Here is a 195364-nt window from a genome sequence, read left to right as displayed (position 1 = left end):
CCATTTATTGATTGGAGCGCCAGACGGCGACTCCAGCGGGATGAGTGAGACAGATAAGACATCACAACCACGCGCGATAGCGATGGGTGATGGCTTATCGCTCACCCCGCGGAAAGCGTCCGGCTGGAGCGGAAATCAATTTCAAGGATTTCTTTGTATCATAAATCAACCCTAACCTTTAACATAGACAAATGAAAAAAACTTGAAATCGAGTTTCCGTTTCATATCTACTTCATAGCCGCAGTTTATCCGCTACGTCTGACACTTTCCTGGGGCACGTGGCCTGAGCCAGTAGTCTCTCCCACACGCCAGTATGCTAAAAGTCGCCGCCTTGGCTGCGAACCAATAGTGTTTCCCTCTATATAAAGAAAATCTCTGTACTATTTCAAGTGCCTGAAACTAGGTTGATTATGTATCCGCCTCATGTTTTCTTCTTATAGTAATGCCCAAATTCATTAAATTGAAAATTCGAGAAATTTAAACTTTTAATTTCCCTAAATTACCTATTGTATAATTATACATAAAGGCATATATTATATAAATATTAGAAAAATCCATTAGCTAGAAATAAAACAGATTACTAAATTAATAGCTATCTGATAGTGGATGAAAAGTAAGGGTGAATAAGATGGATAACTGGCTAAATTTATATAATAATATGGGAGATTTTTTAGCACCGAGTATGGCAAAGGATCATCCTAATATTCCAATAGTTAAAGAGGAAGGCTGCTACTATTTTGGAGCGGATGGAAAGAAATATTTAGACTTTACATCAGGTATTGCCGTTACAAATACCGGACACCGTCATCCGAAAGTAGTTCAAAGTATTAAAGATGCTGCGGATCAATTAGTTCATGGGCCTTCAGGAGTTATTATGTACGAATCGATTCTACAGCTTTCCAAAAATCTTGGAGAAGTGTTACCAGGAGATTTAGACTGTTTCTTTTTCGCTAATAGTGGGACAGAGGCTATCGAGGGAGCATTAAAGCTAGCGAAATTTGTAACAGAGAGACCGTATGTTGTTTCATTTACGGGCTGCTTCCACGGTCGCTCACTTGGTGCACTAAGTGTCACAACGTCTAAAAGTAAGTATCGAAAGTTTTTGCAGCCATCTCACTTATCCTACCAGATTCCTTATGCAGACGCGAAGAGCTGTCCAGAGGGAATGGATCCAGAAGTATATTGTGTAGAGCAGCTAGATAAAGACTTTAAAAGACTCTTTAAGCACCAGGTAACTCCAGAAGAGGTAGCCTGCGTTATTTTAGAGCCAGTACTAGGTGAGGGTGGCTACATTATCCCTCCTAAATCATGGGTGAAGCGAATTAGAGAAATTTGCGATGAGCATGGAATCTTATTAATATTTGATGAGGTTCAAACTGGTTTCGGACGAACAGGCGAATGGTTTGCTGCACAATATTTCGAAGTTACTCCCGATATTATGGCCATTGCAAAGGGAATTGCGTCTGGTTTACCTTTAAGTGCAACCGTTGCTTCTAAGGAATTAATGAAGAAGTGGCCATTAGGAATGCATGGGACAACCTTCGGTGGAAATCCCATTGCTTGTTCAGTTGCCTTAACGACACTAGAAATTCTCCATGAGGAGAACCTAGTAGAAAACTCTAAAGTTGTAGGAGCATATGCAACTGAAAAGCTAAACGTACTAAGAGAAAAATATCCAATCATTAGCGATGTCCGTTCTGTCGGTTTAATGATTGGTATCGAAATCTCTAATATAGAAACGGGAGAGCCAGATGGACAAGCTGTTATGAAAATTCTGGACTATGCACTAGAGGAAGGCGTGCTCTTCTATCTTTGTGGAAACGTCGGTGAGGTAATCCGTATGATACCTCCATTAACGGTAACGAAGGAACAAATTGATGATGGCTTAACAATGCTTGAAAAAGCAATTATTCGATATACAAATGAAATAAAAATAAATGAGATAAAGGGGTAAAACATTATGAAAAACAAGTTATTTCTAATCATGCTAACAATGATTATTGCTTTACTAGCTGCTTGTGGAACTAAAGACGATGCGAAAGAGGATGCTGGATCGGGTTCTACACCTTCTGAGGAATTACCAGTATTAAAAATGGGGACTTCAGCTGACTATCCACCATTTGAATTTATCGATCCAACAAAGAGCGAAGAGATTATTGGTTTTGATATTGACCTATCCAATTTAATCGCTGAAAAGCTAGGATATAAGATTGAAGTAGAAAACATTGATTTCAACGGATTAATCCCAGCGATACAAGCAGGTAAATTAGACTTCGTATTAGCAGGAATGTCACCAACAGAAGAACGCGATGAAGTTGTAGATTTTTCTATCCCTTACAACGAAACAGTACAAATGGTAGTGACTAAAAAAGACAGTGGTATTAAAACAGTGGAAGACTTAGCTGGTAAAACAGTTGGGGTTCAAATCTCATCTGTTCAAGAAGAGCTAGCAAATGAATTAGCAGAAACAGTAGACATGAAAGTGGAGAGCCGTAACTTAATCCCAGAGGTTATTCAAGAGCTAATGACTAAGCGTTTTGATGCAGCAGTTATAGAGGATGTAGTAGCTGAAAATTATACACAGCGTAACAAAGATTTAACTTACTTCCCAATAGTAGTAGAGGAAATAGATACTAAAGCAGCAGTTTTCCCAGAAGGCAGTGAGCTGAAAGAGAAGTTTGATAAAGCGATTAATGAGTTAATTGAAGAAGGAAAAATTGACGAGCTTAGAGAAAAATGGTTTGTAGTAGAAGCAGAATAATATAGATAAAAAATATAATAGTTTGAATAGAAAGGAGGGTAACGATATGTTAGATTTTTCTGCAGTCGTTCCCTCTATTCCTTATATTGCAAAAGGAATAGGTGTTACACTTCAAATAGTTGTGGGAGCCACAATTTTAGGTTTAATTTTAGGGATTTTGTTAGCTCTATGTAAAATAGGGAAAATAACTGTATTACGTCTATTAGCAGATTTTTATACATCTATTTTCAGAGGAACTCCCCTTGTATTACAATTAATGATTATTTACTATGCGATTCCTCAGCTTTTTGATATTACGGTAGATCCGATGCCAGCAGCAATTATAGCATTTGGATTAAATTCAGGTGCCTATATCTCTGAAATTATTCGTGGTGGGATTAATGCTGTTGATAAGGGGCAGTTAGAGGCTTCTTTAGCTTTGGGTATACCTTATTCGAAGATGATGAAGGATATTATTCTTCCTCAAGCGATGAAAAATATCATGCCTTCCCTTATGAATGAATTTATCACATTAACGAAGGAATCAGCGATTGTAACAGTAATTGGTGCACTAGACATTATGCGCCGTGCATACGTCGTGGGCGGATCTTCTTATCGTTACTTAGAGGCATTAATGATTGCTGGAGTGATGTACTATATCCTTACACTTATTTTATCATTCCTTGGCAAAAAGCTAGAAAAGAGGATGAGTAGAAGTGATTAAAGTAGAAAAATTATATAAATCATTTGGAAAAAATGAAGTCTTAAAAAACATATCCACTGAAATTAAGGAACAGGAAGTAATTGCAATCATAGGGCCCTCTGGTTCTGGTAAGTCTACTTTTTTACGTTGCTTGAATTTACTGGAGGAGCCTACTAGTGGTGTGATTAGTATAGGCAATGATGTTGTAACAGATAAAAAAACTAATATTATGAAGGTACGTGAAAATGTAGGAATGGTATTTCAACATTTTTATTTATTTCCTCACAAAACTGTACTAGAAAACTTAACGTATGCACCAATGAATGTTCAAGGAAAATCAAAGGAAGAGGCAATAGCTGTTGCAGATGACCTCTTACATAAAGTAGGACTCTTTGAGAAACGCTCGGAATATCCAAATCGTTTATCAGGCGGTCAAAAGCAGCGTGTAGCAATTGCGCGTGCGTTAGCAATGAACCCTTCTGTTATGTTGTTCGATGAGCCAACTTCTGCCTTAGACCCAGAGATGGTAAAAGAGGTTTTAGCTGTTATGAAGGACTTAGCAGAATCAGGTATGACAATGGTCATCGTGACACATGAGATGAACTTTGCTAAAGAAGTAGCAGACCGTATTTTATTTTTGGATGGTGGAGTTTTAGTTGAAGACACCCCTCCTGTCGAATTCTTTAGCTCTCCAAAGTCAGAGCGTGCAAAAGAGTTTTTAGAAAAGGTTTTATAAGGATTTAAGAAATAATAAAAGCAAAGCAGACTACAGCAAGCTCAAAACATTGGGCTTGCTTTTTTGTTGTTAATTGTAAGGGTATGAAGGGAAGGACTATTTCAGTATTCATTTTTAAATAACCTCTAAAAACCATAAAAGCCGGCAGTCCCCAAATAATTATAATTTGAATAAGTGAATCAGTATCTATATTAATGATTCATCCATCCCATCTACTACTGAGCAATTTATTCACAAACTGAACTATTAGTTTAAGTGTAACACTTCAAATACATTGGAACCTTACAAAAATTTACAAAACCTATAGTTTGGATAAAGCAAATTAGATTAAATAAGGATAGCTATAAAGAAAGGGATTTTACTAGCTTTGTAGAATTATAGAGGGTGATGAAATAATGAAAGTAAACAATCCTCAATTTGTAAAGGGGTGTAAATATGAACAGTGGATTGAATTTTGATGGGCTGGTCTATGACAAGGAGAGAGGAAACTATCATGGAAAAGTGGAAATAGCGACTGATTATTTTATAGATGTAACTATTTCTCCTGAGTCCTATGATAAAAAACTGGTATTTAAATTAGCCGAAAATACCTTTAGGAAAACAAGAGTAATGAATGAATCATATAAAGAAAAAATAGCAGGGGATTTATTAAAACTACATAATGAAGTATGGAATGAAGGCAAAATAATCAGTAAGAATGAATTTAAAAAACGAATTAATATACAAGGGATTTTAATTTTTTGTGAGGGAAATGCCGAATTGTACTATGACGACGGGGACTTATTCTGGGGTCACACGATAGTAGTAGATGTTGATGAAAACGGTTTGTATCAAGAAGCTCAAATATACGGATGAACGAAATAATATTATGATCAGGAGGAACATATGACATTTTCCAACACTATTAGTTTAGAAAAGTCACCTAGTAATATAAAAATCAGTGTCTTAGAAAAGGAAATAAACTTACCAGACGAAATTAAGTCAAAAGTAAATCAATACTGGGAAACGATCAACAGACAAAATACTTTTAGCAGAGGGGAGGTCTTTACTGTTCATCAAATTCAAGAAGATGAAAATGATTTATTCATTTCCCTTATCCACACTGACTATGCTCATTTTCTTTATAGTAGGAAAATGGAGTTATCAGCGGAGTACGACTGCACCGTTGTCTATCCTGCTACACTTGTCCTTACTTCGGACCAACATCTAGTTTATGGTCATATGAATGAAGGCACAGCCAATCCGGATCGAATTCAATTAGTTGCTGGTGGCTTAGACAAAAATGATATAGAAGAAGGGCATATTAATATACACAAAAATATAATAAGAGAGATACAAGAAGAGCTAGGTATTAACCTTACTAAAATAATGTGTTTGTCACCTTTGAGTCCATGGCTAATAAAACGTGGAGGCCAATCATTAGTTTTAATAAATCGAGTAACCATTGATTTAACTTCTCAAGAAGTAAAAGAAATACATAAACATTATAAAAATGAATTATATAGTAAAGGAGAACTTCCAGAATTCAAAAGAGTAGAAACAATTCCATTTAACAGTAGAGGGCTTAATAGATTGTTATTAAGTGATTATTGTAAGGCTGACTATATAAATCCGCTATGTATTTATTTACTAAAGCAACTAAAAGAAAATAAAACGTGACTCTAAACGTACTCATTGCCTATCAGGTTTATAAATAAAAAGCTAATTTATTATTAGACTTATTTTTACATAGTATAGAGAGTTATTGAATTATTTTGAGAGGAGGAAAGTATGAAACGGTATAGCTTATTGTTCTTAGTTTTCTTGCTTCTATTACTAACTACTGCTTGTAATAATGAACCACGAGTAAAGGTGGAAACGATAATTTCCCCTATTAGTGATGAGGGATATGGTAGGGTTGGTGGCACTAAGGATTTAAATGATCCAAAGCAAGAAGACTTTAAAGTATTAAAATTTAAATTTTTTATGGAAAATACGAACGCTGTTAAAGATCGTCAAATGGAAATTGATGTAGACTGGAGAAATACGTTGAATAGTATAGATGGAGTGAATCGATATTGGCATGGAAGTGGGGGTGAACAAGATAATCCAAGTGAAAATTTTGCAGAATATCAGCAAGAAGTTGTTTTTTATGCAAAAGGATTATCGGAAGAGGACATTAAAAAAGCGTTCGAGGATTCAAAAGTTACAGTTTCATGGACTGACAATAAAGAGCTTGTAGAAAAACAGTATATAATTGCAGATTTAATAGAGTTTAAGGAGTAAGAAGCACTTTTACTGGCTTAGCTAAACATTCGTTAAATTTAAGCCCTATAAAAAATAGCCCCTTTTTGACATTTATATATGCAAAAGATGGGCTATTTTTTATATAAGAATATCTCCTGAAAGCAGTAAGTGCTTTTCCCTGCTTACTTATCTACATCTACTTCAACCTGCATCTGACGTTTCTTAGTGAACAGCATCCCAAAAAGGAACGTCATAAAGATAATTCCCATTACAGTAATGATGATGCATCGAACAATGTAATCGGAATCCATCGCAAAAATCACGTCTTTACGGAACCAGTTTTGGAATGGTAGACCAAAACCTAAGAGAACGGCAAAAAAGAGAAGTTTCGTCCAGATGCTTTTTCCCTTCATTTTTTTGATAGCTCCATTTACTACTAAACGAAGTAAAGCAAGACCTAAACCTACGCAAAAGAATATCATGAGATAAGTAACTATATCGTCTCCGGTAACTAACGCTGCAATCACCAATCCTAAAGCTATAATCAATGAACCAAACATAAATATATATTTTTTATTCACTTAACATTCTCCTTTATAATAAAGTACTGAACAACGTGTTGATTGTTTGCTTTATTATCATATGAAATTAGAGAGTAGAAAGCAATCGACAGATTTTTAGAAACTGTTTAGTGATTACTTATTAAGTATTAACAAAAAAAAGAGAGTTATGACAATGTCATGACTCTCTTTTAAATCTATTTAGTATAATCCACAACGATGTAAGGTTGTAATTGGAATGGTTTCGGTGCAATGTTACGATCGTTCCACATTCCGAACCATCTTTCTAACGGATAGAAGTAATATCCGTCCTGCCAATGGTCAGATGTATCATACGGGTCTGCAAAGATAAGCATATCATCACCAATACCTGGTGTGCCATTATTATCATATCCAATGATGGCTTGCCAATGTCCATCCCAATCCGCCCACTCAACCATAATTGGTCGGTCATTAGAAAGATGGCCAGTTAACCATTTAACAAAGTAGCTATCCTTAGCATCTGTTACCCATGCTTCAGTCGTTTCACTATTTTCAGAAGCATATAAGCTGTTCCATGTGAAAGTAGCAGGAAGGTTTCCTACATTATTTCCGGTTGCACCATCTGCTTCTTGAATTAGATCGTCTGCTGCATAATTCACTTTATAGCTTGTCTCTACCACTTTAAAGCCCTCTAGACTAGTAAAGAAATTATGGAGCTGGCTAACGTCTGTCCCGTATTCTGGGAAGTTGTTTGCAGAACCAGGCTTTGCTCCTGGAGTGTCTAAGTCGGTCATTGCTTTCATTTGCTCAGCAATATCCATTTCTGTCATGTCTGTGAAGCCAAAATGGTTAGCAACCATTAATGCGGTAGCAGGTCCACAAGACCATTCCGTTGTTTGCTGCATCGTTTGGAAATTTTCGATTAGTAGTAATTGATCATCTGATTTCATGTTGTAAAAATCAGGGGCTTTAAAATAACGAGACTCTTTGTTATCGCCAGCTTCTGCATAGGCATCAGCACCGCCGTTTTCATCATAGTCTTCGCCTTTAATCATAGTTGGTTTAACTGCCACAGTAGTTTCGGCTGACGCTTTTGTGTCTACTTCCTTGTTAACCTCCGCTTGTGAATCTGTGTTCTCTGAGCACGCAGATAATAATAGCATTGCGGATGCTAAAACTGCTGTAAGGGTTCTTTTCATTTATCCCCATCCTTTTCTTCTTTTTTTGAAACACAAGAATTTATTATATAGAAAGTAGGGAACAAATCAATAGATCGATTTATATTATTTTTTTACTTTATTTTGAAATTAGCTTAAGTCAAATACGAACAATGAAAAAAGAATAATGAAATTTATATGCTTTTTAATAATAGTTTAAATTACATCTAGCTGGACACCCTACGCCGGGTGAGCGATTAGCATTCACCTGTCACTCAAATCAATAAATAGTTAATGTTCGTGTTTAATCTGTAAAATGCTTTTAAGGAAATTTGCTCAGCTTATTAACATAAAGCTATGTTAAAGGTAAAGGTTGATTTTAAATAACATAAAAAATGAGCTAGGATATTTCCTCCCAGCTCATCTTGCTTTGATATTGATTTTTTACTAAAGCACCCGTTAGCTTAAGTATAAAAATTTACAAAACAAGCAAATATCCTTCAAATTATTCCTCATCCGTCTCATCAACAGAATGGACATTCAAAGTCTCTCTTGCTTGTGTTGCAAAATCGCTTCCCAAAGCCTGAACAGTAATATGGTCGTGGAATATCCTATCACCAAATTCCCATTCTATGGACCATCCATCATTTCCATCTATGTCGTAACCAATAAGCGTTCTTTCCCCCCAAGTCCCTGTTCCTGTCGGGGTTATCCATAATAGTATTGTTTCAACATTTTCTACTTCCATGGAGATAGTCATTGTATTAACACCTTCTGGTACAATGTGCCAGCCATCTTTCACTTCTAAATCTGTATCAACCTTTAGAATTTGAGCTTGATCTTCTCTTCCGTCAGATTGATCAGTTGATACATCTAAACTTTCTACTGGTTGATTTTCGTTTACATTATTACATGCAGATAGAATTAGTATAATCAATAAAAAAAACACAACCATAGCATTCTTTCTCATATATACCCCTCCGTTATTTCTATCTAAGTTATATATCCTTCTTCCACTAAACTGCACTCTTTAGTTCAATAAGAAAAAAGTACTTTACCCCTTCTTGAAGTAAAGCACCCGTTAGTGAAAAACGTTTTAACATTCCTTTTATCCCATTAGACTCAAAAATCCAATTGTTAAAATCATTGACCCAATAGAAATTAGGCACACTATTACAAATTGATTAAAAGTAATCTTTTTTAATTTACCTTTTCTTTTCTGACTATATAAAGACATAATAAATACAATAATCCACGTTACCATTAAAATATAAAAAGAAACTAATATTTGATTTCACCACTAACCTATTAATTTTCCCTGAATCTTTAGTTCTAAGAAAAAGCTACCCTTACCGGCAGCCATTCGTTTAACTAAAGCACACCGTTAGTTGAATAGAAAAAGGGGCTCTATCTGTTTAAAAGCACTTTTACAATACTCTATTATTAGAGACAAATTATTAACTTAAAAGTAATTCAAAAAAGAATATTCCGAAAGAAAAACCTAATAGTAATATAAAAGCATATAACAACTTCATTTTCATTGTTTGGTCATCGAAAACCATTCCTGAATAACGATACATCCAATAAATTATTGGTAAAACTACTACAATACAAAAAATACTTTCAAAGGAAAAACTGAGATTAACGGTAGTGCTAATCTTTGACAGAAGAGATGTTAAGCATCCTACCACAAAACCAATTGTATACCCACCTAGTAAAAAGTGTTTTAATTCAACTTTTCTTTCCAAGACCTTTCACCTTCTTAAAACTGTTTTTTTAAACAAAAGATTTTCTTACAAGTTAAACAACATTCTTCAACTAACCTGCTTACGTTAGTTTAAGTGTAACATTTCACAAACTAAATCGCTTTATGAAAAAAACAACCCTAGCCTTTAACAGAGCCTAAAATAAACATTAAGAAAAATTAGTTTTATATATATTTACTTCCATAAATTAGCTATGATTAAAAGAAAATGGACTAAATGAGGTGGAACAAATGTCTAAACGAATTTTATTGGTCGAGGATGATGAATCCATTAGTGAAATTGTTGAGAAATATTTAAGAAGTGAGGGTTTTATGATTACGACTGTGAACAATGGAGAAGCAGCGGTTAAGCAAAATCAATCCTCTGCCTCTGTCTTTGACTTAATCATTTTAGATATTATGATGCCAAAGCTAGATGGCTTAGAAGTATTGAGGATCATTCGAGAAACTAGTGCTGTGCCTATATTAATTATGTCGGCAAAGGATAGCGATGTGGATAAGGCGTTAGGACTGGGTTTAGGGGCTGATGATTATCTAGCCAAGCCTTTTTCATTGCTCGAGCTATCCGCAAGAGTAAAGGCTGCGATACGAAGAGCAACACAATATTCACGGGAGCAGCAACTAAACGAGGATGTAATTGAAATAGGAGATTTGAAGGTAGATGTTACTAACTTTATGGTTATGAAGGGAAAGGAACATATAAAGCTTACTGCGAAAGAGTTTGCTATTTTAAAACTGATTGCTTCCAATCAAAACCGAGTATTTACTAAACAGCAGATTTATCAGTTGGTTTGGGAGGATGAATACTACGGGGATGAGAATATCATTAATGTGCATATGAGAAGGCTTAGAGAGAAGATAGAAGAAGAGCCATCAAACCCGAGGTATATAAAAACCTTGTGGGGAATTGGCTATAAGCTGGAAGGTTTTTAATATGGTACTCCTTTTATGTTTCACTATTATTTTATTGTTGGCCTTCATTGGTTTCCAGTACAAAGAAAAAAGAAATCTCACCTCTAGCATTGCCTATATGCACCAAAAGCTTCATAGCATCATCCAGGAGAATTCAGGAGAAAAAGTTTTAGCACATACCGAGCATGATGAGCTCCGGCAACTATTGAATACAATTAATGAGTTATTAGATGAAAAACAAAAAATACTTGCTACTCATACAAGGCTAGAAGAGTCTATGCGAAAAATGCTTTCTAATGTTTCACACGATTTGAAAACGCCATTAACTGTCATTTTAGGCTATATTGAAATGCTAGAAATTGCGCCTTCCCTACAGGAGGAAGAACGGCAACAGCTCGTTGTTAAACTACATACTAAAACAAATGAAGTACTTAAAATTATCCATACCTTTTTTGACTTGGCGAAAATAGAAGCAGGGGACCAACAATACCCATTGTCAAAGGTAAACATAAATGAAATATGTCGTAAGAACATTTTATCCTTCTATGATCTGATAACAGCAAAGAACATGCATGTTGAAATTGAGATACCAGAAAACAATTTATATGCATTTGGTAATGAGGAGGCAATAGATAGGGTTCTAAACAATCTATTATCCAATGCATTGACCTATGGCGCAGACGGTAAAAACATCGGGTTAGCGTTGAGATACGATGAGTCCTATATTTATATGGATATTTGGGATAAGGGAAAAGGAATCGAAGAGTATCATATCGATCGGGTTTTTGAAAGAACATATACGATGGACGATTCTAGGAATAAACATTTCCAAGGCAGTGGATTAGGCTTAACAATTACCAAGCGGCTTCTTGAAATAATGGGAGGCTCTATTCATCTATCAAGCATCCCTCATGAAAAGACGATTTTTACTGCAACCTTGAAGCGAATTACTTTTTAATGTTAAAGCATAACTTAAGAAATTCGTAAGATGGAAGTAATAAAAAAGAGAGGTTCGTTTTCTATACTAAGAATAGAACGAAGAGGGAGAGGATTCAATGTCATATATATTGAAAACAAATCATCTGACAAAAGTATTCGAAGGTAAGGAAGTCGTTTCTTCTGTTAATATGAATGTTCAAAAGGGAGAAATTTACGGGTTTTTAGGTCCTAATGGAGCAGGTAAAACAACGGTCATGAAAATGATAACCAATCTTATAAAACCGACAAATGGTGAAATAGAAATATTTGGCGAAAGGCTAACCGATCAATCATTCGAGGTCTTAAAAAGAATTGGATCAATAATTGAATATCCAATTTTTTATGATAAGCTGACTGCACGCGAAACACTTCAGCTTCATTGCGATTACATGGGTTATTATAACCAAAAAGAAATAGAGCAAGTATTAGATATGGTTAGTCTAGTGAACACAGGAGACAAGCGAGTAAAAGAATTTTCTCTGGGGATGAAGCAAAGGCTTGGTATTGCACGTGCAATTATCACAAAGCCGGAATTGCTTATTCTAGATGAACCAATAAACGGGCTAGACCCTCAAGGTATAAAGGAAATGAGAGATTTATTTCGAATGCTTTCTAAGGAATATGGCATTACCATTATTGTTTCAAGCCATATTTTAGGAGAGATAGAGCAATTAGCGGATACAATTGGAGTCATCAACAACGGGAAACTCATTCAAGAAATTTCACTTGCACAATTAACTCGTAGTCAAACCGACTACATCGAGCTGGTTGTTCAAGACATACAGAAAACTTCCTTCCTGCTAAGTGAGAAGTTACTTTTAGTTAACTTTAAATTAGTAGACGATCATTGTATTCGTATATACGATTCAACGCTCACACCACAAATGATTTCCAAGGTTTTGTATGAACACGATATTGAAATAGAGGCCATTAGTAAAAAGACAAGTACATTAGAGGAATACTTCTTAAAGCTAGTCAATGGGGGTGTAGTAAATGTTTAAGCTAATGAAGCTAGAGATGAAAAAGTTTAAACTGGGCTCCTATTCGGTTAACGCTGTAATTGCTAATTTTGTTATTCTCGGGTTTATATTTCTAATAGCGTATATATCTAAAGTAGAAGGTGACCAGGACTTTGTAAATTACCAGGAGGTCTTAACGGTTATTGATTCATTTGTGAGGGGAACCTTTATCATCTTTGCTGCCACATTAATAGCGAAGTTAATCATAGGAGAATTCAAAAATAAAACAATTACAACGTTATTTATGTATCCAATTAGTAGGAAAAAAATAATTACGGCAAAGCTTGCTATTGTATTTATATTTACTTTTACATGGATCATTATTTCGAATCTATTTATTACGTCAGTCTATTGCCTCGTTAGTGTAAACTATCAGCTAATTCCTGATACGCTAACGGCTTCGCTTCTTCAAGAACATGGTGTTAGTGTATTGATGTATGCAGTTGCAGCTTCTGGTATGTCGCTAATTCCTCTTTACTTTGGTATGAAGAAATATTCCATACCTACTACAATTATTACATCTATTCTAATTGTAGTGCTAGTTACCAGTAATAATGGTGGATTTTCATTGAATGATATATTTGTTATACCTTTGTCATTGGCATTAATCGGTTTAGTTATTGCATATCTTGCTATTCGAAATATAGATAAAATCGATATAAAAGTATAGGTTAGCTAGAACTGCAGTCAGGGGATTGAGAAATGAAAGTAAATCGAAGTGAGTTACAAACGAATGATGATATTTGGAATGCTGTTTTATCTGCTGCTTATGGAAACTATGCTTTTCCGACCGAAAATGAAAAAAAGGATGACATATTTATTTTATTTAGTTACTTTTGTGAAATGGAAAGTGGAGGCCATGAAGCCTTGCTCAATTGGTTATCAGAAACAATGCAAGGATTGGGTATCCAAAAATACGTAAGTCGACTGACTAAAATGCTGGAGCTGATTGGTGCGGGGGATTATGCAAAAATCGAAAAGGTCTATTTAGAAGAAATGTTGAAGAGATACTTAACCATAGAAAATAGTGGATTTGAGGATCCAAATTTTGAAAAACTAGAAGCAGAGTACCTATTTGTAATTGAGAGAGCCGATGTGGAATATAGAAATTTAGACGAACAGATCAATGAGCGTATATACAACTATGCAGTGATTATACATGAAGAAGTACTTGAGATAGTTAATTATTAAGCAATATAAAAAAGATGGAGTGATAATTTCACTGCCGTCTTTTTTATTATGGGGATGTAAAACCTAAAATTTACATAACTGCGGTACACTGAGTAACTATTATTACAGAGCCAAGAAATAAAAAGAACCTAGTATACAAACCAAAGTTACGATCCATAAAGTTAAATATGTGGGTTTCTTTAGTTCTCTGTCTAGTAAAGATATAGATTGAATACCTGTAATAAATACTGCGACAAAGAGGGCTCCGCATAAGGCTCCTATTAATGTAGGAAAGTCGTATATATATTTATCGATAAATAAAAATAGAATAATAGAAAACGGTACTGAAACGCTAGAAAGAAAATGCTTTAAATTCATTTTAACCACCTTTGCCTTTATACGGCTTGTATATGAAGTGACTATTTCTCTAATGGATAAATTAAATGATTTTCAACAAATATCCTGCAGTTAATTTTAAAAGTACCACCGAGAGTCACTTTAATATTTTCACTATGTTCAAGACTTTTTAGCCGACCATTTAATGTAGCTCTTAATCCAAGACCAAGATTTTCATCCTGTAATTGTCCATCTACATATAGTTTTTCTCCTGTAAACCAGCTATTCTCTACACGAATATGGTGATTATTATGCATAACTTCAAACGTTTTTTTCATTTTAATCTTAACCTCCTTAATGATTGCCCATCTCGTGTAATTAGATATTCTGTGTTACCTTTAATTTCCTCACTAAGAAAAAGGTAAGAGTAAGAATCACACCAGTAATCATTCCGACGATGCTTAAATTGATACCTGCTCCGGACGTAATACCATCGGCACGAATAATAGCATTAGCATAGATGGAAACTCCGACAATAATAAATCCAATCCATTCAAATATTTTGGTTATCAAATTTAAAACCTCCATTTGTATTTAAATTATAACATTTTATTTGAATTTTTAAAAAAAATTCTTTATCCACCTATTACAAGTTCATTTTCTTTCAAAATATCAAAGTTTAACTTTCTTAGTAAAAGGCAAACCTTTATATAATGTACAACCACGACAGCAAATCATTAAAGGATAGTAAAATTCTGTGGTATGATATGTGTTGATTTTGCTAGGAGGTATTTTTTATGGATTTGTCTATCTTTATGTCGTATGTCTTTTGGAAGAACCTTGGTATTTCCATTGCCATACTGTTAGTTTTCCTTATTTTGAGAAAAATTTTCTCAAAATATGTATTTAACCTATTGATCAAGCTAAGTGATAAAACACCGACTGATGCATTGACGCACCTTTTTCGGTCCTTCGAAAAGCCTATTCAATGGATGTTTATCATAGTCGGAATTTATGTGGCGGCTAGCTTCTTTCCACATTTTGATGAAACAAATAAACTATTTCTGGTGCTTATAAGAGTCTCCTATATTATTCTGATCAGCTGGGGATTATACAATATGTCCTCTGATTCCTCTACTTTCTTCACTAAAATGAGAAACAGATATAATTTGGATATTGATGATATACTCATTCCCTTTCTTTCAAAGGCGCTACGAGTTGTAATTGTTGTCATAAGTATTAGCGTAGTTGCTGAGGAATTTGGTTATAACGTGAGTGGATTTGTTGCGGGACTAGGCTTAGGTGGAGTAGCAATCGCCTTTGCTGCAAAGGATGCGCTTTCTCATTTATTGGGTGGCTTTGTTATTATTACAGAAAAGCCTTTTAGAATTGGTGACTGGATATTGACTCCTGATGTGGAGGGGACGATTGAAGAAATTACTTTTCGTAGTACAAAAATCCGTACCTTTTCACAAGCTATTGTTACTGTTCCGAATGCCATGATTGCCAATGGACCAATTACCAACTGGAGTAAAATGGGGAAAAGGCAAATTAACTTTAATCTAAGGGTATCTCAAGAGACGCCGAAGGAAAAATTAGAGCTTGTAGTAAAAGAAATTGAACAGCTAGTGAGCAAGCATTCAGGTGTCCATCCTGAAACAATTTTTGTGAAATTTGATGCATTTAAAGAAAATGGCTATGACATTTTCTTATATTTCTTTACGAACACAACGGTTTGGGCAGAGTTTTTAAAAGTGAAAGAGGATATTAACTTTGGTATTATGGAAATTTTAGAACGAGAAGGAGTTTCTATAGCCCTTCAAAGTAGAAAAGTTTATGTGGATAATGAATTAATTCAGAATGAACCAAAGAGCATAGAGGAATAATAAGTACCGCTGGGATTAAATTCTCAGCGGTATTTATATGGGATTAAGTTTTTTTGAAAAAATTACTGTGGCTTGTGTCGGGATAGACGTGTCTATTACAGCAATTTCTTTAATATATCCCTTTATGTTCTGAGCTTGAGTAGTGCAATAGAGGAAAGCCTCTATTAATTTTTCGTTGGATAAACGATTTGCTATAGTACAGTGTGGAATCCATTGTCCAGGATTATACAAGGGTTGTGCGTCATTAAAGTCCTTAAAAAAAGTATGAAAGTCGTTGTGGAAATGAAAAAGATCCTCTGTAATAACAGGTGTATAAAAAAGTGTACCAGATCCTGTAAACGATCCAATAGAAGGAAACGTGATTTCAATACTTTTTTTATCTGCTAAATAGCTATCTAAGCGATCTACAAAAAATTTAATATCTAATTTGCTGTAACTTGCAATAGTAATATGTGGCTTCCGATCACTTACCTCAAATGCATAGGAAGAAATAGATTCATCCTTTAACTCCTGCCAAAGCTTCGAAATCCGCTTATTTAACTGATCATCAAATAACGCAATTATTCCATACATATTATTCGCCTTCTTTTTTTTAGTAAAATTTTTTTAATATCCAACGATTTATATATTTGATAAAAGATTGGAAAGTATGCCACTGAAGATAAGAATCAATCAGTTAATACTAATTTTGAGTAGAATAAAAAATATTTCGCTTGATTATAACACATAAATATTTCATTAATTGATAAATGTTGTTAAAAGAAAGGATATTTTCATGCTCTTGTACTATTTGCTGAGCAGTATAAACAGATGGATATTGCAAAAGATATGAAGGAATCACAGCAATTAATGAGAGGAGTGTTTTTAATGGAGAGTATTCGCGAAGGGTTAATACCAACAGTTTTAGGGACAGCCGTAACTACAACTGGAGTAGCGCTTAGGAACAATAGAAGCATTTCACCATTAATCACGAGTTCGATTATCGGGTTTGGCTTAGCGCATATAGTGTTGGGGGCAATCGATTTAGTCGAACATCGCCGCTAAAGATTCAGGGTGGAAGGAACTATTCCTTCCATTCTTACTACCTAGCTCCACCTATACAAATTGAAGGAGGTGTTGGTCCGTGTCAGTACTATCTCGGATTGCTTTAGCATTAGTTATCATTGGTGCATTAAACTGGGGTTTAATCGGATTTTTTGAATTTGACTTAGTTGCATCTATTTTTGGTGGACAAACTTCTGCCTTTGCTCGTGTTGTGTATGCACTTGTTGGTTTAAGCGGAATTGCTTGTATACCACTACTGTTTGCTCAAGAAGACGAAGAAAGCAGTACTTCTACCAGCGATGGGAAAAGTCAAAACTACAGAAATCTAAGCTACGAAACAGAGTTTGCAGAAGAAGAGGAAATTATTGTGGCAGATCCACAAACTAATGCTTCATCTGATAATTCTACAACAAACTCGCCTACAAATTATTACAAAAAAACTTCTAAGAAAAAGAAGCGATGATTTTGTACGGCATCAAAAAATCTGACGCAACGTTAAAACGTGCGTCAGGTTTTTTGTTTTATAAAGGAGTTTAAGAATAAATAATCGAATATAAATATTAACCACGGAAAGCGGTGGAACGAGTAAATTATTGGAGGAACAAGATGAATACCAAGACATTAGAAATAAACAAAACAAGCTGGGAAAAGTCTGCAAATCGTTTTTATGGTAGAAATCCTCTTCCCGAGTATGGACCAATGGCTCCGCGTGAAGAACATTTAAATCTATTAGGAGAAGTAAAGGATTTGAAGGTTTTAGATATCGGCTGTGGCAGTGGTCACTCCCTACAATATATGGGTAAAAGAGGAGCAGAAGAGCTTTGGGGAATTGATTTATCAGACAATCAGCTATCTGCTGCAAAAGAATTATTGAAGGATTATGGATCTTCCGTAAAACTATTTCAATCTCCTATGGAAACTAATCCTGGATTGCCATCAAACTATTTTGAAATCGTTTATTCGATTTTTGCACTAGGATGGACTACTGATTTAGACAAAACATTAGCCAATATCTATTCTTACTTAAAAGCAGGAGGCATTTTTGTATTCAGCTGGGAGCATCCCCTACATAGCCGAGTGAAGCATGAGGATGGGAAGTATCTCTTCAACAAATCCTATCAAGAGGAAGGGCCGTACGACCATGATTTTTGGGATACCCAAGCAATCATGCAACAATTTAAAGTGAGTACTTATATTAATAGACTTGTGAAGGCAGGCTTTAAAATCGAGGAAGTCATTGAAGAGGTTTACTTAGAGGAGGAAGATGTACAGCGCCATGTGAATAGGTGGTACTCCTTTGAAAAAGCACAGCTTATACCGACAACATTAATTATTAAGTGTAGTAAATAGTTAAAGGGGGAAAGCAAAATTGAAGATTATAGATACAGTGCCTTTCTTTTTAAACAATTACATCCCATCCATTAGCTTTTTACGAAGCTATTATGAAAAATACCCAGAAATTTTTACAGAATATTTTCCTCGTCATTGCAAAGACACCGTGGAACGACATAACCAGTCAATGGAGAAATACCCTGGCAGCTTCCGTGAAATCCAACAAGTGCATGAAAATATAACACCTATTATTGAAGAAGTAGTGCGCGAATATGAACGATTATACGATGTTACTTTTCCAATACAGGTCAATTTGATCGTTGGAGGATATGGATCAAATGCATATACGTACCAGCAAATAATTCCTAATATCACCTTTGCGTTAGAGAAGCTTTCGCCTGATCCAAATCATTTGAGGGTAATCGTTGCTCATGAGTTTGGTCATGCAGCACAAAATATTTTAACAGACAGGGCCGGAATGGATTGGACTACTGCTCAATGGACTCATCCATTCAACTGGTTATATAGGGAAGGAATTGCGACGTGCCTATCTGAAAGAATTATTCCTCATTTAAAGAAATCCGTTTATTTTACTTACGATGATGAAGGAGCAGAATGGCTTAATTTTGCTCAACAGAATGTTAAAGAAATAAAAAAGGCATTTATAGAGGACTATCGAAAAATGACTGGAATTGAATTATCTCGTAATTGGTTTTCTATTAATGGAGTAAATACCTTTGGGTACAGTAGATTTGGCTATTTCCTTGGAGAACTATTTGTGCAAGAGGAAATGGAAAAGCATGGGGAACTTGAGACAATCATCGCATGGGAAAATCCTCACTACCTAGAGAGGGTAGAGAATTGGTTACTTCAAGTTGAAGGAGAACTGGTATGACGAATCGCATTCAACTAGATAATTTAGAGGAATATAATGATCCATCAGCCTATGACCAGGAAAATAATCATTACGTAGGGGAACTTCCATTATTACTAGAATGGGCAGGGAAAGTAAATGGTCCAATTATAGACTTAGCCTGTGGAACTGGGAGGCTGACCTTGCCATTAGCCAAAGAGGGCTACCAATTGATTGGTATTGATGTTCATAAAGGAATGTTGGAGCAGGCAGCTAAAAAAGCCGGAAAGCTTAACTTGGATATACAGTGGCTGCAGCAGGATTGTACAAATTTCCAAGCAGGCATTAGAAGTCCGTTTATTTATATGGTGGGTAATTCCATACAGCATTTCCATACAAATGAGGCACAGGATCAACTTTTATCCTCTATAAAACAACATCTTCAGGAAGATGGTATTTTTATATTTGATACAAGATTTCCCTCTGCTAATGAGCTGCTTCAACCTGCTACAGAGGAATATTGGAAAACTTATATGGATGGAGAAAACGAGATAGATGTATACACGATCAGCAGTTATGATGCATTAAAACAAATTCAGCATTACACAACCATTCGAAAATATAAAGATCATAGTGCAAAAATAATTGATGAAAAGATAACTAATATCAGCTTACGATATACCTATCCCTTAGAGATGGAGAGGTTATTAAAAGAACATACCCTGGAAATTGTAAATGTCTATAAAGATTGGAAGGGCACTTCTATCGATTCCGACAGTGATTATATGGTGTATATATGTAGAAAACTTCCTCCTAGATAAACTAAGTCATTGGGAATAACTAGTCAAAAAATATAAAAACGTGAAATCGGCAATCTGATTTCACATTTTTATATTATAGCTATGTTTAAGCTAAGTTGATTTAAATACATATAACAAATGAGTTGGGTACTTTCTCCAAGCTCTTTTTAATTTGTTTTCCTATTTTACTAAAACATCCGACTAGTAACCATTGTATAATAACTACTACCAGGGGGCTAGTTCATAGAAAGTACGGGCTTGAAATTCAAAAGTGTAACATTCCACAATGCATATCCGAAATCAACTTAATGTTTTGGACATAAAAATAGACCATAAATGATGGACTATTTTGCTAATGCACGCGTTAGTTTAATTACAATACTTCACAATCTTTTCTATTACTTTATGAACTTAATTCCTTAAATGCGTTATCAATGCAAAAATTATGCCGCCTTTTTGGGTTCTCGCCAGATTTTTGTGGATTTACAACGATCAGTAATATGCAGAGTCTTATGCAATAACTGAGATTGTACAGCATTGTTGAATAAACGGGAATAGTGTTACAATATATCAATTTCAAATTTATCCCTTGAACCTCAAGTTACTTGAGGTTTTATAATGAACTTATACTTTTGTTGGGAGGAATTTTGATGAATAACAATAACAGGTTTTCCGTTGGGGAGTTTTCAGAAAAAACAGGAATACCTATTCCTACTTTACATTACTATGATGAAATTGGTTTATTACGACCAGAAAAGAATCCTTCTTCAGGGCATCGCATTTACAATTATCAAGATATTATAATATTGCAAAAAATTATAAGTTTAAAATTCCTAGGATATAGTCTGGATGAAATAAAAAATTTATTAAATAAAACAAGCTTTACCGTTGATTTAAACGAAAGCTTGTCTCTTCATTTTCAAGCTCTAGAAAAAGAAAAAAAACAAATCGAACAGTCAATGAAATCTATTAATAGAGTAATTAGGTTAATGGAGGAAGAGGGAACAGTGGATAGTAACTTATTATTTACCCTTCTTCACGGTATGCGTACTGACCATATACAAGAAGAATGGATCAATCGTCATATGTTAACGGATATCATGGAAGAGTTAGAAAAGAAATCGGAAGAAGAAAAAATCTCTTTAGATAAAACGTTTACTCAATTGTCTAAAGAAGTGAAACAATTATATGGTAAACCCGTAGAGGACCTGAAAGTACAGCGAATGATTAAGAACTATATAGAAGGAGTTTTTTCATTTTTTGATGAGGATTTGATGCAAAAACTCGCTGATACGAATATAGAAGGAGAACCTGATTTTCAAGAATTTGATAATATGACACCATCTCCTTTTACAGAAGATGAACAAAAATGGTTTGAACAAGCGATAGAATATTATATTCAGCAAGATGAAATGGAATAGATATTAATGAGCTATACTCTTAAATTATAGTTGGTCTATCTTATTTAAAACAACACACTTGATTTTCCATTATAGGGCGATTTAATGAAGTAACTAAAGTCTAATTTCTCACTTATAAACCGAGAAATTAGGTTTTTTTATGTTTAGATTTTCTTATAGCAGTAAATCTTCAAAATTCTTACGCCCCCCTAAAATGCTACCAAAGCTGGTTTGGGGGCATTTAGTGAATAAACAGCTAAAAACAAATCCCCCATTCAAATGATGAAGGGGATAGCTGGGAAATGTATCTCCATGCTTATTTATTTTGATGTCCGATTTTTTACTAAAGCACCCGTTTGTTGAATAAGAAAGGGTTAGGTATCCCACTTAAACCGAATAAGTTCCTCCTGGTAAAGTAAATAAATAAAACCCGTTCTCCCCGCTTAACTGCCATCCCTCAAAGTAACTACTATCGTGAAACAGTTCAAGATAAATACTTCCTTCAAACTCTACAACTAAATCAGATATTCCTTCAAAATGTAGGATATTCATTATTCTCTTTCCTAATAGAATATTTTCAACACTTTTATGTGAATATCTGTCGGATGCTTGGATACAGTCTGAATAGCCAATTACAACTTCATTAGAAACTTGTAACCTCCAAGGGCATTCAATAATTAAACCAGCCGTATCAAAAGTCATCCCTAAAGGTAAGTTCTTTTCTGTGTTGACCTCAGTAACCTTCTGACCAATAAAATATTTAAAATCTACATTACTTAGTTTTTTATACATGTTACATTCCTACCTTTATCGAAATTCACCTATTTATAGTATAATGCAACCCACGTTGATTAAATACTTTCTTATTCAACTAACCTGCTTTTTACTTTAAGTGTAAAAAAGTAAAAAGCTATTGAAGTCTTTACACAGTTTCGTAAGAATTCTAGAATGCGTATCTTTATATTCCTTTATTTTCAGGTTTCCAAATCTTCCTTTAAAAAAATCCGATAATTAATCGTCAAAAATGGAATACAGAAAATACGCATCTCATGTTTGGCAGTTAGAATTTCATTTTTCTCCTCTAAAAGAAATTGCTCCTCCAAAGGAAGCTTAACGTTGGTTCCTCTAAAGGCCAAGTAAATCCCAGCATCAGACGCTAAGGAACTTTTGCTAGTTAAGAGCAGCTTTCCATCTTGCTCTTGTAATGCTAATATGCCAACCATTGACGACCATGGTAAAGGGAGGGAGATATTCATAAAGGTTTTCTCGTCTCGAGTATGTATGGAATATAGTGCAATAAAGATGGTGCTTGTTTCAATTTTTCGTATCCAAGCTCTTGTATTGGTACGTCCATCCTCGATAGCTATTATATCTCCGGTCATTTCCATCTCCCTAGAGCTAAATGGTAGATTCAGCTGCTGCACCCTGGAACTAAACAATCTATATAAAGCGGCAAAAGGCTTGAACCAAGCATGCCAATGAACAATGGAAAATAGTCGGTAATGCATTGTTTGCTCATAAAAATTACTGATCATAGGAGGAAGTGCCTCTTTATCTACAAAAATGCTCATATCATCGACTAAGCCCATATAGGTTTTATTTATGTGATAGTCATCTAAAATTTTCTCACCAACAGTTCCTTTACCTGTGATCTTGCTAATAGGAAACTGCAACTTTTTATAACGTGCCGGTGGTGTCCAAATGGACCAGCCGACAATACCGACGAACGCAAATATTAGGCAATTAAAGAATCCATGAAACTTAAGCATGAAATCTATCGTTACGCCAAAAATACCAAACGCATTCCCTGTTGCATACAAAAGGGAGAACAGGATTGTTACACCTAGAGCTCCAAAGGAAGTAACAATCAGGCTTTTCTGATAGCCGTTTTTATATGTTGCCTTAATAGCTAGAACGATGAAGCCGTATATGCCAATCATATATAAAAGAACTGATATAAACTCTAAAAGTGTAGAAAAAGTGATTCCTATTGCAACGACTAAAGGAGATATTAAAATGATAGCTGTAAGCCAAGGGTAGCTGGCAGGTTTATAAACTCTCCCTAAAAAACCTATAAAAACAGGCAATAAAAAGGAAGAATAATGAAAGTGGATGCCAGTGAGCCACGTTAAAATAGGAGTAAACCCTGTATTTATTTCAAGAACAGATGCAACAAACCAAAGTCCTCCGATGAATAAATACATCATCCCCATATCAATCGCAAACTCTTCTATATTGGTGAAGCCTCTGTTAATAAAACGTTTAAATCCAACCATGGCAACGATAAAAGTAAAAAGTAGATAGATAAGTGCGAGCAAGGAATCAATCCTTGAATCTTCGGTAATCTGTAAAATAGAAACAGCTATCACAGCTGGAATGACAAAGTAATAAATCAGATGATCATCTTTCAAAACTAATTTTAAGACGAGTGGAACAAATAATATCTGAGCTACGGATAGCATAAGAAAATACCAGGGCTCTACGCTAAAAGCAGCAACTATGAGAAATAAAATAGTGTGGGAGATTGCAATTCCTTTATAGGTCATCTGTTTGAAACACCCCTTTATACTCGAATAATGTACCAAGTAAAGGATTAGTAATTAACACATGAATAGAAAATACGTCTTTCTTTTCTACATAACACTCTTTAACAAGAACATTTCCTTTTAACAGCCTTGGTAAGGGGATTTCCAGCTTGCCTAAAACAAGACGCTGTTTACTAGATTCAATTTGAAGATGCCCTTCCTCTGTGACGATGAATACGAGCTCAGAATAGAACAAGCTCGGCTCCCCAAGATAGTCCCTTACTACACGCTTACTCTTCTCTAAGCTCATCAGCGCATTGAAATGCCTTGTTTGGTTTGGGAAGAAGAACGTTCTCTCCCAGTGGACCTGTTGCTCTCCATTTGGACCAAGCTTCCCTTTGTTTACGATTTGAAATGGTACATTCTCTCCTTGCTCAGGAAATAAAAACTTCCAACGAGTGGCTATACGAAAGAAAGGTGACAACCATTTCGGACCGCTAGATATTTTTGTCATGACTCCTGTTGCCTGGAAGGCCGTTTCAGAAGAAATAGTATACCGCCGCTTGAGCATTGGCTGCAGTCGCTCGAATTGTTCTCCAAGCATTTCTTTATAAATAGACATATGAAAAACTCCTTATCTTGAACGCTTACAGCTTTTGGCAGTTGGAATGTCTTTACTAACCAGCAATCCGATAACGGATAGAACAAACAGCGTTAAGTTAAATGTAAGGGGGTTAAATGGATCACCAAATACGGTGGCATCTCCTATTAAAGTGGAGAGTGTAAGTAATGGAAAAACAACGACTTGGATTTTCAGTAATCTTCGCTTATTGCTATATAGTAGCCATAGGAGACCGAATATTATTTCGATAGCACCTGCTGTTGAAACGATATTTTGAGCTTCGTTCACCGTTAAGGGGAGCATGCCTTGGGTCATTGATACTTCCTCGGGATGCATCAATAGTAATTTTGGAACGAGGCCGTGATACACCCAAACAAAAAAGAACAGAATGGTAATAAGCCAGTGACTGAAGAATCGTACATACTGACTAGAGGGAGTATCTCCCTTTTCAAGCCACCTCTTAAATACATCAAAGCTAAGAGCAGTGGCCCATCCCATTATCGGGCGAAATAGGACGCGATCTATCATTTTTCCAAGTGTTCCAAAACGAACATCGTAATCATACTGCGTAAAAAATTTAACGCCATCTTGCTCAGGCTCATACTTCCAATATCCCTTGCCTTCTTTTATAGGAGAAATCTTTTGGGCAGTACCGAAATGCAGTGAGGATGTTCTAGAGTTGTCCTTCGCATGAAAGGTACCGACACTTTTCCCCCAACCTGCAATACTAAATCCAAATCCTATATTCGTTTTATATTTAAATAGCTGTGGTTCATCTTCTTTTTTGGGTAAATAGGTGATAGAAGAAAAACGTAAATCCCATTGTTCATGTAGCTGAGGATTTTGAGAAGCCTCCCATACTTTTTCCATATCACTAGAAATACTAGTCTCTACATAAATTGGTTTATTTTTCATAAACTCACCTCCTTATTAGATTACCATAAAGGACTTTATGTAAGTGACAAAGAATAAATTAGAGAGAAGAAAAAATAGGCGCAAGAAATGAGGGTGAAAAAATGCAACTGAATAAAAATATACAGGCTAGATTTAATCCAGTAATTGATCATGTAAAAAATACATATAACTCTGTCTATGCAACTGGAGCGGCAGTTATAGTCATTCATAAAGATGAGATTGTGGCAGAAAGATATTGGGGCACTCAATCTAGCAGACCAGAAGCTAGGGAAGTACAGGAGGATACCCAGTTTCATGTGGCATCTGTTCGCAAAAGCTATATAGGATTTGCAGTCGCATATGCGGTGCATCATGGTTATATCGATTCGATAGATGATGAAGTGACAAAATATATTGCGGATTTGGAGGAAGAAGTTTTTCGTGGAACTACAATTAGACATTTATTGACACATACGCATGGGTTAACGGAGCTAGAAGGTAAAGTTATTCGAGAGTTTTTACCAGGGGAGAGCTGGGCCTATAGACAAGTTAATATAAACCTGCTTACTCAAATAGTAAAGGTTACAACAGGCCAAACAGTAGCAGATTTACTAAAAGAAAAGGTATTTCTTCCGCTCGGCTTAAAGGAGAGTAACTGGTATACAGAAATTCATCCTAATCTTGCAGATGTTATTGACCCGTCAGGACAACCGAAGGAAATTCCAACTAGCAGCGCTGAGGGTGATCAAACGAATATGTTCACGTCTACAAGAGATCTTGCCTATTGGGGCTATCTTCACCTGAAACAAGGATATATAGATAACGAGCAGATAATTCCTCAAGAAATTATCCAACTATCCACCTCTCTTATCAGCCCAAATACAATTGATAAGGATTTGCCTCAGCATGGTTTCCTTTGGTTTGTAAAGGATTTACCGGCAAGTAAAACGGAGCTTGGAGAATTAGTTCCGCGTGGCTCGTATCAAATTTTAGGATTCACAGGTGTTGCAGTGCTAGTCGTACCTGAACACGAAATCGTGGCAGTTCGGATGGTCAATAGCTATGGGTCACCAGAGAACCATGATTTTCTTGCGGACATAAGGACCTTTGGAGATAGTGTAATGAAAAGTTTACAGGAGGGGTAAAGGAATGATTATTATTAAGCAATTTGATCATAGCGTCCATGTAGCAGAAGAAATGGCTATGCTTTATCAAGCAGTATGGCAAAAAGAAGAGGATGACTTCTTCGAAAGAATACAAAAGCATGCCAATTATGATGGTTTTCTTGGAATTGTAGCATATTCCGATACCAACGAATGCATTGGATTTGCCTATGGTTATAAATCAGAGGATGGACAGTATTACCGAGGACTTCTGGAGCAGGAACTAACCGTGGAAGAAGCAAACGAATGGTTAACAGATTGCTTTGAATTTGTAGAGCTATTAGTTCACCCCTCTTATCGTGGGAATGGATTAGGTAAAAGATTATTAGAAAAATTAGTGAACAATTGCTCGATGAAGACGTCTGTATTAACAACCAAGGCTAGTAATTTAGCAGCTCAAGCTTTATATGTAAAATCAGGATGGGTAGTGGTAAAAGAAAATTTCTTTCCTTCTGCAAATGATGGACCATATGTCATTATGGGAAAGGACTTGAGAAGGGAAGAGCTTGTAAGTAAGTTAATACAAGAGGGGAAAGAAAAATGATATGGCTTTTAATCATTCCCACACTTGGAGTGCTGTTATTTTTAAATATAATTACGCTGCTCCAAAAATTAAAAGATGGTAAAAATTATCACAATCAAAAAGTACTGGGTGCAGTAATTCTATTCATTCTATTATTTTTCCTTACTTTTTTTCTATTGGAGGGATCAAATGTACAGTATTGAAGCTTTTAGTACGTTCACATTAATGAGACCAGTCTTTATAACGTTTCTAGTTTTAGCTGTAATTTTACTTATAGCGGTAGTGCTCTTTAAAATTCCAAAATGGATAACAGCCTTCACCATTTCTATTGTCTCTATTATTTCTATTGTAGTTTGTGCTCAACTTTTATTTTTGGAAGGAATTATTGTAGATGAGCTTAATTTATCAGGCGACCCAGCTTCTTTGTATATGTTTTTTGCTATTACCCTGTTGAGTATATTAAATCTTCTTATTTACTCTTTTAGACTGGAGAAAAGGAGAGGAAGCGCTTGAGCTATATACTTCAACCGATGACTCAGGAGCAGGCCGAGGACATAGCTTATAACTGGCACTACGAGGAGCCGTATTCCTTTTATAATATGGAAGCAGACGAGGAGGACCTGGAGGAATTTCTAGACCCGGTAAGTCGTAAGGACGAATACTACGTCGTTATGGAGAAGGAGAAGCTGATAGGCTTCTTTAGTTTTACTTTCGTAGCCCCTCAAGTAATGGATATTGGACTGGGAATGCATCCAAATTTAACGGGTAAGGGTAAAGGAATCGATTTCTTGAAGGCAGGCTTACAGTTTGCTCAAAGTAGGTTCAAACCGGCAGCCATTACTTTATCCGTAGCTACCTTTAACAAACGAGCTATAGCGTTGTATAAACAGATAGGCTTTAAAGAGCTTGAGACTTTTAATCAGACTACTAATGGTGGGAGCTATGAGTTTGTTAAAATGCTTTATGAAACAGCCAAGGAATGAGTTTCCTTGGTTGTTTTTATTATTGCTAATTAAGTGAGGTATTAAAAGTTAAGGTAGCGTTAAGGGAACTTTTATAAAAGATTTCTAAACTAGGGTTTGGTGACATTGCTTACTCATTCATTAAGATTTCAGAAAAACCTTTAAACCTTCGGAAAAAGCAGCTGAATGGTAAAACCACGTTTGTGTTCTGACTTAACCTCAATTTCAACTTGCAAATCGTCACATAATTTTTTCACTAAAAACAATCCCAACCCTGTAGACCGCTTTTGATTACTAGCATCTCCTGTAAATCCTTTATCAAATATAAATGGTAAATCTGATTGTAAGACGCCTAGTCCATTGTCAGCTACTTTAACATAATAGCTGTCTTTTGCATGATCAAAACCTGTTTCTATCCAAATGAAACTTTCACTATCTACGTTTCGATATTTAATTGCATTTACAAGTAATTGGATTAAAATAAAATGAAGTACTCTTTCATCAGATGCAACGTTTATCTCCTTTATCTCCGTATGAACGTTTACATGCTGCTCTTCCAATAACGATTGTAGCTCTAGTAATACATCTTCAAAGCATTCCACAATAGAGACCTTTTTCAAGCTATAGTCAACATGCACAGCTTGTAGCTTTGCATAAAATAATATGCGTTCTACGTAATCGTGAATAGTTATATTTGCATGATTTAGCCGTTGATAAACCAACGGGGACATTTCATCTTGACGATTTTGTAAGACAAAATGAAGTAACGATAGTGGTGTTTTAATTTCATGCACCCAGCTTTCGATAAAGGTTTCATATTCTTTTGACTGGTACTTTGCACCTTGTAATTCATCAGATAGATGACGTAATTGATTAGCCAAATCATGCAGTGGTTCCTTATGTGTGTCACCTAAAACTTGTAGCAACTTAGCCTCATGCTCAGCGGAAGGCTCTCTTAAAAATTTATAGAATGTGTTTCTTTGCTTTCGTTGTTTTTTCCATGTAAAAAGCACACCAATCAAAATGGTTACAAAAGTAAAAATGAGCATCGTCAATATTAATAATTTAAATGACTCTGGATATGCAACCCATGCTAAAAAAATAAAAAAACCGCTATTTACACATAGAAGCAAAATCCATTGCCGCGATTGATGTAAACTAGGGAGCCAATTTAGTTGCCTCATGGGGACTCACCCTCTATCAATTGATAGCCAACGCCTCTGACCGTTTTAATCTGAGATGATACGCCTACTTTATCTAATGTTTTACGAAGTCTGGTCATGTTTACTTGTAGTATATTTTCGTCCACAAATTCACTACTTCCCCACAATTCATGGAAAAGTTGCTCCTTTTCCACAACAGCCGGTGCATATTGTATTAAAAGCTTCATAATGGTACTTTCATTTTCAGATAATGAAAGTGAATTGTGACCAATATATAATTCATTCGTTTTCACATCTAATTGGAATTTTCCCCAATTTAAAAGCATCGGCATTTTAGCATATAGTTGTTGTAGCTTTTGTACTCTTGCAATGAGACGTTTCGGATGACATGGCTTTGTTAAAAAGTCATCGGCTCCTAACTCTAATGCATGCAACTCATCTCGTATCTGGTTGCGAGCAGTTAAAATTAGAATCGGACCAATTCCTTTCATTTTCAAAGTACGACAAATTTGAAAACCTGATAAGTTAGGTAAATTTAAATCTAACAATACTAACCCCGGTTTGGCAGCGATGATATCTTCAACAGGTGTATTAAAAGAAGAGATACTTACTACAAAGTACCCCTCCTTTTGTAAAATATTTTGTAATTCTTCGCGGAGGAAAATGTCATCCTCTACAATGACAATATTCGCCATACCATCACCTCTACTCAATTTCTTTTAACTTCCTGATTTCCTCATCACTTTTTCGTTGAATCATTCGAATATAGCCAACTTCAATTACAATAAATAATAGCACTACTAAACCAATAATAATTCCATTTTGAAGACTGAAAATAGTAGCCGGCATTGCTTTTAATAAAGACCAAATGCCAAAAATTCCACTAACCAACGCGACCGAAATAGCTAAGATGAAGTATAACCAAATTTGCTTGCGAGCAGATTTACAAATTGATTCCACATCTGCACCGAGCATTGCTAATGTTTGATAGCGACTACGCGTGCTTATTTGCTGCATTAAAAAGTTTAGACCTAGTACAGTATTAGCAATAATTAAAAACATCACGCCTAAATAAAACGTTGTATAACTGCTTGCTACCGTATAAAATAACTGTCTACCCATGCTCGCAAGATAGCTCTCATATTGCAAGCCTGTCGAATTAAGTACTTGATCGACTTCAAGCATCGCCTGCATAAGCCCTTTTTCTTCAATGAACTCGTCTTTTAACGTCATATTCCAAAGCCAAGTTTCCTCAGCGTCAAAATATTGCTCATATAATGCATCAGGTACAATCAACGAATACATTAACGTAATAGCTCGATCTGCCACAATTTGATCCGAATATAACGTCGGCAATAATGTGTATTCATTTTCCGCAATTTCGACTGTTGGATTTTTTTTCAATGTGTCTTTTAATATATCATATGGCGCTCCTGTATCGTCACTTGTATACATGGCCACTTCATTATCAGCTAACTGAATTGGATTCTTTCCAGCTGTCTCAAGCATCGTGTTATAGCTCGATAATGAAATAAAATACGGCGTGTGCTGCATCGATAAGTTGTTTAATAAAATCTCTTTTGGCTCTGAATCAGCTTGACTCGATACTGTTTCTATTAAGCCCGTCCATGCAAAATAATAATTTAATACTGATTCATCTGCAGGTGTGTAGAAATTATGTAACTCCATCCCATAATAACTATCAACATAAGGTACTAGCTCATCGGATTTAATCAAAGGGTTAATTTCATCTTCATTACCATTAAACGTATAATCAACAGTTCGATTAGCTACAGCGCTATTCATTAACGCTGTCGATGTACCAAAAGCGAAGCAGACCATCGCCATTAGAATCAGTAAGGATGATATAGCGAGTGAACTCCATTGATGCAATACATTTTCTTGTAGCTGTCTCGCCGAAAATATCGATAAACCTGTCGAAGAACTTCCTTTTTGCTTCACATAAACACCAATCATACTTCCTAAGCCACGGAATAAAATAAATGTCCCACACACACCAACAAACAAAATCAACGCAAATACGCGGTAATCAAAATTTCGTAAATATAAAATCGCCATACCATAAGCGATGCTTAAAAAAATCGTCCCGAATAATAAAGCCGCTCCAGATAGTAAGCTCACGGCTCCCCATTTAGGCGTCATTGTAGTTTGTGACTTTTCCTTATCCTCATGAAGTAATTCAATCGGCTCTTTTCGACTCATTGTAAAGCTTAAAATAAGCATCGCTAGCAGTTGCACAAGGAAGAAACCACAGATCGTCAAGCCAATACCTGTCCATGAAATACGGAACGCATGACCTATAATCCCCATGCCAACTAACCGTGATGTCGCTAAATTGATCAGCTCTGTTAAAAACAATGAAATCGGCAAACCAATACTCAGGGCCACAATCCCGTTCCAAATCGTTTCGCCCGTAATCATGAGAAACAGCTTACTTTGCTTCATCCCCATCATTAAATACAAACCGAACTCATGACTGCGACGCTGAAGCTGGTAGCGATTTGCAAAATACACGAGGAAGAATACGAACAATAATGAAACTGCATAAAGCACTGGAATTAATAACAACAATCGCTCGACTGCATCGCTTTCAATCGTCTTCAAATATAACATGACATCTTGCTCACCTAGTGACAAAATCACATAAAACGCCACAATTGACACGACAAGCGATGCAAAATACACACCGTTTTCCTTCCGGATTTTGCGGCTATTACGCTTCACAAATTCAAAGAACATTACTACTACCTCCAGCAAGTTGCGCCATCACCATAACGATTCGCTCATAAAATGTCTCCTGAGATTCTCCCGGTACATTTCTACGTAGTTCATGGAAAATGACACCGTCTTGGATAAACAAAATTCTTGAGCAGTAGCTAGCCGCATTCGCATCATGCGTCACCATTAAAATAGTAGATGCCTGTTTTTGATTATGATCAGACAGCTTCTTCATTAAAATCTTGGCGTTTTTAGTATCTAACGCACCAGTCGGCTCATCCGCTAACACAATGCTAGGATTTGAAATTAGCGCTCTCGCTGCTGCAATCCGTTGCTTTTGCCCTCCAGATAATTGTGACGGAAATTTATTTAGCAGTTCTTCTATATCGAATATTTTTGCTAATTGCAGCAACTCTTGTTCTTGTGCCTTTATATTAATTCCATGAATTGCTAACGGCAACATGATATTTTCTTTCGCCGTTAAATTATCAATCAGTTCAAATTGCTGAAATAAATATCCGATTTGATTGCCTCTATATGCTGCGAGTTGTGATCCTTTGAACGACGAAATATTTTGCCCGTCTAGCAATATTTGCCCTGATGTTGGCTTTTGCATTGTGGCGATTACATTTAGTAGCGTCGTCTTGCCTGAACCGCTCGCACCCATAATGCCAAGAAATTCCCCTGGTAAAACATCAAAAGTTACGCCTTTTAATGCCATTGTTTCATTTTGCCCCTCACCAAAAACTTTTCGTACTGCTTTCACTTCAAGTAATTTATTCGAAGCATTCATCTGTATAGCCTCCCATTTTCATTCCTAGCAATACCTTACTACAAAAAAACTGCAAATTACTCTTACAGTTGTTGTAAGATTGAGAGAACTTTATGTCTGTTTAAATCAAGTTGCTAGTAGTAATCGGTAAAACGAGGGGGGACGCAAACAAAAAAATGAAAAATGGTGCTGATTTTGTTACAAATAAATTCGTTGAAGATCGTATTGGTTATGCAATAGAATGGTTTGAGACAATTTAAAAGTAATAGGTACCCTTTTTTCTTATTGAACTAACGGTTTAGTTTAGTTGAATAAGAAAATTTGTTAAAAGTACTATATTTTTATATGAGAATGTTATAAGAAAGGGATTTAAAGTGGCTATTTATTTCAATAAATAATTACGGAAAATTAAAAGACACTCACTTACACGATTCTGAATTTCAAAATATATTGGTTAATTACAGTAAAAATGAAATAGAAATAAGTCTAAGAACAGCGACGAATCAAGACACAGGTTCAAAGGAAATTAAGTTGTTTTTTAATAAGAAGATATGGTCGTTTAAATAAGAGTTTTGGAGAAATGTATTTCAAAAATGTTATTTCATTAATTGGGAGGTAAGATTAGATGAGTATAAAATTTGACCAAAACAACGTCGTTATTAAACTCTGTATGAATGGAATGAACATGGAAGATGGCGGAAATGTTGAAGGTGCAACCACCATGTTTCATCAAGCATGGCACGAAGCAAAAGACGACTATGAAAGGTTTATTGCAGCATATCATTTGGCTCGTAAACAAAAGAGTATTACAGGGAAATTGAAATGGATGGAAACCTCTTTACAGTGTGCACTAAATATAAATGATGATAATGTTAAGAGTGCATACTCAACGTTATATTTAAACATTGCCAAATGCTATGAGGAGTTGTGTGATTTTGATAATGCAAAAAGAAATTATGAATTATCAAACTCATATAACGATACACCTTCTGATGAAGGACCATTTTATCATGGGACAAAGGCAGATTTACAGGTTGGTGATTTGCTGACAGCGGGTGGAAATTCAAATTACAAACCTGGGCTTAAAATGAACCACATTTATTTCACTGCTAATGCCAATGGTGCAGGACTTGCAGCAGCATTAGCAAAAGGAGAAGGAAGAGAAAGGGTTTATAAAATAGAACCAACAGGTAAATTTGAAAACGACCCAAATGTTACTGACAAAAAGTTCCCGGGTAACTTAACACGATCTTATCGTTCTCAAGAACCTTTAAGAATTATTGGCGAAGAAACTGAGTGGGCGAAACTGACAACAACGGAGCGAAGTGAATGGCGCAAAAATTTAGCCAACAACAAGGGTGAAATTATTAACTGAACATATTTTAAATGGAGTAAAATTGTTTAAAATTACCTATATTCTGTAATGTGGGCTTTAGTAAAATAAAAGAACCAAATAAAAATGAACTTGGAAAATATCCAGCTCATTTTATATGTATTTTAAGTCCACCTTTAGCATTAACATAGCCGAAAGGTTTGAAGGAAAAAGTATACAACAAAGAGAAATACTTAAATAACAAACTGAGTGGGGAGATAACATTACTTTGAACATTTTAACTCTGATTTTAAGTTATTTAATCGGTTCCATTTCATTTGCTTTAATCGTCGGTAAAATATTATATAAGAAAGATATTCGTGATTATGGTAGTGGTAATCTTGGTGCAACTAATGCTTACAGAGTTTTAGGCATTAAAGCAGGAGTAATTGTTGCAATTGCTGATATATTAAAAGGCACACTTGCTTGTTTTCTTCCCCTAATACTAAGTTCTACTATTAATCCAATTGTATGTGGCTTATTAGCTATATTAGGTCACGTATTTTCTGTGTTTGCTAGTTTTAAAGGTGGAAAAGCTGTTGCGACAGCAACTGGAGTTTTTTTATTTTTAACCCCTTTAGGTGTTTTTGTTGGTTTTCTTGTGTTTGTGCTAACTTTGGTATTAACAAAGTATGTATCACTAAGTTCAATGTTAGCTTGTATAGCTTTATTTGTTTACAGTCTAATATTTGAAGATAAAGTTATCATAGGACTTTCTCTATTAATAAGCGTATCGATCATCATTCTTCATCGACAAAATATAAAAAGAATTCTAGATGGATCAGAAAACAGGATAGTAGCGCCACAGGATAGTTGAAGAAAGATGTTTTACTTATGTAGACATTAGTAAATGGGGTGGGATTGGATGAAGAATAATTTATTTATCAACATTAATTTAACAGAAAGTAATGTTGATTTCCAAAGTTATAATTACTGGTTTTCTTTAATTGATTATTTCATAACATCTGCAAATTTTATAGAATTCCATGTGTGGAATGAAGAAGTTGAAACAATTGAAGAATTAAGTTTGAAAACTAATCTTGAAAAAATTGATTTGCACCCTATGAAAATGGTCTGTTTTCAAGGGGATATAAACAAAAAAATAATTAATTTCATTTTACAAGAGAGTTTAAGTCAGAATGGAGAAATAAAATGGTTTTCACTTTTTTTGAAATATAATGGTAATTGTTTCTTTGAATCATCACATTGGGGCTCTGAAATTAATATAGAAAATCCTTCTGAAAAAGAAATTATAATGTTTAAAAAATTTATGCCAAAGAATGCAATCTTTCATCATTTCAAGTAAAACTATTTAATGAGCGTTCGGTAATAGCGCTCGATTGCGGAATGAGTACACGAACGAGGTACGTAAGCCAAAAATAATATCAAAGTAAAATGAGCGAGGAGAAAATATCCTAGCTCATGTTTATGTGTATTATAAGTCACCTTTAGCATTAACATAGCTAAGGTTAAAAAGGAGGATGGTCGTGAACTATTCACAACATCCTCCTTTTGAAATTATTTCCCTTTAAATACAGGTTTTCTTTTTTCACTAAATGCATTCAATGCCTCTACTCGATCCTCTGTCGGAATCGTAATTTCATACGCCTTACGTTCAATTTGTAAACCAGTTTGCAAGTCCACATTCATCCCTTGTTTGACAGCAAACTTGGCTTGTTGAAGTGCAATTGGTCCGTTTGCTAACATAAGTGCTGCGAAGCTTTCCGTTTCTTGCTTTAATGTTTCTCGACTCGCAATTTTAGTTAAAAGTCCATACGTAAAGGCTTCATGAGCCGTCAATCGTTTAGCAGTTAAGATTAACTCTAAAGCTTTGGATTCCCCAATGAGGCGAGGTAAACGTTGTGTACCTCCTGCGCCCGGGATAATTGCGAGGCTTGTTTCAGTTAGTCCCAATTGTATATCGTCTGCTGCAATACGGAAATCACATGCAAGCGCTAGCTCTGTCCCTCCACCAAACGCATAACCATTTAACATGGCAATCGTTGGCTGAGGTAAGCTTTCGACTAAAGAGAATACTTCACCTATTTTATATATATTACGTTTGACTCTTTGTTCAGTTAACGTTCGGCGTTCTTTCAAATCTGCTCCAACACTAAACGATTTTTCACCAGATCCAGTAAAGATTACTACTCTAATGTCCGGATTGATACGGATCGATTCTGCAATTTCTCCTAATTCACATAACATTTCATAGTTGAAAGCGTTCAAAGCTGTAGGTCGGTTTAATGTGACAATTCCAATATTCCCCTGTTGTTCATAAGTAATAGTTTCCATTATATCTCCCCCTAATACGCTAAAATTCTTCACTATTAAACATATCATTTTATGATAATCCTGTCATCAAAGGAAAAAATAGGTCGTTTTTCATCCTTATCTTTGATACAATAGTATCAATTACATTTCTTAAGAACATGAGGAAATTAAATGGAGATTTTTATTGCAAGGCAGCCAATTTTTAATATGAACGAGTCATTATATGGATATGAATTGCTTTATAGGAATAATGAAGACAATTCTTTCCCTGACGTGGATGCTGATATGGCAACGATTGATGTGCTGACACATTCATTTCTGACCATAGGAATAAATGAAATTGCAGGCGATAAGCTATGCTTTATTAATTTCACTGAAAACCTTCTGGATAAGGCGGTACTAAGAAAGTTCCCATCTAACAGGATAGTAGTAGAGATACTAGAAAATATTACGATAACTCCCCGTCTTATTAAACAAATTAGACAAATAAAAGCAATGGGCTTTCTTCTTGCACTGGATGATTTTGTTTTAAAACAAAATGTTGACTATTATGATGAACTGTTTAGCTTAGTTAGCTTTATTAAGATAGATTTTCTTGCCACTACAGTGGAAGAGAGAAAATCGGTCGAGAAAATTGTCCAAACCAACTATCCCAACATTGTACTGCTAGCTGAAAAGGTTGAAACACGAGAAGATTTTTACGAAGCTAAATCTGCTGGCTATAAATTGTTCCAAGGCTACTTCTTTGCTAAGCCTGAAATTATTAAGGCCACTGATATACCTGCTAACGTAGTGCAATATATTAGACTGATCAATCTTTTACGCAAGGAAGAAGCTTCTATGGATGAAATTGCGTTAGAAATAGAGAGAGACGTTTCCTTGACCTTTAAAGTGTTAAAAATGGTCAATTCTCCAGTTGCTCGACCACGTTCCAAGGTTCGCTCGATTAAACAGGGTGTTTTAATGTTAGGGCTGGAGGAGATTAATTATTGGCTTCATGTCTTGTTACTGCGAGAGGTACATCAAAACTACAAAGGGGATGGACTAGCTATTGTAGAAGCATCCTTATTTAGAGCGAAATTTTGTGAGCTACTTGCTAAACAGAAAAACCTGACAAATTCCTCTGAATATTTATTAGTAGGCATGTTCTCTCTAATGGACACCATCTTACATAAGAAGATGGATCAGCTAGTTAAAGAGTTACCTCTTTCTGATGATGTAGCGGCTACTTTGGTTGGGTCCAGCACAGAGATGACGCCTTTCTTAGATTTAACCATTGCCTATGATGAAGTTCGTTGGAACGATATGCTCGAAGGAGCTAATAATCTAGAAATCGATTTTCCAAGTCTTAATAATTTTTATAAGGAAGCTCGTAAGTGGGCAACTGACATAGTAACACAGTAATTAAACTGCCATTCTTAGGATTGGCAGTTTTTTGATTGAAGTTCTTTTCTTTCCATTGCATTTTCTTTTAAAAGTTGTAAAATATAAGAACAAATGTTCTTTTAAAAGAAAGGTGAATGAAGATGCCCTTAATACCAGAAGAGGCAATTCCATATTTCGAAAAAATGATTTATCTTCCCATGGTATTTACCATCTTGGAAAAGGATCGAACCATTATTGAAAAAGCCCCATTCAAATTAAACAGACCTTATTTGACTCTCGTAGAAGGAGCAGCAAAGCAAGTTCAAAAAGAGCTAAAAGACACACATGTCTACATGAGAAGGCATAGTATGAAAGTGATTAGAGGAGAAGGAGATGATATGTTCACAGAGTACGTGTTTTTTCATGGAGGATACGAGGAGCACCGTCGTTATCTGAACGTCCGTCTTCGTAACCGCGTAGAAGAACTGCTTTCTATGTACTTAACCATTACCTAATCAGTTGCGAATGTTTTTACGCATAGATGCTTGTCTAGAGGTGGCATATCCGTTGTTTAAAAGATGGCTCATTCGTTTTAGGAATTGGGTGCTTAATATGTTGGCATACGCCACTTGACGATTCATAGTGTTAGGCGAAACAGGAACATCAATGGTATCCCCATTAGAAAGAACAACGGTAGATCCCTTTTTATTTGGGTAAAAAGTTTCGATGGCCTGATAGGAAAACCATATATTTAAATCTGATTTTGGAGAAAGAACCGGAATCCATATACAAGGTGATCCAAAGTCATGAGCTAGTATGATTGGTAGCTTAAAATAGTTGCCAATCGTTTCTCGGGAAAGGTTTACTGCGTGTTGAAAGGAAGAACCGTAGAAGGAGCAGGAATAACGAACGATTTCGTATGGCTTTTTACTTACCATGGAGGTTTCACCAGAAAAATTAGTAACTTTCGTGTAAACTTTGTTATTTACTACAGAAGGTTGAAGTAACGCGGTTTCGAAGGAGATAAGATGGGATTTATTTTCAATTTTATTAGTCAGAAAATTTCACTCCTTAGTATATTATAATTTAAATTATAGTTAATTTTGGAAATAAATCAAGCTAATGTATCTAAAAATTAAAAAATACTTCTATTTACTGTATAATCTAAATTTTCTCAAAATGATTGCAACTAGCCTTAAGCTTTTATATAATATAAAAAAGGCATCGGGGTGATTGAAATGGACAAACAATATTCATATACAGATTTTATGAAAGCAATGGGACAAACAGGGAAAGAAAGCTCTGCAGAAAAGTTGTTAAACGAGATTTATCTTGATATGTTTTTAAATGTTGTCCACCGGGAGCAGAGAAGTTTTCGGCTAATGGGTTTAATTGACGAGGCATTGGATCGCAAGGATAAAGAAGCATTTAACGAGTACACGAACGTGTTACTTCATCTGAAAAATTAAGTTGCTAATGGGCCGGGAATTCGTGAGGAATTAATAGTTAATATATGTTGAGGATGGGGCTGAGATAATCTAATCATGCCCCCAAAAAGTGAGATTGCGATATGCAATCTCACTTTTTGCATTTAATTTGGGTAAATGTCTTTCAAAAAAGTAGTTCGGAGATAAGGCGGCGAACTTAATAAAAACAACGGCTATGAAGAAAATATAAAAATAAAGCAGTTCAAATTTTACAATGAGTGAAATTTGAACTGCTTTTAGTTTTGATAAAAAGTCTATTCTTTTGATGTTAAAAAACTAACATTCTTATATTTTTGCAAGATAAAATGTAGCTTTTTCTGTAAAAGAGGGTAGTAATAGATAGGAAGAGATTTTTACCACTAAATCGTTGATACGACAAAGGTTGAACCTACTCTGAAAATTTATTTTAAAAACGTATGTTCGTTTTAATAGTGTTAGAAAAATGATTATGTTAAACTAAATTTAATAAGAATACGGGAGGCATACATATGGAACAAATTTTTGATTTACAATCTCCGTATGAGCCAGCAGGGGATCAAATAGAAGCAATAAAAGAGCTAGTAAAAGGAGTAAATGAGGGCAAAAAGCATCAAACATTACTAGGGGCCACAGGTACTGGTAAAACCTTTACTATTTCAAACGTAATCCAACAAATTAATAAACCAACCCTTGTCATGGCCCATAACAAGACACTTGCAGGGCAGCTATATAGTGAGTTCAAGGAATTCTTTCCTAACAATGCAGTAGAATACTTTGTCAGCTATTATGACTACTTTCAACCAGAGGCATATGTGCCACAAACGGATACGTATATAGAAAAAGATTCTAGCATTAATGAAGAAATTGATAAATTGCGACATTCAGCCACTTCTTCATTATTCGAACGTAAGGATGTCATTATTATCGCTTCTGTTTCCTGTATTTATGGACTCGGAAATCCAGAGGAATATAAAGAAATGGTTGTGTCACTAAGAGTTGGCATGGAAATTGATCGAAACCAGCTATTAAGAAAGCTAGTGGATGTGCAATATGAACGAAACGATATTAATTTTACTCGTGGAACATTTCGAGTTCGTGGAGATGTAGTGGAAATTTTCCCTGCCTCTCGTGATGAGAGATGTCTAAGGGTAGAATTTTTTGGTGATGAAATAGATCGGATTCGAGAAGTGGATGCGTTAACAGGAGAAATATTGGGTGAACGGGATCATGTAGCTATTTTCCCAGCATCCCACTTCGTAACACGAGAAGAAAAGATGAAAATAGCCATAAATAATATTCGTCAGGAATTAGAGGAGCAGCTTACTATTCTTCGAAGTGAGGATAAATTGTTAGAAGCTCAAAGACTCGAGCAGCGAACGAATTATGATTTAGAAATGATGGAGGAAATGGGCTTCTGTTCAGGGATCGAAAATTACTCGCGCCACTTGACGTTAAGACAAGCGGGAGCAACCCCTTATACATTATTAGATTATTTTCCGAAGGATTTCTTACTGGTAGTAGATGAAAGCCACGTTTCATTACCACAGGTTAGAGGAATGTTTAATGGAGACCAGGCGCGGAAATCTGTGCTAGTAAATCATGGTTTCCGGTTACCTTCTGCATTAGATAACCGTCCGCTCACTTTCCAGGAATTTGAGGGGCATGTGAACCAGGCTATTTATGTATCCGCAACTCCGGGACCATACGAATTAGAGCATACACCAGAAATGGTCGAGCAGATTATCCGACCTACGGGATTATTAGATCCTATTATTACAGTGAAGCCGATTGAAGGACAAATAGATGATTTAATTAATGAAATATATGAACGATCTGCTAAGAATGAACGAGTCTTAATAACAACTTTAACAAAGAAAATGTCCGAGGATTTAACGGATTACTTAAAGGAAATTGGTATAAAAGTACAATATCTGCACTCAGAGATAAAAACATTAGAGCGAATTGAGATTATTCGAGAGCTTCGTTTAGGAACGTATGATGTCCTGATAGGAATTAACCTATTGCGAGAAGGATTAGACTTACCTGAGGTTTCACTGGTCGCTATTTTGGATGCGGATAAAGAAGGCTTCCTACGTTCAGAGCGTTCATTAATACAAACTATTGGGCGAGCTGCCCGAAACTCTAACGGTGAAGTTATTATGTATGCCGATAAAATGACAGATTCTATGACAAAGGCCATTAGTGAAACGAAGCGTCGTCGTACCATTCAAATGGAATATAACGAAAAGCATGGCATCACACCTAAAACGATTGAGAAGAAAATTAGAGAAGTAATACGAGCCTCTCAAGTGGCGGAAGACGAAGAAAGCTATGTACAGCAATTAACTAGCGGAAAAGTCTTAACGAAGGAAGAAAAGGGTAAACTATTAGACAAACTCGAAAAAGAGATGAAAGATGCTGCAAAAGCGCTTAACTTTGAACGAGCTGCTGAATTACGTGACGCAATTCTAGAGCTCAAGCTGGAAGGATGATGATTGGTGAAAAACCAAGAAATTAATATTCAAGGTGCTCGAACAAATAATTTAAAAGATATAAGTATTAAAATACCAAGAGATAAGCTTGTCGTCATGACAGGTTTATCTGGTTCTGGTAAGTCATCATTAGCTTTTGATACGATCTATGCGGAAGGGCAAAGACGTTATGTCGAATCCTTGTCAGCCTATGCAAGACAATTTCTTGGCCAAATGGATAAGCCAGATGTGGATTCTATAGAGGGTCTGTCTCCTGCTATTTCAATCGATCAAAAAACAACAAGTAAGAATCCAAGATCTACTGTCGCAACAGTTACGGAAATTTATGATTATATGCGATTATTATATGCTCGCGTAGGGAAACCGATTTGTCCAAAACATGGGATAGAGATTTCCTCCCAAACAATCGAGCAAATGGTTGATAGACTCATTGAATATCCGGAAAGAACAAAAATGCAAATTCTTGCCCCGATTGTTTCTGGACGCAAAGGGACACATGTGAAATTGCTTGAGGACATGAAAAAGCAAGGATACGTACGTGTTCGCATTAATGGAGATTTAATAGACTTAGATGACGATATAACTTTAGACAAAAATAAGAAGCATAATATTGAAGTAGTCATCGACCGAATTGTTATAAAAGAAGGGATTGCTGCACGAATAAGCGATTCCTTAGAATCCGCATTGAGACTTGGAGATGGACGAGTTTTAATAGATGTAATGGAGCAAGAGGAGCTGCTATTTAGTGAGCATCATGCATGTCCAATTTGTGGTTTTTCGATTGGAGAGCTAGAGCCTAGAATGTTTTCATTTAACAGTCCATTTGGTGCATGTAACGATTGTGATGGATTAGGTGTCAAATTAGAGGTTGACCCGGATATAGTCGTTCCAGATAAAAGCTTAACTTTAGAAGAAGGCGCCATTGTCGCATGGCAGCCAACTAGCTCTCAATATTATCCGAAGCTACTAGAGGCAGTGTGCAAGCATTACAAAATAAAAATGAATGTACCAGTCGAAAAGTTACCAATTGATCAATGGAACAAAATTATGTACGGTTCGGGTAAGGACAAAATTCGTTTCCGTTACCAAAACGAATACGGCCAAATGAGAGATAATCTAATTCAATTTGAAGGCGTGCTTGCAAATATAGAAAGACGTTATAGAGATACATCTTCCAACTACACACGTGAACAAATGGAAAAGTATATGGCAGAGCATGACTGTCCTACTTGTAAGGGATATCGTTTAAAAGAAGAAACAATGGCCGTAAAAGTGGATTCTATGCATATCGGGCAAGTATCTGAGTTTTCCATCGAAGAAGCATATAAGTTCTTTAAGGAATTAAAGCTATCAGAGAAGGATATGCAAATAGCTCGACTAGTTTTAAGAGAAATTGATGAACGTCTGAGCTTCCTTGATAATGTAGGGTTAAATTACCTGACGCTTAATCGCGCATCTGGAACATTATCTGGGGGTGAGGCTCAACGCATTCGATTAGCAACTCAAATAGGCTCAAGGCTTACGGGTGTACTTTATATTCTGGATGAGCCTTCTATTGGTCTCCACCAAAGGGACAATGATCGCTTAGTTGCAACACTCAAGGATATGAGAGATATAGGAAATACGTTAATCGTAGTTGAGCACGATGAGGACACGATGATGGCAGCAGACTATTTAATCGATGTGGGACCAGGTGCTGGTGTCCACGGTGGGGAAATTGTTGCAGCTGGAACACCAGAGGAAGTAATGAAAGATAGTAATTCACTAACTGGACAATACTTAAGTGGTAAAAAGTATATTCCGCTACCTATTGAACGAAGAAAGCCAGATGGTCGTTATATCAAGATTAAAGGTGCTACTGAAAATAACCTGAAGAATGTGAGTGTCGATATCCCGTTAGGAGTATTTACAGCAGTCACAGGGGTATCCGGATCAGGAAAAAGTACATTGGTGAATGAGATTCTTTATAAATCATTGGCACATCAAATTAATCGAGCTAGAACGAAGCCAGGTGCACATAAAACAATAGAAGGAATTGAAATGCTTGATAAGGTAATTGAAATCGATCAGTCTCCTATTGGGCGCACTCCTCGTTCGAATCCTGCAACTTATACAGGGGTATTTGACGATATAAGAGATCTCTTTGCCTCAACAAACGAGGCGAAAATTCGAGGATATAAAAAGGGGCGCTTTAGCTTCAATATAAAAGGTGGACGTTGTGAAGCCTGTCGCGGAGACGGTATTATCAAAATAGAGATGCACTTTTTACCAGATGTCTATGTACCTTGTGAGGTTTGTCATGGAAAACGATACAACCGGGAAACACTTGAAGTATTGTATAAAGGAAAAAGTATTGCAGACATTTTGAAGATGACGGTTGAGGATGCTTTAGCATTCTTTGAAAATCATCCAAAAATAAGTCGCAAGATCCAAACAATCTTTGATGTAGGTTTGGGATACATGGAGCTGGGACAACCAGCTACTACTCTTTCAGGTGGAGAAGCACAACGAGTGAAGCTAGCATCGGAGCTGCATAAGCGTTCTAATGGTAAGTCATTTTATATTCTAGACGAACCAACTACTGGATTACATGTAGATGATATAGCGAGACTGCTTGGCGTGTTACAACGCTTAGTTGAAAATGGAGACACAGTTTTAGTGATTGAGCATAACCTAGATGTGATTAAGACGGCAGATCACTTAATCGATTTGGGGCCTGAGGGTGGAGACAAGGGCGGAACCATTTTAGCAACAGGGACACCCGAGAAAATTGCAGAAGCAAAAGGCTCTTATACTGGAAACTATTTAAAGCCTATTTTAGAGCGAGATCGTAAAAGAATGGAAGAAGGCATTAATAAAGCAACAACAAAAAGTTAAAGCCTAAAAAAACGTAAGTGAAACCTTTTGGCTCACAGAACGTATAACTAGTAGGAAGATATTTGTAATATACTTTTAAATTTATGAGGAGGCCTTTAACTATGCAAGAAGAGCGTAAACGTATTTTGGATATGGTTGAAAACGGCACGATTACTGCACAGGAAGCACTGGCACTTTTAGAAGAGCTAGGTAAGCAAGCAACAATTGTAACTCCCCAAGTAAATACTCAAAAGTTTGAAGAAGAGAAAAAAACAGAGCAAGTCAAACAAGGTAGCGCAGATTTTATCGAGGACTTAAAACGTGATTTTACAATGGTAGGAGATCGTTTTATGCAGTTCATGCAAGGGACTGTAGATAAAATGAAGGATTTCGAGTTTGAAATGAAATTCAATGATCCTGTTACTTTTGAAGAGAAGTTTGTAAAACAAGATGTGCAATTTGACGATATCTCGATTAACCTTACAAATGGTAAAGTGAACATCTTTCCATCGGAGGAGCCATTTGCTCATGCTACGGTGAAAGTCAAATCCTTTAAGAACTCTACAGAGGAAGAGGCAAGAAAGAGATTCCAAGAAGAGTTTATATTTACTACTGAAGGAAACAAGCTACGCGTTTATAGCGATATGAAAACTATTTCCGTACAAGTAGCTTTGTTTGTTCCAGAAAAAGAGTATAACCATATTTCTGCTCGTTTGTTTAACGGTGATTTTGTAGCACAAAATCTAGAGGCTAATACATTCAAGATTAAAACAACAAATGGTAAGGTTGAATTAGAAAACAGTAAGTTCCATCGTGCAGATATAGAAACAGTAAATGGCTCTGTTCAGCTTCAACATGTCGAAGGTGATACTGTAGAAGTAGAAACAATGAATGGCCGCATTTATGTAGATGGTAAACTGAAGGAAATTGAAGGTTCATCCGTTAGTGGACATGTTATTTTAACAACGAAAGACAAAGAGGCTCGTAAAATTGAAGGGACAGCTGTAGCTGGCACGGTAGAAATCTATGTGCCTAAAGATATTTCCTTAAAAGGTGAGACTACTACTCAGCTAGGTCGTATCGATGTACAGCTTACAGATGTAACTCAAATAAACCAGTCAGAGCAAGTGCTCAATAAACGTGTTGCTTTCACAAAGGTTGTTGACTCTGAAAAAGAGCCGTTAAGAATATATGGAGACGCTAAAACAGGATCCGTAGTAGTAAGATATACAACAGAAGCATAAAAAAGAAAGACCAAATCGATTAGGATTTGGTCTTTAGACTGTAGATAAACGCCATGAATTTGGTGCTTGCCTACAGTTTTTTTCTTTTAAATTGAGATAAAGATAGAAATGTTGATTTTCGTTGTGAGCGGACGCTTTCCGCGAGCACGGCTTAGGCCAACAGGATGTTGGTCAGGAAAACGTTGTCACACGATGTGACGACCTTAGTTTTCCCTCCTTGAAACTCCCTCGCTGCGCTCAGTCCAGGGTCTTCAGCTCGCGCTATTCCCGCTGGAGTCGCCGCTCTCCACTCCAATCGACAGTGCTTACTAATTAAAAAATGACTCTCTTTACCAAGGAAGCTAGTCCAATAATAACTTGAAGAATTCTAATATTATTTAGAGCTTCTTATAACTTTAAAAGATAAACTCGATAAAATAAACGACACAGCTATAAGCCCTGGGGTTACAACAAAAATGGTTAATAGGTCAGTTTGGACATTCCAAGGCACAAAAGCATTCCAAAATAAGCCCATAAGTCTCCAAAGTATGGTGAAAATAAATATGGTAAATACAAAATAGATAATCTTTGCTACTACTTGATTCAACTTATCTAACCCCCCTTTGTTAAGAATGAATACTATAATAGGAATTCAAAATACAGGGATTAATAGCTGAATACCCTAAATGGCATGGAAAAATTAAAATAAATATTCGATTTAGTCAATTGTAGCATTATCAAAAGGTATTGATTCACCATTCACTGTTACATCTAATACATCATGCTTCGGGTCTGATGTAAAATAATAGGTATGCTGCTTAACAACATCATCCAGATTAGTTACATTGAACTGTATAGTGACTATATCTCCTTGAATATCTAAATCTGACTCAACATTTCCGCTTGAATGAAAAACAATATATTTACCCTCTGCATCATTGGTGATGGATTGAAGGGTTAAGCTGGAGTCCACTTTGTCTTGCACATGATCCGGAACACTTTCAATTTCACTAAAGCTCAATGTGGATGAACTACAAGCAGTTAAAATCAAACTGACTAAAAATCCTAATACTAATAGTTTCTTCAAACCATTCACTCCCTCAGTCTTTTAATTATATACGACCTTAAGTAAATATAAGTTCCATGTATAGATAAATTTTCCATATGCTCAATCGCTAATCTCTATTGTTAGAAACCAACTAATAATAAGTGGAAATTTTAAAAAAGCATTGCTGAGCGGCACATAGGCTGAACAAAGAAGAGGTATAGGGAGCACCCCTATACCTCTTCTAATTGAAACTTTTTAACCCAAAGTTTTATGCCTGTTGCAATTCCAGTAGCACATTTTAAACGGTAATCATCCGTTTGTAGTAGTCTTGCTTCCTCTTGGTTAGTCATGAATCCGCATTCCACTAGAACAGCTGGCATGTTCGTATCTCGTAAAACAGCTAGATCCTTCTTTTTAACCCCTCGATCTTTCCTTTCCACAGCGGTGCAGAGAGATTCCTGAATATGCTTGGCAAGTATGACAGAATCGGCAGAAGGCTTTGTGTAAGTGAAGGTTTCTATACCATTAACATCGTTCCAGTTTGAACCATAAGCATTAGCATGGACGGAGATAAAGGCTTGCACTTTTAATTTGTTGGCAAGGGAGGTTCGTTCTCGTAAAGGCACGTCTTTCTCGTCAGAATGACTAAAAATTACTATTATTCCGAAGCGATCTAGCTCCTTCTTTATTAATCTCGTGACTGTGCTGTTAAACTCATATTCCTTCATCTTTCCATCTGGCGTTCTTTTTCCTGCGGTGTTAGGGCCATGACCTGCATCTAAAATAATCTTCATTAAACTTCCTCCTTTTAATTAATAAATAGGTAGAGAAAAGATAAATGGATACTAATTAAATGTTTATTCATGCTAAAATAAGAACTAAGTTTATCAGAGGTTAAAGGAGTGGGAAATGTGTCTCATGTGACGAGTAAAGATATACAAGAGAAATTTAATTTGTCCTTAGTTAGCGGACAAGAGGGTATTGGACGACACATTTCTATCAGTGATATTTCAAGACCTGGTATAGAAATGGCTGGTTACTTTATGCACTATCCTTCCGATCGAATTCAGCTATTGGGGAAAACAGAGGTTTCTTTTTTTGAATTACTAAAGCCGAAAGAGAGAACAGATCGGATGACGAAGCTTTGTGCACAGGATACACCAGTTATTATTGTTGCCCATGGCATGGAAGTTCCTAATGAGCTAATTATAGCATCTAACGAGAAATCAGTCCCTGTTCTTACTACTAGTATGCCGACCACTAGATTCTCAAGCTTGCTGACAAATTATTTGGAGAGTATGCTAGCTCCGACTACTGCCGTTCATGGAGTATTGGTTGATATTTACGGAGTAGGTGTATTGATCACAGGAAAAAGTGGTGTAGGTAAGAGCGAAACGGCACTTGAATTAGTGAAGAGGGGCCACCGATTAGTAGCCGATGATTGCGTGGAAATTAGGCAGGAGGGCGAGGACACTTTAGTAGGAAGTGCTCCAAAGTTAATAGAGCATCTTTTGGAAATTCGTGGATTAGGTATAATAGATATTATGACGTTGTTTGGCGCTAGTGCCATTCGCAGCTATAAGCGAATTACGCTTGTGATTGAGCTAGAAATCTGGGATGAAAAGAAAAGCTATGACAGACTAGGTCTCGAGGAAGAGAAGATGGAGATTATCAACACCGCAGTGACTAAACTCACAGTGCCAGTCCGTCCTGGGCGAAACTTAGCAGTTATCATCGAGGTTGCAGCTATGAATCACCGATTGAAAAGAATGGGTGTAAATGCAGCGGAGGATTTTGCAAAGCGGCTAGATGATGTAATAAGCCAAAATGGAGAATTTTAAATGATGTACATAGTGGAAAGGAGTTTTTATGAATATTCTACAAGCAATTGACCCGGTCGCTTTTTCCTTAGGGCCGCTAGAAGTAAGATGGTACGGAATAATTATTGCGTTTGGAATTGTGCTTGCTTTTATAGTCGGGCAGCGTGAAATGGTGAAAAGAGGGTTTCACCCTGATTATTTAACTGATTTACTAATTTGGGCCGTTCCAATCGCTATTATTAGTGCACGTATTTACTATGTAATTTTTAAATGGGATATCTATAGTCAGCACCCGGAGAATATTATAAAAATATGGGAGGGTGGAATAGCGATTCATGGTGCCTTAATTGGATCGTTTTTAACCGCTTACTTCTTTACGAAAAAAAGAAAGAGCTCATTTTGGAAGGTTACGGACATATTAGCTCCAAGTATTCTAATCGGTCAGCTAGTCGGTCGTTGGGGTAACTTTATGAACCAGGAGGCACATGGAGGAGAGGTAACAAGAACCTTCTTAGAAAATCTATTCCTTCCTAATTGGATCATAGAGCAAATGTATATCGACGGAAAGTATTATCACCCAACGTTCCTTTATGAGTCTGTTTGGAACCTGATTGGTGTCATTATTCTATTGCTGCTTCGTAAGGTAAACCTTCGCCGTGGAGAGATGTTCCTCTTCTATTTAACGTGGTATTCGGTGGGACGTTTCTTTATTGAGGGAATGCGTACGGATAGTCTTTATTTAATAGGAGATTTGCGTACTGCACAAGTAGTATCACTAGTGACGATTGCAGTCGCGGTTATTATATTTATTTATAGAAGAAAAATGGTTAAGCCAGTGGTGCGTTATCAAGATAAGTAAGAAAGATGGGATCGAGTATGGAAATGGGAACTCTTAAAAGGGGATTGTCCGCTGGTCTAAAGACAACATGGACATTAAGCAAGGTTATCTTTCCAATTACATTAATCGTAGTTATTTTGCAATATACGCCTGTTTTGCCGTGGATTATACAATTTATAGAACCATTTATGGGTTTGATTGGCTTGCGAGGGGAAGCGGCTATTCCTCTTGTTTTAGGTAATGCCTTAAATCTGTATGCAGGTATAGCAGGAATTTTGTCATTAGAGTTAACTGTAAAAGAAGTATTTATATTAGCAACCATGTTATCGTTCTCCCACAATATTTTCATTGAAACAGGAGTGGCACTAAAGGTTGGAGTGAAGCTGTGGGTCGTATTACTCGTCCGTTTTGGGCTTGCAATAGTTTCGGCAGTTATTATTAACCTAGTGTGGCAGGGCGGAGGCGAAGTGGCTAAGTATGGAGTAGTTACAGCTACGCAAAGTGTACCAGATGGCTGGCTTGAGATCATATTACTTGGTCTTCAAAAGGCTACCTTTGGTGTGTTGCAGCTTGCGCTAATCGTCATCCCACTAATGGTGATTATTCAATTCTTAAAAGATCGAAACTATTTACAAAAGTTTTCAGAGAAGCTTGCACCATTCACAAAAGTAATTGGGGTGCAGCCAAATGCATCTATGACTCTAGTGGCTGGTCTAGTTATTGGTCTGGCTTATGGTGCCGGAGTAATGATTCAGGCAGTTCAGGAGGACGGTGTTAGTAAGAAGGATGCGACATTAGCCTTTATCTTCCTAGTAGCCTGTCATGCCGTAGTAGAGGATACGTTAATCTTTGTTCCATTAGGTATTCCAATTTTACCGCTCTTGCTCATTCGACTAATCACGGCTTTTGTCTTGACGATTATTGTCGCTTATATTTGGCGTAAATCAGAACAGAAAAAAACCAAGGAAGTGCTTACGACATGAACGAAGTAACATACAAGGCTTTGCTTTTTGATTTTGATGGCACGTTATTAGATACCAATGAGCTCATTATTGAAAGTTATTTACATATTTTAGGAGATAAATTTCCTGGGAAATATGATCGAGACTCAGTCATTCCTTTCTTAGGACCGTCCCTTCAGGAAACCTGTGAAGCGATTGATCCTACGCAAACTGATTCGCTCATTTTGTCATACAGAGAATGGAACTTGGAGCATCATGACCAAATGGTTGCACCATTCGATGGAGTTGTCGAAACGCTTCATAAATTAAAGAATGACGGCTATAAGCTAGCAATCGTTTCGACTAAAAGAAGAGAAATGATTGATAGAGGACTTCAGCTGATGGGGTGTCAGTCATTATTTGACACGATTGTTGGATTGGAAGATGTTTCTCGTACAAAGCCAGATCCAGAACCAATATTACTTGCTTTAGAGCATTTGAATGTCTCAAAAGAGGATGCCCTTATGATAGGAGATAATTTTCATGATATAGTGGGCGGACAAAATGCTGGAGTTGATACAGCTGGGGTCGCTTGGTCTATAAAAGGCGAGGATTTCTTGTCCACATACAATCCAACGTACATGCTCCATCATATAAATGACTTACTTTCTATTAAAAAAGGACAGCTGCTATGAGGAAAACCGAGAGATTTCCTGTAAAAGGTGCGAATTCACTTTGGCATGTATACGATACCGTGCCGTTTTGGAAGGTCATTAAAAACTTTATTTTTATTCAAGCTGCGAGATATTCTCCTTTCTTAAGCTGGAAAAACTTTTTTTACCGTACCTTTCTTCGTATGGAGGTCGGCAAAGAAACCTCCTTTGCTTTAATGGTCATGGTCGATGTGATGTTCCCTGAAAGGATTAAAGTGGGGAACAATACGATTATCGGCTATAACACAACGATTTTAGCACATGAATATTTAATCAATGAATACCGAATAGGTGATGTTATTATCGGAGATCGTGTTTTAATAGGTGCGAATTCTACGATTTTGCCTGGAGTAACAATCGGTAACGATGCCATTATTTCTGCGGCAACATTAGTAAATGCGGACGTACCAGAGGGCTGCTTTGTTGGAGGCAATCCGATGCGCATTATCTATACAAAGGAAGAAATGCTAGAGCGCAATGCAAAATAAGTATGAACTAAAACTGTACGACTATTTGTTAGCTACTAACTAACATGGTCGTCAGTTTTTTTGTGCGAATCAAAATACTTGATTAATTATTTTAATAAATTATAATTGACGAATCAACAGTTGACTGGTCAAGAGTTCAGTCTGTTAGGAGTGGAAAGATGGCTAAGTCCTTTAAAGAAATAAAACAAACATTACTTATGCTTAAAAGTTTGGATAGGCGCATAGCTCAAAACTTTGAAAAGAAGACAGGTATTAGCCTAACTAGATATGAAATGCTGAACACCATATTTGAACGCGCACAGCTTTCCCAAATAGAGCTACAGCAAACGTTGAAAATAGATCAAGGGGCAATCACAAGACATTTAAAAATACTTGAAGAGAAAAACTTTGTCGTTCGCAATCGTAATAAGCAAAATAATAGAGAAGTCATTGTCCAAATCACGGAAACTGGTATCGCTACTTTGGAAGACTGTGATTTAGGTAAAAATGAATTCATAGACGAATTATTTAATGGATTTACCGATCAAGAGATTCAACAGCTTCAAACACTAGTCAAGAAATTGATTGATAACACGAACTAAAAAAATCATTAAAATTTGAAAAGGGGTTTTTTATATGCAAAAAACACATACAACAATCGACCAATTGATTCATGAAAGAAAATCAGTTCGTAAATATAAAGAAAATGTCATTATTCCACATGAGGATCTACAAACTTTGTTACAAAAAGCAATTACTGCACCTTCCTCAAGTAATATGCAGCCATGGCGCTTTATCGTTATTGAGGACCAGCAGGTTAAAAAGGAATTGCGCCCAATCGCTAATAATCAAGAACAAGTAGAGACATCATCGGCTATTATCGCTGTACTCGGTGACCTAGAAATGTACAAGAATACAGAAAAAATTTATAATACAAATTTTGAAAAGGGCTATATGAGTAGAGAAATAGCTAATTTCATGATAGAAAGCTCACTTTCTTTATACGGTAATCTTCCTGAAGAAGTCATGAAAAATATTGTTCACTTTGATGCGGGACTTATATCCATGCAAATCATGCTATTAGCGAAGGACATGGGCTATGACACAGTTCCAATGGGCGGATTTGACAAAGTGAAATTTGCGGAGAAATTTAATTTACCTCAAAATGAAATCCCTATTTTACTTATTGCAATTGGTGAAGCAGCAGCTCCTGCTTATGGATCTTCACGTCTTCCTGTTGAACAAATAGTAAGATATATTTAAACAAAAAGAGGGCAGCGCAAAGCCGGCCGCATAAGAAAAAACAGTTTCAATTTTACTTATTGTAAGATTGGAACTGTTTTTTTTGTAGTTTTAAGCTAATCTCTTGTAAAAATTATGATTGCACCAGCTAAAAAAACACCTATTAAAATTATTAGTAAAAGACTAAAAACTGAGTGATTTGAAAAATACCTAATAAAAACAATAGGTGTGCCAATCATAGCCAAAATGGAAACAAACTTCATATAGCGGACAACTTTTGGGGAAACCTCAGGTTCTTCTTCGTATATCCAGCGTTTTCCCCATAAAAAGCTTTCTTTAGGGTAGTTATATGTCCAAATGAAGAAGGCATAAAGCGGTATCATAAAGACTATTAAGATGAAGATTTCGCCTATCATTTTGTTTTCCCCCCGGACAATAAAAGAATATAGTTCACCCAAACTAAACTTTGGTTTTACTTTAATACGGTTGAGAATAGTTCAGGTTCCAAATTTAGATGAATTTTACATAAAATGAATGAAACCCTGGGGATAAGTAAAAGTATTTGGAGGAATGCGGTGAAAATGTCCGGGACGAGGAAAAGTGTTGCGTCAAAATAGAAAGTGTTGCGCCAAATTCAAAAGTATTGCGGAAAACGGGTTAAGTGTTGCGCGAAATTCAAAAGTGTTGCGCGAAATTCAAAAGTATTGCAGATCACCCGCTAACTGTGCTCCAAGCGCTGAACCTGCTGGGGAGTGGTTGAGTGAATTAAAAGAGCTCTGAAATCTATAAGCTTATGAAGTTGACGAATAGTCTGAAATAGTATAAAATTTATTTAATTTATTATATTAGCACTCTACTACAGTGAAGTGAATTAGGGGTGGGACAATGAGTAAAATTCAAATGTTTGAGAAGCCGCTTGGTATGCGAGATTCGTTCCCAGAGGTTAATGAGCAAAAAGAGTACATAAGATCCGTCGCGAGAGAGTTTATTCGCACCAAAGGATATGATTTTATAAAAACACCATCGGTCGAGTATTTTGAGACGATTGGAAAGGCGTCGGCAATTGATGAGTCCTCATTATTTAAATTGGTGGATAACCAAGGAGAGATGCTCGTTTTACGACCTGATATGACGACTCCTATTGCTAGAATAGCAGCGTCCAAGCTATTAAAAGAAAAGAATCCGCTTCGTCTTGCGTATTATGCAAATGTCTTTCGTGCGCAACAACGGGAGGGTGGAAGGCCAGCGGAATTTGAGCAGCTGGGCTTAGAGCTGATTGGTGATTTTAGTCCTTACGGAGACAGCGAGATTATTTATACGGCTGTAGAGCTCATTAAAGCGTTAGGCGTGGAACATTTTCAAATTACGATTGGTCACGCTGGGCTTTTGACAGCTATTCTTTCCAATAATACAAACAAGTCGAAGCAGGTAGAAACGCTAAGAATGCTCCTAGTCGAAAAGAATTTTGTAGGATTTATGAAAATGCTGGATGACTTAGAGCTATCCGCTATTCAACAAGAGAATTTGACTATGCTGGTGGATCATACGATGGCAGCGAAATCCGTGGAAGATTTTAGACAGCTTTTGACAAACGAGCAGCAATATCTAGTGGATCAGATTATACAGCTCCAGCAGCTATTAGAGCTTCAGCTGAGTGATCCCTCTATTTATTCCTTCGACTTTTCATTAGCAAGCCATATGAGCTATTACACAGGTATGCTGTTTGAGATTCATGCTGCCGGCAGTGGCTTTCCTCTTGGAAATGGTGGAAGGTATGACGAGCTATTTAAGGAATTTGAACAAAATGTAGGGGCAACCGGCTTTGGATTAAGAGTAGATCGGCTGCTAGAGGTTCTCCCTAAAAAAGAGAAAAATGAAAAACATACACTTATTTTATTTGATAAAGGCTCCTTCCTAAAAGCTAATGTTCTAGCAGAGGCAAGACGTAGTATTGGGGAGCGCGTAACGCTTCAATATGAGGGCAGTGTCCATGATTTAGAGGCCTACCAATATAGCTTTCAGGAAATAATTAAGGTAGTAGAAGGTGGTTTTGCAGGTGAATGAATTAACGATTGCGATGCCGAAAGGGCGCATTTTCGAGGAAGCCTATCAACTATTTGTCGAAGCAGGGTTTAATTTACCAGCTGAAATTAGCGATTCTCGCAAGCTGATCGTAGAAGCGCCGGATGAGCGTATCCAGTTCATCCTAGCGAAGCCAATGGATGTCCCGGTTTACGTGGAGCACGGGGTTGCTGATATTGGAATAGCTGGCAAGGACGTTTTACTGGAGCAGCATCGAGATGTGCATGAATTATTAGATTTACATATTAGTAATTGCTATATTGCAACAGCAGGGCTGCCGAATACGGTGATGAATGAGATCGCCCCTCGTGTTGCAACTAAATATCCAACAATAGCTACTAATTTCTATAAGGAAAAAGGGGAGCAGGTGGAAATCATTGAGCTGAACGGTTCGATAGAGCTGGCTCCAATGATTGGCCTAGCCGACCGGATCGTGGATATCGTGTCGACAGGACAAACGCTAAAAGAAAACGGCTTAGTGGAATATGAAAGGATTGTGGATATATCCTCTCGACTAATCGTGAATCCTGTAAGCTATCGTGTAAAAAGTGAGCGGATTCGAGAGTTCGTTGCCAAGCTAAATAAAGAACTTCAAAAAAGGTAGGTAATACCATGATGAAAATAGAGAAGCTTACAGAAAGCATCACATTACAGCGCTCTGTGGAGCAGGCTAATATGACTCACTTCACAACCGTTCGAGAGGTTATTTCAGAGGTACAAGCAAATGGAGACCAAGCGTTACTCGCCTATACAGAAAAGTGGGATGGAGTTACGCTTTCCAGTCTGAGGGTGTCAGAGGAAGAGATGGAGGACGCGTTCATCGGCTTTGATCCTCAGCTGATAGAGGATTTGAAGGAAGCAGCGAATAATATTCGTACATTTCATGAGAAGCAGGCGAGACAAAATATTGAATTGGCTCTAGAGAAAAACTCGTTTATTCAATATAGAATCTCACCATTAGATGCAGTCGGCTTATATGTGCCAGGTGGGACAGCGGCATATCCATCGTCCGTACTCATGAATGCGATTCCAGCCATTGTCGCAGGTGTAACTCGAGTAGTTATCGTATCGCCACCTTCTAAGGATGGCAGGCTTCCTGCTTCGGTTCTAGTCGCAGCAAAAATAGCTGGAATAACAGAAATCTATAAGGTAGGAGGCGCTCAAGCGATTGCGGCGCTGGCTTACGGAACAGAATCCATTCAACCTGTGGATAAAATAACTGGACCAGGTAACAGTTATGTGGCACTTGCGAAACGAGAAGTGTTTGGCAAGGTGGCAATCGATATGATTGCTGGGCCAAGTGAAATAGCGATTATTGCCGATGATACTGCCTATGCAGATGAGGTAGCAGCCGATTTATTGGCACAGGCGGAGCATGATGCCTTTGCGAGTTCGGTTTTAATTACCACTAGTGAGCGTTTAGCCAAGCAGGTCTCCATAGAAGTAGAGAGACAGCTACAGCAGCTTCCTCGTGAAGAAATTGCACGGGCCTCTATAGAAAACTACGGTCGTATCTATTTGGCACAATCACTTCAAGAGGCAGTCAAGGCAACAAATGAGCTGGCCCCTGAGCATTTAGAAATTATTACGGAAAATGCAAAAGAGCTGAGTGAGCAGATCAAGCACGCTGGAGCTATATTCATCGGTCGATATAGCAGTGAGCCAGTTGGCGACTATTTTGCCGGTACGAACCATGTGCTTCCAACGAACAGTACGGCTCGTTTTTCAAGTGGCTTAAATGTAGACGATTTTGTAAAGAAAACGAGTGTCGTGTATTATTCGGAGGAAATGTGGCAGGAGCAATATCCTAAAATCGCTCGTTTGGCTAGACTCGAGCAATTAGAGGGACACGCTCGATCTGTCGAATCAAGAAGCTGGGAGAAGGGGAATGCAAAATGAAACCAAATCGAATTGCTAAAATAGATAGAATGACCAACGAAACAAAGGTTTATGTAGATATTAATCTGGATGGAGAGGGCAAGGCGGATATTGAGACTGGCGTTCCTTTTATGGATCATATGCTGGACCTGTTTACGAAGCATGGCCTGTTCGATGCCACGATTAAAGCAAATGGCGATACACATATAGACGACCACCACACAACGGAAGATATCGGTATTGTATTAGGGCAAGCAGTAAAAGAGGCACTAGGAGACAAAAAGAGTATCAAACGCTATGGAAATGCGTTTGTTCCAATGGATGATGCATTAGCCCAGGTTGTAATTGACATTTCAAACAGACCTCATTTAGAGTTCAGGGCACAGTTTCCGACACAAAAGGTAGGGAACTTTGATACAGAGCTGGTTCACGAATTTCTTTGGAAATTTGCATTAGAGGCTCGTATGAACGTCCATGTCATCGTACATTACGGAGCAAATACCCACCATATGATCGAAGCGATTTTCAAGGCACTAGCTCGAGCGATCGACGATGCCATTACAATAGATGATCGAGTGAAGGGTGTTCCTTCTACAAAGGGTCTACTTACATAAGGAGGAATTTCATGAGCTCAATACAAGTATATCCCGCAATCGATATGAAGGGCGGTAAATGTGTACGCCTGTATCAAGGGGATTATGAACAAGAAACTATATATGGAGACTCTCCATTTGATATGGCAAAAAAGTTTGTCGATGAAGGGGCAGCCTGGATTCATTTGGTTGATCTAGACGGGGCAAAGGATGGCGAAAAGATTCATGCCAAGGAGGTCATCCGTATTGCGAAAGAGCTACCGGTTAACGTTCAAATAGGCGGAGGAATACGATCTAGCGAGGATGTGAGCTACTATCTTGATCACGGGGTCAATCGTGTCATTATAGGTAGTCTTGCCATTTCACAGCCAGAGCTTGTTGCCGATCTGATTCAAGAGTATGGCGGTGATCGAATCGTCATTGGGTTAGATGCGAAGGACGGCATGGTAGCAACACATGGCTGGTTAGAAACGTCTAGCCAGTCAGCCATTGAAGTAGGGCAATACTTTGCCTCAAAAGGTGCGAAACACGTTATTTTTACAGACATTGCGACGGATGGAACATTGCAAGGTCCCAACTTAAAGGCGAACAAAGAGCTAGCAGAAGCAACCGGACTGTCGATTATTGTCTCGGGAGGAATCAGCTCCTTAGAAGACATCGAGGCAGTAGCGGAACTCTCTAAAATTTCTAGCGTTAGCGGAGTAATCACAGGAAAAGCGTTATACAACAATCGTTTTACATTAAAAGAGGCGCTACAAACAATAAGTAATTGAGCAAGCCTTGAAGGGGAGTAAGAATATGGCTACATTAACATTTGACGATAAAGGACTAATCCCAGTAATTGTACAGCATGCCGTTACAAGAGAGGTTTTAACGCTTGCATATATGAATGAAGAGGCATATGAAAAAACAGTGGAGACGAGAGAGGCATGGTTCTTTAGCCGAAGCAGACAAGAGCTTTGGCACAAAGGTGAAACGTCTGGAAATACTCAGCGTGTTGTATCGATTCAAACGGACTGTGACTCCGATGCACTCGTACTAGAAGTGCTGCCTAGTGGACCTGCTTGTCACACGGGAGAAGAGACATGCTTTCATAAGAGCTTAGAAAAATTTGAAGAGGCATCTGGCTATAATGTCCTTACTAATTTGATAAAAACGATTGAAGAACGTCAGCAAACGATGCCAGAAGGTGCCTATACTACTTACTTGTTTGAAAAAGGTGTAGACAAAATTTGCAAGAAGGTCGGAGAGGAAGCATCAGAGGTGATCATTGCCTCCAAAAATAATGATGCAGAGGAACTGAAATGGGAAGCGGCAGATCTCATTTATCACTTGCTTGTTTTATTGCAAAACCAAAAAGTCAGCTACTATGATTTATTACAGGTGTTACAAAAAAGACATGAAGCGAAAGCAGATAAAAAATAATACTTTATGATATACTGAAAATATACTAATAAGGAGCGTTTCCGTAACGTTCCTTATTATTTTTCGGAGGAGTATCTTGAATAAAAAAAAACGTAAGAAACTAGACAAAGAAAATATAATTTCATTTTTGCCGACTGGCGAATATTACTATAAAAAAGCATTAGATGAGCTTCAAAAAGATGAGTTACAAAAAGCACAAAAATATTTAAAGCGAGCAACTGATTTAAGTCCAGACGAACCAATGATCTTACTGCAATATGGGATCCTCCAAATGGAGTTCGATAACTATGATTACGCTCATGAGCTATTGAGAAGCGCGTATTCACTAGATCCGAACGAAGGAGATATCATTTTCTTTTTAGCTGAGGTAAACGCTCATTTGGGAAACTTTATAGAGGCAAATCGCTTTGCCAAAATCTATTTAGAAAAGGAAGTTAACGGAGAATATATGGAGGAAGCAATGGAAATCATTGATTTCACCGAGCAGGAGGATATCGTAAACCTTCAGCTGGATACCCCCTCTAGTGAGGCGCTTTTCCTTCAAGAAAAAGCCCGACGCTTTATGGAGCAGGGTAAATTTGTAGAAGCAGTTGAGCTGCTGGAATCGATCATTGCAGACCATCCTGATTTTTGGGCAGCGTTCAATAACCTAGCGCTTGCTTATTTTTATTTAGGAGAGGAAGAACAGGCTAAAGCATTACTGCATCAGGTATTACGAGAGAACCAAGGGAATATCCATGCATTATGTAACTTGGCTGTTATTCACTACTATGAAAAAAATAACGAGGAGCTTGAGGAAATCACAGCTCTTTTATCTAAAATAAATCCTTATTTTATCGAGCATCGCTATAAGCTAGGTGCGACTTTTGCGTTGATAGGGAAATATGAACAAGCCTTCAAATGGTTGAGAAGCATTCAACGAAAAGGATTTGAAGCAGATCCAGGCTTCTATTTTTGGCTTTCGCATTCTGCTTATTTTGCAGGGCATGAGGAAGTGGCTCGTAATGCGTGGAAAGCGCTTTTAAAGCTGGATCCAGAAAAAGCAGGCTTCGAGCCGTGGCTCCCACAAATGAAGGAGCTAGTAGAGCCAAATAACGAGGAACAAAAGAATTTAATCTTAGAAAAGCTAGAAAACAAAAATATTAGTGAACGTATTTTTGGCTTCTATCTGTTAGGGAAGTCTCGTCATCGCCAGGAAATTATCGCACACCCTAAGTGGATTGTAGTGGAGGAACTGACTACAATGGAGAAATTGTTTTTAGCTAATTCTCTTGGGCATAAATTCGATGAGAAATCTCCGGCAGAAAAAGCATTTTTGAGAGCCATTGCAGCTACGGATTTACTTTATGACAACAACAAGTCACTGGAGCAGTCAGAGACACTGTTATTACAAATGTGGTTTGTGCTAGTAGAGCGTGCGCTAGAAAAAGGGTATGGCTTTAAAAATCCGCGTGCTTTGGCAGCAGCGACTGAGTATATGTTCGTATCCTCACGAATGAAAAACGTGACGAAAAAACAATATGCGGAGCAATACGGAATCACTACAGCAACGCTCACGAAATATGTCAACGAGCTAATCCAATTCTTACCTTTTTCTGACTCCTAAGCATATTAGTTGATGAAGGGTACAAAATTAGTTAGATTGTTGGTATGTAGTACGTAGGAGGAATTATCGATGACAACTGAAAATATATATGACGTGATTATTATAGGAGCGGGCCCAGCAGGTATGACAGCAGCTGTATATACTTCCCGTGCAAACCTTTCCACTCTAATGATTGAACGTGGAATTCCAGGCGGCCAAATGGCTAATACAGAAGAGGTAGAAAACTACCCAGGATTTGAAACAATCTTAGGACCTGAGCTTTCTACTAAAATGTTCGATCATGCGAAAAAATTTGGTGCAGAATATGCATATGGTGACGTTTCCGAAGTAGTCGATAACGGAGACTATAAAACCGTAAAAGTAAGCGGTAAAGAATATAAAGCGTTAGCTGTTATCATCTCTTCAGGAGCTGAGTACAAAAAAATGGGTATTCCCGGCGAAACAGAGCTTGGTGGACGTGGCGTAAGCTATTGTGCAGTTTGTGATGGTGCTTTCTTTAAAGGGAAAGACCTAGTAGTTGTAGGAGGCGGGGACTCTGCAGTTGAAGAGGGTGCGTTCTTAACTAAGTTTGCGAACAAGGTAACAATCGTACATCGTAGAGATAAGCTTCGCGCTCAAAAAATTCTACAAGACCGAGCTTTTGCTAACGAAAAAATAGACTTCATTTGGAATACAACATTAAAAGAAATACACGGAACAGACGGTAAGGTTTCTAGCGTTACTTTAGTATCCACAGTGGATGGTTCCGAAAAAGAATTTTCAACAGACGGTGTATTCGTATATGTTGGAATGCTACCACTTACAAAACCATTTCATAGCCTTGGCATCTTAAATGAAAATGGTTATATCGTTACAAACGAGAAAATGGAAACAGCAGTACCTGGTATCTTTGGGGCAGGGGACGTTCGTGATAAAATGCTTCGTCAAATTGTCACAGCAACAGGTGATGGTAGTGTAGCAGCTTTATCAGCTCAGCATTATATTGAGCATTTAAAAGATAAAAACACATCAAATATTTAATTTAATTTTATCTTAATTTAACTGTAACTGTTCTGAAACATATTAAGTGTATAGTAAAGTATATAAATTGACCCCCTTTTTATATATGCAAGATTTGAACAGGCTGTTTTGCGATTTAAATCGTGAAGCAGCCTCTTTTTGTGCAAATTCATGTATAATATAAGGTAACTACAGACAGATGGAGTGACCATACGTGCAAAGAATCGCTAATTTACTTATTTGTAAAGACGACAAAGTTTTGTTATTAAAGAAACCACGTAGAAACTGGTATGTTGCACCAGGCGGAAAAATGGAAGAAGGAGAATCTATTCTTATTTCTGCTGTTCGTGAGTTTACGGAAGAGACAAACACTGTACCGATCAATCCACATTTAAAGGGAATCTATACAATGCTCATTGAAGAGGATGGGAAACGTCTAGATGAATGGATGTTATTTACCTTTATCGGAACAGATATAGAAGGAACTCCATATAAAGAAACTAAAGAAGGTGTGCTCGAATGGCACCCGGTTGAAGATTTAGCACATCTACCGATGGCAGAGGGAGATCGAACAAATCTATTGTTTGCTGTAAAGGAAAAGGGTATGCAATACGGTACTTTTGTATATACTCCAGATTTCGCATTAATCAGTGAAACTATTCAACATTCATGGGAGGATAAATAGATAGTGGAAACTCAGCAGAAGCCAGAAACAGAAGTAGTCATCATTACTGGAATGTCAGGAGCAGGAAAAACAGTAGCTATCCAAAGCTTTGAAGACCTAGGCTATTATTGCATAGACAATCTTCCTCCTGAGCTCCTAAGCACTTTTATCAAGCTAATGATTGAGTCAAATCAGCAACCGCGAAATATAGCAGCGGTAATGGATTTGCGTGGAGGGAAAATGTTTCATTCACTCGTTGACTCCGTTAACCAGCTTCAAGAAGCAACCTCTGTAACTCCAAAGGTGTTGTTTTTGGATGCACAGGATGAGGTTCTTGTCCGAAGATATAAGGAAACAAGACGCTCCCATCCGTTAGCAAATGCAGGATTGCCATTAGAAGGTATAAAAAAGGAAAGAGAGCTTCTTTCTGACTTAAAAGGCAGAGCACAATTTATTTATAATACATCCAAGATGAAGCCACGCGAGCTTCGAGAAAAAATTCAAGAGGAATTTTCGACAAATGGAAGCCAGGTCTTTACGGTGAACGTTATGTCCTTCGGATTTAAGCACGGAATTCCTATTGATGCAGATTTGGTTTTTGACGTTCGTTTTCTTCCAAATCCGTATTATATCGAGGAGCTCCGCTTAAAATCAGGACTAAATGAAGAGGTTTCTAGCTACGTTTTAAAATGGGCAGATACGAAGACGCTTATCGAAAAACTAAAAGACTTGTTTGCCTTCATGATTCCGCAATACAAGCGAGAAGGCAAGACGCAGCTTGTTATTGCCTTTGGCTGTACGGGCGGTCAGCACCGTTCTGTAACACTAGCAGAATATTTCGGTAAGGTTTTTAAGGAAGACGATGAAACAGTAATAACTCATAGAGATGTTACTATCAGGAAGGAATGACTTAATGGGTCGTACAAAACACCGTAAAAAAATAGTCATCATTGGTGGTGGTACTGGCTTATCTACCTTGCTTCGAGGACTTAAAAAACTTCCGTTAGATATTACTGCCATTGTTACAGTCGCAGATGACGGAGGGAGCTCCGGTAGATTAAGAGATGATTATGATATTCCGCCACCTGGTGATATCCGTAACGTCTTAGCAGCCTTATCAGAGGTAGAGCCGCTCGTAGAAGAAATGTTTCAGTTTCGCTTCACTAATTCCAGCGAACTCGAGGGACATTCCTTAGGCAATCTAATGATTACTGCTTTAACCTCGATTACAGGAGATTTCGCACATGCAATCACGGAAATGAGCCGTGTTTTAAATATTCATGGAAAAGTGCTTCCTGCTGCCAATCAGCTAGTCACACTCCATGCACAATTTGAGGATAAAACTATTGTTACAGGGGAATCTAAAATACCGGACTATGGGAAAAAGATAGAAAAGGTATTTATTACTCCTGACGATGTAAAGCCACTGCCAGAGGCAATTAACCTAATCCGCCAAGCGGATATTATAGCAATTGGACCAGGTAGCCTTTATACTAGTATTTTGCCTAATCTCTTAGTCGAAGATATTCGTAAGGCAGTCATCCGTTCGAAGGCTAAAAAAGTGTACATTTGCAATCTGATGACACAAGCTGGAGAAACGAATAACTATACTGCGTATGATCATGTAGAAGCATTGATCGACCATGTAGGCGAAAACTTTATAGATTCTTTGTTGATAAGTAATGAGGAAATTCCTGAAAATGTTCAGTATTTATATAAGCAGGAGAAGGCTTCTCCCGTTAAAATTGATATAGAGAAATTAGAAACACTAGACATAGAAATCGTTAAGAAGGACATTTCCATCGTATATAATGGCGCTGTCCGTCATGATGCGATAAAAGTAGCGGAATGGCTTTACGAATATGCAGGCCAAAAAGGATTCAAACAATAGAGAGGCTCTGCAAGAAAGGGGGAAACGTTATATGTCGTTTGCTTCTGAAACAAAAAAAGAGATGACACAGGAGGAGGCTGAGCCTTGCTGTTCGAAGGCAGAGCTTTCAGCGCTCATCCGTATGAATGGTTCTCTTTCTTTTAGCAACAAAATGCTTAGCTTGGATGTCCAAACCGAAAATGCGGCGATTGCCCGAAGGCTGTATACGTTGATCAAATCGTTGTATCAGCTGAATGTGGAAGTACTTGTTCGTAAAAAGATGCGTCTTAAAAAGAATAATGTCTATATTTGCCGAGTAAGAGAAGGCTCCAAGAGGCTATTAGAGGATTTAATGATTTTGAAGGAAGGCTTTGAATTTGAGTATTCGATTTCACAGGAGCTTGTCAAAAAGAACTGCTGTAAAAGAGCTTACCTACGTGGAGCTTTCTTAGCAGGAGGCTCTGTCAATAATCCAGAAACTTCCTCTTATCACTTAGAAATTTACTCCTTATATAAAACACATAGCGACGCATTAGTCGATTTAATGAACTTTTATGAATTAAATGCAAAAACCATTGAACGTAAAAAAGGTTTTGTGGCATATTTAAAGGAAGCAGAAAAAATTTCTGACTTTTTAAGCATCGCTGGAGCACATCGTGCCCTCTTAAAATTTGAGGATGTGCGAATCATCCGAGACATGCGGAACAGTGTTAATCGCTTGGTCAACTGTGAAACGGCCAATTTGAACAAAACCATCAGTGCAGCTATCCGACAAGTGGATAACATCCGTTTTATCGATAATGCAATCGGGCTGGATCAATTGCCTGAGAAGCTTCGAGAAATTGCCCGTCTTCGTGTCGAGTATCAGGATGTAACCCTAAAGGAGCTAGGCGACATGGTATCCACTGGAACTGTAAGTAAATCAGGTGTTAACCATCGCTTGCGTAAGCTGGATGAAATAGCAGATGCTTTAAGAAGAGGCGAATCAATTTAAAGAAATGGGGCTAAGGATTATGGCGGAACAACAGGTCGAAGTAAAATTACAATCAGGACTACAAGCGAGACAAGCAGCTTTATTTGTACAAGCAGCGAATCGTTTTATAGCAGATGTGTTTCTTGAAAAAGATGACAAAAAGGTAAACGCTAAAAGTATCATGGGAATCATGAGCCTTGCGATTAGCAAGGGCGCTACTGTTACTTTGAGTGCTGAAGGCTCTGATGAAGAGGAAGCTGTGGAATCATTAGTTAAGTTCATTTCTAATGCTGAATAAATAAAGAGAGCTGTTATCTAGTCCGCTTGGATTAGATAACAGCTTTTTTTTCGTAGAAGTGACATTAAATATGGTTAAGCACTTTATCTACATATTTCTTTGCTGGTACTAGTCCTAAGCCTGTTTCATTCCGAACAAGCTTGACCATTTCAACCTGGCTGCTGTCATTATTATTCATCTCTACGATTTGTTTTTCTAAGGCTTTGTCTCCTTTAAACGGAAGGGCCTGTTGTGATTCTAATTTTTTTATTTTGCTTTGTAGACTTACGATGTAAATGACTAAGGACAATATGATTAACAGAGAACTTATTGTATATAGCAAATGGAACACAACCTTTCGTCTTTTTATAAAAAAATCCAAGGCAGAGAATCACCGCCTTGGATTTATATTATATTATTTTAAATCTTTTTTCATGTCGCTACGTGAAATGATATGGTCGATTAGACCGTATTCTAATGCACGCTCTGCTGGCATGAAGTTATCGCGATCTGTGTCTTTTGAAACGACTTCAATCGGTTGACCAGTACGTTCAGCCATAATTTGGTTTAGCTTGTCGCGTAGGTATAAGATACGTTTTGCTGCAATCTCGATTTCCGTTGCTTGCCCTTGAGCTCCACCAAGTGGTTGGTGAATCATAACCTCAGCATTTGGAAGTGCATAGCGTTTGCCTTTTGTTCCAGCTGTAAGTAAGAAAGCACCCATTGATGCTGCCATACCGATACAAATAGTTTGTACGTCTGGTTTAATGAATTGCATTGTATCGTAGATAGCCATACCTGCTGTAATACTTCCGCCTGGGCTATTGATATAGATAGAGATATCTTTTTCTGGATCCTCTGCTTCTAGGAATAAAAGCTGTGCAACGATCGAGTTTGATACGTTGTCATCAATCGCGCTACCAAGCATGATGATGCGGTCTTTTAATAATCTAGAATAAATGTCATACGCACGCTCGCCGCGATTTGTTTGTTCAATAACTGTAGGGATTAAATTCATCCTGGATTGCCTCCTTCAAGGTAATTGTTAGTGTTTTTTTAGTGTGTACTGAGAAATTCTGCCTCAGTTGTAACTTTATCATACATGGAATGGTCAAGGAAGGTCAAATATTAAGCTTTGAAATGTTTACTTGAATTATTCCTATACCATTTGTATAATAGAAAGGTCGCTTGCCCCTGTAGTTTAATGGATATGACGTAAGATTCCGGTTCTTGAGATGGGGGTTCGATTCCCTCCAGGGGCGTCCATAACAGTTAGAAACACTCGAATTCGTTCGAGTGTTTTTTTATGCTCATTTACTATGTGTTTGGGGCTTTCTTATTCATTCTTACTTCTCCTCTCATATGATTCAGCATATGCTCCACTTCGAAAGTGTAGTATGGGATCGTCCGTTAGCTCGATTCCCTTTGGAATAATCGTTGGGTCGTAAACAATGTCTTCCTTAGGATGTATTTTATTTCTAATTTCCAAACGACCTATATTCACTTTTCTTCTATCTTCTGGCCACATATCCGTCGCATCGTTTGGGTTATCCCCTTCCTCTGCTAAGCGGATGAACAGATCAAACTGGACTGGCCCCCGTTTTAATCGGTCGTCGAGCTCCTCCGTCAAATAGTTGGCTGAAATCGATTTGCTTGTTAGAGCAGGATCCTTTGTTTCATCAACTGGGACCCATTCGTATTTGATTGCTTGGCGTTCGCCGTCTTTATTAACGAAATAGAAGGCGTGGATAGGATAGTAGTGAAGCTCAGCGTAGCTCGTTGGTGGCTGCTTTGCCTGCTCCTTAATGATTTGAATGACCTCTTTGCTATGTGGATATTTTTTAGAAACTAGCTCCACCATATTAATGGCCCGGTCAATCGTTTTAATCCCAGTTTTTTTATCCGTAAATATCTCAATCATATCGATAAACTCTCTAGGACTGCTTGTGACGAACATCGGTACAGTGGAGCTCACTAAATTGGTGAAGCTTCCATCGGGTAGCTCAAATTGAACGGCGAGCCCTTTGGCAGGAACAAGATAATCGACGGAAGCAGGGTTAGGGGGGCTATTGGAAAAACGAGCAGTAGCAGGAATTGCTTCTCTATGAAGATGGGGTGCAACCGTATAGGGTACAGCATTCCCATTCGGAAGAAATGTTGCCTCATACATATCCCCCTTAGCGTGTGCGCGCCTCGCTCCAGGGAATTTTCCTTGAATCTGCTCCAGTGCATCAATGGCTTCTTTTGGTGTTAAATCCTCGTTATGTACTTGGTCCATTTGTTTACCTCCTTTATTTACTGTCTAATCTATATCATTACCACTCTTTTCCTATATTAAACTCGTAAAAGGGACTTCTAATAGTCATAATTCATGTATAATATAATTAACTTATCAGAATAAAATAAAAATGATGAGACTGCAGGCTGAAAGGGGAATGGCACTGTTGAATAAAGCAATACATCTGCTAGTTATAACCTTCCTTATTTTGTTGTTCTCTCCTTTAAGTACAGGGGCTGCTGGAGATATATCAAAGGATACCTATTTAGTAGATGAAGAGAACTTTTTAACAGAAGAAACGAAGCAGGAAGTAAAAATACTGGGAGATAAATTAAAAAAAGGAACGACCGCTCAGCTGGTTGTGATGATTATCGAGCATGTAGGAGATCAGTCGGCAAGTGAATTTAACATGGATATCATACGAGAGAACCAAATAGGAAGTGTACGAAATAAGAATGGCTTACTATTTTTAATCGAGACGGATCCGGTTAACGGGGGAGGTCCGGCAGTAGAGATTACAGTGGACCGTGACTTGGAAAAAGCACTTTCAGATGCCAAAATAGATCAGATAATCGATCGGTATACGATGCCTTATTTAAACCAGGGTCTAATCGATGAGGCTGTAATCTCAACCTATCAGGCTTTGTCCAATGAGGTTTCCAAGCATTACGGTATTTCGGAGGGGCTAACGAAGCCACAGCCCTATACAAGTAACAGCCTACAGGACAGTATCTCTATCCCAACCATAATCATTATCCTTTTAGTCATCTTCCTCCTATCTAGAATGGTAAATGGTAAAAGAAAAAAGCAGAGAGATTAACAAAAGAAACGGGGAAGCAGAATGAAACTAGTAGAAATAAATAAGGATAACTGGCTGAAAACAGTCCTTCTAACAACTAACGAGGATGGCAAAGGAACCGTAGTAGAGAAATTTGTTGCCTCCAACGCATTATCCATCACCCAATCAGTCTATGAAACAGGATGGACTATAAAAGGTATCGAAGCAGAGGACAAGCTCATCGGCTTTGCCATGTACGGGTTTGATGAAGAAACTGCACACTACTGGATCTGCCGCTTTATGATCGATCATAAAAGCCAAGGAAAAGGCTATGGCAGAAAAGCAGTAGAGCTAGTGCTGGATGAAATGAAACAATTGGACGGCTGCAATTCCATCTATTTATCCACGGAGCCAGAAAACGAAATAGCCATCAAGCTCTATGAAAGCCTCGGCTTCGAAAAAACAGGCAACATTAACGAAGGCGAAGCAGAGTTTGTGTTAAAGGTTTAGAGAAATTAAGGTGGGAGAAATAGATTAACTGGCTCTGTACACGGGGAGAGCACGTAAAAAAGCAAAGCAAATGGGGATACAATTCTTCTAATTGCACTGCTAATAATTTTGTTAATTGAAGGAAGAAAATTGTTTTGAAATCACTGGAACAATGATATTAAATTCATAACCCTTCTCAATTTTAAAAAATTTGACCCATAAATATCGAGTAATCTTCCACTTAGGTTCTCATAATAGAATAAAAAGAAAAATTCCTTCTTTTATAAAGTAGGAATTTTTATTGTTTTAATATATTTTGTATTGCTTAAAAAAACTAGTTCCGCATGGTGAACTTAAAAAGTGAGACGCCCTATATAAATTCCCGTTTAATATATGTTAGACGGATATTTTTGATTGATTTCTTAATGGATTCGAGCGCATCACTAACATAAACCAGATGGCAAACCCAAGATAAACTAATGTCATAATAACAATTATAAAATGAAACTGCTCCATCAACTGCCGGAGTAAGGCAAAAAAGACAACGACGCAATGTATCAGATTTCCCAATACGACAGGTTTGTTATAGATGCCGCCAATTAGGGAAGAACGTGTAAACCAGTTCAACATTGCAAAACCTAAATATAGTCCTCCGATGATTTGCAGAAGAATCAGAGTAATGGGCGAAGGGTCAATCCCTAATACATTTGAAATTTCTTCGGGAATAAAGGTTCCTGCCAATCCCAACAAACCCATCACTACAGCACTACTAATCAAAAGCCATTTTGTTTTCATTTTTTTCCCCTTTTCATCTAGTCTTGAAATTTTGTACACAGTAACGAAACAGAGTATATATTAGCTTCAAAATGTATTAAACCAGGAGTACAGTCTTAAGTAATTTTACAGGATATCGTTAAACTGCATCCTAGAAACATAAATTAGCCTACCTTTAAGATATCAATGAAAGTTTTAGCCACTTTTGGGTGAGGGGGTGTGTGACATCGAGTATTCATTTAAAGTTCTTTTATCCATAAGAATATCGTCCCCCCACCGAACAACAATCGTTAAATTAACCTTGATATAACCCCTGGATAGATAATTTATTATATTCAATGAAACTCCACTTTTTACCTTTATGGAAGAGCTAGCTTCAACAAATTTTTGACGTTCCCTAATCAAGAGCATTTCAGCTGCAAGAATGACTTTCTTTTCTCATGTTTTTGGCCATGCTGGTTTAACTAACTCGCTGCTCTTTTGGGGTAGTGGTAGGGGGTAGTAAAAAACGTTGGTTGTAGGAAAACGTGGAGTAATTGTCGTCGTTTTTAATCTCAAATTGTTCTCTTATGGCAACATTTAGTATACCCTGCTGACACCACACATAAGATGGATTATTAATAAAATGAAGTGAAGGGATTGATAAAAATGTATTATGCACCTTATATGTATCAATATCCTTATTATGCAAATTCTCCACAGTATATCTACGGAAACACTCATGGTTATTGGGCAGTTCCGAATGAGGTGGCATTTGGTTCACACCATTCTTATTATGAGAACGTGTTAAAAGACTATGGAGCAAACCCTTTTGTTATTAATATTAATGAGGCAACCAAAGTAAATCAGACGTTTCGTACTGCACTATGGACAGGAAGTCGTTTGCAAGTCACTTTAATGAGCCTTAATGTAGGGGAAGATATCGGTTTGGAAATACACCCTGAAGTGGATCAATTCCTACGTATTGAACAAGGTCAAGGAATAGTTCAAATGGGTAATAGTAAAGATAATCTAAATTTGCAATGGAGTGTATTCGATGATACAGCAGTTGTAATACCAGCTGGAACGTGGCATAATCTCACAAATACCGGAAATGTTCCTTTGAAACTATATTCCATATATGCCCCGCCAAACCATCCATTTGGTACAGTTCATAAAACTAAAGCGGATGCAATGGAGATGGAACATGGAAATGGAATTACAAAATATTATGGGAAGACTCCAGATGAGTGGGTTAAGCACACAGAATTTCTGGTTAAAGAAGGCATGGAAGACGTTGAACGAGGAATTAATATGACACATATCCTTCAAGAGTTTATTTTAATGGGAGTTCTTGTTGGAAAGGGATATTCTCCTGAAAAAGCATATGAAACAGTAGAGGAATGGGAACGTACAGGAGAATCACAAATTCTCCAGCAAAGCAAAAAAATGTAGAGCCTAAGAGGTAATCAAAAAAAACAGATGAAGAAAACGAATCGTTTTCTTCATCTGTTTTTTTTAGTGAAGATAAAGGCTATTGTCTTTCGTTATGAGGGTATTGTCGTAAACTAAGCAGTGATTGTAGTAATCCGTAGAGTGATTGTCGTAAAAAATCATCAGAGAGAGCTCGTGGAATTGGATTGTAGTAATCTACGAGTGCATTGTCGTAAACTATGCGAGGATTGTAGTAATCCGTGGAGTGATTGTCGTAAAAATTCATTAGAGAGAGTCCACGGAATTGGATTGTAGTAATCTACGAGTGCATTGTCGTAAACTAGGCAGTGATTGTAGTAATCCATGGAGTGATTGTCGTAAAAATTCATCAGTGAGAGTCCACGGAATTGGATTGTAGTAATCTACGAGTGTATTGTCGTAAACTAAGCAGTGGTAGTAGTAATCCGTGGAGTGATTGTCGTAAATTAAAACGCTAGGAATTTCAGGTAAACTAGCCAGCTGGTGAAGGTAGGCGGCAAATGGGGTGGGGTCTATGAGTGAACGGTTTGAATTAAGTTTTAAAAACAAGGAAGTAAGAATGTGGTGTTATTTAGCTATACCAACGTTTATAATATTAATCCTTATGATTAATTATAGTGATACAAACTATCAGTTTTTTGTTCTTTTGGCGTTTTGGGCTATCTTTTATACGTGGCGTTATTTTTATAGGAAGAAAAACAAAGATAAAACGAGCTAGCCATAGCCTAGCTCGTTTAAATCATTATTTGACATAGTTGGTGTTCTGTTAATCTGTCTCAGCAAATGTAGTGAGCATCTTTGTAACCTTCTTATAGACATCTTGATGAGAGCTTATAGTGATATCGCCAGTAATCCCCATATCCATGCCTGGAGCGTATACTAGTTTGCCATCATCGTATAGAGTCACCGTGTATAATGTCATTCCTTGATCAGCCTCGTTTGTTAAATAGATTTGAAAGCTATCTACTTGAGATATTAATTCAGCTCTCCAGTTGCTTTCATCCTCGGTAACCTCTTGAATAGGTAAATCGTTAATGGAATCCATTATTTCATTTATTTGAACTGTGTCAGTTGTACAGCCGTTTATTTGCTTGGAGCCAGTTCTCCCATTAAAGCAAATGGAATCAAATGAAACGTCAATAGACGGCTTCCTGTTATTAAAATAGGCATCAAAATTGGGGATGATATCATATAGATGATTGCCATCTGGAGCTAACATTAAGTTATATCTCCCTATTTTTCCAGGCTCTGTTTTAGAAAAGATATATTCTTCTTTTAACGTGTGAAAGATTTTCTGCCCTTTGCTGTTGGTTAAGGAAACCTCCACTTCTGTACGATAAATAGTAGGGTGATCCTTGTCCTGTTTAATCTGAACCCTCTCTAATTGCATGTCTATATTGCTGTCGATTAATTGGTGATTATATTTGAATACCATGTTAATGTTTAGGGCAGTTTCCAACAAGTTTTCTGTAAAATATTTATCAAAGCTCGAATAGTAATAATTCATCAGGTCCTTATATTCCTTTGATACTAACAGCATATCGTACTCTTCAGGATTTTCTTCTACTGTTTTGCTTTGGAGATTCAACCACTCCTCACTTAATCGGTTGAATTCCATATCCGGCCCATTATATTCTTTTTCAATGACTGCCATAATTACTTCCTCGTTCGTAAGAGACTGTGCTGTTTGCTCGGTTTCTGCTGGAATCATGTTTGTGATCAGGAAATAGGAGGCGATGGCTATAGCTGCTAATGCAAGGACGGCGGGAAATGTTCTTCGTTTTTTCTGTTCCGTTCGTTCCTTTATTGCTAGCCATGTATTTCGTCTTGCTTCATTAGAACGTTCGACATGCTTCATTTCCTCAAAAAGCTCATCAAATTCCTTTGACGGTTCCATTTACATAACCTCCTTTTTGATGAAATTCCTTTTTTAGCGCCTCGAGTGCACGCATCATTTTCATCTTGACCTTTGCCTCGGTCCATCCAAGAATGAAGGCAGTTTCCTGGATGGAGCATTCCTGGATTTTTCGCAGAATGATCACCTCTTGATAATCCTTCTTTAGTAAGCGTAAGGAATCATACATCCGTGTCAGCTTTTCTTTTCGTTCGATGTGACCTTCTGGGGAAAGCTCCTTTGTTTCTATATCATGATTCTTTTCAAATGAAAAAAACTGAACGACTCGTTTTCTTCGAAAATAATCATACGTAACATTGCGAGCGATTTTAAGTATCCACGTAGCAGGGGAAGCTTGCTTATCAAAGGAAGCATATCCCTTAAATGCTTTGTAAAAGGTTTCCTGTGTCAGGTCCTCGGCACTCTCTTTATGACGGACAAGTAAATAAATATAGCCGTAAACCCGGTCGCTGTGATCTCTATATAGCTGTTCCATTTCCATCTCCTGACCCCCTTAATGCAATAGACGAACGAATAAATGAAAAGTATCGTTTTTAGAAAGTGAATTTTCCGATATAATCCTAGTGGTAATAAAACTTTAACTTAGTTATTTTCATGAAAATAGCCTATTACTAATTAAACACAACCAATCTTATCTCTTTATATTGATTGAAACGACAGGCGACGACTCCGGTGGGATGAGTGAGACAGATAAGACATCACAACCACGCGCGTAAGCGATGAGGTGATGGCTTATCGCTCACCCCACGGAAAGCGTTCGACTAAAGCGAAAATCAATTCTACGCTACTCATAAAAAGCATTTAAATCTCGTTATTATCTTTCAATAGTTCATGTTTTTCTATGAAAAAAGTTAATTTATAAATAGCCCTTTACCAATCAAACACGAACACTTTCTTTCTATTGATTGAAGCGGCAGGCGACGACTCCAGTGGGATGAGTGAGACAGATAAGACATCACAACCACGCGCGTAAGCGATGGGTGATGGCTTATCGCTCACCCCACGGAAAGCGTTCGCCTAGAGCGGAAATCAACTCTACATTCTCATAAAACATCATTTACACTTCATTATTCTCTTTAATTAGTTCGTATTTTAAAAATGAAATACATCCTCTTCTATTTTACCTTTTAAGGAATATTTTGTATGCAAAACATTCGGCACGCTTTTAATAGGTTAAAAGTTTATAATAAGAGAAGCTAAACGATGGGGGGACACAGAAAATGATTGTCCATTTCTATACAAGACCAGGTTGTCATTTATGTGAGGACGGAAGAATGATGCTGAAGCTGGTGCAGGAGGACGTGCCATTTCAAATAGTGGAGCATAATATAGAAGAAGATGATCAGCTGCACGAAAAATTTATGCTCATGATTCCGGTTGTGGAATATCATGGAGAAATCATACAGTACGGGAATCTCGACTATGTGACACTGCTGGAAGCATTAGAAAAATAATGCTTCCAAACACATATATTGCTATTTGGAATATATTAAAGTATTATGATTATAGAAATTAAATTTTTTTTAAGTAGATGGGACATTTTTAATACATGTGGGACAAATATGTCACCACTAGCGTGGGATGTGACAAATGGATTCTTTTCTAAGTGCACAGCTAAAGCTAATGCCAGAGATGAGTGAGCTGCTTCAGAAGAGGTATCGTATTCTCCAAACTATCCAGCTGACCAGAGGTATTGGCCGTCGGGTTCTTGGAGAACAGCTAGACTTAACGGAGCGTGAAACTCGTAAGGAATTGGACGCTCTAAGGACTAAAGGCTTAATAGAAGTTTCTCGTGAGGGAGCGGCTATTACAGCAGAGGGCAATGAGGTTTTGATAGATTTAAAAGAAGTAGTCCGTATGTGGTCAGGTCGATCGCAAATGGAGCTAATGTTAAAGAAATATTTAAATATAAAAGATGTGATTATTGTTCCGGGAAATGTAGATACTGATACTAACACATCTATGCTTTTATCCCAGGAGGCAGCAAAGTATTTAGAAAGTATTTTACTGGATGAATACATCGTTGCAGTTACTGGCGGATCAACGATTGCATCCATCTCCCATGCTATGACCGAATCGTCCAGATGGAAGGATTTGTTGTTTATAGCGGCAAGAGGAGGGGTAGGGAAGGATGTCAGGCTACAAGCAAATACGATTGCGTCTTTGTTTGCTAGCAAGATGAATGGAACCTACCGGACGTTATATATACCGGATCGCTTAAGCGAGGAGGCATATATGACGATGAAGAAGGAGCCTTTTATCCAAGAGATGATGGACCTTTATGAAAGGACAAACATCATTATTCATGGAATAGGCGATGCATTAGAGATGGCCAAGAGAAGAAATTCGAGTGACGAGGAGATTGAGCTTCTAACTAGTAGAGGCGCAGTCAGTGAGTCGTTTGGCTATTATTTCAACAATCACGGTGAAGCTGTTCACCATATTCGCACAATCGGTGTTCAATTAAATCAGCTTCAGCATATAGAGCATCTGCTTGCAGTCGCAGGCGGGGCAAAAAAAGCCAACGCGCTTATTTCTTATTTCAAGCAGGCACCATTGCAAACTGTTCTCGTAACAGATGAAGGGGCGGCCAATGAAATGATGAAAGTAATCCCAAAAAACATTTAGGAGGAATTTTATTATGACAGTAAAATTAGCTATTAACGGATTTGGACGTATCGGACGTAAGGTTTTCAGAGAAGCATTAGAGCAAAAGGATTTAGAAGTAGTAGCAATCAATGACTTAACAGATGCAGCGATGCTTGCTCATTTATTAAAATATGATTCTGTACACGGCATCTCAAATGCTGACATCACTTCAGAGGGTGAATACCTAGTAGTTAACGGGAAAAACATTCAAGTATTTGCAGAAAAGGATCCTTCTGTACTTCCTTGGAAAGACCTTGGAGTAGACATCGTAATCGAATCTACTGGCGTATTCAGCACAGTTGAAAAAGCTGGTAAGCATATCGAGGCTGGAGCTAAAAAAGTTATTCTTTCTGCTCCTGCAAAAGACAATATGCCAACATTCGTAATGGGTGTAAATGAAGATAAATACAACCCAGAAACAGATCACGTAGTATCAAACGCTTCTTGTACAACAAACTGCTTGTCACCAGTGGCAAAAGTATTACAAGATAACTTCGGTATCAAACGCGGAATGATGACAACAATTCACTCATTCACAAATGACCAACGTATCCTAGACTTGCCACATAGCGACTACCGTCGTGCTCGTGCAGCATCTGAATCTATGATTCCTACAACAACTGGAGCAGCAGCTGCAGTGGCGAAGGTTCTTCCTGAGCTAAAAGGTAAATTAGATGGTATGGCTGTTCGTGTACCAACACCAAACGTATCTCTAGTTGACTTTGTAGCAGAGCTAGACAAAGAAGTAACAGTAGAAGAGTTAAACGGCGTGCTTCGTAAAGCTGCTGAAAATGAACTAAAAGGAATTCTTGAATATAACGAGCTTCCATTAGTATCAATCGACTATAACGGCAACACTGCTTCTTCTACAGTAGATGGTCAATCTACAATGGTATTAGGAGATAACCTTGTTAAAGTATTAGCTTGGTATGACAACGAATCAGGATACTCTGCACGTTGTATCGACCTTGCATTATTAATGGCAAAAAAAGGGTTATAATTTCTCGCTAGATACCGAGAAACATTAGGGTTTGGATAGCGTTTAAGTATAATAACCTCTATAATAAAAGAGGGTAAAGGAGCAAAGGTTACCCCTTTTGCTCCTTCTTTTTTTAGTAGGCAATTCAATTACATAAGGAGGCTTATTTCATGAAGGAAAAACAAACAATGAGCGATGTAACGTTAAAGGGAAAACGCGTCTTTTGTCGTGTAGACTTCAATGTACCAGTAGAAGACGGTGCCATTACAGATGATACTCGTATTCGTGCAGCACTACCTACGATCCAATATTTAATCGAGCAAGGAGCGAAAGTGATTCTTGCAAGCCATATGGGTCGCCCAAAAGGGGAAGTAAAGGAAGAGCTACGTTTGACAAAGGTTGGCGAGCATTTAGCTAAGCTATTGAATAAGCCTGTAACTAAATTAGATGAATCAATTGGAGAACAAGTAGAACAAGCGATCTCAGCAATGAATGAGGGAGATATTGTTTTATTAGAAAATGTACGCTTCCACGCTGGAGAAGAGAAAAATGATCCAGAGCTAGCAAAAGCGTTTGCAGCGTTAGCAGATGTGTATGTCAATGATGCATTCGGTGCAGCTCACCGTGCGCATGCAACAACAGAAGGGATTGCGAAGCTTTTACCTGCAGTATCTGGACTCTTGATGCAAAAGGAATTAGATGTGCTAGGAAAGGCTTTATCCACACCTGAACGTCCTTTCACGGCGATCATTGGTGGTGCGAAGGTAAAGGATAAAATCGGTGTCATCGATCATTTATTGGACAAGGTAGACAATATCCTAATCGGTGGTGGATTGTCATATACGTTCACGAAGGCGCAAGGCCATGAAATTGGAACCTCTCTTTTAGAGGAAGATAAAATCGACCTAGCGAAGTCCTTCCTTGAAAAGGCGAAGGAAAAAGGTGTGAACTTCTATTTGCCGATCGATGTAGTCGTTGCGGATGAGTTTTCAAAGGATGCCAACACGAAGGTTGTCCCAGTCGACCAAATTCCATCTGACTGGATGGGCTTGGACATCGGACCAGAAACAGTAAAGCTGTACGATCAAGTCATTAAAGACAGCAAGCTAATTATATGGAATGGACCGATGGGTGTGTTTGAAATGGACGCTTTTGCAAACGGAACGAAGGGTGTTGCGACTGCAATGGCAGAAACTGCTGGCTATACGATCATTGGCGGAGGAGATTCAGCCGCTGCAGTAGAAAAATTTGATGTAGCAGATAAAATGGACCATATCTCAACTGGTGGAGGAGCTTCCTTAGAGTTTATGGAAGGTAAGGACTTACCAGGCGTATCGGCACTAAACGATAAGTAATTGGAGGAGATTTTATTATGCGTAAACAAGTAATCGCAGGAAACTGGAAAATGTACAAAACACTTTCAGAGGCAAAGCAATTTGCTAACGAATTAAAAGAAAAACAGATCGACACTACGAATGTAGAAGCCGTCATCTGCGCTCCGTCTATATTTCTAGAGGCTTTAGTGAACGAGACGAAGGGGTCCTTCATTTCCATCGGTGCACAAAACATGCATGAGGAAAAAGAAGGCGCGTTCACTGGTGAGGTGAGCGGCCACCAATTACAAGATATCGGCGTAAGCTATGTCGTGATTGGACACTCGGAAAGACGTCAATATTTCAATGAAACCGATGAATCCGTCAATAAAAAAGCGAAGGCAGCCTTCGAATATAACTTAACGCCAATCATCTGTGTTGGAGAGTCATTGGAGCAGCGTGAGAGCAACGAAACAGAAAGCATCGTTTCCGCTCAAACAACCGCAGCTCTAGAAGGCTTAACAGAGGAACAAGTGAAAAACACGATTATCGCCTACGAGCCAATCTGGGCTATTGGAACTGGTAAGACAGCTACGGCTGACGATGCAAACGATGTATGTCGTGCAATCCGTGAGACTATTTTAGATGGCTTTGGAGAAGAAGTATCAAGTGCAGTGCGTATCCAATACGGTGGCAGCGTGAAGCCTGAAAATATCGTGGAATTGCTTTCTAAGGAAGATATCGATGGTGCACTAGTTGGCGGGGCAAGCCTACAGGTAGATTCGTTTGTGAAATTACTGGAGGCTGGTGCAAATGCCTAAAAGTCCAGTTGCACTCATTATTTTAGACGGCTTCGGGCTAAGACCCGAAACGTATGGTAATGCCGTATTTCATGCAAAAAAACCAAACTTCGATCGCTACTGGAACCAGTTTCCGAATGCAACCCTGATCGCTTCTGGTGAGGCAGTTGGTCTACCCGATGGACAAATGGGTAACTCAGAGGTTGGTCATTTAAATATCGGTGCCGGAAGAATTGTCTATCAAAACCTTACTCGCATCCATAAATCGATTCGAGATGGAGAATTCTTTAACGAGCAAAAGCTGTTAGCGGCAATTGAGCATGTAAAGCAAACAGGTGGCAAGCTGCATTTAATGGGCTTACTATCAGATGGCGGTGTTCATAGTCATTATTCTCATCTATTTGCTTTGTTGAAGCTAGCTAAGGCGCAAGGACTGGACGATGTATTTGTACATGGCTTTTTAGATGGTCGTGACGTTGGTCCACGTACATCTGTCGCTTATGTAGCGGAAACAGAGAAGCAAATGAAGGAAATCGGAATCGGTAAGTTTGCTTCTATTAGTGGACGCTACTACGCAATGGACCGTGACCGTCGCTGGGAGCGTGTCATCCTTGCTTATCAGGCAATGGTTGATGGAGTCGGTAAAACGGCGGAAAGCGCGACGCAAGGGATTCTTAATTCGTACGAGGAAGATATTGCAGATGAATTTGTTGTCCCATTTGTCATCGAGGAAAATGGACAGCCCGCTACGACGATTGATACGAACGATGCGGTCATCTTCTTTAATTTCCGTCCAGACCGTGCGATCCAATTATCGATGGCGCTTAACACACCTTCATTCGATAGCTTCTCGCTTAGTGAGAAGCATCCGAAAAATCTGAAGTTCGTGACATTCACGCATTATAGTGATGACGTGGTCGCTGATGTAGTATTTGAAACAGTCGATTTATCGAACACGATCGGCGAGGTATTGGCAGCTCGTGATAAAACACAGCTACGCATTGCCGAAACGGAGAAGTATCCACATGTGACCTTCTTTATGAGTGGTGGCCGTGAGGAGACATTCCCTGGAGAACAGCGAATTCTTATTAATTCTCCTAAAGTGGCAACCTATGATTTGAAGCCTGAAATGAGTGCCTATGAGCTAACCGATGCTTTATTAGGTGAAATTGCATTAGATAAATTCGACGCAATCATCTTAAACTTTGCTAACCCAGATATGGTCGGCCATAGCGGTATGCTAGAGCCAACTATTAAAGCAATCGAGGCAGTGGATACTTGCCTTGGTAAAGTAGTAGATGCTATTTTAGCAAAAGGTGGCCAGGCCATCATAACAGCAGACCATGGGAACTCCGATGAGGTAACGACCCTCGAGGGGAATCCGATGACTGCTCATACAACCAACCCTGTTCCAGTGATTGTGACCGAAAAAGGAGCGAAACTTCGAACAGATGGAATTTTAGCCGATTTGGCTCCAACCATGTTACACTTATTAGGTATAGAAGCACCGCCTGAAATGACAGGTAAAACATTAATCGAAACGGAGAGTTGAAAATGCCAATTATTACACAAATTCAAGCTCGTGAGGTATTAGATTCACGCGGGAACCCAACAGTTGAAGTAGAAGTATTCACAGAAAGCGGAGCATATGGCCGCGCAATCGTACCATCTGGTGCATCTACTGGTGAATACGAAGCGGTAGAACTTCGCGATGGCGACAAATCAAGATACCTTGGAAAAGGTGTATTAAAAGCGGTAGAAAACGTGAACAACGTAATCGCGGCAGAATTAGAAGAAAATTTCTCAGTGTTAGACCAAGTAGAAATCGACCATGCCATGATCGAGCTAGACGGTACAGAAAACAAAGGTAACCTAGGAGCTAATGCTATTCTAGGAGTTTCTATAGCCGTAGCACACGCTGCAGCAGACTATTTAGATGTACCTTTATATCAATACCTAGGCGGGTTTAACGCAAAGCAACTTCCAGTTCCGATGATGAATATCGTAAACGGCGGCGAGCATGCTGACAACAACGTAGACATCCAAGAATTCATGATCATGCCAGTAGGAGCAGAATCATTCCGTCACGCACTACGCATGGGCGCTGAAATCTTCCACAGCCTAAAATCAGTATTAAAAGATGCTGGCTTAAACACAGCTGTTGGGGATGAAGGCGGATTCGCACCAAACTTAAAATCAAATGAAGAAGCTCTTTCTACAATCATGACTGCCATAGAAAAAGCTGGCTACAAACCAGGTGAAGAAGTCCTTCTTGCAATGGACGTTGCAGCTTCTGAGTTATTCAACAAAGAAGACGGCAAATACCACCTAACTGGAGAAGGCGTAGTGAAAACTTCAGAGGAAATGGTTGATTGGTACGAAGAGCTTAGCAATAAATATCCAATCATCTCAATCGAAGACGGATTAGACGAAAACGACTGGGCTGGCCACAAGCTTCTAACAGATAGAATCGGCAAAAAAGTTCAGCTAGTTGGAGACGATCTATTCGTAACAAACACGAAAAAACTAGCACAAGGGATCGAGCAAGGCGTAGGTAACTCCATCCTTGTGAAAGTAAACCAAATCGGTACACTAACAGAAACATTCGACGCAATCGAAATGGCAAAACGCGCTGGCTACACAGCAGTAATCTCCCACCGTTCTGGAGAGTCTGAAGACGTAACAATCGCAGACCTAGCAGTAGCAACAAACGCTGGCCAAATCAAAACAGGAGCACCATCCCGCTCTGACCGCGTAGCAAAATACAACCAACTTCTACGTATCGAGGACCAACTGTACAACACAGCTCAATACCTAGGAAAAGATACATTCTATAACTTGAAAAAATAATGATTAGTGAAAGCTCCTTAACACATTTGTGTTGAGGAGTTTTTTTGTGGAAAAGAGAGTATGGAGCAGGAGAGTAGGAGGGAGAAAGTATTGCGAGGAATAGGGGAAGTGTTGCGCGAATGGAGCGAAGTGTTGCAGTAATGGGGCAAAGTGTTGCGCGAACCGGAGGAAGTATTGCGGGAAATAAAAGAGTTGCGGGAAATGAGGTAAGTGTTGCGCCAAAGGAGTGAAGTGTTGCAGAAATGGGGCAAAGTGTTGCGCAAACGGGAGGAAGTATTGCGGGAAATAAAAGAGTTGCGGGAAATAGAGCAAGTGTTGCGCGAATGGCGAGAAGTGTTGCAGTAATTGGGCAAAGAGTTGCGCGAATGGATCGTAGTGTTGCAGAAATGGGGCAAAGTGTTGCGCAAAAAGGGAGGATGCATCGGCAACTTGGAGAACCTTGCGGAGATGGAGCGGAACCTTGCAGAAACAGAGTAGAACCTTGCGGAGATCAAACGAAACCTTGCACAAAGAGCATAGAACCTTGCGGAAACAAGCATAAACCTTGCAGAAAGCCTAAATCCCGTCCAAATACGGAGTAAATCCCACTCCCACTCTCCTCATCAAAATCTCTTATATACTTCCATACGCTCATTTAGTATTATTTAACAAATTAGAGTTATAAATAGGAGAGTGACAGCTATAAAAAAGCTTCTCATTGCGAGTACCTTATTTGCCTTCTTTATCGTTTATGTAATTTACAATTGGAGCCAGGATCCCACGGAGGAAGATGTTTTGCGGAACACGAAAAATTGGTCGTCGAGCGTGGAAGAGGTTTACGGTATTATACAGCAAGATGGTGAGTGGTTAGCGTTTTATAGGATTCCGCATTCTATCACGGTCGTCGCTAGGCTAAAGCAAAATTGGATGGGTACATGGAAGATGATTAATTACTCCGGGCAAAGAGGGGTTATAGCAAGTGTGGGTGAGATTCTTTCAGAAACAGATGACTTAATTCCTTGGCAAGCAAGCGGATATGAAAATGGGTACATTCTTCTCATGTCCATAGAAGACCCTCACATTGATGATTTAGTGATAACGGCTAATGGAAAGGAATATAAGAATATTTCTTTTATTGAACTCGCAGGAAAGAGATTTGTTTTATTAGACGTGAAGGGTACATGGAATTCCTTTTCCTATCAGGCTCTTTCAAAGGATGGAGAGGTCATAGTAGCCTATCCAAAGTAAAAGAGAGCAGGAATCCCCTCCTGCTCTCTTTCTATTAAAATATATACGGTCCGACCAGGAAAAACAGGACGGCTAGATTCATAAAGGTCGCGTATATTACCATATACGTGTAATCATCTTCTTCCGGCTTATATCGGGCAAGAAGTAATGGTACGGTCGACAGCAAGCTTCCGGCGATCAATAAAACAACGAAATGCCAGCTTTCTGTAATGAAAGGGATGTTCGCAATTGTTGTCTCGACCTTCGTGAAGCGATATAGGAAGAAAATCTGTAATATCAACAAAGATACGACATGAATGATAAATCCAAGCGTATACGTTCTTTCAAATCTAAAACGATTTAAAACCGCTGTACTTATATACGAGATCGCAAAGGCTAGGATGATCCAGGCGAAGCCGAACAGGACGAGCATTAAGCCGTTAAAGGATTTGCTGAACTGGGTGTAGGCTGCCTGCTTGTAGTCCTCTTTTGCGATTTGTTTACTTTCCTCTATTTTACTAGGTTCAGAGGAGGTATAAACTAATTCCCTTTGAGAGCCGTTCATTTCTAGAAAAGCGACCTCGTCTTTATTGAGGATCACTGGACGCTCGTATCTTGTACCTGCCTTCGTTAAGGAGGTGGCAAGCACTTTACCGCCAGCTAGCTCACCGAGGAATACTTGGTTTTTATTGCCGGCACGGGTCGCGGTAAAGGCGATTAGCGTTTGTCCGTCCTGCTGAAACAGCGTGGCGTGCGTAATGTCATCTAGTGTGCGACCGTCCTGCTCGTGATGGAACGATAGCTTCGACAGCTGGATGGCTTGGTTTGGTGACAGGTCAAAGGCAGCTTGTTGGATGACCTTTGTCTTCGCACCACCGGAAACCATGGTTGTATCCATGAGCAGCAGGAATGCTCCTGGGTACTGCTCGATCATTTGAATAGAGGATACTAGACTTGCGGTGCTCGTTAGCTTGAACAGCTGAACCGGCTCGTTTGCTAGATGATAGACGGCGAAGCGATCTCCTTGGCTTTCCTTTGTAATGGCCAATATGTGATCCCCGATAATTTTTACATCGTAGATGGGCTCGGCCACTTCGTAAGACTTCTCCTGTCCGTTATCCAAAACGGTTAGCTGGTGGTCCTTTGTCCAATAGACAAGCACATCCCCAGATTTCACGAAGTTTTGTACGTCCTGAGCGATTTCCGTGTCGTCATGCATTAACGTATAATTTTTAATAAAATAAGATTCCGCCTCGTTGCTCCAGACGTTCGTGCTTGAGCTAGATAATGCGAGGCTGCGAGCTTCCTGACACTTTAAATCTAAATCACAGGAGAGAATGGCCTGCTCCTTAAAGTTTCGAAGCGTGATCACATAACCATTTTCCTCATTCAAAACTTGAAAATTAGAATAATTGCTTGCAGGAGTTTCCACGGAAAAGGTTCTGCTCCAATTGTCCGATGGTAGTCTCGTTTCTTCCTTTAATGTAAACCAATACACGATAGCGATTAACGCTAATAGGATAATGCTTGTCATAGCAAATAATTTTTTATTCACGATTAATCTTTCCCATTCTCTATGTATTTGACAATATAAACCATTAAATCTTTCTTATTTCATTTTAACGCTAGATTATGAGAAAATATATGATATTATTTAGATAACTACTTTAAAATTGATAGACTGTTGTCAGTTCTATTTAAATTTGGTAAAATTATATTGTTGTGATGTTCTAATCGGGAGGTGTAACAATGAATACATTATTAATGACATTATTAATCATCGTCTCGCTTGCTTTGATCGTAGTAGTATTATTACAATCAGGGAAAAGTGCTGGGCTATCAGGAGCCATCTCCGGGGGAGCTGAACAACTCTTTGGAAAACAGAAAGCTCGTGGTATGGATTTGATCTTACATAGAGCGACTATCGTGCTTGCTGTATTATTCTTCGTATTAACGATAGCTGTTACTAAATTTTAAAAAACGAATGTATACGCCTAACCATACTTTCAAATGGTTAGGCGTTTTCTTTTATATTTGGGCATACATAAGATAAAATTAATAAGGGAAAGGTATATACTAGTAAAATAGCAGTGTTGATGGAAACAGGAGGTTTTATTGGAATGCGCATCACAACACCAAAACCGTTCTTCTTTGAGGCTGGAAAGCGAGCGGTATTATTATTACATGGATTTACTGGCAATTCGTCCGACGTGCGGATGCTGGGACGTTTTTTAGAAAAGAATGGATACACCTCACTTGCGCCGCATTATAAGGGACACGGTGTGCCGCCAGAGGAGCTGCTCGAAACAGGTCCGAAAGACTGGTGGAAGGACGTCATGAAGGCATACGACCGCTTAAAGGCAGCTGGCTATGACGAGATTGCGGTAGCCGGATTATCGCTTGGAGGCGTATTTTCGTTGAAATTGGGGTATACAGTGCCTGTAAAGGGAATCGTAACGATGTGCTCTCCGATGACAATGAAAACGACGGACGTTATGTTCGAGGGCGTCATAAAATATGCCAAGGAATACAAGAAATATGAAGGTAAAAGCGACGAGCAAATAGAAGAAGAAGTAGAGAAGATTCGCCAAAACCCAATGCAGACATTGGGCGAGCTGCGTGAATTCGTCTACGAGGTCCGCGATCATGTGGATCATATATATGCTCCGCTTCTCGTTACACAGGGCAAAAAGGACTCGGTGATTGATATAAACTCTGCGAACTATATTTACGAGCAGTCTGAATCACTAGAAAAAAAGCTGAACTGGTACGAGGAATCTGGTCATGTCATTACGCTAGGACCAGAAAAGGAAACGTTACACGAAGATATATTAAACTTTTTAGAATCGCTGGATTGGAATGTGTAAAATAGGCCATTTCCGCACACGCTGAAAAGGGAGGGATGTTTAGATGGAAAATATGAAAGAACAATTATTAGAATTAATGAATTCAGAAGAATATAAACCGATGACCACGAAGGAGCTAGAGGACCATTTTGAAATGACCGAGGCCGACGACTTCAAGGAGCTAGTCAAAACACTAGTGTCCATGGAGGACGCTGGAGCAGTTGTCCGTTCACGTTCTAATCGTTATGGTGTCCCATCTCGCATGAATTTAATCGTCGGGAGCTTCATCGGTCATGCAAAAGGCTTCGGCTTTGTGACGCCGGAGGAAAGTGGAATGGATGATATTTTTATTCCCCCTACGGAAATTAACGGAGCAGTAAACGGAGACAAGGTGCTCGTACGCGTATCGAAGGAATCATCTGGAGACCGCAGAGAAGGTACGATCATCAAAATCACGCAGCGTGGGATGTCCCAGGTTGTCGGAACGTTCCAGGACAATAAAGGCTTCGGCTTCGTAATACCGGATGACAAGAAAGTGCCAATGGATGTATTCGTCGCAAAAGGCGACACATTAGGTGCGGTAGACGGTCACAAGGTAGTCGTTGAGATTACCGACTGGCCGAATGAAAGAAAGTCTGCAACAGGGATCGTAACGAAAATTCTTGGTCACAAAAATGATCCAGGCGTCGATATTCTATCAATCATCTACAAGCATGGTATCACGATCGACTTCCCGAAAGAGGTAATCGACCAAGCAGAAGCGGTGCCAGACCAAATCGCAGAAGGTGATTTAGAAGAACGTAGAGATCTTCGCGATGAAGTGATCGTGACGATTGATGGAGCTGACGCAAAGGACTTGGATGATGCAGTTACCGTAACGAAGCTGCCTGACGGTACATATAAGCTTGGCGTACATATTGCAGACGTAAGCCACTATGTAACAGAGGGATCCGCGCTTGACCGCGAGGCATATGACCGTGGTACGAGTGTGTATTTAACAGACCGTGTAATTCCAATGATTCCACATCGTCTATCGAACGGTATTTGTTCATTGAATCCACAGGTCGATCGTTTAACGCTATCATGTGAAATGATCATTAACGGCTCTGGTATGGTGACGTCCCATGAGATTTTCCAAAGTGTGATCCGCACAACGGAGCGTATGACGTACTCAGATGTGTATAAAATCTTAGAAGAAAAAGATGAGGATTTAATCGAGCGCTATAAGGACCTTGTGCCAATGTTCGAGAACATGGCGGAGCTTGCGGCAGTGCTTAGAAAGAAACGCGAGGAACGCGGAGCTATCGATTTCGACTTCCCAGAGGCTAAAATTCTAGTAGACGACGATGGCTGGCCAACAGAGGTCGCTATTCGTGAGCGTACGGTGGCAGAGAAGCTGATCGAGGAATTCATGCTAGCTGCCAATGAAACCGTAGCAGAGCACTTTAAATGGATGGATGTGCCATTCATTTACCGTATCCATGAAGATCCTAAGCCAGAAAAGCTTCAACGCTTCTTCGGCTTCCTAACGAACTTCGGCTTAGTAGTAAAAGGAACAGGCAATGACATTCACCCGAAAGCTCTTCAAGAGATCATTGAAAGCATCGAGGGAATGCCAGAGGAGCCAGTTATCTCGACGATGCTTCTTCGTTCCCTACAGCAGGCAAAATATTACGGAGAATGTCTAGGTCACTTTGGTTTATCGACTGAGTTCTATACACATTTCACGTCTCCGATTCGTCGTTACCCTGACTTGATCGTACACCGTCTGATCCGTACGTATTTAGTGAATGGGGATGTATCATCCGCAACGGTTAACCATTGGGGTGCAATCATCGACGACATCGCAGAGCATACATCCAAACGCGAGCGCCGTGCAGTAGATGCAGAGCGTGACACGGATGCACTGAAAAAAGCACAATATATGGCGGATAAAATCGGTGAGGAATTCGAGGGTATCGTGAGCTCGGTTACGAACTTCGGTATGTTCATCGAGCTTCCAAACACGATCGAGGGTCTTGTCCATGTGACGAACATGACAGACGACTACTACCGCTTTGATGACCGTCAAATGATGATGATCGGGGAGCGCTCTGGTAAGCAGTTCCGTATCGGTGACGAGGTGACGGTTAAGGTTTCCGGCGTTAAGCCAGAGGAAGCAGCAATCGACTTCGAGGTTGTCGGCATGAAGAAAGCATTTGGCCGCAGCACGCGTAAGGAAAGCCCTAAGGTCATCCACGCATCGAAAAAAGGCTCTGGCAAGGATAGAAAAGATAAATCACAGCCAGGACCGAAAAAAGGACCAAATCAGAAAAAGAAATTCTACGAAGGCGTTGCGAAGAAATCTCAAAAACGCAAGCGACCAAAGAAAAAATAAAGAGGGAGCGGCCTAGGTCGCTCCACCTAGCTTTAGACAGGGGTGAATAGAATGGCAAAGAAGCATGACGACAAGCCACTAGCACAAAACAAGAAGGCCAATCATGACTATTTTATCGAGGAAACAATCGAGGCAGGTATCGTCCTACAAGGGACCGAGATCAAATCCATTCGTAACGGGAAGGTGCAGCTAAAGGACGCATTCGTACGCATCCGCAACAACGAGGCGTGGATCTCCAACATGCACATCAGCCCATACGAGCAGGGAAATCGCTTCAACCACGATCCGCTGCGTTCTCGCAAGCTACTACTACACAAAAAGCAAATCAGCTCGCTAATCGGTGAAACAAAACGTGATGGCTTCACCATCGTACCGCTTAAAATGTACTTAAAGAACGGCTACGCAAAGGTCCTAATCGGCATCGGTAAAGGGAAAAAGGATTACGACAAGCGCGACACATTAAAGAAAAAAGAAGCAAAACGCGACATCGAGCGAGCATTCAAGGATGCACAACGCTAAGGCACTTCCACGTTATCCGGATAGTGGCAGTATGTATCACTTGAATTTTGACCTAATTTGATGTATAGTTATCTATGTAACGAAGCTTACATTATTCCATAAACGGGGACGTTATGGATTCGACAGGGATAGTCTAAGCTTGAGTTGCGCGTCAGAGGCTCGGCTCTGTAAAAACGGACCTTATAATAACAGGCAAAACAAACAACAACTTAGCATTCGCAGCGTAAGCTCGGATCTGCTTTATCTATCCATCGCCCATGTGGCTAGGTAGAGCTCACTCTTAGTGGGATACGGTTGGCAGTGCCACTTGAGCTGTCAGCAAGAGATTTCCAAGTTAGCGTACAGGACGCCCGCTTATCGGCATAATGCTACGCGAAACTTCAAATAGGTAAGATACACGCGTAGAAGCTTAAGTGTTAGAGTTTCTGGACGCGGGTTCAAATCCCGCCGTCTCCATATACCGAAATCATATGATTTCATTCAGTGTTAAAACCCTTGGTATTCAAGGGTTTTTTCTTTTTGCCTATATCATTTAGTTTCAATGAATATCAATCGAACGTAGTCAAAAACGTAGTCAAAAATGTTACAAGTTTATATAGCTAGCAAACTTTAAAATTGCTTCGTCTTTTGGTTTCTGTGTAACGTGTGTGTAAATATCCATTGTTGTTTTTACATCAGTGTGCCCTAAACGAACTTGAACTTCTTTTAAACTAGCACCCGCTTCAAACAGTAAAGAACAATGCGTGTGGAGTAAACCATGCGTTGTAATCTTACCTAGATTGTATTTCGTTTGTACGTGTATGATCCATTTCCTAAGCTTTGTAAGTTGTAAGTACTCATTTTTGTCATTGTGATTAGGTTTCATCGTATTAAAGCCTAATAACAGATAATCTTGCTTCTGCTTTTTCTTTCACTCTTTTAAAACAGCCATTGTCTTGTCGCCCATTTTAATTGTACGAGCAACACCTGTTTTTGTGGATTTAACATAAAGTTGGATTACTTTTACCACGTTGAGCCTTGCTGATTCGCAGTTCGTTTGTTGTGAAGTTTAAGTTATTCCAAGTAAGAGCCAGTGCTTCATATTTACGCATTCCACTGAAAGCGAGGGAACGGAATAGAGCATAAGCTTTGTGGTTACTTTCACTCTTTAAGGATGATAGGAACTTTTTGTGAATGATGATTTGGAGGAGCCGTGTGCGTAAATAACGCAACCACGGTTCTGTAAGGAGGAAGCAACACAATCTATCGAAAGGTAGCTGAATGTTGTAAATCCGCATTTCCTATAGATAAAAATAGCCCTCTTCTTTTAAAAGAGGGAGGGCTTATTTTTATTTGTTTTGTTGTTCCATAAAATAAGCTAATAGTAAATCTTTTTGGATACTATCTACAATTCGATAATTTGATTGCCAAAGAGTTTTACTTTTACCTACTTGTTGAGGGTTTGTATCTGTATCAAAAGTATTTTGTACTAAACGAAGACCAGCTTTTTCCCAAACTTCAATTGGGTCAAATCTCCATTCTAAAACACCATCTTCTTCTTTTAATAGTGCTCTAAAAGCACCGAAGATAGGGAGAATAAATCCAATGGAGATTTCATGAGAAAGTGTTTTTTGAGTAAATAATGTTGAGAAATTGCCGTTGCTCTCAACCCCACGAACACCTCCGAAACGACCAGTTCTTCCCTCTTCATTTTTAAATTCTTGATATCTTTCTGGTAATTCGGTTTGGATTTTTTCATACAACTCGACAAGTTTAGGAATCTGTAAAGCTAATTGTCTGTAGATATTAGGATTACTGTCGAATTCTTTTTTGTAATCTTTAAATACAGAATGTTTAGCAGAATATGTTGACACAGGAGCACTACTATCATCTGGATAACGTTTAATATTAAAAGCAAACATTAGTTTTAATAATTCGATGATAGGAATACGTTTGTTATCATTATCTTTAAAAGCAACTTCATTTACATAAACTTCATTTTTTATTGCTTCTTTAACAAAATCAAATTTATCATCAAGTTCGAATAGTGCAAGGTCACTAACTTGAGCAGATGTGTTTCGTGCATCTGCTAGTGCAGCTACATCTAAATCCTTTCCAATTAGAATCTCTAGTTTAACATATTTTTTTGTAGTTATAGATAAATGGTTACGATTTTCAATAATTGCTTGATACGTGTGACCTCCATCGAGGATTCCAAACTTTTTTGGATCATCCCCTAAGTCTAATTCAGCCATACTATCGTTTGTATGAAATTTAAAGTTATTTGCGGTAATAACAATACCACGGTTATTAAGGTCAAAATCATTATCCGTGCTTTTAACCGCAGTAATTAGTTGTTTAGCTACAGACGTATTCATTTTAGGTTTTCGGGGATTTACTTCTAAAGAAATACCACTTGGTAAATCTTGAAATTCCGTCCATGCATAATAAGTTGTAACGTTCGGATTTGATGGTGATGTGATTGTTCGTACTGTTTTTACTTTAAACTTTGTATTCATTTGAATACCTCCTAAATTTTTTCGCTTGAGCATTTGTGCTAAGCAGTAATTAAATCTTACCTTAATAATCCGATTTTAAAAAGGAACCATAGTTCCTTTTTAATTATTTTTTTGTTAAATTAGGTATATGACAAAAAAACAACTATTAACTGAACATGCTATAAAACTAGGAAATATTATTAAAGACTACAGATTAGCACTTTCTCTTGAAAAGAAATCAAGGCAATACTTCATTGATGATCGAATTAATAAGCAATTATTACCTGAAGATTGGATATCTGAAAAAACGTTAACAAATATTGAAAATGGATACAATATGCCTAGCTTAGTAACATTGAAATATTTATCCATTGCTTTAGAAGTTGATTTTCTAGTTCTAATAAATGCTATAGAAAAATATATTTTACCTTCTGAAAATAGTAATCGAAACTAGGAGAAGGTTCTTAACAAGGCCTTTTTTTTGCCTTCATTCATAAAGAAAGCCAATCTTATTTAGTTATTTTTAGATAGATTTTGGTTATTATTGTTTTGAACTTATAATTGTTTAAGTTAAGAAGATATAATGCCTTGATGTGGGCTGCTTATAAGAAAAATGAGGAAATAAGGATATTTTAGTAGACGTTCAAGTAAACCAACGACTTAAAAAACGAAATAGGAGAATTAGCATTTTTTTGGCCAGAGAAGTGACAGGTGCATACTACTAATTTGTGAATAGTTGAATAGCAACGGAAAAAGCTTGGTAGAGCCTTATATAATAAGGTTTTTACCAAGCTCTTTGATTATTGATACCGGTTCTGATACACCAATCTATACGTTAGTAGGGTTTACCAAAAATTTTTTAGGTTAATTTTAATCTTAATTACTTCATCATTTGAACTGGTTATAAACATTTCAGGCTGAAATGTTTCGATTATTAACAAGTAGTTATCTAAAAGTGAATCGTCTAAATCAAATTGAATTTCAGGGAACTGATTCTCCCAATTTGTAAAACATAATTGTGAAAACTCAGAATCTAACGGATTTGTTAAAACTTCTTTAATTACAGAATTCAATTCTTGGAAATTTAATAACATTTTAGGATACCAAGAATCATCACTTAGTAAAACTTGTCCACCAGATGTAAATATATCTCTTAAGGAAGATGTATAAACAAAATGCTTAGAAATTAAGTAAGGGGCAACTTGACTATAGTCTGCTCGACTTCTAAAGAGATAATTAGGGAATAGAATATAACATTCAGCTTTAAGTTGGTTTTGTAAAATAGGTGATAAACTACTGAAAGGTATTGGTTCTAAATTTGGTATCTCATCATCTTTATTATCTAATTGAGTAGTATTTATATACCACTTATCACCTAATTTATCTTTTGAGACTTCAAAGTACTCTCTAAGAAACTCGTTTTTAACTTCATTAGTTAGCGTTCGGAATATTGCATAGTTTTCATATTTGTTAAATATTTTTTCTATGGCTTCTTCATCTGAGTTCATATTTATCGCAAATCTAGGGGAGTGTGTTACTTCGATTTTATCAATACTTTTTCCATAAGGAGCATATTTAATTTCAATGTAATTAATTGGTTCTTTCTTTTTAGGTTTTCGACCGTAAAATACAAATATTTCTTCATATTCTGTCGAAGAACTTAAACTTTCAAAGATACTATTTCCTTTTGACCGCCAGTTTCCTGAATTAGAATACTTAATTTCCAATCCGTAAAATTTTCCGGATAGCTCTATTTCAAAGTCAGGAAATGCATGAATCCCATTGTGTTTTACATTGATTGTGGATATTTTTAATAACTCATCAAATACTAAACTTTCAAATCCATTACCATTTTCTATCGAGTGTAAAAGGTTTTCATTGCCTTCGATAGTGGCTTTTAAATCCTCTAAAATACTTTCAATATTTTCAGTCATTGTGTCATCTCCCTCTATTTATAAATATAACTCTAACACAATAAGGAAGGTGAGGAAGATTAAATAAAAAAACGGTAATAAAAAAGACAATCAAAATATTGATTCGATTGTCTGTTACTGATGCTAATTAAAATATAAATGCCAATTTGATTCTAATCTTTTTGCTATATGGTATCCTAATAATGGAGGCACAGCATTTCCAATAATTTTATATGCACTAGAAGCAGATAAACCTTCGATTTCTAGTTCTTTATTTTTGTCCCAAACGAATTCATAATCATCAGGGAAAGTTTGAATTCTTGCACATTCTCTTACTGTAAGACGACGTGGTAATAATCCAGCTTTTAATTCTTCTAAATAAACTCCACCATTTTCTTCTGATAACCTTCTAAATTCTATATTGCCATGATGTTCTGAACGAATTGTTGGAGCGATTCCATTCAAATTTACTTCGTTTTGTCCTTGGCAATGAGCACCCATAAATTTAGCTTTAGAGTATTTCTTTTGAGCCATATCAAGAGTTTCATCCGGCTCTTGTAGCCCGGTGAAAGCTTCTTGAGTAGTAACAAAAGGAGCTAAAGAAGAATTGTTTGGTTGAGTATTCGGTAAATAATGAGTTTTTAATGGATAAGGATCGAATTGCTCAGGGATAGACTCTAATGTTAAAGCAGCAATTGCTTCGTTTGTAAGGTAGTCTTTATTAAATCCATAAAATATTACACGTTCTCTCGATTGTGGTACGCCGTATTCTGCAGAATGTAATACTTTAGCTGGAATAACGATAAAGCCATTTTCTCCAATGTTTCTAAAGTCATTTTCAATAATTTCTTTTACATCACCAAGGTTTACTAACCCTTTTACATTTTCGGCAATGAATACTTTTGGCTTCGTAACTGAAATTACTTCACGCATCCACATATATAATTGTCCACGGCTTTCTTCGCTAGGTTCATCAATATCTGAAATTTCGCCATTATGAGACTTTTTAGAGTTTAAGCCTTGTCGGTTGCCAGCTACTGAGAAATCTTGACAAGGGAAGCCGCCTGTTACTACGTCTACATCTGAAGGGAATATTTCTTTAATACCTGTTTTATACTTCTTAACTAAGTCAACGATGCTTTCTAGATGATAAATATCAGGAGAAAGTCCTTTTTTGCTAAAATATTTAATCCAAGCCCTTTTGGCATCAGGACGGATATCGTTTGCAAAGATAGTTTTAAAAATAGTTTCTTCTAAGTACGACCATGTGTTGTCTAATTTAGATGTAGTCCAATTAGGATTAACGACAGGATTTAGAGCACGGCTTAAAACATTAAAGCCACCTTCAAAGCCTAAGTCCATTCCTCCACATCCTGAAAATAATGATAAAACTTTTAATTTTTTTTGCATTAATTTTTCCCCCATAACAATTACATTATATATAAAAATGAAGAAAATTACTTAATTAATATCTTTGTTTTGGCACGATTAGTTTTAATCATACCTAAAGTCACAGCTTTTTATAAAGGTTGAGAGAAGAAGACCATAAACCATTCTAGAATAATTTTGAGAATGCTGTTCAGTTAAACTACTTTTGCAAATCTGAATATCTAGATTTGTTATATTATAAAGTTTCTTTTTCCCGATTTCATAATCTTCTTTAACATAAGCATTTGAATTTCAATTGTTGTTATTTGTACTTTAGATTTATATTCAAGGATAAACTACTGTTCGAAACTTGCCAAAATCTTGAGCCTCTTTAAAAATCTCCTTGTAGAAACAGTGTTTGCAGACACTGCCGTCCCCGATATATTCCCACATCCTATTTTATAAGTATAAACCAACAAGAAATTAATATCAACGACTTTATGTGTAGTTTTATGTACGTTTTTATGTACGAATTAATGGAGTATGATAATATTTATTTGTTGTTATGCTATATTTAATAAAAATAATGTTTTGGGGTGAAGTTTGTGAGACTGAATAGAGAAGCAGTATCTTCTAGAATTAGAATTATAAAAGAAAAAATAGGTTTATCGATTAGTCAAATGGCTGAAATAGTGGGAACATCTAAAACTAACTTAAATGCATATTTAAGAGGGGTTTCTCTTCCTCCAGAAAAAATAGCTCAAAATATATCCAAATTAGGAGGATATAAAGAGAATTGGGTGTTTTATGGGGATAATTTTGATTATATTAATGAACTTTTAATAGAGTTGGAATTTGAAGAAATGATCAAAGATCGTCCTTATGTTGTAGATGAAATAAATGAAGAGTATGAAATGTTATTAACTAATAAAGAATATGAAGGTTTAAACAAAGAGGATTTGTTATATGCAATTGTTATGAATAAATACAATGTGTATTTTGATTTATATATTATAAATGTAATACAACCTATTGTTAATAAATTGGATTACGAATTGAACAAAATAGACGAAAAAGATAAATATATAAATAGATATATTTCAAGAATAAATAATTTAGTAAAAAAAGAAACCCCAATTATTAAATATGGAGATAAAGACGGAATATATAAAATTGCAAAAAACCAGTATGATATTATGATTTCATCATGTGAAGTTTATGATGAAAAAAATAACAAATTTGGTGATATAGTAAATTTGTTTATAAATAAATTAAGTTCAGAAAATGAGGTGCGAAATTTCTTAAGAACTATTTCAAATTATGAAAATGTGAAATTTGATTCTGAAGATATAAAAACAAAGCAACTTGTTGAAAAGCTACATAATTTATATCCTCAAATTGTTAAATTATCAAATCAATCTTCCGAATAAATCTATTTTCATTAATATTTAATATATATGTCCAATAAACATACGAATTGGTGGAAACTCATTTCGTGAAGCATGTTGTCTTTTGGGAAATCATACAAAGTTTATTGGGTTTAATTTTATTTTGGAAATCATCCAGCGTAATGATTAGTTTTTTTAATTGACACTTAAACGGAGTTCTAACAACTCTATCGAGTGAAATAGGTCTGTTCTAAACAAGTTATAAACGCAAACATATCTATGTCTAACGAAGTTTGTTAAAAACTAAAACTATTTATAGACAAAGACATTAAGTTATTGAGAAAAGTTAATTGGTCCCTGCATATGAATGGTATAAAGTGGACGAGGAAGATTTTTATAAAGGGTTAGAAGAAAACGATTTGTTTATAGTTTGACTTTAGAAGAATGATGTATCCCTGATAGTATGATATTTTAGGAGAAGGATAAATTTTAAAATAGTCTCAAAAGAAATATTAGTTGATATAATAATAATACAAAAAGGGAGATTATATATGAACTTTTCGTTGGATGTATCTGACGTTCTTTTGTATTTAGAATTAAGGAAAAAAGCAAATAAACCATTTTACTTATATGAACTTAATATGCTGTTGTATTTCTTGGAAAATTACGAACATGTGAATGAATTTAGAAGTAAAATCAATGAACTAAATATTAAATTGCCTTATAAATTTAAAGCTTATTCTTTGATTCATTTTATAGAAGATTATGAAGAATGTATTAAATTCAAAGATGAGATATTTCAAAATACTAAACGAAAATATCATAAAATTTTTAATCATTTAATTCTATTGTCTAAATCGAAAGAACAAGCACTTGAACTAATACATGAAGCAAAAAAATATAACATTAATTTTGATGTCGAAGCATGGAGCAATCGTTTTGATTCATTTAATATTATTCAATCAAACCAAGTACAATGGAAAGAATCCCAACTAAACAATCATAAAGACAAGGATTTTCCCTCAATGTATGTAGATTATAGTCGAATGAAACTAGAGTATTTTAAAGGTATATCGTCACTACAATTAAAACAAGATTTACTAAAGGAACAATCTAAAGATATAGATAATCAAAATAGAAAAACTGCGCAAAAATCAGTTTTTATTCGTAGCGTGTATATTAAAGAATTTGCAAAAAAAGTAGCACAAGGGGTATGCCAATTATGTGAAAATCCAGCTCCATTTCGCAATAAAATAGGCGAACCGTTTTTAGAAGTTCATCATATTCATTATCTATCTAGAGGCGGTAGTGACTGTTTAGAGAATGTAATAGCACTTTGTCCAAATTGCCACAGGAAAACACACATATTGGAATCGAAAGAAGACTTGAATATAATGGAAGAAAAGGCGTTAGCAAACATGAAATTTTAAATATAAAGATAATTCCATAATGTGGAAAATAAAAAAGGGGAAAATGTATCCCTCTTGTCAATTTCATCTAGTTTCAATGAGTATGAATCGTGCGTAGTTATAAACGAAGCCACTAATTCTACTTCAACATCCATATTAGCACTAGCTTTGTATATATAAATATTTGAAACTGTTAACTACTTTTTTCGTATATCTATTAAGAAAAATTAGAGAGAGGTGTAATTTTGGGGGTACCAGCTTTATTGTCAATAGTAACCTTAATAGTAGCGGTAATTATCAGTGGTAAAGCTTTATTATCAAAATCTGAACTTGAACAAGTATTCCTTACACATGAACAGAAAATAAAAATGCATTATTATAAATTGTTCGGTTTGTCGGGATTAATTGCATTTCTTGTAAGTGATCTTTATATTCTCTGGAGTATAACTATTAATAAAAAAACAGCAGAAATGGTAAATTGGAGTTTTGCGTTTGGGATTGCATTAGTTATATTTATCTGTTGTTTGATATCTTTAGGGACAATAGAGAGGTTTGTACAGAACTTTTTAATAATGCACCATTTTAAATATAAAGTAACACTAAATAATTTTGGTGATGTTTATATACTTAGGATGATGAATCAAGAAGTATGTATATGCTCTAAAGATCCCAATGTCGTTTTTTTGAGGAATGATGATATAGAATCGATACTTGTTAAAGTGGATGATTTATTGCTTAAACCACTTACTAAAGAAAGACTTCAAAAACCAAATAAATCTTTTTGGCAAAAGGTACTGGAATAGGAGGGTTCTACTTTCCATTGTCTAATAAGAAGAAAAAGGATGATGAAGAAATCAATAGAGAAAATAATATTGGGATATCGGTATTTTTGCGAAATGGGAGAAGATAAAATTTACATTCATACCGACATCGGCGTTGGACAAATAACTCAAGAAATAATTGTGGCTTGGTTGGAAATTAGATAGTAAAATAATAGGGGTTGATAATCTAAAGAAAATTCTTGGAAATATACCATTAGGCTTCCTTATGGAAGTCTTTTATTATGATGAGATAAGGATTGGTAGTCACGTGAAAAATAAACAATAGTGTCGAGATTCCCTTATAACCATCATAGTAAATCAGATTAGTATGCAGAAGGGTGGGAAAATAATGAAAGATGATATCGTAGAAAAATTAAAATTATTGGATGATACTGGATTAGTGAGTGTTTATGGACATTGGATGAATGAATTAAAAGAAAGAGGAATGATAAGAACAAAGAATGTAATAGGAGAACTCGGAGAATATTTTGCTATTAAATATTATATAGAAAATCCAAAATTTCCTAAACTCCAAGCAGCACCAACAGGTACACAAAATATAGACGCTATAAGTATAAACGGAGAAAGATATGCGATTAAATCAACAACTACAAAATGTACAGGTGTATTTTATGGTTTGAACGAACCAAATAGTGATATCTTTGAGATTCAAAAATTTGAATATGTGATTATTGTCCAATTTAATAAAGATGTCTCATTGAATTCGATTTACCAACTTTCATGGGAGAACTTCTTAAAACATAAGCGATGGCATAGAAGGGTACGGGCTTGGAACCTTACTTTAAGAAAGGATCTAATTGACGACTGTGTGAAGATATTTTAATATTTTTTTATATTATAATTTAACTACAAAAAATTGCTATTTCTTGAGACTTCCATTGAATGAGTAAGTAAGGTTTATTAGTTAATCAGATGCTCATCATTTGGTATGAATTTTATTATTCCATTCGAGTGTGTATGTTTGAAAAACTTAACCATTAAAGTATGAACAGGTGCAATTAATAGATTGTTAGAACAAGAATAACGAAAGGATAGTCATTGGAATGCTCTGTTTTTATATGTCGAGTCTATTAGATGTATAGAAATACTCTCGTATGGTGGTATAAATATTATACAACAAAATAGGAGTGGGTTTTGTGAAAAAGAAAATTTACGACGATTATGTATTAGCACATTTAAAAGAACGAAATTTTAAAAATATTAAAGAACTTCATATATATATTAATGACTATATCTTTCACTGTTCTGAGAAATATTATCGTATTCAAGAAAAAAATTATCGTATGACTGTAATAGACGCTTATAGGTACGAAGTTCGGTTACAAGAAATTGATAAATATGGAGCGTTGGTTCTTGATGGAAATGACAAAGTATATGGTCGTAGGATGAATATTGATGAATTTGAAGAAATTGCTGAGGTATTAGAAATAGAGAAGAAAGAGGTAGATGAATGAAAATTCGTATTAATCAAGGATTATGTTAGATGGTTTGACTATAAGATTAAGAACTTGGCTCAATTTTTTATCCTCATACTCCTTAATAAAATCATAAAATCCACACTAACTAGTCGAATAAAAAAAGTCTCTAAATCTGGATTTTAAGGAAATCAATGATAATAATTTTAACAGAGTTGAAAAGAATCCCCTTTTTGATACATATCATGTCTTATATAATTAATTTCCCTCTTATTACATCTTCTAATTAACTTCCTATCAAGTGTTTTTGGTCCAACGTGAGTTGCCTATTATTTTTGTAAAAAACAAATCATATCAACTAACATAAACAAAATATGGAACAAGTGCTATAATCTATAACATAAGATAGATTTAAAATGTCTTATTTGAAAAAATACATAATATTTGAATAATAACTATTGATTGAAGTGATAATTTATCACATCACATCATAGATTATCTAACTCGAAAACCCTATTTAACTATTATTAGTAGAAATAAAATGACATGACATAAAAGGATGAACTATCTTGAAAGATTTAATTTTAACTCCCTACGCACCAAATTTAGTGGAGTCTACACGTTCGATTGGTTACTCCTTTGAGACCGCATTAGCAGACATTATTGACAACTCTATAAGTAATTTTACAAGTCGTGTGGATGTAAAATTTTCTAGTACTGATATTCCGTATGTTGCCATAATAGATAACGGAATTGGAATGAGTACCGTCGAGCTTGAAAAAGCGATGCGTTACGGAAGTAGTAGTTCCTTAGAAGAACGTGGAAAATCTGATTTAGGCCGATTTGGGCTAGGCTTGAAAATGGCCTCAATGTCACAATGTAGAAAGCTAACTGTCATATCCAAACAACGTGGCATAATCTCAGCTGCTACGTGGGATTTAGATTATATTCATCAGACTGAGGATTGGTCTTTAAAAAGATATAAACAGGACGAAATTTCCAATCTAAGATTTTCAACTATCTTAGAAAACTATGATTCTGGAACTATAGTATTATGGGAAGAATTAGATAGAATCTCGGAATCTCCGAAGGAATTTGATAAAGAGTTCAATGAAAAGCTAAATTTAGCAGATAAACATATGGCGCTTGTCTATCATAGATTTTTAGAGAATAAATTGTTTAAACAGCATTTTGAGCTTTTTTTCAACAATAGAAAAGTAGAGCCAATAGATCCGTACATATTGTCAAATCGAGCTACACAGCAATTGGAAGAGGAAACATTATTTATAGACCAAATACCAATAAAAATAACCCCGTATATTACGCCTTATGTTAGCAAGCTTTCCACAAAAGAAAGGCAAATGCTAAATGAATATAAAGATTTGAATTTAAAGCAGGGTCTATATATTTATCGGAATAATCGACTACTTATTTGGGGGAAATGGTTCCGCTTATTAACTGATGGGGAACTAAAGCGTCTTGCAAAAATACGTATTGATATTCCAAACAATATTGATACTCTTTGGGCAATTGATGTGAAAAAGTCATCTGCTCAAATTCCAAGTATGATTAAAGAGCAGCTTAAACAAATTGTTCTGCGAGTTGTTGGTAAAAGTGAGCGTGTGTATAGATATAGAGGACGAAAAGTAACACAAGATAGCTACCAACATATATGGAATAAAATAGAGAATCGTGAAAAAATGCAATACTTAGTTAATCGTGATATTCCAATTTTTAAAGCTATACAGGAATCCTTAAACGATGAGCAGTACAAGCTTATAGATGGTTTTATTAAAAGTATTGAAGATAATTTCCCGTATTCCGCTGTTTACTATGACTTAGCACAAGATGAGCAATTTGAGGATAAAACACTGGAAATAGAACAAGTTTACGAGATAGCTAAAAATACTATTAATACATTAGCTAGCGTAAAGGATGAGCAATTCAAGCATTTGAGAATGTTGTCGGCAATTGACATGTTCCAAAAGTACCCGGAGGTTATACGAATGCTAGAAGAGGAGTTAAATGAAAATGAATAATGATATCGTAACAACAATAGAAGATATGGCAACTTTATTACTGCCCAAAGATAAACTTGAGGAAATTACCGAAGCTCAGATTAAGCTAACAGTACAGGCAATTATACCAACTGTGCAAATGAAATACGAAAACAGACAAATTGATCAACCGCTTATTGATAAGGCTATAGCAAATCTTGAGGAAAGATTCGCTATCACTATGGATACAGGCATCATTCTAAAAGAGGATAATTATAAGAAATGGTATTTTAGTTCTAAGGCTGAGCGTGGTACTGAATATTGGGATCGATATAATCGATATCTTACAAATGACGTAAAATTACCTCAAATAGTCATTAATAAAATTGAAGAAGCTTCGGAAGATATAATGGATGTTCTTGGTGATCCACTATCTATAACAGAATTTAACCGTAGAGGACTCGTAATTGGTTCCGTTCAATCTGGTAAAACGTCAAATTATACAGCAATAATTAATAAGGCTGTGGATAGTGGTTACAAAGTTATTATTTTGTTAACTGGTACAATTGAAAAACTAAGAAAGCAAACACAGAGTCGTATTGACGAAGGCTTTGTTGGAACAGATAGTCGAAATTTCATCGAATATAAAAAATTAAATAGAAAAAATACGTATTTAGGTGTTGGCAAATACAACAAAAAAATTAATGTAGCGTCCTTTACTACCACGGAGAAAGATTTTGATTTAAAAGGTCTTAACATGAAGCTAGCATCTGTAACAGACCCAGTCATTTTTGTTATTAAGAAAAATAAGTCGATTTTGGAGAAGCTTCATAACTGGTTGAAAGGGAAAAATGCTGACCTAGTAACAGGTATGATCGACTTGCCAATGCTACTAATTGATGATGAAGCAGACAATGCATCAGTCAATACAAATGATCCTGATAAAGATCCTACAGCAATTAATAATGGAATTCGAAATTTGCTAAGATTATTTAGAAAATATAGCTATGTGGGTTTTACTGCAACACCTTTTGCTAATATATTTATTGATCCACAAATAGGTGTTGAAGGAAATGATGATTTATTTCCAAAGGATTTTATTTACTTATTAGAGCAACCTTCCAATTACGTAGGACCTATACAAATGTATAGTGAGAACGGCCAATACAATTATATGATTAGACATAATGATGATATGGAAAATATCCTAGATTTAAAGCATAAAAATGGTACTAAAATTTCAGGATTGCCTGCTTCGCTTAAGCGATCTATCCAGTTGTTCTTAATTGCAAATGCTGTTCGCGATTTACGTGGTCAAGAAAAACAGCATCGTTCTATGCTCATTCACGTATCAAGATTTATTAGCGTTCAAAAAGATGTACAAGAGCATGTGAAAAATTACTTTAATTTCGCAAAGGAGCAAATTAAAAATTATGCACTTGCTGATGTGGAAGAGCCTTTCATCAAGGAATTACATACTCTTTTTGATAAAGAGTATGGCAAAGAAAGCGCTGCAATATACGGAGAGGAATCCTATAAGAAAATAGAAATTGACGAGCAATGGGAAGATGTGAAGCAAGTACTTTATAAGGCAGTTAGTCCAATTCAAGTTCATACAGTAAATAGTGGCTCCGCCTCCCAAAGAATGAATTATGAGGAGTATGAAGAAGGATTAAGGTTAATAGCAATTGGTGGTTTAAGCTTAGCTCGTGGACTTACGCTTGAAGGGTTAACAATCAGTTATTTTTATCGAAATACAAAAATGTATGATACGTTGATGCAAATGGGAAGATGGTTTGGCTATCGTGACGGGTATGCCGATTTATGTAGACTTTGGACATCCTGTGAGTCTGCAGGTTGGTATGAACATATAGCTGAAGCTACAGAAGAATTACGAAATGAAGTAAAACGCATGTCTTGGGGGAAAAAACGTCCTATAGATTTTGGACTACGTGTACGTTCTGCAGAGGATACTCCGTTAATTGTCACAGCAAAGAATAAATTGAGACATTCTGAACAAATAAAACTTGTAAGACAGTTAAATGGTCGAATGATTGAAACAGCGATACTTCCTTCTAAGAAAGAGGAAATCGAGGCTAACAACAACGTAATAGAGCGCTGGCTAGTAAATAATAAAAAGTATTTTATAGAGAATACTTCTGACATAGGGGTTCAAAAACCAACATTTAAAGATGTGCCTAAAGAAGCGATTATTGATTTATTAACTTTAGTGGAATATCCTTATATGAATGAGTTTTCAAAGGACAGCATTCTTGTTGGTGAAATTAATAAAAGTACCTCTAAAATATTTGAAAAATGGGATGTTGTCGTTGCAACGAATCGTCCTAAAAAGAATTTAGAATCAAAAATATTTGGAGAAATAGTGGTTTATCCAATTACACGTTCCTTTGATTTCTTCGGAACAGGGCATTATATCAGAATGTCTAAATCTAAGAAAAGATTAGGTTCTACTGATTATGCATTAGCAGGACTTGGAAAAGAAGAAAAGATATTAATAGAAGATAACGTAAATGAGCTTTTGAATGGAAAAAAAAATAAAAAAGGCGGCCAAAAGGCTCCAACTCAAAATATGTATTTTAATACCGGGATTCCACGTAACCCACTAATCGTTATTTACCCTGTTCAGTTATTAGATTCAAAAGGTGTAGATGCTGAGATTGATAAATATGTCGATTCAACAAATCAATTAATTACTGGTATAAGTATAGGTATTCCTGATATTAAAGGGGTAAAATCTGAAACCTATGAGTACGTGGTAAACAAGGTTTATCAAATGGAGCTAATTGAAGGTAGCTCTAGTCAGCAGGATTGGGATGAGGACTACGACGAAGATGAACTTGATACATTAGATGATTAGTGAGGAACATTAAAATGAAAATTGAGGACAATAAATATAAGCGGCTCCCAAATACACAAAGCTTTGGCATATACCTAGGATTAGATAACTTGGGTAGAACAAGTTTGTTTGTTAAGCTTTCTAAAAAGCCTATGTTTACGACTAGTAGTAGATATTTAATCTTTGAATATAACAAAAGGCATGACGGCTTGTGGGCGCTGACGGTGTCGATTGCTGAACAACAATATTCAGGTGTATTTAATAAGCTCATTACTGATTTAGTAGAAACTGTTCAGGATACTGAAAATTCATTAGTTGCTGAGAGAATGTTCATACAACGTTTTGTTGAGTGGAAAACGCTTTTTGAGCAAGAAGTAAATACAATGCTAGATTTCAATAAAATAGTAGGCCTAGCAGGTGAATTATTTTTTTTAAGCGAATTCATGGTTGAAAAATATGGAATTGTCGATAGCTTGAATGCTTGGAGTGGTCCAATAGGTGCTGATAAGGACTTTAACATTAATAATACATGGTATGAAGTAAAGACAAAGTCATTAAAAAAAGACACGATACATCTAAATAGTCAGACACAGCTTATATCTTTTAATATTGGCTATTTGACCGTTGTATCCTATGAAAAAAGTAGCTTAGCAAATTCAAATTCCACTAACCTATTCGACTTATATCAAAAAATAAGTAAATTAATTGAAACACAAAGCTTGCAACTAGAATTTGATAGAAAACTAGCTAATCTTAATTTTATTCCTGACGAAAAGTATAAGGAAATAAATTTGCTGTTTCATCAAATAGAGTTTTATGAAGTAAATGAAAGATTTCCACAAATATCAAATGTTCGATTTGATAAGGTAATCACGAATATTGAGTATGATCTTTTTTTACCTGAGTTAAAACATTACAAAATCGAGGTATAACAGATGGAATCATATAGAGTAGAGCTAGTTAACGAAATAAAGGCGAAGTCCATATCTGATAATATGTCTGATCGTGAGTCATTCTTTCATATATACTGTGAGAAGCTAGAGCAGTCTGAGATTATTGAAGATTTCCACTATCTTCATTTTAAAACGACAGGTAGCCGCAATCGGTTAATACAAATTGATGGCTATGTTTATAATGAGTTGGATAGTAAGTTAACTCTTTTTATTATACCTTCTTTGGCATATTTTGAAGATAAATCATTAACGAAGACGGAGGCAGATTCATTATTTAAACGAGCTAAACACTTTTACTTTGAGGTTAATAAAATTATTTCGGAAGCAGAAGAGAGCTCTGAGGGTTATGGTTTAGCTTATGATATATTGAACAAAAAAATTTATATCAGTGTTCTTGAAGTAGTTATTTTAACAGATCATTTGAAATCAAATGCAATTAATATCATTGAAAGTACTATTGAAAAGAACATCAGAGTAGATTACTCGATTTTTGATATTTCCCGCATGGAACTTATTGATGAATCTGTAAGCGGTAAGGAACCATTAATTATTGATCTTTGGGAAGATTTTCAGACAGAGGGCATACCGGTGCTTCCAGCATCGGAAACAAAAGAATACAGAGCGTATTTATGTAATATACCCGGTGAATTATTGGCTAAAATGTATAACAAGTACCAGTCACGATTGTTGGAAGGAAACGTTCGATCGTTTCTTCAAACGAAAGGGAAGGTCAATAAAGGTATTAGAAACACCATAATTAATAATCCTGAAATGTTTTTTGCATATAACAACGGTATTGCAGCAACTGCTGAAGCTCTTGAAATATACCAAAGAAAAGATGGTCTAGTTATTACAGGATTTAAATCCTTACAAATTGTAAATGGTGGTCAAACAACAGCTTCTCTTGCGAATGCATGGGAAAACGATACTAAGTTAAATTCACGAGAACAAATTAAACAGATATTTGTTCCAATGAAAGTTTCTGTCGTTTCCCAACAGTCCGTAGAGGAACTAATACCAAATATTTCTAGATATGCAAACAGCCAAAATAAAGTAAGTGACGCTGACCTTGCATCTAACCATCCATTCCACCGAAAAGTTGAAGAACTTTCTAGAAGACTTATTACACCTGCAGTAGGTGGAGCTCAATTTGGTAAATTTTGGTATTACGAACGTGCTAACGGTCAATATCGACAGGAAACATATAAAGCAACAGAGGCATTTAAAAAGAATTTTGAGTTGAGAAACCCCAAAAACCAAATGTTTAAAAAAGTAGATTTAGCAAAATACTATAATATATATCTACAAAAACCACATATAGCAAGTGCTGGAGCTCAAAAGAGTTTCAATAAATTCAGTGAATGGTTGATCAAACAATGGGATAAAAATCCTGACTTTGTTAACGATGAATTTTATCGGAAAATTATTGCATTATGTATACTCTTTAAAAAGTCAGATACGATTATTCGTAATCAAGACTGGTATGATAGCTACAAAGCAAATATCGTTGCATACACATTATCATTAATTTTTTACAAAGTAGAAAAGGACTTCCCTGAATCTACAATTGATTTAAATCAAATTTGGAAAGAGCAAAGTTTACCATATGGATGGGAAAAACAAATTCAAAAAGTGTCCTATCTTGTTTATCTACACCTTACGAGAAAAGATCGCACAGTTGAAAATGTTACAGAATGGGCTAAAAAAGAAACCTCTTGGAATTGGGCAAAAGAAATAGAGTTTGATTACGAGGTTGAATTTATCAGTCAGCTAGTTAGTAGGAAATATGTTACCACGCAAGAATATAGTGCTATTAAAGAGCAAAAAAGAGAGAACGAAATAAATGATCTGCTACAGGTTTACGAATATGGCTCTGCTTTTTGGAAGGAAGTTTACAATTTTGGCGTCCAAGAAAATATTTGGAATGTACAGGATGTTAGCTTCTTAAAATTAGCTATGGCAATCGATCAAGGTAAAGTGCCAACAGATAAACAAGCAGTAAAAATTCTGCAACTGCTTAAAAAAGCTAGAGTAGAAAGTTTTCCAAAATAAGAAGGGATGATGATTATATCATCCCTTTGCTTTGAATATGCATTAACATTAATAATACTACAACTTAATATCGTTGGATCATGCGAAGTGCGGAACAAGGTAGATTGAATTTGAGGGGATCTACAACTTTAACAGAAATGTTTGCTAATTTATTTGTTGATATAGGAATCGCACCTCCTACGATTGATACGGCTTTCAGTAAGGAGGTGCCAGGTATTTAACTGCATTAGTCCATTACGTACTTTTGATTATTAAACACTAAAATCAAAAAGATAAATATTGTTTCTTTCATCATAATTAATATCAATATCTTCTCTACCGTAATTCCTCAAATCATTTCTAGACACGAAATGATTATTTGAAACTCTTAAACGAGTTCTTAAATAAATACCTAAAGCTGACTTATCATTATACGTGGATAGTTGTTTAGGATATTCGTAACCATCCACCAATTGAGAACCTTCTAGTAAACAAGTCATGCTTATACCATCATCCCACAGAACAGTTATAGTGTTACTACGTGGTGGGAAGAAATTAGGATTTTGTCTAAAAAAATCTTTATTTAAAGCAATATATGCATCTGCTGTACAGACATTCCCGTTAGAAAATCCCCAATTTAATCCAGCTTGCCTTTGAACCTCATTTTCTCTTCTACTATACAAATAAACTATTGGCATACAAGTCCCCTTCTTATTTCTAATCTATATTTCAATTTATATTTTACCATAAAAAGGTTTATAAGTATGCACATTAGAATGTTTTATATTTTTATATAAGGTACTTTGTCTCATCTGTATTAGGTTGGTTATTTCGTTTTATTTCAAAAGTTCCATTGGCCCAATGAAACATAAGAAGTTTTTCCTCTATCTAAAAATTCTTCTTCACAGTCTTACCAGTGCTACTTTTAAATGGCTATCTATTTTGTCGATTGAAAAGTATATATTATTTTCATTAACTTCCACTTCATCTAGCTGTAATTGTTCCGCTGTATAAAAAATCGTCAATCAAGTGTTCGATCCGTAACATCTAAATTGTGATGCTAATTCACCTTCAAAAATTATAACCCCTAATTCATCTGCAAACTGTTGGATTAATTCAACACTACCAATATCCTTTAAAGTTACACATTAAGCTCCGTCGATGAAGAATACTTTTAAATAAAGTTACATAATTCGACCTCTTTTTAAAAAAGAACCATATATGTTATCTCGATGATATTCTATATTTGTTAATGAAGGGCGGAAAAAATCTGTTTTTGGAATGAAAATTTGGCGACCGTTAAAAGAATAAAGGTATTCACTTTCCACCTGAGGATGAACTTGGATTGTATAATCCTCATTTATTGTGTAACATCCAACATCGAAAGCCCAATGCATATCACGGTTCATTAAAATACCATTGTTCGGCGTATATAACCCATTATGACTACGAGGATGTATATGAGCAGCTTGTAGGTTATGGTAGTTTCCAGAACGGATTACTTGATTAGTTATTGCACAGCGACCTTCATATGCTACTTGAACAAAATTTCGGAACATAGCTTGGCTATTAAACAAATCTTCTACAGAACGCCCACTTGTATTTGAACGTTTAGAAATTCTTGAAGAAACATCTAAGGCTGTATTTTCGTTAAATTCCTCCATATTTTGAGTATGGGTATCTCCTGTTGGCTGTAAGATATTATGTATAGCTTGTTCGACTTCTTCGATTTCTTCTTCTAGAACACCGTAACCACCACGTATTGAATAGTTATTTATACATTCGTCAAGATATTGATACAATCGACTTGAACGATTTTTTTCTAAAAATGCAAAGTAAATTGTTTCAGATTCTTCAGTACCACCAACATTTGTAGTAAGTATATGTGGTTTTAAAACTAAGATGTCATTTGCTTCATAATAATATGTATCCCCTTCTAAAGCTCTATTTAAGTAAATACGATATTCATCACGAGGCTGTCCACCATTTCCACCACCATGGTATTTATCATTATTGTAGACATATGTACAATAATTTCGCTCGAAACGGTCTTTATATAAAGGAATAACTGTTAGGATTTGATAATCATTTAAAACTGTCTGTGAAATATATGGAAGTCTACTTAAAAATTCATTGCTTTTAGTTATCATTAAATAGCGTCCTCTTGAAGGAGTGGGTTTTGTAGGAGTAATGCTACCAAGTTCTTGATGACCTAGGCGTTTTAGTAAGTATGTCATTCAAACACTTCCTTTCTGTAATAATAAATTATACTTATAAAGGTTCGGCGATAATTCCGAACCTGTGGAAATTTAGGTTAAGATATTAAGTAAAGCACTAGCTAATTTAGCTGCAAAATTTGGTGGTACAGCATTTCCAATCATTTTATAATTATCTCCCGTATTCGAAATAAATTCATAGTTATCTGGGAAAGTTTGAAGTCTTGCAGCTTCACGAACAGTAATCGAACGAGCTTGAGTAGGATCGGGGTGAATATGCCGTAGACCGTCTTTATACAAATGGGCTGGAATAGTATTACTTGGTTCGTCCCATCGAAGCACATGATATTTGTGCACATTGGATTGACGACCAGTCATTTCTGTATACAAACGACGTAAGGCCCCGGTGCTAACATATTCATTTCGTCCACTTTCGATATCCTCTGCTAATATACGGAAAATTTGAATGTCTCGTTCACTATGAAAACGAGGGAAATGATTGGGAACATCAAAATTATAAGTGTGTGATACGTTTTTTCCTTTTACTCTTTCAATTTTACCAGTTGGGGTAAAACGTGGAAGATCGCTAATAGCATCTCTGACAGTTTGCATTTCCTCGCTAAATTGTGGCATAACATTTTGATAGAAATACTGCAATATTTCTTGAGGCTCTTCATATAAATCGTGACGAAGTCCTACAATAATTACACGTCTACGATTTTGAGGAACTCCATATTGTGTAAGGTCAAATTGTGCTTGACGTAAGTCATCTATTATTTCATAACCAGAATTTTGGATTTCTTTACGGATTAAGTCCGTTACAAGAAGGTCACCGTTACCTGGACGAGCACTTAAAATGCCTGGTACATTTTCAAAAACAAATAGTTTTGGCTGATAATGACGAACAAGGCGCATATAACTTTCAAATAAAAAATTTCGATAATCATCTCTCATCCCGTTAGTATCACGTATGCGTCCAGCGATAGAATATGCTTGGCATGGAGGTCCCCCAATAATTAAATCTACATTTTCTCCGTTAATCAAACTTTCTAGACCTTGATGTGATCCGTAATTAGCATCATTTTGCCAACCGTTGATAAGTTCATTTGTTCGCTGTACGTCAAAGTGAATTACTCGTTCATTAGCATCTTCTATACCATGGTTATTTCGAAGGTGATTTCTTAAATTATTTACTTGAGGTTTTTCCCATTCAACTGCTGCTAACATATTGTAGTTAGGATTCTGCTCGAAGCCTTCTGATAGCCCCCCACAACCTGCGAAAATATCAATAAAATTCATTATATTAGCCCCTTATTTCAAGTAATCTTTTAATTTTTTTCCAAGTTCATACCCAAGTAAGGGAGGTACCGCATTTCCTACTTGACGATATTGTTGAGTTTTATTCCCATAAAATCTGAAGTCATCCGGAAATGATTGCAAACGAGCATTTTCACGAACACTTGGGACTCGATTAAATTCGTAATGAAAGTGATTACGGTGACCGGTATCAATAGTTTTAGATGGTTTATTTCTATGATAACGTGTCCAGGCTTCATTAAATTTACGACTATCACCAACGCCAGGAGGAAGATCTCTATGATTTCCACCTTCAGGGACTTGAGATATTACTTCAATAACATGATCTGTATGTTTTGTTCCTACATGATTGTAAAGATACTTAGAGTTTTTTCTCATATTTTTTTGATATTTAGTCTTAGGCTCACTCCGATACTCACTGATTTCTTCACCCATATCATTTGGTGTAAAGTCGTGAAGATCACTTATTGCATCACTAGTTGTTATATACATATCAGGAGTGAGCAGTGGTTCGGGGAATTCGAACTCTTGATCATCTAATAAACCAATAAAAAATAATCTTTTTCTAATTTGTGGTACACCATAGTCAGGGGCATATAAGATTTTATCAGTGACTGTATAACCTAATTTAGAAAATTCCTCTATTATAGCAGTTCTCGCTTTACCACCGTAAAGTGTTGTTAAACCGGGTACATTCTCAAGGAGAAAAGCTTTTGGTTGAAAAAATTCTACTGCATGGACCATAGCATTGAATAGCCTATTTCTTTCATCATTTTCAATTCGACTTCCTGTTAATGAAAAACCTTGGCAAGGTGGACCACCAATTATTAAATCAACTTGTCTATTGTTAGTAGCACTTGCCATTTGCAAGATTGTAGAGTCTTGAAATAAGTCACCATTCATTCCTACAGCTCCATCGTGATTTGCTCTAAAGCTTCTTAATGCATCTTCATTATTATCAATGCCTAATAGAACTTCATAACCGGCATCCATAAACCCTCTTGATAGTCCTCCACAGCCACAAAACATGTCAATGACTGTCGGCTTTTTGTTCTTCATATAATTTCACCTCAAAAAACTTATAGTTTTACATATAGTTGTTGATTTGCACTATTTTTATTTACAATTCCAATTTGATTACGGAGCTGCCCATTCTTCACCTCGTTTAAAAACAGTGATCCTAAAGTTCTTCTCTCACCGCTTCCCAATCTATTCCATTCGTATCCTTTAAATAAATCCTTTACAAGGAATTCTTCCCCAACACCTAGCTGTGCAATCTCTGATATGGCATGTTTCAAACAATCCATATAATCCCTCTTTTCAATAAACATAAGCTTATGCATATGATATAATTATTTTAGCATAAAGTAAAGCGGAGGGGAATATACGTTCTTATGATTTTTTACAAAATAGGCTTTAATGTAATTAAAGTGCAATTTGAAGGTTCAATTATAGAATTGTTATCATCAAGAGACTCTATATATGAAGATTTAGCGAGGAATTTAGAATGTGAAACTCTAGATTTTCAAGATTATAGCGAGGAAATAGTAATGATAGTTGATGAGAGTGGATATTTTAAAACATCATTTCCCATTTTCCAAATTAAAACACAATTTGGAGACATAGTAGAATTAGCAGGAAGCATTATATTTGCTAAGAATATAGAAACTGAAGACAGTACTGATATAGGAGGAATTTCAGAAAAAGAAATTTTTAATTTGAGAGATAATTTAAATATTAAAATAATAGGTATTACTAGGGGGATTTAAGATTAGATAGTTTATTAGAGAAACAAACAAGTGAAATAAATTAGAGTATCATTTGTTATGAATAAGGTTTCACATTAATTTGTTAAAGTAAAAAGTAGCTACACAAGCACTTTTAATTGTAAGTTGTAAAAAAAAGTTGCTGAATCTCATTAAATGAAAATTAAACACGTAACCCTAAGCTGATTCAACTTGCTAAGGAATTGTATAAATTAGATCACGGTAGACTAATCTGACAAGTATGTGGATTCGATTACCAATTAAAATATGGAGAAATAGGTTATGATTATATTGAGGGGCACCATACCAAACCAGTATCTGAAATGACTTTTGAAGAAACTAAACCTGAAGATATTACAATGGTGTGTGCAAATTGCCACCGAATGTTACATCGTAAAAGACCGTGGCTAACCATAGATGAGCTTACAAAGTTAATTGAGAAGTAGGTGTAAATAGTGACTGCAATTGAAATACTATCTTGGCCTTTTAAACAGGAGAGCATAAATCATATTAATAACAGAGAACAATATTTAAATTACCCAGTGATTTATATCCTCAATGGGAATAAGGAAGCTTACATAGGAGAGACCGTTTACTTTAAGAATCGCATGAAAGCGCATTTGAAAACTCGAAAAAGCTTAGACAGAATAAATTTAATTAGACATGAGCAATTTAACCGGTCTGCTACTTTTCATCTAGAGACGAAACTAATTAACTATTTCTTGGGTGACGAAAAATTTACTCTACAAAACAAGAGTAAAACTGCCAGCGACTTTACACATAACTACTATAACAAACCTTTTTATGATCAAGAGTTATTTAAAGAACTTTGGAAAAAGCTCTATAAACAAAAGCTTGTGGATAATGAGCTTCATGTAATTGAAAATAAAGATATTTTTAAGCTATCTCCATTTAAAGAGTTATCTTTAGAACAGCTTGAGCTAAAAGATAAAGTGCTAGAATTTTGTGAGAAGCGTGTTTTAGTAAATAAAAACAGCAGTTATGGTAGTTTATTGGTGATTGAAGGCGAAGCTGGGGTTGGCAAAAGTGTTGTACTAAGTTCGATTTTTAATACTATACAAGAGAGAGCAGCAGAGCAATCATCCAATCTGATTGGTACTGAAAACTATTTAGTTGTAAACCATGAGGAAATGTTTAAAACATATAAGGGAATTGCGAAACAGGTAAAGCATTTAAAAGGAAGGGATTTTGCAAAACCTACTCCACTGATAAATAAGCTTCAAAAAGCTGAAAAGAAAGCTGATATTATTCTCATAGATGAAGCACATTTACTTTTGACAAAGTCTGATACGTATAATAACTTTCATGGAAATAATCATCTAGAAGAATTATTAAAGCTAGCAAGAATAGTTGTAATTATTTATGATCAAAATCAAGTGTTAAAACTAAAAAGTTTATGGGGAGATGCAAAGCTAGAAGAGTTGAAAGTATTGAGTGCAAGTTATGAAGAATACCAATTAACCAATCAATTTCGTATGCAGGCAAATGATGATTTAATAAATTGGATCAACAATTTTAAACGGAAGCAATTATTACCGATACCTAAAGATGAAAATTATGAATTTAAGGTGTTTGGATCGCTTAAGGAAATGCACGAGGAAGTAAATAGAAAAAATGAACAGTTTGGCTTAAGCCGAGTTGTTTCAACTTTTGACTTTCTTCATAAAAAAGATGGTCAAAAATACTACATTAGTGATTCTGAAGGGGAATATAAAATACCCTGGAATACTACAAGCACCAAATATACATGGGCAGAAAATCCAGATACGGTTCATGAAGCTGGATCGATATATACTATACAAGGCTTTGATTTAAATTATGTTGGAGTAGTTCTTGGTCCGTCAATCCAATTTAATGAAGAAAAAAATGGAATTGTTATCGATACGAGTAAGTACATGGATAAGGGAGCATATACCGGAATAGAAGGTATACAAAATATAAATGAGGCAAAAGAAAAGATTGTTCTAAATTCTATCAATGTCCTAATGAAACGTGGTATTAAAGGTTTATATATTTATGCAAGTGATGACGTATTACGTGCCAAATTATTGGAATTTCAAAAAGCGGGTGATCTTAATGAGCGAGCTTGACCAACTACGTGAAAAAATTATAAAATTTCGAGATGAACGGAATTGGCAACAATTCCATAATCCAAAAGACCTTTCACTATCTTTACCACTTGAAGTTGATGCTGTCTAGAATTATAAAAAGAATTGGTTATTCAAGTGAAATATGAGAGTATTCGTATTAGCACTTTGGGTCAGTTTTAAGAGTAATACCCTAAAAAAAGAATAAATAATAAATCTAATATACCTATAGTTAATGGGGATGTTGGATTTTTTTGTTATTAGATAATTATTTTTCTCTTTGTATGATACAATATTCTTAAAAGGAAAAACGTTTATTAGGTATTTTGCCTATAGTTTTAAAATTTCATTAAATCTTTCCCTATAATATTTAAGTAGTAAAATAGGTAAAATATAACAATAAGAGACTTAAAAATTTGACAAAAAAGTAAATGAGGTAAAATGAATGAATCAAGAAAAAGCTAATAATAGTATGTGGGAGTTTTCTCCCATCCCTAATATTGAAGAGTCAAATTTCAATAAGATTTTAGAACGCTTTTATGGTCTTGGACCAGCTGGGTTGACTCGAGAAAATATCCAAAATTCATTAGATGGTAGATTAAAAGAAGGTAATGAACCAGTTGTTGTAACAATTATGCTAGGTAAAGTTAATCGCAATGCAATTCCTGGAGTTGAATCCATTGTAGAGCGTATTAATAGCTTAGAAGGTAGAAATGGTTATACAAAAGAAACGATTAAACATATGCAAGCTCGTATGCATGATGAGGAAGTTAGCTATATTTCCTTTGAAGATAGTAATACGAAAGGCTTAACAGGAGCGGAGTATGGTCAGAGTAATTCAAGAGATCATACTTGGGGGATATATGCGTATAACAAAGGCGTCCATTTTGAGGAGAGCGATGAATCATTTGAGGCTTCTCGTGGGGGTTCACATGGCGTCGGTAAAATTGCATCAAACTCAGCCTCTGATTTGCATCTGATGTATTTTTCAAACTGTGATGAACATGGCAACCAACATCTTGGTGGGACGATTCAATTAATTGAACATAATTATAAAGGAAAGTATTATCGTTCGACAGGTTATTTTGCTAAGTTAGAAGATTCCAATGGTACGAAAAAGTTTATGCCATATAAGAATACCTTTGATCCTATTTTTGAAAAGAAAAAAAGAGGATTAAAAATAACTATACCGTTTTTAAGAAAGAGTTTTGACAATGAGATTGAAGTCGTTCGTGCAGTTTGCGATAGCTTCTTTGTATCTATCCTAGAAAAGAAATTGATCGTAAAAGTCAACGATTTAGTCATTGACCATAGCACAATCGAATCAATAGTGAGAAATGAGAAGTACTATACACTTAACATAGAAGAAATGAAAAAGATTTTTACTCCTTTATATGTAGATACATATGTAAATAAGGAACCACGTATAATCGAGATTCCTATTGAAGGCAAAGTGTTCAAGTTTAAATTGTACTTTTCCTATAACGAGGATATTCCTAAAGGAAGAGCCGCAATAGTTCGTACAATTGGAATGAAGATTGAAGATTTCGTAGTAAAAAACAATGCTAATAAGCCTTTTAATGCAGTTTTAATAGGCGGAGCGGAAGGTAGTAGCGGTTACGATGAAGATAGCTATTTAAAGTCATTAGAAAATGAGTCACATACAAAAATCTCTAATGAAGATATCAAAGATCCTAAGCTAAAGAAAGCGGCAGGTAAATTCATTAGTAATCTAAACAAGGAAATTTTGAAGGTAATTGAAGAAGAAATTCGAAAGAATAATCCAGTTGATGGGAAAATTAATACATCAGATTTACTTTATACGATGGAACTAGACTTCACCGAAAATCTGACAAATTCATTTGGAGCTATAAAGATAAAAAATAGTAAAAGTTTAGTATCGGCCGATGATAGCCTCAAAGAAAAAGGTAAAAATGAAACTAAAAAAACCAAAAAACCTGGGGAAAAGAGAAAACCAAGTGAAAAATCGGAAGTAACTTCAAAACCAGCGAGACGACGCATTAAGCGCAAAGCAGATGGAGAAGAATTATCAGTTAACAAGCGTGCGGATGAGTTTAAAATAAATCCTTCTCGAGTAGAGCGACTTATCATAAAAGATACTGAATTAATTCAATTAAACCTCTCCGAAGTCAAAGAAGCAGAAAAGGCATTAAACTGTGATTTGAAATTTAATGTGATTGATGGGATGGGTAAAGAATATATCGATGAATTTAATATAAACGATAATTACTCATCGATTATAGATATTAATAATGATAATAAGCCATGTGAAGTAACAAATGGTGTAATTCAAAATGCTCAAATTAAAAATGGTTTAGTAAATTTAAAACTTTCTCTACAGCCAAATTATAATCGGGCACTCAAATTCATTTATTGTGTAGAGGTGTAACATGATCTATAAAAAAGAAGCCAATTTTCCCTATCCTATCCTATCCCCTTTTTCATCAAGTTATGAAGAAAGTGATTTTACTATAAAAGTTGAGTTTGAAGAGGATAATGAAGTATATCGTTTTAAAATTATTTCCAATTTAGCTTCTAGATTTTTTGAAAGTTTATTAAAAAGCAAGGAAGCACAGTATATCTTAGTGATTCAGTCCAAGGATACAAAGTTTTTTCCACTGGACAGTGAGCACTTAATAGTAGAAATTGCAAAAAATCGTATGTCTCTTTCAAGCCGTACGTCTATTCAAATGCATATAGTATCAAAAGCAGATGTTTCTTTTTCAGCGAATGAAGAGTTAACTAGTTTCTATGATTCCTTCAAGGAATCAATTATAGTCGCTAAAAATTCTATGCTGGGCTACTCTAACATTATCACTTTTGAAGGTGGTATGAAAAATCCGCTAGATTTATTTGAAAAAAGACTCGATCCTAATTTAAATTCTGCAATTAAATATGAGCTAGGCACTGAGTGTATTATTATCCACTTCCGCGAAGAGGATTTTCAATTTCCTTCGATGTCTAGATCAGGTGCACTTTTAAATCCATATATCTATACTGGCTTACGGATGGCATTAGAACGTTTCATTGTATCCTATGCAGAAGAAGATGAAGAGAGTGTAATATTATCTGATATTAGTCAACCAGATGATTTACTGGATTTTAAACTATATAATTTAATGGCCAATAAAGCAATTGTAGAAGTCTCAAGCGATAATATTGATGAAATTATCGATCGCATAACGAATCAAATTATTGAGAAATTTGTAAAGGCAGTAAAGGAGTTGAATCCTAATGCAGGTTAGGTTATTAAAAGAGGGATATAAAAAAGATGAAAAGCTATATAACGCCTTTATAGGTGGTAGTCTTTCAAATAATGATGACTTCTTTTCTGATGAAATAATAGAAATAGAGGAAGCGCCTGACTTTCCTATTTATATGGCAAAAGGAAGTGAGGAAGAGAAGAAGGTAGACTATATGGCTGCCTTTCAAGCTATCTCCAAAACTTATATTAAATTAGATAGAGATATTCACTTTAATGAAAGGTTTTGGCATTCTCTTTTAGTATCGGAAAAGCGAGAATTTTTATTAGAAAAATACCCTCAAATTACTGAAAATTACAATGAGTTTTCTAAAATAGTTATTAAAGATTTTGACTGGGAAAACTATATATATAAATGTATTTTAGCAGTTGAATATATAGGGGACTCTGTAGAGTTATATTATGAAAAAGAAACCTATTACGATTTGATCATCGAAAATCTGGATTTGTTTAACTACATTATTAAATATGCCATCTTCCGAAATGGGCAATTTATGTTAAAAATCTTAACAATCATTAAACAATTAGAAGTGAGTGAAATTCTAAAAGCAAAAATTAAAGATCGAGCAGATTTAGGTAAGGACGAGCGCTATGGTCGACGTGTGATTTTTGAACTAAATAAAAGCTACCCAGTTTTAATGAGTCCTATATTAGATGTTGAGGACTTAAAGGTTGAGTTCATAAAGGCTCTAAGTTTATATTATGATATCTCTTTATTGGAGTCCCAGGAGCAAACAGTTTCGTAATGGGAAGTTAAATAGAGATAGAATATTATAAATGATGGGGGTAATTAACATGAATATAGAAGATTTATACAGATTGGTTGATGATGTACCTGAAGGTAAGTGGAAAGACGTTGAAAGATATCTTAAAGTTATAGCAATGCCTGTAAAAGCTCCGACAGATGATGAGATTGAACACCTCAGAAAAAGTGGAATTAAGTATGGAATTGGTGAATATTATAAGAAGGCAACCATTGATGAGCTACGGGCTGGATTTAAACGAGTAAATGAGATGATTATGAATAGAGATGAGTTCAACAATATATTTGATGTAACGGTATCTGAAAAGAGATGGGTATCTTTAAAAACATATTTAAGGGACTTGAATCAACCAGAGAATATGCCGACTGCTGATGAAGTAGAAGCGATTAGATTATATGAGCTTGAAAAAGACAGTCCAGACTACGTGACATATTCACATGAAGAGTTATTAGAATATTTTATGGACGATTGCGAAGAAGAGGAAACGTTTAACGTAAATCGGGAAGACTTGCTTCAAACGATAGATGGGATGACTTCTGAACAATTACAACTTGTAAACGATTTTGTTGAAGGATTTAAAAATTGATATTTAGATGAACAAGAAAAAAAGGAGCCAATAAACCGGCTCCTTTATTATTTGTTCTTCATAGGAAGTTTCATTTCAGCAAACTAATCTCATCGTACCTTCTGCTTCCTCATCCACTGAGTAGCAACCCACTTCTCACCAGTAATCACTGGTGCGCCCGCATGTAGGGTCAATTCGTTTAAAGTTTGATCATTATAGAAATACTCGAAATAGACGGCCATCCCTTTTTTCGGCGTTACGGTAAAGTTCAGCTTAGGGAAAAAGGTTTCTCCACCTTCTTCTACATCATTTAAGTACATGACGAGCGTACTGATTCTATTATTGTTTGCTGCTTTGCTTGTTGATGAAAAGAAATCAAAATGAGCTTTATATTCTTGACCAGGCGTATACTGAAGGATTTGAAGGCCTTCTCCGTGTTCGATAGGTATATTCATAACAGCTGAGATTCTTTTTTCTACTCTAGCAACAATCGCGTTTTCATTTTCTTCAATGAACGTACCACTACTTGTTCTCTGTTCATTTACTTCGCGTGCTGCTCCAATTTTGGATCGTTTCATTCGGTCCATCGATAATCTGATCAGCTCATCGCACTCCTCGTGGCTTAACATATTTCCTAATACCACTACTAATGGTTCCTCTAATCTAGCGACGATATCAATCTCTCTATCTGTCATTATTTTATGTCCCATGTGATCAAAAATTGTTTGCTCTTTCTTTTCCGTTATTAACATCACAACACCTCTTCATCTATTTAATTTTGTACATATAGAATTAATTTTATTTCATTTTTCGACAAGGATAAAAATGTCATTTTATTACTTTTTATGGAATTAATTTTATTCAATTTTATCATATAATTTATATGAATCTAAACTTTCAGAATATTTTATAGTGATTATTTTTTAGATATATTAATGGTAATGGGAGAGGGAATATTTACTGTAAGGAACAATTTGTTTGTGCCAAAGGGTCTAAATAAATTTGAAAATTACATAAACCTCTGAATAGGGAAAACCCGTTTATAATAGAAAATGATATTTTAGACGGAGGTACATGTATGCAGAAGTGGATAGGAAATCGACCAACAATAGGTCAGAAAGCCTTAGTGACAATGTATGGAAAAGTTTTAGAGCAAGCACGACATACCGTTATAAATTCAACGGATACTGTCTTAAAAGTGATAGAGGCGGAATTTGATAAGAAAAGTGGCAGGGATGTAAAGGGAGTATTGGTATTAACAACTACATCTATCCTATTTCTTTCCAAAAGTGAAAATATGGTTTATACACATGACCAGGTCAGTGATATCCGTGTTCAGAAAGAGAACAAGGATAAAAATGAGTGGCAGCTAACAATGAGTATTGGGTACATGCCACGTAGATTTGATGATATTAAAATTAACGATGACAGCAAGGAGTTTATTGAAATCCTTGAGCATATTGTCCATCACAAATCAGCCAATGTACTCACAACGGTTACCCATGATTTTGATCATTTCTTACACGCAGATAGATTAAATGATTTACGATCTAATAACGTGAAAATAACAGCATTTGTTATGAAGCGTGATAATCTTGGTCATGCGAAAAATGGAGAGAGACTGTTAAGGGAAAAACATAGAAATGCGAAGCTAATTGCAGAAGGCTACTATCAAAGTGCAAAGAAAAAGGGCAACTTTGTTTTAGTAGAAGATACGGATATTTTAGTTTATGAATATGACGACAAGGAACGAACAGTAACTTTAATGAACAAATGGCCTTTTACGTTCTTTTCTCATGCAGTCATAGACCAATTTGCAATGAAAACTGTAATAAGCAGAGAAGAAGGAGATTTAGTTTTAACTAGCTCTGGTAAAAAGTTTGTTGCTCTTTTAGTGGATGCTAAAATTGCATTCGTGTCAAAAGAGAGAAAATGGTATCAGAAGGTGCTAGGCTTCCGCAGTGGGAAGTGGTGGAAAAGAGCAGTTGCCTCGTTTATGTATGTATTCGGCTTTATAATCATTCTTGCAATGATTTTTGGAGAAGACACTACAGAAACAGACGCTATTACTCCAGATACGAAAACAGCTGATGAGCAATCCAATAAAACAGATGCTGAAGCAGAGCGTTTAGCAGAGGAGCAGCAAAAGCAAGAAGAAGCAGATCGACTAGCTGAAGAGCAGCGCAAGCAAGAAGAAGCAGAACGTTTAGCAGAGGAACAACGTAAGCAAGAAGAAGCTAAACGAGTGGCAGAAGAGAAAAAGTCTAATGTAAAATATAAAAACTGTACGGAAGCCCGTAATGCTGGTGCAGCACCGATTCATCAAGGAGAGCCAGGATACGGTACGCATCTTGATCGTGACGGCGATGGCATTGGCTGTGATAGATAAATTTTAGGAAGTATTTAAAACATTAGAAGCGAGTATTTGAACGAAAGTCGTTCAAATACTCGTTTTTTTATACAATTTATTTTCGTCCCTGTGTCAGAAACATTCACGTTAGTTCGAAAAAACGTGAATGTTGTGAAATTCATGTTTGTTTCTGACACAGGGAACATACAAATGCAAAACTATTAACATTCCTCAGTATTCATATGATAAAAAAATGATTAATGTTAGAAAGTGTATGTTATTGATACAATTTGTAGAATTTTATCATGTTCTGTAAAGGGGGAGAAATTATGAAAAGAAAAATTTGGAAAGAAATAATGGTTGTGATTTTATTAGTTTCAACTATTTTGTCATTTGCACCGATTGCATATGGACAAACTACTTCTGTTCAACAATCCATTATTTCATTAAAAATGGAAATGAAGAAAGCTGCTCTGTCTTATGTAGAGCCTGCTTTAAAAGGGGAATTGGTCTCCAGTGCTTCCCTTGACCCAGTGCTAAACAGTGTAAAGAAAAACTATCAAACAACTAGAAATGTCATTCTCACATCTAATCTTTCAGCAAAAGAAAAACAAGAGAAGCTAAAAGAAATAGAGGCATTGTATCAGGAGAAAATAGGGAAGGGCCTAATCCCGTACATCGATGCCTATAACTACGCAACGAAGTACTTAGATCCCTTATTAAAAGAAATAAAAGAAGCTGAGGCAAAAAAGGACTTTCTTGCAGTTGAAAAAGCCTATCACAAGCTATCAGTGCAACTTAAGTCAAGAACGTCTATTTTGTATCGTGTAACAGGAAAAGCACCTCGTGACCTTTTGTTAGAAAAATATAAAAAGCCAGCAGATCAAAAACGAGACGAGCTGGTTGTTCCTGTGACAATTATTATGAAGCTAACAAGCGCCCAACAATTATATCTGGGTGGAAAAAAAGAAGAAGCAGTAAAAGTGATTAACGATGTTCCAACTCTCGTAGCCAAATTATCTAGTAAGCAAGTATTTCATCAAGCATTGATAAAAGAGCTGGAGAGGCTTCAAGCCATCTACTCCCCAGTCGTTGTAACTTCGGTATACCCAGCAGTTACGTCTGAAGGGGGCATGTTACGTTTGCCTACAAATCTAGCAATCCTGCCAGACGATTCCCTTGTTATTTCTGATCAAGGAAATCATTTAATTCGTCGACTAAATAGTGGGAATCTTTCTACCTATGCAGGAATGATTTTGACGGTAAATAAAGATGGTTCCCCGCTTGGGGGCTTGCATAACGATGTAAAGGATAAAGCCATTTTTTCTACTCCCTCTGGACTTGTAAGTGATTCCAAGGGAAATGTGTATGTAGCAGATACAGCAAACCATGTTATTCGTAAAATAACAAGTGAAGGTCAAGTAATTACCTTGGCAGGAAATGGTCGTCCAGGGTTAGTGGATGGGAAGTCAAATGCTGCTAGTTTTTATTTTCCACAGGATCTTGCTGTTACAACAGATGGCATAGTATATGTGACTGATACTTTGAATCATGTGATTCGTAAAATTGATACAAACGGTAACGTTACGACGCTTAATGCACCTTCCCTGCGTCCAGTAGAAATTGCTGATGGCGTAATTGAGAGTGCGGGAGATTATCTGGATGGAACACTAAGCCAAGCAAAGTTTAATGAACCTTCTAGTCTTGCAGTAGACGCGAAAGGAAATCTATATGTGAGTGATACAGGAAACCAAGTAATCCGATATATCGACTTCTTAACAAACAAAGTGACTACTGTTGCTGGAAATGTACCCTCTACCAATGGTTTATATGGAGACAGTGGCTTTAAAGATGGTAATGCTTTAGCTTCTCAATTCTCCATACCAAAAGGGATAGCGGTTACTCCAGAAGGTGGTCTATTAATCGCGGATTATGGAAATCATGCTATTCGTTACTACTATAAAGGTACAGTAAGCACTATTGTGAAAGACTTGCAGTTCCCGTCAGATCTTGCAGTAACTAAAAAAGGAATAATCTTTGTGACGAATAGCCATACCAATCAAATTATTAAAATAACCAAATAACGAGAGGAGGAGAAGTCTTGCTTAGAGGAGTTAAGAAAGTTAGTTATATGTTTTTGATGAGCTTACTTGTAATGATAGCAGTATTACCTAGTGAGCCTGCAAGTGCTAAGGAGAATAGATTCTTTGTCGTTCAAGAGATAACAGGTGTTGCGTATATTCAAAAGGCAGGAGGCATGAAGTCTATTCGAGCAGCTATCGGAATGAAGCTTCACCAAGGGGATCGGATTCAGACTGAGGAATTGTCTAGTATTCTATTACAGGCAGGGGATACGAAGGATAACGTAACGATTGGGGAGAATTCGGATATTTCCCTTGTACATTTACATGAAAATGAAGGCTTTAAAATGACTAGTTTAAAAGCTTGGAAAGGTTCTGTCTATGCAGATGTGACTCCTGTTAAAAATAAGAAGGATCGTTTTCAAATAATGTCGATTGATGCAACTTTTCATGCAAAGGGTACTCACTTTGTTGTAGCTATCAATCCGTTAACAGGATTGCCAACCATGTTTGTAGGTGCAGGAACGGTGGAAGTAGATCAGGAAAGCAACCCAAATAATGGAGCGGTTCCAATATTCCCTACTCAGCAAATCTCGCCAGGACTGACTCCTAATTTACCAGACGGGGTACATGTAGTGGACCTTGATAGTTTCCTTCCATCCGTTGACTCTACCATCATAGAGCAAATATTAATAAATAAAGCGCAAATAGATGAAGAGAATAGAGCATTTATTAATAGCATGAACAAGGTTGAGATGAATTTAGATTCGGAAGTTGATTTCCAAAGGTATCAACAAAACGTAGATAATTTACTAGCAAGTCTATTGAAAAGCGCAATTACTAGTGGGCAGGTTTCTCCGGAAGAAGCTAAACGTCTAATAGAACTTTATAATAACAATAAGTCACCTGGCTCCCTTGACTTCGATCGAGCTCCAGCCTTACAAATAAGTGAGGAAGAAAAAAAGAAACAACAAGCAATTGAGCAGCTCGAAGAAAAGAGAAAACAACAACAAGAGGAGTTAGCACGAAAACAAAGAGAACTAGAAAATCAAAATCAAGCATTAATACAACGACTAGAAGAAGAGAGAAAAAGAAAAGAAGAGGCAAATCGTTTAGCGGCTGAAAAAGCGAAGAAAGAAGCAGAGGAAAAATTGTTAGCGTCTTTAGCTGAGCAACAAAGAAAAAAAATGGAGGACCAATTAAGGCAACGAGAACAAGAGAAAAAAGAGCAAGAGGAGCGACGCAATTCACAAATTCCGACGCCACCAACCCCTCCACCAGCTCCAACTCCACAGCCACCTTCGGACGGTGGTGGAGAAAATGGCAATATTCCGGTTAATCCAGATGCAGAAGCTGCTAATCGTATAATTGTAAGAATAAACAGCATTCCCACTCCATTAACACTTGCATCAAGAGATCTAGTTGACCATGCAAGAGAGGGGTATAATGCATTAACAGATCCTCAGAGAAAGCTAGTGACAAATCTTCAAAAGTTAGTTGATTTTGAGGTGGAAATAGAAAGATTACTCATGAATCAAGAGATTACGCTTCAGATTGTTTCAGAAATTGAAAAAAATATTAATCAAATTAAAGAAATAGATAATGTAACAGAAGCAAGTTATTTAATGGATGAGACAAGGCTAATGATCAACAGCTTGTACGGAGATAGAGCACTTATCTCAGGAGAATTGTTAACCTATTTTGAAGAGACAGAGGTTAACTTGGTTGAAGAATTAATTGCTAATTTGGTTGGCTTCAATGATGAATACCAATTGGGTGAAGTCCAAAATAAATGGGATCAATTAACTCCGGCACAAAAAAACTCTGTTACGAATAAAGATGTTTTGTTTGAAATGGAAGTCCAGCATTTAACTAGAATGGTGCTAGAATTAGCTGAAATGGACTCGATTTCAATAGATTACCTCGAGCAAATAGATTATATGCAGCATCTTTTTGACCGATTGGAAGAGAGCCATAAAGGAAATATGGAAGAGCAAGTTAAAGAGAAAATAGAACAACTGGCAGCGGAGAAAGTAAATGTACTTTCACAAGAAGGAAATTTGGATGAGTATATATCTCGATTATCATTTGGACAAAACCAGCGAAATATACACTTCTTACTAAGTATTTATCAACAAGAAAATCTAACTGAAGCACAACAGGAAAATATATTAAGTGCATTGGATATGTATATTAGAGAAAGAAGTATCTATCATTTCCATACGGAGTCCCTAGATTATTCAAAGAATTATCAGGTTGTATTTTTGTCTGATGGGAATCATGCCGTTTATATTCCTCTAAATACTCATTTCCAAAATATTAATGAACTAAAGGATTACGTTAAGAGCTACACAGAAGGTAGAATTTTAGTAAATATTAATATGGATGAAGAAAATTATCTGTATGCAAAGGCAAGCTTACCAAATGTTTATTTATCGAAGAAGGCTCTAGAATTATCGGTGGAATTCTAAGAGGGCTTTAACTCTTCTATGGTTATATCTAAAAGAAATGTAAATTTCAATAAAGTTAATTAACGAGTATATGAACAGAAACGTTCATATACTCGCTTTTTTATGTAGTTAATTTAATTAACAAAATAACTAAAATGGTAATACGTTATCTTTAATCTTTAATTGTGCTATTTCACCAAAATGTGTTCTGTGTTATTAATGTTGTTTTCTATATGATTAAGAAGTAAAAGCACATTTTAATGAAGATGTACTTTTTATGATTAATAAAAGGGATAGGAATAGATTTATTCCATGCCATTCCTCTATTTTAGATAAAATACAATCAGCAATATCGATTATGTTAAATCCCCAGTCTTTTTTTCTTACAAAGCCTTGACTTCCCAATCTAATTTAATGTAACATATAAATTACAAATGACAGATATACATTACATTCAATTCGGAGGCATTTATGGTTAATCGTGTGAAAATTGCTCGGATGGAAAAGGGCTTAACGCAATCTGAGCTAGCAAGTAAAATTGGAGTAACTCGTCAAACAGTAGGGTTGATTGAAAAAGGGGATTATAATCCGACGTTACAATTATGTATTGCGATTGCGAAAGAGCTGGATCAAACATTAAATGATTTATTTTGGGAGGAATAGATATGCATATATTACAATGGCTTTCGACGGATGAATATAAACAAAAGGTGATTTCCAAGATATTAGTAGAAGGGGCAATCCTTCAATTTATCCTTTCCTTTGTTATGATTGCTGTCTATCTATTTACAGACATGGAGCCTCTATTTTTACTGCTGATTCCTTTTGCTGTATTTTTATTTTATTCTTTAGCTAGGTACATATTTTCAGGCATTGAATTTGCAAATGTCTTTACAGCAGATGAGATAAAGGCTGCTAAAAAGCGTAATCTATTAAGCTCCATAGCCTTTTGTGTAGGGATGAGTCTTCTCTCTATTTTAATGGGGAGATCGATGCTCGATAGTGTGATGGTTCCCCTCATTGCTGGGATACTATGGTTCGTGATGAATTCTATCTCTCTTAGAAAATCTGTTCAAAAGAATGCCGACTTATAAACGTAGATCACACTCCTGTTTCAGTTGAGATAGGGGTTTTTATTTGTAAAATTGACAAAGGTGAGCGCTGATAGAATAATAGATGGCATGATACCATCTGCTATAGGTTGGTTGGAGGAAAAAACTCTTTCACCGTACCAAAATTTAAAGGACTGATTTTAAATGATGATGCGCAAATATGTTCTCTATCTCCTTTTCGTTTGTTTTGTTGCTTTTTATATTCATCAGCCGTTATTTGGATTAATCCCTAATGCAGTTGCAGGCTATATACAGGATAAGAAAGAAGAAGAGAGAATAGCTGAATTTTTAAAGGACTATCAAAAGGTGGATGTAGCCCATGTGACCATCCACTACATGGATTTTGATGCGGAGCTATTGCCAACGACGAAGGTCGCACTAGAGCGGGGGATTGAGCTCAACAATGAAATACTAGGACAGTTCAATGATTCGGTCGATTTGATCATTTTTCCTAATAAAGCTGATCGGATTAATTTGTTTGGCATAGGTCATTTTATAAATAATAATGATAATCCTTATTATAATACGGTAAATATATTTCCAGCGGATCGAGAGGAAATCTTTCCAGATATGGCACCAGCGGATTTACTATACAAAAATGTGATTCATGATTATACGCAATATGTAATTAACCAGAGAATGGATGAGCTAAGGCTATCTGCTAGCTATATTCCTAATTGGTTCATTGTAGGGGTGGGGGAGTATATTAGTAACTTTGGTAAGGAGATACCTCCTTTAGAGGCTGAAGCAGTTCCTTTAAGCTCTCTTAATTCCAAGATTGCTGGTATGGGAGATGATAAAAACGCCAAGTATAATGGCTATATTCAGTCTCACTTAACGATTAAATACCTTGTAGATGAGTTTGGACCTGGCATTATTAATGAAATTCTTATAGAAACGGAAGAAGAATATAGTTTCAATAAGGCTTTTGCCACTTTAACAGGAATCGAATTGTCTGCTGTACCAAATATCTATTAAATGATAAACATCCGTTAATGGAGCACTCTGTAGTAGAATGCTTCATACGGGTGTTTTTTTGATGCTGAAGGCTTGGTACAACGGTTAAAAATGTCTCTTCTCGGTTACCCTAAACGTACTAAATGAACGTGGAGGTGTAACAGATTGGATAACATGGCAAAATCAAATCCTCCTACATTGATGGATGAGCTATCCAAAAAGTTTGAGCCTTCTAGTGACATCATGCTGAAGCCCTTGCACATTGGTGACAACAAGGTATACCTCTTTTATTTGAAGACAGTGGTAGACGGCAATAAACTCCACAGTATTGTGATTAAGCCATTTTTTGAAATGAAATCTAATGAAAGCTTTCAGTCCTATATCGAATCGTTACCAGAGCAGGTGGAGATGACGTCAGGAGAAGAGCTGCAGATCAAGCTGACAAAAGGTGCTGTCCTCGTTTCTATAGAGGACCGGTTTTATCTGCTGGATATTAAGCTGGTCAACTCAGATGCTGTACAGCAAACTCTGATCGAGCCGACTGTTTATGGTCCACAGTTAGCGTTAAGTGAGGATTTAGATACAAACCTGAACATCATTAGACAGCGGTATCATGCGCCTACCCTGATGATTGAAATGCATGATATGAAGGAAAAGTCACGTCCACAGGTTTCGATTATGTATGATGAGAAGACAGTGAAAAAGTCTGTTCTACGTAATATTAAGAAAAAATTAAACAGCTTAGAAGCTCCACTTATCCAGTCAGCGGGAGATTTGCAGCTGCAGTTGAATGGCTCTAAGGTTTCTCTTTTTCCGACGTTAATATTGACGGAGCGCCCTGATCGGATAACCTATAATCTTGCAGCAGGAAAGGTTGTACTAATGATTGATGGGAGTCCACAGGCAGTAATAGCTCCTATTGTATTTTTTGACTTTATGGTGTCTATGGAGGATAGCTATCATACCTTTTGGATTACTACTTTTACGTTGGTGCTACGATATTTGGGCTTAGTTATTTGTTTGGTGTTACCTGCTATGTATGTAGCGGTTACGTCCTATACACCAGATGTCCTACGAACGGAGCTTGCCCTTACGGTAGCGGGGAGCAGGCTTGGAGTTCCCTATCCCTCCTTTGTCGAGGTAATTTTCATGCTGCTATTTATGGAATTTCTAATAGAGGCAAGTATGCGTCTGCCTAAGGCAATCAGTGCAACAGCTACGACAGTTGGTGGTTTAATTCTAGGCACTGCTGCTACAGAGGCAGCCTTAACCTCGAACATTATGATTATCATCGTCTCGGCGGTTGCCATTACCAGCTTTGTTATTCCCATTAGTGAGATGAGCTTCGCTATTCGGATCTGTCGTTACTTGCTGATTTTCTATACAACGCTTTTTGGCACGATAGGCCTCATACTAGGAGCGCTAGGGCTTTTGATGTTCTTAACCAACAAGCGAAGCTTTGGAGAGCCTTACTTAAAAATGTATTGGAAAGGTGAGAAAAAGGAAATAGGGGTGACAACAAAAAATGAATAGGTATCTGTATTACTTCATCATTGTCACGATGGTCACCAACATCATTGCGTCTGTCCCGAGGATTTTAATGGGAGAAAGTAAAAATGGCGTAATCCTTTCCATGGTCATTGCCGTCATTGTTGGACCGATTCTGGTCAGTGTCCTTGTAAACCTTTTTCGTCACTTTCCGAATATGTCCCTTCCTGAAATTCTAAAGAAAAGTACATCTAAATGGTTTTACTATCCGGTGTTACTCTACTTTGCAATTTCCTGGTATCTGGCTGGTCTAATAACACTTGTCACATATGTCCTGCTTTTTAATACGTTTATTTCTTCGGAGACCTCCATTGTCATCACGACTCTTGCATTCCTAATTATCATTTCCTTTGGGATGCTGATGAAGGAAAAAAGTGTTCTTTATACAACCGAGATAGTATTAGTTATGTTCCTACCTATTATTTTCTTTTTAATCATGAAAGTATATACCGATCCTCGTTTGGAATGGGATTATATCAAGGTAGCCGCCACCCATATTCAGGAGCTACCAAGCTATAATGCAATTTCGGCAGCGGCCTTTATTTTTATTGGTGTAGTAAACTTGTCAATCTTTAATAAATATATGAATTTTAACAAAAAGTTTGGGTTAAAACAAATGTTCATCCTAGCACTTGCTGGAGTATTTACTCTCTTTACAACGTATTTCGTTCCGATTGGCTTTAATGGCTTTGAGCAAATTGAAAACTTCACCTTCCCTTGGGTGACAACGAGTGATGCTGTACGTTTGAAATTTGGAATAATTGAGCGTCTCATCTTTATTTTTTTAATTGTCTTTTTAGGGGTGGCATTTATTAGTCTGCTCATACATTGGCACGTTTCTCTCAAGCTATTTGAAAGTATTGTTCAGATAAAACGATTGAAATGGAAGGAAATAAACCTGACTTCCTACGTGCTTGTTATTATTTTTGGAGTAATCGGGATTCTTGTAACGAGGCAAATTAGCGAATACGAGCTATTGAAGCTTACCCTCTTTTTTTATAATATCCTTCCAATATTTTATGGCTTTTTAATCGGCAGTCTGCTCATTGCTAAGAGGAGGTTAAAGACATGAAGGTAAATATCAAACTTCTTGTAACTATTCTTGTGATAGCTAGCTTTCTTACGGGCTGTGGTTTTAAAGATATCGATAATCGGATATTCGTGACAGGAATTGGGATTGATCCTTCCGAGAATGAGGAAGGTAAATATAAAGTAACACTGAAGCTTGCTATCCCAGTTTCGACCATTCAGCAGGAAAAGGAGCCCAGCTATCAGTATTTGGTTCATGAAGGCGATAATATAGAAGAGGCTGTCCGCATATTGGAAACACATACCGACAAGACGCTTGAATTTGGACATACTAAAATAATTCTCGTCAATGAAAAGCTTTTAGAGGGGGATATAAAGGAGTTCATGGACTACCTTTTCAGAAGAGGTGATATTCAAACGATTGCCTGGGTCGGTGCAGCGAAACCAACTGCTGAGGAAATACTACGAACGGAGCCTAAAGGCGAATCCGCAGTCATTTCACCTCTCTCTAAATTTTTTGGGAATGTAGGCACCGAAAGCCCTTATATTGTCTCTACGTACTTATATGAATTTAGAAGGAGCTTTTATAGTGAAGGTATTGACGCGGTTCTACCAATCGTCGAGTCCAATGAGTCAGGTTCTCAGCTGATTGTAAATAAATCAATCATCGTAAAGGAAAAACGGGATTCATTTCATTTATCCTCTAGCCTCACTAGAGATTTCAATGCCCTTGCCAATAATATTGGCGGCTATAGCGTCAAATTGGAAACAGATGAATTAAATTTAGTTCTGAATCTAATTAATGTAAACATGAAATACAATGTAAATAAAAAAAATGATCAGCCAGCATCCATCAAAGTTAATGTAAAAATGGATGGTGTAGTAAGTCAGTCAGACAAGAGATTGCATGTGGAAAACCTAGATGAGTACAGTAAGTTAGCCTCCAAGGAAATAAAGTCTGAACTAGAAAAGCTATTTACTATGTTACAAGAAGAAGAGCTAGATCCTTTTGGCTTTGGGCTTAAGTATAGAACCATGCAGCTCTATGAGAAGGACATGTTTGATAAATGGGAGCAAGCTTATCCTAACCTACCATTTGATTTGACTGTTGATGTCTCCTTAAAAAGCACTGGAACGATTCAATAAATACTGTGTGATTAATATCATTGTTAGTGTACGTTCAAGTAGTATATATTGAACTTGAACAGTATGGATTTATATTAGTGAAGGTATTTTCTTAGCTAAAAGGCTAAGACTAATACAGTATTTTTATCATTGTAGCATCTCTTTGGTTTTGAAGAAAAGAGAACTATAATAGGGTTGTAATCGTTTACTTTATTAATAAAAAATATGATTCTTGGAGGAATTTATAATGGGTCGTTTAACGGATAAAGTTGCTATTGTTACAGGTGGAGCACGTGGAATGGGTGAATCACACGTACGTACGTTTGTTAGAGAAGGTGCGAAGGTTGTTTTCACTGACTTAAACGAAGAAGGCGGACAAGCTTTAGCAAAAGAATTAGGAGAAAACGTATTGTTCGTCAAGCAAGACGTAACAAAAGCAGCAGACTGGACAACTGTGATCGAAGAAACAGAAAAAGCATTTGGTCCAGCTAACATTTTAGTTAACAATGCAGGTATTAGCATGGCGAAACCTCTAATGGATATGACAGAAGCGGATTACCGTAAAATCGTAGACATCAACCAAGTCTCAGTATTCCTTGGAACAAAGGCAGTTGTTCCTTCTATGGAAAAAGCTGGTGGTGGCTCAATCGTGAACATCTCTTCTATGAACGGATTAGTTGGTGGAGCAGTTGGATACACTGACACTAAATTCGCAGTACGTGGTATGACAAAAGCAGCAGCTCTTCAATTAGCTCACTTAGGCATCCGCGTGAACTCTGTGCACCCAGGTGTAATTGAAACACCAATGGTTAGCCAAGGCGACGCAGTAGAACTGATTAAAGAGTTCGCTAAGCACATCCCCCTGAAACGCGTTGCACAATCAGAAGAAGTTTCTAATCTAGTCCTTTTCCTAGCATCTGACGAATCAAGCTACTCAACAGGATCTGAATTCGTCATCGATGGCGGATTAACTGCACAATAATAAATGATAAAGAGAACTCTCCAGTAGCCTACTGGGGAGTTTTTTTCTGTTTGTGCATACGCTAGGGGCATATCATTCGGGTGACCGACCGATTATCTGGCTCGACCGACCGATTATCGTGCTGGACCGACCGATTATGGGGAAGAACCGACCGATTATTTAGGATAACCGACCGATTATCGCCTAAAACCGACCGATTCAATGATTTAGAAGTCCAACCTCAAACTAACTCTTTCAATTAATAAAGCCAAACCCTTCTTCACAACCACTTTGTTCACATTTCGGACAAAAAGTATTGACAAAAATGTGAACGAGGTGAATAATAATAGTTAAGAGGGGTGTATTTCAAATGGAATCATACGTAAAAATGTTACACGCTACAAAAGTTGTAGGTGCAGCCTTGTTAACTATAGGAATTGCTGTCTTTTTATATGGAACATTCGTAAGTGAATATAGCACGGTAATGGGCGTTGGTATCGGAATCGTCATGGGAGCAGTTTTCACATTTATCATCGGCATGATATTGGTTGCTTCAGAGGAAATGATCTCCAAACAATTGAAAAAAGAGAGTATCTAAACAAGAGATGCTCGTAAAAGGTATTTAGAGGATCCACTCTAGATGCCTTTTTTTCATGAGCAAAGTGGAGCTTGGATATTTATTGCTAGGCTTTATTTGTGTCATCAGCCTATGGTCCTTCCCCACACTTAAAATTTACAAACAAAAAAAGAGCGCCTAATAGACGCTCCTTCATTTATTACATATCCCACACCATAACGAGTAGTGTACCTAAAATCGTAAATAATGCGAGCAACAATCCATAATACACATTGACATAAATAGATTTTTTGTCTTCCGTTTCACCGGCATGCATGAATACGACAAGCTGTAAGCCAGCCTGTGTAAACGCCGTTAGTAGTAAGACAGTCATTCCAACTCCGAACGACATATCCATGAAGTACACCAACAGTGCTACTGCTGTAAGCACTAATGAAAACGCAAAGCCCATTACTTGTTTAAGAGGGAATAATTCTTTCATATTACATCATTCCTTTCAAGTAGATGAAGCTGAAGATGAAGATCCAAATCACATCTAGGAAATGCCAATATAGAGAGAAGATAAATGACTTATTGGCCGTTTCCGGAGTCAACCCACGTTTCTTGATTTGTAGGAGAATAAATAATCCCCAGAACAAACCGAATGTTACGTGCAAGCCGTGAGTTCCTAGCGTCGTCAATAAAATCGCAGTGAAGGCACTAGTTTGAAGCCCAGCTCCAACATGCACATAGTGAACAAACTCATAAATTTCTACTCCAAGGAATGCTGCACCTAGAAGAAGGGTGATCCCAAAGAAAGTCATCGTTGCTTTCGTACGGTTTAATCGCATCGCGTGAATCGCAAGTCCGATTGTAAAGCTACTCGTTAAAAGTAAAAGTGTTTCGATTAATACTGGTGTTATTTCGAAAATTTCTGCACCAGAGGGACCGCTACCTACGCGGTTCTCTAAGGTGAAGTAGGAGGCGAAAAGTGTTGCGAAAAGCATAATTTCCGCTCCGATGAAAATCCAAAAGCCTAAGATTTTTAAGCTATTTTCTTCTGTGCTGTATTCTAGTGGAAGTGACTTATCTACCTTCATTTTTTAGCACCTCGCAATTTTCTTTCCGTTTCTTCGATTTCCTCTACCGAAATATATCTTCCGTGATCCTGTTCAAATGAACGGTAAGCCAGACAGCCTAATATACCAATCAATGACACAATGGCAAGTGGCCATATGCTGAAGACCATCGCAAATCCAAAGACGAAGAAGATACAGCTCATGATAAATGGTAAACCGCTATTATTCGGCATGTGAATTTTTTCAACTTTTCCTTTGAATAACTCATGGCCGTTTTTCTTAGAATCCCAAAATGCTTGTGTTGAATCAACTTGTGGTGTAACTGCGAAATTATACTCAGGTACCGGAGTGTGAGTAGCCCATTCCAATGAACGTGCATCCCATGGATCGTCTCCGATATCGCGAGAAGCATAACGTATGCTCCAATAAATGTTGTAAACAAGTAACGCGAATGAAATTGCCATTACACCGGCTCCGATGAACGAAACCATATTCCACATTCCAAAGCCTGTTGACTCAGAATATGTGTACATACGACGGGCTTGACCGTCTAATCCCGTAATATACATTGGGATGAAGGCTAGAACGAATCCAATAGACATTAACCAAGCAGTCCATTTTCCTAATCGCTCGTTTAACATGAAACCGAATATTTTCGGCCAATAGTAAGTAAGACCAGCTAGCATTGCGTACACAACACCAGGAATAATGACATTATGGAAATGGGCTACTAAGAACATCGTATTATGATATTGATAGTCGGCTGCTGACATAGCAAGCATTACTCCTGTTACCCCACCTAGTGTGAACAGTGGAATGAACATGATCGAGTAAAGCATTGGTGTCGTGAACTCGATTTTCCCTTTCCAAAGGGTGAATAGCCAGTTAAAGATCTTAACCCCGGTTGGAACAGCGATCGCCATCGTTGTGATGGAGAAGATACTGTTAGACAGTGGTCCTTGACCCATTGTAAAGAAGTGATGGGCCCAAACGACGAACGATAGAAGAGAAATGACTACCATAGAAGCAACCATCGACTTATAGCCGTATAGATTGCGTCGTGCAAAGGTGGAAATAATCTCACTGAATATACCGAATGCCGGCAGGATTAGAATGTATACCTCTGGATGTCCCCAAACCCAGAATAGGTTGGCCCAGAGCATATCCATACCACCATTGTCTGTTGTAAAGAAGTTCGTTCCAAACAGTCGGTCCATCGTTCCCATTGCAAGTAATACAGTTAATACAGGGAAAGCGAACACGATAATGATGTTAGCGATAAATGCTGACCATGTGAACATTGGCATCTTCATTAGTGTCATACCAGGTGCTCTCATTTTCAGTATCGTTGTAATAAAGTTAATACCAGTCATTAACGTACCCAGACCAGCTATTTGTATTGCGATCATATAATAGTTCGTACCAACAGAGGCACTGAACTCGTTACCTGCTAGTGGGAAGTAGGAAGTCCATCCTGCGTCAGGTGATCCACCTACGATGAAGGAAATGTTGAATAATCCCATACCCATAAAGAACAACCAGAAGCTTAGTGCATTTAAACGTGGAAACGCAACATCTCTAGCTCCGATTTGTAATGGAATAACGTAGTTAAAGAAAAAGATGATAAACGGCATTGCCATGAATAAAATCATTACTACTCCGTGCGTGGAGAAGACTTCATTGTAATGCTGTGAATCTAAAAATGTGTTTTCTGGCATCGAAAGCTGATAGCGCATCATAATTGCGTCTACGCCTCCGCGGAAAAGCATTAGTAATGCAGATAGCAAGTACATAATACCAATACGCTTATGGTCTACAGTAGTGATCCATTCGCGCCACAGGTATCCCCATTTCTTGAAGTAGGTAATACCTAAAACTATCGCAAGCATCGTAAGGCCGATACCGACCATGGATGCATATATCAAAAAGCTTGGATGTGGTACGGCAAAGCGATCAAAGAAATCCATACTTTTGTTTCTCCTTTCAGGAATCTATAGCTTGGACTATAGTAATCTGGTAAACCTTCTGTTAATGATGAGAATGCTCGGATTCTTCATCAGCATTCGTTTGTTCATGATTCTCATGCTCGGATTCCTCCATGTCATGATGCTCGTGATCTGCATCCTCTTCGTCTGAACCATGGTCATGACTAGGAGCAGGGGAGAATTCTAAATGTGTTCCTGTATACGTAGAGCGCCCAAGATGTCCTGGCTCTAATAACTCTTCAAACTTGTCTTCTGTAAGTGCTGGTGCAGTTTCATGTACTTCCTCTACCCATTCCTCAAAATCAGCATGAGACATAGAGGTAACGTCAAAGATGTTTTCTGCAAATCCGGATCCACTGAAGTTCGCATTTCTTCCCATGAATTCGCCTTCCACATCAGCTGCTAGGTGTAAGGTAGTAACCATGTCAGACATTGCATACTTTTGTCCGCCTAGCTGTGGAATCCAGAAGCTAGTTATTGGTCCATGTGAATATAATTTAAACTCAATCGCCCGATTAGCGGGGATATATAAGTAGTTAACTGTTTCGATATCTTGTTCTGGATAACTAAAATGCCATTTCCAGTTGGAGGAAGAAGCATAAATGATTAACGGCTCTTGATCCTCATAGCCTTGAGGTGTCGACTCAACGATATAGTTACTTCTTACCGATACGATGGAAAGAAAAATAACGATTAAAATAGGAACCCCGACACAAATTGCTTCCACAATTGGATTTCCTTCTATATGAGGTGGCTCATAATCCTCACTTTGCTTAGAAGCACGGTATTTTATTAACACAAATACTAAAATAGCTAAAACGACAATTACGATCCCTGACATCAGGAAAATAGATAGCATAATATCATTTGCCTGTGTTTCGGCCTGTGGACCTTTAGGATCTAAAACAAGTAATGGCTCGCAACCTGTTAACACAGTGACAATAGTGAAAACCATCGTCAAAAGAGCCCACTTCCATTTTAATTTCATTGTTGTACTCCTTTCCAATCTATTATAAAAAGCTCAAATAACTAGTATTGGTTCAAAGAATTTCTCTCTGTGCCTCTATCTTATTACCTTCCATTTAAAAAAACGAACAATAAAACCGGACTTCACAAATTCTTCAAGAAGATTTGAACGTTCTTTTACACAATTGTAAATGTGACAAATTTATTCAAAAAAGGGGTGGAAACCATAACGGATTAGTAGATGAAAGTTGACGCTTTAAGCTTGGTGGCAGCTAGGGAAAGGGTTTTCTTGGAAGGGGTTATTGAGTTGAGCCCATAAACTACCTGAAGGTGTCCCATAAACCAAAGAAAAGCGCCCGTAAAAGTAATAAAGCGCCCATAACCAGGCTGGAAGTGTCCCATAAAGAGGGTGGAAGTGTCCCATAAATAGGTCAGAAGTGTCCATAAAGCAATGAAAACCGCCCATACCCGTAAGGCCCGTCCATAAATCATAAAACTCAAAACTGGTAAGTATGGAAATCATGGTGTCATCTCCATTTCTCTTAAATAACATCACCAAATGCAAAAAAAGGATATAATTGTTATAAGGTTTTTATTATTTTGTGAGGAGGTTTAAGGAATGGCTGAGCTACATAAAAAGAGTGCGAATGATACCCATTATTGGAAGGCATGGGTGTATCGAAAGAAATTGTATGTGGAATCTGGAATCATTGGGGTTAATAAGAATAAGGAAGAGATTCAGCTTGGACTTTTTGAAAACGGTAAGAAGCGTCTTGAAAGATTAGTAGAGGAAAAAAGAAATCAAGGGTTTGTGGATAGCATGGGGCCGGAGGAGCTTATCATTCATATCTATAATAATGGAAGTTGGTCACATGAAGATTTACAAGATGCGAGTATGGAGCTTTGTAAGCTGATAGAAAAAGAGCTAGATGAAACTGGTGTTGGATTTACCGATGGTGTGGGTATAGGTGATGATCAGATGGTGAATATATTTTGCATGGTAGATGATCTGGATATAGCAGTTGAAAAAATTCGATGTGTAATTTCAGAGCAGAAGCTGATAGATAGTAATGATATCTTCTTATATGAAAGGAATGTAGAAGAAATCAATCTATTAAAAACAAGGGGATAATTTTGGCGACTATATACAAAGGGGATGTGTACAATTGAAAATTTTAATGATTAAGAAGTCGGGTAACAAAACGCTATTTTGGAATATATTCGAATATCAATTTAGAAGTCCAATTACTATTGTGAGTGGCACACTTGGAATCGAAGGTAAGGGAGAAGAGCATAAGCTGAGATTTTGGCAGAGCCCTAAAAAGTTCATGAAAAGACTAGCAGCAGAAAAGGCCAATCAAGGCTATCAGCTGGTGGAAGAAAAGGATCTCAAGAAAGTCTATATCCAATACCGGTACAATGAAGAGAACGAGGAAGAGTTTGAGATGACAGAGGATAAAAGCCTGATGGTTGAAGAAATAGTGGAAGAAGAACTTATGTACTCTGGAAACGGCTATGGATATGGATCAGAAATTGGAGCAGGTACAGGAACGAGTATATTCTATGTAATAGATGTCGAGATTGCTTATAACTCTATTTGGAAATTGCTAACGGAAAAGAAGTTAACGGATGGCGTTGAGATTGCTTATGAGGCTGAGAAGGGAAGCTATGTCTCCTTGCATCCAAAAGGGGCAGTATTTGAGCTAGTATAAGTAGTGAAGAAAGCACGTTCTATGCTATAATAGGAGCCTTAGGTAGATTAGGACCAGATGATCCCGGTTGAAAGGAAGTTTCCGAAGCTTCTTCCTTTATGTCTATTCGGAAGCTATGTCGGAGGTGTCATGATGAATAAAAGATGGACGATTGAAGAAATCCGTGAGTATGTGAAAAAGAATTCAACCAGTGAATTACTGTCGACAGAATATAAAGGTTTCTCTCAAAAATTACAGTTTAAATGTTCCTGTGGAAATGTCTTTGAAAAGACTTTAACAAAGTTTAAAGGGAGTAACCAGAAAAGCTGTACAGACTGTGCCCCAATAAAACCATCACGTTAATTAGGAAGAGAGCTGCTTTATTGGCAGTTCTTTTTTTATGGATAAAAAGTCCATACATTAAAAAATTTGCGGGTAGGATGAAAGTCTATTTTAACATTTAATGTTAAATAAATACAAAAATATTTTTAGAATACATTTTATTACCTATTTATCCAATAATGAATACTATTTTACAGTAATTATGTTAGAGTAGAGAGGAAAGGGAGAGATTAAAAATGATTAAAAAAATGATTAAATTAGTATTAGTAGGTGTGTTGGCATTGGGAATTACGGCGACCGTTAACATATCTGCTGAAGCAGCTACACATAAGGTTATGTGGGGCAAAACAGAATTAAAGGCAGGACAAATTGGTAAGGTAACCATTTTAGCAGACACGGATTTAGTTAAAATCGGTTCAAATGGATCACTTAGCAAGGTTCGCACTCTTAAAAAGGGCGATGAATATAGAGTTTATACGTATAAGGGGTCAAACGGCGGCTTATATGGATTAGGTGCAAGTAGCTTCGTGCAAAAAAGTACAAAGTTAAAATACGAAACACCATCTAAAAGCAAGCTTGCCTTGTTGAACAAGGAAGTACACGGTGGAATTACCCCAAAAGCAGGTATGAAGCTAACATATTCTCCAAGCTTTACAGAGCCTACAAAAAGAGAATTTATTACAAAAGTTGAAAATGAATTTGGTGCAACTCGCACTCTTCTGACTATACCGGGCCAGGAAATCGGTGGATATGTGTATAATGAATATACTTCTGACGAGGGAGTTTCTTCTATAGGATTTGGTGTAAATTATACAGATTGGGGCCTATTTAATGTACAATATCCTTTAATTGAAGGAAAGCAAACGAAAGAGATAGACTGGGATGGAAATGTGAGTATAATCCATAACATCAATGTAATCAGTACAACTAGCACTGTCACAGTAAAGGCAGGCACATTCCAAAATGTTGTGATATTCAAGACTTACGCGGGTTACACTTATTACTTAGCTCCTGGTATTGGAATTATTAAAATGATAGGCAGCGATGGAATCTTAGATGCTGAATTAATTTCGTTCAAATAATATAAAAGCCAGACCAAGCGAGTTTAGCTGGTCTGGCTTTTCTTATTGTTTCTGAAAAATGGATTAATTGAAATGTGTGTAGTCACAGTAAGAGATACTCTTCTTGTAGCGTCACTCCCTAGAAAGGATTTCAATCAGTTCTGTTGACTTACTCTTGTCTAGTTGAGAATACTTATGTTCTCCGTAAATAATAATTTCCACTGTAGAGTTTGGGCTAATCCACAGGCTATAAACTAATCCTTTAGCTTTTGGAGCTGGAAAGGAAAATCGGTAATCGGGAGGGCGTACCATTTCTACTTTTGCATTTTCCCAATCCATCATATCTATAATCTCTTTAACTTTCTTAACATCCTCGTCATTCGTGATATCTTTGAAAACCTCGTATTTATTTTCATCCCCAACACGCTTTTGAACTTCTATTTTTTGAACTTCTATATTTTGAACTTCGTCTTTTGTAGCATTCGAACAACCCGTTATACATAATAAAATGATTCCTATGAAAGTAATAAAATATATAGTAATTCTCAATATTAATTTCCCCCTTTAGTAAGATTATATGTTTACTTACGTTAATTAAATAAATTAGAAGTTCACCCTAATCTATTTTTAAATAAAAAAGGATAAGAATTTAATGTTATAATTTCCAAAAGATAAGCGAATTGTTGATACAAGGAAACTAGATAAATAATGACATGAGTGGAGGTACAATATGAGAAAAAGAGGTTCAACTATAATTACTTTGTTTTTGTTAGTAGCTATAAGTGTCAGCATTTATTTTTACTTCAATCAACAAAAAGCTTTTGAATACTTTTTCAAATTTAATGAGAGTTATGTAAAAACACAAGTTGGGGACGTAACAATTTATAAATCCCCGCAAGTTTTGTATGATTCGCAAGCAGTTTTAGAACAGTTAGCATCGACAAGACAATTAGCACAAGATTTATTTAAAATGGAATTTACATCGCACGATTCACTTCCTATTTTTGTTACTTTACCTGGATATAAAGGTCATGAACGAATGGATACAAATACAGGAGTGTATTTAAGTGAAATGGGAAATATTTTAATCAATGGAGAAAACGAGCAGTTTGCATCATATACAACACTTCATGAATATAGCCATTTTTTATTTGATTTATATTTAAGAGAGCACGAAATATCTATTCAAGAATTACCCGCTTGGTTCACAGAAGGAATAGCGGAATACTTTGCCTTTCAGGTAGAGCAAGCTTTCCCAGTTTTATATTCCTACTATTTCGATACTTTTCCATTTGAAAGATTACAGGAAAACCATAATGAAAATGTAAATACTATATATCTTCAAGGCTTTTATGCCATTTATGACTTAATTGAAACCTATGGGGAAGATGTAATTACTAAAGTCATTTTGGCATATAAAGATTCTGGTGATTTTGCCACAGCTTTTGAGGCAGTAACTGATGAAGAATATGTGGCGTATCATGAAAGCTTTCGCCTAAATAAAAATAAAATCAATATGCTAGCGGATAAAAATTTAGACCCAGAAAAAGTAATAACAATAGGAGAGCAACTGCTAGCAGATCAATCGAGCATAAATCCATACTCTCCCTTCGTTTTGCCATATCTAGTTACTGCGGCCTTAGAAGTAAATGATGTAAGTTTAGCTAGTACATATTTTAAATCACTTGAACAGCTGTTGTTTAATCCAAATGATTACTTATATTATGCTGTACAATTTGCAGAAGCAGGAGAAAGATCATTTGCTGATGAACTTATCGAAAAAGGTCGTTATTTTGCAGAAGCTTATCATTATGATGTAGAGATATATGAGGTAGAGGCTAAAAAAATAATAACATACTAAAACTGACATTATTGAATCATTAAAGAAATTCATTTGTTGTATTTGGATAGCATTAACAATAGATGGCTTATCGCTCGAACTTGTCGTCTCTGACAAGGGAGTGATAAGCCATTAGTTTTACTATAGAAATGTTTTAATCAAGTCATTCCTCAATCCACAGTATTAGCCAGTCTTTGCTTTTTAGATTTTCTAAAGTAGAGCAGCTCATAAATACATGGAATTACAATTAAGGTTAGTAGCGTAGCCATTGCCAATCCTCCAATTACAACGATTGCAAGACTTTGTGATACAAGGATACCTGACTCGGCTTGCTTAAGTAAGAGTGGGAGCATGGCACAGATGGTCGCGATGGCTGTCATAAAAATTGGTCGCATTCTAGTGGTGGCAGCTTCAACCAATGATTCACGTATCGTCATTTTCTGTTCATTTTGCTTCACTCTGTCTAGCAAGACAATGGCATTGGTTACAACAACTCCAATTAGCATAAGTGCACCAAGTAGAGCAGTTATATCAATGGAAATACCACTTATTACGATTCCAAGTACAGCTCCAATTGCTGCTAATGGTAGCGAGAAGAGAATTGCAATTGGTGTGCGAATGGATTTGAATGTTATCACCATGATTAAAAATACTAATCCAATGGAGACGAGCATCACTAAAAAGAGATCCTCAAATTCATCTGCCTGCTGACTACTAGAGCCACCTACAAATACTTCTATATCCTTTGATATTTCTATTCCTTTTTTACCCTCACCATTTCCGAATATCGCCACGTTTATTTCACTAGCAATTTCAGAAAGTCTAGCTGGATCGACATCTGCAGTAATTCTTAGATAGGTTTCCCCATCCTTGTGCAGTAGGGTAGTGGCAAGCTTTTCAGACTTTAGGGTTGCCACAGAAGATACCGGAACAGCCCCCTCGTTAGTCATGATCTGGATAGATTCTAAATCATTTGGTTTTTCTATATTTAACAGTGGCTCGAGCATAACTGCTTTTTCCTTGCCATCTATATTAATGGTTCCGATCGGTGTTTTATTTAACATTACACCTAATTGCTGAGCAATTTGCTCTGTATTACCTTTGGAAGGGTCAACAATAAGTGAGTAGACCGTCTTCTTTTCATCTTGATTTGTAGTTACTTTATTTACGCCATTAATAGGTTGAATTTTTTCTTGAATAGTCGGCGCAAGCTTTTCTAAGCTTTCGATATTTTCTCCGACTAAATCAATATTGATATTAGTACTGGAGCCACCCATCATAAATGAGGCTTCGGTCATTTCAAATGCGGCACTTGAAAACATTTCTCTTTTTCCTTCAATCGACTCCATCACTATTGGGATATCATTCTTATCATGTAATAAGATACTGAAGTACGCTTCCGTTGAAGAGCCCACCGCTCCATATTGTGCTGCCTCCGAAGGAGTACCTACTTGCGCAAAAACATGTTCTACCTCATCCATTTCGAGAATATAAGATTCCATATCCATCATTTTTGACTGCACTTCCTCGGCAGCTGTGCTCGTTGGGTAGGTTAACGTGACGGTTATATAATCGGAAGAGGAACTATTGACTGCTCCTTTTGGTATTAAAAAGTATGTGGCGATGGAACCGAAAAATAATGCTGCGGAAATCAAAAAGATGACCCACTTATGATTCAACGACCAGGTGACAAGCTTTGGAAAACGAGTGGCAGCCTTATGCTCCGGTAACTTCGTGTTCTTCAATAAGCTAGCACTCATGATAGGGACCACTGTTAAAGCAACTAATAGAGAGGCTAACAGCGAATAGGTAACCGTTAGAGCAAAGGGTAGTAAAAAATCCTGTAATGAACCATTTAACAAGCTCATGGGAAGAAAAACAGCTACAGTCGTTAATGTCGAGGCTGTAATGGCAACTCCAACCTGCTTTGTGGCATCCACAACCATTTGAACACTAAACTTCTCGGACTGCATCTTCCGAAAAATATTCTCTATGACGACTATGCTGTCATCCACTAATCTCCCAACTGCAACAGCGACACCACCAAGCGTCAAGATGTTTAATGTCACACCAGATAGCGATAGCAAAAATAAGGTCAGGCATAGAGATAGAGGAATTGAAATAATCGTAATAAAGGTAGACCGAATGTTACGAAGGAATATCATGATCACAATAGTCGCAAACAATGCTCCAAGTAAAACTTCCTTCATCATCGTGTGGACAGAATTTTGAACCAAGTCCGAGGAAGAAACATAAATGACAGATTCTTGCTGCGTATACTTTTCGTTTAATTCCTTTGTTACTTTTTCAACTTCCTTGCTGATCGTCACTGCATTGGATGTACTATCCTTTGTAATACTAATATCCAGTGTATCCTTGCCATTAAAATGACTCATAAAAGCTGAATCGGTTGCTTCCTGAATATTAGCAATGTCCTCCAGTGTTACTTCAGGTACAATGGTCATTTGCTTTAACTTATCTAAGCTAGTTACATCGCCGATGACCTTAATATTACTGACTTGACCGTTTACCGTCTTCTCTCCAACAGACACCACAACATTTTGTCCTTGAAGTATAGTTAATACTGATTCAATGGGAATTTGATTCTCCTGCATTTTTTCCATATCCAATTGAACCGAAATGGTTGTATCATGTGCCCCGTATAAATCTACGTTGGCAATCCCTTTGATTTGTTGATAGCGTGAGATGAGTGTGTTCCTTGCAAACTCCACATTTTCAGAGGAAAGTCCATCCTCAAACGTAACAGCGATATTCACAATAGGGATCATAGACGTATGCAGCTGGGAAACTACTGGCTTCGCTATACCGGAAGGGAAGGAAATGTGTGCTAAAGCTTCTTGTACCTCCTGTTTTGCCAGCTTCATATCATATCCAGATTCATAGACGATGTCTACATGTGAATACCCATCCCCTGTTCTGGAATAAATAGAAGACTTCCCATTTAGACCGTTTATTGCGCTTTCAATCGGACTTGTTACTTCAGTTTCCATTGTTTTTGCATCTGTTCCCGAACCCATCGTTATAATGGTGACCTGTGGATTATCCGCTGAAGGTAAGAACTCCATTGGCAAACGAAAGTAACTAATCACCCCAATTACTAAAACTAATACAGTCAATACAGCTATTGCTGCTTTGTTGCTAAATGCCCACCTGGTTAACAAAGACACACTTGACTCCTCCTTTTAAATGAAAACAATGTGTATGAGTGCTCTTGATGTAATTTCTTTCTAATTGTATAAAAATGGCAAGAATGTCACATTGTTCGTGAGGATGAATTGTTTCTAAGACCAGGGGCTGAAATAGATATAATACTTAAGGTTAAGTAGAGTGAGCCGAAAAGTGAGCAGAGAGCTTCCTGCCTTTAGTATGATTAGTCGGTGAGATGCAAAAAGCTCCAAGCATGGGTCGCTTGGAGCTTTAGGTGAATTAGTTGAACAGTACGTCATAATTTAACTTCCATTATACAATTAACCTCTTGGAATCCAACCTTCTTATAAATCTCTTTGGCAAAGTTAGAGGCAAAAACATTTAATCGGACCGCTTCATAGCCTTGTTCTTTAAAATAGGAGTTTCCTTCATTAATGAGGATTTTAGAAAGTCCCTTTCCTCTATGGAGCGGCAGAACATAAATTTCATATATAAACCCAAACTTGTTGTCAGTAAAATAGTCTGTATTTTCACCTAGCATGATCCAGCCTTGAATAGCTTCCTCTTCTTTAATCACTAAGTAGAAGCCTCCTTTATCTATAACGCCTTGAAACATGGCTAATGCCTTCTCTTCACTAATCTCCAGTTGCGTTGCATCAAATGCAGAGCTTACTGCATGAGAAAGAATAAATTCCATATCCTCTTTCGTTGCTTTTGTAATCATATAAATCCCCCTTTATCCTATTTTATTTCCACAAGATTTGGTCATAATCCTTTAATGCACTCATTTAAAATAACTATCACCTCGCATAACAAATTAGTAATATATCACTTATGTATAGTTTGCTATGCTTGTTTAAAGGGGGCGTATTTATGCATACATTTCACGTTAGCTCTATTGGAACAGTACATAACACTAGAAAAACTCCAGAGGATGATTATTGGGGGGAGGTAGTTTCTGAAATCAGGTTAAACAATGATTGGGACGAGAGCAGTCTAGATGGTATTGATGCTTTTAGTCATGTGGAAATCATTTTCTTGTTTCACCTTGTTTCTGACGATCAAGTACAATATACTGCTAGGCATCCAAGAAACAATACGACTTATCCGAAGGTGGGTATATTCGCGCAGCGAGGTAAGAATCGACCAAATAAAATGGGACTTACTACGGTTGAGTTGATTGAACGGGACGGGTCATCGATCTTTGTCAAAGGGTTAGATGCGATAGATGGGACTCCAGTGCTAGACATTAAGCCCGTAATGAGCGAATTTCTACCGAAGGGGAAAGTGAAGCAGCCAAAATGGTCAACCGAATTAATGATGAATTATTGGGAGTAAGCTTTAAAAAGGACTTAAGCGTCCGATAGCGAATAAAAGAAAGAGTACAGTTTATTTAGGAGGGAGCATATGAGTATAATCGAACGAATTGATACGGTCTGCTTAAAGGTGCGGGATATTAATACCGCTAGCAGCTGGTATCAGGAGATGCTAGGACTGGAGGAACAATATAGGGAGGAACACTATGCCATTTTGAAAATTGGAGAAAGTGGTGTACCCTTGACGCTAGAAAAGGGAGAGCCAAATGGTGGAGGAAATAGTACATATCCAATCTTTTTCTCTTCTTCTATAGATGAAGCGCATAAAACATTATCCAGTCGAGGAGTAACGGTCACAGATATACAGCAGGATGGCCTAAACACCTATTTTGAGCTGTTCGACGTAGATGGGAACAAATCTCAAATTTGTTACTGGAAATAAGGATGCTCTAAAACAAATTTTTAAAGGGTGGAATGCACATTGGACTTTGTCACATCATTATTTAACTCACATTATGATCTATATATAAGATTAGCAGTAGCCACATTCATAGGTCTGTTAATAGGACTAGAGAGGGCTATTAAGCACAAGCCTGCAGGGATTCGTACGCATATTTTAGTATGTCTCGGCTCTACACTGGCGATGAGCTTATCTACCTTAAACCAAGGGCCTTATATGGATCCCATGCGATTAGCAGCCCAAGTTATTAGCGGTATCGGCTTTCTAGGCGCAGGAGTTATTTGGGTGGATAAGGATAACGTGAAACGAGGTCTAACAACAGCAGCAAATCTTTGGATTACCGCATGCGTAGGATTAACAATCGGTTATGGCGCATATGATTTAGCAATACTCACAGTTTTCCTCATGTTTATCGCCATGAACCTTCCAAGGGTATTAGAGAAGATGAGACTTCTACCTCCAAGAGGGAAAGAGAAGGAAGCGCATGAGGTTGATAGTGATGGGGAATAAAAGGTGGAACAAAGCCACGCTACCAGTTCAGTTACTGGAGTGATGGCTTTTTCTTTGTATAATCTATATTGTTTAATTCACAGCAAATAGGAATGAAACAGCCTGCCTATTAATATTATTTTAGAGAGGATTCTTTGAACAGAATCGTTTGCGGATAAACTAATTTTTAGTACAAGACTTCTTTGCTAGAACGACTATATGATAAAAGAAAGGAGTATTATTTGGAGCTATTCCTTATCAAGTCATTTAAACATCTTAGTTTGTATGAAAAAGAATGGTCCACTATTTTAGCAGCAAATCAAAATTCTAATCCATTTCTAGAATTTCATTTTATATACAATTGGTGGAGATATTTTTCAGACGATAAGAAAATTGAGATTTATAGTGTTAGAGAAAACCAGAAAGTCATTGCTTTTTTTCCCTTTATAGTGAGTAAAAAGAACAATGTTAAAATTGTGCAAACGTTAGCTATTCAATCCTGTCCCTATACAGACTTCGTAGTAAAGAAGAGAGATTTAGATAGGGTGCTTATGTTTGTGATGGACGGAATTATTTTAGATAAGCAGCAGGCTGTATTCTTGATTAATTCGTTAAGTTATGACAATCATACACACCTAAAATTAAGGAATTACATGAATGCTAGAAGCTACAAATGTATAGAAAAGAAAAATAATCCAGTAGAAATTTTACATGCTATAACTCCAATGATGGAAGTAAAGCTAAGGGCACTAGGTGATCTACAGGAAGAGGTAGTGACATTTGACCAATTGCAGTCATTATTAGAGGGAAACATGGACAAATTTAATCACTCCAGTAACGATAGATTGGATTTTATGAAAAAGTTTGAAGGTGATCGGCCTCATGTCAGCGCAAAGGTAATACATCTTAATAATGAATTAATAGCATTTTCTTATGGTTTTCAGTGGCTGGATAAATACATGGAGTACGGAAACGGAAAACTAAAGGATCTTTTTCATGCTGAGAAGCTGCTTGGCGAGGTTATGCCCATACATGCTCCAGGTACTGTGTCTATCCTATTTTCAACTAAAAATTTTAGGGGTAAGCTTGGCCTTATCCTGGAAAAACGTCATATAGCAAAATATGAAAGAAAACAATTGAATCCTACTAAGAAGAAGGCATTTAAGAAAAAGCATTCTATTCTTATTGCTGAGCTCAACGATATCCACATCAAAGCCCCCAATTGTAACTTTAAAAGTATTTCTAACACAGAGATATGGTCAGGTAACCGACAAAGATTCCTTCTCAATTACCTTCGAGGTTTCGAGGGCTATCATTCTGGAAATCCCCAAAACACTTTTTGGATCAATTCAACATCGCTTTATATTGATGAACTAAATCATAAAGAAAAGCTATCTGAAGGAACTCTATTTATAGAAGGGTGGGAGTCTGAGGAGCTAGAAAAGATACTATGCTTTACACAAACAAACTACAGAGTACGGAATATATTAGTACGTGTTAATAAAGACAACAAAAATCAAATCAAAAAATTAATGCTTTTTGGATTTCAAATTAGAGATAAGTTTTTGATTCCTAGCTAGGAGAAGGTTTTTTCTCTGCGTGCAACGTCTAATTACTAGGCTTGACCCACAAATAGAAGGAGTCGACTTTTGATTGGAGGGAAGAGTGGAGACTTTCAACGAGAATAGTACGAGCTGAAGATCCAGGAGAGCACATATCGTTACTTTAATAGAAAAAACTTTAGACAAAACATCACAATTCATGGTGTTTATCTAAAGTTTGGAGCGACTAATTATTGATTAGTCGCTTCTTTGCTTTTACTTAGCCTATTCAACTGTACAATCTCAGCATCCTCATTCTTATGACCGGTTATTAAATCTCTCAATATATGAGATCCGAGCATACTATAAACGGTTCCGTTTCCACCATAACCTAATAGGTAATAATGATTTTCTTTCGTTGGATGTACTCCAATGAATGGAAGATTATCAGTAGATTCTCCAAAAGTCGCAGCGTATGCATAATCAATGCTTATATCGTATTGTGGGAATAGTTCTCTTGCTTGGAAAAGAAGATTTTCTACTCTCTTCATCATCAGCTCTTCCGATTGTGGTGCCTCAGGTTGGTCTTTGTCCATACCACCTATAATTAATCTACCTTCTTTGCATGTACGAGCGTATAAGTAAGGTCGCTTTGTCTCCCATATTAAAGCTTTTTCATGCCAGCCACTTAAATTACTAATAGGATTGCTGACGCACACATAAGAATGATTGATATCAGCTCCCCTACGTTTTCCAACAGGGACATCCTCATATCCAGTCGTATATACAACTTTTTTAGCAAAGAACGGTTTTCCAGCAGTACGAACTTCCATGTCGTTGTCTCTATCTATCACATTTATAACTTCTGTATATGGATATAGATGAACGCCTAGCTCTTCCGCTTTTCGAAGAACCCCTTGTACAAACTTTAACGGGTTAACCTCTGCGTCACCTAAAGTTAGTAGGGCGCCATCCTTGGAAAAGGAAAATTTTTTGGCTATCTCGTTCCTTCCTAAATAATCACAAGGGAAGTTATATTTTTGAAGTGTTATGTATTCCGCTTTTAGCTTCTCGACATCATTTTCTTCGCTAGCAAAACACAGGCTAGGGCGCCGTATAAAATCCGGATCCTCATCGAGACTTTTAGCCACAAGCTCTAAATCATCCATTGCTTCATAACAGAGCTGATAAAAGCGAACAGCATCCTTTTCGCCGATTTGGTCAATTAGTTCATGAAGCATAATGTCATTTGAATACTGAAGCAATCCTGTATTTGCGCTAGTGCTGCCGGTACCCATCATACGTTTATCTAATACAGCGACCTTCAATCCGGCCTTCGCAAGCGATAGCGCAGTTAAGGAGCCAGACATTCCTCCACCGACAATAACGACATCGTATATATCTAAAGGCTCAATGAATGTTGGAGTAAATGGTTTTGTTGTAGTTGGCCAATAAAGAGACCCGTTATGTAGATTCATATGTACCTCCAAAGAGTTTTTTAGAATTATATACCCTTAATTTTTATTTTCAATCCATGTTATAATAATATGTGATAAAAGTATTAAACTGCTTGTTTAGGTGCTTTTAATAAACTAAAGGATGATGTATATGACACAGGAAAAACCTCGTGTATTAGTTATAGATGGTATGGCATTATTATTCCGTTCTTTCTTTGCAACTGCTATGTCAGGAAACTATTTTAAAAATGAAAAGGGGATTCCAACGAATGCAGTACAGGGCTTTGCACGTCATGTATTGGCAGCACAGGAGCTAATGAACCCTACTCATATGGCGGTTTGCTGGGATAAAGGAATGAAAACGTTTAGAAATGATTTATTTGATGGGTATAAAGCGAATCGGCCAAAGCCAGCAGAGGAGATGATTCCTCAATTTGATATGGCCCAGGAGCTGTCGGAGCATTTAGGGTGGCAAAACTTTGGGATAGTTGGAATGGAAGCAGACGATACGATTGCGTCTATCACACATAAATGGAAAGACGAAGCACATTTCACGATTGTCAGTGGCGATAAGGATTTACTTCAGCTTTTAAATCCTTCTACTGAAATTGCATTCACGAAAAAGGGCTTTACGATATATGACTACTATAATCATGAAAGATTCACAGATGAATACGGTATCTCTCCACTGCAGTTCCCGGATGTGAAGGCTTTTATGGGAGATTCCAGTGATGGCTATGCAGGTGTGAAGGGTATTGGACCGAAAACTGCTCTTCAGCTTATACAAGCCTATGGTTCAGTTGAAAAGGTAATAGACTCACTGCATCTCCTAACAAAGGGTCAGCGAACAAAAATTGAAGCTGATTTAGAAATGCTTCACTTATCGAAGCAGCTTGCTACCATCAGTAGAGATGTACCAATTGAAGCGGAGCTCGATCACTTAGTCATACCGAATATTGATACGAACAAATTCGATTTTTTATATGAGCATGGCTACACTATTTTAGCTCGTCAGCTGCAAGGGAAACAGAAGCCGGTGGGACAACTTTAATAAATGTGAGGATAGGAGCATTTTCTGCATATTTTATCTTGCGTATAGAACTTTCTCGTCCTCTTCCACCATTATCATGAACGATTAAATAGAGTTCATCGTTATTTTTTTCATACCCAATTAATGGTACCCAGTGATAGGAAAAAGAGAATTTCTGTTTCCATTTAAAAGAAAAATATTTATCAAACTTTAATGCCACTGGTCTACCTTGTTGCAGCTCACCTAAGGACTCCTCTATGGAGCATTTTTGGATTGTCCAACCAGGACCAAGAAGCTTTTTTAATCGCCTAATAAATCGACATGTAAATAGACCAATTCTTGTTCCTTTTAAATGTTTATATAAATCGTTAGGAATGTAGGAGTGGTTCGGTAAAAGATAGTTTAGGAGCACGTATACTGTGACCGGTCCACATGCAGAAGGTTGTAGCTTTGGATTAATGGAAACATCGTACTGAGAAAAGCCTTTAACCGGCAACTGGATTTTCAAGTGAATTCTCCTTTCTGGTTACTATATACAGTACGTTTATATTACCCTAAAAGTTTTTACTAAAAGCATTAAATTAAGTTAATTTCCTAAATAATGTTTTCCATTTTAAACACGAACAATTATTTGATTGGATGCGGCATGAGAGACAAGGCGTTGCAATTAGACTTGTGTATCAGTTGCTAGCAGAACGGTTTCCAGTAGCTAAAATCAATTATTGTTCGTGTTTTTTATATAAATAGCAATTCTAATTTAATTACTAAGGGGATGGATGGTTTGATTAGAGTACTAGAGGAAAAGGATTTTGAGGCAGCAGCTGACCTAGCGTCTATGGCATATCCAGGAATGGGCATTCAGTCAGAGGAAAAGAAGAAGGAATATGAGGAAAGACTGAAACGAGAGCAAAGGGAAGAAAACGGCATTCTTTTTTATGGAAGCTTTAACGCAAAAGAAGAATTAGTAGGAATCTACCGACGAAGTGATTTTGAATGTAATATTAATGGTGAGTTTCAACGTCTATTTGGGATAGGCATGGTGGCAGTACATATTTTACATAAGAAGGAAAAGGTAGCTTTTGAGCTGTTGAACCATTTTCACCAAGAAGCAAGAAAGGAAAATGTTGCCCTTGTTGCTCTTTATCCTTTTAGCTCTAGTTTTTACCGCAAAATGGGCTATGGCTACGGACCATTAAAGTACGAGTTTAGGATAAAACCAGGTGCTTTAAATAGTAATGGGCAGAAGGACTTGGTAGAGCTGTTATCTCCTACAGATGTAGAAGAAATTACAGTCTTATTTAACCACTTTGCCCAAATGCATCATGGTATGATCAAACGGACATGGAGTGAGCGTCAGCATATTAAAAATGCAGCATCTCGTTATGTAGGGGTCCGAGAAGACGGCAAGCTGATTGGTGCCTTGGCTTTTAGCCTTCAGCCAGTGAAGGATAGTCACTTCCTGCATCAAAATATGATGATTCATGAGTGGGTATGGAGTAGCCAGAAGGGCTTTAAGCAGCTAGAGGCATGGGTTGATTCCCAGCAGGACCAGGTCGACCGAATCATATATGGAACAAACAACCCGGCATTTGTTTATAGCTTAAACAATCCACCAAATGACTCTAATCACTTAATACCTAGTGTCTATCATGAGGTGGCCACCACTGGATCGGGTTTAATGTATCGGATTTCAGATATTCCACTCTTTTTTAAGCAGATGCATTTTCAAGCACTTCGCAAGCCAGCCGGCCAACCAGAAATTATTGTGAAGGTCGAGGATACCTTTATCGAGGAGCAGTCAGGCTTTTATAAGCTTTCATTTTTGGGTAGAGAATGGGATATTGAAAAAGTTGGAGAGAATATCGGTCAGGTGAACATCGAAATAGGAATTCAAGATTTAAGTGCATGGTGGATGGGCTGTGTATCGATTAAGGATTTGGATAGCTATGGTGAAGTAGTAGTGAAGGGTTGTAGCCCAGAGGATTTAGATGACTGGTTTAAGCCACGAAAAGCACCAATTTGTATGACAAATTTTTAAGTTAACATGATAAAAAAGACAAAGGGAGATGCGAGAACAATTTCTCGTTTCCTTTGTCGCTAGAAAAAAGGTTTAGGAGAAATCCCTAATCCTTTTTTTATTTAGAAGCGATTGTTTTATTGGATTCTTGCAGTAGGCGGTTCAATGCTTCTCGGAAATTTTTATATGTTTCGATATTAACATGTAGATCTGCATGGACAATTTCACGAATAAATTTCGGGTTAAAGCCAACATAGATTGGACGGATTCCCATTAAACGAAGAGAGCTATTCAGTCGGGATATAGAAATGGCCAATTCATTGTAATCGAATTCCTCAATATGCTCCACAGTTACCCCGGTAAAATCGAAAATAGCGTGTTCTACTTCTTTATGCTCGCCAATATATTGTAGTGTTTCCGTCTCAATATTTTCAAAGCGTTCCTTATACATATAGCCGGCAATCGGCATCAAAATTGTTTTAGGCACAATAGATGGAATGATTGGGGTGGACATTGCTTTTATAATTCGTTCATAGTAAGCGACTTTCTCTTTTAATTCCAGAATTTCGTTTTCTTGCGACAAATATAACACCTCTGTTTTTCTTATTATGGTAAGAAAGTAGAAGAGGACTGTCGTTAAGAGCAGTCCTATTTCCTTTCATACTTTCTAAGGTTACCTTGGCTTATGTGTTCTAAAGAAAGTATAGACTATTCAGTTTGAATATTATGCCTATATGTAGCTGTTCTAAATAATATCTATTTAGTTTGCGCTTGTAAAAATTCTTCTACCTGGTCCGGTGTTTTCGCATTTGCACTATGCAGGTGAGCTTTTTTCTCGCCGTTTTGGTATATAAGTAGGCTAGGAATCCCCATTACTTGATACTTTTCAGCGATTTCAGGTAGTTCGTCACGATTTACTTCATACCATGCGTAATTATTATACTTTTCCATGATAGGATCGATAAACATTTCCATGCGACGACAATCAGGACACCAGCCTGCTTCAAATTTTACTAATACCTCTTGATCACCAGAAATGATTTCATTAAATTGCTCAGTTGTAGTAATTTTTTTCATTATAAGATACCTCCAATGATAATACATACAGTTTACACTGTTTCCCAAATAGGAGAAAGCAAAATGTATTAAATTATTCATTTTATTATTGCGAAAATTTAAACATTGCACTAGAATAATAGATATAGAGATTGCTTCTATTTTTTTTGTAATTAAAATGAATGAGCGTTCATTCAAGATGAAGGGGAGGCTTTGCACGTGACATATCAAATTAAAAAAGCAGCTGTACTTGGTTCAGGGGTAATGGGATCTGGGATTGCAGCTCACTTAGCAAACATCGGTATACCAACACTTTTGCTGGATATCGTACCAAAAGAAGTTAGTAAAGAGGATGAAGCAAAAGGACTTACATTGGAGCATCCTTCCGTACGTAATCGTTTTGCGGAAACTGCCGTACAGAAATTATTAAAGCAAAAACCAGCACCATTAACATCGAAAAAGAACCTGCAACTAATCACGGCAGGGAATTTAGAGGATGATCTTGAAAAGCTAAAAGATGTGGACTGGATTATTGAAGTAGTAGTAGAAAACTTAGATATTAAGAAAAATTTATATGACAAAATAGATGCAGTTCGTAAGCCAGGCACAATTATAAGCTCTAACACATCAGGAATCAGTATCAATGCAATGGTAGAAGGTAGATCAGAAGACTTTGGCAAGCATTTCCTTGGCACTCATTTCTTCAATCCACCTCGTTATTTGAAGCTATTGGAAGTGATTCCTGCTAATACGACTGCTCCTGAAGTAGTGGAATTCATGCAAAACTTTGGTGAGGATGTGCTTGGAAAAGGTGTTGTTCTTGCAAAAGATACGCCTAACTTCATAGCCAACCGAATTGGAACATACGGTTTACTTGTAACCCTTCGTGAGATGCAAGCAAGAGGCTACTCAGTTGGAGAGGTAGATTCTGTTACTGGTCCACTTATTGGCCGTCCGAAGTCTGCAACGTTCCGTACGCTTGATGTAGTAGGTCTTGATACATTTGCTCACGTAGCAAAAAACGTATATGACCAAACAACAGGGGAAGAGCAAAAAGTATTTGAAGTCCCCGCTTTCATGCAAAAAATGCTTGAAAACAAGTGGCTTGGTGCTAAAACAGGGCAAGGCTTCTTCTTAAAAGAAGGCAAAGAAATTAAAGAATTAGATCCGGAAACTTTAGAATATGGACCAATGAAGAAGCTGAAAACTCCTTCCATGGAAATGGCAAAGCAACAAAAAGGCTTAGCCGCTAAAGTGAAAACGTTAACATATGCAAAGGATCGCACGGGAGAGCTTTTATGGAGTATTTTAAGTCCAACACTTATCTACTCTGCTCAGCTTCACGGTGAAATTGCAGATGATATCGTTGCAATTGACAATGCAATGAAATGGGGCTTCGGCTGGCAGCAAGGACCTTTTGAAATTTGGGATGCCATCGGAGTAAAAACCTCTGTTGAAAAAATGCAGTCAGAGGGCTATGAAATACCTGCTTTCGTTCAGTCCTTATTAGATAAAGGATTCGATTCCTTCTATAAAGAAGATAACGGTGAATTGTTCTTCTTTGACGGATCGGACTACAAGGCAGTACCAGTCAATGAAAAAATGATTAACCTAAAAAGCTACAAGAAAAAGCATGGTGTCATTAAGTCGAATTCAGGAGCTAGCCTGATCGATTTAGGAGACGGTATTGCATTGCTTGAATTCCACTCTAAGTCCAATTCTATTGGGTTAGATATTCTTCAAATGATTAACTTTGCTGTCGATGAAGTAGAGAAAAACTTTAAGGGTCTTGTTATTAGTAACCAAGGTAAAAACTTCAGCGTTGGAGCAAACCTTGGCATGATTCTAATGGAAGCGCAAGATGACAATATTTTTGAGCTTGATTTCGTTGTTCGTCAATTCCAAAATGCGACAATGAAAATTAAATATTCTTCGAAGCCAGTAGTAGTTGCTCCTTTTGGAATGACATTAGGCGGAGGAGCAGAGGTTACTCTACCAGCAGCTCATATCCAGGCATCTTCTGAAACATATATGGGACTTGTGGAAGCGGGCGTTGGTCTAATCCCTGGTGGCGGGGGTAATAAAGAGCTTTACATGAAACACCTAAAAGGAATTCCAAACGGAGTGCAAATAGATTACTTAAATGTAGCTAGCAAGGTTTTTGAAACAATCGCTATGGCTAAGGTATCCACTTCGGGTGAAGAGGCACGTGAGAACAATTTCTTAAGCATGGCTGACGGCATTAGCGTTAACCCAGATCACTTAATCTATGATGCGAAGCAAGCTGCACTAGCTCTTGCAGAAGCAGGCTATAAGGCGCCGATTCGTGAAAAGGTACCTGTTGTAGGATCCCCAGGATATGCAGCACTTTTATTAGGAGCTGAAGGCATGTTCTTATCAGGATATATTAGTGAGCATGATTTGAAAATTGCTAAAAAGCTTGCCTATGTGATTGCTGGTGGAGAGGTTCCATACGGTACGTTAGTAGATGAGCAATATTTATTGAACTTAGAGCGTGAAGCTTTCTTAAGTTTAGTTGCAGACCCTAAATCCCAGGCAAGAATGCAGCACATGTTAGTGAAAGGTAAACCATTACGCAACTAGACTGCGTTAGGTAAAAGGAGGAGAACTCATGCGTGAAGCAGTTATCGTAGCAGGTGCAAGAACACCAGTTGGTAAAGCGAAAAAAGGATCTCTAGCCAATGTACGCCCAGATGATTTCGGGGCATTGGTAGTAAAAGAGACATTAAAAAGAGCGGGCGGATACGATGGCCCAATAGATGATTTAATCTTAGGATGTGCAATGCCAGAAGCAGAGCAAGGAATGAACGTAGCTCGTAATATCGGTGCACTTGCTGGACTTCCAGATACAACACCAGCAATCACCATCAATCGTTTCTGTTCCTCTGGCTTACAATCCATCGCATATGCGGCTGAACGTATTATGCTAGGTCACTCCGAGGCAATTATTGCTGGAGGAGTAGAGTCTATGAGTATGGTTCCAATGATGGGGAATGTCATTCGACCAAATGCTCATTTAGCAGAAACAGCGCCTCAATATTATATGGGAATGGGTCATACAGCAGAGCAGGTGGCGAATAAGTATAATGTGAGCCGTGAAGACCAGGATGCATTTGCTGTTCGTTCACATCAGCTTGCTGCAGCGGCAATTGCAGCTGGTAAGTTTAACGATGATATCGTTCCGGTTGAAGTGATCAAGCATTTCGTAGATGAAAACAACAAAGCGCAATCGAAAAAATTTATGTTCGAAATGGATGAGGGTGTACGTCCAGGAACAACAGTAGAAACACTTGCAAAATTACGTCCAGCATTCAACGTGCGTGGTTCTGTAACTGCAGGTAATGCATCTCAAACTTCGGACGGTGCAGGCGCAGTATTAGTGATGGATCGTGAAGTTGCAGAGGCACAGGGCTTAAAGCCGATAGCAAAATTCCGTTCATTCGCAGTTGGCGGCGTAGCTCCGGACGTAATGGGGATCGGACCAATTGTTGCGGTACCTAAAGCATTGAAAATTGCAGGTCTATCTATTGAAGATATCGACCTATGGGAGATCAATGAAGCATTCGCTTCTCAATCCATCCAAGTCGTTCGTCATTTAGGTATCGATCTAGATAAAGTAAATGTAAATGGTGGAGCTATCGCACTAGGGCATCCACTTGGAGCAACAGGTTCTATCTTAACTCTAAAAATGATGAGCGAACTTAGAAGACAAGGGAAGCAATTTGGTGTTGTGACGATGTGTATTGGTGGAGGCATGGGAGCAGCTGGGGTATTTGAACTTCTTTAATTTTAAGAGGGAAATGCGCTTTGATTGAAGGGCGCATTTCACAATCAATTAATCAAACGTTTACACACAATAGGAGGAGAAGGAAATGACACAAGTTCAAGATGCAATTAAAGGTGGAAGCTTTTTAGTAGAAGATATTGAGGCAAGCCGCGTATTTACACCAGAGGATTTCAATGATGAGCAAAAAATGATTGCTAAAACAGCAGAAGACTATGTTAAAAACGAAGTATTACCTGTTGTGGAAAACCTAGAAAATCATGAGTTTGATCACTCTGTACGTTTATTGAAATCTGCTGGTGACTTAGGTCTTTTAGCAGCTGATATTCCAGAGGCATATGATGGCCTAGGATTAGACAAAATCTCTTCTGCATTAATCGCTGAAAAGCTATCAGTAGCAGGTGGATTTTCTATCACTCACGGAGCACACGTAGGAATCGGTACACTTCCAATCGTTCTTTTCGGTAATGAAGAACAAAAGAAAAAATACCTTCCAAACTCAGCGTCAGGAGAAAAAATCTCTGCATACGCTTTAACAGAGCCAGGCTCAGGTTCAGATGCTCTAGGAGCAAAAACAACTGCTAAATTAAATGAAGCAGGAACTCACTATGTCCTTAATGGTGAAAAGCAATGGATTACTAACGCAGGCTTTGCAGACGTATTCGTTGTTTACGCAAAAGTGGACGGAGACAAATTCTCTGCATTTATCGTGGAAAGAACATTCCCAGGAGTATCTGTAGGTGCAGAAGAGAAGAAAATGGGTATCAAATCTTCTTCTACACGTACGTTGATCCTAGAAGACGCACAGGTACCTGTTGAAAACCTGTTAGGGGAAATTGGCCGTGGTCATATTATTGCATTTAACATCCTGAACATTGGTCGTTATAAATTAGGTGTAGGTAGTATTGGTGCTTCTAAACGCGCGTTAGAGCTAGCTATTTCTTATTCTAATCAACGCCAACAATTTAAGACACCTATTTCTTCATTCAATTTAACGAAGCAAAAGCTAGCAACTATGGCTTCTAAGCTATATGCTACGGAAAGCTTAATATACCGTACAGTAGGTTACTTCGAGGATCGCATGAGCCAAATGAGTGAAGAAGACCAAAAAGACGGAGGTAAAATTGCGGCTGCAATCGCTGAGTATGCAATTGAATGCTCTATTAACAAAGTAGTAGGTTCTGAGGTTCTAGATTACATCGCGGACGAAGCGGTTCAATTACATGGCGGATACGGCTTCATGCAAGAATATGAAGTAGAGCGCATTTACCGCGACTCACGTATTAACCGTATTTTCGAAGGTACAAATGAAATCAACCGCTTAATCGTTCCAGGAACATTCCTGAAAAAAGCAATGAAGGGTGAATTACCACTTCTTCAAAAAGCACAAGGTCTGCAGGAAGAGCTATTAATGATGATGCCAGAGGAAGTTGGCGATGAAGCATTAGCTCAAGAAAAAGTGCTAGTTGCAAACGCTAAGAAAATCGGTATTTTAGCTGCTGGTATGGCTGCTCAACGCTTCGGTACAAAATTAGAAGCAGAGCAAGAAGTACTTGTACACATCGCAAACATTGCGAACAACATCTTTGCAATGGAATCAGCAGTACTACGTACAGAAAAAGCAATCGCACGCAGCGGAGAAGAAAAAGCAGCACAAAAGCTTCTTTACACTCAAATCTTCTGCCAAGAAGCCTTCAATGAAATCGAAGCAGCAGCAAAAGAAACACTAATTGCTTCAGTTGATGGCGATAACTTACGCATGATGATTTCTGCACTTCGCAAGCTAACTCGCTACACACCATATAACGTGATTGAGAAAAAACGCGAAGCTTCCGTTAAGCTAATCGAAGCTGAAAAATTTGTAGTTTAATAACAGCATTGGCCATCTGGAACTCCAGATGGCTTTTTTTGTCCGAAAAACGATATTACCATGAAGGGGAATGAGTTTATAACCGTTCAGCGAGATTTATGACCGTTCACGGGAATATATAACCGTTCAGCAAGATTTATGACCGCTCACGGGAATTTATCACCGCTAAGCAAAAACAAGGATATTTTTAAAATTAAGAAGAGAGCATTTCACTGTTCTCTCTTGCATGAGTAACAAAATATTATTATGATAAAAAGAAAAAGGTGAGATTTAAATGACAATCCAATTTTATGGATATCCAAAATGTAGTACATGCAACAAAGCAAGCAAATGGCTGAAAGATAACGATATCCCATTTGAGAACCATCATATCGTTGACGCACCGCCTTCAAAGGAACTATTAAAGGAAATGGTGGCACAAGGCGATTATGAACTGAAAAAATTCTTTAATACTAGCGGCGTAAAATATCGTGAATTACAATTGAAGGACAAGCTTCCTACAATGTCGGAGGATGAGCAGTTAGAGCTGCTTGCTTCGGATGGAAAATTGATTAAACGACCTCTTGTATATAATGGACATAAGCTAACGCTTGGTTTTAAAGAAGAGCAGTTTGAAGACATGTGGAAAACCTCTTAAAGCACCTTGTATTTACTATGAAAATATGTGAATATTAAATAGAATGGATTAATTATTTGAGAGGGGTTTATTTATGAGCGTACCTAAAGATTTTAAGTACTCAGCTGAACATGAATGGGTAAAAAATGAGGACGGAAATGTCCGTATTGGAATTACTCATTTTGCACAATCTGAACTTGGAGATATCGTATTCGTTGAACTTCCACAAGTTGGCGATGAGATCAAGGCAGGAGACGCTTTTGGTAGCGTTGAATCCGTAAAAACTGTTTCAGAATTATATGCACCTATCAGTGGTAAAGTAGTAGAAGTAAATACTGAGCTAGAAGATAGCCCCGAATTTGTTAATGAATCACCTTATGAAAATGCATGGATGATCGTGGTTGAGCCTTCTGACGTATCAGAAGTGGACAGCTTATTATCTCCTGAAAAGTACGAAGAATTAATAGCAGAGTAATAATGAAAACGCCGGTTAATAATCGGCGTTTTTTTCATATAATAAAGGAAAGGATAAGTTGGGAGAGAAGCTAAATGGCACATGTATTTAGTGATAAAATAATTATCGTTGAGGGTAGGTCTGATAAGCTGCAATTATTAAGCCTTCTCGATGAATCTCCAGAAATTATATGTACTAATGGAACGATATCCGATGTAAAATTGGAGGAGCTATTAAGCCCTTATGATGGCTTGCCGATTTATGCTTTTCTAGATGCAGACAAATCCGGGGAACAAATCCGATCGGTCGTTAGGAAGGAGTATCCAGAGGCAATTCATTTGTATACGAACCCGACGTATGGCGAAGTAGCAAACACACCGGCGAAGGTTTTGGCATCTATATTAAAACGTGTTAATATTAAGGTGAAAAAAGAATTTTTACCTTAGGATGATGTGTATGAATGAATGGACTAGAGAACAATGGGATAGCGCTAAAAACAATTCAACACTTACCTTGTTTTATATCTATACGCCTATGTGTGGAACGTGTCAGGTAGCAAGTAAAATGATGAATGTTATTAAAGAAATGGTTACCTATCCAATTGGTCAGGCAAATATTAATTTTCTAGGTGATTTGGCGATAGAACAGGAAATTGAAAGCGTACCTTGTCTTCTTATTACAAAACATGGGAAAGTGGAAAAGAAAATCTATGCTTTTCAATCAGTTCCTTACTTATTGGAAACAATAAAGGCTATTGACGAAGATGGAAACCTATGATAATATTCGTTATGTTGAAAACACAATTTAATAGTGTCGCTCTTATTAAGAGAGGTGGAGGGAAGTGCCCTTTGAAGCCCGGCAACCGTCATGAAAGTGAAATGGTGCCAAGTCACGCAAAGCTATAGCTTTGGGAAATGAGAGAATGGATGAACGTTATTTTAAATAGATAACATACACCCCTTCTGCTCTTTTGCAGAAGGGGTTTTTTATTAGGAAAGGTGGTCAGATTTACTTGATTAGTTTAAAAGACGTTTCGAAAAGATTTATTACAAAGCAAGGAGAAATCGTTGCAGTTGATAGTGTAAATCTGGACATACAGCGTGGAGAAATTTTCGGGATTATTGGATACAGCGGAGCGGGCAAGAGTACGCTAATACGTTTGTTGAATGGGCTAGAAAAGCCATCTGACGGTCATATTACAGTGAATGGCCAGGAAATTACATCTATTAATGAGGACAAGCTTCGAAGCTTTCGTCAAAAAGTAAGCATGATCTTCCAGCATTTCAATTTACTTTGGTCGCGAACAGTCGCTGAAAATATAGCATTCCCATTAGAAATTGCAGGAGTTCCAAAGGAAAAAAGAAAAGCTAGAGTAGAGGAGCTTTTAAGCCTTGTTGGATTGGAAGGAAGAGGAGACTCTTACCCATCTCAATTATCTGGAGGACAAAAGCAACGCGTAGGAATTGCAAGAGCGTTGGCTAATGGTCCAGAGGTATTGCTTTGTGATGAGGCAACATCAGCTCTTGACCCTGAAACAACCGACTCCATTTTAGACTTGCTCGTAAGCATTAATGAAAAACTAGGATTAACCATTGTGTTAATCACCCATGAGATGCAAGTTATTCAAAAGATCTGTAACCGAGTAGCGGTTATGGAAAATGGGCAAGTTGTAGAAGAGGGAGATGTGCTTGAGGTATTCCAAAAGCCACAACAGCCTATTACAAAGCGTTTCGTTTCTCAAATTTCAGATTCTAAAGAACCAATTCAAACCATTCAAAACCTAGTTAAGCTTTATCCAAACGGCAAGCTAGTTAAGCTCGTTTTCGTTGGAGATACTACAGAGCAACCAATTCTTTCGAGATTAATCAAACAGTTCGATTTAGAGGTAAACATCGTGCAAGGGAATATCTCTCACACGAAAAGTGGAGCGTTCGGGACACTAATCCTGCAAATCGATGGAAATGAACAAGCGGTGGAAAAGGCAATAGAATTTATCCACGCGCAAAAAGTTAAAACTGAGGTGATCAACAATGATTGAATCGTTATTTCCAAATGTTGATTGGCCTAAAATGTGGGAAGCCACTATAGAAACCCTTTATATGACTGCAATTTCTACAGTCCTAACAGCAATCTTTGGACTAATTTTAGGATTATTATTGTTTTTGACAAGCCCACACCAAGCATGGGCAAATAAAATAGCAAACTGGTTGACCAGTGGAGTAGTCAATATTTTCCGTTCTATTCCGTTTATTATTTTAATCATTTTGTTGATACCATTTACAACGTTGTTGACGGGATCGATGCGCGGTCCGAATGCGGCCATCCCTGCATTAGTAATTGGAGCTGCTCCATTTTATGCCCGTATGGTTTTAATCGCACTACGAGAAATCGACAAGGGTGTTTTAGAGGCAGCTAAATCAATGGGTGCTAAATCCTCTACAATCATTTGGAAGGTTTTATTGCCAGAATCGATGCCAGCCTTAGTATCTGGTATTACCGTAACTTGTATCTCATTAGTTGGTTATACAGCAATGGCGGGAATTATTGGAGCTGGAGGACTTGGGAATCTAGCATTTTTAGATGGATTCCAACGTGGACGCGGAGATGTAACGCTTATTGCTACTATTTTAATATTAATCATTGTCTTTATTCTACAATGGATTGGCGATATTATTACTACAAAAATTGATAAAAGATAGGGAGAGATTGAAAATGAAAAAATTATTGGCTGGGGTTTTATTATCTGTTAGTGCATTAACGCTTGCTGCTTGTGGCGATGAGGATAGCGACAAATTAGTTGTTGGTGCCTCTAACGTACCGCACGCAGAAATTTTAGAGCAGGTAGTACCTATTTTAGAAGAACAAGGCATTGAGCTTCAAATTGAAACGTACCAAGATTACGTACTACCAAATAAAGACTTAAATAATGGCGACCTAGATGCCAATTATTTTCAACATGCTCCTTATCTAGAATCACAAATGAATGATTTCGACTATGACTTCGTAAATGCTGGTGGCATCCATATCGAGCCGATTGGTCTTTACTCTCAAAAGTATGATTCGATTGAAGAGCTTCCAGAAGGAGCAACGATCCTAATGAGTAACTCGGTTGCTGACCATGGCCGCGTACTAGCAATGTTAGAAGCAGAAGGGCTAATTACACTTGCTGAGGGAATAGATAAAACAAAAGCAGAAATTGATGACATTATAGACAACCCGAAAAACCTAGAATTCGATCCAAACTACGAAGCTGCTTTAATGGTTCAGCTATATGAAAACAATGAAGGCGACGCATTGCTAATCAACTCCAACTACGCAATCGACGCTGGCTTAAACCCACTAGAGGATGCAATCGCAATTGAAGACTCAGAATCTCCATACGTAAACCTAGTAGCGGTAAACGCAGGTGACGAAAAAGACGAGCGCATCAAAGCACTAGTAGAAGCACTACAATCCGAAGAGATCCAAGACTTCATCTTAGAAGAATGGGGCGGAGCAGTAGTTCCGGTGAAATAATTGATATAGTTGTAGAGTGAAGCAAGCACCTGGTGTGCTTGCTTTTTTTGTGGGGTGGGAGAAGTGTGGGTTAAGGGGGAGAAAGCCCGTAAACGTGAGAAGCGCCCATAAACTAGTGAAAAGCGCCCATAAACGTGAGACTCGCCCATAAACTAGCGGAAATTGTCCCATAAAGGGGTGGAAACCGCCCATAAACCAGTTGAAACTGACCCATAAATGAAAGAAAAGCGCCCATAAACGTGAGACCCGCCCATAAACTAGCGGAAAGTGTCCCATAAAGGGGTGGAAAGCGCCCATAAACTAGTTGAAACTGACCTATAAATGAAAGAAAAGCGCCCATAAGCGTGAGAATCGCCCATAAACTACTGCAAAGTGTCCCATAAAGGGTTTGAAAGCGCCCATAAACTAGTTGAAACTGACCCATAAATGAAAGAAAAGCGCCCATAAACGCGAGAATCGCCCGTAAACTAGTGCAAAGTGTCCCATAAAGGGGTGGAAAGCGCCCATAAACCAGTTGAAACTGACCCATAAATGAAAGAAAAGTGCCCATAAGCGTAAGAACCGCCCATAAACCAGTTGAAACTAATCCCTCAATCGAACCCATAAAAACCTACATATACCCTCTTAAATGTATCATCACAAATAAGTTTAATTACCAAATTAATGGTATCTTCCTTAACTTAATTTTGCTAATCTAAGATTGAGGTGATGACTATTGATTATCAAAAAATATGCGAAATCGGAACAACTGAAAGCAATGAGATTATTATTGAATCGACTACCTTCGAAGCACCCATTTTATCCCAAGCTAGCCACAGAAATACAGACAACGATGGCAGGTGACTATGGCGAGGAAATGGTTTATAGAGAATTGGAGAGGATGCGTTTACCTTATAATTATTTTTTATTACATAAGGTAATGCTGCGTACGGAAAAGTTATTTGAAATTGATTTTCTATTACTAACCCCTTTTGGTGCAGTTATTCTTGAAATAAAAAACATTATTGGATTGCTCGAATTTAAAGTGAATCCTTCTCAATTAATACAAACCAAAGATAACGGCGAGATTAAAAAGTACCCTTGCCCCGTTAATCAGTTAAATGAGTATTCCTATTTATTGTCTAATTTCTTTACACATCATAATCTTACGATACCGGTCTTTGGCGCTATTGTTTTTGCCTCTAAAAATAGCCATGTTAAAACTACAAACAATGATACGACCATTCTTTATAAGAATGAGGTCTATTCATTCCTTCGAAATCTCCAAAATAAATCTACTATAGTACCCGATTCTAAACTTAATCAGGTAAAAAATCTGATTTTAAAACATAATTCCCCATTTGAATTCTTTCCATTAACGAAACATTATTCAATAGAAGTAAGTGATTTAATCTCAGGCGTAGCTTGTGAAGGCTGTGGACAGGTAGGTATGAATAAAATTAAAAATATTTGGTATTGTACAAGCTGTCAGTATGCAGACAAATATGCTTCTCTAAAATCACTTCAGCATTATTTTTGGCTATATGATGACATTCTGACCAATAAAGCTTGTAGAAAATTTTTACTTTTGGACAGCCGTTATGAAGTGAAGAGGCTATTAAGGAAAGCCAATCTCTTAAAATTAGGAAAATATAAAACTACACAGTATAAAAAGAAAAATTAACTTCCCTGCACAAAACTTTTTTAAAATGATTCATTTCTCCCCTTTTTAATTTCACCTAAATTATTACCAATTAAATAAGTTTCCAATTATCGAAAACGATTAGCTAGAAGCTTATTCCTCTCAGGCGCATGAGGGTGGGATTTAAAATAGGAGACTGGCTTTTATTTTACGCCGATATGTTACGTGAAATGAAAAAAATGATTCGTGTGACATATGTATCAATTCAATATTTACGAAATGAATTTTCAGAATAAAAAGGATGTTTGAACTTAACATGAGGTGGTATGTAGTGTAGTATAGAAAACATTAAAAAGGAAAGGAATGATTCATTATCAGTTCGGGAGAGTTACCCTATACAGAACAGATGGACCACGCATTCAGAGGAGTACATGGTTTCGGTTACGATGAATTAAGAAATAGTCAAACATTGAGAGCAAAAGTTGAGAAACGTCGTCAGGCAGATCACGAAAAAAGTATGCAGCTTGCAGCTAAGCTCGATGCTCGTGCTTTCCGAGGTTAATTTAAATAGAAGACAAAAATCCATGCAGTCTAGGCTGCGTGGATTTTTTAGTTAACACTATCGCCGTAGTGATATGCATTCTCAATTAGAGTTATCTTATTGAAAATGATAGTGTCATAAAGTACCATGCGGATGAACCTAATTTTTCTCTTATAATTGTTATATATTATCAATAAGAAAGTGTTTCAAAAGATTTGCAAGGGACTTCAGTTTGAGTTAAGATTAGAATGATAATAAATTAGAATGGTTATACATTTCTAGTTACTTAATGGAGGTTATTAAATGTCGACTTTAGTTATTAAGGATTTACACGTCGCTATCGACGGTAAAGAGATCTTAAAAGGTGTTAATTTATCCCTTAACACAAATGAAATTCACGCTATCATGGGTCCAAACGGTACTGGTAAGTCTACTTTGGCTTCAGCTATCATGGGTCATCCTAAATATGAAGTTACTTCTGGTTCGGTTGAATTAGATGGTGAAGACGTATTAGAAATGGAAGTGGACGAGCGTGCTCAAGCTGGTTTGTTCCTTGCAATGCAATATCCAAGTGAAATCACTGGAGTAACTAATGCAGACTTCTTGCGTTCAGCTATCAATTCTCGTCGTGAAGAAGGCGACGAAATTTCTCTTATGAAATTCATCCGCGAATTAGACAGCAAGATGGAATTCCTAGAAATGGACCTTGATATGGCACAACGTTATTTAAATGAAGGATTCTCAGGTGGAGAGAAAAAACGTAACGAGATTCTTCAATTAATGATGCTTAAGCCTAAATTCGCTATTTTAGATGAAATTGACTCTGGTCTAGATATCGATGCACTTAAAGTTGTATCTAAAGGAATCAATGAAATGCGTGGAGAAGGCTTTGGTAGCTTAATCATCACTCACTACCAACGTTTACTTAACTACATCACGCCAGACCATGTACATGTAATGATGCAAGGTCGCGTCGTTAAATCTGGCGGTCCTGAGCTAGCTCAAAAATTAGAAGCTCAAGGTTATGACTGGATTAAAGAAGAATTAGGAATTGAAGACGAGACAGTTGGACAAGAAGCATAAGAAAGGGGACGCATGACATGACGGTTGAAACGAAATTGGCATTAACCGAACAGGATATTCGCTCCTTTTCAGAAGGTCACCAAGAACCAAGCTGGATGACGGAACTTCGTCTTTCTGCTTTAGGTCAAGTGGAAACACTTCCAATGCCAACACCAGACAAAACTAAAATTACTAATTGGAATTTCACTGAATTTCCTGCTCATACTGTAGAAAGCACTACATTCTCTTCATTGGATGAACTTCCTGAAGAAGTGAAGGCGCTTGTTCATGCAGATGAGCAAAAAAATATTTATATTCAACACAACAATACACCTGCTTACCTTTCAGTAACAGATAATTTAAAAGCACAAGGTGTGATCATTACTGATATTTATACTGCTGCACGCGAACACGGCGAGCTAGTACAAAAATATTTCATGACAGATGGCGTTAAAGTTAATGAACATAAATTAACTGCACTTCATGCTGCATTATTAAACGGTGGAGTATTTGTATACGTACCGAAAAATGTTGTAATTGAAGAACCTGTTCAAGTTATTTATCTACATGACAACGAAACTGCTTCTTTATTCAACCACACATTGCTTGTGGCGGATGAAAACAGTTCAGTGACTTATGTAGAAAACTATTTGTCTACAGTAGAACATTCAAACGGTTTAGCTAACATTGTTTCTGAAGTAATTGTGAAGGATAATGCGAAAGTTACTTTCGGTACAGTAGACGTTCTTGCAGAAGGATTTACTACTTATGTTAACCGTCGTGGAGTAACTAGCCGTGATGCTGTAATTGAATGGGCTCTTGGAATGATGAACGATAGTGATACTATTTCTGAAAATGTTACTCATTTAGTTGGGGACAATTCAGAAGGTCATGTAAAAATGGTTGTTGTAGGTCGTGGAACTCAAAAACAAAACTTTACAACAAAAGTTATTCACTGGGGTAAACATACGGAAGGACAAATCCTTAAACATGGTGTTATGAAGGATGCTGCATCTTCTATTTTCAACGGTGTTGGTAAAATTGAATTTGGTGCTACAAAAGCTAACGCTGAACAAGAATCTCGTGTTCTTATGTTAAGCGAAAAAGCTCGCGGAGATGCTAACCCGATTTTATTAATCGACGAAGACGATGTAACTGCAGGTCATGCTGCATCGGTTGGTCGCGTTGACCCACTTCAGCTGTACTACTTGATGAGTCGTGGTATTTCTAAACAAAATGCAGAGCGTCTAGTAATTCATGGATTCCTTGCACCAGTAGTTAATGAACTACCAATCGAAGGCGTGAAGAAACAGCTGACGGAGGTAATTGAAAGGAAAGTTCGCTAATGCTCAATACAAAAGAGATTCGAAGCTATTTTCCAATTTTAAATCAAGAAGTTAATGGTCATCCACTAGTCTATTTAGATAGCGGTGCTACTTCTCAAAAGCCGATTCAAGTGATTGAAGCTATTAAGAAGTATTACGAATTTGATAATTCCAATGTTCACCGTGGTGTGCATACACTTGGTAACCGTGCAACGGAAAGCTATGAAGGCGCACGCGAGAAGGTTCGTGGATTTATAAATGCTAAATCGTCGAAGGAAGTTATCTTTACTCGTGGTACTACTACTGCAATTAATACAGTGGCACAAAGCTATGGTCTTGCAAACGTAAAAGAAGGCGACGAAATTGTAATCACGTATATGGAGCATCACTCTAACATTATTCCTTGGCAGCAATTGGCGAAGATAACGGGAGCGACGCTTAAATATATCGACTTAGAAGAAGACGGTACATTATCTTTGGAAAAAGTTCGTGAAACAATTACAGATAAGACTAAGATTGTATCTGTCGTATACGTTTCTAATGTATTAGGCACGATGAATCCTATTAAAGAAATTACTCAAATCGCACATGATCATGGAGCTGTTATGGTAGTGGACGGGGCACAGGCTGCTCCTCACTTGAAGCTCGATGTACAAGCGTTAGATTGTGATTTTCTAGCCTTTTCTGGTCACAAAATGTGTGGTCCAACCGGTATCGGTGTTCTTTACGGGAAAGAGGCTTTACTTGATGCAATGGAGCCAATTGAATTTGGTGGAGAAATGATTGACTTTGTAGGCTTACAAGAGTCTACATGGAAAGAGCTACCTTGGAAGTTTGAAGGTGGGACACCAATCATTGCTGGAGCAATCGGTTTAGCTGCTGCTATAGATTTTCTGGAAGAAATCGGCTTGTCCGAAATCGAAAAACATGAGCATGAGCTTGCTGCCTATGCCATGGAAAAAATGTCTACAATTGAAGGCTTAACAATCTACGGACCTCAAGATCCATTGAAGCGAGCAGGAATTGTTACCTTTAATTTAGATGAAGTACATCCTCACGATGTTGCAACAGTCCTTGATATGAATGGTATTGCTATTCGTGCAGGACATCACTGTGCGCAGCCACTTATGAAGTGGTTAAAAGCTACTGCAACTGCTAGAGCAAGCTTCTACATTTATAATTCTGAAGAGGATGTAGATCTTCTCGTTGCCGGCTTACGCACTGCTAAGGAGTATTTTGGAGATGTCTTCTAATTTAGATCAATTATATCGACAAGTAATTATGGATCATTACAAAAATCCTCGCAATAAAGGTAGTATTGAGGACGGCGCATTGACAATAGATATGAATAACCCTACCTGTGGAGATCGTATCCACTTGACTATTCAAGTGGAGGATGGCGTTGTACAAAACGCAAAATTCGATGGTGAAGGATGTTCCATTTCTATGTCTTCTGCATCTATGATGACGCAAGCGATCAAAGGTAAAAATATAGATGAAGCACTTAAGCTTTCCCAAATCTTTTCTGATATGATGCTTGGAAAGGAATATGACGATTCTATTGACCTCGGAGATATCGAGGCTTTAAATGGCGTATCTAAATTTCCAGCACGTATCAAATGTGCAACTCTTGCATGGAAAGCAATGGAAAAAGGCGTTTCAGAAGAAAAGAAATAAAATCAGAACGGAGGAAATACGATGGCAAAAAAAATGCCTGAAATTGGTGATTACAAATATGGCTTCCACGATAAAGACGTATCCATTTTCCGTTCAAAACGTGGTTTAACGAAAGAAATCGTTGAAGAAATTTCCCGTATGAAGAATGAACCACAATGGATGTTAGACTATCGATTAAAAGCATTAGAAATTTTCTATTCTAAAGCAATGCCACAATGGGGCGGAGATCTAGAGCCATTAAATTTCGATGAAATCACATATTATGTAAAACCATCTGAACAAACTGAAAAATCTTGGGATGAAGTACCAGAGGAAATCAAAGCAACTTTTGATAAATTAGGTATCCCTGAAGCAGAACAAAAATACCTTGCTGGTGTTTCTGCACAGTATGAATCTGAGGTTGTTTACCATAACATGAAGCAAGAGCTTGAAGACTTGGGAATCGTATTTAAAGATACTGACTCTGCCCTACGTGAAAACGAAGATCTTTTCAAAAAACACTTTGGTACAGTAATCCCGTCTTCTGACAACAAATTTTCTGCACTTAACTCTGCAGTATGGTCAGGCGGATCATTTATCTATGTACCACCAGGCGTAAAAGTGGATACTCCACTTCAAGCATACTTCCGTATTAACTCAGAAAATATGGGTCAATTCGAACGTACACTGATCATTGTTGATGAAGGTGCTTCTGTACATTATGTTGAAGGATGTACAGCTCCTGTTTACACAACGAACTCACTTCACAGTGCAGTAGTTGAAATTATCATCAAAAAAGATGCTTATTGCCGTTACACTACTATCCAAAACTGGGCAAACAACGTATATAACTTAGTTACAAAACGTGCTGTTTGTGATGCTAACGCAACGATGGAATGGATTGATGGTAACATTGGTTCTAAGCTTACAATGAAATATCCAGCAGTTATCCTTAAAGGTGAAGGCGCACGTGGAATGACACTTTCTATCGCTATCGCTGGTAAAGGACAACACCAAGATGCTGGTGCTAAAATGATGCATTTAGCTCCAAATACTTCTTCTACTATTGTTTCGAAATCTATTTCTAAACAAGGTGGTAAAGTAACATACCGCGGTATCGTTCACTTTGGACGTAAAGCAACAGGAGCACGTGCTAACATTGAATGTGATACGTTAATCATGGATAATCAGTCTACTTCTGATACAATTCCATACAACGAAATCTTGAACGATAATATTTCTCTAGAGCATGAAGCGAAAGTTTCAAAAGTGTCAGAGGAACAATTATTCTACTTGATGAGTCGTGGTCTAAGTGAAGAAGAAGCAACTGAAATGATCGTAATGGGCTTCATCGAGCCATTCACAAAAGAACTTCCAATGGAATATGCAGTAGAAATGAACCGTCTAATCAAGTTCGAAATGGAAGGTTCTATCGGTTAATAATTTAATAATTAGTCGTCTCAAGTTTGTGGCGATTTGTTTTAGGAGAAGGCGAACTTTATAGTTCGTCTTCTTTTTTTATTAAATTTGGCTAGGTTAAAGTTAATGGTTGATTTTGACTAAGAATTTTTTTTATAGTGACTGTAAACATTAACAATGGAACATTCAAATGCTATTAAGAACATAAATAGATGATGAAATTGGTGTTGGTGACAGTTTTTCAACTGTGCTGCTTATGCGAAAAAATTTATTAGCACTTATCGATACATTAAAGCTGTTCCCATTTATTGATTGGAGCACCAGACGGCGACTCCTACGGGGTGAGGGCTTATCGCTCACCCCGTGGAAAGCGTCCGGCTGGGGCGGAAATCAATTCTACTCTCTTGAAGATTTCTTTGCTTTTTTTATTAATTTAAATACAATATAAAAACTCCCTAATTACAAAAGTAACTAGGGAGGAAGTAATTATTTAGTTATTCATATCTTGAATGCCAGGACTGTGTTCGTTTGGCATATCAGGCATTAAAGGTACCGGAAATCCTTTTGGAGGATCAACTACGGAAAGTGTGCCATCGTTACGACTCGGGCTTTGACCTTGGAATATTTCGCCTATACGAGTAGGATCCAGCCTAAAGTTGAATTGGGCATTATGGTATCCCATCTCTACATATTTTCTGCATTCTGGATATTTATTTATATCGTAGTTCGGTACAGGGAATAGTTTGCCCCAATCCACGCCTAATGTTTCCAATGCTTTAGCAAATGCATTTTGGTGAGCATTATCTCGAACAATAAGAAAAGCTAGGGTCTCTCTGAAGGTTTTGTTAGAGCTCATTTCATAAATACGTGTTTTTTGAAGCACGCCTGTTGACTCTAGGACAAGGTTATTGAGTAAATCAGCGATTAGATTTCCGTGCGAGTATACCCAGGATCCATTCCAAGGGTTACCTGCAGCATCAACAGGTAAGGATGCCTGTGCTCCAATAATGAAATGGTGCGGGTTAGCATCTTTTACAGCATCGTTTAATGGTGCTCCATCTACCCCAGCATTACCAGGAACAGCAGATTGCCCTGAGTCATTGAGTAATTGATTTATTGTATTCTGTACAAGCTCTACATGTGCAATTTCTTCCAAGAAAACACCACGAAGCAAGTCTCTAAATTGAGTATCTTTACCTCGGAAATTCGAGCTTTGAAAGAAGTACTGCATCATCGTTCTCATTTCTCCATAATGGCCGCCTAGTATTTCTTGTAAAACTTTAGCTGCTTCCGGATCCGGACGGTCTGGCATGATAGGATTTATTAGTTCCTCTTTGTAGTAATACATCAAATTCCTCATTTCTTATATTAGGTTTTAATTTTGTGCATGTTTTATTTTGTACTAATAAAAGTGTTTTATTCGTGATTGGTAAAGATGTCGAGGTTTATATAAACTGTAGTAAGAAAGTTCTTTTTAGGAGAATTTAATGGGAAGATACATGGAATTTAAGGAAGCAGCAAAAGAGTATAGTTTTAAAGGAATTTCCAATGAAAAATATGTAGGCTTTTTAAAAGATGCTCCACAGGAATATAAGGATTTTTTAATGGAAATGGGATTTGGAGCAGTTTCAGATGGCTATTTTATGTTCTATTCTGGGTTAATAGAGGCCGATGAGATTTATGATGCAAAAGAAAATCCTGAAATCAAAAACATATTATTATTTGGAGATAAATTCTCAGGAGATGCAATGGGATTTTTAACAAATGAAGAGTGGGCAATTGTAGAGATTTGGCATGAGGACTTATACATCTGTCGAAGAGTAGAGGCTAATTTTTATGAGATTGTAAGAAAGGCTTTTGCGATGGAGCTTTAACTACCGCGAACAAGCGAAAGTGTCAAAATAGAGCTAACGGGGTAAAAATAAATAAGCTAAAGTCCGTAGTTAGGTCGCACAATGTTTTTTTACGCAACACTTGAGGCCGTTTACGCAACACTTAAATTTAGTGCAACAGTTAGACCCATACCCGCAACACTTTCAAATTTAGTGCAACACTTTAGTGATTACCCGCACCACTTACTGAGAAAAGCGCAACACTTTTGAAATTATCCGCAACACTTCCTCTCAACTCATTTTTTTGTCTGTTTGATGGGGGAAATGATATGATAATTAGTAATAACGAAGAGGTGGTTTAATGATAAAAATTGGGTTAACTGGTTGGGGGGATCATCCAGATCTTTATGTTTCTTCGCCTAGGGAGAAGTTGCAGGATTATAGTGCACATTTTCCGATTGTCGAGTTGGATGCATCGTTTTATGCGATTCAGCCGCAGCGAAATATAGAAAAGTGGATTCGGGAGACGCCTGATAATTTTCAGTTTATCGTGAAAGCCTATCAAGGGATGACAGGGCATTTGAGAGGGGAGAATCCTTTTAAGTCTCCAGAGGAAATGTTTGAAAGCTATCGTCAGATGCTTGGGCCGCTTAAGGATGCGGGGAAGCTTGCGATGGTGCTTGTTCAGTTTCCACCTTGGTTTGAGTGTGAGAAGGATAATGTGCAATATATGAGAAGAATTCGAGAGGAGCTAAAGGATTTTGAGGTGGTCATTGAGTTTCGCCACCAGTCCTGGTATCTTCCGGAGTATAAGGATTCGACTCTTCAATTTTTAAAGGATAATCATTTTCATCATAGTGTCTGCGATGAGCCACAAAATGGTGAAGGCAGTATACCTGTAGTGCCGGTTGCTACTTCTGATAAAGTGTTGGTCCGTCTACATGGGAGAAACTTTTATGGGTGGAAGAATCCAGGGAACAACGAAAAGTGGAGAGAAGTCCGCTATTTATATGATTATAATGAGCAGGAGCTTGCTTATATTCAGTCAGTTTGTGAGGTTTTATCTAAGCAGGCTTCCGAGGTGCTTGTTGTATTCAATAATAACTCTGGTGGTCATGCTGCTAAAAATGCTAAAGCCTTTCAGCAAATGCTTAATATAGAATTTGATGGACTTGCGCCTAAGCAATTAAATCTTTTCGAAGGGGATTTTTAAATGGAATGGTTTTTATTAGTACTGAGCGGGCTTTTTTCAGGGACGATCGGTGCACTAGTGGGATTAGGAGGCGGGGTTATTTTAGTACCAGCCGTGCTATTCCTTGGTACGACGCTGGATTTGATTCCAAATATTACGCCTCAGAGTGTTGTAGGTTTATCTGTTGTTATGATGATTTTTATTGGTCTGTCTTCTACGCTTTCTTATATGAAGTCTAAGACGGTGGATTTTAAAAGTGGATTTATATTTTTTATAGGAAGTATCCCGGGAACCATTTTAGGTGCTTGGGTAAACAAAGGATTAGATCTCCCTTCGTTTAACCTATACTTTGGTATATTGCTTGTCATTTTATCCGTTCTTTTACTAGTTCGTAAATATTTGAAGCCCGTTCAATGGTTTGTCAAGCATGGCAAGAAGCGTACCTTTGAGGATGGGGAAAATACATATGTATATGGATATCCAGTCTGGTTTGCACTAGCTTTAACCTTTTTTATAGGTTTTGCTTCCGGGTTGTTTGGAATTGGTGGAGGCTCGATGATTGTGCCGGCCATGATTCTGTTGTTTCTGTTTCCACCTCATGTGGCAGTGGGAACTTCTATGTTCATGGTATTTCTATCGTCGATCGTCAATTCTGCAACCCATATTTCTTTAGGAAACGTACCATGGCTATATACGATACCTGTCATCCCTGCTGCCTATATTGGCGCTAAGATAGGTGCTAAGCTCAATAAAAAGCTAAACTCGGAAACGCTTGTGACAGCACTTAGAATAGTACTGCTATTGCTAGGAATAAGATCTATTATAGATGGGCTATTTTAATAAAGGCGAGCGATAGCCCGCATAAAAAAGAGGTGAGAAAGCTGAGAGAGACCATTCATATTTATCATACAAATGATTTACATAGTCATTTAGAAAATTGGCCGTCTATCCATCACTTTCTCTCTGAAAGACGTAAAAAGCATGCAAGCGATTCCTCTCTAATATTAGATATCGGTGATCATGTGGATCGCTCGAATATATACACAGAGGGAACACTTGGGAAGGGGAACGTGAAGCTCTTAAATGATGCCCAATATGATTATGCCACGATTGGAAACAATGAAGGAATCACATTGAGTCACGAAGAATTGGATTCGTTATATGAACAGGCTAAATTCGAGGTCATAGTTTCCAATTTTACGGATTTGGAAGGGAATATTCCTAGGTGGGTGAAGCCTTATAAAATTCATCAGACGGCCTCTGGAATTCGAATTGGGATTATAGCTGCTACTGCGGATTATCGTGTTTATTATGAAAAGCTTGGGTGGAGATTGCAGGATCCTCTTCCTAGATTGCAGGCAGTTGCTGAGCAGATTTCTCCTCATGTCGATGTCCTTATTTGTATGTCTCATTTAGGAAAGTCTAAGGATGAAGAGCTATGTGAGCTGATACCGTCTCTGGACTTAATTTTAGGAGCACACACGCATCATTTGTTCGAGGAAGGGAAAATGGTTGGGAATACATTGCAGGCCGCTACAGGGAAATTTGGGATGTATGTGGGCTATGTGAGTCTTGAATATGACCATTCCATGAAAAGAGTTGTTTCTAAACAGGCTGTTGTCTATCCTACAGACGCGTTGCCAGTCCCTCAAAATGCAGGACACACGATGGGAAATTGGGAGCGAATCGGTAAAGAAAAGCTATCTTATCCTGTTTTTACAAGCAATTCCTTGTTAAAAAAAGAGTGGTTCAATGGGTCTGAGTTAGCGAATTTCTTTGGAAAGGCATTGCTAGCATACACGAATGCAGATTGTGCCATGTTCCCTGCAGGAATTTTCTTAAAGGATTTACCGGAGGGACCTGTCACTGCTTGGGATCTACATCAATGCCTGCCTCACCCCATTAATCCATGTATCGTTACATTAAGTGGAGCTGAGCTGCTAGAGGTGATGGAGCTTTCGAAAAACGAAAAATGGCCAAATTTAGAAGTGAAGGGTCTCGGATTTCGTGGTAAGTATTTAGGGGCTATTTTATTTGAACAGGTTGAACAAGATATGCATGGGCAGCTTTTGATTAAAGGTGAGCCATTAACGTTACATCAAACGTACCGGCTGGCGACGCTAGACATGTTTACTTTTGGATTTTTCTTTCCTTCTTTTAAGACCGCGAAGAAACAATATATTATGCCAGAAACTATTCGGGACGTTATAAAATGGTATGGAATAAAGGAAGAGCATAAATGTAGGGCATAATAGACCTCCTCGTTACATAAAAGTAATGAGGAGGTTTTTTCGTTGTTTTATCGCAAAAAGAAGAAGCGTTTCATATTTTTTAGCACTCAACGCAAATTAGCCATCTTTTTAACATGCTTTCTATTGTCAGTGGCTTGGGTATTCTATTATATAAATGCGCAACTAACTCCCACTTACTTACAATATGCTGAAGTGCAAACGAACAAGATTGCATCTATGGTAATAAGTAAGGCGATTAACTCGCGTACGGCAAATGTTCTAGATGTAAACGATATTATTGAAGAGGTTCCTTCGGATAGCAAAAATATGGTCACAACCAAATTCAATACAGAAATTATTAACCGAGTGCTATCTGATACAAATAGTTTAGTACAATCCCATTTAGAACAGGCTGAACAAGGGAATTTATCAAGTCTTCCTTACTTGGATGATATTGAGTATGATAAGCAAACAATGGAAGACCAAGGTGGAGTCGTATTTTTTGTTCCGATGGGGCAAGCAACGAATATACCTTTGATCGGTAACCTTGGTCCGAAAATACCAATTCGATTCCACGTGATCGGAAACGTTCAGTCAAATGTGGTGCCTACTATTACCGAGTTCGGTATTAATAATGCGTATGTAGAAATTAGTATCCACATTAAGGTGAATGTACAAATCATCGTCCCGCTTGCTAGTAAAATGAGTGTAGTGGAACAGAATATACCAGTAGCCATGGGTCTAGTACAAGGGCAGGTTCCTCACATTTATACAGGTGGGGATGGGTCGGCTGCTCCATCGGTGGAGGTACCTATACCGTTACCGGAAGATTAAAAAAACTTCATTTTTCTTAAATTAATGTTAGAATAGATAAAAATGAATAATAAATAGGTAGAGGCCGCATTGCTTAATAGTATGTTACGGGAGGGTGACTCCAAGGATCGTAATAGAAAGGAAGTTTTGCCGAAACTAAGTATGTCTAGTCAAGGATGCTTAGTTGGGGTTATTTTGAACAAGAATAACACTGTCATGTATATGGGGACATATAGATGGGGAGCTACAAAAGTGAAACAAAGTGTTATAACTAAAATTTCATGTATAAGCCAACCTATAAAATACTATAGGTTGGCTTTTCTATTTTCAAGGAGGAACAGTTTTGGAGAATACAATTTTTTCGTTAGTGCCACCGCTATTGGCAATCATCATGGTTTTATTGACAAAAAGGGTCTTGTTATCGTTAGGAGCAGGTATTCTTTCTGCAACCTTACTAGTAGAGGAATTTAGCCCTGTTGGATCTTTGTTAATGTTATGGAATTCCTTTAAAATCTCTTTTTGGGATGGGGGATTAAATGTATATAACATTTATATTTTATTGTTCATTCTCTTGTTAGGTGTAGTTACCGCTTTTGTCAGCCTGTCAGGAGGAAGCACGGCTTTCGCTAATTGGGCGATTAAGCGAATTAAAACGAAAAGAGGCTCTAAACTATTAACAGCCTTTTTAGGAATCATTATTTTTGTGGACGATTATTTTAATGCATTAGCAGTAGGGCAAATTGCAAGACCAATTACGGATTCGCATAAGGTTTCTCGTGCAAAGCTAGCCTATTTCATCGATTCTACATCAGCACCGATATGTGTAATCTCACCAGTTTCTAGCTGGGGAGCATTTTTGATCAGCCAGCTAGGTGTTATTTTCACAACACATGCTGTGACAGAATATACTCCGTTAGAAGCTTTTATCACAATGGCACCAATGAATTTCTATGTTATAGCTACTTTAGCGATGGTGTTCTTTGCCGCATGGACAGATTTTGATCTGTTTGAAATGAAAAAGCATGAAAAACGCGCGAAGGAAACAGGAGTATTATTTGATCCAAATAAAACAAACCCAGGAGATATGGAAGGAGATTTTCCAGACAATCAGTATGGTAAAGTGATCGATTTATTGCTTCCAATCATCTCTTTAGTAGTGGTAACGTTAGGATTGATGTTCTGGACAGGCTATCAGTTGTCTGGAGGAATTTTAGATATTTTTGTCATCTTTGAAAATACAGATGTTCCTTTGTCCTTATTTATAGGTGGATTGGTAGCAAGTATTTTATCCTTCCTGTTGTATGCGCGCCAATTCAAAGTGAACCCAGATGCTAATATGAGCTACGTGTGGAAGGCTTTACGTACAGGTGTTCAATCTATGCTTCCAGCTATTATGATTCTTGTGTTTGCATGGGCATTGTCTTACTTAATCACGGCATTAGAAACAGGTGCATTTTTAGCTACAATCGTTACGGAAAATAATGTTCCGGTAGGTATTATACCAGTTTTAATGTTTGTGTTGACTGCATTTATGGCTTTTGCTACAGGTTCTTCCTGGGGTTCGTTTGGTATCTTGCTTCCTATTGGTGCAAGTATTATCATGGCAATCGATCCGCAGCTATTGCTACCAGTATTAGCAGCAGTATTGGCAGGGGCGGTTTTCGGAGACCATTGTTCACCGATTTCGGACACTACGATCATGTCAGCTACGGGAGCTGGAGTTAATGTCATTGATCATGTGATGACACAGCTGCCTTACGCAATTATTAGTGCAATCATAGCTGCAATCGGATACTTAGTATTAGGATTGACAGGCTCTGTCATGATAGGATTAATAACAGTAGTAGGAATCCTCATTCTATTATTTGGGTTTTGGACCCTTAGTAATAAAAGTGGGAACAAGCATTCTATTTAGCTTTTTTAGAAGGTTGTTTGAATTCAAATAATATGGTACATTGACAACAGTGAAGTCAGATTATTTGAAATGGGGGATGGAATCGTGACATCATGTAAGCCACCAAAAGAACAGCATGAGCGCAAGCCTGAATGGCTCAAAATAAAGCTAAATACGAATGAAGATTATAAAGGCTTAAAAAAACTAATGCGCGAAAACAACTTAAACACTGTGTGTGAAGAGGCAAGATGCCCTAATATTCATGAGTGCTGGGGATCTCGTCGTACTGCTACATTTATGATTCTTGGCGCAGTTTGTACAAGAGCATGTCGCTTCTGTGCAGTAAAGACTGGACTTCCAAATGAACTAGATTTAGCGGAGCCAGAACGTGTGGCAGATTCAGTTGTTATTATGAATCTTAAGCATGCGGTAGTGACGGCTGTAGCAAGGGATGACTTAAAAGATGGCGGATCAGAAGTTTTTGCAGAAACGATCCGTGCAATTCGAAGAAAAAATCCTTTTACTACAATTGAAGTGCTTCCATCGGATATGGGGGGCATTGAGCAAAACATCCGTAACATTATGGATGCGAAGCCAGATATCCTGAATCATAATATTGAAACGGTACGTCGATTAACTCCTAGAGTTAGAGCACGTGCACAATATGACCGTTCTTTAGAATTATTAAAGCGTGCAAAGGAAATGCAGCCAAGCATTCCTACAAAGTCTTCGTTAATGCTAGGTTTAGGGGAAACGTTTGAAGAAATCATTGAGGTTATGGATGATTTACGTGCAAATAACGTTGATATTATGACAATTGGTCAATATTTGCAGCCTACGAAAAAACATTTAAAGGTTCAAAAATATTATTCTCCAGCTGAGTTTGGAGAACTGCGTAAGATAGCAATGAGTAAGGGTTTTTCACATTGTGAGGCAGGCCCACTTGTTAGAAGTAGCTATCATGCAGATGAGCAAGTAAATGCAGCTGCGAAGCAAAGACAGCAACAAGGTGAGGAATTACTAGCTGTTCAAGAGTAATAGCTAATGGATGGTGAATGTATGATAATAGCAGAAGGCTTCACTTATGAAGTAATAGAAGATTACCGTGATGCGTTTAAAGAGGAAGCTTTTTTGGAGCGTTACAGCGAGATTTTAACAAAGTACGATTATATTATGGGAGACTGGGGATATGGTCAGCTTCGCCTAAAAGGATTTTTCGAGGATCGGAACCAAAAGGCAACATTCGATACGAAAATTAGTACGATGAAGGATTATTTGTACGAGTATTGCAATTTTGGCTGTGCTTATTTCCTTGTTAAAAAAACAGGTGTGGCTCCAAAACCAGTAGTTTTAGAGGTAGTAAAAGATAAACAAGAAAACCTTGAGCAGGATCAGTTATGATCTAGCTCAAGGTTTTTTTCTGTAGTAGAGTTATCATGAAAAGTAGGGTTCTGAGTCATAATAATACCCTTTGGCTTTCTGCAGAACAAGCTTCTTGAGGTGAGCAAAGAGAATAAGCTATCAAGACTCAGTTTCGCTGTTATTTTTCTTAAGAATAAGATTAACTTTTTCTACCATTTCAACAATCTCAGGGTGTATTCTATTCTCTTCTTCTAAGATTAAATTAGCTGAATCTATTTCCTTGAACACACCTTGTATTGATTTTAATTGATTCATCTGATCGCTTGTTGGAGGCTTGTTATCGATTTGGTAAAGTAAGCTGATTAAGTCCGCTAAAGAGACATTTAGCTTTGGATTTAGGTCAGTGGCCATCTCCAACAATCTCTCTGCATTACTAATATCCTCTAGCATTGGACCGATGGCCAGCCATCTCTTTTCCTCATCTTGAAGATCTTTCTCACTTTCTTGAATAAAGGAAGCGTTAGTTGTAAAAGCCATGTCTATGAATTGAAATGCTTCCTGAAAAAAGGCATAAGATGCGGTCTCATTATAGTGATTATTTGTGTTTTCTTTCTTATAAAATGTTTCTTTCAAGTATCCGTGTTCATCTTTATCAAATTTGAAACTCTGTACAGTTCTATCAGAGTGCTGCGCTTTAATCATGACGATTAATGGTTTTCTTTCAAAAATGGTTGTACTAAAATCTATATAGCCTAATTGAACATATTCATCAAAAAGAGGATAGGTTTTATCACCGTCTTTAACGACCAACAACCACTTCTGCCCATCATCCCATGCATAACGGCCGTTCTCCATTTTTCCTGCATCTACATGCAATTCAATTATTTCATCTTCACCATCGCCATCGATGTCGATTTTAGTTGTTTTATAAAGTGCAACAGGATACTTTTCAATATCTTTTGCGAGAATCATAGAATAATCTTTATTCACTTCTTCATTCATCGCCAGCTCCAGTGTGGTTTTTTCCTCCTTTAGAGTGTCTTTTTCTAATGAAAGTTGTTCTAGTTGCTTTTTAAGCTTGTTAATTTCGTTGGCTTGATCTGTGTCTGACTGATCAGCGCAACCAACAAGTATACCTATTAAGCATACGATTCCCAGTAAAAGTCCTCTCATTTTATTATTTCCTCCTATATAGCAGTAATAAATATTAATTCTCTATTCTTTTGGTTATACCTCTTTCAATTACCTAATTGAAAGGAAAAAATGATTTCCGCTCATATGAAGGTGATAAGGTTCAAACACAACAAGTTGAGATGCTCAATAATCTTTCCATATCTATGTTTGGAAATATTTAGTGTGTTAATATGATATAAGAGAAATAGTAATCGCTATTAAAATACTGTTTGGAGGAAAGAGAGTGAATTCAAACACTAACCGTTTAGCATACAATGAAACAGAAGTTTATTGGAAGAATTATCAGAGATTTTTTCCTGAAGAGTTGCGTATAAATGACAATAATCTACCTGATGAAGAATGGTGGGTTTGGAATGACTATCATATACATCTAGATCGAATGACTGCTTTGGATTCGAACATTAAAGTTGTTTTACTACATGGTGCAGGTGGAAACGGGCGACTATTGGCTCCCTATGCTCTGATGTTACAAGCATATGGATATGATGTTGTATCTCTAGACCTTCCTCCTTATGGTCTTAGTTACACCGAGTCAGTGAAATCTATGGAATACTATGATTGGATAGAAATAATTTCAGAGTTTATTAAACAGGAATTCAATTGAGACGGTAAGCCAATTGTTTTATTAGGGGCAAGTATCGGAGGCATGCTAGCATATCATGTGGCTAGTATGAGTAAGCAAGTGAAAGGTTTGATTGTTACGACTTTTGTAGATACAAGTAATCAGAGGGTTCGTGATCAAATTGCCCCCAATAAGTTAATTAGCCGACTAGGTAAATTCACGTTGGATCGCTTCCCTCTTGTATTAGATTCGTTTCTGATCTCCGTTTCTAAAGTATCAAGAATGAAGTTAATCACAAATAATTATGAGCTGACGAAACTAATTATTCAAGATTCTCGAGCTGCGGGGACAAAAATTCCTTTGCGATTTCTAAGAACCTTTTTAAATGCGAAACCAATTATTGAACCTGAATATTTTGATGCTTGTCCTATATTACTTGTCCATCCTGAAGTAGATCCGATGACGCCATTTAAATTAAGTGAATCTTTTTATAAACGACTGAAATGTAAGAAGAGATGTGTAATTTTAGAAGGAGCCGGTCATTTTCCTGTAGAACAACCTGGTGTCGAACAGATGAAAATAGCTGTCCTAACCTTTTTGAATGAGATAGAAAATACTTTTGAGTCAAAAGAAGATTAGAATTAACTATAGGTAACCGTGCTTAGGTGGAAATATACGACTTATTATTAATGAGGTTGGTGCTCAATATTGAACAATACGCTTTTTAACCTATTCGTTTTTATAGGACTGGGTTCTACCCTTTTTACTATCGTGCTTTTAATAGCACTATTTACAATTAAATATATTCGCAAGAAACCAAAAGGCTTTCCTAAAAAAGTATTTGTTTCTATGAGTATTTTAGGCACAGTATCGGCTGTTTTTTGGAGTAGTTGGATTGTTAATCCTAATTTCTTGCCTCAGGGACATCCTGGTCAAACTCTTCAATCTCCAAATGGTGATTTTAAAGCACAGGTATATCATATGTCTGGATTTATAGATTATAAAAATGTAAGAGTAGATATAATTAACAATGAAACGAAAAAGAAAGAAATGATTTATTATGACTATGTAGATAAAGCGTTAGACATTATGTGGGTAGAGGAAGACACTTTAAAGATTGAAGAAAAATATTTAGAGGTTGATAGGGATAAATTTGATTATAGAACACAGGGGACTTAAACAATCGTGAGCGTGATGGGGTAAATAAGTAAAATGAGCATAGAAGCATAGCTTCCAGCTCATTTTTTTGTGCATTATAACTTAACCATTTAAGAAATGCTTTCTCCCAAGCGTGTACAGAGAACTTTTCTGATCATGTCAGGGACATCATTAACTCAGCAATTCTCTTAAATATTCTCTAAGCTCTAATGCTTCCTCTTCGGATCTATTAAAAATATGCTCTAGGTAGCCCGGTTCTTCTACATCATCTGAACCTATGATGGCTGACCGATTGTATTGTATATCCATTACAAGAACTTTTCCAAAAAATCGAGAGCTCTGTACGATCGCTAAGTCGTAACGCTGAGACTCGCCTGTAAATCCAACAAACCTTGTTTTTGTATCTTCGACATCATCATATAAAAAGAATCGCTCCACCCTTGACACTCCTTCCTTACCTAACAATTATGGTACTATAGAATAGAAGTAGATATCAACGAAAACAAGAAATTAGGAGGCTGTACCATGTATTTTGTGGACCGTAAAAGTATAGCACTGACACTAAAGCATATGAGAGAATTGTTAGTGTTAATTGATGGCAATAAAGACTGGAATGAAAATGAAATTACCAAGTTAGCCCTGGAGCGAGTTGGACAAAATATGATTGAGTCTGTTATAGATGTAGGTAATTCTATGATTGATGGCTTCATCATGAGAGATCCGGGTGGCTATGACGATATAATTGATATTTTAACCGATGAAAAAGTTATTACACCTGAAATGGATGCCCCTTTAAAAGCTGTGATTGAAATGAGAAAAGAGCTTGTAAGACATTTCTTTTCCGTTGACCATAAGCAATTAGAAAGCGTATTGGTGGAAAACCTTCCTTATTTAAAACAGTTCCCAGAAAGAGTAGAAAATTATTTGATTAACGAACTTGGACCCGTTTCGGCATTTTTACCGGAGGACTCCGATGTCCGCCTATAAAGGGTACTTTTTAGATTTAGATGGAACTGTTTATAAGGGACAAACACCAATTCGTGAAGCTGTCGATTTTGTTCATTATTTGCAAAATAAAGGAATCGAGCCTTTCTTTGTAACAAATAATTCATCGATGACTCAAAAGCAATTACAGCAGAAGCTCGCAAAGATGGAAATTCAAACATCTGAGGAGCAAATCATTTCTTCTAGTATTGCTGCAGCAAATTATATTGCAGAGCATTATCCTGCAAAAAGTGTTTTCATGATCGGGGAAGAGGGACTAAGCGATGCTCTAGCCTCCGTTGGGATTGAGACGACTGATGAGCTAGCGGAAGTTGTCGTAATGGGAATAGACCATCAAGTCAATTATGAGAAGCTTGCGCAGGCTTGTTTATCAGTGAGAGCAGGAGCGGCATTTATTTCTACTAATAGTGACCATGCGTTTCCAAGCGAGAGAGGGTATCTTCCTGGGAATGGTGCATTCACGAAATTAGTAGAGCATTCTACTGGTGTTGAGCCAATTTTTACTGGAAAGCCACAGCCATTTATGCTGGAGTTTATTCAAAAAAAATATGGCTTTAAAAAAGAAGAGATGGTTATGATCGGAGACAACTATCAAACAGATATCCTTACAGGGATACACATGGGCATTGATACAGCTCACGTCAATACAGGTGTCAATCGTACGGAAGAGCTACAGATGTTATTGAAAAAACCGACTCATTTCTTAGAAACCTTACATGATTGGATAAAATAAATAGTATTAAAAAATGAAAAAAAGGCACTTCCTGTTCGTTTGAACAGAAGAATGCCTTTTTTTCTATTAGTTAAAAAATATTTTAAAATCAGATTTGCGGCTGCTCTTAAAACAAAGGATTTTCTTCAATATATTTGTATATATTAGATACTAAATCTTCAGAGGAATTACCTTCGACGACATCCCCATTTACGATGGCGAATAGCGTTTCAGAGCATAGAGAACAATAGCTGAGGCAGCCATATTCTAGTACGTCTAAATCTGGATCTTGTTCTAATATATCAAATGCCTCTTGTGAACCATTTGCAAGGTTGCTTATACAAAATTCAACCATTGGATTCATAGCTGTCACCTCACTACATCGTCATGCTACTCTATTTTTTTTAAAAGGTCAATTGAGAAGTTGTATTGTGAAAACTGTCACAATCATTTATAATTTGAGGAGACATTGAAAGAAAAGGGAGAATATTTATGCGAAAATTAGTCTTATTAGGTGGTGGATACGGTAATATGCGCGTATTATTACGCCTATTGCCAAATAATTTACCGGATGATGTAGAAATAACATTAATAGATCGTACGCCATTTCATAGCTTAAAAACAGAATTCTATGCTTTAGCAGCAGGAACTTCATCTGACCAAAATATAAGAGTTGCTTTTCCAGACAGTAACAAACTAAATATTGTTTATGGGGAAGTTGAGAAAATCGATGTAGAAAACAAGCAAGTCATTCTACAAGGAGAACAAACTGTTCCTTACAATGATTTAGTCATTGGGTTAGGCTGTGAGGATAAATATCATAACGTTCCGGGTGCAGAGGAATACACTTATAGTATTCAAACAATAGGACGTTCAAGAGACACTTATAATAAGATTGGTGGACTTCCAGCTGGATCTATAGTAGGTATTGTTGGAGCAGGCTTAAGCGGAATCGAGCTTGCAAGTGAACTTCGCGAAAGTAGACCGGACCTTAAGATTAAATTATTTGATCGTAGTCCTCGTGTATTACGAGACTTTCCTGAGCGCTTAAGTAATTTTGTGCAAAAATGGTTTGATACAAATGATGTTGACGTTATTAGCAACTCGAATATAACGAAGGTCGAGCCAAATAAATTATACAATCATGATGAAATAATCCCTGTGGATGTAGTAGTGTGGACTGCTGGTATTCAGCCTGCAGCACCAGTCCGAGCTTTACCAGGTGAAAAGGATAAGACAGGACGCATTATTCTAACTCAATATCACGATTTGCCAAGCTATGAAAATGTATTTGTAGTGGGAGATTGCGCTTCTTTACCTTTTGCACCAAGTGCTCAGCTTGCCGAAGAACAGGCAGAACAAATAGTAAAGGTTCTACAAGCACGCTGGAAGGGCCAACCGCTTCCAGAGAAAATGCCAGAGATTAAACTAAAAGGCTTCATGGGATCATTAGGGAAAAAACAAGGATTTGCCTATTTGGCAGATATCTCAGTTACTGGTCGCATTGCGAGATTAATGAAGTCAGGCTTACTATGGATGTATAAACGACATAACGGTTAAAATAAAAAGCTTAGGAACGTAAAGAATACGTTACTAAGCTTTTTGCGATTATTTAGTTTGCTATATACCCATACTTTTCAAGAGCCGAGAATACTGGCTTTAATTGAATATATCCTTCACCTATTACTTCCTCGTTAATCATGATTAGTGGATAAAAAAACTCATCATTGGCAATTTGATTGGCAATCGATTGTTGTTTTTCATCTTCTAGAGGCTGCTCTATATCAATATATGAAAATGTTATTTGATGTTCTGGAAATTTTCTGCTGATAGCGGCTTCTAACCATTCGTATGTGTCCTTTGATGAAGGTGCATTCACACAGCTTGCACATACTATATCGGCACCGTAAACTTCTACAGTGAGCTTTTCTTGTGCCATAATTTACTTGTCCCCTTTATCTGTTTAATCCTTATCCCCTACACATTACATTATAAAGGGGTTACTGAAAAGCTGTCAAAAGGTCCACACCTCTTCATTTTAATAGGAGGCTTCATGAGCAAAGTCAGGACTGGATTAATTTACTAGCCCAATAAGGAGCGATAGGGATATACGATACTTCTTCTCTTATTCTATCTGCCACCTAATGAGACGTACTCCAATTGGTTGTCCTTGTCGTAATGGAACACGACGAGACTGTTGCTGTCGTGCTGCGGGTTATACATGTAATAGCTTATCTCGGTCATGTCATCAAATTTGTTGAAGAAACCGATGTGTTTCGACTGCTTGGCCAGTTCGACCTCGAACGGTAGATTACCCTCTGGTTCCGCTAGGTGTATCGCATTGTTCTTTACTTCGAACTTGACCGGGAACTCGGCTTTTAGCGTTTCGAAATCCTCAGCTGCAAGTAGATCCATGAAGCGCCTCGACGTTCTATCGGTTTCCTGTAGGAATCCGTTGTAGTCAGCTCTGTCCTCACTTAGTTTATCTTTTAGCTCTTGATTCTCTTTTTCCAGCGCTTCGATTTTTTTCTCGTGATCCGCAAGGTCTTTTTCATCTGAACAACCGACCATCATGATTGAAATGAGTGTCAACGATAGTAATTTTTTCAATTAATTACCCTCCTGCTATGTCATTAAGTGACATTTTATAACGAAATACAAAATTGTACAATTTTTCTAAAATAAGTGTTGTAAAGATAGTGACATAAGTTAATAAAAATGGCATAAATTGATGGCCTTTTTACTCAATGAGATGACAAATGCTCATTTTTAGACGTTCAAAACTACCTGGAGCCATTCTATGAGTGTCATGCAGAGATCACAGTATGTAATATTCATTCATCTTTAAGCAGACTATTTACCGTAGATGTTTTACGGGAAGTAAACACTTCCATTTAATCAGCAATTATTCTATAATGATTGTAGTGAAAGGAGTCGATCTATATGACTGATACAATTAATGAACAAGTTCAAGAAGTTTTAGATAAATTGCGCCCATTCTTACTACGAGACGGTGGGGACTGCGAGCTTGTTGACGTTGAAGACGGCATTGTAAAACTACGACTTTTAGGAGCATGCGGAAGCTGCCCAAGTTCTACGATCACTTTAAAAGCTGGTATAGAACGCGCTTTACTAGAGGAAGTACCTGGTATCGTAGAAGTAGAACAAGTATTTTAATCCTAATAAATATGAAAAAAGAAGCCTAGCTGGCTTCTTTTTCTTTATGTACGCATTTCCTGCCAGCGTTCTTTGGCCATCTCAATAAGTGAAGGTTCAACAGAAGAGCTTTGTTTTTCTAGGATCATCGAAAAATAACGTGTAGCTAAATCTCTTGCTCCAACTCGTCTAGACAGCTCTGCTATCATGTAAAGAGCTCGTATCTCAGACATTTGGGTTCCACTATAATCCTCCCTAGAATATGAATCGATATAGCGGTCTCGCGCTATTTCTAGAAATCTTTTTTCCTCATCTTGTTGTCCTAATATACGGTAGAGCCAAGCTACTCGCAATGCTAAGCCGGCTATGGATACAAATTTTTCTTTCTTTAAAGAAGCACATAATATTCCTAACTTATAAGCAGTGATTCCTTCTTGAATCGTTCTTTCACCGCCGTAGGAGCGTGATGTCCATTGTTTAGTTATGTTCTCTTTGATCGCGTCTTTTACACTTGGAGCAAAATATTTTGTGAAATCATCTGTAAACGAAAAGCCACAGTGCTCACATACAAATACATTATAAAGTAATGGATTGATCTCTTTATTCTGGTAGATTGGTTGAAAGTCTGTATCATGGGTTTCTAGCTTTATAAATTTCGAACGAATCTTAGTTGACTTAAATTTATTTTTACAGTGTAAGCATACTACCTCTTTTTGATAATACGGAAGTATTTCCATTACTTTTTCCCCTTAGAAGCCTATTATTTCTTCTATTATACTGTAAAAATATGTAGAAAGCGATGCGAGTTTCGAGTAGTTTTCCTTGTATAGATAGTGAAAACATTGATATTATATATACATAAGGAAGGAATGTGATCTAGATGACAGAAGTAGTTAATTTGTCTGAAGCGGCAGCTTACCGCGTTAAAGAGATGATGGTCCACAATGAGGAGGAAGGTTCACTTCTACGTGTTTCCGTTAATGGTGGTGGATGTAGCGGACTTTCCTATGGTATGGGATTTGAAAAAGAGAAAAATCAAGATGATTTAGTTTTGCATCAGCACGGACTAGACATCATTGTTTCCAAGGAAGATGCATCTATACTTACTGGAACGGTCATCGATTATAAAGAATCGTTGATGGGTGGAGGCTTTACGATTGATAACCCGAATGCAATTGCTTCCTGTGGCTGTGGTTCATCGTTTAGAACTGCTAAAAAAGAAGGCACACCTGAAAGCTGTTAAATAAATGAAAGAACATTTTCTTGCATTAGAAAATGTTCTTTTTTATAAATAAAAAAGCATATACGCTCTTAAAAGGAGAAAGCTAAAAGGACTGAATAGTTTCCTTATTGCATGTTAGTTAAACTTGCATTTGAACTTTTTAATAAATACTAACAATTATCTGTATATTCCTACCTTTAGAATGTTGTTAAATAGTGTTGAAATCCTATTCTAAAAGGTCTAAAATAGGTATAGTGTGAAATTTGTCGGAAAAATGACAAGCTAAAAACGAATGAACGAGATTTATGAATCATTCGGTTGTTATAAAAAATAAAAAAAGGTGGTTGCGATCTTCGTGAAAAGACCAACAGTTCTAGTATTAGGAGCAGGATACGGTGGATTATCTACTGTAGTAAACCTTCAAAAATTAGTAGGTACAGATGAAGCAGATATAATTTTAATAAATAAAAACGATTATCATTACGAATCAACTTGGTTACATGAGGCTTCGGCTGGTACGTTAAGTCCAGATCAAGTACGTTACGATATTAAAGACGTTATCAATAAAGGAAAAGTTCAATTCGTAAAAGCTACAGTTGAAGGTATTGATGTAAACTCTAAAAAAGTAGCAACAAGTGCTGGGGAATACACATATGATTACCTTGTAATTGGATTAGGCTTTGAAGGCGAAACATTTGGAATTACAGGATTAGATAAATATGCTTTATCTATTGCAAACGTAAATGCAGCTCGTCAAATCCGTGACCATATCGAGTACCAATTTGCTACATGGTCTACAGAAGAAACAAGAGATGATGCTCGTTTAACAATCGTTGTAGGTGGGGCTGGTTTCTCTGGTATCGAATTCTTAGGAGAGTTAGGGAATCGAATTCCTGAGCTTTGTGCGGAATATGATGTACCAAAAGAAAAAGTACGCGTTGTTTGTGTTGAAGCAGCACCTATGGTTTTACCAGGATTCGATCCTGAATTAGTTGAATATGCTGTTCGCCAACTAGAAGCAAAAGGAATTGAATTCTCTATTGGAACACCAGTAGTAGAAGCAACTCCTGAAGGCGTTAAGATTAAAAAAGGTGAAGAAGAATTTGAATTCATCAAAGCTGGAACGGTTGTTTGGGCAGCTGGTGTCCGCGGAAACCGTTTAATCGAAACTTCTGGCATCGAAAACATGCGTGCTCGTGTTAAAGTTGAAAAAGACATGCGTGCTCCTGGTTTCCCAGACGTATTTATCGTTGGAGACTGTGCATTGATGATCAATGAAGCAATTAATCGTCCATACCCACCAACAGCTCAAATTGCTATGCAACAAGCTGTAACAGTAGCTCAAAATATCGTAGCTCTTATGAAGGGTGAAAATACGAAAGAATTCGTTCCTGAGCTTAAAGGTACAGTATGTTCTTTAGGTGAGCATGATGCAATTGGTGACGTAATGGGTAGAAAGCTAACTGGTACAAAAGCTTCTATTATGAAGAAGGTTATTGATAACCGTGCTCTTTACATGATCGGTGGAGTTCCATTGATGATCAAAAAAGGTAAATTCAAACTATAATATTAATATAACCAAATTTCCTACTGAATTATTCAGTAGGAGATTTTTTTGTGGAGGAAAATACAAAAAACTTGGAGAAGCGTTTTCAGCTTAATCACATCCAATTATAATTAAAATGGTGAATAATAAAAGGCATGTTATGTTTAAGCTTAACTTTTAATGCACTGTAAAAAGCTAAAGGGGAGAAATAAATGCAAACTAAACTAGTTTTATATATTTCAATTTGCTTGATGCAATTAATAATTTTAACTAATATCGTTCTTTTTGAGGGACAGTGGAATGGAATTACTATGTGGTTATGCACAGCTATATTTGTTCTTTCTTCTGCTGTTTTTGGTTTTAATAGAACAAATAAAAAACAAGATAATTGAGACCCATTAAAAAATAACCGTAACAAGAACTTTCCCTTTAATTTTCTCCCCATATTCTTGTCTTGAAGGAAATTGGCGCTTACACTTATCTTAAGGGAGTTGGTTTAATGTCTAGAGATAAAAGAGGTAGCGTATGGCTAGGAGTAGCTGGGTTAGTTTTAAATAGTAAAGGTGAATGGTTGGTTGTTAACAAGCGATACGGTGGGTTGGAAGGTAAATGGTCGCTTCCAGCTGGCTTTGTAAATGGCAATGAAACAGTTGACGAGGCTGTGCTCAGAGAGGTATTAGAGGAGACAGCGGTAAATTGTAGGGTCATCAATATGATCGGGTTTAGAAGTGGTGTATTGCAAGGAAAAATAAGTGATAATATGGCTATTTTTCTTCTTGAACCAACAACCGATGAGCCAATTATCCAGGTCCAGCTTTCAGAGCTTTATGAAGCAAAGTGGATTCATCCTACAGACTTATTGCTCGATGAGACAGCCTCCGTTATGTTACATGAGCTAGCAGCAGCTTCCTTAGAGGTTGGTTTTCCAACTATAGATGGTGTAGATCCAGGAGATATATTTGGTTATACGAGTTATAAATTATTCATAAAATAAAAGCTGAAACTAATACGGCATAAGTGGCTAGCCTAGCTTTTTATGCCGTATTAATATTATGTGTTAATGATATATAATAGCTGCCGTATCAAACAAGAAAAATCAATTTTTTATGATTGTAGGGCAAGTGACGAGTGATGGCTTAATTAACGCTCCTCCCATAAAAAGCATCCGCTAAATAAGCCGAAAATAATTAGCTGTATTAATAAAAGCATATAAACCCTAATATTCATTTTCAATTGTTCGGTTTTTTTCAAACAAAAAGGTAAACGTTTTAATTACTAATAAATTAAATAATTTGAATAATTTCATTATTTAGACACATTTACATAAAAAAGTAGAGGATGTTCATTTACAAATATATTAATACGTGATATATTATCTGAATATTATAAATAAATGAATGAGGAGGCGCTAAGAATGACTAAATTACAAGAAGTAACTACAAAATCATGTCCGTATTGCAAAGGGGAAGGGTACTTTCAATTAAGGCTTGGAGGATCCGAAACATGTGGCTGTTGTCAGGGCACTGGCAAGAAATAATAATAAGGCTTTTTGACAAAAATGTGAAAAGAGATAACTGGATTGAATACCGGCCTCCGTTAAGGTAAACTATTTAAAGATGTAACGGAGGTTAATGACTATGAATTTTACAATTACACAGATGATTCTTTCAGTTCTAATATTTCTAGTAATGTTTTTTGGAATCGCCTTCCTATTAAATATGTTGCTTAGAATGTCTTGGTTTGTAGCTATTCTTTATCCACTTATAGTGATATTTATTATTGATGAGGTCGGAATTTTTGATTACTTTACAAAACCGGGTTCTTCCTTCTCTGCTCTAGGAGAAAAATTCATGTCACTACATATGGCAGATATCGTTATTTTATCAAGTGGTTTTGTCGGTGCAATTCTAGCAGGAATTGTGATTAAAATGCTACGTAAAAGTGGATATCAGATGTTTTAGAAAGATGGCCTATCTAGGCTGTCTTTTTTTGTTATAGAGCCACTCTACTTAAATCTGTTTAACAAAAGATTTTTATAAATATACATAAACAGTTTCCTAGTTATATGCAGAGGTTTCAGCTTTAGCGATATCCACTCTATTATTCCTTTGGAAAGCTACGAAGATCGTTATTCTCTTATCTATTGTGTGCTTCCTCTTATGAGGTTTATATTGCTGAGAACAAATAAGTTAAATGGGAGTGGGAAAATGTTATTATTATGGCAACTTTCATTATTTGTTTCAATTTTAACTTTATTAGTTGGTTTTGTTAAAAGGTCTTGGGTCTTTTTATTAATTAGTACGTTTACATTCATACCGATAGCATATTATTTTTTAGGGGCGAATAATGCTTGGAAATATGTTGGTTTAACTCCTGTCATACTACTTGTTCTTACTATATTATTCTGGTTCATAAGTAAAAAAATGAGTTCAGTTAAATGATAAATCTATAAATAAAACCCTTTAAAAAAAGAAATCAAATAAAAATGAGCTTGGAGAAAATATCCCAGCTCATTTTAATTTAGGCTATGTTAAAGGTTAGGGTTGATTTATGATGCAAAGAAATCTTAGATCAGAGAGTAGAATTGATTTCC

General features: G+C 37.0%; 200 protein-coding genes, 1 tRNA gene, 1 other RNA gene, 2 pseudogenes and 2 riboswitches. Of the genes and pseudogenes, 148 read left to right on the top strand and 56 right to left on the bottom strand.

Annotated features, from left to right (window positions below; all coding sequences use genetic code 11):
• Positions 1 to 628 precede the first annotated feature (628 nt).
• From Q0371_RS05470 to Q0371_RS05440, 7 genes are all read left to right on the top strand, one after another.
• Positions 629 to 1954 (top strand): aspartate aminotransferase family protein, encoded by a 1326-nt coding sequence (locus Q0371_RS05470; RefSeq protein WP_251556880.1) that lies wholly within the window; start codon positions 629 to 631, stop codon positions 1952 to 1954.
• Between the two features lie 6 nt (positions 1955 to 1960).
• Entirely contained in the window at positions 1961 to 2761 is an 801-nt protein-coding gene (locus tag Q0371_RS05465) for a transporter substrate-binding domain-containing protein (protein WP_169360234.1), read from the top strand.
• A 46-nt stretch (positions 2762 to 2807) separates the two neighbouring features.
• Positions 2808 to 3464 carry an amino acid ABC transporter permease gene (locus Q0371_RS05460; RefSeq protein ID WP_169360233.1) on the top strand — a complete coding sequence of 219 codons (657 nt, stop codon included), beginning with the start codon at positions 2808 to 2810 and terminating at the stop codon, positions 3462 to 3464.
• Positions 3457 to 4179: an amino acid ABC transporter ATP-binding protein gene (locus tag Q0371_RS05455; RefSeq protein ID WP_169360232.1), complete on the top strand. Its 723-nt coding sequence runs from the start codon at positions 3457 to 3459 to the stop codon at positions 4177 to 4179. Before Q0371_RS05460 ends, Q0371_RS05455 begins: the two co-directional genes overlap by 8 nt.
• A 435-nt stretch (positions 4180 to 4614) precedes the next feature.
• A complete protein-coding gene (locus tag Q0371_RS05450) occupies positions 4615 to 5034 on the top strand; it encodes a DUF2262 domain-containing protein (RefSeq protein WP_169360231.1) in 420 nt (139 codons plus the stop codon).
• 30 nt (positions 5035 to 5064) lie between these two features.
• Positions 5065 to 5838 carry a hypothetical protein gene (locus Q0371_RS05445; protein ID WP_298469170.1) on the top strand — a complete coding sequence of 258 codons (774 nt, stop codon included), beginning with the start codon at positions 5065 to 5067 and terminating at the stop codon, positions 5836 to 5838.
• Between the two features lie 111 nt (positions 5839 to 5949).
• Positions 5950 to 6444, top strand: coding sequence for a hypothetical protein (locus Q0371_RS05440; RefSeq protein WP_298469167.1), 495 nt, complete (start codon positions 5950 to 5952; stop codon positions 6442 to 6444).
• Between the two features lie 143 nt (positions 6445 to 6587).
• Here Q0371_RS05440 and Q0371_RS05435 read toward each other — a convergent pair whose 3' ends face one another.
• The 3 genes from Q0371_RS05435 to Q0371_RS05425 form a co-directional block, all read right to left on the bottom strand.
• Positions 6588 to 6986, bottom strand: a complete 399-nt coding sequence (locus Q0371_RS05435) for an MFS transporter permease (protein ID WP_298469165.1) — start codon at positions 6984 to 6986, stop codon at positions 6588 to 6590.
• Between the two features lie 176 nt (positions 6987 to 7162).
• Positions 7163 to 8146, bottom strand: coding sequence for a papain-like cysteine protease family protein (locus Q0371_RS05430; RefSeq protein WP_298469162.1), 984 nt, complete (start codon positions 8144 to 8146; stop codon positions 7163 to 7165).
• 463 nt (positions 8147 to 8609) lie between these two features.
• A complete protein-coding gene (locus Q0371_RS05425) occupies positions 8610 to 9074 on the bottom strand; it encodes a hypothetical protein (protein ID WP_298469160.1) in 465 nt (154 codons plus the stop codon).
• Between the two features lie 1026 nt (positions 9075 to 10100).
• On the opposite strand from Q0371_RS05425, the gene Q0371_RS05420 reads away from it, so the two are divergent.
• From Q0371_RS05420 to Q0371_RS05400, 5 genes are all read left to right on the top strand, one after another.
• Positions 10101 to 10802 (top strand): response regulator transcription factor, encoded by a 702-nt coding sequence (locus Q0371_RS05420; protein ID WP_298469158.1) that lies wholly within the window; start codon positions 10101 to 10103, stop codon positions 10800 to 10802.
• 1 nt (position 10803) lies between these two features.
• On the top strand, positions 10804 to 11739 hold the full coding sequence (locus Q0371_RS05415; RefSeq protein ID WP_298469156.1) for a sensor histidine kinase: 936 nt from the start codon (positions 10804 to 10806) through the stop codon (positions 11737 to 11739).
• Between the two features lie 97 nt (positions 11740 to 11836).
• Positions 11837 to 12760, top strand: coding sequence for an ABC transporter ATP-binding protein (locus Q0371_RS05410; protein WP_298469154.1), 924 nt, complete (start codon positions 11837 to 11839; stop codon positions 12758 to 12760).
• On the top strand, positions 12753 to 13448 hold the full coding sequence (locus tag Q0371_RS05405; RefSeq protein ID WP_298469151.1) for an ABC transporter permease: 696 nt from the start codon (positions 12753 to 12755) through the stop codon (positions 13446 to 13448). Before Q0371_RS05410 ends, Q0371_RS05405 begins: the two co-directional genes overlap by 8 nt.
• 32 nt (positions 13449 to 13480) lie before the next feature.
• Positions 13481 to 13969, top strand: a complete 489-nt coding sequence (locus tag Q0371_RS05400; RefSeq protein WP_298469148.1) for a hypothetical protein — start codon at positions 13481 to 13483, stop codon at positions 13967 to 13969.
• A 398-nt stretch (positions 13970 to 14367) separates the two neighbouring features.
• On the opposite strand, the gene Q0371_RS05395 is transcribed toward Q0371_RS05400, so the two are convergent.
• Positions 14368 to 14622: a hypothetical protein gene (locus tag Q0371_RS05395; RefSeq protein ID WP_298469146.1), complete on the bottom strand. Its 255-nt coding sequence runs from the start codon at positions 14620 to 14622 to the stop codon at positions 14368 to 14370.
• Positions 14623 to 14662: 40 nt separating this feature from the next.
• Positions 14663 to 14857, bottom strand: coding sequence for a hypothetical protein (locus Q0371_RS05390; RefSeq protein WP_298469144.1), 195 nt, complete (start codon positions 14855 to 14857; stop codon positions 14663 to 14665).
• A gap of 224 nt (positions 14858 to 15081) precedes the next feature.
• Here Q0371_RS05390 and Q0371_RS05385 point away from each other — a divergent pair, with 224 nt between their 5' ends.
• Positions 15082 to 16170 (top strand): mechanosensitive ion channel family protein, encoded by a 1089-nt coding sequence (locus Q0371_RS05385; protein ID WP_298469142.1) that lies wholly within the window; start codon positions 15082 to 15084, stop codon positions 16168 to 16170.
• Between the two features lie 33 nt (positions 16171 to 16203).
• On the opposite strand, the gene Q0371_RS05380 is transcribed toward Q0371_RS05385, so the two are convergent.
• Entirely contained in the window at positions 16204 to 16743 is a 540-nt protein-coding gene (locus tag Q0371_RS05380) for a 2'-5' RNA ligase family protein (RefSeq protein ID WP_298469140.1), read from the bottom strand.
• Positions 16744 to 17037: 294 nt separating this feature from the next.
• Here Q0371_RS05380 and Q0371_RS05375 point away from each other — a divergent pair, with 294 nt between their 5' ends.
• The 6 genes from Q0371_RS05375 to Q0371_RS05350 all read left to right on the top strand — a co-directional run bounded on the left by Q0371_RS05375 (position 17038) and on the right by Q0371_RS05350 (position 21620).
• On the top strand, positions 17038 to 17214 hold the full coding sequence (locus Q0371_RS05375; protein ID WP_144539033.1) for an asparagine synthase: 177 nt from the start codon (positions 17038 to 17040) through the stop codon (positions 17212 to 17214).
• Positions 17215 to 17293: 79 nt separating this feature from the next.
• Complete coding sequence (locus Q0371_RS05370; RefSeq protein WP_251555836.1) at positions 17294 to 17677, top strand: DUF378 domain-containing protein; 384 nt, start codon at positions 17294 to 17296, stop codon at positions 17675 to 17677.
• 143 nt (positions 17678 to 17820) lie between these two features.
• A complete protein-coding gene (locus Q0371_RS05365; protein ID WP_298469138.1) occupies positions 17821 to 18564 on the top strand; it encodes a class I SAM-dependent methyltransferase in 744 nt (247 codons plus the stop codon).
• Positions 18565 to 18583: 19 nt separating this feature from the next.
• Entirely contained in the window at positions 18584 to 19441 is an 858-nt protein-coding gene (locus tag Q0371_RS05360) for a hypothetical protein (protein ID WP_298469136.1), read from the top strand.
• The gene (locus Q0371_RS05355; protein WP_298469134.1) at positions 19438 to 20220 is read left to right on the top strand and encodes a class I SAM-dependent methyltransferase; all 783 of its coding nucleotides are present in this window, start codon (positions 19438 to 19440) and stop codon (positions 20218 to 20220) included. The genes Q0371_RS05360 and Q0371_RS05355 overlap by 4 nt, the downstream gene beginning before the upstream one ends.
• A 629-nt stretch (positions 20221 to 20849) precedes the next feature.
• Positions 20850 to 21620: a MerR family transcriptional regulator gene (locus Q0371_RS05350; protein ID WP_298469133.1), complete on the top strand. Its 771-nt coding sequence runs from the start codon at positions 20850 to 20852 to the stop codon at positions 21618 to 21620.
• 366 nt (positions 21621 to 21986) lie between these two features.
• On the opposite strand, the gene Q0371_RS05345 is transcribed toward Q0371_RS05350, so the two are convergent.
• The 4 genes from Q0371_RS05345 to Q0371_RS05330 all read right to left on the bottom strand — a co-directional run bounded on the left by Q0371_RS05345 (position 21987) and on the right by Q0371_RS05330 (position 25661).
• On the bottom strand, positions 21987 to 22391 hold the full coding sequence (locus Q0371_RS05345; protein WP_298469131.1) for a DUF6188 family protein: 405 nt from the start codon (positions 22389 to 22391) through the stop codon (positions 21987 to 21989).
• Between the two features lie 182 nt (positions 22392 to 22573).
• On the bottom strand, positions 22574 to 24145 hold the full coding sequence (locus tag Q0371_RS05340) for a YndJ family protein (protein ID WP_298469128.1): 1572 nt from the start codon (positions 24143 to 24145) through the stop codon (positions 22574 to 22576).
• Positions 24135 to 24746 (bottom strand): DUF4166 domain-containing protein, encoded by a 612-nt coding sequence (locus Q0371_RS05335; protein ID WP_298469126.1) that lies wholly within the window; start codon positions 24744 to 24746, stop codon positions 24135 to 24137. Before Q0371_RS05335 ends, Q0371_RS05340 begins: the two co-directional genes overlap by 11 nt.
• A gap of 12 nt (positions 24747 to 24758) precedes the next feature.
• Positions 24759 to 25661: a DoxX-like family protein gene (locus Q0371_RS05330; protein ID WP_298469124.1), complete on the bottom strand. Its 903-nt coding sequence runs from the start codon at positions 25659 to 25661 to the stop codon at positions 24759 to 24761.
• A 101-nt stretch (positions 25662 to 25762) separates the two neighbouring features.
• Between Q0371_RS05330 and Q0371_RS05325 the strand changes: the two genes are divergently transcribed.
• The 4 genes from Q0371_RS05325 to Q0371_RS05310 all read left to right on the top strand — a co-directional run bounded on the left by Q0371_RS05325 (position 25763) and on the right by Q0371_RS05310 (position 28309).
• Positions 25763 to 26785, top strand: a complete 1023-nt coding sequence (locus Q0371_RS05325; protein ID WP_298469122.1) for a serine hydrolase domain-containing protein — start codon at positions 25763 to 25765, stop codon at positions 26783 to 26785.
• A gap of 4 nt (positions 26786 to 26789) precedes the next feature.
• Positions 26790 to 27347: a GNAT family N-acetyltransferase gene (locus tag Q0371_RS05320; protein WP_240949716.1), complete on the top strand. Its 558-nt coding sequence runs from the start codon at positions 26790 to 26792 to the stop codon at positions 27345 to 27347.
• Positions 27348 to 27515: 168 nt separating this feature from the next.
• On the top strand, positions 27516 to 27839 hold the full coding sequence (locus tag Q0371_RS05315) for a hypothetical protein (protein ID WP_169359740.1): 324 nt from the start codon (positions 27516 to 27518) through the stop codon (positions 27837 to 27839).
• Positions 27836 to 28309, top strand: coding sequence for a GNAT family protein (locus tag Q0371_RS05310; RefSeq protein ID WP_298469118.1), 474 nt, complete (start codon positions 27836 to 27838; stop codon positions 28307 to 28309). Before Q0371_RS05315 ends, Q0371_RS05310 begins: the two co-directional genes overlap by 4 nt.
• A 140-nt stretch (positions 28310 to 28449) precedes the next feature.
• On the opposite strand, the gene Q0371_RS05305 is transcribed toward Q0371_RS05310, so the two are convergent.
• The 4 genes from Q0371_RS05305 to Q0371_RS05290 are packed head-to-tail and all read right to left on the bottom strand — an operon-like array spanning position 28450 to position 32983.
• Entirely contained in the window at positions 28450 to 29472 is a 1023-nt protein-coding gene (locus tag Q0371_RS05305) for a HAMP domain-containing sensor histidine kinase (RefSeq protein ID WP_298469116.1), read from the bottom strand.
• Positions 29469 to 30164: a response regulator transcription factor gene (locus tag Q0371_RS05300; protein WP_298469113.1), complete on the bottom strand. Its 696-nt coding sequence runs from the start codon at positions 30162 to 30164 to the stop codon at positions 29469 to 29471. Before Q0371_RS05300 ends, Q0371_RS05305 begins: the two co-directional genes overlap by 4 nt.
• Positions 30157 to 32211 carry an ABC transporter permease gene (locus tag Q0371_RS05295; protein ID WP_298469111.1) on the bottom strand — a complete coding sequence of 685 codons (2055 nt, stop codon included), beginning with the start codon at positions 32209 to 32211 and terminating at the stop codon, positions 30157 to 30159. The genes Q0371_RS05300 and Q0371_RS05295 overlap by 8 nt, the downstream gene beginning before the upstream one ends.
• Positions 32201 to 32983 (bottom strand): ABC transporter ATP-binding protein, encoded by a 783-nt coding sequence (locus tag Q0371_RS05290; protein WP_298469109.1) that lies wholly within the window; start codon positions 32981 to 32983, stop codon positions 32201 to 32203. The genes Q0371_RS05295 and Q0371_RS05290 overlap by 11 nt, the downstream gene beginning before the upstream one ends.
• Before the next feature lie 604 nt (positions 32984 to 33587).
• Between Q0371_RS05290 and arr the strand changes: the two genes are divergently transcribed.
• From arr to Q0371_RS05275, 3 genes are all read left to right on the top strand, one after another.
• Positions 33588 to 34337, top strand: a complete 750-nt coding sequence (gene arr, locus Q0371_RS05285; protein WP_298469107.1) for an NAD(+)--rifampin ADP-ribosyltransferase — start codon at positions 33588 to 33590, stop codon at positions 34335 to 34337.
• Positions 34338 to 34563: 226 nt separating this feature from the next.
• Entirely contained in the window at positions 34564 to 35151 is a 588-nt protein-coding gene (gene plsY, locus Q0371_RS05280; protein WP_169359735.1) for a glycerol-3-phosphate 1-O-acyltransferase PlsY, read from the top strand.
• A gap of 48 nt (positions 35152 to 35199) precedes the next feature.
• The gene (locus Q0371_RS05275; RefSeq protein ID WP_298469105.1) at positions 35200 to 35640 is read left to right on the top strand and encodes a hypothetical protein; all 441 of its coding nucleotides are present in this window, start codon (positions 35200 to 35202) and stop codon (positions 35638 to 35640) included.
• A 212-nt stretch (positions 35641 to 35852) separates the two neighbouring features.
• Here the strand turns inward: Q0371_RS05275 and Q0371_RS05270 are convergent, their stop codons facing one another.
• Positions 35853 to 36629 (bottom strand): enoyl-CoA hydratase-related protein, encoded by a 777-nt coding sequence (locus Q0371_RS05270; RefSeq protein WP_298469103.1) that lies wholly within the window; start codon positions 36627 to 36629, stop codon positions 35853 to 35855.
• A 150-nt stretch (positions 36630 to 36779) separates the two neighbouring features.
• Between Q0371_RS05270 and Q0371_RS05265 the strand changes: the two genes are divergently transcribed.
• Both Q0371_RS05265 and Q0371_RS05260 read left to right on the top strand, forming a co-directional pair.
• Positions 36780 to 38012 carry an HDOD domain-containing protein gene (locus tag Q0371_RS05265; protein WP_298469101.1) on the top strand — a complete coding sequence of 411 codons (1233 nt, stop codon included), beginning with the start codon at positions 36780 to 36782 and terminating at the stop codon, positions 38010 to 38012.
• A 122-nt stretch (positions 38013 to 38134) separates the two neighbouring features.
• Positions 38135 to 38488 (top strand): hypothetical protein, encoded by a 354-nt coding sequence (locus tag Q0371_RS05260; RefSeq protein WP_169359731.1) that lies wholly within the window; start codon positions 38135 to 38137, stop codon positions 38486 to 38488.
• Here the strand turns inward: Q0371_RS05260 and Q0371_RS05255 are convergent, their stop codons facing one another.
• Complete coding sequence (locus Q0371_RS05255) at positions 38489 to 38998, bottom strand: competence protein ComK (protein ID WP_251555870.1); 510 nt, start codon at positions 38996 to 38998, stop codon at positions 38489 to 38491.
• A gap of 213 nt (positions 38999 to 39211) precedes the next feature.
• Here Q0371_RS05255 and Q0371_RS05250 point away from each other — a divergent pair, with 213 nt between their 5' ends.
• From Q0371_RS05250 to Q0371_RS05235, 4 genes are all read left to right on the top strand, one after another.
• A complete protein-coding gene (locus tag Q0371_RS05250; protein ID WP_169359730.1) occupies positions 39212 to 39442 on the top strand; it encodes an IDEAL domain-containing protein in 231 nt (76 codons plus the stop codon).
• A gap of 506 nt (positions 39443 to 39948) precedes the next feature.
• A complete protein-coding gene (gene uvrB / locus Q0371_RS05245; protein WP_298469097.1) occupies positions 39949 to 41931 on the top strand; it encodes an excinuclease ABC subunit UvrB in 1983 nt (660 codons plus the stop codon).
• 6 nt (positions 41932 to 41937) lie between these two features.
• A complete protein-coding gene (gene uvrA / locus Q0371_RS05240) occupies positions 41938 to 44808 on the top strand; it encodes an excinuclease ABC subunit UvrA (protein WP_169359728.1) in 2871 nt (956 codons plus the stop codon).
• Positions 44809 to 44909: 101 nt separating this feature from the next.
• The gene (locus Q0371_RS05235; protein WP_169359727.1) at positions 44910 to 46031 is read left to right on the top strand and encodes a DUF4097 family beta strand repeat-containing protein; all 1122 of its coding nucleotides are present in this window, start codon (positions 44910 to 44912) and stop codon (positions 46029 to 46031) included.
• 373 nt (positions 46032 to 46404) lie between these two features.
• Here Q0371_RS05235 and Q0371_RS05230 read toward each other — a convergent pair whose 3' ends face one another.
• From Q0371_RS05230 to Q0371_RS05220, 3 genes are all read right to left on the bottom strand, one after another.
• Positions 46405 to 46617 carry a hypothetical protein gene (locus tag Q0371_RS05230; RefSeq protein WP_298469093.1) on the bottom strand — a complete coding sequence of 71 codons (213 nt, stop codon included), beginning with the start codon at positions 46615 to 46617 and terminating at the stop codon, positions 46405 to 46407.
• A 111-nt stretch (positions 46618 to 46728) separates the two neighbouring features.
• On the bottom strand, positions 46729 to 47097 hold the full coding sequence (locus Q0371_RS05225) for a peptidylprolyl isomerase (protein ID WP_298469091.1): 369 nt from the start codon (positions 47095 to 47097) through the stop codon (positions 46729 to 46731).
• 191 nt (positions 47098 to 47288) lie between these two features.
• Entirely contained in the window at positions 47289 to 47852 is a 564-nt protein-coding gene (locus tag Q0371_RS05220; RefSeq protein WP_298469088.1) for an N-acetylmuramoyl-L-alanine amidase, read from the bottom strand.
• Between the two features lie 117 nt (positions 47853 to 47969).
• On the opposite strand from Q0371_RS05220, the gene hprK reads away from it, so the two are divergent.
• The 7 genes from hprK to Q0371_RS05185 all read left to right on the top strand — a co-directional run bounded on the left by hprK (position 47970) and on the right by Q0371_RS05185 (position 53100).
• Entirely contained in the window at positions 47970 to 48899 is a 930-nt protein-coding gene (gene hprK / locus Q0371_RS05215; protein WP_169359723.1) for an HPr(Ser) kinase/phosphatase, read from the top strand.
• Between the two features lie 28 nt (positions 48900 to 48927).
• Positions 48928 to 49737, top strand: coding sequence for a prolipoprotein diacylglyceryl transferase (lgt, locus tag Q0371_RS05210; RefSeq protein ID WP_298469086.1), 810 nt, complete (start codon positions 48928 to 48930; stop codon positions 49735 to 49737).
• Positions 49738 to 49760: 23 nt separating this feature from the next.
• The gene (locus Q0371_RS05205; RefSeq protein ID WP_169359768.1) at positions 49761 to 50699 is read left to right on the top strand and encodes a nucleoside recognition domain-containing protein; all 939 of its coding nucleotides are present in this window, start codon (positions 49761 to 49763) and stop codon (positions 50697 to 50699) included.
• Positions 50696 to 51352, top strand: coding sequence for a pyrophosphatase PpaX (gene ppaX, locus Q0371_RS05200; RefSeq protein ID WP_298469083.1), 657 nt, complete (start codon positions 50696 to 50698; stop codon positions 51350 to 51352). The genes Q0371_RS05205 and ppaX overlap by 4 nt, the downstream gene beginning before the upstream one ends.
• Positions 51349 to 51858 (top strand): acyltransferase, encoded by a 510-nt coding sequence (locus Q0371_RS05195; protein WP_298469080.1) that lies wholly within the window; start codon positions 51349 to 51351, stop codon positions 51856 to 51858. Before ppaX ends, Q0371_RS05195 begins: the two co-directional genes overlap by 4 nt.
• Positions 51859 to 52016: 158 nt before the next feature.
• Positions 52017 to 52439, top strand: a complete 423-nt coding sequence (locus Q0371_RS05190) for a MarR family transcriptional regulator (protein WP_169359719.1) — start codon at positions 52017 to 52019, stop codon at positions 52437 to 52439.
• 34 nt (positions 52440 to 52473) lie between these two features.
• Positions 52474 to 53100, top strand: a complete 627-nt coding sequence (locus Q0371_RS05185) for a nitroreductase family protein (RefSeq protein WP_298469075.1) — start codon at positions 52474 to 52476, stop codon at positions 53098 to 53100.
• Between the two features lie 95 nt (positions 53101 to 53195).
• On the opposite strand, the gene Q0371_RS05180 is transcribed toward Q0371_RS05185, so the two are convergent.
• A complete protein-coding gene (locus Q0371_RS05180; protein WP_298469072.1) occupies positions 53196 to 53495 on the bottom strand; it encodes a hypothetical protein in 300 nt (99 codons plus the stop codon).
• 469 nt (positions 53496 to 53964) lie between these two features.
• Between Q0371_RS05180 and Q0371_RS05175 the strand changes: the two genes are divergently transcribed.
• The 13 genes from Q0371_RS05175 to Q0371_RS05115 all read left to right on the top strand — a co-directional run bounded on the left by Q0371_RS05175 (position 53965) and on the right by Q0371_RS05115 (position 65467).
• The gene (locus tag Q0371_RS05175) at positions 53965 to 55143 is read left to right on the top strand and encodes an ATP phosphoribosyltransferase regulatory subunit (RefSeq protein ID WP_298469069.1); all 1179 of its coding nucleotides are present in this window, start codon (positions 53965 to 53967) and stop codon (positions 55141 to 55143) included.
• Positions 55136 to 55765: an ATP phosphoribosyltransferase gene (hisG, locus tag Q0371_RS05170; RefSeq protein WP_169359716.1), complete on the top strand. Its 630-nt coding sequence runs from the start codon at positions 55136 to 55138 to the stop codon at positions 55763 to 55765. The genes Q0371_RS05175 and hisG overlap by 8 nt, the downstream gene beginning before the upstream one ends.
• Before the next feature lie 11 nt (positions 55766 to 55776).
• Complete coding sequence (gene hisD / locus Q0371_RS05165) at positions 55777 to 57060, top strand: histidinol dehydrogenase (protein WP_298469190.1); 1284 nt, start codon at positions 55777 to 55779, stop codon at positions 57058 to 57060.
• Complete coding sequence (hisB, locus tag Q0371_RS05160) at positions 57057 to 57653, top strand: imidazoleglycerol-phosphate dehydratase HisB (protein ID WP_298469066.1); 597 nt, start codon at positions 57057 to 57059, stop codon at positions 57651 to 57653. Before hisD ends, hisB begins: the two co-directional genes overlap by 4 nt.
• 11 nt (positions 57654 to 57664) lie before the next feature.
• Complete coding sequence (hisA, locus tag Q0371_RS05155; protein ID WP_298469063.1) at positions 57665 to 58405, top strand: 1-(5-phosphoribosyl)-5-[(5-phosphoribosylamino)methylideneamino]imidazole-4-carboxamide isomerase; 741 nt, start codon at positions 57665 to 57667, stop codon at positions 58403 to 58405.
• Positions 58406 to 58430: 25 nt separating this feature from the next.
• Positions 58431 to 59057 carry a bifunctional phosphoribosyl-AMP cyclohydrolase/phosphoribosyl-ATP diphosphatase HisIE gene (gene hisIE, locus Q0371_RS05150; protein ID WP_298469060.1) on the top strand — a complete coding sequence of 209 codons (627 nt, stop codon included), beginning with the start codon at positions 58431 to 58433 and terminating at the stop codon, positions 59055 to 59057.
• 76 nt (positions 59058 to 59133) lie between these two features.
• Positions 59134 to 60663: a tetratricopeptide repeat protein gene (locus Q0371_RS05145; RefSeq protein WP_298469055.1), complete on the top strand. Its 1530-nt coding sequence runs from the start codon at positions 59134 to 59136 to the stop codon at positions 60661 to 60663.
• A 69-nt stretch (positions 60664 to 60732) separates the two neighbouring features.
• Positions 60733 to 61683 (top strand): thioredoxin-disulfide reductase, encoded by a 951-nt coding sequence (gene trxB, locus Q0371_RS05140; protein WP_169359711.1) that lies wholly within the window; start codon positions 60733 to 60735, stop codon positions 61681 to 61683.
• A 193-nt stretch (positions 61684 to 61876) separates the two neighbouring features.
• Entirely contained in the window at positions 61877 to 62347 is a 471-nt protein-coding gene (locus Q0371_RS05135) for an 8-oxo-dGTP diphosphatase (RefSeq protein ID WP_169359710.1), read from the top strand.
• Positions 62348 to 63235 carry an RNase adapter RapZ gene (gene rapZ / locus Q0371_RS05130; protein ID WP_169359766.1) on the top strand — a complete coding sequence of 296 codons (888 nt, stop codon included), beginning with the start codon at positions 62348 to 62350 and terminating at the stop codon, positions 63233 to 63235. It begins immediately after the preceding gene.
• A 4-nt stretch (positions 63236 to 63239) separates the two neighbouring features.
• Positions 63240 to 64217, top strand: a complete 978-nt coding sequence (locus tag Q0371_RS05125) for a YvcK family protein (protein ID WP_169359709.1) — start codon at positions 63240 to 63242, stop codon at positions 64215 to 64217.
• A 31-nt stretch (positions 64218 to 64248) separates the two neighbouring features.
• On the top strand, positions 64249 to 65190 hold the full coding sequence (gene whiA / locus Q0371_RS05120) for a DNA-binding protein WhiA (protein ID WP_169359708.1): 942 nt from the start codon (positions 64249 to 64251) through the stop codon (positions 65188 to 65190).
• 19 nt (positions 65191 to 65209) lie between these two features.
• Positions 65210 to 65467 (top strand): HPr family phosphocarrier protein, encoded by a 258-nt coding sequence (locus tag Q0371_RS05115; RefSeq protein WP_298469050.1) that lies wholly within the window; start codon positions 65210 to 65212, stop codon positions 65465 to 65467.
• Between the two features lie 64 nt (positions 65468 to 65531).
• Here the strand turns inward: Q0371_RS05115 and Q0371_RS05110 are convergent, their stop codons facing one another.
• Complete coding sequence (locus Q0371_RS05110; protein WP_169359706.1) at positions 65532 to 65789, bottom strand: ribosomal protein L7/L12; 258 nt, start codon at positions 65787 to 65789, stop codon at positions 65532 to 65534.
• Positions 65790 to 65861: 72 nt separating this feature from the next.
• Positions 65862 to 66464 (bottom strand): ATP-dependent Clp endopeptidase proteolytic subunit ClpP, encoded by a 603-nt coding sequence (gene clpP, locus Q0371_RS05105; RefSeq protein WP_251555768.1) that lies wholly within the window; start codon positions 66462 to 66464, stop codon positions 65862 to 65864.
• Between the two features lie 172 nt (positions 66465 to 66636).
• Between clpP and Q0371_RS05100 the strand changes: the two genes are divergently transcribed.
• Positions 66637 to 66708, top strand: a tRNA-Arg gene (locus Q0371_RS05100).
• 74 nt (positions 66709 to 66782) lie between these two features.
• Here the strand turns inward: Q0371_RS05100 and Q0371_RS05095 are convergent.
• Positions 66783 to 67724, bottom strand: coding sequence for a catalase family peroxidase (locus Q0371_RS05095; protein ID WP_298469045.1), 942 nt, complete (start codon positions 67722 to 67724; stop codon positions 66783 to 66785).
• Positions 67725 to 67890: 166 nt separating this feature from the next.
• Between Q0371_RS05095 and Q0371_RS05090 the strand changes: the two genes are divergently transcribed.
• Together Q0371_RS05090 and Q0371_RS05085 are read left to right on the top strand one after the other, a co-directional pair.
• On the top strand, positions 67891 to 68544 hold the full coding sequence (locus Q0371_RS05090) for a YgcG family protein (RefSeq protein WP_298469042.1): 654 nt from the start codon (positions 67891 to 67893) through the stop codon (positions 68542 to 68544).
• A gap of 21 nt (positions 68545 to 68565) precedes the next feature.
• Positions 68566 to 69012 carry a GNAT family N-acetyltransferase gene (locus tag Q0371_RS05085; RefSeq protein WP_298469038.1) on the top strand — a complete coding sequence of 149 codons (447 nt, stop codon included), beginning with the start codon at positions 68566 to 68568 and terminating at the stop codon, positions 69010 to 69012.
• A gap of 375 nt (positions 69013 to 69387) precedes the next feature.
• Here the strand turns inward: Q0371_RS05085 and Q0371_RS05080 are convergent, their stop codons facing one another.
• A complete protein-coding gene (locus Q0371_RS05080) occupies positions 69388 to 69786 on the bottom strand; it encodes a multidrug DMT transporter permease (protein WP_298469035.1) in 399 nt (132 codons plus the stop codon).
• A 627-nt stretch (positions 69787 to 70413) separates the two neighbouring features.
• Here Q0371_RS05080 and Q0371_RS05075 point away from each other — a divergent pair.
• The gene (locus Q0371_RS05075) at positions 70414 to 71199 is read left to right on the top strand and encodes a cupin domain-containing protein (protein WP_298469185.1); all 786 of its coding nucleotides are present in this window, start codon (positions 70414 to 70416) and stop codon (positions 71197 to 71199) included.
• 784 nt (positions 71200 to 71983) lie between these two features.
• Here Q0371_RS05075 and Q0371_RS05070 read toward each other — a convergent pair.
• Positions 71984 to 73114 carry a hypothetical protein gene (locus Q0371_RS05070; RefSeq protein ID WP_298469033.1) on the bottom strand — a complete coding sequence of 377 codons (1131 nt, stop codon included), beginning with the start codon at positions 73112 to 73114 and terminating at the stop codon, positions 71984 to 71986.
• Positions 73092 to 73613 (bottom strand): RNA polymerase sigma factor, encoded by a 522-nt coding sequence (locus tag Q0371_RS05065; RefSeq protein WP_251555756.1) that lies wholly within the window; start codon positions 73611 to 73613, stop codon positions 73092 to 73094. The genes Q0371_RS05070 and Q0371_RS05065 overlap by 23 nt, the downstream gene beginning before the upstream one ends.
• 739 nt (positions 73614 to 74352) lie before the next feature.
• Between Q0371_RS05065 and Q0371_RS05060 the strand changes: the two genes are divergently transcribed.
• The 9 genes from Q0371_RS05060 (at position 74353) to Q0371_RS05020 (ending at position 82950) form a co-directional block, all read left to right on the top strand.
• Positions 74353 to 74586: a glutaredoxin family protein gene (locus Q0371_RS05060; RefSeq protein WP_298469029.1), complete on the top strand. Its 234-nt coding sequence runs from the start codon at positions 74353 to 74355 to the stop codon at positions 74584 to 74586.
• A gap of 136 nt (positions 74587 to 74722) precedes the next feature.
• Positions 74723 to 75760 (top strand): sugar-binding domain-containing protein, encoded by a 1038-nt coding sequence (locus Q0371_RS05055; protein WP_298469026.1) that lies wholly within the window; start codon positions 74723 to 74725, stop codon positions 75758 to 75760.
• A gap of 13 nt (positions 75761 to 75773) precedes the next feature.
• Positions 75774 to 76781, top strand: coding sequence for a type I glyceraldehyde-3-phosphate dehydrogenase (gene gap, locus Q0371_RS05050; RefSeq protein ID WP_251555752.1), 1008 nt, complete (start codon positions 75774 to 75776; stop codon positions 76779 to 76781).
• Between the two features lie 149 nt (positions 76782 to 76930).
• Positions 76931 to 78115, top strand: coding sequence for a phosphoglycerate kinase (locus tag Q0371_RS05045; protein WP_298469021.1), 1185 nt, complete (start codon positions 76931 to 76933; stop codon positions 78113 to 78115).
• A gap of 17 nt (positions 78116 to 78132) precedes the next feature.
• Positions 78133 to 78894 (top strand): triose-phosphate isomerase, encoded by a 762-nt coding sequence (gene tpiA, locus Q0371_RS05040; protein WP_298469018.1) that lies wholly within the window; start codon positions 78133 to 78135, stop codon positions 78892 to 78894.
• On the top strand, positions 78887 to 80425 hold the full coding sequence (gene gpmI / locus Q0371_RS05035) for a 2,3-bisphosphoglycerate-independent phosphoglycerate mutase (protein WP_298469015.1): 1539 nt from the start codon (positions 78887 to 78889) through the stop codon (positions 80423 to 80425). Before tpiA ends, gpmI begins: the two co-directional genes overlap by 8 nt.
• Positions 80426 to 80427: 2 nt before the next feature.
• Positions 80428 to 81723 carry a phosphopyruvate hydratase gene (eno, locus tag Q0371_RS05030; protein ID WP_169359692.1) on the top strand — a complete coding sequence of 432 codons (1296 nt, stop codon included), beginning with the start codon at positions 80428 to 80430 and terminating at the stop codon, positions 81721 to 81723.
• Positions 81724 to 81965: 242 nt separating this feature from the next.
• The gene (locus Q0371_RS05025; protein ID WP_298469012.1) at positions 81966 to 82304 is read left to right on the top strand and encodes a hypothetical protein; all 339 of its coding nucleotides are present in this window, start codon (positions 81966 to 81968) and stop codon (positions 82302 to 82304) included.
• Between the two features lie 91 nt (positions 82305 to 82395).
• Positions 82396 to 82950, top strand: coding sequence for a hypothetical protein (locus Q0371_RS05020; protein ID WP_298469009.1), 555 nt, complete (start codon positions 82396 to 82398; stop codon positions 82948 to 82950).
• A gap of 34 nt (positions 82951 to 82984) precedes the next feature.
• On the opposite strand, the gene Q0371_RS05015 is transcribed toward Q0371_RS05020, so the two are convergent.
• Positions 82985 to 84484, bottom strand: a complete 1500-nt coding sequence (locus tag Q0371_RS05015) for a hypothetical protein (protein ID WP_298469006.1) — start codon at positions 84482 to 84484, stop codon at positions 82985 to 82987.
• 194 nt (positions 84485 to 84678) lie between these two features.
• Here Q0371_RS05015 and secG point away from each other — a divergent pair, with 194 nt between their 5' ends.
• The 5 genes from secG to ssrA all read left to right on the top strand — a co-directional run bounded on the left by secG (position 84679) and on the right by ssrA (position 89130).
• A complete protein-coding gene (secG, locus tag Q0371_RS05010; protein WP_169359958.1) occupies positions 84679 to 84906 on the top strand; it encodes a preprotein translocase subunit SecG in 228 nt (75 codons plus the stop codon).
• Between the two features lie 143 nt (positions 84907 to 85049).
• The gene (locus tag Q0371_RS05005; protein WP_298469003.1) at positions 85050 to 85796 is read left to right on the top strand and encodes a carboxylesterase; all 747 of its coding nucleotides are present in this window, start codon (positions 85050 to 85052) and stop codon (positions 85794 to 85796) included.
• Positions 85797 to 85839: 43 nt separating this feature from the next.
• On the top strand, positions 85840 to 88152 hold the full coding sequence (rnr, locus tag Q0371_RS05000; RefSeq protein WP_298469000.1) for a ribonuclease R: 2313 nt from the start codon (positions 85840 to 85842) through the stop codon (positions 88150 to 88152).
• Positions 88153 to 88203: 51 nt separating this feature from the next.
• Positions 88204 to 88671, top strand: a complete 468-nt coding sequence (gene smpB, locus Q0371_RS04995; protein ID WP_298468997.1) for an SsrA-binding protein SmpB — start codon at positions 88204 to 88206, stop codon at positions 88669 to 88671.
• Between the two features lie 104 nt (positions 88672 to 88775).
• Positions 88776 to 89130, top strand: a transfer-messenger RNA (tmRNA) gene (gene ssrA, locus Q0371_RS04990).
• 124 nt (positions 89131 to 89254) lie between these two features.
• Here the strand turns inward: ssrA and Q0371_RS04985 are convergent.
• Both Q0371_RS04985 and Q0371_RS04980 read right to left on the bottom strand, forming a co-directional pair.
• Positions 89255 to 89536: a tyrosine-type recombinase/integrase gene (locus Q0371_RS04985; RefSeq protein ID WP_298468993.1), complete on the bottom strand. Its 282-nt coding sequence runs from the start codon at positions 89534 to 89536 to the stop codon at positions 89255 to 89257.
• 463 nt (positions 89537 to 89999) lie between these two features.
• Positions 90000 to 91169, bottom strand: a complete 1170-nt coding sequence (locus tag Q0371_RS04980) for an AIPR family protein (protein WP_298468990.1) — start codon at positions 91167 to 91169, stop codon at positions 90000 to 90002.
• A gap of 127 nt (positions 91170 to 91296) precedes the next feature.
• On the opposite strand from Q0371_RS04980, the gene Q0371_RS04975 reads away from it, so the two are divergent.
• Positions 91297 to 91602 carry a hypothetical protein gene (locus Q0371_RS04975; protein ID WP_298468988.1) on the top strand — a complete coding sequence of 102 codons (306 nt, stop codon included), beginning with the start codon at positions 91297 to 91299 and terminating at the stop codon, positions 91600 to 91602.
• A 391-nt stretch (positions 91603 to 91993) separates the two neighbouring features.
• On the opposite strand, the gene Q0371_RS04970 is transcribed toward Q0371_RS04975, so the two are convergent.
• Positions 91994 to 93082, bottom strand: coding sequence for a hypothetical protein (locus tag Q0371_RS04970; RefSeq protein WP_298468985.1), 1089 nt, complete (start codon positions 93080 to 93082; stop codon positions 91994 to 91996).
• A gap of 123 nt (positions 93083 to 93205) precedes the next feature.
• Positions 93206 to 94471 carry a DNA (cytosine-5-)-methyltransferase gene (dcm, locus tag Q0371_RS04965; RefSeq protein ID WP_298468982.1) on the bottom strand — a complete coding sequence of 422 codons (1266 nt, stop codon included), beginning with the start codon at positions 94469 to 94471 and terminating at the stop codon, positions 93206 to 93208.
• Between the two features lie 563 nt (positions 94472 to 95034).
• Here dcm and Q0371_RS04960 point away from each other — a divergent pair.
• The 9 genes from Q0371_RS04960 to Q0371_RS04920 all read left to right on the top strand — a co-directional run bounded on the left by Q0371_RS04960 (position 95035) and on the right by Q0371_RS04920 (position 107342).
• A complete protein-coding gene (locus Q0371_RS04960) occupies positions 95035 to 95859 on the top strand; it encodes a helix-turn-helix transcriptional regulator (RefSeq protein ID WP_298468980.1) in 825 nt (274 codons plus the stop codon).
• A 509-nt stretch (positions 95860 to 96368) separates the two neighbouring features.
• Complete coding sequence (locus Q0371_RS04955) at positions 96369 to 97247, top strand: HNH endonuclease signature motif containing protein (protein ID WP_298468977.1); 879 nt, start codon at positions 96369 to 96371, stop codon at positions 97245 to 97247.
• Positions 97248 to 97471: 224 nt separating this feature from the next.
• Positions 97472 to 98029 (top strand): hypothetical protein, encoded by a 558-nt coding sequence (locus Q0371_RS04950; protein ID WP_298468974.1) that lies wholly within the window; start codon positions 97472 to 97474, stop codon positions 98027 to 98029.
• A 367-nt stretch (positions 98030 to 98396) separates the two neighbouring features.
• Positions 98397 to 98891, top strand: a complete 495-nt coding sequence (locus tag Q0371_RS04945) for a hypothetical protein (protein WP_298468971.1) — start codon at positions 98397 to 98399, stop codon at positions 98889 to 98891.
• A gap of 313 nt (positions 98892 to 99204) precedes the next feature.
• Positions 99205 to 99522: a hypothetical protein gene (locus Q0371_RS04940; protein WP_298468968.1), complete on the top strand. Its 318-nt coding sequence runs from the start codon at positions 99205 to 99207 to the stop codon at positions 99520 to 99522.
• 530 nt (positions 99523 to 100052) lie between these two features.
• Complete coding sequence (locus Q0371_RS04935; protein WP_298468965.1) at positions 100053 to 101522, top strand: ATP-binding protein; 1470 nt, start codon at positions 100053 to 100055, stop codon at positions 101520 to 101522.
• Positions 101509 to 104358, top strand: a complete 2850-nt coding sequence (locus Q0371_RS04930; RefSeq protein ID WP_298468962.1) for a Z1 domain-containing protein — start codon at positions 101509 to 101511, stop codon at positions 104356 to 104358. Before Q0371_RS04935 ends, Q0371_RS04930 begins: the two co-directional genes overlap by 14 nt.
• Before the next feature lie 14 nt (positions 104359 to 104372).
• Positions 104373 to 105269 carry a PD-(D/E)XK motif protein gene (locus Q0371_RS04925; RefSeq protein WP_298468959.1) on the top strand — a complete coding sequence of 299 codons (897 nt, stop codon included), beginning with the start codon at positions 104373 to 104375 and terminating at the stop codon, positions 105267 to 105269.
• Between the two features lie 3 nt (positions 105270 to 105272).
• A complete protein-coding gene (locus Q0371_RS04920) occupies positions 105273 to 107342 on the top strand; it encodes an AIPR family protein (RefSeq protein WP_298468956.1) in 2070 nt (689 codons plus the stop codon).
• Between the two features lie 251 nt (positions 107343 to 107593).
• On the opposite strand, the gene Q0371_RS04915 is transcribed toward Q0371_RS04920, so the two are convergent.
• The 5 genes from Q0371_RS04915 to Q0371_RS04895 form a co-directional block, all read right to left on the bottom strand.
• On the bottom strand, positions 107594 to 108019 hold the full coding sequence (locus Q0371_RS04915) for a restriction endonuclease PLD domain-containing protein (RefSeq protein ID WP_298468953.1): 426 nt from the start codon (positions 108017 to 108019) through the stop codon (positions 107594 to 107596).
• Positions 108020 to 108505: 486 nt separating this feature from the next.
• Entirely contained in the window at positions 108506 to 109558 is a 1053-nt protein-coding gene (locus tag Q0371_RS04910; RefSeq protein ID WP_298468950.1) for an HNH endonuclease, read from the bottom strand.
• A gap of 72 nt (positions 109559 to 109630) precedes the next feature.
• Complete coding sequence (locus Q0371_RS04905; protein ID WP_298468947.1) at positions 109631 to 110836, bottom strand: DNA cytosine methyltransferase; 1206 nt, start codon at positions 110834 to 110836, stop codon at positions 109631 to 109633.
• Between the two features lie 12 nt (positions 110837 to 110848).
• A complete protein-coding gene (locus Q0371_RS04900) occupies positions 110849 to 111913 on the bottom strand; it encodes a DNA cytosine methyltransferase (RefSeq protein ID WP_298468944.1) in 1065 nt (354 codons plus the stop codon).
• A gap of 20 nt (positions 111914 to 111933) precedes the next feature.
• Positions 111934 to 112161 (bottom strand): single-stranded DNA-binding protein, encoded by a 228-nt coding sequence (locus Q0371_RS04895; protein WP_298468941.1) that lies wholly within the window; start codon positions 112159 to 112161, stop codon positions 111934 to 111936.
• Between the two features lie 87 nt (positions 112162 to 112248).
• On the opposite strand from Q0371_RS04895, the gene Q0371_RS04890 reads away from it, so the two are divergent.
• The 8 genes and pseudogenes from Q0371_RS04890 to Q0371_RS04855 all read left to right on the top strand — a co-directional run bounded on the left by Q0371_RS04890 (position 112249) and on the right by Q0371_RS04855 (position 119361).
• Positions 112249 to 112623, top strand: coding sequence for a hypothetical protein (locus tag Q0371_RS04890; protein WP_298468938.1), 375 nt, complete (start codon positions 112249 to 112251; stop codon positions 112621 to 112623).
• Positions 112624 to 112871: 248 nt separating this feature from the next.
• Positions 112872 to 113066 (top strand): annotated as a pseudogene (locus Q0371_RS04885) (HNH endonuclease); the annotation flags it as partial.
• A 9-nt stretch (positions 113067 to 113075) separates the two neighbouring features.
• A complete protein-coding gene (locus tag Q0371_RS04880; RefSeq protein WP_298468935.1) occupies positions 113076 to 114731 on the top strand; it encodes a DUF2075 domain-containing protein in 1656 nt (551 codons plus the stop codon).
• Positions 114718 to 114825 (top strand): annotated as a pseudogene (locus Q0371_RS04875) (nucleotide pyrophosphohydrolase); the annotation flags it as partial. The gene Q0371_RS04880 and the pseudogene Q0371_RS04875, both read left to right, overlap by 14 nt.
• Positions 114826 to 115173: 348 nt before the next feature.
• Entirely contained in the window at positions 115174 to 117138 is a 1965-nt protein-coding gene (locus tag Q0371_RS04870) for a hypothetical protein (RefSeq protein ID WP_298468933.1), read from the top strand.
• A gap of 1 nt (position 117139) precedes the next feature.
• Positions 117140 to 117994, top strand: coding sequence for a hypothetical protein (locus Q0371_RS04865; RefSeq protein WP_298468930.1), 855 nt, complete (start codon positions 117140 to 117142; stop codon positions 117992 to 117994).
• Entirely contained in the window at positions 117984 to 118757 is a 774-nt protein-coding gene (locus tag Q0371_RS04860) for a hypothetical protein (protein WP_298468927.1), read from the top strand. The genes Q0371_RS04865 and Q0371_RS04860 overlap by 11 nt, the downstream gene beginning before the upstream one ends.
• A gap of 49 nt (positions 118758 to 118806) precedes the next feature.
• The gene (locus tag Q0371_RS04855) at positions 118807 to 119361 is read left to right on the top strand and encodes a hypothetical protein (RefSeq protein ID WP_298468925.1); all 555 of its coding nucleotides are present in this window, start codon (positions 118807 to 118809) and stop codon (positions 119359 to 119361) included.
• 89 nt (positions 119362 to 119450) lie between these two features.
• On the opposite strand, the gene Q0371_RS04850 is transcribed toward Q0371_RS04855, so the two are convergent.
• Entirely contained in the window at positions 119451 to 120092 is a 642-nt protein-coding gene (locus Q0371_RS04850) for a 2OG-Fe(II) oxygenase (protein WP_298468923.1), read from the bottom strand.
• 326 nt (positions 120093 to 120418) lie between these two features.
• On the opposite strand from Q0371_RS04850, the gene Q0371_RS04845 reads away from it, so the two are divergent.
• The 11 genes from Q0371_RS04845 (at position 120419) to Q0371_RS04795 (ending at position 133551) form a co-directional block, all read left to right on the top strand.
• Complete coding sequence (locus tag Q0371_RS04845; protein WP_298468920.1) at positions 120419 to 121729, top strand: excalibur calcium-binding domain-containing protein; 1311 nt, start codon at positions 120419 to 120421, stop codon at positions 121727 to 121729.
• Between the two features lie 290 nt (positions 121730 to 122019).
• Positions 122020 to 123774: a hypothetical protein gene (locus Q0371_RS04840; RefSeq protein WP_298468917.1), complete on the top strand. Its 1755-nt coding sequence runs from the start codon at positions 122020 to 122022 to the stop codon at positions 123772 to 123774.
• A gap of 17 nt (positions 123775 to 123791) precedes the next feature.
• Positions 123792 to 126242: a FecR domain-containing protein gene (locus Q0371_RS04835; protein ID WP_298468912.1), complete on the top strand. Its 2451-nt coding sequence runs from the start codon at positions 123792 to 123794 to the stop codon at positions 126240 to 126242.
• 450 nt (positions 126243 to 126692) lie between these two features.
• Positions 126693 to 126884 (top strand): helix-turn-helix transcriptional regulator, encoded by a 192-nt coding sequence (locus tag Q0371_RS04830; RefSeq protein WP_298468909.1) that lies wholly within the window; start codon positions 126693 to 126695, stop codon positions 126882 to 126884.
• Between the two features lie 2 nt (positions 126885 to 126886).
• The gene (locus tag Q0371_RS04825; RefSeq protein WP_298468907.1) at positions 126887 to 127315 is read left to right on the top strand and encodes a hypothetical protein; all 429 of its coding nucleotides are present in this window, start codon (positions 126887 to 126889) and stop codon (positions 127313 to 127315) included.
• Between the two features lie 162 nt (positions 127316 to 127477).
• Complete coding sequence (locus tag Q0371_RS04820) at positions 127478 to 128311, top strand: hypothetical protein (protein ID WP_298468904.1); 834 nt, start codon at positions 127478 to 127480, stop codon at positions 128309 to 128311.
• A gap of 153 nt (positions 128312 to 128464) precedes the next feature.
• A complete protein-coding gene (locus Q0371_RS04815; protein ID WP_298469182.1) occupies positions 128465 to 129823 on the top strand; it encodes a spore germination protein in 1359 nt (452 codons plus the stop codon).
• The gene (locus Q0371_RS04810) at positions 129816 to 130910 is read left to right on the top strand and encodes a GerAB/ArcD/ProY family transporter (protein WP_298468901.1); all 1095 of its coding nucleotides are present in this window, start codon (positions 129816 to 129818) and stop codon (positions 130908 to 130910) included. The genes Q0371_RS04815 and Q0371_RS04810 overlap by 8 nt, the downstream gene beginning before the upstream one ends.
• Complete coding sequence (locus tag Q0371_RS04805; protein WP_298468897.1) at positions 130907 to 132013, top strand: Ger(x)C family spore germination protein; 1107 nt, start codon at positions 130907 to 130909, stop codon at positions 132011 to 132013. Before Q0371_RS04810 ends, Q0371_RS04805 begins: the two co-directional genes overlap by 4 nt.
• Positions 132014 to 132239: 226 nt before the next feature.
• A complete protein-coding gene (locus Q0371_RS04800) occupies positions 132240 to 132974 on the top strand; it encodes a glucose 1-dehydrogenase (RefSeq protein ID WP_298468894.1) in 735 nt (244 codons plus the stop codon).
• A 349-nt stretch (positions 132975 to 133323) separates the two neighbouring features.
• Positions 133324 to 133551 carry a hypothetical protein gene (locus Q0371_RS04795; protein ID WP_298468891.1) on the top strand — a complete coding sequence of 76 codons (228 nt, stop codon included), beginning with the start codon at positions 133324 to 133326 and terminating at the stop codon, positions 133549 to 133551.
• Between the two features lie 178 nt (positions 133552 to 133729).
• Here the strand turns inward: Q0371_RS04795 and qoxD are convergent, their stop codons facing one another.
• The 5 genes from qoxD to Q0371_RS04770 all read right to left on the bottom strand — a co-directional run bounded on the left by qoxD (position 133730) and on the right by Q0371_RS04770 (position 138062).
• On the bottom strand, positions 133730 to 134011 hold the full coding sequence (gene qoxD / locus Q0371_RS04790; protein WP_251556239.1) for a cytochrome aa3 quinol oxidase subunit IV: 282 nt from the start codon (positions 134009 to 134011) through the stop codon (positions 133730 to 133732).
• Position 134012: 1 nt separating this feature from the next.
• Positions 134013 to 134609, bottom strand: coding sequence for a cytochrome aa3 quinol oxidase subunit III (qoxC, locus tag Q0371_RS04785; RefSeq protein WP_251556238.1), 597 nt, complete (start codon positions 134607 to 134609; stop codon positions 134013 to 134015).
• The gene (gene qoxB / locus Q0371_RS04780; protein WP_298468887.1) at positions 134606 to 136555 is read right to left on the bottom strand and encodes a cytochrome aa3 quinol oxidase subunit I; all 1950 of its coding nucleotides are present in this window, start codon (positions 136553 to 136555) and stop codon (positions 134606 to 134608) included. The genes qoxC and qoxB overlap by 4 nt, the downstream gene beginning before the upstream one ends.
• A 61-nt stretch (positions 136556 to 136616) precedes the next feature.
• Complete coding sequence (gene qoxA / locus Q0371_RS04775; protein ID WP_298468885.1) at positions 136617 to 137561, bottom strand: cytochrome aa3 quinol oxidase subunit II; 945 nt, start codon at positions 137559 to 137561, stop codon at positions 136617 to 136619.
• 234 nt (positions 137562 to 137795) lie between these two features.
• Positions 137796 to 138062: a hypothetical protein gene (locus tag Q0371_RS04770; RefSeq protein WP_298468884.1), complete on the bottom strand. Its 267-nt coding sequence runs from the start codon at positions 138060 to 138062 to the stop codon at positions 137796 to 137798.
• 96 nt (positions 138063 to 138158) lie between these two features.
• On the opposite strand from Q0371_RS04770, the gene Q0371_RS04765 reads away from it, so the two are divergent.
• The 4 genes from Q0371_RS04765 to Q0371_RS04750 all read left to right on the top strand — a co-directional run bounded on the left by Q0371_RS04765 (position 138159) and on the right by Q0371_RS04750 (position 140654).
• Positions 138159 to 138671: a hypothetical protein gene (locus Q0371_RS04765; protein ID WP_298468882.1), complete on the top strand. Its 513-nt coding sequence runs from the start codon at positions 138159 to 138161 to the stop codon at positions 138669 to 138671.
• A gap of 34 nt (positions 138672 to 138705) precedes the next feature.
• Complete coding sequence (locus Q0371_RS04760) at positions 138706 to 139251, top strand: hypothetical protein (RefSeq protein ID WP_298468880.1); 546 nt, start codon at positions 138706 to 138708, stop codon at positions 139249 to 139251.
• Between the two features lie 132 nt (positions 139252 to 139383).
• A complete protein-coding gene (locus Q0371_RS04755) occupies positions 139384 to 139593 on the top strand; it encodes a hypothetical protein (protein ID WP_169359914.1) in 210 nt (69 codons plus the stop codon).
• A gap of 215 nt (positions 139594 to 139808) precedes the next feature.
• Complete coding sequence (locus Q0371_RS04750) at positions 139809 to 140654, top strand: hypothetical protein (protein WP_298468878.1); 846 nt, start codon at positions 139809 to 139811, stop codon at positions 140652 to 140654.
• Between the two features lie 111 nt (positions 140655 to 140765).
• Here the strand turns inward: Q0371_RS04750 and Q0371_RS04745 are convergent, their stop codons facing one another.
• Complete coding sequence (locus Q0371_RS04745; protein WP_298468876.1) at positions 140766 to 141182, bottom strand: hypothetical protein; 417 nt, start codon at positions 141180 to 141182, stop codon at positions 140766 to 140768.
• Positions 141183 to 141363: 181 nt separating this feature from the next.
• Between Q0371_RS04745 and Q0371_RS04740 the strand changes: the two genes are divergently transcribed.
• A complete protein-coding gene (locus Q0371_RS04740; RefSeq protein ID WP_298468874.1) occupies positions 141364 to 142494 on the top strand; it encodes a collagenase in 1131 nt (376 codons plus the stop codon).
• Between the two features lie 149 nt (positions 142495 to 142643).
• Here Q0371_RS04740 and Q0371_RS04735 read toward each other — a convergent pair whose 3' ends face one another.
• Together Q0371_RS04735 and Q0371_RS04730 are read right to left on the bottom strand one after the other, a co-directional pair.
• On the bottom strand, positions 142644 to 145661 hold the full coding sequence (locus Q0371_RS04735) for an efflux RND transporter permease subunit (RefSeq protein WP_298468872.1): 3018 nt from the start codon (positions 145659 to 145661) through the stop codon (positions 142644 to 142646).
• Between the two features lie 275 nt (positions 145662 to 145936).
• Positions 145937 to 146365, bottom strand: a complete 429-nt coding sequence (locus Q0371_RS04730) for a GNAT family N-acetyltransferase (protein ID WP_298468868.1) — start codon at positions 146363 to 146365, stop codon at positions 145937 to 145939.
• A gap of 149 nt (positions 146366 to 146514) precedes the next feature.
• On the opposite strand from Q0371_RS04730, the gene Q0371_RS04725 reads away from it, so the two are divergent.
• The 4 genes from Q0371_RS04725 (at position 146515) to Q0371_RS04710 (ending at position 149486) form a co-directional block, all read left to right on the top strand.
• Positions 146515 to 146979 (top strand): SAM-dependent methyltransferase, encoded by a 465-nt coding sequence (locus tag Q0371_RS04725; RefSeq protein WP_298468866.1) that lies wholly within the window; start codon positions 146515 to 146517, stop codon positions 146977 to 146979.
• 69 nt (positions 146980 to 147048) lie between these two features.
• Positions 147049 to 147399: a VOC family protein gene (locus Q0371_RS04720; protein ID WP_251556225.1), complete on the top strand. Its 351-nt coding sequence runs from the start codon at positions 147049 to 147051 to the stop codon at positions 147397 to 147399.
• A 39-nt stretch (positions 147400 to 147438) separates the two neighbouring features.
• Entirely contained in the window at positions 147439 to 147927 is a 489-nt protein-coding gene (locus Q0371_RS04715; RefSeq protein WP_169359609.1) for an MgtC/SapB family protein, read from the top strand.
• A 221-nt stretch (positions 147928 to 148148) separates the two neighbouring features.
• The gene (locus Q0371_RS04710; RefSeq protein WP_298468863.1) at positions 148149 to 149486 is read left to right on the top strand and encodes a hypothetical protein; all 1338 of its coding nucleotides are present in this window, start codon (positions 148149 to 148151) and stop codon (positions 149484 to 149486) included.
• Positions 149487 to 149698: 212 nt separating this feature from the next.
• Here the strand turns inward: Q0371_RS04710 and Q0371_RS04705 are convergent, their stop codons facing one another.
• Positions 149699 to 150925, bottom strand: a complete 1227-nt coding sequence (locus tag Q0371_RS04705; RefSeq protein WP_298468860.1) for an FAD-dependent oxidoreductase — start codon at positions 150923 to 150925, stop codon at positions 149699 to 149701.
• Between the two features lie 130 nt (positions 150926 to 151055).
• Here Q0371_RS04705 and Q0371_RS04700 point away from each other — a divergent pair, with 130 nt between their 5' ends.
• Positions 151056 to 151955, top strand: coding sequence for a 5'-3' exonuclease (locus tag Q0371_RS04700; protein ID WP_298468859.1), 900 nt, complete (start codon positions 151056 to 151058; stop codon positions 151953 to 151955).
• Here Q0371_RS04700 and Q0371_RS04695 read toward each other — a convergent pair.
• Positions 151903 to 152442 (bottom strand): C39 family peptidase, encoded by a 540-nt coding sequence (locus Q0371_RS04695; protein ID WP_298468857.1) that lies wholly within the window; start codon positions 152440 to 152442, stop codon positions 151903 to 151905. The genes Q0371_RS04700 and Q0371_RS04695 overlap by 53 nt on opposite strands.
• Positions 152443 to 152715: 273 nt before the next feature.
• Between Q0371_RS04695 and Q0371_RS04690 the strand changes: the two genes are divergently transcribed.
• The gene (locus Q0371_RS04690) at positions 152716 to 153972 is read left to right on the top strand and encodes a GNAT family N-acetyltransferase (RefSeq protein ID WP_298468855.1); all 1257 of its coding nucleotides are present in this window, start codon (positions 152716 to 152718) and stop codon (positions 153970 to 153972) included.
• 97 nt (positions 153973 to 154069) lie between these two features.
• Here the strand turns inward: Q0371_RS04690 and Q0371_RS04685 are convergent, their stop codons facing one another.
• A complete protein-coding gene (locus Q0371_RS04685; protein WP_169359615.1) occupies positions 154070 to 154534 on the bottom strand; it encodes an STAS domain-containing protein in 465 nt (154 codons plus the stop codon).
• A 173-nt stretch (positions 154535 to 154707) separates the two neighbouring features.
• A complete protein-coding gene (locus tag Q0371_RS04680) occupies positions 154708 to 155028 on the bottom strand; it encodes a thioredoxin family protein (RefSeq protein WP_251556217.1) in 321 nt (106 codons plus the stop codon).
• A gap of 198 nt (positions 155029 to 155226) precedes the next feature.
• Between Q0371_RS04680 and Q0371_RS04675 the strand changes: the two genes are divergently transcribed.
• The 17 genes from Q0371_RS04675 to sufB all read left to right on the top strand — a co-directional run bounded on the left by Q0371_RS04675 (position 155227) and on the right by sufB (position 172913).
• Positions 155227 to 157611: a 3-hydroxyacyl-CoA dehydrogenase/enoyl-CoA hydratase family protein gene (locus tag Q0371_RS04675; RefSeq protein ID WP_298468852.1), complete on the top strand. Its 2385-nt coding sequence runs from the start codon at positions 155227 to 155229 to the stop codon at positions 157609 to 157611.
• Between the two features lie 28 nt (positions 157612 to 157639).
• Positions 157640 to 158815: an acetyl-CoA C-acetyltransferase gene (locus Q0371_RS04670; RefSeq protein WP_169359618.1), complete on the top strand. Its 1176-nt coding sequence runs from the start codon at positions 157640 to 157642 to the stop codon at positions 158813 to 158815.
• An 85-nt stretch (positions 158816 to 158900) separates the two neighbouring features.
• Positions 158901 to 160682, top strand: coding sequence for an acyl-CoA dehydrogenase family protein (locus Q0371_RS04665; protein ID WP_298468850.1), 1782 nt, complete (start codon positions 158901 to 158903; stop codon positions 160680 to 160682).
• Positions 160683 to 160956: 274 nt separating this feature from the next.
• The gene (locus Q0371_RS04660) at positions 160957 to 161319 is read left to right on the top strand and encodes an arsenate reductase family protein (RefSeq protein ID WP_251556211.1); all 363 of its coding nucleotides are present in this window, start codon (positions 160957 to 160959) and stop codon (positions 161317 to 161319) included.
• Positions 161320 to 161392: 73 nt separating this feature from the next.
• Positions 161393 to 161773 carry a glycine cleavage system protein GcvH gene (gcvH, locus tag Q0371_RS04655; RefSeq protein ID WP_169359621.1) on the top strand — a complete coding sequence of 127 codons (381 nt, stop codon included), beginning with the start codon at positions 161393 to 161395 and terminating at the stop codon, positions 161771 to 161773.
• 74 nt (positions 161774 to 161847) lie between these two features.
• Entirely contained in the window at positions 161848 to 162198 is a 351-nt protein-coding gene (locus Q0371_RS04650) for a toprim domain-containing protein (protein ID WP_169359622.1), read from the top strand.
• A 10-nt stretch (positions 162199 to 162208) separates the two neighbouring features.
• Complete coding sequence (locus tag Q0371_RS04645; protein WP_169359623.1) at positions 162209 to 162529, top strand: thioredoxin family protein; 321 nt, start codon at positions 162209 to 162211, stop codon at positions 162527 to 162529.
• Between the two features lie 39 nt (positions 162530 to 162568).
• A riboswitch (SAM riboswitch) is annotated at positions 162569 to 162673 on the top strand.
• A gap of 91 nt (positions 162674 to 162764) precedes the next feature.
• Positions 162765 to 163790 (top strand): methionine ABC transporter ATP-binding protein, encoded by a 1026-nt coding sequence (locus Q0371_RS04640; protein ID WP_298468846.1) that lies wholly within the window; start codon positions 162765 to 162767, stop codon positions 163788 to 163790.
• A complete protein-coding gene (locus Q0371_RS04635) occupies positions 163783 to 164451 on the top strand; it encodes a methionine ABC transporter permease (RefSeq protein ID WP_298468844.1) in 669 nt (222 codons plus the stop codon). Before Q0371_RS04640 ends, Q0371_RS04635 begins: the two co-directional genes overlap by 8 nt.
• Positions 164452 to 164464: 13 nt before the next feature.
• Positions 164465 to 165268 (top strand): MetQ/NlpA family ABC transporter substrate-binding protein, encoded by an 804-nt coding sequence (locus tag Q0371_RS04630; protein WP_298468841.1) that lies wholly within the window; start codon positions 164465 to 164467, stop codon positions 165266 to 165268.
• Between the two features lie 715 nt (positions 165269 to 165983).
• Entirely contained in the window at positions 165984 to 166931 is a 948-nt protein-coding gene (locus Q0371_RS04625) for a nuclease-related domain-containing protein (protein WP_298468838.1), read from the top strand.
• A gap of 364 nt (positions 166932 to 167295) precedes the next feature.
• A complete protein-coding gene (locus Q0371_RS04620) occupies positions 167296 to 167451 on the top strand; it encodes a hypothetical protein (protein WP_169359628.1) in 156 nt (51 codons plus the stop codon).
• A gap of 282 nt (positions 167452 to 167733) precedes the next feature.
• Positions 167734 to 168513 carry a Fe-S cluster assembly ATPase SufC gene (gene sufC, locus Q0371_RS04615; RefSeq protein WP_169359629.1) on the top strand — a complete coding sequence of 260 codons (780 nt, stop codon included), beginning with the start codon at positions 167734 to 167736 and terminating at the stop codon, positions 168511 to 168513.
• Positions 168514 to 168530: 17 nt separating this feature from the next.
• Positions 168531 to 169838: a Fe-S cluster assembly protein SufD gene (gene sufD / locus Q0371_RS04610; RefSeq protein WP_298468835.1), complete on the top strand. Its 1308-nt coding sequence runs from the start codon at positions 168531 to 168533 to the stop codon at positions 169836 to 169838.
• Complete coding sequence (locus tag Q0371_RS04605; RefSeq protein WP_298468833.1) at positions 169838 to 171070, top strand: cysteine desulfurase; 1233 nt, start codon at positions 169838 to 169840, stop codon at positions 171068 to 171070. Before sufD ends, Q0371_RS04605 begins: the two co-directional genes overlap by 1 nt.
• The gene (gene sufU, locus Q0371_RS04600) at positions 171060 to 171494 is read left to right on the top strand and encodes a Fe-S cluster assembly sulfur transfer protein SufU (RefSeq protein WP_169359632.1); all 435 of its coding nucleotides are present in this window, start codon (positions 171060 to 171062) and stop codon (positions 171492 to 171494) included. Before Q0371_RS04605 ends, sufU begins: the two co-directional genes overlap by 11 nt.
• 21 nt (positions 171495 to 171515) lie before the next feature.
• Positions 171516 to 172913, top strand: coding sequence for a Fe-S cluster assembly protein SufB (gene sufB, locus Q0371_RS04595; protein ID WP_169359633.1), 1398 nt, complete (start codon positions 171516 to 171518; stop codon positions 172911 to 172913).
• Between the two features lie 469 nt (positions 172914 to 173382).
• On the opposite strand, the gene Q0371_RS04590 is transcribed toward sufB, so the two are convergent.
• Entirely contained in the window at positions 173383 to 174240 is an 858-nt protein-coding gene (locus Q0371_RS04590; RefSeq protein WP_169359634.1) for a manganese catalase family protein, read from the bottom strand.
• Positions 174241 to 174379: 139 nt separating this feature from the next.
• Here Q0371_RS04590 and Q0371_RS04585 point away from each other — a divergent pair, with 139 nt between their 5' ends.
• The 8 genes from Q0371_RS04585 to Q0371_RS04550 all read left to right on the top strand — a co-directional run bounded on the left by Q0371_RS04585 (position 174380) and on the right by Q0371_RS04550 (position 182255).
• Entirely contained in the window at positions 174380 to 174766 is a 387-nt protein-coding gene (locus tag Q0371_RS04585; protein WP_298468827.1) for an SMI1/KNR4 family protein, read from the top strand.
• A 319-nt stretch (positions 174767 to 175085) separates the two neighbouring features.
• On the top strand, positions 175086 to 175937 hold the full coding sequence (locus Q0371_RS04580) for a DUF72 domain-containing protein (RefSeq protein WP_251556628.1): 852 nt from the start codon (positions 175086 to 175088) through the stop codon (positions 175935 to 175937).
• Positions 175938 to 176756, top strand: a complete 819-nt coding sequence (locus tag Q0371_RS04575; RefSeq protein ID WP_169359636.1) for a sulfite exporter TauE/SafE family protein — start codon at positions 175938 to 175940, stop codon at positions 176754 to 176756. It begins immediately after the preceding gene.
• A gap of 32 nt (positions 176757 to 176788) precedes the next feature.
• Entirely contained in the window at positions 176789 to 178168 is a 1380-nt protein-coding gene (locus tag Q0371_RS04570; protein ID WP_298468820.1) for a bifunctional UDP-sugar hydrolase/5'-nucleotidase, read from the top strand.
• Between the two features lie 42 nt (positions 178169 to 178210).
• Positions 178211 to 178981, top strand: a complete 771-nt coding sequence (yunB, locus tag Q0371_RS04565; RefSeq protein WP_285841733.1) for a sporulation protein YunB — start codon at positions 178211 to 178213, stop codon at positions 178979 to 178981.
• Positions 178982 to 179031: 50 nt separating this feature from the next.
• Positions 179032 to 179215: riboswitch (Lysine riboswitch) on the top strand.
• An 88-nt stretch (positions 179216 to 179303) separates the two neighbouring features.
• On the top strand, positions 179304 to 180875 hold the full coding sequence (locus Q0371_RS04560; RefSeq protein ID WP_298468814.1) for a Na+/H+ antiporter NhaC family protein: 1572 nt from the start codon (positions 179304 to 179306) through the stop codon (positions 180873 to 180875).
• A gap of 69 nt (positions 180876 to 180944) precedes the next feature.
• The gene (gene lipA, locus Q0371_RS04555) at positions 180945 to 181892 is read left to right on the top strand and encodes a lipoyl synthase (RefSeq protein ID WP_298468811.1); all 948 of its coding nucleotides are present in this window, start codon (positions 180945 to 180947) and stop codon (positions 181890 to 181892) included.
• Positions 181893 to 181913: 21 nt separating this feature from the next.
• The gene (locus Q0371_RS04550; protein WP_298469179.1) at positions 181914 to 182255 is read left to right on the top strand and encodes a YutD family protein; all 342 of its coding nucleotides are present in this window, start codon (positions 181914 to 181916) and stop codon (positions 182253 to 182255) included.
• Between the two features lie 120 nt (positions 182256 to 182375).
• On the opposite strand, the gene Q0371_RS04545 is transcribed toward Q0371_RS04550, so the two are convergent.
• Positions 182376 to 183389: a hypothetical protein gene (locus tag Q0371_RS04545; protein ID WP_298468809.1), complete on the bottom strand. Its 1014-nt coding sequence runs from the start codon at positions 183387 to 183389 to the stop codon at positions 182376 to 182378.
• Positions 183390 to 183633: 244 nt separating this feature from the next.
• On the opposite strand from Q0371_RS04545, the gene Q0371_RS04540 reads away from it, so the two are divergent.
• From Q0371_RS04540 to Q0371_RS04530, 3 genes are all read left to right on the top strand, one after another.
• A complete protein-coding gene (locus tag Q0371_RS04540; RefSeq protein WP_298468806.1) occupies positions 183634 to 184014 on the top strand; it encodes a hypothetical protein in 381 nt (126 codons plus the stop codon).
• A 12-nt stretch (positions 184015 to 184026) separates the two neighbouring features.
• Positions 184027 to 184611 carry an alpha/beta hydrolase gene (locus Q0371_RS04535; RefSeq protein WP_298469177.1) on the top strand — a complete coding sequence of 195 codons (585 nt, stop codon included), beginning with the start codon at positions 184027 to 184029 and terminating at the stop codon, positions 184609 to 184611.
• 69 nt (positions 184612 to 184680) lie between these two features.
• Positions 184681 to 185151 (top strand): DUF5412 family protein, encoded by a 471-nt coding sequence (locus Q0371_RS04530; protein WP_298468803.1) that lies wholly within the window; start codon positions 184681 to 184683, stop codon positions 185149 to 185151.
• A 150-nt stretch (positions 185152 to 185301) separates the two neighbouring features.
• Here the strand turns inward: Q0371_RS04530 and Q0371_RS04525 are convergent, their stop codons facing one another.
• Positions 185302 to 185568, bottom strand: a complete 267-nt coding sequence (locus tag Q0371_RS04525; RefSeq protein WP_169359644.1) for a DUF3055 domain-containing protein — start codon at positions 185566 to 185568, stop codon at positions 185302 to 185304.
• An 87-nt stretch (positions 185569 to 185655) separates the two neighbouring features.
• Here Q0371_RS04525 and Q0371_RS04520 point away from each other — a divergent pair, with 87 nt between their 5' ends.
• On the top strand, positions 185656 to 186117 hold the full coding sequence (locus Q0371_RS04520; protein ID WP_169359645.1) for a DUF86 domain-containing protein: 462 nt from the start codon (positions 185656 to 185658) through the stop codon (positions 186115 to 186117).
• Positions 186104 to 186868, top strand: a complete 765-nt coding sequence (locus tag Q0371_RS04515; RefSeq protein WP_298468799.1) for a TIGR01457 family HAD-type hydrolase — start codon at positions 186104 to 186106, stop codon at positions 186866 to 186868. The genes Q0371_RS04520 and Q0371_RS04515 overlap by 14 nt, the downstream gene beginning before the upstream one ends.
• Positions 186869 to 186974: 106 nt before the next feature.
• Here Q0371_RS04515 and Q0371_RS04510 read toward each other — a convergent pair whose 3' ends face one another.
• Positions 186975 to 187211, bottom strand: coding sequence for a YuzB family protein (locus tag Q0371_RS04510; RefSeq protein ID WP_169359647.1), 237 nt, complete (start codon positions 187209 to 187211; stop codon positions 186975 to 186977).
• Between the two features lie 128 nt (positions 187212 to 187339).
• On the opposite strand from Q0371_RS04510, the gene Q0371_RS04505 reads away from it, so the two are divergent.
• Positions 187340 to 188407 (top strand): NAD(P)/FAD-dependent oxidoreductase, encoded by a 1068-nt coding sequence (locus Q0371_RS04505; RefSeq protein ID WP_298468796.1) that lies wholly within the window; start codon positions 187340 to 187342, stop codon positions 188405 to 188407.
• Positions 188408 to 188459: 52 nt separating this feature from the next.
• On the opposite strand, the gene Q0371_RS04500 is transcribed toward Q0371_RS04505, so the two are convergent.
• Positions 188460 to 188786, bottom strand: a complete 327-nt coding sequence (locus Q0371_RS04500) for a YuzD family protein (protein WP_169359649.1) — start codon at positions 188784 to 188786, stop codon at positions 188460 to 188462.
• Between the two features lie 191 nt (positions 188787 to 188977).
• Complete coding sequence (locus Q0371_RS04495; RefSeq protein ID WP_298468793.1) at positions 188978 to 189457, bottom strand: hypothetical protein; 480 nt, start codon at positions 189455 to 189457, stop codon at positions 188978 to 188980.
• Between the two features lie 333 nt (positions 189458 to 189790).
• Between Q0371_RS04495 and Q0371_RS04490 the strand changes: the two genes are divergently transcribed.
• A complete protein-coding gene (locus Q0371_RS04490) occupies positions 189791 to 190024 on the top strand; it encodes a NifU family protein (protein WP_144538629.1) in 234 nt (77 codons plus the stop codon).
• A gap of 44 nt (positions 190025 to 190068) precedes the next feature.
• Here Q0371_RS04490 and Q0371_RS04485 read toward each other — a convergent pair whose 3' ends face one another.
• A complete protein-coding gene (locus tag Q0371_RS04485) occupies positions 190069 to 190740 on the bottom strand; it encodes a DUF2225 domain-containing protein (RefSeq protein WP_298468781.1) in 672 nt (223 codons plus the stop codon).
• Positions 190741 to 190883: 143 nt separating this feature from the next.
• Here Q0371_RS04485 and Q0371_RS04480 point away from each other — a divergent pair, with 143 nt between their 5' ends.
• From Q0371_RS04480 to Q0371_RS04455, 6 genes are all read left to right on the top strand, one after another.
• Positions 190884 to 191246, top strand: coding sequence for an iron-sulfur cluster assembly accessory protein (locus Q0371_RS04480; protein WP_169359652.1), 363 nt, complete (start codon positions 190884 to 190886; stop codon positions 191244 to 191246).
• A gap of 334 nt (positions 191247 to 191580) precedes the next feature.
• Positions 191581 to 192792 carry an NAD(P)/FAD-dependent oxidoreductase gene (locus tag Q0371_RS04475; protein WP_169359653.1) on the top strand — a complete coding sequence of 404 codons (1212 nt, stop codon included), beginning with the start codon at positions 191581 to 191583 and terminating at the stop codon, positions 192790 to 192792.
• Positions 192793 to 192983: 191 nt separating this feature from the next.
• Positions 192984 to 193163: a hypothetical protein gene (locus Q0371_RS04470; RefSeq protein ID WP_298468774.1), complete on the top strand. Its 180-nt coding sequence runs from the start codon at positions 192984 to 192986 to the stop codon at positions 193161 to 193163.
• 107 nt (positions 193164 to 193270) lie between these two features.
• Complete coding sequence (locus Q0371_RS04465) at positions 193271 to 193765, top strand: NUDIX domain-containing protein (protein WP_298468772.1); 495 nt, start codon at positions 193271 to 193273, stop codon at positions 193763 to 193765.
• Positions 193766 to 194185: 420 nt separating this feature from the next.
• Positions 194186 to 194308: a YuiA family protein gene (locus tag Q0371_RS04460; RefSeq protein ID WP_298468770.1), complete on the top strand. Its 123-nt coding sequence runs from the start codon at positions 194186 to 194188 to the stop codon at positions 194306 to 194308.
• A gap of 94 nt (positions 194309 to 194402) precedes the next feature.
• Complete coding sequence (locus tag Q0371_RS04455) at positions 194403 to 194732, top strand: YuiB family protein (protein WP_298468768.1); 330 nt, start codon at positions 194403 to 194405, stop codon at positions 194730 to 194732.
• Positions 194733 to 195364: the final 632 nt, after the last annotated feature.

Origin of the sequence: uncultured Psychrobacillus sp., from assembly GCF_938022135.1 — a bacterium.
Classification (GTDB): Bacteria; Bacillota; Bacilli; order Bacillales_A; family Planococcaceae; genus Psychrobacillus.
The sequence above is the reverse complement of the archived record's forward strand: the minus strand, read 5'-3'. Positions and strand labels throughout refer to the sequence as shown.

Bases quoted from the DNA above. Each gene is read 5' to 3' on its own strand.
- Q0371_RS04870 (WP_298468933.1), top strand. From the start codon at position 115,174: ATGAATCAAGAAAAAGCTAATAATAGTATGTGGGAGTTTTCTCCCATC.
- Q0371_RS04590 (WP_169359634.1), bottom strand. From the start codon at position 174,240: ATGTATTACTACAAAGAGGAACTAATAAATCCTATCATGCCAGACCGT.
- lipA (WP_298468811.1), top strand. From the start codon at position 180,945: ATGGGGGATGGAATCGTGACATCATGTAAGCCACCAAAAGAACAGCAT.
- Q0371_RS05060 (WP_298469029.1), top strand. From the start codon at position 74,353: ATGATTGTCCATTTCTATACAAGACCAGGTTGTCATTTATGTGAGGAC.
- qoxC (WP_251556238.1), bottom strand. From the start codon at position 134,609: ATGAAGGTAGATAAGTCACTTCCACTAGAATACAGCACAGAAGAAAAT.
- Q0371_RS04580 (WP_251556628.1), top strand. From the start codon at position 175,086: ATGATAAAAATTGGGTTAACTGGTTGGGGGGATCATCCAGATCTTTAT.
- Q0371_RS04800 (WP_298468894.1), top strand. From the start codon at position 132,240: ATGGGTCGTTTAACGGATAAAGTTGCTATTGTTACAGGTGGAGCACGT.
- arr (WP_298469107.1), top strand. From the start codon at position 33,588: ATGAGTATAAAATTTGACCAAAACAACGTCGTTATTAAACTCTGTATG.
- Q0371_RS04725 (WP_298468866.1), top strand. From the start codon at position 146,515: ATGCATACATTTCACGTTAGCTCTATTGGAACAGTACATAACACTAGA.
- Q0371_RS05380 (WP_298469140.1), bottom strand. From the start codon at position 16,743: ATGTATGGAATAATTGCGTTATTTGATGATCAGTTAAATAAGCGGATT.
- Q0371_RS04510 (WP_169359647.1), bottom strand. From the start codon at position 187,211: ATGAATCCAATGGTTGAATTTTGTATAAGCAACCTTGCAAATGGTTCA.
- Q0371_RS04895 (WP_298468941.1), bottom strand. From the start codon at position 112,161: ATGGATTGTTTGAAACATGCCATATCAGAGATTGCACAGCTAGGTGTT.
- whiA (WP_169359708.1), top strand. From the start codon at position 64,249: ATGTCGTTTGCTTCTGAAACAAAAAAAGAGATGACACAGGAGGAGGCT.
- smpB (WP_298468997.1), top strand. From the start codon at position 88,204: ATGGCAAAGAAGCATGACGACAAGCCACTAGCACAAAACAAGAAGGCC.
- rnr (WP_298469000.1), top strand. From the start codon at position 85,840: ATGGAAAATATGAAAGAACAATTATTAGAATTAATGAATTCAGAAGAA.
- Q0371_RS05260 (WP_169359731.1), top strand. From the start codon at position 38,135: ATGCCCTTAATACCAGAAGAGGCAATTCCATATTTCGAAAAAATGATT.
- Q0371_RS04765 (WP_298468882.1), top strand. From the start codon at position 138,159: ATGGCTGAGCTACATAAAAAGAGTGCGAATGATACCCATTATTGGAAG.
- Q0371_RS04630 (WP_298468841.1), top strand. From the start codon at position 164,465: ATGAAAAAATTATTGGCTGGGGTTTTATTATCTGTTAGTGCATTAACG.
- Q0371_RS05420 (WP_298469158.1), top strand. From the start codon at position 10,101: ATGTCTAAACGAATTTTATTGGTCGAGGATGATGAATCCATTAGTGAA.
- Q0371_RS04925 (WP_298468959.1), top strand. From the start codon at position 104,373: ATGAAAATTGAGGACAATAAATATAAGCGGCTCCCAAATACACAAAGC.
- Q0371_RS04930 (WP_298468962.1), top strand. From the start codon at position 101,509: ATGAAAATGAATAATGATATCGTAACAACAATAGAAGATATGGCAACT.
- Q0371_RS04770 (WP_298468884.1), bottom strand. From the start codon at position 138,062: ATGATTTCCATACTTACCAGTTTTGAGTTTTATGATTTATGGACGGGC.
- Q0371_RS04975 (WP_298468988.1), top strand. From the start codon at position 91,297: ATGACAAAAAAACAACTATTAACTGAACATGCTATAAAACTAGGAAAT.
- Q0371_RS04480 (WP_169359652.1), top strand. From the start codon at position 190,884: ATGACAGAAGTAGTTAATTTGTCTGAAGCGGCAGCTTACCGCGTTAAA.
- Q0371_RS04830 (WP_298468909.1), top strand. From the start codon at position 126,693: ATGGTTAATCGTGTGAAAATTGCTCGGATGGAAAAGGGCTTAACGCAA.
- sufC (WP_169359629.1), top strand. From the start codon at position 167,734: ATGTCGACTTTAGTTATTAAGGATTTACACGTCGCTATCGACGGTAAA.
- Q0371_RS04855 (WP_298468925.1), top strand. From the start codon at position 118,807: ATGAATATAGAAGATTTATACAGATTGGTTGATGATGTACCTGAAGGT.
- Q0371_RS05190 (WP_169359719.1), top strand. From the start codon at position 52,017: ATGGCTAAGTCCTTTAAAGAAATAAAACAAACATTACTTATGCTTAAA.
- Q0371_RS04455 (WP_298468768.1), top strand. From the start codon at position 194,403: ATGACTATGAATTTTACAATTACACAGATGATTCTTTCAGTTCTAATA.
- Q0371_RS05045 (WP_298469021.1), top strand. From the start codon at position 76,931: ATGAAGGAAAAACAAACAATGAGCGATGTAACGTTAAAGGGAAAACGC.
- hisB (WP_298469066.1), top strand. From the start codon at position 57,057: ATGAAACCAAATCGAATTGCTAAAATAGATAGAATGACCAACGAAACA.
- Q0371_RS05415 (WP_298469156.1), top strand. From the start codon at position 10,804: ATGGTACTCCTTTTATGTTTCACTATTATTTTATTGTTGGCCTTCATT.
- Q0371_RS05075 (WP_298469185.1), top strand. From the start codon at position 70,414: ATGTATTATGCACCTTATATGTATCAATATCCTTATTATGCAAATTCT.
- Q0371_RS05315 (WP_169359740.1), top strand. From the start codon at position 27,516: ATGTACAGTATTGAAGCTTTTAGTACGTTCACATTAATGAGACCAGTC.
- Q0371_RS05275 (WP_298469105.1), top strand. From the start codon at position 35,200: ATGAAGAATAATTTATTTATCAACATTAATTTAACAGAAAGTAATGTT.
- Q0371_RS05250 (WP_169359730.1), top strand. From the start codon at position 39,212: ATGGACAAACAATATTCATATACAGATTTTATGAAAGCAATGGGACAA.
- Q0371_RS04865 (WP_298468930.1), top strand. From the start codon at position 117,140: ATGATCTATAAAAAAGAAGCCAATTTTCCCTATCCTATCCTATCCCCT.
- Q0371_RS04700 (WP_298468859.1), top strand. From the start codon at position 151,056: ATGACACAGGAAAAACCTCGTGTATTAGTTATAGATGGTATGGCATTA.
- Q0371_RS04820 (WP_298468904.1), top strand. From the start codon at position 127,478: ATGATGATGCGCAAATATGTTCTCTATCTCCTTTTCGTTTGTTTTGTT.
- trxB (WP_169359711.1), top strand. From the start codon at position 60,733: ATGACAACTGAAAATATATATGACGTGATTATTATAGGAGCGGGCCCA.
- Q0371_RS05005 (WP_298469003.1), top strand. From the start codon at position 85,050: ATGCGCATCACAACACCAAAACCGTTCTTCTTTGAGGCTGGAAAGCGA.
- Q0371_RS04755 (WP_169359914.1), top strand. From the start codon at position 139,384: ATGAATAAAAGATGGACGATTGAAGAAATCCGTGAGTATGTGAAAAAG.
- Q0371_RS05095 (WP_298469045.1), bottom strand. From the start codon at position 67,724: ATGGACCAAGTACATAACGAGGATTTAACACCAAAAGAAGCCATTGAT.
- Q0371_RS05450 (WP_169360231.1), top strand. From the start codon at position 4,615: ATGAACAGTGGATTGAATTTTGATGGGCTGGTCTATGACAAGGAGAGA.
- Q0371_RS05325 (WP_298469122.1), top strand. From the start codon at position 25,763: ATGCAACTGAATAAAAATATACAGGCTAGATTTAATCCAGTAATTGAT.
- Q0371_RS04910 (WP_298468950.1), bottom strand. From the start codon at position 109,558: ATGACATACTTACTAAAACGCCTAGGTCATCAAGAACTTGGTAGCATT.
- Q0371_RS04985 (WP_298468993.1), bottom strand. From the start codon at position 89,536: ATGAAACCTAATCACAATGACAAAAATGAGTACTTACAACTTACAAAG.
- Q0371_RS04545 (WP_298468809.1), bottom strand. From the start codon at position 183,389: ATGAGAGGACTTTTACTGGGAATCGTATGCTTAATAGGTATACTTGTT.
- lgt (WP_298469086.1), top strand. From the start codon at position 48,928: ATGAATATTCTACAAGCAATTGACCCGGTCGCTTTTTCCTTAGGGCCG.
- Q0371_RS04860 (WP_298468927.1), top strand. From the start codon at position 117,984: ATGCAGGTTAGGTTATTAAAAGAGGGATATAAAAAAGATGAAAAGCTA.
- Q0371_RS04890 (WP_298468938.1), top strand. From the start codon at position 112,249: ATGATTTTTTACAAAATAGGCTTTAATGTAATTAAAGTGCAATTTGAA.
- Q0371_RS04805 (WP_298468897.1), top strand. From the start codon at position 130,907: ATGAAGGTAAATATCAAACTTCTTGTAACTATTCTTGTGATAGCTAGC.
- Q0371_RS04720 (WP_251556225.1), top strand. From the start codon at position 147,049: ATGAGTATAATCGAACGAATTGATACGGTCTGCTTAAAGGTGCGGGAT.
- Q0371_RS05400 (WP_298469148.1), top strand. From the start codon at position 13,481: ATGAAAGTAAATCGAAGTGAGTTACAAACGAATGATGATATTTGGAAT.
- Q0371_RS05470 (WP_251556880.1), top strand. From the start codon at position 629: ATGGATAACTGGCTAAATTTATATAATAATATGGGAGATTTTTTAGCA.
- Q0371_RS05410 (WP_298469154.1), top strand. From the start codon at position 11,837: ATGTCATATATATTGAAAACAAATCATCTGACAAAAGTATTCGAAGGT.
- Q0371_RS05235 (WP_169359727.1), top strand. From the start codon at position 44,910: ATGCAAGAAGAGCGTAAACGTATTTTGGATATGGTTGAAAACGGCACG.
- Q0371_RS04575 (WP_169359636.1), top strand. From the start codon at position 175,938: ATGGAATGGTTTTTATTAGTACTGAGCGGGCTTTTTTCAGGGACGATC.
- Q0371_RS04945 (WP_298468971.1), top strand. From the start codon at position 98,397: ATGAAAGATGATATCGTAGAAAAATTAAAATTATTGGATGATACTGGA.
- Q0371_RS05465 (WP_169360234.1), top strand. From the start codon at position 1,961: ATGAAAAACAAGTTATTTCTAATCATGCTAACAATGATTATTGCTTTA.
- Q0371_RS05440 (WP_298469167.1), top strand. From the start codon at position 5,950: ATGAAACGGTATAGCTTATTGTTCTTAGTTTTCTTGCTTCTATTACTA.
- Q0371_RS05460 (WP_169360233.1), top strand. From the start codon at position 2,808: ATGTTAGATTTTTCTGCAGTCGTTCCCTCTATTCCTTATATTGCAAAA.
- Q0371_RS04505 (WP_298468796.1), top strand. From the start codon at position 187,340: ATGCGAAAATTAGTCTTATTAGGTGGTGGATACGGTAATATGCGCGTA.
- Q0371_RS05430 (WP_298469162.1), bottom strand. From the start codon at position 8,146: ATGAAAAGAACCCTTACAGCAGTTTTAGCATCCGCAATGCTATTATTA.
- Q0371_RS05085 (WP_298469038.1), top strand. From the start codon at position 68,566: ATGAAACTAGTAGAAATAAATAAGGATAACTGGCTGAAAACAGTCCTT.
- qoxD (WP_251556239.1), bottom strand. From the start codon at position 134,011: ATGAAAGAATTATTCCCTCTTAAACAAGTAATGGGCTTTGCGTTTTCA.
- hisA (WP_298469063.1), top strand. From the start codon at position 57,665: ATGAGCTCAATACAAGTATATCCCGCAATCGATATGAAGGGCGGTAAA.
- Q0371_RS04670 (WP_169359618.1), top strand. From the start codon at position 157,640: ATGCGTGAAGCAGTTATCGTAGCAGGTGCAAGAACACCAGTTGGTAAA.
- Q0371_RS04825 (WP_298468907.1), top strand. From the start codon at position 126,887: ATGCATATATTACAATGGCTTTCGACGGATGAATATAAACAAAAGGTG.
- Q0371_RS04705 (WP_298468860.1), bottom strand. From the start codon at position 150,925: ATGAATCTACATAACGGGTCTCTTTATTGGCCAACTACAACAAAACCA.
- Q0371_RS05305 (WP_298469116.1), bottom strand. From the start codon at position 29,472: ATGAGGCAACTAAATTGGCTCCCTAGTTTACATCAATCGCGGCAATGG.
- Q0371_RS05055 (WP_298469026.1), top strand. From the start codon at position 74,723: ATGGATTCTTTTCTAAGTGCACAGCTAAAGCTAATGCCAGAGATGAGT.
- qoxA (WP_298468885.1), bottom strand. From the start codon at position 137,561: ATGAAATTAAAATGGAAGTGGGCTCTTTTGACGATGGTTTTCACTATT.
- Q0371_RS05350 (WP_298469133.1), top strand. From the start codon at position 20,850: ATGAATAACAATAACAGGTTTTCCGTTGGGGAGTTTTCAGAAAAAACA.
- Q0371_RS04500 (WP_169359649.1), bottom strand. From the start codon at position 188,786: ATGGCACAAGAAAAGCTCACTGTAGAAGTTTACGGTGCCGATATAGTA.
- gcvH (WP_169359621.1), top strand. From the start codon at position 161,393: ATGAGCGTACCTAAAGATTTTAAGTACTCAGCTGAACATGAATGGGTA.
- Q0371_RS04465 (WP_298468772.1), top strand. From the start codon at position 193,271: ATGTCTAGAGATAAAAGAGGTAGCGTATGGCTAGGAGTAGCTGGGTTA.
- Q0371_RS04490 (WP_144538629.1), top strand. From the start codon at position 189,791: ATGACTGATACAATTAATGAACAAGTTCAAGAAGTTTTAGATAAATTG.
- Q0371_RS04520 (WP_169359645.1), top strand. From the start codon at position 185,656: ATGTATTTTGTGGACCGTAAAAGTATAGCACTGACACTAAAGCATATG.
- Q0371_RS04635 (WP_298468844.1), top strand. From the start codon at position 163,783: ATGATTGAATCGTTATTTCCAAATGTTGATTGGCCTAAAATGTGGGAA.
- Q0371_RS04665 (WP_298468850.1), top strand. From the start codon at position 158,901: ATGACACAAGTTCAAGATGCAATTAAAGGTGGAAGCTTTTTAGTAGAA.
- Q0371_RS05330 (WP_298469124.1), bottom strand. From the start codon at position 25,661: ATGAAAAATAAACCAATTTATGTAGAGACTAGTATTTCTAGTGATATG.
- Q0371_RS04955 (WP_298468977.1), top strand. From the start codon at position 96,369: ATGAACTTTTCGTTGGATGTATCTGACGTTCTTTTGTATTTAGAATTA.
- Q0371_RS04680 (WP_251556217.1), bottom strand. From the start codon at position 155,028: ATGAAAAAAATTACTACAACTGAGCAATTTAATGAAATCATTTCTGGT.
- Q0371_RS05335 (WP_298469126.1), bottom strand. From the start codon at position 24,746: ATGTCTATTTATAAAGAAATGCTTGGAGAACAATTCGAGCGACTGCAG.
- Q0371_RS05340 (WP_298469128.1), bottom strand. From the start codon at position 24,145: ATGACCTATAAAGGAATTGCAATCTCCCACACTATTTTATTTCTCATA.
- Q0371_RS05355 (WP_298469134.1), top strand. From the start codon at position 19,438: ATGACGAATCGCATTCAACTAGATAATTTAGAGGAATATAATGATCCA.
- Q0371_RS05185 (WP_298469075.1), top strand. From the start codon at position 52,474: ATGCAAAAAACACATACAACAATCGACCAATTGATTCATGAAAGAAAA.
- Q0371_RS05290 (WP_298469109.1), bottom strand. From the start codon at position 32,983: ATGAATGCTTCGAATAAATTACTTGAAGTGAAAGCAGTACGAAAAGTT.
- Q0371_RS04485 (WP_298468781.1), bottom strand. From the start codon at position 190,740: ATGGAAATACTTCCGTATTATCAAAAAGAGGTAGTATGCTTACACTGT.
- hisD (WP_298469190.1), top strand. From the start codon at position 55,777: ATGAAAATAGAGAAGCTTACAGAAAGCATCACATTACAGCGCTCTGTG.
- tpiA (WP_298469018.1), top strand. From the start codon at position 78,133: ATGCGTAAACAAGTAATCGCAGGAAACTGGAAAATGTACAAAACACTT.
- Q0371_RS04810 (WP_298468901.1), top strand. From the start codon at position 129,816: ATGAATAGGTATCTGTATTACTTCATCATTGTCACGATGGTCACCAAC.
- Q0371_RS05265 (WP_298469101.1), top strand. From the start codon at position 36,780: ATGGAGATTTTTATTGCAAGGCAGCCAATTTTTAATATGAACGAGTCA.
- Q0371_RS04980 (WP_298468990.1), bottom strand. From the start codon at position 91,169: ATGAATACAAAGTTTAAAGTAAAAACAGTACGAACAATCACATCACCA.
- Q0371_RS04460 (WP_298468770.1), top strand. From the start codon at position 194,186: ATGACTAAATTACAAGAAGTAACTACAAAATCATGTCCGTATTGCAAA.
- Q0371_RS05425 (WP_298469160.1), bottom strand. From the start codon at position 9,074: ATGAGAAAGAATGCTATGGTTGTGTTTTTTTTATTGATTATACTAATT.
- Q0371_RS04915 (WP_298468953.1), bottom strand. From the start codon at position 108,019: ATGCCAATAGTTTATTTGTATAGTAGAAGAGAAAATGAGGTTCAAAGG.
- ppaX (WP_298469083.1), top strand. From the start codon at position 50,696: ATGAACGAAGTAACATACAAGGCTTTGCTTTTTGATTTTGATGGCACG.
- Q0371_RS05175 (WP_298469069.1), top strand. From the start codon at position 53,965: ATGAGTAAAATTCAAATGTTTGAGAAGCCGCTTGGTATGCGAGATTCG.
- Q0371_RS04515 (WP_298468799.1), top strand. From the start codon at position 186,104: ATGTCCGCCTATAAAGGGTACTTTTTAGATTTAGATGGAACTGTTTAT.
- Q0371_RS05345 (WP_298469131.1), bottom strand. From the start codon at position 22,391: ATGTATAAAAAACTAAGTAATGTAGATTTTAAATATTTTATTGGTCAG.
- Q0371_RS05205 (WP_169359768.1), top strand. From the start codon at position 49,761: ATGGGAACTCTTAAAAGGGGATTGTCCGCTGGTCTAAAGACAACATGG.
- Q0371_RS05365 (WP_298469138.1), top strand. From the start codon at position 17,821: ATGAATACCAAGACATTAGAAATAAACAAAACAAGCTGGGAAAAGTCT.
- Q0371_RS04815 (WP_298469182.1), top strand. From the start codon at position 128,465: ATGGCAAAATCAAATCCTCCTACATTGATGGATGAGCTATCCAAAAAG.
- Q0371_RS05295 (WP_298469111.1), bottom strand. From the start codon at position 32,211: ATGTTCTTTGAATTTGTGAAGCGTAATAGCCGCAAAATCCGGAAGGAA.
- sufU (WP_169359632.1), top strand. From the start codon at position 171,060: ATGTCTTCTAATTTAGATCAATTATATCGACAAGTAATTATGGATCAT.
- Q0371_RS05220 (WP_298469088.1), bottom strand. From the start codon at position 47,852: ATGAAGATTATTTTAGATGCAGGTCATGGCCCTAACACCGCAGGAAAA.
- Q0371_RS04650 (WP_169359622.1), top strand. From the start codon at position 161,848: ATGGCACATGTATTTAGTGATAAAATAATTATCGTTGAGGGTAGGTCT.
- Q0371_RS05180 (WP_298469072.1), bottom strand. From the start codon at position 53,495: ATGATAGGCGAAATCTTCATCTTAATAGTCTTTATGATACCGCTTTAT.
- Q0371_RS05445 (WP_298469170.1), top strand. From the start codon at position 5,065: ATGACATTTTCCAACACTATTAGTTTAGAAAAGTCACCTAGTAATATA.
- Q0371_RS04730 (WP_298468868.1), bottom strand. From the start codon at position 146,365: ATGATTACAAAAGCAACGAAAGAGGATATGGAATTTATTCTTTCTCAT.
- Q0371_RS04740 (WP_298468874.1), top strand. From the start codon at position 141,364: ATGAGAAAAAGAGGTTCAACTATAATTACTTTGTTTTTGTTAGTAGCT.
- gpmI (WP_298469015.1), top strand. From the start codon at position 78,887: ATGCCTAAAAGTCCAGTTGCACTCATTATTTTAGACGGCTTCGGGCTA.
- Q0371_RS04645 (WP_169359623.1), top strand. From the start codon at position 162,209: ATGAATGAATGGACTAGAGAACAATGGGATAGCGCTAAAAACAATTCA.
- Q0371_RS04900 (WP_298468944.1), bottom strand. From the start codon at position 111,913: ATGAAGAACAAAAAGCCGACAGTCATTGACATGTTTTGTGGCTGTGGA.
- hisIE (WP_298469060.1), top strand. From the start codon at position 58,431: ATGGCTACATTAACATTTGACGATAAAGGACTAATCCCAGTAATTGTA.
- dcm (WP_298468982.1), bottom strand. From the start codon at position 94,471: ATGCAAAAAAAATTAAAAGTTTTATCATTATTTTCAGGATGTGGAGGA.
- Q0371_RS04470 (WP_298468774.1), top strand. From the start codon at position 192,984: ATGCAAACTAAACTAGTTTTATATATTTCAATTTGCTTGATGCAATTA.
- Q0371_RS04920 (WP_298468956.1), top strand. From the start codon at position 105,273: ATGGAATCATATAGAGTAGAGCTAGTTAACGAAATAAAGGCGAAGTCC.
- Q0371_RS04605 (WP_298468833.1), top strand. From the start codon at position 169,838: ATGCTCAATACAAAAGAGATTCGAAGCTATTTTCCAATTTTAAATCAA.
- Q0371_RS04795 (WP_298468891.1), top strand. From the start codon at position 133,324: ATGGAATCATACGTAAAAATGTTACACGCTACAAAAGTTGTAGGTGCA.
- Q0371_RS05080 (WP_298469035.1), bottom strand. From the start codon at position 69,786: ATGAAAACAAAATGGCTTTTGATTAGTAGTGCTGTAGTGATGGGTTTG.
- gap (WP_251555752.1), top strand. From the start codon at position 75,774: ATGACAGTAAAATTAGCTATTAACGGATTTGGACGTATCGGACGTAAG.
- secG (WP_169359958.1), top strand. From the start codon at position 84,679: ATGAATACATTATTAATGACATTATTAATCATCGTCTCGCTTGCTTTG.
- Q0371_RS05195 (WP_298469080.1), top strand. From the start codon at position 51,349: ATGAGGAAAACCGAGAGATTTCCTGTAAAAGGTGCGAATTCACTTTGG.
- clpP (WP_251555768.1), bottom strand. From the start codon at position 66,464: ATGAATTTAATCCCTACAGTTATTGAACAAACAAATCGCGGCGAGCGT.
- Q0371_RS05385 (WP_298469142.1), top strand. From the start codon at position 15,082: ATGGATTTGTCTATCTTTATGTCGTATGTCTTTTGGAAGAACCTTGGT.
- Q0371_RS05125 (WP_169359709.1), top strand. From the start codon at position 63,240: ATGGGTCGTACAAAACACCGTAAAAAAATAGTCATCATTGGTGGTGGT.
- Q0371_RS04585 (WP_298468827.1), top strand. From the start codon at position 174,380: ATGGGAAGATACATGGAATTTAAGGAAGCAGCAAAAGAGTATAGTTTT.
- Q0371_RS04840 (WP_298468917.1), top strand. From the start codon at position 122,020: ATGAAAAGAAAAATTTGGAAAGAAATAATGGTTGTGATTTTATTAGTT.
- Q0371_RS05405 (WP_298469151.1), top strand. From the start codon at position 12,753: ATGTTTAAGCTAATGAAGCTAGAGATGAAAAAGTTTAAACTGGGCTCC.
- Q0371_RS04850 (WP_298468923.1), bottom strand. From the start codon at position 120,092: ATGTTAATAACGGAAAAGAAAGAGCAAACAATTTTTGATCACATGGGA.
- Q0371_RS04750 (WP_298468878.1), top strand. From the start codon at position 139,809: ATGATTAAAAAAATGATTAAATTAGTATTAGTAGGTGTGTTGGCATTG.
- Q0371_RS04620 (WP_169359628.1), top strand. From the start codon at position 167,296: ATGGACCACGCATTCAGAGGAGTACATGGTTTCGGTTACGATGAATTA.
- Q0371_RS04845 (WP_298468920.1), top strand. From the start codon at position 120,419: ATGCAGAAGTGGATAGGAAATCGACCAACAATAGGTCAGAAAGCCTTA.
- Q0371_RS04970 (WP_298468985.1), bottom strand. From the start codon at position 93,082: ATGACTGAAAATATTGAAAGTATTTTAGAGGATTTAAAAGCCACTATC.
- Q0371_RS05070 (WP_298469033.1), bottom strand. From the start codon at position 73,114: ATGGAACCGTCAAAGGAATTTGATGAGCTTTTTGAGGAAATGAAGCAT.
- Q0371_RS05320 (WP_240949716.1), top strand. From the start codon at position 26,790: ATGATTATTATTAAGCAATTTGATCATAGCGTCCATGTAGCAGAAGAA.
- Q0371_RS05065 (WP_251555756.1), bottom strand. From the start codon at position 73,613: ATGGAAATGGAACAGCTATATAGAGATCACAGCGACCGGGTTTACGGC.
- Q0371_RS05270 (WP_298469103.1), bottom strand. From the start codon at position 36,629: ATGGAAACTATTACTTATGAACAACAGGGGAATATTGGAATTGTCACA.
- Q0371_RS05375 (WP_144539033.1), top strand. From the start codon at position 17,038: ATGGAGAGTATTCGCGAAGGGTTAATACCAACAGTTTTAGGGACAGCC.
- Q0371_RS05395 (WP_298469146.1), bottom strand. From the start codon at position 14,622: ATGAAAAAAACGTTTGAAGTTATGCATAATAATCACCATATTCGTGTA.
- sufB (WP_169359633.1), top strand. From the start codon at position 171,516: ATGGCAAAAAAAATGCCTGAAATTGGTGATTACAAATATGGCTTCCAC.
- Q0371_RS04550 (WP_298469179.1), top strand. From the start codon at position 181,914: ATGATAATAGCAGAAGGCTTCACTTATGAAGTAATAGAAGATTACCGT.
- uvrB (WP_298469097.1), top strand. From the start codon at position 39,949: ATGGAACAAATTTTTGATTTACAATCTCCGTATGAGCCAGCAGGGGAT.
- Q0371_RS05025 (WP_298469012.1), top strand. From the start codon at position 81,966: ATGGGGCAAAGTGTTGCGCAAACGGGAGGAAGTATTGCGGGAAATAAA.
- Q0371_RS05115 (WP_298469050.1), top strand. From the start codon at position 65,210: ATGGCGGAACAACAGGTCGAAGTAAAATTACAATCAGGACTACAAGCG.
- Q0371_RS04905 (WP_298468947.1), bottom strand. From the start codon at position 110,836: ATGAATTTTATTGATATTTTCGCAGGTTGTGGGGGGCTATCAGAAGGC.
- eno (WP_169359692.1), top strand. From the start codon at position 80,428: ATGCCAATTATTACACAAATTCAAGCTCGTGAGGTATTAGATTCACGC.
- Q0371_RS04660 (WP_251556211.1), top strand. From the start codon at position 160,957: ATGACAATCCAATTTTATGGATATCCAAAATGTAGTACATGCAACAAA.
- qoxB (WP_298468887.1), bottom strand. From the start codon at position 136,555: ATGGATTTCTTTGATCGCTTTGCCGTACCACATCCAAGCTTTTTGATA.
- sufD (WP_298468835.1), top strand. From the start codon at position 168,531: ATGACGGTTGAAACGAAATTGGCATTAACCGAACAGGATATTCGCTCC.